We start from the raw sequence: 184,062 nt of genomic DNA, 5'->3' as shown, positions 1-184,062 counted from the left end.
ATCGGGGTAATAGTCAATTTCTACGAGTACATCAATACTTTTTCTTAATTTACGGATTTGCTTGAGCAACTCTTTTTTTTCATCTTTAGACTGGCGATCTCTCAACTCAGAGAGTTGTTTATAGAGGGTATCGTATTCTTCTTTCCGACTGAATAAAGGGGCTAATTCAAGGTTTATAGGTTGCTCTGCATGAAATATATAAGCAGCCCCTTGTTCTGAGATAACATCATTAGCAATAGGGTCAAACTTTTCCCTATGGGAAATAGGGAGCAAGTAGACCCCATCTCTTAGAATTGCTGCGCCACTGGCTTTGAGGGATCGCCAGACTCTCATACGAGTGGTTGTGTTCTGCGTAGGCAATGAGGATATGAGTAAGGATATTTTCATGTAATATACTCAACTTATTTGTTTAATATATTACATAATTTTTATTGTGGTACAAATATGAATAAACGATTTCTTATATCAGAATAAATATTAAGTTGAGTAAACTGTATCTGGGAGTTTAATTTTCAAAATTCAAAAAAAGATATCTATTTTTCCTATGATTTTAAATGACTTATTTTATTGATATATAACATTTTAGTTTGAATTTTTATAAAAAAATAGATAACATTTTAAGTGATAAGAGTTTTGTTGCGACAGATTGTGTCGCTTACATATTGAACAAATTTTGAAAAAAGATATTCTAAAAATTCTACTAATTGAGATTATCTATCATGTCAAAAAACTCAAAACAAACATCTAACGTGGTGGGCAGCCTAGCTTCAGAGGTGCTACGCAACCCTTCATCTTCAGCAATTCAAAAGGAACTTGCTGGATCGGCATTAGCTCAAACGCATTCTAATAAACAAACTGGGGGACAAATGGAGTCAAAAGCTTCCAAAGTATTGCAGAGTGAAAAATATAGTGAGACAACAAAGACATTAGCAGCTTCAGTACTTTCTCAATCAAATAAAGAAAGATAATGCATTTCACCTTGGACAGAGACATATTGAAAATGTATCCTCTGTCTTGTGTGAGGTGAATGGTTTTATTAGATAGATCTATTGAATTACATGCCTCTCATGTAGTGCGTTTATCAATTAGCTTAGAAGACCATTTTCTATATGGTTGGTTGTCCTCAGAACAAGTGAGGAAAAAGCATCTGACTGAAATAGGTAGTCCCATATATCTAAACAAATATTAAGAGTTTCGCTATCTTCATCATCTGTTGCTTCATCATAAAGACGTTGTACAACTTTTATAATTTCTGAGTCTTGAAACCTTTCATTTTTAAATTCACTGTTGATGGTTGAGTTAGTCGTTATATTAATAACTAATTTTAAAAGTGATGAGCTATATTCAGTGTAACTATCACCTTTGTTTTCAAAATAATGAAATAAGCCATATAGGTTAAAATGAGCAGCTTTAGAGTTGGCAAATATTTCAAATAGTTCTGCTGAATTTGTTTTGTTCCAAAACTCATCATGCCCAACGATATTGCTAATTGAACGTAGGGTACCTTCATCGTTATCATTAACTAATATCTCAAAAGATGATTGCAATTTTTCTAAATTTTCATCTCCATGCCCATCACATAAAAGCTGGCTAACTACAGATGTACAGCCTTCTTTTAGAATACCAGTGTCATTAAAAATGATTTTGAGTTCCTCCTGAAAGAGGTCATAAAAATACCAACGAGCATAAATTTGGCGTGCAGCCTCTTTACGAACGTCTTGATATCCTGAGCTTAACATTTTCAAAACAAGTGAAATTAAATCTTCTTGATGTTTACCTTTAAAACCATTATTGAAAAAATAATGTGACTCATAACCACAAGCCATTCTTAGGTCTTTGTTGCATAAAGCAAGAAATTGGGTGAAGGCAAAATCTTCATCATAATTTAACAAAGGAGCTAAGAGTTCCAGTGCAGCCATTTTTACTGCTGGATGAGGGTCATTTATAGCTAAATCTACAAAATGCTTATGAGACAAAGCATATTCTTTATCATTCCAAAAGAGCTCGGCAATAGCCAAATAAGCTTTACCTCTTACACAGTTAATTGTATTACCCCTAAGCTCTTCAGCTGAAATAACTTCTGGGTTATTTCCCTTTTGAGGGTTGTAGATATTAAGCTTACCCTGTATTGGATCCTTTGAATTTATCGCTAAATATTCAATTTGTTCAAGATATTGTGGAGACAATATTTTTATGCGAGTGTCTAATAAATCAATTAAAGCGTGACCATCATCTATTAGTGAAAAGTGGGCTAATACTTGCTCAATTAATTCGATAGGAGGGGATTGCCAACTATCACGATATGGTTCAGTAACATTCGATAAGCTGGAATCACGTAAGCCTCGAAATAAAGCTTCAATATATTGACGATCAATATCTTTAGGTAATGATAAAGCTAATCGACAAAAGCGAACAGGCTGATTCTTTGTAGCAGTAATTAATGCATTAGAAAATTGATGGATACTTGCTTCTGCTAGGGTATCTCCATTAATACGTTTTAATCTGAATGAGTTAAATTCTGTAGCAGGCGTGAGAATTAAATTAGTCCATGCTTTATCAGAAAGATGATTAGCGCTGCGTATAGGAGAGGTGACCCAACCACTATTTATTTCGTAAGTTTTACAAAAATCTGATGACTTAGATTGACCAAACTTACGGTTAAGTATCTGGATCATTTCTTCTGCTTGGATAGACCGCCTTTTTTTATCAAGTTTTGGCAGTAAAAAGTACTGAGTTTCTCCCCAATAATGAGAGAAATACCCTGTTCTTCTATATTTAAGCTGTCTTTTTATCTCGTCATAATCAAAGGAAGAAAAAATTAAAATTCGATTTTCTAATTTATTAAATAAGGTTTCTGAACAAGAAGGAGAAAATTTTTCAATTATTTTTCCTGATAATATCCATGCTGGTTCTCTGTAAGTATTTCCACATTCAAAGCGTATTTCTGGATTGGATAAAAGCCATTCTATGATAAAATCTGAATACTCTAGTGATAGATGTATGCTAACTCTAGCTAATATATGATTGAGTACAAAATTTTGGCTGTCGCTGTAGCTATGAACTAAGTCAAACAAAAGATTAGATTGGTCATGCAAGTTCTCCGCTGATTTTTCGAGTAATTCAATTATTCCATGAATTAAATTAGCTACAGGGTCATTATTATATCTAGTATTTTTAGATAACCAGTGATACGGTAGTTCCTCATTATTTGTACTGCTTAAGAGAGTGGATAAGTGAGCAAGTAATCTACGAATAGTTTCTTGGGGAATTGCATCAGCGAGTGTGATAATTTCATCCAGTTCGATACTTGACCAGTTATCTCTATTTGAAAATTTAGGTTTGCTAGAACGTTGTTCAGAATAATAATCAATTTCTATAATATCTTTATAATGATCCAACATTAACTCAATCAGGTCTAAGGCTCGTAGGGGATTCTTTCTAGAAAGATCTTTCCAGTTGATAAAATTGACATAACAGCCTGATGCTATAAGCTGTTTGCGTACGTTAAACATTTCTACTGAGTCATTAGCGATATCCCAGCATAAGGTGTTATAGACATATTTATCCCATTGTTCAGACTTCCCTATAAATGGTTTCATTTCAGAGAGAACAAGAGATGGTGAATAGTCTGCAATCGATCTAAGTAATCTTAAAGTAATATCTAGCAATTCAGGATTATGGTCATTTAGCCAACTATTCAAATAATTTTTTTCTGAAAGGTAGGATAAAATTGAGACATTCTCATAACAACTGTTGTTTAGGAATTTAATAAATAGGTTAGGTTCTGCAATAATTTCATCAATCAAGAGCTTAGCTGGTTTTTTTAAATCTTTTAAATTTTTTAGTGAATTGAGGGCTAAATACTTTAAGTGAAATCTTATATTTTCATTAAAAATTATTGCTCTAATACTATTACAGAAAGAGGTTTGATCTGTTTCAAGTAAAAGGTTGAGAGCATACTTTAAATGCTCACGCTTGGTTAAGGTTTGTTCGCTACGGTTTCCAAGCATTTGAATTAGATGGTCAGTAGATATGATAGCCTCATTAAAGAACTTAAGACCGATTTGATAATCATAAAGAGCTTGATGTCTGAAACTTATTCTAGTGCTTTGCTTAGATAATAGTCCTACAGAAATTAAAGCATGTAATGTATTTTGGCTACCTGAAGGGAGAGTATTTTCATTCACATTCAGGCGTGAGTTACGAGACATTTGTTCAACAATAATATCGATAAGATTTATCGCATCTTGTTTAGAAATGTGGTGACTAATTTCTAAGAGGTCTAAGCGATTCTCTCTAAAGAGTCGTACCAATTCTAACTTATTTGTAAACTGGGGAGCAGATTGAATTCTTTCTGCGATCGTTAAATAAATATTAAGCCATAAAGGGATCTGTAAAGTTTTCTTTTTTTCTTCAGTCAGTGAATTATAAGCCTCATAATCTTTGATGAGATCATTAACTATTGATTGATCTAATGTGGAAATACTAATTTCATTAAGATGGCTGCTAAGGCTGCCAATCCAACTTGAAAGGGCTGCATCTTCCTGTGCATCAAAATCTCTAGAAGCAAGAATAATACTAATTTGAATCTTTTCTTGGCGTAAACTAAGAATCTGTCTTACTAATTGACGACATATTTCTAAGGCATTACTTGAATGTGATCCTGTCCAACGTATAGCATCTAGTTGATCTAAAAGAATCACTACTTTTTGGTGTTTCGCAAAATTTTTTAAACAGCTAATAGGGGAGGAGGGAAAGCCTAAATCTTGCCCGAATTGATCTATGTTATTTTCAGGGTGCTTTCGATCAAGCCTTATGGGGATACTAATAATATTTTGTTCTTGTAACTGGCGATGTAAGTCCAATAAGACAACACTTTTACCCATACCAGCTTCTGCTTTAATAAGAGTGACGGCTGTTTCATTTACTGATTGAACAATGTCTTTGAGTTCAGGACGTGGGATAACATTTTGAGTAATAAGATGAGGTTCAATAGAATTAACGAACTCTTCTGATAGTTGTCTAATAACAGTCGTGATTCTTTCATCATTAGGAGTGATTTTTAGACTGAAACCGTGGGCCTCAAGATCGTTTAATAGTTGAGAAGCTGTAATTTTTTGCCTAAGCCTATTAAAGCCAACAGGATAAGTTTTTAGAAAATTAATCACATTAATCGGTTGGTCAAAAAAGAGTATAGAAGCCTTATCTAGTAGCTCATTCCGTTGATAGGCATCTTCAGAGTAACTGGTCACTACAAATTTTTGTAGGAAATTAATTGCACGTTCCAAATGTATATCTTGTTGGATATCCAAACCAAGATATGTGCATAGCTGTAAAAAATCCTTTTGTCTTTCTGCGCTAGAGTTAATTTGGTAAGTTAAAAAATCTTGAGGTACCCCATTGTAATTCAATGCAATTAAACGGAAGTCTGACATGAGTTTACAAGTTAAAGGAGAAATAAGATTAAATATTTCAGTGCCTTGCTCAATCTGGAACTTGGCATTTTTTAATATGCTTGTACTATTTAAGGCTGAAAGAGTCCAAAATTCATTGCTTCCATTTCCAGCTTTGCATTGATGGTGTTCTGTTTTGCCATCTAGTCGCCCAATAATAACGTCTACGCCTACTTCATCAGTACCTATGGGCTCTATAGTGACATAAGCAATTTTTTCTTGAAGAAGTCTAATGAATTGATTGGCAATCCAATTTGTCTCAAAATAGTTGCCCAATTTCTCAGCAAAACCGCCTGCTTCTAACGCCACGTATAGAACCTTATTTTTACTTTACTATTCAGTAATATATAACAATTATTATTGATGGCAATACTTTGCCCAATCTCTCATTAAGCTTTTACGCTTTTCAAGATATGCCCCACGTAAGTAGGCTGCTTCTACTTCATCAGGGAGTTTATGAGCAAGTACATGTTCGCATACTTCACGTGGGTAATCAGTTTTATCGGCTGACCAGTCGCGGAATGTAGAGCGGAAACCATGTGTTGTAATCACGCGATTCTGTTTAGGGTCAATATAGCCTAAGTCATTTTCTTTAAACTTCTGCTCATGCATACGCTTGATCAATGTAGTCAAGGACATGTCAGAAAGCATTTCACCACTACGAGGTGCAGGGAAGATAAAATCTTGTAGTTGAGTATATTCTCGAATGGACTCAAGTAAATTTATTGCTTCTTTAGACAAAGGTACACGATGTTCCTTTTCTGCTTTCATACGTTCTTTAGGAATAATCCAAACCTTATTCTTAAAATCAATTTCCTGCCATTTGGCCCCGAAAACCTCGCCAGAACGACATGCAGTCAAAATTGTAAATTCCAAAGCTTTTGGTGAAATTCCTTTTTTTTGTCTCAGATGTTGGACAAATTCAGTAACTTGTTCATAAGGCAGGGAAGGATGAGGGCGTGATTCTTGCTTTAGGTTACCTAAGATAGGCTCAAGATTGCCTTTCCATGCGGCAGGGTTGTCCCCTTCAAAATACCCCATAGCCTTGGCATAATCAAAAATAGTTTCTATACGCCCACGAATACGTTTGGCTGTTTCATTTTTTTCAATCCAGATAGGCTTAAGAACTTCGGCAATATCGACTTTGGTAATTGTGCCAATGTTAATATCACCTAACGTTGGATAGATATAGGTTTCTAGTGTTGATGACCATTGTCCAATATGCTTTTCATTTTTGAGTTCACGAGTTTTATTGGCAATAACGACTTTCGCACATTCAATGAATGTTTTGTTTCGTAGTTGTTGGACAAGATGCTTTTCAAGTTGTTCCTGCTTATGAGCAATTGGATCTATACCATTACGTATCTGTAATCTTAATTCTGTTGCTTTAGCACGGGCTTCAGCTAAAGAAACTTCAGGGTAGGGGCCAAGGCCGATATCACGGCGATGAGGTTTTAACTTTCCATCTTTATCTAGGCGTTTGCCTACTACAGCACGCAAAATCCAGACGCGTGAATTGCCTTCGACATTTAAACAAAGGCCGTCAACACCCCCTACAGAATGTCGTCCAGTCGCTTTAATTTTTGCTACACTGAGTGCAGATAGCTCTTTAGATTTTTTTGGCATGTCCTAATTTACCCCACAACCTACCCCTCATAAAATACTGGAATTAGTAGGATTAGACAAGACGTTGTTAGACTAATATTGTTTTAAGATATTGAAAAATATATTTTTATAGTATTGTTTGGGACGGTGTGAGACAGTTGTTAGACGGACACCGCTTCCGCCAAATACGAAAAAGCCCTTATGAAAATAAGGGCTTTTTTATTTCTCTGTGTTTTAGATTAATAACTTGGTTGCAATTGCCCACATCATCAGTCCAACAACAACATCTAGAATTCTCCATGAACTGGCCTTTTTAAACCAAGGCAATAAAACTTTTGCGCCATAGCCTAAAGCGAAAAAGAAGATCCATGAAGAAAGTATGGTTCCAGCTGCAAACAAATACAGATGATCTGCAAACTGAACTGAAATCGAACCAACCAGAATCACGGTGTCTAGATAGACATGTGGATTCAGCCAGGTGAAGGCCAAGCACATTCCAATGATTTTAAGCAATGAGTCTTTTTCAATTTCACTGGGGTTGAGTGCAGAGCTATTGTTGATGGCTGAGTAAAAATTTCGAAGTCCATATAAAAATAGAAAAGCAGCACCAAAGTATTTGGCAATGGTAACGATCAAAGGGAAGTCAATCACGATTTTTGAAAAGCCCATGACCCCTAAATAAATCAAGATAGAATCCGAAAGTGCACAGATCAAACAGACCCAAAAAACATGCTGTTGCTTTAAGCCTTGTTTTAGAACAAAAGCATTTTGCGCGCCAATGGCTAAAATTAAAGAAAAGCCAATACCAAGCCCATAGAAAAATGCAGTCATATTTTGGTTCCTCAATCATATAGGGTGGTTTGTGCTGGCTTTGGCTGGAAAACAACGTGCATAAGCTTAGGCAAAGGCAGTTCGTCTAACGCTTAGATCAAGTGTTAGATGCTTTTTTCCATTAAAAATTTACTGTTTGCTATTATCTTTTTTTATTTATAAAAGTCAGTAAAATTAAGATTGTTTTGGTTTGGTTAAATTTTTTTAAGGTATGATCTTGGACACTAAACAAGGTGAAGCATTTTTTGCTGTCGCTGAAAAGGGACATTTTGAATAGACTGCTATGAGGTATTCAGAGTAAAAGCCAATGGGGTATACCTTAGATTTTAGCGATAGCTTTATTTATCTGAGATGGATATGACTGAATAAGTGCTTAGAGGTCGGGTGATGTAACAAAGCTGCTTAATCTTATTGTCCGAATTTCCCCCCTTGTTTTTCAATTATTGCCCTTATTTTTAGAATTGTTTCAGATCAAAATTAAAAACAAGTGACACAGGAAGTGCTCGATGGAATATCCAAGCACATATTTAAAATAATGCAGTGAGTCAGGCATGGACCTCAATCATAATATTCATAATGAAAACAATCTGATGCTCAGCAAAACACGGAAAGTGATTGCACTCGGTTTTGCCACACAAGGCCTTGGCTATGCGACCGTGATGACAGCACTCCCCACAATAAAAGGTCGATTCAGACTTTCAGATGATCAGTTATCTCTAATTATTCTAGGGGTATGCATTGCAGCAGCGCTCGGTTCAATTTTAGCTGATCGTATCGCAGTCAAGCTTGGCTCACGACTTGCTGTTGTGACTGGCTTTATTTTTGAAGCACTAGGAATAGCAATTGCTGCATTTAGTCCAAATGTAATCCTCATGATTGCGAGTTTTTTGCTTTATGGACTTGGATTAGGCTGTTTAGATGCAGCACTGAATATGCAAGCAGTTATCATGGAACAACGGCTTGGTAAAAGTGTATTTGGTGGTTTCTTTGCATGTTATACCGCGGCGGCATTTTTAGGGGCATTGATTATGTCAGCCACCGTTTCAACAGCACTTGGAGCAACGACAGCATTATGCATTGCAGTGGCGATTGCCTTCATCACCTCGCAACTTTCTAAACACTGGTTATTTCAGCAAAAACAATGTTCAGACATACATCTGCAAGATAAGCCAGCGATTCCATATCAACAGCTTCTTACTTTTGGGCTGATTATTTTGATTGTGTTTACTGTCGATTCTGCAATTAGTACATGGAGTTCAATTTATCTCAAAGATGTTTTGGCAAGTTCGGCAACCATTGCTCCTTTAGGGTATGCCGCTTATCAAATTGGAATTCTACTCACACGCTTAAGTCTTGATTATTTACTGCAATTTAAAACAGCGACATGGATTGCTTTGGTCACGCTCCTGATCGGGGCATTCGGATGTGTATTGTCTGGAATCAGCCATTCATTAGTGACCGTTATTTGGGGTTTTGCATTGGCTGGTGTTGCCGTAGGTGCTTTGGTTCCACTTACATATTCTGCTGTAGGTCGTTTGGATGAAAGCCGACGCGATGAAATTATTGCTCGTGTTAATATTTTTAATTATGGCGGCGCAGTAGCGGGTGCGGTCATCGTTGGGCTGCTGGCAACGCCTTTTGGTTATGCGCCGTCCTTTATTGGTTTGGCATTTGCCTTACTCAGTATTATCTATTTAAGAAAAAGACTGGTTTGATCTATATCAATCAGGGCAAAGCTATTTTGTACGGGTCATGATCATCTTTTTTTATTTTTAAAATTTAGTAAGATTAAGGCTGTTTGAATTTTCCTAAATTTTTCTAAGGTTCTTATGCTGGACAATAAACAATGTGAAGCCTTCTTTGCAGTTGCGGAACATGGAAGCTTCGAACAGGCAGGTGCCAAGCTCTGTATTACTGCATCAGCGGTGACATTAAGGGTGCAAGCACTTGAAAAAGAATTAGGCCAGCTACTGCTGATTCGTGGTCGTCCTTGTGTCTTAACACAAGCAGGTCAGCAAATCTTCGAACACATACAGCACATCCGACGTTTAGAACAAAACTTACTTCATGGTTTAACTGGTGGAGGAGAATCACATTTTTTTAAGACTGTGATTGGTTCAAATGAAGACTCTTTAGCGACATGGTTGCTTCCTGCACTAAAGGATGTGTTACTCAAAGAAAAGATTGTGATTGAGCTGAGAACAGATGACCAGTCTCATACCTATTCATTATTAGAAAAGGGGACGGTGAGTGCCTGTATTTCAATTGAAGATCAACCCATGCGCGGTTGCCGTGCGCAATATTTAGGTTTGATGCGTTATCAAATGATGGCGACAGCGCAATTTAGACGGAAATGGTTTGCAGAAGGTGTTCATCGAGAAACTTTACGTGCTGCACCTGCGATTATTTTTAATGAAAAAGACCGTATGCATTTTGATGTTCTGGAAAAAAACTATGGATTGATGAAAGGTACTTATCCTTGTCATTTAATTCCATCATCAGAGTCTTTTGTGACCGCCATTAAATTGGGGTTAGGCTATGGCATGGTGCCCGAGCTGCAACTGAATATTGAAAATAAAGCAGAAGTATTGGTTGGGTTATTGCCTGATATTAGCGTTGATATTCCACTGTATTGGCATCATTGGAATCAACAATCAAAGCCATTACAGCTTTTGACAGAGCATATTGTAAATCACGCTCGATTAATTTTGGCCTAAGATGAGAGAATAACAATAAAAATTATTATATCGTGTATAGAGCAAGATTTTAAATGCATGAGCTAACATTACTTCTAAAACGTTTAATAGGTGAAATTAAACCTAATAAATGTTTAGAAGTAATGTCAAAACTAAAACAAGTCTGAATATTATATTGGACGGAAATGATTAGAAAATTCTAGAGCTTCCAATATATTGTTTAGAAACATGATTTAAGGCGCTTAATATGCTGCTGGCATCTTTCGTAGTTAATGCCTCATTGAGTTCATGCATATAAGCGACAATTTGTGCTTTAACTTTGTCTGCGAAAACTGGCGTGACAGCTTGATCTTCATAAAGTAGGACATAGTTTTTTGCAAAACCATAAATGAGGAATAAAGCGTTGTGTTCAAGCGGGTGCTCAGCAGCGACAATGGCTTGTTCACATTGATGTTTTAATTGTTGGTAGGCATCCGTTCCATTTGGAAGAGTTTGAAACGTTTCAAATATAGATTGGAAATTCATTTGAATTACTCGCTCAAAAAGAAAATCTACAGATGATTGAACTAAAAATCAAGAAAAATTTATTATTTTTGATGATGAATTATTTATGCATTGATTCAGATTATTTTGCTTTAAAGAATTAAATACTTTATTAGAGGTTTTGGTTTGCTCTCTGAATAAAACTTGAATATAACTGTGATATCACAGACTTATTTAATGTTTTTTACATTTCCAATACTAGTCATATACATGCGGTACAAATCAAAAAAGGCCTTAATATGGGAAAATGGTAACAATTATTTGATTTTGATCGGTTTAGGTAATGGTTGTGAAGAATATTTTACTACCCGCGATTTTGGTATTGGGTTTGGTTGGTTGTACTTCGATCACAACGATGTCTCCTGCTCAATTTAACCAACTCAGTACAACACAGATCCCATTTTCAGGAAGTTGGACCGGTGAAGCGGGTGCTGCATCAGTCGCGTTAAGTCTGAACCGTCAAGGCATTGGGATGCTGTGTATGGATGACCGTAAGGAAGTCATGTCTTATCGGGTAAAGTTGGTTGATAACACCCTATACAGTGATAAAGGGGTTAAGTTTAAAGTCAAAGCGTTGAATAACAGCAAGGCCAACATTCACATGAGTCTATTGGGATTAGGGGTTAATTTTGATCTGAATAAAGATGATGCGTTAAAGAATGCCACTGTGGGGTGTAAGCAAGCCCTAAATTAATTTTGTATTGCGATTCTAAACCTTGCCTGTGATTGCAGGCAGTTAAAATTTTCCGCAGATTAAAGAGACCGTTATGTTTTCTCCTTATATTCATGCGTTTGCATTATTTTTCTCATTGCTCAATCCCTTTCTGATGAGTGTTTACATGGTCGGGATGATCCGTAATACCGATGCAAAGGTATTTAGTAAAGCCTTGATACAGGGCAGTTTGATCGCCTTCGGGGTATTTATTCTATTTGCCTGGGGCGGTGAGAATATTTTTAGTCGCTATTTAAATGTTCGTTTCGAATCTTTTCAAATTTTTGGTGGTCTAATTTTCTTGGTGATCGGTTATCGCTATGTGTTCCAAGGGGCTGAAACCATTGGTGAGATGCGGGGGGCGCCTGAGCATTTGGCGGGTACCATCGCGATGCCATTTATGATCGGTCCAGGCACAATTAGTGCGGCGGTAGTGACAGGGGTAAGTGTACCTTTTACTGGGGCAATAGCTGTTATTGCAATTACCTTGATTCTAACCTGTAGTATTTTGATCCTGATGAAGTTTGGTCATGACCATTTACGCTATAAACATGCAAAATATATCGATCGCTATTTTGATATTGTCGGACGTTTATCTGCTTTACTGATCGGTACGATCGCAATTGATATGATTGTAAACGGTATCATTGGGCTGATTCGTTCAGCTAATCTGAGTTGAATTGTATTAAACCCAGATTCCTACATCTCAGGTATTTTCAAACATTCTCTTTCTTTTGAGGATGCATTGAATCAAAAATACTTGGGATGTCATTATTTTGAATTAAACAATAACAAGATCATAAAAAGAATTGATGATGTTTTATCGTTTTGCGCATATGTTTATACCCATGAATAAACGATAATAATCATGTTGTATTCTCTATGAGCTCTTCCCATGTATCAATTAGATCAAGCAAACCAAGCACCTGACGACCAGTCAGAGCTGACAATGACCGTTTTGATGACACCTGATATGGCCAACTTTTCAGGTAATGTTCATGGTGGAACGATTTTAAAGCTACTTGATCAAGTTGCTTATGCTTGTGCAAGCCGATACTCAGGCAGCTATGTTGTGACTTTATCTGTTGATCGTGTTAATTTCAAAGAACCAATTTATGTTGGTGAGCTAGTGACCTTTTTGGCCAGCGTGAATCATGTTGGGCGCACTTCGATGGAAATTGGTATTCGTGTTGAAGCGCAAAATATTCAGAAGCGTACCATCCGCCATACCAATACTTGTTATTTCACTATGGTTGCAGTGGATGAACAGCGTAAGCCAAAAGAAGTACCACAATTAAATCTAGATACAGAATGGAAGCGTTGTCGCTTTGAAGCCGCAGAGCAGCGTAAGGCGACACGTTTACAAGAAGTTCATCAGCCTTCATGCAGCATGTTTAAGAAAACCACTCAATGCTAATTTTTTAATGCAGAGCTTATTCAAAAAATAAAAGATCGAACCGCAGCATGGTTCGATCTTTTTTTACATTTGTAATGAAATAAATTTTAAATCATTATAAATGTGGGTCTAAAGGGTCTGGAGGAACCTTAAGATCTGATTAGTTTGTTGGTGCCGGTGTAGATGCAGGTGCTTCAGTTGCTGTTGCATCAGTTGCAGCTTGACCTTGAGTTTCAGGTTGCTCTTGAGTTGAAACAACAACTTTTTCTTCAGTTTGTTGTTCTACTGGTGCTGCAAATGTAGAAGCTGCAGCAAGAGTAAGTGTAGTCGCAAGAACAGTTTTGATAAATTTCATGTTTGGCATCCTTATTTCATTTAAAATAACAACCGCAATAGGAGGATTCGGTTAATCCCAATCTCTCAATTTCGGCATGAGGTCCATGCTATGTGCCAAACGTATTTGCGGCAATGTTCTTAACAATCTATTACGTCTATCTTAACAATATGAAATATTGAATCGCTTTATGTAGTTGCTATGTAAAACATCATGAAGAAATTAAGGATTAAAATGTATGTAAATATGTTTTTATGGTTAAAAAATAATCTATTGTTTTACGTGTTTTAAACACTAGTCTTCATTTTCTAAAAATTTATTAATTGAATAAACCATTTATATCTTATTTTTAAATAAGATTTTTAGATTTAATATGTGATAAATATCTCTTTATTTTTATTTAATGGCTTTTAAGTCTAATTATAGAGGGAGATCATTCTTTATTTTATTTCATCAATTTTTCGCTTTAAAATGAAATAAATTTTCAATGCGAGTCGATCGTGAAGGTTATTGCTCCCAAAACAGTTCCCACTCATATTATTTCTGGCTTTTTAGGGGCAGGTAAGACCACATTATTGCAGCATTTACTCACTCAAAAGCCTGAGCATGAAGTTTGGGCGATTCTGATGAATGAGTTTGGGCAAATTGGGGTTGACCAACAACTGATAACCCAGCAACAAGGCTATGCGGTGAAAGAGTTGTTGGGGGGCTGCCTGTGTTGTAGTAGTCAATTACCGATGCAGATTGCACTTTCTCGCTTACTCAGTGAAAGCAAACCTGATCGATTATTTATTGAACCAACGGGCTTAGGGCATCCAGCACAATTATTGGAGCAATTGACTGAACCGCATTGGCAAACGAGCTTGGCAATGCGAGCTTTGGTGATAGTTGTAGATGGGAGTCGTCTACATGATCAGGATTGGGTCAAACAGAATTTATATAGCGATCAATTAAAAGCGGCTCAAATTGTGGTGTTGTCGCATATCGACTGTATGACAGCCGCAGATCATCAAGCCTATGCGGCTTTAAAACAAGAATATGAAACCTATGTCCAGTATTGGGTTGAAGCCGAAAATGGGCAGGTGGATATGCAACAATTGGATATTCAGCAGCAACCTGTACAACGTAAGATCCAACCCTTATTAAGATTGCAGCAAACACAAGCTATTGAACAGACGCCAGAAATAAAGCAACTCCCTTATCATTATGTTGAAACGGCTCAGGGTTATACGGTCGCAGGTTGGAAATTGCCGAAACGCTGGCAATTTAATTTTCATGATTTATTAGATGTGTTGTGTGCGCAACAAGACTGGGTACGAATTAAAGGAATTTTTAATACCGATCTAGGTTGGAAAAGTTTTAATTTTAATCCGCAGCAGTTTAACTATAAGTCGGCCGAGGAGAGCATTGATAATCGAATTGAGGTGATTTGTCAGTCAACACGTGACTGGTTGGCTTTTGAAACAGAATTATTGCAGTGCCGTATCGATCCGATTGATGATCAACTTGATCAAATCGCACATGCTTCTCGGTAAAATAGAGTATGCTTAGCGCCAAATTTGAGAACACTGTATTTAAGAGTTTAGTTTATGGCGTTAAAAGCAACGATATATAAGGCAGACCTCAATATTGCCAATATGGATGAGCATATCTATGCCGATTATCAGCTCACACTTGCTCAGCATCCTTCTGAAACCATTGAACGTTTAATGGTTCGTATTCTGGCTTATGCACGGTTTGCCGATGAACGCCTAGAGTTCACCAAAGACTTATTTGAAACAGATGAGCCAGCGTTATGGCAAAAAGATCTGACCGGACTGCTAGAGCAATGGATCGAAGTGGGCTGTCCATCTGAAGATAAAGTGAAAAAGGCCAGTGCACGTTGTAAGAATGTTGCAGTTGTGACTTATGGTTCTCAGTCAGACGATTGGTGGCAGAAAAACACCAAGATTAAAACCTTGAGTAATGTGCAAGTGTGGCAATTGGCCCCACAAACTACGCAGGCACTTGAGAGCTTATGCGAACGTACCATGCAATTGCAGTTGAATATTATGGATGGCGAATGGACTTTGTTAAGTGACAAAGGCCAAGTCGACATCCAGTGGCAACAATTGCAATAATTTTAGTTTGAGTGATGTGGAGAGATAGCAATGAGCGCAGAATTAGAAATCATTGACTTGAAAGTAGGTGAAGGCAAAGAAGCGGTTCGTGGTGCTTTAATCACGACTCATTATACTGGTTGGTTGGAAGATGGAACCAAGTTTGACTCGTCTTTAGATCGTGGCAACTACTTTGAAACCGTGATTGGTACCGGTCGTGTGATTAAAGGTTGGGATCAGGGCATTATGGGCATGCGTGTGGGGGGAAAGCGTAAGCTGATTGTGCCTGCACATTTGGCCTATGGCTCACGTAAAATGGGCAAGATCATTCCAGCCAATGCCAATCTGACTTTCGAAATTGAACTGTTCGACGTAAAAACACGCGACGAATAACCAGTTTTGATTGAGTAAATCGAAGCGGTTTGGTTTATTTTTAGACTAAATCGCTTTAAAATCATAAAGATAAAATAATATTGATAATTGTATAATAAGATTTTGATTTTAAAAACATTTCTTTCATCTGAATTTTATTACAGCCCAAGAAAAATATATTGATTCTGTATACAGTCCTGTATATCTTTGAGTTAAAAGAGCAATTTTTCGATGTCCCTTATTGTTAAAGCATCAATCTGTATTTTCAGGGTGTGAAATGTTGTGCTTCAGGTGATTCTAAGTTGATGGGGGTAAGTCAGCTATAGTTCATCGATGATAAAAAATGTCGCAAAAAGTAATGATAAGAATTTGAGTGAGTAGAGGTCGATATGAATGATTATTTGGATATCACTGCATCAGAACTATTAAGAGAGTTAGATCATTTTTTTCTGATTGATACCCATGATGGCGCCCAGACTGGTTTTTGGGTGAATGAAAAAGCGCTAACGGACAAACACTACTGGATGGATGGGGATTATAAGGTTGAAATCCTCAGATCTTTACAGCCTTCGCATCAGTATGCGCCGCATGACTATAAAATCACGCGTTTGGCAGTCGGCGAAAATGATAGCAATGTGGTGTTATTGGACTATGATGGGGTGCACAAAAAAATTCAGACTTTCCGCCGTGGTGAATGGGTGAACCGTCTGAATAAATATTTTTATCAAAAAGAGCGCCACTATTTACAGCAACTTGCAGATCATCCTAACTTTCAATTAATACAATATTAATCTCGTATAAGGATGCTTAAATGCCCCTAATTCAAATCTTGAAATAGGGGTTGGTGTGCTTACCAAAAAATATTCAATTAAAATGTGATTGATTTCATAAAAAATACATTTAAGTTTATTTTCAGCTTTTAAAATTATAAATACAATCCGTACTTCCAGCTGACCATCAAAAACATCTTATTTGTCCATAAAATTGTAAGATGATGCAGGCATGATCTGCGATCAGCGAATTTCTAATCTTGAGACGATATCTCTATGACAACACGTTTAGTGTCCCCAACTTTAAAAACTGTTTTAGGTCTTGTGTTTGGGGTGGTTGCCTGCACCACAACTTTTGCGGCAAATCCAAAAATTGATGCAACCACATTGACGGTCATTGGGTATCATGAAATCACAGAACGTAAAGATGCCTTGATTCCAAGTTATGCTGTGACAGCCAAACAATTTGGTGAACATATTGATTGGCTAAAAAAGAATGGCTATCACTTTATTAATGTCGACCAATTGATCAAAGCACACCAAGGCAAATATAAATTACCAACGAAACCTATTTTGCTGACGGTGGATGATGGCTATCAGTCGTTTTATCAAAATGCCTATCCGATTATTCGCGCAAAAAAAATTCCAGTGGTGTTGGCTGTGGTCGGATCTTGGCTAGAACCTAAAGCAGACCAGAAAGTTGATTTTGGTGGTGAGCTGATTGAGCGCAATAAAATCTTGAGTTGGGATGAGTTGAAGGAAATGCAGAACAGTGGTTTGGTTGAAATCGCCAGCCACAGTTACCATTTACATCAAGGCATTAATGGCAATCCGCAGGGTAATCTGGAACCTGCTGCGATTACGCGTATTTATGACCCTAAAACCAAGAGCTATGAAAGTGATGCAGCTTATCAAGCCCGTGTTTATCAAGATTTAAAAAAGAACAATGAGCTATTAAAATCACATGGTTTACGTTCACCGCGTGTAATGGTCTGGCCGTATGGTCGCTATAATATGCAGTTGGTACAAACCTCTAAACAGTTGGGGATGCCGATTACCATTACCTTGGATGATGGGGCAGATCATGCCAAGCAATCACTTCAAAATATGAGTCGTATTTTGATTCAGGGCAATATGTCGACCAGTGCTTTGGCACAAGAGATTAAGAATCGTGAATTGAATTTGAATGATAACAATCGACCGCAAAAAATTATGCATGTCGATTTAGATTACATTTATGACCCAGATACCAAGCAGCAAGAACGTAATCTCGATCATTTGATTGACCGTATTAATGGCATGGGCGTAAATACGGTGTATTTACAGGCCTTTTCTGATCCAGATGCCAACGGTTCTGCCGATATGGTGTATTTCCCAAATCGTCATATTCCAATGCGTGCAGACTTATTTAACCGCGTCGCTTGGCAAATCCAGACCCGTACACCAGTTCAGCGTTTATACGCATGGATGCCACTCTTGGCGTGGGAACTACCTAAGACTGATCCAGTGTCGAAAGATTTAGTGGAAACCCAACAAGCCAAAGCAGGCGAACATTTGAATATGGGCTATATTCGTCTCAGTCCATTTTCACCACAAGCGCGCCAAACCATTAAAGAAATTTATCAGGATTTGGCTAAATCAACGCCGTTCGATGGCTTGTTGTTCCATGATGACGTGACTTTGTCAGATTATGAAGATGCCAGTCCTGATGCGTTGGCGGCGTATGCCAAACAAGGCTTACCAACTGACCTTGCTAAAATTCGTGATAACGATGCCGATTTGCAAAAATGGACGGCTTATAAAACCAATTATTTAGATGATTTTGCAATGGAGTTGGCAGGAGAGGTTCGTCAGTATCAACCATTCCTAGTGACTGCTCGTAATCTTTATGCGCAGGTGGCTTTAAATGCTTATGCAGAAAACTGGTATGCACAATCTTTAGAGCAATCACTGAATCGTTATGATTTCACTGCGATTATGGCAATGCCTTATATGGAGCAATCGGACAATCCAGCTAAGTTCTATTCAGATATCATGAATCGCGTGAAGCAGTATCCAAACGGTATTAAAAAGACCGTGATGGAGTTACAGGCGGTAAACTGGCGCAATGACCAAAAAGTGCCGTCTGAAGAAATGGCTGCGACGATTAAGTCCTTATATGAACAAGGTGCAATGCATGTGGCCTATTATCCAGATGATCCGATCAAAGGACATCCAGATGTTGAAACAATGCGTAAGGCTTTTGGTCTAAAATCATCTCAATTAGTACCATAGTCGAGTAATGTAGATGAGTTGGATTGCTTTATTGTGGTCATATGCCATTAAGTTTGTTTTTTACTATCCATTATTTATGTCGTATTTATGGATGGTGGGGGCACTCATTTTCTATTGGAGAGAGCGTCAAGATCCTCCCTATCAGCAACCTGCGGCTTTAGCTGAATATCCTAAAGTTGCGGTCTTAGTGCCGTGCTTTAATGAAGGGGACAATGCTGAAGAAACCATTAGCCATGCGCTTAAGCTGGATTACCCTAACTTTGAAGTGATTGCGATTAATGATGGTAGTTCTGACAATACAGGTGAAGTGCTAGATCGATTGGCGACACAGTATGAAAAATTACGTGTGGTACATCTGGCACAAAACCAAGGCAAGGCAATGGGGCTACAAGCGGGTAGCTTGATGACCGATGCAGAATTCCTGATCGGGATTGATGGTGATGCTCTGCTTGATCCCCATGCTGCCAAATGGATGATGCGTCATTTCTTGGAAGATCCAACCGTGGCAGCGGTAACTGGAAATCCGCGTATTCGGACACGTTCAACCTTGCTTGGGCGCATTCAGGTTGGTGAGTTCTCTTCGATTGTCGGTATGATCAAGCGTGCACAACGAACCTTTGGTCGTCTATTTACCGTATCGGGCGTGATTACCGCTTTTCGTAAAAGTGCAGTACATCAAGTGGATTATTGGTCACCGAACATGTTGACTGAAGACATCGACATCACTTGGAAATTACAGCGTGCAGGTTGGGATGTGCGCTTTGAGCCAAATGCCTTGGTGTGGATCCTGATGCCAGAAACCTTAAATGGTTTATGGAAGCAGCGTCTACGTTGGGCGATGGGTGGCGCACAGGTCTTGGTTAAAAATATTGATGTGTTTTTAAAGCCTAAGCTTAATTTTTTATGGCCTTTGATGTTTGAACTGTGTTTGACACTTGTTTGGTCATATTTGATGCTTATTATGGCGATCATCTGGTTATTGCATTTTATCTTTGCAATTCCAGCACTGGCGGTGGTGAGCTCGCCATTTTTACCTTACGGTAGTGGAATTTTATTGGGGGCGACCTGTTTAATTCAGTTTGCTTTAAGCAAATGGATGGATAGTCGTTATGAACCAAACCTTGGGAAAAATTATTATTGGATGATTTGGTACCCGTTTGTGTTTTGGTTGATCACAATTACTGCTACAATCGTCGCCTTTCCAAAGGTACTGTTGCGTAATGATGAGAAGCGTGCCCGTTGGATTAGCCCAGATCGTGGAATTCGTTGAATCCTAAAAGATTCATTTTGCTGAGTAAAAAGCAATGAAAGCAGACAGCTTGATTATTGATGTACGTCGCCAACTCCCATGGCATAAACGCTACTTCTCGACCACTACCACCGCAATGATGTGGGCAGGGTGGTTATTGTTATGGCGTCCATTTATTTTGGTGTGGGTGTTGGTTGAATTACAAAAGACCCATATCGCACAGCGTTTAATGTCCGCATTTGGTGATGGCATTGAGCATGGTGTAACGGCATTGTTTATGTGTGCGGTTGCATTATTGCTTTGGAGTTTGTTACCTGCAAAACGTGTGCATAAAAAGCATGCAGTTGAAAAGACACTCCCTGATTATGCGCGTTATTTCGAATTAGCTGAGCAAGAAATTCAAGCTGGACGTCAGCAGAAGGTGAGTATCGTTCATCATGATGAGAATGGTAAGATTGTTCGCGTAGAATAAGACTTATTGTTCTAAATTAAGAATATCAAATGCCTTAATTAAAAAATTAAGGCATTTTTTATGATCAGATCATAAATTTCAGACATAAAAAAACCAGCTTATGCTGGATTTTTATTTGCACCATCTTTCACTAGTTGGAAGATGGTGCCCGAGGCCAGACTCGAACTGGCACGCTTTGTGGGCGGGGGATTTTAAATCCCCTGTGTCTACCGATTTCACCACTCGGGCATGTGCGCAATAATAGAGGACACTTTAAAACTTGGCAAGAGCAAAACTTGCTATTTGCTTTCTTTTCAATCAATTCATGTGCTTATCTGATGAAAATTAAGCACTGTCATATAACTTTCATGATTCTTTCATCAAACTGAGATCAAAGCTTCATTTAAGCCGATTAATTTAAATCATTTATTTATAGTGATAAAAGTTAAGGTAGCTATCCAAATGACAGCAAAAATTTCACGACGGGAACTTATTCAAAAAAGTCTATTCGGTTTCGGGGCGTTGTCTTTATCTGCGGGTTTTACGGGGTGTAACGACAGTTCAGATCAAGAGACAGCAACATTACAAGTGAGTTTTGAACACGGGGTTGCCAGTGGCGATCCTTTACAGGATCGCGTGATCTTATGGACGCGCTTGACGCCAAGCGAGAGTAGTGCACGTCTGCAAGTGACGTGGGAAATTGCTTTAGATCAGCAATTCAAACAAATCATTAAAACCGATAAAGTCACCACAACGGCTTCACAAGATTTTACGGTGAAGGTAGATGCAACAGGTTTAAAACCAGATCAAAGCTATTTCTACCGTTTTATCTTCGGAGATAAAGTTTCACCTGTGGGTCAAACCAAGACTTTGCCAAGCAGTGCGACAAAAGTCAGTTTTGCAGTATGTTCATGTTCAAACTATCCAGCAGGTTATTTCTATGTATATCGTGAAATGGCCAAGCAAAATGTCGATGTGGTGATCCATTTAGGTGACTATATTTATGAATATGGCGCGGATGGTTATGCAGCAGAAGATGCAGCTAAATTAGGTCGTACGCTTGCTGCAGACAATAATAAAGAAATTATTAAGTTGGATGATTATCGCAAGCGTTATGCGTTGTATCGTAAAGATAAAGACTTGCAGGCCTTGCACCATCGTCATCCATTTATTGTGATTTGGGACGACCATGAGTTAGCTAATGATGCATGGCGAGAAGGGGCTGAAAATCACCAGCCGAATGAAGGTCCATTCCTTGATCGTAAATTGGCAGCTCTACAGGCCTATTTTGAATGGATGCCAATTCGCCCTGTCGATGATCAACACACCAAGATTTATCGCCAGTTCGATTTTGGCAATCTGGTTCAATTGACGATGTTGGATACGCGTATTATTGCGCGTGATCAACAGTTGGATTATGCCAACTATATGACAGCGAATGGTTTGGATATTGCAAAATTCCAAGCAGATTTGACCAATCCAGCACGTACTCTAATGGGCTATACCCAACGTGATTGGCTGATTGGAAAACTGCAACAGTCGACAGCAAACTGGAATGTACTTGGTCAGCAAATTCTGATGACGAAAATGTTGGTCCCAGCAGAGTTGCTACTTGCTTTAGCTGAAATTACCGCAGGGAATCCGAGTGCAGATACTTTAAATAAGATGAATGTACAAATTACCGAGTTGGTGACTTTAAAAATTCGCTTGCAGAAAGGTGATCCTAGTTTAACAGCACAAGAAAAAGCGCGTGTTCTGACGGTTGCACCTTATAACTTAGATGCATGGGATGGTTATTTTGCTGAGCGTGAGATTGTGTATGCTGCCTTGGCGCAATTAAAGAAAAAAGTCGTGGTACTGGCAGGGGATACGCATAACGCTTGGTCGTCAAACTTATACAGTAAAGATGGTGCATTCGTTGGGGTGGAGTTAGCAACCAGTTCTGTATCTTCACCGGGCTTAGAAAAATATTTAAATATTCCATTGGCACAATTGCAACAGTTTGAATTTGCATTCACAACCTTGATTGATGAGTTGAATTACTGCAATTTAAATCAGAGAGGGTATTTGACCGTGCAATTTGATGCTGCGCAGGTTCAATCGCAGTGGATTTATGTCGATTCGATCAAAAAGCCTGAATATGTGATTGATAAAACCCGTGGTTATCAATTGAGCTTGGATAAAAACCTATTGCCAGTAAAAACAGGACAGCAAGTGGCTTAAGTTTCAAACGTGGGGGAAGCCAAGTCAATGAACTTGGCTTTTTTATGATCTGTCCTTAAATTTTAGACATAAAAAAACCAGCTTACGCTGGATTTTTATTTGCACCATATTTCATTAGCTGAAAGATGGTGCCCGAGGCCAGACTCGAACTGGCACGCTTTGTGGGCGGGGGATTTTAAATCCCCTGTGTCTACCGATTTCACCACTCGGGCTTTACCAATGGAGGCGGAGGTCGGAATCGAACCGGCGTACACGGAGTTGCAGTCCGCTGCATGACCACTCTGCCACCCCGCCATCTCTTGGTGATGCACATATTAGCAATCTTTAAAAAAAAAACAATAGTGTTTATTGCGAATATGCACATAAAAACAACATCTAAAAGAATATTGCTCAAATTATCATGTATTATTTACGCAATTGATTCATACCCACTTTGGAGATGCGCTGTGGCATTGGTTTTAGACGGTCGTGCATTAGCAAAACAAATTGAAACGGATTTGTTGGTACGTGTAGAAGCATTAAAAGCAAAATCGGGGCGTACCCCAATCTTGGCAACTATTTTGGTTGGTGATGATGGTGCATCTGCAACGTATGTGCGTATGAAAGGGAATGCTTGCCATCGTGTTGGCATGGACTCATTGAAAGTTGAGCTTCCAAAAGAAACCACAACTGAACAATTATTGGCTGAAATTGAAAAATTAAATGCCAATCCAGATGTACATGGCATCTTGTTGCAACATCCAGTGCCTGAACAAATTGATGAAAGAGCATGTTTCGATGCGATTTCATTGGCAAAAGATGTGGATGGCGTGACGTGTTTAGGTTTTGGTCGTATGGCAATGGGTGAGGCTGCATATGGTTCAGCAACTCCAGCTGGCATCATGACCATTTTGCAAGAAAACAAAATTGAAATCGCAGGTAAACATGCGGTTGTTGTGGGCCGTTCTGCTATTTTGGGTAAACCAATGGCGATGATGTTATTACAAGCCAATGCAACTGTGACGATTTGCCATTCACGCACTCAAAACTTGCCAGAATTGGTTAAACAAGCAGATATTATTGTCGGTGCAGTCGGTAAAGCTGAATTGATTCAAAAAGACTGGATCAAACAGGGTGCCGTTGTAGTTGATGCAGGTTTCCATCCACGTGATGGCGGTGGTGTTGGTGATATCCAATTAGTTGGTATCGAAGAAATTGCGTCTGCTTATACCCCAGTTCCAGGCGGTGTGGGGCCGATGACGATCACGACTTTGATTCGTCAAACTGTAGAAGCTGCTGAAAAAGCATTAGCGTAAAGATTATTGATAACCCCTCGCGAAGAGGGGTTTTTTTAGAATTAAACAAATATGAGTTGTACATTTCAATTTGCCAAAGCGCCTGAACATTTGTTGCAGGCCTTGCATCAGGTGATTCCCAATACAGATTTGTTGGCACAACAATTACCTGAAACGCCGATTTCACTCTGGTTAATTCCCCCAGTATTTCCGACCGACCGTTTAGATGATGAAGTGATTCGACGGATTTGGAATGAAACGCCGTACTGGATTTTTTGTTGGGCATCTGGTCTGGCAATGGCACAATGGCTGTTGGCAGAGCCACATCATGTTAAAGATAAGGTGGTGCTGGACTTTGGTGCAGGTTCAGGTGTGGTTGCGATTGCGGCAAAAATGGCTGGTGCTAAACGTGTGATTTGTTGTGATATTGATCCCGTGAGTCTGGCATCATGTCGTGAAAATGCGTTGCTAAATGATGTTGAACTTGAGTATCTGGACGATTTGTATCAGTCCGAGCAAGTCGATGTGCTACTGGCAGCAGATGTGCTATACGACCAATCCAATCGTTTCTTTTTGGATGAGTTCTTAAAGTTCGCACCTGAAGTCTGGGTTGCCGATAGTCGAGTCAAAAACTTTAGTCATCCTCAATATCTAAAAATTGACGAACGTAGTGCAAGTACTTGGCCAGATTTGGATGAAGCTAAAGAGTTTAGAAACGTCAGTTTTTATCGTACCAAATAAATATTCCTTGTTAAAAAAGAACAATAGTGTTGAGGTTATCAAATCTCAACACAATCGCCTCACCACGCATGCTAAAACATTGAAATGAAATAAACAGATGGCCTGTGGGCTGTTATATAGCAGAATGTTTAAAAAAGGAACGTGTATGAGTATTCAGCAGATTGATGATGGGAAACATGGTGCATTTAAGCTGTTCGAAGGTGAGGTGCTTGCGGGTGAGATGGCATACACTTGGGCAGGAGATAGCATGCTCATTATTGACCATACCGATGTAAGTGATCAATTTCGTGGGCAGGGTGTAGGACATAAGTTGTTAAAGGAGTTGATCGCCTTTGTACGTGAACGTCAGGTGAAAGTCATTCCTTTATGCCCATTTGCAAAATCGGTGTTTGATAAAGATCTTTCGATTCATGACGTATTGAAAGGATAGGTTGAGTTGGATGTATTCTCAATGATGGAATACATCCATTTTTATTGATCAAGTCATAAAATTAAGAACAGGTATAGCGAACCACTTTGAGTGTGCTTGGACGTGTTTCAAGTGCCTGACGGGTTGCATAGCCTTCGCTATTATTCAAATCTGGCGAATTAGATAAGCCAAATGTTGCGCGGCTATTACCAATTTTTACGCCATATTGCTCTTGTTGGGTTGGATTGACGATTTCATTGACACTCAATACTGCAAGTTTATAGGTTTTATCTGCACCTAAAATTTGCTTGCAGGCATGTTGTAATTTTTTCTCATCTAGATCGCTATTGCTACGTGCCGCAAGGGTATAGGCAACAGTCGCGGAAGTGGCCGTTTTATTTTCAATTTGATAACCCGTTGTGCCATTGTATTGATGTGGACTACTTTGACAGGCTGCAAGAACAAGAGCACCGCTCATAATTAACAATAAATTGGTTTTTTTCATATCAATGATCCTGTTATTTCTGGTTTTAGTATCGCATAAAATAAGTTTTTTATTGTGAGGAATCTTTAAAACACAGGCTATTCATCGTTTTTTAGCTTCAAATATAAAGAAAGAATTTTCGTTTTCGAACAATTTTGCATATAATCTGCCAAGTTTTTTATTTAATACAGAAGTCATTGCTTTTTTGTAGTATTTGAGCCCGTTTTTTAACGGGCATTTAATTTATTGCACTATACATAAGCAAGTCTGGATAGGTATGTCATGATCTCTACAGATAGTCAAAAGAAATACGTGGTTGCATTTGACCAAGGTACAACCAGTTCACGTGCGATCGTATTGGATCACGATGCGAATGTCATCAGTATTGCTCAGCGTGAATTTACGCAAATTTACCCACAACCAGGTTGGGTTGAGCATGATCCAATGGAAATCTGGGCAACGCAAAGTGCGGTATGGGTTGAAGCTTTAGCGCAAGCAAGTATTTCTAGCGAGCAAATTGCAGCGATTGGGATCACCAATCAGCGTGAAACCACTGTCATTTGGGATAAGCAGACCGGCAAACCTATTTACAATGCAATTGTATGGCAAAGCCGTCAAAGCAATGAAATTTGTAATCAACTGCGTCAAGATGGTTGGCAGGATTACGTTCATAAAGTGACTGGTTTGGTCCTTGATCCGTATTTCTCTGCGACTAAAATTAAGTGGATTCTTGATCGTGTTGAAGGCAGTCGTGAACGTGCAGAACGTGGCGAGCTTTTATTTGGTACCATCGATACATGGTTGCTTTGGAAATTGACCAATGGCCAAGTGCATGTGACTGACTATACCAATGCATCTCGCACCATGTTATTCAACATCGAAACGCTTGAATGGGACGATAAACTGCTTGAAGCGTTAAATATTCCTAAAGCGATGTTGCCCGAAGTTCGTGGTTCTTCTGAAGTCTACGGTTATACACATACCATTAGTGGTCAAGAAATTGGGATTCCAATTGCAGGTATTGCAGGGGATCAACAAGCTGCATTGTTTGGACAAATGTGTGTTGAAGCGGGTCAGGCAAAAAATACTTATGGTACAGGTTGCTTCTTGCTCATGAATACGGGCAAACGCATTGTACAATCTAATCATGGTTTATTAACGACAATTGCATGTGGTCCGCGTGGTGAAGTGAACTATGCACTGGAAGGTGCGGTGTTCAATGGTGGTTCATGTGTGCAATGGTTGCGTGACGAACTTAAGGCGATCAATGATTCGCATGATTCCGAATACTATGCAACCAAAGTAAAAGACAGTAACGGTGTCTATGTGGTGCCCGCATTTACAGGTTTAGGTGCGCCATATTGGGATCCAACAGCACGAGGTGCAATCTTGGGTATCACTCGCGGTGTAAGTATCGAACATATTATTCGCGCCACATTGGAGTCGATTGCTTACCAAACGCGTGATGTCTTGGATGCCATGCAGCAAGATTCAGGTGAGAAATTGCGTACCTTGCGTGTTGATGGTGGTGTAACTGCCAATAACTTCTTGATGCAATTCCAAGCCGATATCATGGGGACTTCAGTAGAACGTCCTGCGATGAAAGAAACAACGGGTATGGGTGCAGCATTCTTGGCTGGTTTAGCTGTCGGTTTCTGGTCGGATTTAAACGAATTGAAGAGTAGAATGACCATCGAAAATACCTTTGTGCCAGAGTGCAGTCAGGATGTGACTGAGAAACTCTATAAAGGTTGGTTAAAAGCTGTCGGACGCACTCGTGATTGGGCGGAAGATTAAGCTAAAATAGACCGTTTAGTATGACTTAAAACAACATAGGATGGATGAGCATGAGCTTGATACTACGCCAACAAAAAACCCTCGAACTAGTGAGAGAGCGTGGCTATATCAGTATTGAAGAACTTGCTCAACATTTTGATGTCACCCCGCAAACCATCCGTCGTGATATTAATCAATTGGCGGATGAGGGCTTGCTGAGACGTTATCACGGTGGTGCAGCGCATGATTCAAGTGTGGAAAACACTGAATATACGATGCGTGTTGGTCATATGTTGGAACAAAAAAGAACGATTGCAGCCGCTGTGGCTGCTGCTGTTCCTGATTATGCCTCTTTATTTATTAATATTGGGACCACAACCGAAGCCATTGCCCACGCATTGTTGAACCATACGGGTTTACGGATTATTACCAATAACCTCAATGTTGCCAAAATTCTAAGTACCAAAGAAGACTTTGAGGTGTTGATTGCCAGTGGGCGTGTGCGTCCAGATGGTGGCGTGATTGGTCAGGCGACTGCGGATTTCTTTAAGCAGTTTAAGGCAGACTATGCACTGGTAGGCATCAGTGGTATCGAAGAAGACGGGACTTTACTGGATTTTGACTTCCAAGAAGTGTGCGTATCTCAAGAGATTGTTTCGAGTGCCCGACAAGTGTTTCTTGCTGCGGATAGCAGTAAGTTTGGTCGTAATGCGATGATCCGTTTAGGTTCACTTAAGCAAGTTGATTGTATTTTTACCGATCAACAGCCGAATGATGAGTTTATGAAAACCATTCGAGATTTAGATGTTGGCTTGATCGTTGCCCAGTAAATCTTCATTTTCGAAAAATTGTTACTTTTCTTGAGTTGAGATTATTTGGCTCAAGAATATTTAAATAAGAATAATGCTGTAACCATGAGCAGTCTTTGTATTGCCAGAAGATCCACTTTTTAATCGATTCATTTTCAATTTTGACCATTTATCTAAAAATGTCTATAAATTGGCATTTTTTTGACGTTTTTTTATTGTTTGTTTTCATTTTACATGTTTAAATGTTCGTTATTGAACAATAATGAAAATTTGCGGTGGCTTATGCAAACTTCTCCTCAGTCAAACGACAAAATTTATGACCTTGCTGTCATTGGTGGTGGTATCAACGGTGTTGGTATTGCAGCAGATGCTTCAGGTCGTGGTCTATCAGTATTTCTCTGTGAAAAAGATGATTTGGCCAGCCATACCTCTTCTGCAAGCAGTAAATTGATCCATGGTGGTTTACGTTACCTTGAACACAAAGAGTTTCGCTTGGTACGCGAAGCGCTGGCTGAACGTGAAGTATTGTTGGCAAAAGCACCACACATTATCCGTCCAATGCGTTTTATCATGCCGCATCGTCCACACTTACGCCCAGCGTGGTTGATTCGTACAGGTTTATTCTTTTACGATCACTTGGGTAAACGTGAAAAGTTATTGGGTTCGAATAACGTTTATTTTAAAGAAGACAGCCCTTTAAATGCTGCAATTACTCGTGGTTTTGAATATTCAGACTGTGCAGTTGATGATTCTCGTTTGGTGGTGTTGAACGCCATGCATGCCCGAGAAAAAGGTGCGGACATTGTCACACGTACACGTTGTTTATCAGCACAACGTGAAGGGCAATACTGGATTGTTGATTTGGAAAATGAAAAAGGTCAATTCCAGATTAAGGCAAAGGCTTTAGTGAATGCGGCTGGCCCTTGGGTGGCACAATTTATTAAGCAAGATTTGCAGCTTAAATCGCCGTATGGTATTCGTTTGATTCAAGGCAGTCATATCATTGTGCCGAAGCTGTATGAAGGCGATAAAGCCTTTATCATGCAGAATGATGACCGTCGTATTGTGTTCGCAATCCCGTACTTAGACCAATACACCATGATTGGAACTACGGATCGTGAATATCAAGGTGATCCTGCACAAGTAAAAATCACCCAAGAAGAAATTGATTACTTGATTGAAGTCAGTAATGCACACTTCAAAAATCAGTTAACCCAAGCCGATATTATTTCGACTTTTGCTGGTGTACGTCCATTGTGTGATGATGAATCAGACAATCCATCTGCAATTACCCGTGATTATACTTTGGCTTTATCGCAAGAAGCAGAAGATCAGGCACCTTTACTTTCGGTCTTTGGTGGTAAGTTAACCACGTATCGTAAGTTAGCAGAATCTGCAATGCAGCAGCTCAAAGCATTTTTCCCAGAAATGAAAGGCAGTTGGACAGCAACTGAGGCTTTGCCGGGTGGTGAAAATATGGCATCAGCTGAACAGTTGGCGAAAGAGATTCGTGCACAAATCACTGATGCATCTGAGTCTTTGGCAAAACGTTGGGCATCTGCTTATGGTTCACGTATTTGGAATATCTTGGGTGAGGCAACTTCGGTTGAGCAGTTAGGTCAACATTTTGGTCAAGGTTTGTATGCGAAAGAAGTGGATTATTTATGCCGCTTTGAGTGGGTAACGACCAGCCAAGATATTCTGTGGAGACGTTCAAAGCTTGGTCTCAATTTTGCACCAAGTGAAATAGAAAACTTAGATGTATATTTAGCAAATAAACCAAATAGCACGGTTGCTGCTTAAAAGTTCTCAATAAAAAAGCCCCTTTGAATAAGGGGCTTTTTTATTGGTCTTCATTAGTATTTGAAGCGGAATGCAATGGTGTAATTTGCAGGTGCTCCGTAGAAGGCTTGTCCATCGGTAAAGCTGTTTAAATATTTTTTATCCGTTACGTTATTGGCGTTGGCCTGAATACTGAGATTTGGACTAATGTCATAACTTGCCATCAAATTCAGCAAGGCATAATCACTTTGTTTAAGATAAGTGTTATAGCTTGGGTCAAAACGGGTGATTTTACTTTGCCATTTTAGACCTGCACCAACTTTCAGTTTTGGTAGCTGAGCGGGGGAATAAGTCGTCAATAGATTAAAGCTTTGTGTTGGATTGTAGGTTCTTGCAGCACCGCCATTTTTTAGATCTTGCAGGCTAAACTGGGTATAGCCGAGTGAAACATTGACCTGATCTGTTAATTGGCCTGCCAAACCCACTTCTACGCCTTGTGAACGTAAATCACTGATAGCTGAAGTACGGTTAAGTGGATGGCTATCTGTTGGGCGTAGCGGGTAATTACTTTCTTCGGTTCTAAACACAGCCAGTGTTCCAGTCAGTTTGTTATCTAGCCATGAGCTTTTAAACCCAACTTCATAGCTTTTCCCCTCAATTGGATCCGCAACTTTTCCTGTTTTTTCATCGACTGCAGTTTGTGGTCGGAAAATCGAGGTATAGCTCATATAACCCGTATATTCAGGGGTGAAGTTGTAGGTGATACCTGCATATGGGGAAACTTTGCTTTCATCATAAACCATGGGCGCATCGTAACTTATACCTTCGCTTTTGGCTTTTACATAGTTTGCCCCTAAGGTAACTTTTAGATCATCGTTAAGGTGAAGGCGTGTTGCTGCATAAACCGATTGGTTACGTTGTGTATAGTCTGCAGTCTGAGAAAAATCAGACCAAGTGACATTGTTAGGGGTCCAACTTGCCCAATCTGTTGTGTAAGGAACATTATCGGTATAGTTAATATTACTGTCGTGTAAAGTACCATTTTTTGCATGATCATTCTGATGGCTGTTTGAGAAGGAATAGCCGATGATTGCTTCGTGCTCTTGATTGAACAGGTCAAATTTGCCTTGTAGATTTAAATCGGCCGTATGTAGTTTATTATTTTCTAAAAAGCCGCTTGGTGTTAGGGAAATACCAGAGCCATCAGCATTTGGATAGCCATAGTAGTAGAGCAGTTGGCTTTTACGATTCTTCTCATTGTAGTTGTAGCTTAGATTGGCAGACCAAGTTTCTGATAATTTTTGTTTTAACTCAAAAAATGCATTACGCGAAGTATTGTCCCAATAGGTCCAATCTGGATTAGGATTATACGAACGATCATAGCTGATTTGTTTACCCGTAGAATCCATCAACGGTAACGCACCCCAGTTATTGGCATTGGGTTTATTTTTTTCTTGGCTGGCACCAATGGTCAGTAAGGTATTGTCTCCAAGATCAGCTTCTAAAATTCCTGCAATACCATTTTTCTCAGAACTATAGCGGTCTAGGTTTGAATCGCCTGTTTGTTGAAAACCAGAAACACGGCCGCGAACAGCACCATTTGGTGATAGGCTACCAGAGGCATCTGCCTCATAACGTTGTGTATCCCATGAGCCATAGCTTAAGCCAGCATTGGCTTGAAACTCTTTGGTGGGGCGTTTACGGATATAGTTAATGGTTGCGCTTGGATCACCAAAAGCATTGGTCAGTGCATCTGCACCTTTAATGACTTCAATGCGATCATAGAAATAGCTATCTGGATTGGTGTCATTATAATTCCATTCACCAGAAGGGAAGCCCACGCCATCAACGAGAATGTTTGAGATTTCAAAACCTCGTGCCATATACACCGAGCGTTCAGTTTCAAGTGAATTAACGGTCACACCGGGAGTATTGTTCAGCACATCTCGAGAACTGGTGAGGCCAAAATCTTCGATTTGTTGTCGTGTCACTACATTGATGGTCTGAGGGATCTCTTTGGCTTCAATATCGAGTTTGGTGGCACTTGAACTACTTTTAATGGTATATGCTTTGGTTTTTTCACTGGCATCGCTATCTTGCGAGGCTTGAACTTTGATGGTTGGGAGTTGTTGTGATCCTTCCTCAAGTGCATGGCTATATGAGCTGATACTGACTAATGTGGAGATTGCTAAAAAAAGGGGAGTGCGTTTGAACAGCGTGGAAGAACTCATGTCTACAACCATGTAAATGAGAAATATTATTATTACAATTATTGTTAATATTCGTTAACTTTGCAATTTATTTCGTCCAAAGCTTAATGGGAATACCTAGCGTGGGGTGGAGGATTGATAGGAATTTTCGAAAATTGGACATTAAAAAAGGCCGCCGTAGCGACCTGTGATCAGTTATGTCCAGTCAAATGTAAATAGGACACGTCGAGTTTCGGGTTGGTAAAACATCAAGATATTGTCGGCACCATGATTGCAATACTCCCAACCGGATGCGGAGGCAATAAAATAATAGCGTCGTTGCTGTTGGTCAAAGATGTGTACAAAACAATGGTCATCTTGTTCCATATTTTCCAATTTAAGTTGTTCTTCAATCGGGTAGCACCAGTTGCCATATTCAGCATCACCACCCAGTTGATTGAGTAAAATGGTGGGTTTGTCATTTTGATAATTGACATCAGATGTGCTAATCACTCTTTTTTGTTCTAAGAAGCGTTGTTTAACCTGTCTAAAGTCTTCATGCATTTCTTGACTGTGAGTCAAAACCTCAGCGTATGAAGGATGATTTTTATTTTCTAAAATAAAATAGTGTTGTTCAGCCAGCCAATGATATTGAGACTGCCCATCCAACTGTAAAATAAACCAATTTTCATGCGCAAATTCGTTATAAAACTCAGCAGTTTCTGAGCCGATGTAGCATTCATAAGGCTCAATTGGATTGACTAAATGAATCCAACCTTGCCATTTAGGATTGATCTGGGTAAGGTCAATCGAAATGAGGGGGAGTAAATGCTTTGCGAGAAAAGAGTCTTTGGCTGCAAAAACAGTGTCTGAGTCTGGGAGTAATTTTAAAAAATCTTGTGCAATTGTAATGTCTTGTTGCATAACTTTTCCTGTTTAAATCGATAAAATATGGATCTCTTTATATTTTTTAACTGACTTTTGCTGGCACATTAAAGTCTTAATCTATTCATTTTCGATGGATGAAAATTACTTTTGAGGCTGTTAGTTTATTATAGTTTTGCAATGTAAGATGACAAAAAAGGCCGCCGAAGCGACCTTTTTATGTCAATTATGATTAAGCAGATTTAACAGCTGCTAATAATTCATTTTGACGATCTTTAAGTGCTTGAGGTAAGCGAGCACCAAGTTTAGTGAATAACTCAGTGTGGCTTTCAAGTTCTTTGATCCATTGATCTTTGTCTTGAGCTGTAACAGTGTTGAATTGCTCTTTAGAGAAATCAATACCATTCCAGTTCAACTGTTCGTAAGTTGGAACATAACCGATTGGTGTTTCAGTCGCTTCAGCGCGGCCTTCACAACGATCAATGATCCATTCAAGAACACGCATGTTTTGACCGAAACCAGGCCATACGAAGTTGCCTTCAGCATCACGACGGAACCAGTTTACGTTGAAGATTTTTGGTAGTTTATTACCAGCAGCTTCAGCTTTTGCACCAACTTCTTGACCAAGTTGTAACCAGTGACCGAAGTAATCAGCCATGTTATAACCCGCAAATGGAAGCATTGCGAATGGGTCACGACGAACGATACCTTGTTGACCAACCGCTGCCGCAGTTGTTTCAGAGCCCATCGTTGCTGCTTTATAAACGCCATCAACCCAGTCAAATGCTTCAGAAACTAAAGGCACTGTGTCTGCACGACGACCACCGAAGATGAATGCAGAGATTGGTACGCCTGCTGGATTTTCCCAGTCAGCGTCAATCGAAGGGCATTGACCCGCAGAAACAGTAAAACGTGAGTTTGGATGTGCTGCTTTTTCGCCTTCAACGTATGGTTGGCCTTTCCAAGTGATTAAGTCAGCTGGAACTTCTTTAGTAAGACCTTCCCACCATACTTCGCCATCTTTGGTTACGGCAACGTTGGTGTAAATCACATCTTTATGCATCGTTGCGATACAGTTCGGGTTAGTTTTGGTATTTGTACCAGGCGCAACACCGAAGAAACCTGCTTCTGGATTGATTGCATATAAACGACCATCTTCACCTGGTTTAATCCAAGCAATATCATCACCTACAGTTTCAATCTTCCAGCCTTCGTAACCTGCTGGTGGAATTAACATCGCAAAGTTTGTTTTACCACATGCAGAAGGGAATGCCGCTGCGATGTAGTGTTTTTCACCTTGTGGGTTAGTTACACCTAGAATTAGCATGTGTTCAGCTAACCAGCCTTGCTCACGACCCATTGCAGAAGCAATACGTAATGCTAGGCATTTTTTACCAAGCAATGCATTACCGCCGTAGCCAGAACCATAAGACCAGATTTCACGCGTTTCTGGATAGTGAACGATATATTTTTCGTTGTTACATGGCCAAGCAACATCTTTTTGACCATCTTTTAATGGTGCAGCAACAGTGTGTACGCATGGGATAAACTCACCATCTGTACCTAACACGTCATAAACTGCTTTACCCATACGTGCCATTTTAGTCATGCTGACTGCAACGTAAGGTGAATCTGTTAACTCGATACCGATGTGAGCAATGTGGCTTCCTAAAGGACCCATCGAGAAGGGAACCACATACATGGTACGGCCTTCCATTGCACCGTCAAATAATCCATTTAATTTTTCGCGCATTTTTGCAGGAGCAACCCAGTTGTTTGTTGCGCCAGCATCTTCTTCATTTTGCGAGCAGATATAAGTACGGTCTTCAACACGAGCAACGTCAGAAGGATCAGAATTTGCAAGATAAGAACCAGGATGTTTTTCTTGGTTAAGTTTTTGCATGGTGCCGTTAGCGATCATCAAGTCCATGAGACGTTGATATTCTTCTTCGCTACCGTCACACCATTCGATTTTTGCTGGTTTGGTCAATTTTGCAATTTCTTCCACCCATGCAATCAGCTTAGGGTGACGAACGAATTCTGGTGCGTTCACTTGGGTCATGGTGATGCCTTTTTAAAGTGTGTACGACGTACAAATTCTATCCACTGGATGGCAGTGAGACAGATGAAGTAAAAAAAGTGGCTGTATTAAAGCATAAAATCATAAAAAATATAAGACTAAAGAATAGGTAGGTGTGTAAGGTGAGAAATGTTGGTTTATTATTATAATATTGTTTTTTAATAATTTTATTATTCTATGTTTTATTATTTTGTTTTTTTATATGTAATATTTTTTTTATAAATTTCTTTGTTAATCAATATTTTAATTTATTTTTAATTTTTTGAGAATTGTTATTGATTATATGAATAATGTTCATTCAAAATTTACATAAACTTGCTTTTATTTGTTGATTTTGTAAACAAAAATAGGCTTATCAAAAGCCCTAAGGTTGATGCGAATGAGTCGAAATTTACAGCCTTTATCTATTATTTATAATCAAAAATCAGGTTTCCATGCTGCGCAGCAAGATGATGAATATGAGCGCCTTATGACATATTGGACACAATATGGGTTTGAAATTCAGGTTTTTGAATTAAATCAGCAGGTTAATTTTGATGACATGATGAGAACTGTTTTGGCTAGGCATCAACAGACTGAATTACGTGGCGTTGTGGTTGCGGCTGGGGGAGATGGAACTTTAAATGCGGTTGCAAAACAGTTAATCCATACGGATATTCCGATGGGGATCATACCGCTGGGTACGTTTAATTATGTTGCACGGGCGTTGAATATCCCGATTGATGTTGCGCAAGCGGCAGAAGTGATTGCAACGGGTAGGATACAAGCAGTGCACGTTGCTTCAATCAATGATCAAATTTATCTCAATAATGCGAGTTTAGGGTTGTATCCTTTATTTATAAAAAAGCGTGAACTATACAATCAGCGACTTGGACGTTTTCCGCTAAATGCCTATACATCGGGTTTGGATGTATTACTGCGTGAACATAAATCCTTAAAACTTGCGGTGACCATTGATGAACAGCGCTATCCTGTTGCAACCCCTTTAGTTTTTTTGGGTAATAATCAACTGCAACTGAGTGATATGAAATTAAGAATTGCAGAATGTGCTGCTAATGGAAAGTTAGCAGGGGTTGTTGTTGCCAAAAGTGATCGTTTCAGCTTAATGAAAATGTTATGGAAATTGGTTCAGGGTAAAATTGATCAAGCTTCTGATGTGTATTCATTTTGTGCCGAACATATACTGGTCAATTGTAAAAAGCCAAAATTAACGGTGGCAATAGATGGAGAGCTTATGGTGATGGACACCCCATTAAAATTTTCAGTGAAAAAATCTGCGTTAAAAGTGATGGTTCCGAATGTTATTACACCTGTCTGATCTACATTTTGGAACGGAACGTGAAGGTTGCATTCAAGCAATCAAGCAATTTTGCCAACAACATCGTCCTGAAGCTGTGATCGTGAGTGGTGATCTGACACAACGCGCGCGCTTTAAGCAGTTTTATGCATGTCGACAATTTCTAGATGCGCTCGATCTTCCTTATCTGGTGGTACCAGGCAATCACGATATTCCGCTTTATCATGTATGGAACCGTTTCTTTTCTCCTTTTGTTCGTTATCAAGCATTCTTTGGTCGTTTGGAAACAACACTGGAAACGGAGCATTTTTATATTGTTGGGATGAACAGTATTCGTCGGCGATATCATACAAGAGGGCATATTTCTCTTGAGCAAATTCATGAGGCTTATGAGCAATTAAAAAAAGCGCCATCTAATAAAATCAAACTGGTGGTTTTTCATCAACCCTTTTATACCTTTCCGAATGAGCATGGTGATAAAGATTGTCCTGTGCTAGGGAAAATTGCTTTAGAGCGCTGGGGAGAAACTGGGTTGTTTGGTTTATTGCACGGACATTTACATAAAGTAGCTGTACATGATTTAAATCAAATATTTCAATTGGGATTTGATCATCCAATCTTTGATATTCATGCCGGAACAGCGACTTCAAATCGATTACGCTTTGGATTAACCAATAGTTTTAATGTAATTTCGGATGATGGCAAGATTGAACATTATTGGTTTGATGAGAGCTTGGGTAACTTTCACACATTGAAATAAACCAGTTATAAAGATTCTTGTGTGCTTAAGTAGATGATGGTTATAGGTTATATAAATTTAGCTTTACTTGTTTTGTTCGGCGATAATTGAAATGTGCTTAATGGCTGAAACTTTTATTAATATTTTATTAATCAATGGGTTGGTTTGTATTTTAAAATAAAAAACACAATTTATAATTGAGCTTATTCTTTCTTAAAAAATATAAATTCCTTTGAAAACTGCTGAGTTTTTCTTTCTAAATTTTAGTTTGTAATATGTTGTAACTGCCTAAGTTTTGCTAAGATTTGCTTTTTAATAATATATGCAAATCGCAAATAAAATATTGAACATTTTTGCGATTTCAGTAGGCAGTTAGGGATCAAAATGAAACGTGTATTTTTACTAGATAAAAATAATCATAAAGCAGCTGCCACATCTGAGATCGGAATAGCAGGACAAACAAAACCAATCCCTTTAAATCAAGCTTTGCTTGCAAAATCTGGGGTTAACGTTGATCAAATCGCTTCAATTACACGTATTGGTAATGATGCAATTGTGCATCTAGTTGATGGTACAAAAGTTATTCTAGAAGGATTCTTTGTACAGGATACTTTGCAGCTTCCGTTACAGGATGGAGAAAGTTTATGGGCTGCAATTGTCGACACTAAAGTTGAAGAGCAACCGATTTCCGATTATTTAGTCTTAGATGGTGTTCCACCCGATGTTTTGGCTTCAGACAGCTCAGTTGTTCGTCCCATATCTGAGATCCCGAATGCGATTGCAACAGATCGTTCAGTTGAGACTAGCCATGCAATTGCAACGACAGCTTCTAGCACAGTAGGGAGCATCCCGACTTGGGCATGGATTACTGGAAGTGTGGCAGGTGTCGGTGCAATCGCTGCTGCGAGTGGTGACGGTAATGGCAGTAAAAAAAATGATCCAGCCCCTGATACCACAGCACCTGTTTCACCTCAAGGTAACTTCACTGAGCAACAGGATGGAAAAACCATAACTGGACAAGCTGAAATTGGCAGTACGGTTATTGTGAAAGATGTAACTGGTAAAGCGTTGGCGGAAACGATAGTGGGAGCTGATGGTAAATTTAGTCTGACTTTGGTTCATGCTTTGACCAATGGTGAACAGCTTTATGTGACTGCTAAAGATCAAGCTGGCAATGAAAGTACGGCTACTCGGATCACAGCACCTGATACAACCGCACCTGTTTCACCTCAGGGCAGTTTTACTGTACAACAGGATGGAAAAAACATAACTGGTCAAGCTGAAATTGGCAGTGCGGTTATTGTGAAAGATGTGACTGGTAAAGCGTTGGCGGAAACGATAGTGGGAGCTGATGGTAAATTTAGTCTGACTTTAGCTCATGCTTTGACCAATGGTGAACAGCTTTATGTGACTGCTAAAGATCAAGTTGGCAATGAAAGTATAGCTACTCTGATCACAGCACCTGATACAACCGCACCTGTTGCAGGGCATCTGGCTTTTACTCATTTTGTTGATAGTGGTTATTCGGATACGGACTATATTACGCAAAATAATACGTTTGATCTGCGCTTAATAGGACAAGAGCAAGGAACAGTAGTTAACTACCAAGTGTCTAAAAATGGTAGTGAGTGGACTGAGACCGTTGTCACACAAAAAGATTTGTCAGATGGGGTTTATCAATTTAAAGCCATTGTGAAGGATCAGGCGGGGAATAGCAGTGAAGTGTTGTCTCAGCGTGTGACTGTTGATAAAACTCCACCGCAGACAGGTATTTTATCCTTTACTGATTTTACCGATACAGGTGTTTCAGCAACAGATTACATTACCAACGATCAGGCCTTTAATTTGAGCCTTGAAGGACAAGAGCAAGGAACAGTAGTTACCTACCACGTGTCTAAAAATGGCGGTGAGTGGACTGAGGCCGTTGTCGCACAAAAAGATTTGTCAGATGGAGTCTATCAATTTAAAGCTATTGTGACGGATCAAGCGGGGAATAGCAGTGAAGTATTGTCTCCTATCGTGACGATAGATACGATCGCACCAGCTGCAGGTACTTTAAAAATAGTTAATTTAAATGACACTGGGAGTTCACCTTTTGATCGAATTACACAAGATAATAGCTTTGATTTACAGGCATTAAATCCAATTGTAATTAATAAAGAAGCCACGCTTAATAATCGCTATGAAGTTTCTAAAGATGGTGGGAAAACCTGGGCAGAAACGACTGTTAAACAAGTTAATTTAGCTGATGGTACTTATTTATTTAAGGTTGTTGGAACAGACATTGCGGGGAATATTGTAGAAACTGCAATTGAAAAAGTTGTCGTGGATACAGTAGCTCCAGAAGTTGCGACCAAGCTTAAGCTTGTAGAGGGAGGATCGGGTTCAATCTTAACAGGCACCGCAGAACCTGATGCCACAATCCAAGTGTATGATCAAAATAATAGTTTGGTTTATCCATGGAACACGACAGTTAATTCTGATGGCACATTTGCTGTAGATTTTAGTCAATATTATTTAAAAGAGCAGACTTTAACGGTAACAGTGACTGACCGCGCGGGGAATGTCAGCGAAAAGGTAACCATTGTTGCACCTTTAGATAATATTAAGCCTGACCCCATTCAATCGATTGAGTTTAATGAGGATGGGCGTCGTTTTACTGCAATAGCAGAAGCCAATAGCATAGTTAGAATCTATGATGTAAATCATAACGAAATTGGGCGTGGTTATGCCGATAGTGAAGGTAAAGTTTCAGGTCAATTAAATTATGTTTATTTAAAGGGGCAACAATTAAGTTTTATTGTTTTTGATCGGGCAGACAACCAGAGTGAAGCCGTTACTGCTTATGCACTAAATGATAATACACCACCAGAGGCAGCGACAAATCTTCTTCTGGCTGAAAGTCATAATGGATCGATTCTAACGGGTATGGCAGAAGCAAATGCCACGATCTTGATCTATGATGAAAATAGTCAGTTAGTTTATTCATGGAATAATACGGTTAATGCGGATGGAACATTTGCTGTTGGTTTTAGTCAATATTATTTAAAAGGCCAAATATTAACTGTAACTGTGATTGACCGTGCAGGAAATGTCAGTGAAAAAACCAGCATCGTTGCACCTTTAGATAATACTAATCCTAGTCCCATTCAATCCGTTGAGTTTGATCAGGATGGACGTCGTTTTACGGCAATAGCAGAAGCCAATAGTACAATTAAAATTTATGATGCAAATCACAATGAAGTTGGAGGTGGTTCTGCGGGGAGTGATGGTAAAGTTTCAGGTTGGTTTGATAATGTCTATTTAAAAGGACAACAATTAAGTTTTATTGTTTTTGATCGAGCTGGAAATCAAAGTGAAACTCTTTCACTTGAAGCCATAAACGACTCAACTCCACCAGATGCGGCTAAGAGTCTTAAATTAACGGAGGGCAGCGATAGCTCGATTTTAACTGGTATCGCTGAACCTAATAGCATCATTCAAGTTTATGATCAGAATAATAATTTAGTCAGTAGATGGAGCAGTACGGCATATAGTGATGGCACATTTACTGTTTATTTGAATCAATTTTATTTAAACGCGCAGACGTTAACGGTTACAGTCACTGATCGTGCAGGCAATGTGAGTGAAACAGTAACGATTGTTGCACCATTGGATGAAGTGGCACCTCTCGCTGCTGAAAATATCACCATAAATGAAGCAGGATGGATTTCTGGTCTGGCTGAACCAAATGCAAGAGTTGATATTATTGATCAATATGGAAATTTGATCACAACGACTGTGGCCTACAATGGCTCTTTTTCTCACTGGATCAACTATAGTCAATATCAAACACAAACCTTAAGTTTTGTGGTGAGAGATTCTGCAGGGAATCGCAGTGATGTTGTACAAAAAGTTTTGCCTGTATTACTCAATACCCCGCAAGCCGTGACAGATTTATTGCTTGATGCGGAAGGACATAATTTATCTGGTCAGGCAGTTGCTGGCCAGCAAATTATTGTGAGTAATGCAGTTGGCGAGCGTGTGGGTAGTAATTGGTGGAATTTTGTTGTTAATGAAGATGGTACATTTAATGTGCAGCTTAATAGCTACTATTTACAAGGACAGACATTGTATGTCCGCGCCTTAGATCCAACGAACAATCTATATGGTCCAATCACTGAAGTTATTGCACCTTTGGATAATATTGCGCCACTGCTCAGTGAGGTGGTTATTACTGAAAATGGGGATGGAATTAGTGGACAATCTGAACCAAAAGCTACAATCAAAGTCATTGATGCTGATGGTGATGTCCGTGCAGAGTTCAACACAGATGAAACGGGGCATTTCAATTTAAGTATTTATCCACCAGTTTTACGCGGTGAGCAGTTATTTATTACTGCAACGGATTTAGCAAAAAATGTCAGCACGCCAGTTCACATTATTTTTAATGCCGATAGTAATGCGCCCAGCCCAGCTGAAAATATCGTTATGTCTGACAATGGTTTCTTTATATCAGGAGATGCTGTACCCGATAGCTACTTAAAAGTTGTAAATGCTCAAGGTTTTCTTGTTGGTGATATCGTTGTCGATAAATGGGGACATTTTAATATTGAATTAAATCGTTCTCAAGCGACGGGTGAGGTACTACGGGTTGTTGTAGAACAAAATGGCTATCAAAGTAACTATACCGAAGTTATTACGCCAGTCGATATTGTCGCACCAGCTGCGGCAACGCAATTTGCAGTCAATCAATCTGGTTATCTCATCGGTCATGCAGAACCTAAGACCTTAGTTGAAATAACTTATAATTTTGATGGTCAGCCGTCTTATACCAATACAGTTATTGTGAAAAAGGAGGGAATATTTGAAGTCTATATGAATAATAAAGCAACCTCATTGGCTGTGACTGTAATTGATAGTGCGGGAAACCAAAGTGCTACGGTAATAATTAAACCAACAGAGATTCCCCAGATTAAGGTAGATCAATTTAGAGGAGATCAGACCGATAATATTTATCAAGTAGATCATGGTTCTGATTTTATCCAAGAATATCGTATTGAGCATTATGAAAATTATAAAGAAGTGTGGGTAGATGATAGCCATTATGTATCTCAGTGGTTTGATGGATATTATGAAAAGCAATGGATAGAAGGCCATTATGAACCAGTTTTAATAGAAGGCCATTATGAGGAAATTTGGTTTGACAATGGGGAATGGCGCTACCGTGATTACTATAGTGATCAGGACGGTAAGCGTTACTATACTGATGATGGTTCATATGATGCTTATGTAAATCAGTATTTTGACTCCGAATTAGGATTATGGCAGGACGGTTATGCCCTTAATGGACCTGAGATTGAGCAAGAGTGGGTCAGTAATCTGTATTCTGAGCAGATTTGGTTTGGTGATTCTTACAAAGATCAGTGGGTTGAAGGTCATTATGAAAATGTTTGGATTGAAAGGCATGAGGAGTATTCGTGGGTTGAAAGTGGTTATTGGGAAAATCAACTAATCGAATCTGGTTACCGAGATGTAGACTTTGGTGGGCATGATAAAGTTTTGAGTTCTGTAAGTTATAGTCTGATGGGGAATTATGACTGGATAAATGATCCAGAAAGTATAGAAAGACATTTAGAAAGTGGGCGTTATATTGAAGATCTTGAGTTGGTTGGTAGTGCAAATATCAATGCCACAGGTAATGGATTGGATAATGTGATTACAGGGAACGCTGGGAACAATATTTTGGATGGTCGTGGTGGTCACGATACCTATATTGGAGGTGCTGGTTCGGATACTGTGATTTATAACATATTGAACTATAGTGATGAACTTGTTGATCGCTGGCAAGATTTTCATGTTGGTAACGTTTGGGCAGATTTACAAGCAGATAAGATCGATATCAGTCAATTATTGATGGATTACACTGGGGATGGTTCGACTGCATCTCTGGAAAAATTCATTCATGTCAAGCAAGAGGGTGAGAATACCATCGTGAGTATAGATCGAGATGGTGAAGCCTCTGTTGAGAGCGGTGTTCAGTTAGTGCTACTCAACAATGTCAACACAACATTGAGTGAATTATTGGGTAACCACCAAATTATTATTTAAACATCTTTTTATGAAAATCTAAGAGCTGTCAATGACAGCTCTTTTTCTTGGCTGTAGACAATTTGTTCAATCAAAATCAGTTTGAAGAAAAAATACTAAAAAAGTCGAGTTTTTTTTAATTCGCCCCTTGAAGCTATTTTTTTTAACCCCACAAAAGTGGCATATCAAAATTTTATGTATTGCCATGAATTGGCGATACGAATTAATCAAAAAGACTAAGTCTGATGGAGTTAACTATGAGCAACATTCGTCCATTACATGATCGTGTTGTGATTCGTCGCGTAGAAGAAGAAACTAAAACGGCTGGTGGTATTTTACTTCCAGGCTCTGCTGCTGAAAAACCATCTCAAGGTGAAGTAATTGCAGTAGGTAATGGTCAAATCACTGACAATGGCGTTCGTGCTTTAGACGTTAAAGTTGGCGATAAAGTATTGTTCGGTACTTATGCAGGTACAACAGTAAAAGTAAGCGGTGAAGAGCTCTTGATCATGAAAGAGTCAGATATCTTAGCTGTACTTGAAGGCTAATCGATACATAACTCACAAATTAATCAGATACAGTAATTTAAAAAGATTCGGAGTTTCACATGTCAGCTAAAGACGTAAAATTTGGTGATTCAGCTCGCTCAAAAATGATTGCAGGCGTAAACGTACTTGCAGATGCAGTAAAAGTAACTTTAGGTCCTAAAGGCCGTAACGTTGTGATTGACCGTTCTTTCGGTGCACCGCACATCACTAAAGATGGTGTAACAGTTGCGAAAGAAATTTCATTAAAAGACAAGTTTGAAAACATGGGTGCTCAACTTGTTCGCGAAGTTTCTTCTAAAACAAATGACATCGCGGGTGACGGTACGACAACGGCAACTGTACTTGCTCAAGCAATCTTAAATGAAGGGATCAAATCTGTAACTGCAGGTATGAACCCAATGGATTTAAAACGTGGTATCGACATCGCAGTGAAAACTGTCGTTGAAAATATCCGTACCAATGCAAAACCTGCAGATGATTTCAAAGCAATTGAACAAGTAGGTTCAATCTCTGCGAACTCTGATACCACTGTAGGTAAACTTATCGCTCAAGCGATGGAAAAAGTAGGTAAAGAAGGTGTTATCACTGTAGAAGAAGGTTCTGGCTTTGAAGACGCATTAGACGTTGTAGAAGGTATGCAGTTTGACCGTGGTTATATCTCTCCATACTTCGCGAACAAGCAAGATACCTTAACTGCTGAACTTGAAAATCCGTTCATCCTTCTTGTTGATAAAAAAATCGGCAATATCCGTGAATTGATCGCTGTATTAGAAGCTGTTGCTAAAACGGGTAAACCACTTCTTATCATCGCTGAAGATGTTGAAGGCGAAGCACTTGCAACACTTGTTGTAAACAACATGCGCGGTATTATCAAAGTATGTGCGGTTAAAGCCCCTGGTTTTGGTGACCGTCGTAAAGCAATGCTTCAAGACATCGCGATCTTGACTGGCGCAACTGTCATTTCTGAAGAAGTAGGCATGTCTTTAGAGCAAGCTTCTCTTCAAGATTTAGGTACTGCACACAAAATCACTGTTTCTAAAGAAAACACTGTGATTGTTGATGGTGCTGGTAATGCTGCACAAATCGCTGAACGTGTTCAACAGATCCGTGCGCAAATCGAAGAATCTACTTCTGAATACGACAAAGAAAAACTTCAAGAACGCGTTGCTAAATTAGCTGGCGGTGTTGCAGTCATCAAAATTGGTGCGGCAACTGAAGTTGAAATGAAAGAGAAAAAAGATCGTGTTGACGATGCACTTCACGCAACTCGTGCAGCAGTAGAAGAAGGTGTTGTTGCAGGTGGTGGTGTTGCACTGGTACGTGCTGTAAACGTATTAGATGGCTTAAAAGGCGCGAACGAAGATCAAACTGCAGGTATCAACATTTTACGTCGTGCGATTGAAGCGCCACTTCGTCAAATCGTTTCAAACGCAGGTGATGAGCCTTCAGTTGTGATCAATGCAGTTAAAGCGGGTGAAGGTAACTTTGGTTATAACGCTGCAACTGGTGAATATGGCGATATGTTAGAGATGGGTATTCTTGACCCTGCTAAAGTAACGCGTTCAGCACTTGAACATGCAGCTTCTGTTGCTGGTTTGATGTTGACAACTGAATGTATGATTACTGATATCCCAGAAGATAAACCAGCTGGTCCAGATATGGGCGGTATGGGTGGTATGGGCGGCATGATGTAATTCATCTACGTCTAGATCAAAAAAATCCCTGCATATGCAGGGATTTTTTTATTTAAACATTAAAAATTATAATAGTTGATAGTTTGTGACATTCTTCATTTGGTGTATGGATTTAAGATTAATTTAATATATTATAATAAGAGCTAAATTAAAGTAAGTATATGCATAATAACTATAATATTTTTTGATCTTTTAAATAGATTTATAGTTGATTAAAAACTGTGTTTTCGAAAATGACTTTTTAGGTAGGAAATTTCATGATTAATTTTAATAAAGTAGGAGATTTTGAGTTATATCCAGTCATTGAAGTCAAAGATTTATATAAATATAAAATGAATTATTTTAAGTTAGTAGAAGAATTGAATTTATTAAAGAAAGAAAATGAAGCACTTAAGCTCTATATTGTAAAAATCGTTAATCAAGATTTTATTGCTGATTAGTATCAATTAATGCATTAATTAAATCATAGACCAATTGTTTTTGCTTTGGCGAGAGTTGTGCAAATTTCTCAGGTAAGTCTTGTTGTACAAGTTGTATACCAGAATGAACCATTTCTGGATGCTGAATTTCTTGTGTTGCATTACCAAAACGCAGCCATTGACTGGATACTTCTAACCACGCTGCTAGAAGCTGGAGTTTATCTTGGCTAGGAATGGCAAGACCTAATAACCAATTATTTGCAGTCTGAACACTAATAGATTTGCCACTATACCGTAGATTAAATTCTCGAGCTAGCCAAGTGGGACTCGTTTTAGCCCATGAGTGTTTTAGGAGAGCTTCTTTTAGTCGCTGAGTAAAAGCCGATTTTTCATTTATTTCTTGCATAAAAATTTATAAGCCTTGTCACTGATCCAAAAAATATCATTTAGAACCAAAAAATTATAAACCTTATTTTGTTTCTATGCTTAATAACCAGATCGATTTTATTGGGCTTTTTGTAGTATGTAAAAAAAGAGAAAGGAAGAAAAAAATATTATATCAAATTTTGATTGATAAAATTATAAAGTAAAACTGGAATTCTTCATTGAGGGAATCCTAATTAATAAATTATTTCAAAAATATTATAAGAAGTTGTTTTTAAATAGGAAATCTCAAAAAATTAAAATGGAGAGATGAAAATGAGTTCACACTTAAAAAAAACGTCAATTGCATTGGCTGTCGCCGCTGTATCTGGAATGACATTAGCTGCACCAGTGCAATTAACTGAGACAAAAACAGATACGGTATTAAATAATGATTATCAACAAACTGTAGGTATAGAGGACTCCAATCCCCAAACAGGACGTTATACTTCTGAAAAAGATATTATTATGGAAGGAACGAAACAGGTTGGAGCGCTTGTTAGCCAAACTTCACCTGTTGTAAATGGCCCAGAAACACAGGTTGGTGGTATTAATTATCGTAATTACACCTATCAGGAAATCCGTAAGGGGCTTTTAGAATCTCGTGATAATAAAAATACAACGTTAACCGTGGATGGAACAACAACCAACTTAACGAGTTGGAATAATACATTGGCAACAGGAAATATCACTCGAACCGCGAATACGAGAGTTCAACTTGATAAAACAGTTAATCCTGCTACTGAAATTGAGGTAACTTCTGAACGTTTAGATGATACGGGATTTACATTTGCTGCAGATGATGTGAACAGCGTGATCGGGGCACATACGGAAAGTAATGCAGGCGTACTTGAAGATGTAACATACGCAGCAACAGATGAACGTATAAGTTCTAATAAGTATTCAACTACAAGCTCTAATTTAACAACAGAAGCAAAACTAGGAGCGGATGGGAAGCCTATTTCTGGGCAAACGATTCGTGTTGGTACAGTCGAATCTCAATTCAGTCAAAATAATGTCGATTATCAATCTACATCAGATTCAGCAACAGGTGTGGTCACTAGTAAAAATACAGATGGCATGTTGTCTAGTGGTGAGCAAAGTTGGTCAGATCATACGGTTTCTACTGATTATCAGCATCAAAATAATGATCCAACAAAAGATGTTGTTGCTTTTAATCTAAGTGCGGATAAAAAGTCAGTTATAGAGTCTACAGTTGATACCAATAAATCAACTTTCAATTCTAAAACCATTGATTATGATGATGTAAATGTAGTTGGTCTTGATTATACCAATGAATTTAAGGTATCAGTTGATAATTCAAAAGAAAGTGTATTGGATGGTTTTATTGGGCTTGATAAAAGTTCATCTGAATGGAGTGAAACACAATTTAATCAGGCCGCTTTAGGAACAAGTAATGCATTAGATTATATAGTTAGTAATAAACTTTCTACGGAAAGTAAAACTCGTGATTTCTTGGTAAATAAAAATAATGAGATTGTATTGGCTGATAACAAGCCAATAATAAATACGGAAACTGTCGAAAAAATGACAGGTGAATCTTATGAATCTGTTTATCAGCCAACGCGTTATGTATCTGGAGATAAGAAAGGGCAGCCAGTTGAAATTCAGACAGGCAGAGATCCCGCTAGAAGTACTAACATTGCTGAGTCTGTTGTTAAAGGTACGACAACCAAAGTTGTTACGCACAAACAAGATAATGATTTTCAAGAGCACTGGAATACAACATGGGAAGATTCAGCGAAATATGCGCGTAATCATCAAGAAAATATTGAAGTAGATCGTGATCTTACTGCTGCCGCTGCAATTGATAATAAATTCATAAGCAAAATTACAGGTGTCTCTGTTGTTAAAGCAGCAGAAGAAGAAGACTTTAAAATCGGCACTGTTGCAGTAGATGTTAGTGGTAATAAATTTACTGCAGAAGATGTTCATAGCTGGAAAGATGCAGACGGTAAAGATCATTATTATGTTGTGATTGGACAAGATGCAGATGGTCATGACATTCGCAGTCAAGTTACTTTTAAAACAGGTAAGCCTCCGAAGAAAACTTTACTGCATCACGTGAGCTAAATGTTATTCATGCAGATCAGACAGGATTTAAATACACAGAGAACAACCAAGCCAATACTGTTACAAATAAAACAGAAATGGGGCTGATTGCAGCGAATGATGTAAAACAAGCATCTAAATCTGAATATACTGAATCACTTTCTGCAGCTGGAAAAGATACAGTCAGTATTACGCGTGGTACTGAAACAGTAAATCGAACCGACTATAGTGTTAAGGGTACTGTTTATGGCTCTGAAACGATAACTACTGGTGATGGAACAAAAACTACAATTGCAAAAAAGGAAACGAATGAACTTGATAAGTTCGGTACCTTTGATTCGTCTACATTGAGTCGTACAGAAACAAAAGTTGCAGCAGATCAAGCTACGACAAGTACAACGGAAACACGTATAGATGCAGTAAATGGTGTAGTTTTAGCTGCAACTCAAACCAATACCGATACATCAGGGCAATCAACAACGACTGAGCAGAAAACTACAGTTGGTGCTGGTCATGTGACAACCAATCACCTTGTTGCTGATCGTATTACTTTACAGGGTAAAGATGTACAAGGTGAAATTAATCGTCTGGATAGTCGCGCAGATCAATTGAATCGCCGTGTTGATGATGTGCAAAAAACAGCTTATCGCGGAATTGCTATAGCATTGGCGGCTCAGCAAGCTGTCCCGAATATTCAAGCAGGTCAAGTGGCTGTGTTTGGTGGCGTAGGTCATTATGAAGGTGAAACAGCTGGATCAATTGGTGTTGTTACATCTTTCACGGACCGTGTTTCAGCAAGTGGTGCTTTAGGTTTCGCAGGTGGAAGTGAATTTGGTGGACGAGTCGGAGTTGCTTACTTATTTGGAGGTAAGTAATAAATAATCGAGAGTAAAATAATAAGAATAATGAAGAAAATCTGGGACGGATATCAATTGGCTAGCATTCGTCCTAGATGTTCTTCACACAGGTCTTGGCCTTTTAGATTGTCTTTTTAGCCTGAAGGCAATCTTTTTTAACGGAATAAAATAATCATCCAAGTAAAAAAGATAATAGCCAAAGAAACAAATTGCGCAGCACTGCCCATATCTTTGGCATTCTTAGATAGTGGATTTTTTTCTAAAGAAACACGATCAACCACCGCTTCAATGGCTGAATTAAACAGTTCCACAATGATCGCCAATAAACAGACAGCAACCATCAGGGCTTGCTCAACAGCAGAGACATGTACAAAAAAACTTAGTGGAATCAGAATAATATTCAGCAATAGAACTTGTCGGAAGGCGGCTTCATAACGGAAAGCTGCTTTAAACCCCGCAACAGAATAGCCTGTGGCATTGAGAATCCGTTTAATACCATTTTTGCCTTTATAGGGAGAATATTGCGTCATTACGATTTAGGAATGTTAGAAAGCTCTAGTATAAAAGCAAAGATGTTGCAGTAAATTGGCAATATGTCGCATGCGTGTAGCATAAGCCACATCTTTCTGCCATTAATCTCTACGAAGCTTGCATTTATAAATTGTCAATTTGTGCTGTGCTAAGGATAATAAGCACAGAATTATTGAAGGAAAGCGCTGCATGAAAATTATCGCAGATGAAAATTTGGCATTTACCGATTATTTCTTTGCGGAATTTGCAGAAATACAGCACCGAGCAGGACGTACTCTGACCCATGCGGATGTACAGGATGCCGATGCACTTTTAGTTCGCTCAGTGACCAAAGTAAACCATGCCTTAATTGATCAGAGTAAAATTAAGTTTGTAGGCAGTGCCACTATTGGAACTGACCACCTTGATATTCAAGCCTTAGAGCAAAAACATATTGCGTGGAGTAATGCCGCAGGTTGTAATGCACAAGCTGTTGCAGAATATGTGATTACTGCGTTACTACACTTAGATATCAATCTTTTGGAAAAAAATAAAGCCTTCACTTTAGCCATTGTTGGTTTAGGGAATGTCGGTAGTCGACTTGCCGTGATGGCACAACTGCTTGGTTGGAATGTAATTGGCTATGATCCTTATGTGCAATTAGGCAGTATTGAAAATGTTTCTTTTACTGAGCTGTTAAAACGTGCCGATGCAATTTCAATTCATGTGCCTTTGACCTTATCGGGTGATTTCCCGACGCAGCATTTATTTGATGCGGCTGCTTTGGCTGCAATGAAACCCTCTGCTATTTTAATCAATAGTGCGCGTGGTCCTGTGATTGAACAGGCTGCATTAATGGCTGATATTATCACCACGCAGCGTCAAGTCGTTCTCGATGTATTTGAGTTTGAACCAGAAATTTCTGAGCAACTGTTGGATTTATTGGCATTAGCAACGCCACATATTGCGGGTTATAGTCTGGAAGGGAAGGCCAGAGGCACACAGATGATCTATCAAGCGTTTTGCGATAAGTTTTCTTATCAAGCCTCAAAGCGTTTTGAGAGTCAATTGCCTCAGGTGGAACAATATTTCGGGCAGCAGGATTTAAAAGTTGTGCTTAAACAACATCTGACTCAGATTTATGATATTGCTGCTGATGATCAGCAACTTCGTGCTTGTGTTCAGGGTGGCAAGGTTGAGCAAACCGCATTTGATTTACTTCGAAAAAATTATCCTTTGCGCCGTGAATGGGCTGCACATGGTGGGCCAAAAGCATGAGTCAAGATATGAAAAGCTACCAACCGACCTGTTCACTTGAGGCCTTAAAAGCGCGTGCTGAGATGTACAGCAAGATTCGTCAATTCTTTGCGCATCGGCAAGTGCTGGAAGTGGAAACACCAGTTCTGTCGCAGGCAGGTGTGACGGATGTCCATTTGGCTTCTGTTCAAGTACAGCGTCATATTCACGGTAAATTAAATACCCAGTATTTACAGACCTCGCCTGAATTTCCAATGAAACGTTTATTGGCCAGTGGCAGTGGGGCAATCTATCAAATTTGCAAAGTATTTCGTGATGATGAACATGGGCGTAAGCACAACAGTGAATTTACCATGTTGGAATGGTATCGACCGGGATTAGACTTAAAGGGCTTGATGCATGAAACTGCGGATCTGTTAGAAACCTGTTTGGCACATCGTTTTGGCGATATTCGTCCAGTTGTTCTCAGTTATAAGCATGCTTTTCAGGATCGTTTGGATATTAATCCTTTGCAAGCGAGCTTGAAACAACTCAAAGATACAGCCAATCGTGTTGGGCTTAATCTTGATTTGGGTGATGATCGTCTAGCTTATATGGACCTGTTATTCTCGCACTTTGTCGAACCTAGTCTAGGCTTCGATGCACCTGTATTTTTGACTGATTTTCCACCTGAAATGGCATCACTGGCAAAAGTAAAACAGGATGAGGATGGTGAATCCGTTGCCGCACGTTTTGAGGTGTATATTGAAGGTTTAGAGCTGGCCAATGCCTACGATGAGTTATTAGATGCTGAGGTTCTAGCATCTCGTTTTGAGGCAGATAATGCAGAGCGTGCAAAGCAGGGTTTGGTGGTGATTCCAACGGATCAGCATTTATTGGCAGCTTTACCCCATATGCCTGAATGTTCTGGTATTGCTTTGGGTATCGACCGCTTACTCATGGTTGCCATGAATCAAGTCAAAATTGACCAAGTGATTGCATTTCCTGCTGAGATTGCCTAGGACTTTTATTTTCAATCCTTATAGAAGTTGCATTAATAGCTGCATCAACTCACTTTGGCGATGGGTTCGGGTTTTTTTAAAAATTGATTGCAGATGCTTCTTCACTGTATCGGCTTGAATTTCATGTGAAAGGGCAATTTCTTTGGTGGTTTTACCTTCTAGAAGTTGCTCACATATTTTATGTTCAACAGGCGTAAACATAAACAGCTGGGTACAAATGTCTTTTTGATATTTTGGCTTCTGTTTTAATCCAGAGAAGGTGGCAAGTAAGACTGGACGAAGGCCAAAAATCTTATGAGTTTTATCAGGACTAAGCAAATCCAGCGTTAAGAATAAATGTTGATCTAGCAACATGATTTTAGACCGTTCATGATGTGTCTGTTCTGGATTGTTTTTATAATGGCGTTCGAGCTCAATCAGGTTTTGATCAAACTGAATTTGTCGGTCCTCACTGAAAATAAAGCGACGTTGTTGGATGTGGATATGTGGATTATTTTTCAGTAATTGCTCAGCTTCAGCATTAATTTCTAAGATATCTCCATTGAGATTAATAATCGCAATCGGTTGGTTCATTTTTTGAATTAACTGTGACCCAAGTAGGGTCATGGTGGAATATTCAAAATGATGGCGATATTGTTGAATTTTCTGCTGTACGATCGGCAAAATTTCATAAATCGGCTGAAGTTCAGTACAGCTTAATGCACCACGCTCAGGGCTGGTGAGAAAAGCGAGTAATACACAGACTTTATGATCATAAATGATTTGGATGGCTGAACAGAAACGTAGATCTAAGGGTTGTAAAACACGTTGGTATACTTGGGTTTGAATAATTTCATGCTCTTGAAAATGTTGAAAACAATGCATCCATCCCGTCATCGGTCCCAAAAGCATTTTCTTTAAACGTGGGTCATCATCTATGGCCAAGCGGATTTGGGTCAGTGCGGCTTGTTCAAGTTGATTGGAGTCAAAATTCACACCGTGATGGACGCTAAAGGAGAGTGCTTGGACTTCAAGGTCAACAGCCAACAGTTGCGAAGCTTGCACATCAAAATAGTGATTCAGTTGCTCTAAGAAAATCATCCAATCATCAGCATGTTGAACTTTATTCAAGATGTCCACGACTGGGCTGTGTTGGCTTAGAGTCATCTAAAATCCCATCGAAAATAGAATATATTCCATATAGTTTATATGGATTTTAACTAAATGAAATTATTAAATTAAAAAAATGTGACTTCTTATGCAATTATCAGATGAAATGAGTATTTAAAGTTAAATCAGTTTTGAACGAAATATGCCTAAACGCATTAGCAGGTTTAGGCATATTGGGGTTTAGCAGCGTCCTTTTTTGGCTTGTCCTGGAGGGCAGAAATCACCACGACCATCATGATGGTTGTCTGGATCAACAATTACGCTGCCATGTGGGGTATGTACGGCACAGGCCGATAAGCCGAATGTAAGTAAAGTGCTGAAGCAGAGCAGTATTATTTTCATCCTTGCATCCTATTGTTATTGCTTTCCCTTCTACTGTAAATCGATCAGTCGGTTTCAGCTAGCAGAAGGATACAGGTTTTTAACATAGATTTGTATCATTCTGCTGTACGTAAAACCGTTCTAAATCCGACATGCGTTGCCGCCAAGTCAAATTCTTGTGGATAGCGGCTGCTATTTCGATAACGGGCGCAAAAGTTGGAGGCACATAGAAAAGAACCGCCTTTAAGTACATATTGCGTTGCGGTGCTGTTTTGTTGACGCAGTTCTGCATAATTGCCCATGTGTTGATCATGTGCGCCGTGATAAACAGATGAGGTCCACTCCCAGACATTGCCAATCATATCGAACAGCTTAAAGGCATTGGCAGGGTAGCAGCCGACGGGCGCGACACTTTGAAAATGATCTTCAACTGTATTATTGAAAGGAAATTCACCTTGCCAATAATTGGCTTGTGGATGTTGATGGGCATCCTGTGGTGCTTGGTGTAAAGGGGTATCGGTTTTCGAACCAGCCTTGGCTGCGTATTCCCATTCTTGCTCTGTAGGTAAATCCCGTCCCAACCAAACGGCATAGTGTTCAGCATCATTTTGAGTGACATAGCGAACTGGTTCAGACGGCAATGGGGGCTGACCTTGAGCACCATTGGGTGTTTTCCATGTGTAATCTGTTTTTAGTTGCCACCATTGATTTGGGTTATTCACATCAGGAGAAAATACTGCAGCTTGTTTCTGTTTTTCCGCATCAGTGACATAGCCTGTGGCTTTGATGAAACTGGAGAATTGAGCAACGGTCACTTCGGTTTGATCAATCCAGAAGCCAGCCACTTGCCGCTGTGCTTGGCCAAAATTCAGCTCATCAGGGTAGGCTAAGTTTGAACCCAGATGAAATGAACCTTTAGGAACCCACACCATCCCAGCGGTTTTACTGTTTTGCCATGCTTCGGGTAAGCCCGAATACTGTTGGCATTGCTGTAATGAACCTAGTTGAGCCTCGGTGCTGTTTTGTGTATGTGAATGAGTGGCAGCAGGCTTAACTTTGCTACAGCCTGTCACGAGGGACAGACTGCTCAGTGAAATTAAAAAGCATACCCACTTCATTTAAGGTTGTATTCCTTAACACCATTTTGCTGGGTGTATTGGTTATACACATTTACCAGCTCTTGTAACTTGGCAGGATTATCTTGAGCAAGGTTTTGCGTTTCACCTCGATCATTTTTGAGGTTATACAATTCCCATGCACCTGTTCCGAGTTCTGATTTACCTTGTAATGCAATTTTCCAGTCGCCTTGACGGGCATATTTACTGCCATGTAATTCATCGGCAAAACTAAAGTTGACTGGGCGAATGGCTTGGGCTTTATTGTCGAGTACGGGTTTCCATGAATAGCCGCTTGGTGTATTGATTTGACGACCTTTGTATTGACCTTGTGGGACGGCAATATTTGCGTAGTCGAGCACGGTTGGGAACACATCCAAGACTGAGGCAAAACCATGATGCGTGGCTTGAGCCTTGGTTTGATATGGCAGTTTTACAATTGCAGGTGCGGTGGTTGCACCTTCACCTGCAGTATCTTTCCAGAGATGGAATGGCGCAGCACTGACTTCAGCCCAACGTGGTCCAACATAGTGATAAGAGCTTGAAGTCCCGACATTATTAACGCTGTTATCAAAACCTGACTCGGCTCCATAATTGCCACGAATAAAACCTTCTGAGCCGTTATCGGAAACAAAGAAAATTAAAGTGTTGTCATATAAGTTATTACGTTTTAGATACTGAATCACTCGACCAATATTGGCATCCAGATTTTCCACCATACCTGCGTAGATTTCCATTCTGCGTGCTTCAAGCGCCTTTTGCTCGGTTGAAAGCTCATTCCACTTAGCATATTTTTGTGGTGCATTTTGCGTGGCGATTGGTTCAGCTGCTTTAAAATTTGCTGGAATTAATCCGAGTTGTTTTTGACGGGCTATGCGTGCATCGCGAATCACATCATAGCCAGCATCATAAACACCACGATAACGATCACGATATTCAGCAGGTGCTTGTAAAGGCCAATGTGGTGCGGTGTAAGCAGCATAGGCAAAGAACGGTTTACCTGAGTTTTTACCTGATTCTAGATAGCTGATCAGTTTGTCGGTGAAGTAGTTGGTAGAGAAGAAATCATCAGGTAAGGATGAAATCGGAACTTGTTTGCCGTCTTCGGTATAAGTGGCATTACGCTTATAGGCACTTGGTGCTTGTTTAAAATGTAGATCTAAGCCTTGCAATAACGTAAATGAGTGATCGAATCCTTTGGCATGTGCGTTGGTTGCATCGGTCAAGCCTAAGTGCCATTTACCACTAATATAGGTTCGGTAGCCATTGTCTTTCAGGACTTCGGCAATCGAGAGTGAGCGTTCATTTAAATAACCCTCATAACCCGGTTGACCTTTTAGATGCTCAGGTGTGAGCTCAGCCATTGCACCAATGCCTGCTAAATGGTGATCAGTCCCCGAAATCAATTGTGAGCGTGTTGGAGAGCAGGTCGGCGCGGTATGGTAATCCGTTAAAATACGACCTGCTCGGGTCAGTTCATCGATATTCGGGGTATGAATTTCCCCACCAAAAGCACCTAAGTCGGAATAGCCTAAGTCATCTGCCATGATGAATAAAATGTTGGGCTGTTTCTTGGTTTCAACCACGGTATTGGAGTCATTAGAATCATTATTGCTGCAAGCTGAAATTGAAAGGCTAAATAATGCGATAGAAAGTGTGCTAAGAAGGCTATTACGAGACATTAGAATCGACTTAATTTTATAGAAGAATTAGGGCGAGTTTAGAGAGATGATTTTTATGATAAAAATAATTAAAATTTGATTATTAATCTTAAAAAAAGAAAAGCCCCAATATAGGGGCTTATTTCTAAGATGATTTAAAATGGGATTTTGGTGAGTTGATTCAAGAAATGTGGAACAACCCTTGGTTCCAAGATGATGGTCACCACCACGCCATAGGCAGCACCCCAGAGATGGGCGCTGTGGTTGATATTGCTATTGCCGCGTTTACCTGACCAGATGCTATAGGCCACATATAAAATGGCAAAAATAATCGCAGGAACTGGAATGAAGAACACAAAAATCAAGTTCCAAGGCTGGAACAGGATATAGGCAAACAGTACCGCTGAAACTGCACCAGAAGCACCTAGGCTCGCCCATCGTGCATCATGACGATGTTTCAGATAGCTCGGTAAAATGGCAACAATCAATCCGCCTAGATAAAATAAGACAAAGCCCATATCATAGAAAAACTGACGATAGAAGCTTTCGATAATATTGCCGAAGAAAAACAGCGTGATCATATTGAACAATAGATGCGTGCCATCAGCATGAATGAAACCATGCGTGATAAAACGGTCATATTGCCCACGTTGCATTGCGGGAGGCCAAAAGATCAAACGGTTCATCACCGCCTGATTGGAGAAGGCCAATAAGGAGATTGCAACAGTAATAATGATGAGAGTCACAGTGTGACCAAAGGGTAGATGTAACATATAGGTTTTAAATTGATCAGTGTCTAAGCAATAATGCCATTAAAAACTTAATAAACAATGTTCTTGCATAGAATTCCTACAAAAATGGTTGATTTTTTTTTATTACCCTCCATCTTCGGTTAATATAACGACATCAGCTTGAGGATTATTGTTATGTCGACTGAGAACACCAACACTGCTGTCGCAGAAGAAATTCCAAACCTTTTAATTACTCCATCTGCACAAGAGTATTTAGGTGATTTATTAGCAAAGCAAAATACCCCAGGAATTGGCGTTCGTGTTTTTGTAGAGCATCCAGGTACTCCACGTGCTGAATGTTGTATGGCATATAGCGCACCTGAAGAAGTGGTGCCGACAGACTATAAACAGGATTATCCTAATTTTCCTGCTTATGTTGATGCACCTTCAATTCCGTATTTGGTTGACGCCGTAATTGACTACAACAAAGATCGTTTTGGTGGTCAATTAACATTCCGTGCACCAAACTCGAAAGTACCGCGTGTCGGCCCAGATGCTTCAATTGAAGAGCGTATTACCTATGTACTGCAATCTGAAATTAATCCAGGTCTAGAAGGACATGGCGGTAATTGTAGTTTGGTAGAAGTAAATAATGATCCAGAACATGGTCTAACTGCTGTATTGAAATTCGGTGGTGGTTGCCAAGGTTGTTCTGCGATTGATGTTACCTTGAAGCAAGGGGTAGAAACCACTTTAAGACAGCATGTGCCTGAATTACAGCGTGTAGTGGATCAAACCGATCATACGCAAGCAGAAGGCGCTTATTTTAAATAATTGCTGGAAATTTACTGTATTTTTAAAAGCCCTTTCGAGGGCTTTTTTTATTGTTTAATCAAAACTGAGATGATTTTTCTTTATCCTATAAATAGATGTATGCAAAACAAAGTGAATATATAAATAATAATAATTATCATTTTTATTGAGTTTTATTTGTTTTTTGTTAGAATTCTCATGAATTTTTAAGCAAATTTTAAGATTTTTTCTGAATCGGGTGAAAATATGTCTAATACAATCGTGCGTCAATCGCTCCTCACAATTTCTGTGTTGAGTAGTATGATGACCGTTGCACATGCAGCAGAAACTCAAACCAATAAAGATGCTGTCCAACTTGAAAAAATTGTTGTGACTGCTAGTAGCCAAGCTGTAGATGTAAAAGATGCACCTGCAAGTATTAGTGTGATTACGCGAGAAGACATAGAAAAACAACCAGTAAGCAGCATTGGTGAATTATTGAATAAAGTTCCTGGTGTTACAGGTGGGACGAGTCCTAATGGCGACGGTTCAAAAATTAAATTACGTGGTTTACCAGATAATTACACTTTAATCTTAATTGATGGGAAACGTATTGGCTCTTCGCGTGATACCAATTATCGTCCTGATTTAGGCCGTCAGGATTTAAACTGGATTACACCTGAAATGATTGAACGAATTGAAGTGGTACGTGGCCCAATGTCATCACTTTATGGTTCAGATGCAATGGGTGGGGTAATCAACATCATTACCCGTAAGATTCCAACCAAATGGGGCGGGAGCTTAACTCGTAATTATACTGTTCCAACGACTTCCGGGGATTTAGGACATACTGACCAAATGGGCGTTATGGTGACAGGTCCATTAACTGATAGTTTAGGATTACGCTTAACTGCTGGTCGTACAGAGCGTGAAGCTGATCAGAATATTAAAGCTGGTAAAGGGACTTCTGGATACATTGATGAAAACTATAACGCATTATTGAATTATAAAATTAATGATAAACATCAAGTTGCTGTCGAAGCGGGAATTTCAACTCAAAAAAATAAGGCAGGATTTGGTGAGGTCGTTGGACGTGGTGGTGCGATTAGTGAGGGCGAGATCTCTTGGGGACCAGATAATTTAGAACATCACACTTATAGTATTTCCCATGATGGGGATTGGGGTTTTGGTAAATCTAAACTATCTGCGTATTACAATGATTACGATAGTAGTAATGAGACTGGCATTGCGAAGTCAAATGAAACAATTGTTGAGGGGAATTTGAATATCCCATTCAATGTATTGTTTGAACAATCATTAACGGTTGGTGGGCAGTGGAAGAAAAATGAGTTAACCAATACTCAAACCATTGGAACATCACCAGATGGAAGTTGGGATGGGCAGAAATATTCAGATCCAACTGTTGATAATAAAACTTGGGCAGTTTTCTTGGAAAATAATATAAGTTTATTAGACAACTTAAATTTAACGATTGGTGATCGATTAGACCATGATGATAAATATGGTTCACATCATAGCCCACGAGCTTATCTTGTCTTCCATCCAGTCACTGATTTCACCATTAAAGGTGGGGTTGCAAAAGGTTTCCGAGCACCATCATTAAAAGAAACAACTGCAGGTGCTGCGACTTTTTCTAGAGGAGGTGGTTGTAGTTCTCTAATCCCACTGGGTTATACGACAGGTGGTTGTTACATGGCAGGTAATCCAAATCTGGAACCTGAAGAAAGTACCAACTATGAAATTAGCTTCAATTATACGGGCTTTAACGCTGATCTTGGTGTGACGTATTTCCATACTGATTTCAAAGATAAAATTGATTACGCAGCGTTAGATAAGATTAATGGTCGTTGGTATACCCGTTATGAAAATATTGGCAAAGCACGGACGAAAGGTTTAGAGGTTGTTGCAAACTTCCCACTCACAGATACGTTGTATTGGAATAATAATATGACTTATTTCTTTGAGGCAAAAAACTTAGATACGGGTGAAGAACTAATTACTACACCTAAAATTACAGTGAACTCAGCTTTAAATTGGAAACCAACAGATGCTTTTGCTTTTGAATTCAATGCAAAACATTCAGGAAAACAATATTTTGGTAATAATGTAACAACCAGTAGTCTGCAAAAACCGCATACAATTTTTGGGGTGTCTGCAAACTATAGCTACAATGATAATCTTACCTTTAGAACGGGTTTGAGCAATTTATTTGATAAGAACTTATCAAATGGTGATGATTCATATTTAGTAGAACGTCAACGTGCATTTGTCGGCGTAACTGTTAAATACTAAGTGAATAAGTTAGAAAGATCGTTTAACGATCTTTCTGACTAAGAATGTTTTTAGTTTTTTCAGAATAATAAAATTTCTCTAAATACACGCGTGTGCGTTGTCTTAAATAACCTGTTTGGATGACTTGCTGTAAAACTGGTGAGAGCAGGTCGGTCAACTGATTTTGAATCAACTCTTCATCAATATTTAGGTCACGTAGTAAAAGATCAAAGGTTCGCTCCTGATTACGGGCATACCATGCATAGACGCCATCATGCACTTGCTGTTTTAGGTAAGGGGTTTGACGGATATGCTCCCAAATTTCATGTCCCATACCCACTGTCTTAGGTAAATCTTGTACCTCGAAATAATTACGCAAGACCGATAAAGGCATGACTTTAATTTTATGCCAGAGGTTGGCCTGAAAATGGTAGAGCTTGTCATCATTAAAGTGTTGATTTAACACCTTTTCACTCATTTGACTGATTTTTAAAATGTTCTTTTGTAAGTAGTGGTTAATGGTGTCATTCAGATTGGAATCGGTCACTGTTTCTAAAACAGATTTTCCCATTTTCATAAAATGTCCAACCCCAGGAACACGTTTTGACATGGAATTATCCAGATAATCTTGGATTGAGTGTTGAATCAGTTGGGTAATCAATGCAGAAAAAGCAGGGTTATTCACTACTGTTTTGATCAAGCGTTGGCGATGTCCACTCTTGCTCGCTACATACTGGGCGATTGAGTCGATGGTCAGGACTGGAATGACCTGTTCAATCGTGGTTTGATCATTGATCGGATGAATCAAGGCAAAACGAATATGTTCAGCAATTTGTTCGATTAAAAATGGACTGGCAGGTGTGGCCAAAATCTGCTTTTCAATCAGTTCAAAGATTTGTTCAAACGACCAAAGATGCTGTAACTGTTGTAAGCGTAACCAATGATAGAACTGTTTAAACTCGTGTTGAATCGTTTCTGCCTGTGCAAACTCCTGCTCTAGAAAATCAAGTTGTGCATCAATCAGTTGTTCTATCATGGGGTGTTTCGACATAAAATCTCAAATCGCTCATTAAATTTAGGGTGAAGGTATTGCTGCAGGCTTTTGTGCCTGAATCTTACTGAGGAAAGGTAGATATTGCTGAACCACCAATTGATCTGCCTCCAAGATTGGCATATGTCCAACATTGTCTAAGATTACAGGTGCTTGTGCATTTTTCAGCAGTGATTTTAACTCAGGTGCAACTTCAACATTAATAATTTTATCTTGTTTACCCCATAAAATCAGGGTGGGTGCATCAATTGAGCGCGCCAATAAGGCAAATGAGTCTGGTGTGTAGAGCTTATTCAAGGCAATGATTTGATCAACCATCTTTTGAGTTTGTTCAACCTGACCAATCATCATTTTCTCTTGCGCTTGGGCAATTTCTTTAGGAATGAATGGTGGTGTATGCATGGCTTGTTGCATCAAGAAGTTAAAGTCTCCTTTTTTGCTCACAATCATGTTTCTGACTTGAGTTGGATCTTTAAGATAAGGTGTGGTGGCAGATTTATATACCCCAGCCGCATCAATCAGGAATAAGCTTTTGGTTTCAAATGGATATTGACCTGCATATAGCATCGCAATTGAACCGCCAAGTGAATGACCTGCCACATGTGCTGGGCCGGTGAGGTTGGCTGCTTCAACAAAACGACGTAGTTTTTCAGTCACGTTGGGTACAGAATAATCAAAATCTTTTGGCACCTGAGTTTCACCACTGGCAGGCAAGTCAGGGATGACCACATGATAATTAGCAGTTAAGGCACGTGCGACGCGGTTCCAGTTATCGCGACTGCCAGCCAAGCCATGGATCAAAATCACAATCGGTTTACCTGCTTGGCCACCTTCACTATATGACCACGTAATGTCACCTACTTTTAAAGTTTTACTTTGCAAGCCTGCCCAAGCACGTTCTTGTTGCAGTAGGTTTTGGAAACTCATTTCAATTTCCGCAGCCTGTGTGGTGCTGATTGCAACTGTGGTTAAACTGCATGCCAGTAACGCCGCAGTGAGCGTCCTACGAAAGGGCATTGCAAATTGGGTTTTTGTATTCATTGTTCTGTCCTTGATCTATTTTTACGCCCATTGATTATTGGGGAAAGCGCTAAAGGAGTCATTTGCATAATCTACAACTGTATGGAAATTCTTGCCAATGAAATCATCAATTTTCCATTATTTTCCTGATTAAAACATTAGCAGACATACTGAGAGTTTTTATTTTTGTCAGTGACTTTCAAACAGGCGCACATTACACTATTTGCTCATGTCAACCATAGATGGATTTAAGCATGCTCACTGCTCAAGAAGCCCTAGAACGTTTAAAAGCTGGTAATGCCCGTTTTGTAAAGGGAGAGGCAGTTCAACAAAAATTATTGTCTCACCAAGAACGTGCCGAAATGGCAAGTGAACAAAATCCTTTTGCGATTGTTTTAGGCTGTTCTGATTCCCGAGTACCTGCGGAAATGGTATTTGACCAAGGTTTAGGTGACCTGTTCGTGATTCGTGTAGCCGGTAATATTGTTGCACCGTCACAGGTGGGGAGTGTTGAGTTTGCGGCAGAACGTTATGACTGTGCTGTTGTGGTGGTGTTAGGCCATAGTCACTGTGGCGCGATTCAAGCGACGATTGATACCTTGATGAACCCACAGCAACCGCCATCGTCAAATTTGATGTCGATTGTCAATCGTGTACGCCCTTCGGTTGAAATTTTGATGCAAACAGATTTAAAAAACGATTTGAAAAAACTGTCAGCTCATGCGGTTCGTTCCAATGTATTTGCTTCAGTGAATCAATTACGTCATGGTTCAGCCGTGTTGGAAAGTCTGATCGAGAAAGGCAAAATGATTGTGGTTGGCGCTGAATATTCACTGGAAACAGGTGAAGTCAGTTTCTTCGATTTTTAAAGCAGATGGCGAGTTGAGAGACTCGCCATTATTTTATCATTCATGTTTTATCCTTCATTAATAAAATTTGGATGTTTCACTCAAAGAGCAACTCCACTATGAATATTATGCCGATATCTGAATCACAATTATCAGATTGGCTAGCATTAAGAAGTTTGCTCTGGCCTGATCATGACGATGCGCATTTATTGGAAATGCGTCAGCTACTTAAACAAACTGATACTTTACAATTATTGGCTTATACCGACACCCAACAAGCAATTGGCATGTTGGAAGCTTCGATTCGATATGAATATGTGAATGGTACACAAACCTCACCCGTGGCTTTTCTTGAAGGGATTTATGTATTACCTGAATATCGACGTTCAGGTATCGCGACTCAGTTGGTTCAGTTCGTAGAGGAATGGGCGAAACAATTTGCATGTACTGAGTTCGCTTCAGATGCAGCGCTGGACAATCATATTAGCCATGCAATGCATCGAGCACTCGGTTTTCATGAAACTGAACGTGTGGTGTATTTTAAGAAAAATATCGGCTAAGCGACTTTAGCGACTCAACTGGTGCTTATAAAGCGCCTTTGATATAGGGATAAGCCACATTCAGCATAATTGGTTGTGCTTTGGCATTGGGATGGATTTGATCATTCTGGATTAAATGTTTCTGCCCAGCCACACCTTCAAGGAAGAACGGCAACAGTTTCACTTTATATTGCTGACTTACAATTTTGTAATTATTTTCAAAAGCCGTGCTATAGGCTGTCCCATAATTCGGTGGTATTTTCATACCAAACAGTAAAACATTGGCTTTCTGTTTTTGGCTCAGCTGTACCAATTGAGCGAGATTCTTTTGAATCATTTGTGGCGGTTGACCACGTAAGCCATCATTGCCGCCAAGCTCAATGACCACAATTTCAGGCTTGTAAGTTTGTAATAACTTCGGAAGTCTTGCCAATGCACCGCTGGTGGTTTCACCGCTGACACTTGCATTGACCACTTTGTGTTGTTTCGGATACTGTTGGTCTAGGCGTTGTTGTAATAATTGCACCCAGCCTTGTTTTACATCGATGCCATAACCTGCGCTCAGGCTATCACCCAAAATTAAAATAGTCTTTGCTGAAACCAGTGTTGGGATCAAGCCAATGGCGATGATTCCAACTGCTTTTGATAGTGACCAGATAACTTTAGATTTTTGCATCGTATTTCAAATTTGTCCTAAAGGATACGTGACATCATGCCACAACCGATTATCTCTGCCCAAAAAGTTACACAAAATATTCAAATCAATCAGCAAAGTCTCAGCATCTTAAAAGATATTAATTTAGATATCTATCAAGGTGAACAAATTGCCATTACAGGACGTTCAGGCTCAGGAAAATCAACCTTATTAGGTATCCTCGCGACATTGGATCGACCGAGTTTGGGTGAGTTATGGGTCTGTGGAGAAGCAGTTCATACGCTTACTGAAGAACAACGTGCCCGTGTTCGTTTAGAAAATATTGGCTTTGTCTTTCAATCTTTTCAGTTGTTGCCGCAGTTAAGTGCATTGGAAAATGTGATGTTGCCGTTACGTTTGCAACCCGATTTTAATTTCAAGCAGGCAGAACAAAAAGCATTGGCATGGTTGGAAAGGGTAGGATTGATTCGACAAGCACAGCAAACACCGAAAGTGCTTTCAGGTGGAGAGCAGCAACGTGTTGCGATTGCACGGGCGTTAATTGCAGAGCCAAAAATCATTTTTGCGGATGAACCCACAGGGAATCTGGATGGGCAAACTGCGGAAGAGGTTGAACAACTGTTATTTGATTTAAATAAAGAACTCAGTACAACCTTAGTGCTAGTTACTCATGATCAAAACTTGGCTGCACTTTGCCAACGCCATGTGAAACTCGCCGATGGTCAAATTCAGGAAATCGTTAAGTTGCAGGAGGGGGTATGAGTTCAGTCCTGAAACCCTTACTGTTACAAAGTTTTCGTACTGGGGGCTTATATCTGCTGATTATTGCCTTGTCTTTGGCAATCAGTGCCACTACGGCGCTCAAGTTTAGTAATACTCAAGTCCAAAATGCGGTGGCGCTACAAGCGGCTGAAATGCTGGGTGGGGATTTAGTCCTATCAGACAAGGATCCCATTCACCTGAATTGGCTGCAACAGGCAGATGAACTGAAGTTAAAACATGCTCCAGTGACCGTATTTAGCTCAATGGCACATACCCAAGATCAATTTGTGATGGTGAATGTCAAAGCGGTAGATGCAAATTTTCCCTTACGTGGTCAGTTGGTGATTCAACCCAAAGCACAGGCGATACAACCAGGAGAAGTCTGGTTAAGTCAGCGGGCGATGGATTTATTACATGCAAAAATGGGGGAGCCATTGGCAATTGCCGATGCTCAGTTTAAAGTCACGGGCATTATTGAACGAGATTCTAATCAAGAGACTGGATTTTCAGGGTTCTCTCCGACGGTGATTATTCACCAAGCCGATATTGCTAAAACTAATGCCGTTCAAGTCGGAAGCCGAATTGAATATCGACTGCTGCTTGCGGGTGAGCCTGAGCCAATTAAGGCCTATAAAAAGATTTTCAAACAATCTCAAAAAAATGAACAAGACACTGAACAGCAGGCAGATCAACAATTTGAAGGCGAGCAAAGTTCACTGAAACTCAGAGATGCCAGTCAATCTAATACCCGCTTAATGAAGCCGATTGAAAATTTGGATACTTTCTTACAGCTGGCCAATCTATTGACCATTTTACTCTGTGGTATCGCGATTGCTTTAACCAGTCAGCGTTATGTACAGCAGAATCAAGATCATATTGCTTTGATGCGTTGTTTGGGGGCGAGTAAGCGACAAATTTTATTGGCCTATATTGCCTTGCTTGCAATCGTCAGTGCTTTGTCGATTGTGTTAGGAAGCTTGATTGGGATTGCTTTGGGTTATGGTTTATTGCAACTGATGTTGCAATTGATTCCACAACTGCAATTGAGCTTCGCAGTCGTCGATCTGCTTTATGCCTTACCCATTGCGATTTTTACCAGTGTGATGGTGCTGATCGGCTTTATTTTGCCAAGCATTTGGGAGTTATTAAACACACCACCGATTCGGGTGATTCGCCAACAGGAGCGTTCACGGAAGTCTTATGTGGCAATGTTTGCGATTGGTATTGTCAGCTTGATTCTGTTTAGTTTGGTGCTGAGTGATAATCTACAGTTGAGCTTGTTGGTACTCAGCGCAATCTTACTGCTTTGCTCGATGATGTATGGGGTGATTTGGCTGCTACTCAAAGCGATTAAACAACTGAAACATCCTCTAGCGGCTTATGTACGGATTCCACATCAAACCGCTTTGCAGATCACTGCACTGGCTTTAGGCCTGAGTTTGATTACGGTATTGAGTGTATTGAGAACGGATCTGCTGCAACGCTGGCAACAGCAATTGCCTGAGGGTACGCCGAACCAATTTGTCTATGGTTTACCACCATTTGATATGCCACAGTTCAAACAGCAAATTGAGCAAAATGGTTGGCAATCAACGCCACTGTATCCCAATATTCGCGGACGTTTACTGGCTAAAAATGGACATGCATTCGCGCCTGAATTGGTCAAGCAAAACAACTCATTACGTCGTGAGCTCAATCTGACTCAAGCCAGTCTTTATCCTAAAGACAATGTGATTACCCAAGGGGTTGCAAACTTTAGCAAAGTGGGACAAGTCTCTGTAGAGGAAAAAACAGCGCATGAGCTTGGCATTCAAATTGGTGATCAGCTCAGTTTTAGCCTGCCTGAAGGTACCTTAGAAGCTACAGTGGTGAACTTACGTAGCGTCGAATGGGAAAGTTTTAGTCCGAATTTTTTCTTCATCTTCTCACCCGAAACGATGGATGAAAACGCGGGCAGTTATTTAGGCAGCTTCTATCTGCCACCTGCCGATCAGCCGAAAATGGTGCAATTGATTCAGCAATTTTCCAATACGGTATTTATTGATGTCGGACGGATTCTGGATGAAATTAAACGTTTGGTGAATGTGCTGGTACAGATTGTCACGGTACTCGCCGCATTGGTTGGCTTCTCTGGTGTATTGGTACTGATTGCATGTTTAAATGTGCTGATGGATGAGCGTCGTAAAGAAGTCGCTTTATTACGTTCATTTGGTATTGCCAAGAATAAGCTCAAACGGATGCTCAGTCTTGAAATTGGTTTTATTGGATTGTTGTCAGGTGTGGTGGCATGTTTGTTTGCAGAGGTGATTAGTGCGATTGCCAGTCACAGGATGCAAATGGCTGTGCAATGGCATCCTGAAATTTGGTTGATCCTACCGTTGAGCATGATGATCATTTGTACTTTGATTGGTCGTTATCGTCTGAGCTATTTATGTGATATTCCACCATTACAAAGTCTAAGAGAAATGAATCAGTCTTAAAATGTTGACTGATTCTGGCGCAGGATTTCATGCCATAAAGGATTGAGTCCTGCGCTTAAGGCGGTGCAATACCAATAAAATGCAGCAAGTAATAGCAATCCAAGACTTAAAGCAATGATCTGGAATAAGCCTTTGTTTTGCATTTTTTGACTGAAATACCATGTCGCAGCTAATGAAGCTCCCATGATCATACCGCCGATATGAGCGGCATTATTAATGCCTGAAACGGTAAAACCAAAGACAAGGTTAATTCCCATAATCATCAGTAATGACTTTTTATCGAGCCAAAAACGCTGTTGTGGCAAAGGCGGAAATAATGAGACCACGGTCAACGCGGCACCAATGCCCATCACTGCGCCTGAGGCCCCAGCACTGATGTGAGGAAGCAGTTTAGGATCAAACTGCTGTAATAGTTCATAACCATCACGAATGCTTAAATAGCTTGACAGTACACTTCCCATTAAGCCCGCAAGAAAATACAGACCAATATAGTAGCTTCGTCCAAAGAGTTGTTCGGCAACACTACCAAAAATATAAAGTGCCCACATATTCAGCATTAAATGAATCATGCCAAAGTGGAAAAACATGCTGCTGAATAAACGTTCAGGTTCACCTGTGAAGGTGAGTGGGGTAAAATCTGCACCCCAAGCGATTGCATCTACTGGGGCAGGGTCGGTAATATTCACACCTGAAAGAATCTGCCAGCCAAATAATCCGACATTGACTGCAATCAGTAGCGCAGTAAACCACCATGTTTGTATTTGCAATTTTTGATTGATTTGTGGTGGAGTCGTTTCAGTCATGTGTTTACGCTAGTTATTGATATAAAAAATAGCTTAGCATGAATTTGTTGCACGATGGAGTGATGCACTTTAATGAAAGCCTTTTTAGCACGCGCAGTAATGTTGATTATCGGCGTCATTCTACTGATTCAGTTATGGATCTTTGCTAGTTTGGTCTGGTGGCGTACCCATCCGGTCGAAACGACGATGTTTATGCGTGCAGACTATTTGACTGACTTCAAACCGATTAAACAGGAATGGCGCGATTATGATGAAATTAGTGATAATTTCAAACGCGCAATTTTAGCGGGTGAAGATGCCAAGTTTATCCATCATCATGGTTTTGACTGGGCTGGAATTCAATTTGCATTAGAACGAAATAGTGAAAAAGGCGAGTTAGTTGCGGGTGGATCAACCGTTTCGCAACAGCTGGCTAAAAATTTATTTCTTTATAATCAGCGCTCATTCATCCGTAAGGGGCAAGAAGCCATTGCCACATGGATGATGGAGCGGATGTGGTCAAAACGCCGTATTTTAGAAGTGTATATGAACTCAGTCGAGTTTGGTCAGAACATCTATGGGGTTGAGGCAGCGGCTCAATTCTATTATGGCAAAAGTTCAAAAAGTTTAAGCCGAGAACAAGCGGCTTTCTTGGCGGCATTATTACCTAATCCAAAGTACTATCAAGACAACCGCAATGACCGTAAGCTGCAATATCGCAAACGTGTTATTTTAAAATATATGAATGCGATACAAATTCCGCAATAATCCAAAAAAAATTTAAAAAAGCCCAATATTTTTGGGCTTTTTTACCAAATTGACATAATTTTGCAGCATACTTAAATCATCACTTGATGAATGATAATGCGACAAGGTTCGGTATGAATACTGCAGTGACGACAACAGCGCCCATAGAATACAGTTACAACGATCGTTATATTAATCGTGAAATTTCGATTCTCGATTTTCACCTTCGTGTACTTGAACAGGCCGTCGACCCACTTCACCCCCTTTTAGAACGGATGAACTTCCTGCTGATTTTTTCACGCAATTTAGACGAATTTTTTGAAATTCGCGTTGCGGGAGTGATGGAGCAACTGACCTTAGGCAATGAAAGCCGCACGCCAGATGGATTAACACCTAAACAAGTTTTAGATCAAATTTCAAAAACCACGCATGCTGCAATTGAGCGTCAATACCGTATTCTAAACGAACAAATTTTGCCGAAACTGCGTGAAGAGGATATTTGCTTCTTACGTCGTGGTGAATTAACGCCAGCACAATCGGCTTGGATTAAAAAGTATTTTCAAGAGCAAGTTGCCCCTGTACTGACTCCAATTAGTCTTGATCCAGCACACCCATTCCCACGCTTAGTCAACAAAAGCTTAAACTTCATTGTGACCTTGGAAGGGAAGGATGCGTTTGGTCGTCAGATTGATCTTGCAGTTGTACCCGCACCACGTTCTTTGCCACGTGTGGTACGTTTACCAGATGAGCTCACCGATGGTAAAGAACATCATGTGATGTTGTCTGCAATCATTCACGAACATGTCTCGGACTTGTTCCCAGGCATGACGGCAACAGGTTGCTATCAATTCCGTGTCACGCGTAATGCCGATTTAGCCTTGAACGAAGATGTAGAAGATCTAGCCAAAGCGCTCAAAGGTGAATTAAGTTCACGCCGTTTTGGTCGAGCAGTTCGTTTGGAAGTGACACATAACTGTCCAAAGCATATTTATGAATATTTACTGGATGAGTTTGATCTAAACGAAGAGCAGCTCTATCGTGTTGATGGACCAGTGAATTTGGCACGTTTATTGTCGAACTTTAAACGTCCACATTTGCGTTATGACTCACATACACCAGTCATTCCAAAAGCATTTAAAAAGTCGGAAAGTATTTTTGCTGCCATGCAGAAGCAGGACATTTTATTGCATCATCCGTTTGAATCATTTGCGCCTGTGATTCAATTGTTGCGTGAAGCTGCGCGTGATCCGCAAGTGCTAGCAATTAAGCAAACCCTTTACCGTAGCGGTGCTGATTCAGAAATCGTACAAGTACTTGCTGAAGCAGCACGAAATGGGAAAGAAGTCACCGCAGTCATTGAATTACGTGCCCGTTTTGATGAAGAGTCCAATATTGAAGTGGCCAACGTCCTGCAAGAAGCGGGTGCAGTGGTGGTGTATGGTATCGTGGGTTATAAAACCCATGCCAAGATGATTTTAGTGGTGCGTCGTGAAAATAATAAACTGGTGCGCTATGTTCATTTGGGGACTGGGAATTACCATGCCACCAATGCTCGTATTTATACCGACTACGGTTTGATGACCACAGACAAAGACCTGTGTGAAGACGTACACCGTATTTTCCAAGAATTAACCGGTATGGGCAAAATGGCAAAGCCGAAAAAGCTACTGCACGCGCCATTCACTTTGCACGCTCAACTCATTAATTATATTGATGATGAAATTGCCAATGCCAAAGAAGGCAAACCAGCGCAAATTATTATTAAAGTAAATGCCTTAACCGAAGTTCAATTGATCAATAAATTGTATGAAGCTTCGCAGGCAGGTGTGCAGGTTGATCTGATTATTCGTTCCATTTGTTGTTTACGTCCGGGCTTGCCAAATCTGTCTGAAAACATTCGTGTCCGTTCGATTGTCGGTCGCTTTTTGGAACATACACGTGTTTATTATTTCAGTAATAATGGTAATCCACGTATTTATGGTTCGAGTGCGGACTGGATGGATCGTAACTTATTCAACCGTGTTGAAGCCTGTTTCCCGATTGAAGATCCTGCGTTGAAGAAGCGTATCTATCAACTCGGTTTATTGAATTATCTCAAAGATAATCAGCAAGCATGGTTGTTACAGGGTGATGGTGTTTGGGATCGTGCACGACCTGTAGAAGGTGAGGCGCCACATAATGCACAGCATACTTTGCTTGATGCAATTAAATAAATGTCTGAGTGTTCCAACAAGTCAACAGTACTTGTTGGAACATATTTAAATTAAATCGGAAGAGATGCTTTTATTGCGGTTTTCCCAACCTTGGAGTAAATAACGAGAGTCCCACCCAAACGTTCTAAACGCGTTTGCATACTTCTCAGGCCGACACTCATTCCCGCAGTTTGGACCGCTTCAACATTAAATCCAATTCCGTTGTCCTCAATCTCTAAAATTAATTTTGTATCATTTGAAAAAGACAAGATAAAGCGCACTGAATTTGCTTGGCTATGTTTTAAAATATTCGTCAATGCCTCTTCTGCGACTCGTAGTAAGGTCAGACAAACGAGCGGACTTGGTTGGATTTGCCAAGATTCGGGAAAAGACCATTTTGATGCAATATCAAGTTCATCGAATAGCTGGCTAAACCGATAACGCAATGGAGCTCCCCAGAGCAAAGGCGTATCTGGTACTTTTGCCCCAGTACTTGAGCCACTATCAATCACCTGACGCAAGTCATCTCGTAATAACTTTAACATGGATAAAAATTGTTGATTGCTCAGATTTACATGGCTTTGATCGACAGTCACCATGGAACGAACCAGAGAACCGCCTAAGCCATCATGTAAATCATGTGCAAGTTGTATGCGTTCTTGTAGCTTTGCATTTTCTAATTCAAGTTGATGCTGGGTGCTCAGTGAAACAGCCAATTCATCCCTTGCTTCAACAATATTCTGTGCCAATGTTTGATTAAATTTTTCAATTTTCTTCACATTTTTGGCAAGCCTTAAAGCAAGAATAATCGCAATAAATAAGGTCATTAAAGGCGCTGTATAAGCAACAGTAGCAGCTCTAGTTGAGGACTTGCTAAGAATCAGATACGCGTCATGCAGTACAATAAATAAGAAGAAAACAAAAACACTCGCCAATAAATAGGCTTCGATTTGTCTTACTTTATAAGCAATAAAAGGGAACGAAATACAGTTGGCGATATTAATAAAAACAGCGCAGATAAAGGTGAGTAGTAAAAACCATGTTAATGCTGTATCTGGGAGTAAAATAGCGGATAGAGCTACAACAATAAAGCCAATCAAAAAGGTTCTTTCGATATGGGGAAAACGTTGATGCGCAAAACGCCATGCATATAAACAACCACAAATTGCATGCATAAAAATCATGACGATATTGATGCGTGCAATTTGTAAGGTATTTAAGCCAAAAGGGGGATTGATGATGGCAATATTGCTCATAATAATCACCCAGCAGAAGGAGGTTAGAGCAAACCAACCAAAAGCTTTTTCCTGTCGACGAAAGAGCCAGACCAGAAAAGCAATCAGGCCCAAGATCAGTGAGAAGGAAAGATTAAAAAAGTTTAAAACGCGTTGTTCATATATGAAGGTTTCATATTGAGGAATTGCGATTTCTGGTGTTGCTAAGATAACGTGCCCTAAGCCTGGATCTTGGGTTGCAACTCCAACGACTCGAATCCATAAAGTATTTGAGCCTTGTTTTAATGTAGAGGGGAGTAAATCCCAGTAACGTGGCATATTCCAACTACGAGACAGTGGCTCAACTAGGGATTTATCTTGCCAAAGGCGTTCGTCGTTTAGATAAATCTCTCCTGCCATGTTAATACTATTAATCACTAAGGTAATCGGTTCGTATTGATGCTGTGGACAATGATAATCCCAAGCAATTTTATACCATGCACTACCGGTATAGTCTGGCCAACGTTGATGCCAATGATCAGGCAAAGTTATCGTTTGCCAGTCGGTTTGAGGATGTTGTGTCTGACTTTCTCGGTTTGCTTTTGCAACCTGTATCGAGGTGATTTGAGCTGTACAGCTTGAGTGGCTATTTGCAATAGATGGCAATGAATTCGCCAGCACTACTTGTGCTAAGCAAAGCGACCAGCACAGTACGAGGTACTTTATAAAAGACCTAATGAACGTGCTGTATTGATGGCTTTGGAGCGACTGCCCACTGAAAGCTTTCGATAAATATGTTTGATATGACATTCGATTGTATATTTTGATAAATGAAGAAAATCAGCGATTTCTCGATTACTCATTCCTTGAGAAACCAGTTTTAAAATTTCAAATTCTCGCGCTGAAAGTAAATGATTTTGTTCTACGACTACAATATCTTTTGTTGTCGGTTCAAATGAAATTTTTGACAGAATCTGTTGGGCTATAAACGGGTCTATTGGTGCACCACCTCTTAATATACTCCGAATTGATAAGGTAATTTCAAAATCATCTCGTTCTTTTAACAGATAGCCTGTTGCACCCATTTGGATTGCTTTTAAAATCGTTTCCTGAGTGCTCCAAGCCGAAATAACCAGAACGGGCGAGCTTTCATCGAGCTGTCTTAGGCTTTCGATAAAATCAATGCCATTGCCATCGGGTAATCCGAGATCAACCAGTGCAAATGAAATTGGGCTTTGTTTAAGTATCTCTTTCGCTTGATAGAGGCTTTGCGCAAAAATGAGAGCCTCTTGTGTATAACCAATGTCCAGTAAGATTCTTTTTAGCCGCTGTTGCATGATTGCATCATCTTCCAGAATAAATACGGGCACGGGTAAAGTGAGTTCATTCTGAGACACAAAAATCATCCTTAACCATTATTGTTTTCAGTTGTCATCATAGGGGGGATTTGATTTTTTGACTATCACTGAAATTAGGTATTGTAAGGTCTATGTCTACAATATTTTTTTCAGGCCTCTTTTTTTTCTATTACTTATTTTTAGATCATATATTTTATTTTAACTATTATTTGAATTTTATATGACTATTAAATATTTTTATTATTAAATAAATCTAATCAAGAGTTGTTTTTAAAATACCAGTTTTCAGTGATATTTGAATTTAGTCTAATGTGATCTTATATGGTTTCAATAAAACTTATTTGAATAAATGGAGAAAAACCATGTCAGTTAAACATCTAGATAAATTATATTTACGTTCGTTATTAACAGATTTTTGGAAAAAAGAATTAAATACCAATAAAGATCCAGCCAATGGTAAGTGGTATGAAAAGGGGGCACAAAATGATGGTGGATTATATGGGGATGTGAGTGATGCTGATGATGTTGAAATCATTTTTCATCAAGATCAGGCAAAACTTGAAAAAAATCAGGTTACGATTATCCATAGCGATTTTGACAATTCTAAAAGTAATATTGGCACTGAGTTTTCAACCGAGTTATCGGATACTTGTACTTTGGCAAAAACCCATACGACAACAAAGAGCCATACAATCAAGTTTGGTCTTGGGTATGAAGTAAAAGCAAAAGCTGGAATTGTTTTTGTGGATGTATCAGAGACGATAAAAGTTAATTTTGAATACCAATATGCGACTTCAAAAACAGAGTCTACAACGGAATCCAGCTCTCAAACCATCAAGCAAACAATTAAATGCATTGTACCTGCAGGAAAGATCTACAGAGCTTCTTTGGTTTGTACTAAACAGCGATTATTAATACCATTCACTGCTTTAATTGCTTTTAAGGGTAAAACTGGGACTTGGTTCGAAAGTCGGGTGGATAATCATTATCATTGGATCTCTTCTATTGGACATGCCTTTCAACAAATTAATGCAAAAAAATTAGCTGGAAATGATAGTGAAAGGTTTACCGTACGTGGTATCGAAGATAAAGGAATGATGGATAATTCTCAGCAATTCGATTTTAAAATTATTATTTCGGATATTACTGATCTCGTTAATTTGGGGAATGTAGAGAAATTAATAGAAAAAGAGGAAAACTTTGTAGAGCTTGTTGAGTTAGCATAATTTGATAGTTTTTAAAATGCCCATATATGGGCATTTTTTTGAATTTTTAGAATTATAAAAATATTATTAAGATGATTTAAATTAATAAATTAATTATTTTAAAATTGTGACGATTTATCGAAATACCAGTTTTCAGTGATATACAGGTTTTAGTGTAATGTTTTGTAATTGTACCGATTGATTAAAAAATATAGGTACGGATATGAATCACATTTTTAAAAAAATTTGGAATAAATCACTGGGGCGCATGGTTGTTGTATCTGAAAATGCCAGAAGTGCTGGTAAGACAGATAATACCATTGGGGCGGTAAGCATTTTGGAGGCTGTCACCACTCGTTCTATTACATCTCGGGGATTTGGTCTGCAAACGCTAGTTTTAAGCATTGCTATGGTGACAGGCACTCATGTTTGGGCTGGAAATATTGTTCAAGGCATAACCTGTCCTGGTTTCCAGAGTAACAAAACAATAGAAATGAGCGGAGTTGGCGATATTACATATATAACTCAAACTGCTTCTGCCAGTAGTGACAGTTTTTTTGGTCCTGGTGTTGATGGTGCTGTATCGATTGGAGCAGACTGTAATAATCAAACTCTGGCTCTGGATCATGCAGTGGCAATTGGTGGTGCTGCTGCCTCATCAAATGGAGTAGCAATCGGCTCTGGCGCTTTAGCGAGAAGGATTAATAACGTTGCTCTGGGTAATCAGGCTCAAGCGCTAGGTAAAAATAGTATTGCGCTAGGGGCAAATTTTATTGCAGATCGAGAGAATAGTTTTTCAGTCGGGAATACCGTATTACAGCGACAAATTACGAATGTTGCAGCAGGTACGCAAGGAACGGATGCCGTTAATCTAGGGCAGGTGCAAAGCCTGTTTTCGGCTATTGCAGTATCGGATAACTATGCCCATAACAGCAGTGATACAGCATTAGGATCGACATCTGGTATTGCACATGTGACTGAGAATAATGGTACGACGCTAACCAAAGTTGCAGGGATTTCGGTCACTTCGGCCAGTATCAGTCTTGATGATATCGATTCATTTACCATAAACGGCATTACCACGACTAAAGCTGCTGCCCCTGATAAGGTAGCTGCTTTTATTAAAGCAGCGAAAAACGGCGGTAATATTGCTGTCGGTACAAATAGTAGTGCAGTTGGTGTTGCCAATATCGTCACGAGTGCTTCGAGTACAGCGATAGGTTATTCAAACGAAGCAAGAGGGAATGCGAGTGTCGCAATTGGTTATAACAATACCGCATTGATGCATGGCGGTAGTGCAATAGGTCATGATAACGTTGCGGTCAATGATTATGGAACTTCGATTGGGGTCAATAATTATAGTCAGAATAAATCAAGTGTTGCCGTTGGTTCTAATATTTCCTCCTTAAGATCTACATCTATAACAACAAATGGATTGGGTATTATTATAGGAATCAATGGAATTCCTGTGACGGCGACAGGGAATACAACAGCAACGATTACGCATGTGAATGGTACTGTTGTTAATGATACGCAACGACAAGCCTTTTTAGAGCGATTGCAATGGGGAGGAAATTTAGCATTAGCAGAGAATAGCAGTGTCCTTGGTGTTGGTGGTATTACTTTAGGTACTAACTCGACCGCTGTTGGTTATGGTAATACGGCGAGGGGAGCAAACAGTAGTGCGCTTGGTTATTTGAATACCAGTGTGGGGCAATCCTCAACAGCAATTGGAAGCGCAACGAGTCCAGCAGGCCGAACCCCTCCAGGTGTTGTTGTAACAGCAGGAACTGTGGATGCTATTGATGGCATAACTGTGGTCAGTACAGCAACAAGTTGGGCTGATTTACGAGATAACCCAACAAAACTGACTTCTGTGAATGGGATGGTATTGAGTGAAGAACAGAAATCAGCTTATGTAAATGCGCTGCGTTATGGTAGTAATGCTGCAATTGGTGCGGTAAGTAATGCAATCGGTAATGAAAATATTACTTTGGATGTGAACAGTAATGCTATAGGTTCAAATAATAAGGCGATTGGTTCTACCAGTAATGCATTAGGTCGGACCAATATTGCCTCTGGTGGTTATAGTAGTGCCGTTGGGCATGCCAATACTTCCTCTGGCGTGGATAGTAATGCTTTCGGTTCTTATAATGTTGCATCAGCATCAAGCAGTAATGCATTGGGGCGTCAAAATACTGCAACGGGTTTTGGCAGTAATGCGCTTGGATATCAAAATACTGCAAATGGTGTGCGTAGTGTTGCTGTTGGTAGCAATAACTTAAGCCAACAAACAGGATCAACTGCAATTGGTGCCGCAACAGGTTTCACCTATGCGTTCTATAGCAATGATGGAACTAAGCTTACAGCGATTAATGGTATTCCAGTCACTGCATCGGATTTTTCAACCGCATCAATTACGCATATCAATGGCTTAGCGGTGAGTCAGCAAGAAGTACAAAACTTCCTTAATTCGATTGATCAGGGCGGATCTATTGCCTTTGGTACAAACAGTACTGCTGTTGGTAATCAGAATATTGCGGCAGGAACACACAGTACCGCTGTAGGTGTCAGAAACATTGCTGGAGATATTGCTACAGCGGTGGGGCATAACAACACAGCAACAGGAATTGCCAGTACGGCAATCGGCCAGGCAAATAAGGCATCAGGCGTAAACAGTACCAGTATTGGATATGACAATGAGTCAACGGGTATTTTTTCAAATGCCTTAGGCTTTGATAATCAGGCTGCACATCAAAATAGCACTGCAGTGGGTACAAGTAATAAGGCACTGGGTATCAATAGTAATGCGGTCGGATATTTTAATATCGCGCAAGGTGTAGACAGTTCAGCTATTGGTTTGCAAAACTCGGCAATGGGGGTACGAAGTAGCGCTCTGGGCTATAAAAATGAAGCATCTGGTTTGGATAGCAGTGCTTTAGGTCATGAAAATAAAGCACAAGCAATGGAGAGTGCTGCCTTAGGTACGGATAACCTAGCAAGCGGAATAGGGAGTAATGCGGTCGGGAATGCAAACCAAGCTTTAGGATTTAAGAGCAGCGCCATAGGTTCTAATAACTTGGTAAAAGGTCAATCAAGTAGTGCTGTTGGTAGTTACAACAGCGTGACTGGCAAAAGTAGTAGCGCAACAGGTGTTGGCGGAGCAGCTTTAGGTAATGGTAGCTCGGTGATGGGGGGTGCCTTGGAAGATCAATCAAGTTTTGATCCGACTCAAGCTTTAACTGTTTTGAGTGGTCGAGTGATTGAGATGGATTCATCCACGATGACAGGTAAAATTGATGGTTTAGATTTTGCCTTTGACCCTAGTAATCCTACACATCCAGTGACTTTAGGTGGTAGAGCATTCACGATAGAGGAAATGAATGCCTTGATGCAGGCGGTTGAAAAAGGTGGTGCAATCGCAGTTGGTGAACAAGCATTGGCAGCGGGATCTCGATCTACTGCATTTGGAGATAAAGCGGCAGCAATTGGTGCTGAAAGTAAAGCTTATGCAGATAATAGTGTTGCTCTAGGCGCTGGCTCAATTGCTGATGAAGCCAATACCATCTCTGTTGGTAAAGCTGGGGCAGAAAAACGGATCACCAATGTAGCAGATGCGCAAAATGATTATGATGCGGTCAATAAGAAACTTCTTACAGCCACTGTTGCAGATGCTGTTTTTTATGATGCGGGCAGCAACAAAGAAAAAATTACGCTTGCTGGCGCAACAGGCACCCAAATTACGAACCTAAAGGATGCGACTTTAGATAGTAATTCAGCTGATGCAGTGACTGGAAAACAGCTACATGCGACAAATAATAATGTGACAAACCTAGACGATCGTGTCACAACCGAAGTCGGAACTTTAAATACCCGTATTGATGGCGTGGATACCACAATTGCAGGGATTGATGGACGAGTAACAGTCAATACCAATGATATTGCGACACTTGATGGTCGTGTTACAACCGAAGTCAGTACATTAAATACTCGAATTGATGGTGTAGATACCACAATTTCAGGTGTTGATAGTCGATTGACCACAGAGGTCGGCACCTTAAATACCCGAATTGGTAATGAAGTGGGAACACTGAATACCCGAATTGATGGCGTTGATACCACGATTGCAGGGATTGATGGACGTGTTAGCACCAATACCAATGATATTGCGGCACTTGATGGTCGTGTCACAACGGAAGTCGGTACATTAAATACCCGAATTGGCAATGAAGTTGGAGCACTGAATACCCGTATTGATGGGGTAGATACTACAATTGCAGGGATTGATGGACGCGTTAGTACCAATAGCAATGATATCGCGACACTCGATGGTCGTGTCACAACTGAAGTGGGAACATTAAATACGCGTATTGGCAATGAAGTAGCAGGCTTAAATACCCGTATTGATGGAGTAGATACTACAATTGCAGGGATTGATGGACGAGTTAGCACCAATAGCAATGATATTGCGACACTTGATGGTCGCGTCACAACGGAAGTCGGTACCTTAAATACCCGAGTGACCAATGAAGTGGGGACACTGAATACCCGTATTGATGGGGTAGATACTACAATTGCAGGGATTGATGGACGAGTTAGTACCAATAGCAATGATATCGCGACACTCGATGGTCGTGTCACAACAGAAGTCGGTACATTAAATACGCGTATTGGCAATGAAGTTGGAACACTGAATACCCGTATTGATGGAGTAGATACTACAATTGCAGGGATTGATGGACGAGTTAGCACCAATACTAATGATATTGCGACACTTGATGGTCGTGTCACAACAGAAGTCGGTACATTAAATACCCGAGTGACCAATGAAGTGGGAACTTTAAATACCCGTATTGATGGAGTAGATACCACAATTGCAGGGATTGACGGACGTGTTAGCACCAATACTAATGATATTGCAATACTTGATAGTCGTGTCACAACCGAAGTCGGTACCTTAAATACCCGAGTGACCAATGAAGTTGGGACACTCAATACGCGGATTGATGGTGTTGATACAACGATAGCTGGTATTGATGGGCGAGTAACAGTCAATACCAATGATATCGTTGCCTTACAAAGTGGTTTAGGTCATGTTTCTGCAAGTGCAGTGATTTATGACAGTGCGGCTAAAGATGCGATTACTTTGCAAGGCACATCTGGGACGAAAATTACCAATCTGAAAGATGCAACTTTAGATGCAAACTCTAAAGATGCTGTGACGGGTAAACAGTTGCATGCAACTAATAATAGCATTACAGCATTGGATGGAAGAGTTACAACGGAAGTCGGGAATCTAAATACAGCATTAACCGCAGGTTTGTCCAATACATTAACCGATGCTAAATCTTATGCTGATCAGCAAGCGACGACGAGCTTAACCACATCGAAAGGCTATACAGACCAACAAGCTGTGATTCTAGATGGAAAGATTACAACCAGTGCGAATACCATCAACACACGTATTGATGGAGTAGATACCCGCATTGGTACGGAAGTTACGACTTTAGATGGTAAAATCACAGCCAATACTACAGCTATCAGCACTTTAGATGGGCGTGTGACAACAGAAGTCGGGAATCTAAATACAGCATTCACCACAGGTTTATCTAATACATTAACCGATGCTAAATCTTATGCTGATCAACAAGCGACGATGAGCTTAACCACGTCGAAAGGTTATATAGACCAACAAGCCGTGATTCTGGATGGAAAGATTACAACCAGTGCGAATACCATCAACACACGTATTGATGGAGTAGATACTCGCATTGGTACGGAAGTTGCGACTTTAGATGGTAAAATCACAGCCAATACAACAGCCATTGGTCAAAATGCCTCAGCCATTAGTGCTCTAGATGGTCGAGTCACAATCAATACCAATGATATCGCAGCATTACAAAATGGTTTAGGCAATGTTTCTGCAAGTGCAGTGATTTATGACAGTACCGCTAAAGATACGGTTACTTTGCAAGGCACATCTGGGACGAAAATTACCAATCTGAAAGATGCAACTTTATCAGCTACATCAACGGATGCTGTTACAGGTAAGCAATTACATACAGTAGATGGTCGTATAACAAATGAAGTTGATACATTAAACACTCGGATTGGTTATGAGGTTTCGGGTTTAGATGGCAAAATAATTACCAATACCAATACGATAAATACCCGTATTGATGGTGTGGATACTCGAATTGGTACAGAAGTCGCGGCTCTAGATAGTAAGATTGGTCAAAATACGACGGCGATTGGAAAAAATGCTACAGCAGTCAGTACATTGGATAGTCGAGTTACAACTGAAGTTGGTACTCTAAATACGCGTATTGATGGTGTAGATACGACAGTTGCTAGTATTGATGGTCGAGTCACAACCAATACCAATGATATCGCAGCCTTACAAAATGGCTTAGGTAATGTTTCTGCAAGCGCAGTGATTTATGACAGTGCCGCTAAAGATACAGTTACTTTGCAAGGCACATCTGGGACGAAAATTACCAATCTGAAAGATGCAACTTTATCAGCTACATCAACGGATGCTGTGACAGGTAGACAACTACATACAGTAGATGGTCGTATAACAAATGAGGTTAGCACTTTAAATACGCGAATTGGCAATGAAGTGACAAGTTTAAATACGCGTGTTGACACAACCAATACTGCATTTATCCAGACATTGGGAGGCAGTGCATTATGGAGTAATGGTGTATTCACAGCGCCAACTTTTAGCATTCAAGGGCAAGTGAAAAATACCGTGAGTGATGCCTTTGTCGCCGTTGATCAACAGTTAGGTACAATTAAAACCTCGGTATCAGATTTAAAAACACATACAGAGCAACAAGCTGTATCTAACTTAAATGATGCAAAAAATTATACAGACCAACAAACTACCACAGCATTGAATAATGCAAAAAATTATACCGATCAGCAGACCACTACAACCTTAAATGATGCAAAAATCTATGCTGATCAAAAAGTGGCTGATGGTAAAGCTTATACAGATCAGCAAACAGTATCGGCTCTAAATAGTGCCAAAACCTATGCTGACCAAAAAGCAGCTGATGGTAAAGCCTATACAGATCAGCAAACTACATCTGTACTGAATGATGCAAAAAGCTATACAGATCAAAAAGCAGCTGCATCTTTGCATGGAGCGAAAGACTATACCGACCAGCAAACAACAGCCGCGGTTCAGACAGCAAATGGATATACCGATAGTAAAATTGCAGATGTACAAACTCAATTAACAGCCAGTAATCAGTATATTCAAGTGAATGGCATGAAGGATGCTCAAGCTGCTTCGGCGACAGGCGACAACTCGGTTGCAATAGGAGCCAATACTGTCGTAACAGGTAATCGTTCAACTGCTGTAGGTGTTGGCAATCAAGTTTCAGGCAATGGTTCTGGGGCTTTTGGTGACCCTAATACTGTATCTGGGAATGCGAGTTATGCTATTGGTAATGACAATACCATTAAAGGCGATAAAACCTTTGTGTTAGGTAATAATGTGAATACTGAGGCAAAAAATGCCGTTGTATTAGGTAATGATTCGGAGTCAAATCGTGACAATACGGTTTCAGTGGGAGCTAAAGGTAAAGAACGTCAGGTAATTCATGTTGCAAATGCAACAGAAGACACAGATGCTGTAAATTACCAACAATTAAAAGCATCAGAAAAATCAGCCAATAGCTATACCAATGAACGGGTCAATGCCCTAAATAGTGCATTCCAAGATTATAGAGTCGAGACGGAACAACGTTTCCAAAAAGTGGATGAACGTTTCAATCGTCAGGGCGCCATGACTGCTGCAATGATGAATATGGCAAGCAGTGCTTCCAGTGTGAAGGGGCTAAATCGAGTGGGTGTCGGGGCAGGTTTTCAAGGGCAGGAACAGGCCGTTTCGATTGGTTATCAACGCATAATTAACGAAAACACTTCACTTACCATCGGTGGTGCATTTACCAAAGAGGAGAGTTCGGGTGGCGTCGGTGTTGGCTTCGGTTGGTAAAATAGTTTAAGCAACTTTAAAGAAAACCCATTCATTTTGAGTGGGTTTTCTTTATTTACAGGTTTAGTTGGTTTTCATCTCTAAAACCAGTTGATTGATCAGATCAGCTGCTTCCAATTCTCTGATTTGTGTAACATTGCTGCCCGCCCAAAAGGCACCATAACTAAAATCAAGCTGTCCGCCAGCAACACTCATTAACTGTTTAGCTAAATCATAGGTATATGGATAAGCAGGGACTTTAGGGCGATTGGGTGAATCAATCTGTGTATGCCAAGTCCCGAGCAAGCCCCGTGCAGGTCGGCCAGACAGACTGGCACTGATTTGAGTAATGTTCTGGTTAAATAGAGCTTTACGGTAGGCTGCATTTGCACTTGAACTTTTACATTGTACAAATGCTGTACCTAATTGCACCGCAGCAGCTCCTAGTTTCAGCATGGTTCTAGCCTGTTCGCCATTCATAATCCCACCTGCGGCAATCACAGGGATCGTACAATGTTGAGTGATCAAGGATACTAAATCAGATGTCTTGATGGCTGCATCAAACTGTTGATTGAAAATACCACGATGACCTCCTGCCTCAATTCCTTGTGCGATAATGATATCGATGCCAGCAGCCTCAATCGCTTGGGCTTCAAGCAAATTGGTTGCAGAGACCATCGTGATAATCCCGGCATCTTTTAGTGCTTGAATTTGATGGGGGTGTGGAATCCCAAAATGAAAACTCACCGCTTTGGGGCTAGTTTCAAGTACCACATGTAGATAGTCATCATTGTCTAAAAAGCTGGGATAAATACAATTCAGGTGTGTGGGTGGTTCTGCTTTAAACTTCTCAAATTGAGGACGAAGATAATCAATCCAATGTTGTGCAGTTTCAGGATTCAAAGGTTCTGATTGATGACAAAAGAAATTCACCTGAAAGGGCTGATCTGTTAACGCTTGAGTTTTTAAAATCTGGGCTTTAGCTGCTTCTGGCGTATTTGCACCAAGACCTAAGGAACCTAATGCACCTTGATTAGAAACTTCTGCGGCAAGTTCTGGAGTCGAAACACCTGCCATCGGTGCTAGTAAAATCGGATGTTTTATTTCTAATAATTGTAAAATTGACATGATGCTTTACTCATTCCATTTTTAACCACCTTAACGTAAAAACAAAAAGGCTTGCAAATAATAATCGCTATTTACTTGTTGAATATAGAGGTTATTTTTATATTAAAAAATTAGCTTTCTATATAGGTGTGACATTAAACAGAGAGCCGACCCAACTAGAAAATGCCATTGCCAAGATGCCCCATAACGTAATACGTATACTGCCTTTTAACATAGAGGTACGGGCGAAGTAACTGGATAAAGCACCTAATAAGGCCAATGAAATAACACCTGTGATCAGGACTGAGCGTGCGACCCACGTGCTTGGACTGAGTAAAATCGCGAGCATGGGGAGGGCCGCACCACAAGAGAAAGACGCTGCTGAGGACAAAGCCGCTTGAACTGGGTTGGCAGCAGTATTTTCATGAATCCCAATTTCATCTCGTGCATGTGCACCGAGAGCATCGTGTTCAGTCAGTTGCTTGGCAACCTCGTGGGCAAGCTCAGGATTCAAACCCCGTGAAATATAAATCTGAGTCAGTTCTTTTAATTCAGCATGTGGGTTTTTTTCTAGTTCTCTAGCCTCAAATCGCAGATCAGATTTTTCAATGTCTTCTTGAGATTTGACCGAAATGTATTCGCCAGCTGCCATTGAGGTAGCACCAGAAATGAGTCCTGCGATACAGGTAATCAATAAGGTATGAGAACTTGCGCCGCTCGCAGCCATACCCATAATTAAACTGGTGACGGAAATAATGCCATCATTGGCACCTAAAACAGCGGCTCTCAGCCAGCCAGAACGTTGTATCACATGCGGTTCTGCATGTTGGGAATAGGACATAATCTTGCTCTTTTAGATTGAGTGAATTTCATTATTTATAAAAGTGAATGTAGCGAATATTTGTAAAATTCTATTGATGATTCATAAACTTAATCTATTATAAAATAACTTATTTTAACGATAGCATAACCATGATTTGGTTATAATATGTGAATAATTTAACACTTTAACTTTAGATTACATTGACTTTTTATTGTCTATATTCTGAGTATTTTTAGTTGAGATCTGCGATGAACAATTCCAAAAATAAGCTGCTGAGTCATACACTATTAATTTTAGGTCTTATCTTACCAGTTCAATATGCATTCAGTGCTGATTCTGATTTTGTCAAAGAAGGGGATGCAGCATATAAACCAGGTAACCCAATTTATGATCGTTGGGACAAGTTTTATAAAATTGAACAAAGCCAGCCAGTAGAAGCTGAGAAAATCTTGCTTGAATTAGGACAAATCACGCCACAAGATATCAAGGTTTGGAAAAGTCTGACTTATTTGCAGATTCGCTTAAATAAACAAAATGATGCTATTCAAAGTGTGCGTAAGGCTGAACAGCTTGCACCCGAAGATGATCAACTGAAATTACAAGAAGCGTATTTGTTGAATCAGCAAAAAAGGAACAAAGAAGCCTTAGTGATTTTTAAGAATTTATCGACCTCATCCGACGCTGAAATTGCTGCAAAAGCGCAGCAAGCAGTGCAAAACCTGAGCGGGGCATCTGTTCCCTCGACGTTTAAAGATGTGTATTTTGCCCCGTCTTATGAGTCACGTTATGACGATTTCATTTTTCCCTTAAAAATGCGTTATGGGAAGAATCTTGATAATGGACGGGCGCAAGTGTATGGCTTTGTGAATCTAAACCGTGACACCAAATCTAAAGGCGGCGTACGTCCAGAAATTATTGATGAGAATGCAGTGACGATTGGTGTAGGAGCGAACTATCAACCGTGGCAATCAATTCCGATCCGTGCTTATTTAGAAGTGGGTGGCAGCTATGATCTGATTGACCGTAATCGGGATAAATTCCGGGAAAGTGTGGTGGGTGGGGTCACTGGCTATCAAGAGTGGTATGCAAACCCAGCGATTGAGCAGCGTACGATTTGGAATGATTATTTTACGGATCTGTATGGCAATGTCGCGAGTTACTCTCGCGAGGACTATAATGTAATTGCTGATTTACGCTTGCGTTCAGGCTTCAATGTATATCGCGGTGAAGTAGGTACCGTACAAGCCTATGGCAAACTGCATACTTTGGCAGATTCTAAAGGCGAAAATTACAATAATTTATTTGAATATGGTGCAGGCGTTGCTTGGCAGCCGTTTAACTATGTTCCAGTAAAACTAAGAGTTGAACGACTGTATGGACATTACTTTAAAGATGCTTTAGCTGATGGCACTGAAAACTATAACAACACACGTACTGAACTGGTTTTTTATAAGAGTTTTTAAGGATTGATCTCTGTGCTACGAGCTCGATACTTTAGCCTATACCACAATGCGACTGCATAAACTGTCATACGGTTCATATAATGTGGACCGTCAAAAATATACACTTTTTGTCCTTCGTAGGCTTTCAGTTGTTGCATGATTTCCCATGGGTAGGCGGAGCGAAACTTTCCGCCTTTCACGGGACGAAAAGCTTCTAATACAATCACAATATTATCCTTACCAAATTCTTTTTGAAGGTCTTCTAGCACGACTCGGGCTTGTTGAGGTGAACGCGTTCCAACGCCAACACCATCTTGGAAGAATACACCTGTGTGGCTTGGTAACCAGCTTTTTAACCAGGAATCTAAATGTTCAGGTGCTTGTTCGCCACTATAGATACTGATCCAAAGTGGTTTGGGCAAAGTTCGAATGGCTTTGGCAAGATCATCTACACAAATCCAAGTTGGGTCTGCTTCTACAGGAAAGTAATAACCTTTAAGAGGAATGAACTTGGTATTCTCTATTATTTTTTTAGAATTTTCAGCAAGTTGTAATACATTGGAGCGAGCTATCTTCTCATCATATTCTCCTGCTAATCCAAGTAAAATATGCTGAGCCCATGCTTTTTGCTGGAGCTGTTTCAGATTAATGTTTTTATCCCATTTTTCTAAACCCATGTCATGATCAAACCATGATTTAGATTGCACCACCGACCATTGTGGCACGAAAGTAGAAACACCAAGTAAGTCCCAATTGCCTGACGGTGGCGTTGTAGCCAAGTCAGGTTGCCAGAACATACCTTCAATTTGTGGAGGTTGTACATCTGTTTTGAGATGATGAATACAACCTCCTAAAAATAACAGGGCTGATAAAGCAAGCGTGATTAACGTTGTGGATTTAGTCAGCCTTATTTTTAGCATTTGGTCTTTTTCGCCAGTACCAGAGCAAAATTGCAAGAACCATGATAGCAGAGATTATAACGACCAAGATAAAGAATGATGATTGCTTAACAAGAGGGGCTTTCTGGTTACCGACCATAATCTTTTGTAAAATGAAGACCTGACCACTTTCAGTCACCAATATCTTGCTGGCATTATTGGGGATATTTTGTTGAACCTTTTCCCAAAGCTTGGTGAAGTTTTGAGCGCCTTGCATCGAGTCAGTAATAATATCAAAGCGTTGATCATGGAAACTGACCAAGAAGCCATTCACAGTCGCAGGTGGGTAAAGTGTGCTTTGGTGCATTAATACCTGTTGGCGATAGATATTGGGGTTGACCTGTACATTGAGAAGTTCGGGTTTTGCTGGATCAAGTTTGACTAGATTGAGTGGGATTGGATCATTGGTCATCAGCATTTTTTTAGCCACTTGGCTGACGATCATCGCGATTTCCAAGCTTCCCGCATTGCTATCAATCGCAATGGTTGGATGGGTTGCAAAAGTCATTGATAAGGATGCAACCCCATTTTTGAGTTTATGCGGGAGTTTTACCGTCGATTTTTGTGTATCAATCCAGAGAGAACCTTTTGCGGTTGGTAAACATTGTGAATTTACAATCACCGAATTTTCAAGCTTTAAGTTAAAGGTCGTATTGTTCGAAATAGTTTTGGCAAAATAGTTAAATTGTCGATTTACTGGGTCCGAATCTAAATTGGCTGTTTTCAAACTCCCCGCAAAACCGCCATCAATCCAAGTAGTAATGTTAGAGCCTTCCAATAAACCACTCTGCACACGCAATGCAATTTGACCTTGTAAAATATCCGTTGGCTGCCAAACTGCGGGGAAGTTGAGGAAGAGATTTTTTTCAGCTTGGTTCAAGCGGAAATCACTAATACCTAAATCGGCAAGGGTGTGAATTTGTTTGATTTTAGCCCAGTTTGGTGCTGCAAGCTTATTGGGAAGAAAGGTTGCTGAGGTATTCAGTTGTTGTAAATATTCTGAATTGAGTAAGCCGTTAATTGCAGAGGTTAGTTTTTCTGGTTGGTCATATTGAATTTGTAATGTTGGAATATCATTGACAGTGCTAATTTGCACTAAAGTCCCTTTAGGTAAAGGACTGGCTGATTTTAAAATTTCAATATAAAAGTTGGGTGTTTGCTCCGTTGGTGCGTTTTGTTCATACCATTGGATAGGCGTGACTGAACCCCATGCACTGATCAAACGTCCTAGCATTGAAGCTTCATTGACATTTGCGGGATTATATTTCAAGACTCCAACAAATGGCGTTGGACGGACAACCTGTGGGTTAAATAAAGCATCAGGCAAATCTTTTAAGCGATAAACGGGGCGGTGGCGTGTATATTCAATTTTAGAATTACTTAAATAAGTTACCTGATCGACATCCTCACTACAGAAGGTAGTTCGGTCAGCAGCAGGCGAGGTATTTGGCGAATACTGCTGTAAAATAAAATCTAAACGATGAAAACCGTTTTGAGTTGCAGGAATGTCGAAGCTTAATGTACCGTCGCCATTTAAGGTGGTGTTGTAGATCAGCTTGTCATCAAATTTGACGAGTAAAGTGGTGAAATGCTCTGTGGAGTAATCGCTAGTAAAACGGATGTTCTGCCATTCAGAGCCTTTGCCTACATAAAAGAAGTGCGGTTCAATGGTATATTTATTGGACGTGTTGATGTTGTCAAAGGTCCATGTATTTAATGTATCCGCAGATGTGAATACGGGCAAGGAGAGGACTACACTTGCAAGCATAGCTTTTAAAAATGGATGATGTAAGGTTTTATTTTTCATTTATTTTTTCTCCTTGCTACGCTCAGTTTTATACCACTGTAACGAGTTTCCCTGAATCTTATTTTTAAGCATGTCATAAGCCGCTTTAAACACGATAAATAAGAATACTTGTGAATACGTGACATAAGATAAAACCGCGAAGAAATATAGTTGAGGTTTGGCTCTTTCTAAAGATAGGGTGAACCACATTTGTGCGACATATAAACAGAAGGATAGGCCCCAAAGTAACGTAAATGGACCAGGAACAGTAATCCCTGCAATACCCAATAAGCCTAACGTTAAAGTGATGTGACTCCAGATCAGTGCAGGTACAAATAGCACATAGCACATGATGTTGTTAAAAATTTCGATGCCGATAGGGAATGGTTTTCGAAGTGCGATCGGTAAATATTTACTGGTAACGTAGAAATTCCCTTGAGTCCAACGTGAGCGTTGTTTTACAAATACACTTAGAGAAGGAGGGTCTTGTTGCCAACCAACCGCGTAGGGTACCCATTTAATCCGTCTTTGCCCGAGGAAAATTCTAAAGCTCATCTCGGTATCATCGACCAAAGATTTTTCATCAAAACCACCTAGCGTTTCTAAAGCATCGCGCCAGATTACGTAATTGGTGCCCATTAAGGTCGACAGTTCAAAACGCTGCCAACGACCCCCTTGGAAAATCCATTGGAAGAAAATAAACTCGATCGCAATAAAACGAGTCAAAATACTGTCACGCCAGTTACGGGTACGGACTTTACCATTCACTGCGACTAATTTTTTATCGGCCAGCAAGGTCTGGGCTAATAGGCGGACACAGTCGGGTTCAGGGGTACTATCAGCATCGTAGACGACGATCAGTTCTCCCGTGGCATGCGGTAAACCGTTGTTGAGTGTACGAGATTTACCTTTGCCACCCATACCTTTCGGTACATTAACAATTTTAATGCAAGGATAAATGGCCGCCATTCTTTCAGCAATTTCTAGCGTATTGTCTTTTGAACCATCATTAATCAGTAGTACTTCATAGGCATGTACAGGATAATCCTGTTGTGCAATCGCATGTAAAGTGTCTTCGATGACCACACCTTCGTTATAGGCTGGAATCAAGACACTTAATACGGGCCATCGTTCAGGAATAGGCAGATTTTCCAGTTCTTTTGCTGCATTTTTAGAATATTTCCATGCCTGAAAGCTCAACCATGCCCAAAAGGCTTGTGGAATCCAAATGCCTAAAAAGCCAAATAAGAAAAGAATATCAATTGCGGGCATTTATTCTTCTCCTACGAATGATAGAAATAATCAAGATCAGGAGTAATCCGCCGCCAAGTAATAAAGAAATCCAGGAGATAGAACTCCCAAATGTGCTGAGTAAACTCGGATAATGTGCCGAATAGATATAATCCAGTGGAATAACCACTGTACTTAGCCCAATCAAAATATAGCCAAATAAACTGGTTTCAACTCCATCCGTACTGCTGCTAAATTGTGTGCGATTCAGATCCCATGAGATCCCCAGTTTTGGATACTCAATAGTATTTACGGGCATTCCAAGTGGTGGATTAATTACCACTTGATAACCTGAGCTTTGTGCAGGATCGGTAATCGCTTGATAAAAATAGTGCTGATGATGTTGAATTTTTCGCGCTGGAATACGTAATTCATCAGGGAGGTCTGATTGAATAATATAACTACCAGCGGGTTGAGCAATCAGGTTTTCATCCCAACCCGTTTCAATCAATGCCGCTAAGGGACGTAGGCCAATGGCAGTTGAGAAAGTTGCTTTAGCTGCAAAATACTTTGCATGAGCCATTTGATAGAAGGCAACAGGAATAGCACCTTCATTGACGGCTTTTTTAATTTTATAATATTTAACCGCGCTAAAATATTCATTGGGTAAAATCACACCTGGTTTAACGCCTTGTTCAACCAATTGTTTAAAGCTTTCGGAGTCCAACTGATCAGATGTGAACACAGGCCACCATGTCGCAGGCTGAGGAAAGAATTCAGCAACCGTTTGCGGTGTTTGAATTTGAGTACTTAGATCCGTTTTTGCTGCTTCGATCTGACAGTGATAGTACTGCTGATAAAATTGCTGCAAGGTTGTATCTGGGAAATGGCTGGTTGCAACCAGTACACCACAGATATTGAGTAATACTGACATCAGCGCACCTCTCGACTGGAAGGTGCTAAGTATTCAGTATGTTGCTCAATATGCAGTTTGAGTACAGTCAGTTCCTGAAGGTCTTGAATGAAGTGTGGATAGATGTGATGTTCATCAATGCTCGGTTCGTGAATGACAATACTTTTAATTTCACTGAGTTCTTCATTAATGAAATGGTAAATCACACTCTCTCTTTCATTTGAAAGAATCGCCATAATTTTATTCTGGGTTTCTTTCCAGATGTCTTCGCCCAGCATTTCACGAATTAGTACGGTATTATTGATATGAGTGGTAATAATTTTATAGTGATCTTTATGCGTGAGCTGCAATAGCTTTTTTAATTCGCCTTGGAAATGTTTCAATGCAGTGAGCGGCAAAATATCGTGTTGATAATTTCGATCATAACTCTGAATGTCGCGGAAGCTCTTTAGCGCATTTTGAATATTATGACGTATCGCACTTAAAAAGATCGGTGTAATTGGTAGCACAAACAATAATAGCAGTTGACGTTCGACATAAGTTTGATTGGCGAGGTCAAGGAAAAAATAGACAGCAACACCAACAAATGTGACGAGCCCGAGAACTAAGGCCATACCAACATTTAAAAAAGCCCCTGAAATTAACAAAATAAGTAAAAACACCCAGCTTCCGCGATAACTTGCTGGCAGCCACTCGTACGCAACGATGCCCATAAAAATTTGAGCTGAGATAATCCACAAGACGAGTGCTGGAGCCGGATTTTTTTGCATAATAATTTTAGTTTTAATAAATGTCTTTTGTGAAGAAGTTAGCATTATTTTACAGTTCTGACGACAGTTTTTCTGTTGTTAGCTTTGTAAAATAATTTTATAAACAGTAACATACAGTATAGTCTGTATTTCAAAATAATAAAAAGTATCCTATTTTAGAAGTTTATTTAACTTATGTAAGCTCTGTTAATGTGATTTGAATGCATCGATTGCACGTAGTCGACTGGCCTTTAAATCCACTATCGGCTTAGGATAATCCAGTATTAAAGCCTGATTTTTTGCATAAGGTTCATGAATCATTTTGTTATCAAGATGGGCAAGTTCTGGAATCCATTGACGGATATATTCGCCTTCAGGATCAAACTTTTGTGATTGCGTCGTTGGATTAAACACACGGAAATAAGGAACAGCATCCGTGCCTGTCGAAGCACACCATTGCCATCCCCCATTATTGGCAGCCAAGTCACCATCAATCAGGTGCTGCATAAACCATTGTTCACCTTTACGCCAGTCGATGAGGAGGTTTTTGCTTAAGAACATGGCGCAGATCATACGGACTCGATTATGCATCCAACCCGTGGCTAACATTTGCCGCATACCTGCATCAATAATTGGAATCCCTGTTTGTCCTTGTTGCCATTTTTCTAAAGCAATAGGATCATCTCGCCAGTTGATCTTTTGGGTCTGGGATTGAAAGGGCTGATGTTTGGAGACATTGGGAAAATCAAACAAGATATGTTGGTAGAACTCACGCCAAAGTAATTCATCTAACCATGTTTGTTGGCCTTCAGATTGAATCTCAAAATGACCGTGTTGCTGTCTAAACAGGGCTTGCAGGCATTGCCGAATCGAAATAATCCCAATATTTAAATAGGCTGATAACTGACTGGTGCCTGAAACAGCCGGTAAATCACGTGCAGTTTTATAAGCTGCTAAGTGCTCATCAATAAATTGATCTAAGAGTATGAGTGCATGTGCTTCTCCAACTTGCCATTTGCTAAAGTTGGTATCTTGGATTTGTTTTATATAGTCGCGTTGTAATGTTTGGATGTCATCTTGTTGAAAGGCGGATATATCCAGAGACAGCGGTTGCTGCTCTGTTGGGGAAGGATAACATTGGGGTAAACCGTGCTGTAAACGTTGATAGCAGGTTTTCTTAAATGCACCAAAAACCTGATAGGGTGAGTTAGATTGATTGCGGATAGAGGCCACTGGAAATAGAGTTCGATCATGGAAAAGGATCAATTCTTTTTTATATTGATTGATTTGATGCTGTACAGTCTGATCTCGTTTGAGTTCATTGATCCCAAGTTCGATATTGGCATATATATTTTCAATATTAAGTTTTTGCATTAAACGTGAGAAAAAATCAGGGATATCTTTCCAAAATGGAATTGTTTGAACCAGCAGGGGAATATTCAGGTCTGCAAGTTGCTGTTTGAGTTGTTGTAATTGACGTAGATAAAATTCGATTTTAATCGCTGCATCGTCATGTTGCTGCCACTGCGCAGGGGACAAAATGATAAGTGCAATTGTAGGGCCTGCCTGAGTCGCATGCCAAAGTGCTGCATGATCATGGATTCTTAAATCTTGGCGAAACCAAATCAGTTGATAGGTCTGAGACATAGCTGTGGATTGTAATCGAAAGTTGAATAACGTTAAGCGATTTTTCGATTTTGGAAAAGTGCTTGGCAATAAAAAAGCAAAGCCGAAGCTTTGCTTTTTCCATCTAATTCAAAAATGAATTAGTGGTGGTGACCACCTGCACCGTGAACGTGACCATGATCTAATTCTTCTTGAGAAGCATCACGGATTTCAACGATTTCTACTTCAAAAGTAAGATCTTGGCCAGCAAGTGGGAAGTTCGCATCAACGATGATGTTGTCGCCTTCAATCGCTTTAACAGTTACGATTTGAACGCCATCATCAGTTTGAGCTTGGAATTGCATACCAGGTTGGATGTTGTCCACACCTTGGAACATTTGAGCTGGAACTTCTTGAACGAGGTCTGGGTTATATTCGCCATAACCTTCAGCAGCTGGAACGTTTACAGTGAATTTTTCGCCTACAGTTTTACCTGTAAGTGCATTTTCTAAACCAGGAATGATGTTGCCTGCGCCGTGCAAATATGCAAGTGGTTCACCTTGAGATTGATCAAGTGTTTCACCCTCAGCGTTTGTTAAAGTGTAGTGGAATGAAACCACGTGGTTAAGTGCAATAGCAGTCATGTTTTGAATCCATGTCATCAATAGTTTTAGCTGTATATCATAAAGTGAAAAATAGATTTTGTTGACTATTTTCCACTTTTTGAAACGATTTAGTTAAATATTGAGACGAAATATCAAATTTCAACTCAATACAGCTTAATTTTTGGACGTACACGACGCGTTAGAAAATCCTTCATGGTCAGCATACCTGCTTGGGTATAGCCATGAATATTGGCTTGATGCAATCGGTATAACGATACATACATGGTTTTTGCAATAAAGCCCTGTACGCTGACATCGCCTAACAACTCGCCTACAGCTTGATTATGGCTTAATGACACCAGAGATCCTTTCTCATTAAAGCTAAACATTGGTTGCGGAGAACCCGACAAACGTGCGGCCATTGCATCGACCAAGAATGTTGCTTGCTGACTTGCCACTTGCGCACGTGGGCCTAATGGCGGTTGACGCGCATCTAATTGACAGTTGGCGCAATCACCAAAGGCAAATACATTTGGGTCAGAATAAGTCTGTAGTGTTGCATACACCATTAAACGATTAATCTTGTCACGTTTAAAATCAGTAAATGATTCTAGAACTTTCGGTGCTTTGACGCCTGCTGCCCAAACCGTAATATCGGAGTGCAAGACACTGCCATTACTAAAATAGACATTTGATTCATCGACTTTTTGCACTTTATGTTGGGTCAGAATTTCAATACCCATTTTTTTCAGTTGCTTGGCACTGTGTGCAGCCGTTTTTTCAGTCAGTGCAGGGAGAATGCGATCAGAGGCTTCAATTAGGGTAATCTTAACCTGCTTTGGATCAATTTTCTTTAAACCATATCGATAAAAGTTTTTCGTGGTTTCAATTAGTTCCGCTGCAAGTTCAACCCCCGTTGCACCTGCACCAACAATGCCAATATTTAAAGCACGTTCAGTTGGTTGGTTTTGTGCTTCGATATATAGATGAAACAAATCTTGTTGGAAGATATCAGCCTGTTTTCGACTATCTAAGAAGTGGCAATGTTCACGCACACCTTCGGTACCGAAGTCATTGGATACAGAACCAACTGCAAGTATCAGCGTATCGTAACTGAGACTTTGAGTCAGGGGAGTATGTTCTTTAGAAAGCTGTGGGGGAGAAAGTGTAATTTGTTTTTGATCTTTATTGACATCGATTAAGGTTCCAAGCACGAACTCAAAATGATGTTTTTCTGCGTGAGCAAAATAATTGGTTTGTTCTTCGTGAGGATTAAGTGAACCTGCTGCGATTTCGTGAAGGAGAGGTTTCCATATGTGAGTGAGGTTTTGGTCAACTAGGGTAATTCGGGCTTTCTTGCGTCGACCAAAACGTTCTCCTAGTTGTGTCGCAAGCTCTAAACCACCTGCGCCACCGCCTACAATCACGATATGATGTAAGGTTTTACTCATGATTAACCTAATTTTTTTTGTGAAAGGATGGCAGGATTATGCCATCCTTTTTTTTATATTGTATTGGCAATCTTGATAGAAATAGTAGGTTTTTTTTAACCTTGGTTTAAAGGGTAAAGTTTTGGGTTTTTAGTGTCATTTGTTGAGAAAAAACTGAACAAATTCGAAAACCAGATCATAATTTTCTGAAAAATATTGGCTTCTTCAATCTGTACATCATTCTCAATTTGTAAGCTACGTATCAATTGATTGTTTTGATAAATCGATACCGTTGCCAAGTTCATGACTTGAGTCAAAGGGGCAGTTAAATGCTGTTCATTGAGCTCAATATTGATATGTGTATTGGTGGTTTGAAGCGGTTCAACGGTCGTGACTTGCTGGTTGGCATCTGTCAAATGAATACGTTGGGTGAGTAAGTCAAAAGTGTTTAAATCAATGGGTGCGGTTTGACCATATAAAGAAGTGGTCACAATGGTCGGTTGCTGTGTTTCAACTTTAAATATCTTCAAAGTTGATTTAATCACAGGCAATTCGGCAATCAACCTTTGCTTTGGAATTATTTCTTCATCGCGGGTATAGGTATAGGCCAAGTTCATTAACTTATGTGCCACTTCAGCACGTTTTACTGCGCTAGGTGTACCTAATACCACAACAATCAAACGACGTTTTTCAACTTGTGGATTAAAGGTCGGACGCTCAGCAGTGAGGGCTAAGTTGTAACCCGCCGCTTTGGTAAAACCTGTTTTTAAGCCATCTGCAGTTGGATCCATTTTCAAAGCAAGATTGGTTGCATGATGGAAGCGTTGGTTATAACTAAAACTTGGCATTTTTGAATAATATAAATATTCAGGTGTTTGTTTCACAATCGCTTTTGCAAGTAGGCTTAAATCCGCCGCTGTTGAATAATGATCGGTCATGGTAATCCCAGCAGGATTGCTGAAATGTGTATCTTTCATGCCCAATGCTTGTGCTTCTTGATTCATACGAGCAACGAACTGCGGCACACTGCCTGAAATTTTTTCAGCAAGGGTGACTGCTGCATCATTGGCAGACATCACAATTAAACCTGCCAAAAGCTGATCCACCGAAATCTGTTCGCCAGCTTTCAGGTACATCTGTGACTCATCCCACATCACTGTACTGACCACAGGTGTAGCCGTCAGCACTTCTTCTTTACGTAATTTACCCGCTTTGATCTCTTTTAATGCGATATAGGCAACCATCATTTTGGTTAAAGACGCTGGCGCACGTTGAACGTGGCTATTATGTTCAGCGATGATTTGCCCTGATTGAGCATCAATCACCGACCATGCTTGTGCTTCAACTGTTTCAGGGGCGATGTTCAGTAAATTTGCATGTGCAAGGTTTGCACAGACGAGACTAAACAACGTAAAGAGGGAGAGGAGAAATTTCACGTGAATACCTTGTATTGCCGATCCGATGGCCCAGAATGCGAGACAAGAATGCTATGACTTTTTTGTTGAAGAATCTAGGGGCTATTGACAATTTATATATGAATTGCGTTGTAGGCTAAAAAATCATCAGACGAGGCATGGAACGCAGGGAATGGCTATTCCCTTGCCAAGTTTCATAACGAAGTATGAGGATATTTTAGCCACAACCCTTTGGGACAGGAACATTTTTTGTCGCTACTACGTTATGCCTTGTTCATTTAGAATGACTAAATTTCACAAGACATGCCTTGTATCGCCTAAAAAACATCCGCTGTCGCAACCATAGATAAAGTGACAATAGCCCCTAAACTTTTGCTGACAATTACGACATCTACGCATGACTTTGTAAAAAAATGCTAAGCTGTGTGAAATTGTTCCTATTTTCATGATTAAAAATTATGTTGCACTACCAAATTGAGTTCGACGATTATCGCCAGCACCTGATTCATGTCACACTTCGTTTTCTTGCAAATCCCAATCAAGAACTTTGGCTACCGACTTGGATTCCCGGTAGTTATTTGATTCGAGAATTCTCAAAACATATCGAGTCAGTGAAAGCATCAGATGAAGCTGGACGTTTACTGACGATTAAAAAAACTGAAAAAAATCGTTGGCGTTTATTCAATACTGATCATGAACTGATTACGGTTGAATATGATGTGTATGCCTATGATTTGTCCGTACGTGGTGCTTATGTCGATCAAACACGGTTATATGTTAACCCTGCATGTGTTTGTTTAGGGCTGATAGATCAAGAACAAGCAGCATGTGAGCTTGAACTATTCCTACCTGATGAATTAAAACATTTTCAAATCGCAACAGGTTTGCCATCAAAAAGCTTGGTAAAGGGGCGTTTCACCTTAAAAGCGGAAAATTATGATCAACTGATTGATAGCCCATTTGAGTTGGCAGATCAAAGCCGTTTTAGTTTTGAAGCCAACGGTATTCCACATGAGTTTGTAATCTCAGGGAAGCACACGACCAATTTGTCGCGTTTAGAGGCAGACATTCAAAAGATCTGCCAGACTGAAATCAACATGTTTGGTTCAGCACCATTCCAAAACTATACCTTTATGACCATGGCCACAGGCAATAGTTATGGTGGTTTGGAGCACTGCAACAGTACTAGCTTAATTACCCCACGTGATGATTTACCGAAGGCAGATGAAACAGAAGAACCTTCTAAAGATTATCAACGTTTCTTAGGTCTGTGCAGCCATGAGTATTTTCATTCATGGTTAGTGAAATTTATTCGTCCTGAAAATTTTGCCAACTATGATTTGCATAAAGAATCGTACACCAGCTTACTGTGGATTTTTGAGGGTTTTACGTCTTATTACGATGATTTGATTTTATTGCGTAGTGGGGTGATTTCGCAGAAGTCTTATTTAGAGCTACTGAAAGCGCAAATTGATCGTTATTTACAAAATCCAGGCCGCTTGATTCAATCGGTTTCAGAGTCGAGTTTTGATGCATGGATTAAGTTCTATCGTCAGGATGAAAACTCAAACAATGCAGGCACCAGTTACTATAACAAAGGCAGTTTAGTGGCACTTTGCCTAGACTTAGGCTTACGCTTACGTGGTTCTAACTTAGATGCTTTGATGCGTCGTTTGTATGAAAATACCCAAAACGGCATTCAGGTCAATGATCGGACTATTTTTGAATTATGTAATGAACTGACAGGTGATAACTGGATCGAGCAAATTAATCATTTGATTAACACCACAGATGAGTTACCACTCGATCAACTATTCCCTGAATTTGGTTTAAGTTATAGCATCAAAGATGATAAGGCTTTGCCTTTTGGCTTAAAAGTCGTTGATAAAGCGGAAGGTGTGGTGGTGCAACAGCTTCGTCGTGACAGTGCCGCAGCTCAAGCAGGCTTGTCGGCGAATGATGTGATTATTGCGATTGATGGTATCAAAGCATCAGAAAAACTTTTAGCCAAATATGCGAAGCAAAAAGGTCGCTTTACAGTTTATGCATTCCGTCGCGATGAGTTATTACAACTGGAACTACAAGCGGGTGAAAACTCACTCACAACAGTTGAACTTAAAGTTGAAGACCAACAAAAAGTTGACCGCTGGTTGAAGGGTTAGAACTTGATAAAAAGGACGCTATGAGCGTCCTTTTTATTAGCTGCCACGATAGGTCGAATAACCATAGGGGCTGAGCAGTAATGGAATGTGATAGTGCGGTAAGGTTCCATCAACTTCAAAAATAACAGGAATTTCAGGGAAAAAACTACTTTGCTTTTGCGCTTTATACCAGTCACCTGTTTTAAAAGTTACTTTATAAATACCTGACTTTAATTGTTGTTGCGCCGGATAAAGCGCAGGAATTCGTCCATTCTGATCAGTTTTGGCCTGATTGATTTCTATCCATTGATTTTTTTGTTGTGCTTCGAGAACAACGGTGACATCAGCAGCAGGTAGACCATTTTGCTGATTGAGAACATGCACACTCAATGGGTTTGTTGCTGCGAATAAGCTGCTTGAAGCCGATAGTGCGGCGATGGCGAATAGATTTTTATACATAGCAAAATTCCACCTTTCTTGATCAATGTTTCCGTATGTATTGCCGTCAGTTGTTGTGAGGGCAATGCATAGGCATGGGATAGGAGCGCAAAAAAAAACACTGCTAATCAGTGCTTTTTAATGCTGTTTTAGAATGAATATCTTGCACCGAGATAGAACTCGCTTGAGTATAGATGTGCTTTCATTTGCTCATCTTGCAAACTACGCGCATTGGCAAAGTTGTTTAACCCGCTATCGGCTTTACCCAAGTCTACATAACGGTAGCCCAAATCAAGGTTAAGGTTATCAATTGCTTTATAACTAGCCCCTGCACCTATGCTATACACCAGTTGAGTTTCGGTATTTGAAAGATATTGGCGAGAGGTATTACCTTGCCAGCCTGAAGATTCGGTACGTGCAACACCTAGTCCAAGATTGCCGTATACAGCGACATTTTGCATGACTTCAAAATCACGATAAGCATTCAACATTAAACGTTGTGTATCGACTTTATGATGATTGAGGCTGGTTGGAAAGTTGCTTGAGCCACTGGTAAATTCAGCATTATTTTTAAAGGTATATTCACCATCAGTACGCCAACCATTGCCAAAGTCATAGCCGAAGCCCAATGAGGTATTGGTTAAATCTTTTTTATCTTTACCCGCGATAAATTGACCAATGCCAGGGCGTAAGCTGGTTTCCATATTGTCGGCTTGGAGCTTAGCAGCGGCAACTTTTGCAGAGATATAATAACCTGCATCATTTACGTTCTGAGCGTAACTTAGGGATACAGCAGTCAGTAAAACAGATGAAACCGCGAAACGGGTGAGTAGCTTGTCCATATTCAATTTTCCAAAATCAGTAGAGGAATGTTTGGTGATAAAAATCTTTATTTCCTCAGGACATGGTAGGAAGAAAAAAATCTTGGCGTGATGACAATTGGATTACCGATTTGTAATCTTGGCAATGAATAAACAAGGTTAAGATGTGGGATGCATATTTTAATTGTCGAAGATGAATCTAAAATCGCGCAGTTTTTAGCGAAAGGATTAAATGAATCAGGTTATACCTGTGCTATTGCAAAAGATGGCATAGAGGCATTGTCACGTTTGCAACAAGACCTCTTTGATTTACTGATTTTGGATGTGATGTTGCCACAATTGGACGGTTGGCAAGTTTTGCAAACATTACGTACTTTTTCGAAAATGCCAGTTTTAATGCTAACTGCAAAAGATCATGTTCTAGATCGAGTAAAAGGTTTGGAGCTTGGAGCCGATGATTATTTAATTAAACCATTTTCTTATGTGGAACTCTTGGCAAGGATCAAAAGCCTGTTACGCCGTGTACCGAATGTAGAAAAAGAAATTTATCAAATTTCAAACTTAAGCTTAAACCGACTCAGTCGAGAAGTGTATCGTGCTGATACTAAAATTGATTTAACTGCCAAAGAGTTTGTGTTGTTACAGTTGTTGATTCAACATCGTGGTGAAGTACTGACACGAACGCAAATTGCCTCAATGGTTTGGAATATTAATTTTGATACGGATACCAACGTGGTGGATGTTGCGATACGCCGATTAAGGGCAAAGATTGATGATCATTTTGTTCCCAAGTTAATTTATACCGTCAGGGGCATGGGCTATAAGGTTGATTTAAAAGATGGCAATAATGAATAGACTGTCATTGGCATCCCGCTTAAGTATTGCCTTTAGCTTAATTTCCTGCATAGTTTTTATCAGTATTGGCGGTTTGTCCTATCAAAATTTTCGTGAAATGGTCTATACCCAGCAAGATAAGGCCTTGGCTGCTCGGATCAAACGAATGGAAGTTTTTTTGACCGATGCACATACCGTTCAGATATTGGGGAAATATCCTAAGCTTTATGAAAATATGGTGGGGCACGAGGACAGTATTTTTATTGTCAAAGAATCAGCACAGGATCTCATTAGGATTAATCCATTACAGATCAAAATCCCTGAACTGAATTATTCAAATAAAATTCAGTATCGTAATAATACAGTTGAGCATCCAAGTACACGCTTTGCATTTCAATCCATCCAATATGGTCATAAGCAGTATCAATTGATTGCGGGACAACAATGGGATGGGGCGAACCAGATCCTGAGTCAATATTTTTGGAAAGTCTTGTTCTATAGCGGGCTAGGTATTCTATTGTCCAGTCTTCTGGGATTTATGGTGGGGCATTATTTATTCCGTTCCATGCGTACTTTAATTGCCGAGACCAGTAAAATTAATGTGCAAAAACTGAATCATCGTATTGAAGTTGAATCCACCAATATTGAAGTTCAGCAACTGAGTCAGGCGATGAATGAAATGCTGGATAAAATTCAGCAGGATTATCAGAAACTGGCGCAATTTTCAGAAGATATTGCACATGAACTGAGAACGCCACTCAATAATTTAATGGGACAAACTCAGATTTTATTGTCACAACCCCGTAAAACAGAAGAATTAGAAAATTTATTATATTCGCATTTGGAAGAGTATGAACGACTCACCAAAATGATCGAAAGCATGCTGTTTATTGCACGTTCTGAACATGATGAACAGATACTTGAGAAAAAGTCAGTCAATGTCAAACAGCTGATGAGAAATGTTATTGATTATTTTGATTGTTTGATTGAAGAACATCAGATGACGCTCCAACTGGATGTCATGGATGATTTCAATATCATGGCGAATGAGGCATTAATTCAGCGTGCGATTGCGAATTTAATCAGTAATGCCATTTTACATGGTCGAGCGCATGGTGTGATTGCAGTAGCGGTAAAGCAACGTGATTTAAACTGTGTCATGACGATTGTGACAGAAGGCGTTTTTATTGATGAAAAGCATTTGCCTTACTTATTCGACCGGTTTTATCAGGTCGATGAAAGTCGACATCAAAAAGCACAAACAGGTGGTCTGGGGTTGGCTATTGTGAGCTCAATTATGCAGTTACATGCAGGTTCAACTGAGGTCGAAAATCGATTTGAAGGGGTGGCGTTTAAATTGATCTTACCACTAAAGAATTAACGTAATCTTCATCAAGCTCTGTCAAAATAGGGTTCATGCTTAAGCAATATGCATATTTGTTTGCTAAATGATCAATTCAGTACGTTCATTTAAAGTTGGCAGTGGTTTGTATTTGAAAAGACATAACTTGACCTCATATATACATACCAGAACGCTACTATTATATCATTTTGTAGTATTTTTTATCGAAATGTCGTTATCACAGGATATTGCGTTGACTAGCATGTGATGAACGCTGATACTCTCAAGTTTGTTCAAGCAAATCGGTTCTAGGAGCTGGGCCACAAGCGCAGTTTTCCATAACTCAATCCAACACAAGGGGCTATATATGGCTGGTGGAAAGTCAAAAATCATTTACACACTGACTGATGAGGCGCCTTTATTAGCGACTTATTCATTACTACCGATCATTGAGACCTTTACAAAACCTGCTGGCATTGAGATTGTTAAAAGTGACATCTCAGTTGCGGTTCGTGTGCTCGCAGAATTTTCAGATTACCTCAAAGATGAGCAAAAGGTAAACAATAACCTTGCGGAGTTAGGTCGTCTTACGCAAGATCCAGATACCAATATCATTAAACTTCCGAACATCAGTGCTTCTGTTGCTCAGCTTGTTTCATGTATTAAAGAGCTCCAGTCGAAGGGCTATGCAATTCCTGATTATCCAGAAAACCCAACCACTGAAGAAGAAAAAGAAATCAAGGCACGTTATGGTAAATGCCTTGGTTCAGCTGTAAACCCAGTATTGCGTGAAGGTAACTCTGACCGTCGTGCACCAGCTGCGGTAAAAAATTATGCGAAAAAACACCCGCATTCAATGAGCGAGTGGAAGCAGTGGTCACAGACTCATGTTTCTCACATGGATGAAGGCGACTTCTACCATGGCGAAAAATCAATGACTTTAGACCGTGCACGTAATGTGAAAATGGAACTCATCACTAAGTCTGGTGAAACCATTGTGCTTAAGCCAAAAGTTGCACTTCAAGATGGTGAAATCATTGACTCAATGTTTATGAGCAAAAAAGCATTGTGTGACTTCTACGAGAAAGAACTCGAAGACTGTCGTGAAGCGGGCATTTTGTTCTCATTACACGTGAAAGCAACCATGATGAAAGTTTCACACCCGATCGTATTCGGTCACTGTGTGAAAATCTATTACAAAGATGCTTTTGAAAAACACGGTAAATTGTTTGATGAACTCGGTATTAACGTAAACAATGGTATGGCTGGTCTTTATGAAAAGATCGCAACTTTACCGACGTCTTTACGTGAAGAAATCATCGAAGATTTACATGCTTGCCAAGAACACCGTCCTGCGCTTGCAATGGTTGATTCTGCAAAAGGCATCACCAACTTCCATTCACCAAACGATGTGATTGTCGATGCTTCTATGCCTGCAATGATTCGTGGTGGCGGTAAAATGTGGGGTGCTGACGGCAAACCTTACGACTGTAAAGCAGTCATGCCTGAATCAACTTTCGCACGTATCTACCAAGAAATGATCAATTTCTGTAAGTGGAATGGTAACTTTGACCCACGTACTATGGGTACTGTGCCTAACGTTGGTTTGATGGCGCAAAAAGCAGAAGAATACGGTTCACACGATAAGACTTTTGAAATTTCAGAAGCGGGTATTGCCAACATTACTGATCTAGACACTGGTGAAGTGTTGATGAGCCAAAATGTGGAAGAAGGCGACATCTGGCGTATGTGTCAGGTGAAAGACGCACCGATTCGTGACTGGGTGAAACTTGCAGTAACACGTGCACGTAACTCAGGTATGCCTGCGATTTTCTGGTTAGACCCATACCGTCCACATGAAAATGAATTGATCAAGAAAGTTGAAAAATACTTGAAAGATCATGACACTACTGGTCTTGATATCCAAATCATGTCACAAGTACGTGCAATGCGTTATACGCTTGAGCGTGTAGCACGTGGTTTAGATACCATTTCGGTAACGGGTAACATCTTACGTGATTACTTAACTGACTTGTTCCCGATCATGGAATTGGGTACTTCAGCGAAAATGTTGTCAATCGTGCCGTTAATGGCTGGCGGTGGCATGTACGAAACAGGTGCGGGTGGTTCAGCGCCGAAACATGTACAGCAGTTAGTTGAAGAAAACCACTTACGTTGGGATTCACTCGGTGAGTTCCTTGCATTGGCGGTGTCTTTAGAAGAGCTTGGTATCAAAGAAGACAATAACCGTGCGAAATTGCTTGCCAAGACGCTTGATCAAGCGACAGGAAAATTGTTGGATAACGACAAATCGCCATCACGTCGTACAGGTGAGTTAGATAACCGTGGCAGCCACTTCTATTTAGCATTGTACTGGGCTGAAGCATTAGCAGCTCAAGACGAAGATGCTGAGTTGAAAGCGAAATTTGCTCCGCTTGCAAAATCACTTGCTGAAAACGAACAGAAGATTGTTGCTGAGCTTGCTCAAGTACAAGGTCAAGCTGCTGATATCGGTGGTTACTATGCAATCGATCCAGCGAAAGTAAATGCAGTAATGCGTCCAAGTACAACATTTAATACCACACTTGCGTCACTGTAATTGTTGATATATCACCGACAATATTGTCGGTGATATAAAAAAGCCGATGTGAAAACATCGGCTTTTTTATGCGCTCAATTTAGATTTTAACGACCGTTACGGCTACGTCCGCGTGGTGCTTTGGTATTTGGACGCGTTGTACCATTGGTCTTACGACGTGGTTTATCTGCATCATCAGTTTGCCAAATACGGGTTGTACCACCGCCAGCTTTTTTCTTACCTTTAAATGGTTTTTCACCTCTTTCTTCACGTGCTTTATCTTTTGCACGAGAGAAATGCGGTTTATTATTCGATTTTTTCGCGAAAGAACGACCTTCATAAGGCTTGTCTGCCGGAACGTCTTTAAAGTCTGGATAAAGTAAAGGTTCGATTTCGAGTTGTTCACCAGGCTGTAAACCGAGTTTGACGAGATCAATGCTGCCAATTTGCGTACGAATCAGACGTAAAGTCGGGAAACCCACAGCCGCTGTCATACGACGTACTTGACGATTACGACCTTCGCAGATTTGTAGTTCGATCCAAGTCGTTGGAATATTGGCACGATAACGTACCGGTGGGTTACGTTCCCATAGCCATTCAGGTTGATCAACTTTACGCGCTTTGGCAGGTAAAGTCATACCATCTGCAAGTTCAACACCTTTTTGCAGTTTTTCAATTGCTTCTTCTGTGACATCACCATCAACTTGAGCAAGATAAGTTTTATATTTCTTATTATCAGGATGGGTGATGAATTGATTTAAACCACCATGATCAGTAAGAAACATTAAACCTTCGGAGTCTAAATCTAAACGTCCTGCAATACGAAGTTCAGGATCTTTAATAAAACTTGAAACTGTTAAATGTTTTTCATCTTCGCGAAACTGTGACAAAACGTCAAAAGGTTTATTAAATACGACTACTTTCATATGGATATACTACTTTGGCTATGGGCGGCATCATAACAATAAAGGTTTCTATTTAATGGAGAAATGTTGTTATTTCCCGTATAAATCTCAAAAAAAACCTGTTTTGAACTAAACTGTTTCATGCAATAAAAAACGAAAGTATGCCATAGAAGGCATAGAGATAATCGCTAAATACATGAGGGAGAACCTACAAAATGGGTTATCAGAAGATTGTGGTTCCTGCTGATGGAGACAAAATCACAGTAAATGCAGACCTGTCATTGAATGTTCCAAATCGTCCAATCATCCCTTTTATTGAAGGTGATGGTATTGGTGTGGATATTACACCAGCAATGAAGGCAGTAGTAGATGCCGCCGTGTTAAAAGCTTACGGTGGCAAACGTTCAATCGAATGGATGGAAGTCTACTGCGGCGAAAAAGCAGATAAAATTTATGGCAATTATATGCCAGAAGAAACTTTTGATGCTTTACGCGAGTTTATTATATCAATAAAAGGCCCTTTGACTACACCTGTCGGAGGCGGTATTCGTTCTTTGAATGTTGCATTGCGCCAAGAACTTGATCTATATGTTTGTGTGCGTCCAGTACGTTGGTTTGAAGGTGTGCCTTCACCTGTGCAACATCCAGAACTCACGGATATGGTGATTTTCCGTGAAAACTCAGAAGATATCTATGCGGGGATTGAATGGAAGGCCGATTCTCCAGAAGCGAAAAAAGTTATTAAATTTTTGCAAGAAGAAATGGGGGTGACCAAAATCCGATTCCCTAAAGATTGTGGTATCGGCATTAAGCCTGTTTCTAAAGAAGGAACCCAACGTCTGGTGCGTAAAGCCATTCAGTTTGCGATGGATAATGACAAACCTTCTGTGACGCTAGTACACAAAGGTAACATCATGAAATACACCGAAGGTGCGTTTAAAGAGTGGGGCTATGAACTTGCGATGGAGCGTTTTGGTGGGCAGCTGCTGGATGGTGGGCCTTGGGTAAAAATTAAAAATCCGAAAACGGGTAAAGACATCATTATTAAAGATGTGATTGCCGATGCATTCTTACAGCAAATTTTAATGCGTCCAGCCGATTATTCCGTGATTGCGACACTGAACTTAAATGGTGACTATATTTCTGATGCACTTGCAGCAGAAGTGGGCGGTATTGGGATTGCACCGGGTGCGAATATTGGCGGTGCAATTGCAGTCTATGAAGCAACACATGGCACTGCACCGAAGTATGCGGGGCAAGATAAGGTCAACCCAGGCTCGATTATTCTCTCTGCCGAAATGATGCTGCGTGATATGGGCTGGGTTGAAGCTGCAGATCTAATCATTCAAGGTGTTTCGGGTGCAATTTCAGCCAAGACCGTGACGTACGACTTTGAGCGTTTAATGCCCAATGCAACTTTATTACGTTGTTCTGAATTTGGACAAGCTATAATCCAGCATATGGAAGATTAAAGTCTAAGTATGAAATGAAAGAGTGGTTTTGCCGCTCTTTTTTTATTTTAAATTGAGATAAATAAGTCATGAGAAAAACATGTACAAAATTGAATGTATGACATATTTTGATGTATTCGAAAATAAAAATTGAATATCATGGCGGAAAGAAAATATGGTGCAGCAGCACCGAAAACAACAGAAACCATTACCAACTTGGATTGGTATGGACAAGTACTCAATAATCAAAAATATGAGCGGACGCTATTTGTTGACTTAGATCTGTCAGAAGCCCAAAGCACTGGCGCGATTTTTAATGAATGCACTTTTCGACGAGCACGTTTTAATGCATCGGTTCATCAGCGTAGCGCATTTTTAAATTGTACTTTCTATTTCTGCAATTTCTTTGATAGCAAATTCACCGACTGCAAGTTGGTTGGTAGCATGTTTAGCGATTGTCAGTTTCACCATATGCGGGTTGAGGACAGTGATTGGGCTTTTGTTGGATTACCGGGCGCGGATTTAGAGAAAGCTTCTTTTTTGAGAACCCGTTTAAGAGAAGCTGATTTGACTGGAGCGCGTTGCCATGGAAGTTCGATTAGAGAGAGTGATCTCTCTGGTGCATGGCTACACCGCGCAGATTTTACCGAGTGTGATTTAAGAGGTAGTGATTTGAGTACTTTAGATCCGAAAGAGACTCAAATTAAAGAGGCGATTATTAATCTTGATCAAACGCTGATGATTGCAGAAAATCTAGGCTTCGATGTCAGAATTGATTGAGTCTGTGAAAAGAGTTTGATCAAAATGAGTGGTTTTATGCCACTCATTTTTATGGGAGATGGAATAAAGCTTATCTTGTTAAGAAAGATAGAGTCGAATAAAAGGGAGTAATTGTGATCTAAAGAAGCCCGTTAAACGGTTACTTGAATTCAATGCGTGTAGAGATTATCTGTGATAATACTGCTTATGTTTGTGGAGATAGCACATTGGCTATATGTGATATTTGACACGCCACAGTTTAAGAACTTGGGTATTATTTCTTTGCAGAAGGTAAATAGAAAATTAAACAATATGGGAAAGATGAGTATTGACCGATATGTAATAGGTAACATACTCCAAATTGAGAACTAATTAAATTCATGTCGTGCTAAAACAGTCTCAAATTTAATGGTTAAGGCTATTCTGTGATTATATTTTTTCGTTATTCAAATCTGCGTCTCGATGACCTAATTCTGGCTGCTCTCGCTCTAACCATTTTTGATAGCTAATACTGATATTAAATACATTCATACTTATACTCAGTAATAACGCGATGATACTAATTAGAATTTCTATTTTCTGCTTCAGAATTAATGTAATAATTAATATTAAAGCTGAGGTGGAAATGAAAAATGTATCAATTGAAACAGCATAGTGATTGTTCTTTGTCATAAAAGATAGGGTATAAATGAATACAACTCCAATAATGTTTAGGAGAGCAACCCAAAATAAGATTTTAACTTTCATATCACTTCTTCTTTTCAACAATGAATGCTGGAATTCGTTCCCCACCGATTACGTTGCCTACATAGCTGTTATTCCCTCTACTGTAGGCCCATAGATAGATCTCTTTATCTGTAGGTGAAGTTCGCTCATAAACAGCTTCTTTTCTAGAAAAATAAGCCCAGCCTTTTTGACCGTGCACTCTGCATTTTTCTTGTCTAATTGCAAATATATCTGCAATGGATTGAGGTGAAGTCCCTCTTAGTCCTGTATTGCAGCCATGCAAAACGAGATTAGCATTCGGAGACCAGCGCAATTTCTCTAACTGGGATATTTCACTATAGGAAATTGTACCATCCTCTAAAACTTCATTACGAGCGTTTCTGGTGCTCAAAAACTCTAGGCCATCATTACCATCGTCTGTTTTACTAGAATGGCTAAAAACATGCATTTCCCTGACCTTAGCAACATTCTTATTTATCTCGTCATAGATTTCCTTCCAAACTTTTTTAAAGTCTTGGCCTGACGTAACTTGGTACTCTTTAAATACATAGTTATCACCGCAGTTTTTTAGCTTCAGTTGGGATAGCCAGTGATTTGATGCTCGTTGAAAAGCCTTGTCATCGCTCTTTGATGGTTTGTAGTAATAAACACATATTAAATATTCTTTTAACTTGATGGGCTGTTTATGTACAGATTCAGCCTTTGTATTGGTTTTGCAGGTTCCTTGTGTCACTCCGGCTCTCCGATAAAAATGTGAATATCTTCAGGTTTGGTCGTATGAAACCTTTCTGTATATCCATTTTCATCTGTGGTTCCTGAAGCTACGACACTACCAGTAGAGTCTTTGAGGTGATAGGGGATGTTTGCCAAGGGTTCATTATCATCTCTATCGATCAATTGAACACGCTCATCAAAATTTAATTGATCAATAATATTCTGAACATTACTTGCTTGCCCTGAGCTAGCACCCGAACCAGAGCCACCAGTTCGCACAGCTAAATCTGAAATCTTCATGTACTTTGCGCCACATGTTGCTTGGTCGCCAGCCACAATTAAATTATGGCCATTAACCTGCATAAAACCTCGTTGCGTTGCTATGGCTTTTGAAATCACATTACATTTAGGACAATAATGTTTCATTCCCTCTAAATGAGCCGCTTTACCATCTATCAGCCAAAAATCATCTCCCTCAATGATCTTGCCACCGTGGTTAGTAAAACATCCTCTTGTTATAAATGCTTGCATATTATGAATATCCAGGATTATTAAAATAAATAGAAAATTTAAAAATAATTGGATAAAGATTGTCACCTTTATAATTTTTATGCAAAGCATTGCCCAATTTGTTTATAAATTAGATGTTTTGTGTGTATTTGATGAGTTTAAATATAGTAAATTGGATTATATTGAATTTATTGCGGAAATATGAGCTTTCATGAATTACCTATATTATGTACACATCTATTTACCCATGCTGTGAAAACAAATAGCAACTTATTAAAGATGTGGTTATTTAAAGGCTGATTTAAAAATAAAATACCTACAACAAGTGATAATAAAATAAATCTTCATATGCAGCGTTGATCAGCCTGTTTTTACTTACAAAAGGGATCAACGTTTGGATTGCTATTCCAGATATATTCGGCCTCTTCAGCACAAAGCTGGGCAACTTTTTCACCTTGTGTGTCATGAATAAAGGCAAGAGTCATATCCATACCTGCACTCACACCCGATGAAGTATAGAATTTCCCATCAATCACCCAACGGGCTTGGGCTTGCCACAACACTTGGTCATTGAGTTTTTGTACAAATTCAAACGCCATTTTATTCGATGTTGCCTTAACACCATTTAAAACACCTGTCCCTGCAAGTAATGAACTGCCTGTACAAATGGTCAGCACGTATTTACTTTGAGCCGCTAAAGTTTTGAGCTGATCAAGAAACTGTTGATTTTTAATTAATTCAAAAGTCACGATACCGCCAGGAACGAGCAGAATACTTTGGTTATTCACGTGTATTTCGTTAAAGGATTTGGTCTGGATACAAACACCATGCTTATTGGAAACTAGACCGCCATTCAGGCTATAAAACTGGACTTGATAATGTTGTTGCAACAAGCCAAACAATTCAACAGGACCCATAATGTCGAGGGTTTCAAAATCTTCAAATACGACAGCATTTACAGGAATACGCATGGTTTTTCTCGCTTGTTTAATCTGCGTCATACCATAGTGAGCTTCAAATTTTTTATTGTGAATATTCTGTATGGCTTATTTTGAATTATGCTAAATCATTGGACTTTTAGGCTGATCTGTTAGCAAGCGGAACACATTTTGGGCTTAAATTTTATACATTTAGGTAAGTTAAACAACAAATGCTACGGTGTATCGTAAATTTAGAAAAATCTGTATCTATACTTTATAGACCAAATGTTCAAAATAATTGAAAAATAGAGAGAGTGCTGTGACATGAAGATGTACCAAGTTGATGCTTTTACAAAAGAATTATTTAAAGGAAATCCCGCGGCTGTAATCGTCGTCGATGAATGGTTAGATGATCGTTTGATGCAGAATATTGCCATGGAAAATAATCTGTCTGAAACGGCTTTTGTGAAAACGATTGATGAAACCAATTATGAGATTCGTTGGTTTTCTCCACTCAATGAGGTTGCGTTTTGTGGGCATGCGACTTTAGCCAGCGCATTTGTTTTATTTAAAGACTTTACCAAGGTAGAAACGATCCAGTTCCATGTACGTGATCTGGGTGTTTTTATTGTCAGCAAAGATGCCGATGGCAAAATTAAAATGAATTTCCCGATTCGTAAAGCAGAGTTAGTTACTGATTATCCTCAAGTATTACGTGAAGGGCTGACCAAGCCATTTAAAGCGGTCTATCGCAATGTCCAAGCCTATATTATTGAATATGAAACGGTGCAAGATGTATTGGATGAACAACCTGATCTGGAAAAGCTAAAACAACTTGGACAAGTTCGTACAGCAATTACTGCTTCTCAACCCGATGTTGCAATTACCGCCAGAGGTGAAGGGCAGTTTGATTGTGTTTCTCGTTATTTTGCACCAGCAATTGGTATCGATGAAGATCCAGTAACAGGTTCAATCCATACTGCAATCGTTCCACTTTGGGCTGAAAAATTGAATCAGACTCGATTAACAGCCTTTCAGGCATCTAAACGCGGTGGGATTTTAGAATGTGTGATTGTGTCTGAAGATCGTATTGAAATTTCAGGCTATGCCAAATTGTATATGCAAGCCGAACTGACAATCTGATTTTTAGCTTAAACTGTGCAAAAATAAAGATAAAAGCTGTTTAAATAAACAGCTTTTTTCAAAACATAACTATTAAAAATGCGAATCGTTCTCTACTATAGCTTGACGTTTTTATTTAAATCATCAAAAACACTTGGATAAATTATGTTAATGCGGTTTAAGCAACTTACTCTCTCTCTTTGTTTGATTGGGTTGAGTGCAACGTCTTGGTCTCAGACGGTACTCGTAAAAAGTGAAAAAAATATCGAAGAATATAAATTAGATAATGGTTTCAGAGTTATTCTTGCGCCAAACGATAAAGAAAATAAAGTCTATGTAAATACGGTTTATTTAACAGGTTCTTTGAATGATCCTAAGGGTAAAGGCGGACTTGCACATCTATTAGAACATTTGGCCTTTAAAGGCACTCAAAATGTGAAGGGTGACGAGTTTCAACGTCGTCTAGATCAATATACGTTGATGACCAATGCCAGCACAGATTATTATGCGACCAAATATTTAAATATTGTTCGCCCTGAAAAAAATGCACTTAATGAAATTCTGTACCTTGAATCAGAGCGTATGGATAAATTGGTGCTGCAAGAAAAATTTGTTCCTTCTGAAATTGAAATCGTAAAACGTGAACGAGAAATCCGTATGGATCAACCGTTTGCTGTACTGATGGATCAAATGTGGAAAGCGGCTTATGGCAATCAATATTTAGGCCGTTTGCCAATTGGCGATTTACCTGAATTAAAGTCGATTCAGCTGAATGAATTGAACCAGTTCTATAGAACTTGGTATGCGCCAAATAATGCAGTGATGGTGATTTCGGGTAAATTTGATAAGACTGAGGTCCTATCTAAAATTGATCAGTATTTTAGTCCAATTCCAGCACGTCCAGTACCTGCGCAAGTTCAAGTGCCAGTTCTCGATTCAAGTAAAATCGAACAACGTCAGTTTACGGTACAAAAGGGTAGTGATTTAGCCAAATTCCATGTCTATATGAATGGAAAAAATACCCCATTACAACCGACTTTAGCGCTTGCGCCAGCGTTATATACCATGCAGCCAAGTGGTACTTTGTATAAGAGTATGGTGGAGACGGGAATCAGTACGGCAGTGCAATCAACCACTTGGTTAGATCAAGACTTTAACGTGGTCTTTATGGGCGCAATTTATGCCCCGAATCATGATGCGAAAAAGGTTGATGATGCTCTAAAAACAGGTGTTGAAAATAGCCAACCATTCACCGAGGCTGAATTACAGCGGATTAAAAATATTACGCAAAATACCGCAGATACCATTGCTAATGACGCTGTCGCTTTAGGTTCACGCCTGAGCGATTATGCGGTTTCATCACATGGTCAATGGGATCAATACTTTAAGGACTTACAAGCTGTTCAAGACTTAAAGCTGAATGATGCAAATAAAACCTTAAAAGAATTTTTAGTCTCTTCACATCGTATCTCAGGCGATATTTTACCGACGCCTGAAGATCAAAAGAAAGCGATGACCATGAAAGCAGAGGAGAAGCCTAAAACTTTAGATCAAAGCGATGAAAAGCCTGAACCATTAAAAGATGCAAATGTTTACAAGCAGGAAGTGACCCAATTTATGGCACAGTCTGCTCAGCAATTGCAAAAAAATGAGCAGAAAATTCAACGTGGTGAATTAAAGAATGGGATCCGCTATGCACTCTTCCCAACGTCTACACGTGATGATAAAACTTATGCCACGATTAGCTTAGATTTTGGTGATGAAAAAGCATTATTTGGTAAAGGGGTTACTTTAGATTTAGCCAGCTATTTAATGCTGCGTGGTTCTGAAAAGCATACCTTGCAGGAAATTACTGATAAGGCGATTGCGGCTAGTGGTGGCGCATCGGTTAGTTCAAATGGCAATGGTTTTACCATCGTTGTTCAAGCGAAGAAAGACAAGTTCGAAGACTTCTTTAACTTTATTGTTGATGTCCTTAAGCAGCCAAAATTCTCGCAAACTGAGTTTGATCTAGCAAAAAATCAAAGCCTGTCTGTATTGGATCGTCCATATACGGAACCCGCGGTTGTCTCATCGATGACCTTGTCTAAGATTCTGGAAATCTATCAACCAGGCGATATCCGTTATCACTTTGAACCAGAACTGGCGAAGAAACAGATTAGTGAAGTAACCCAGCCGCAAGTGAAACAATTCTATGATCAGTTCTTTGTGACAGACCATGCGCAAATTGCTGTAACAGGTGATTTTGATGCCAAGAAAATGCAAAAGACCTTACAAAAAGCCTTTGGCTCTTGGAAAGCGAAGCAGCCTTTTACTAAAGTAACAGGTCAATATACGGTGTATAAAGCACAGAAAGTGCATGCTTTATCGGAACAACGTGAGTTCGGCAGTTATCAAAGTGTATTGGCATTGCCTGTGGGTTCATACCATAAAGATGCACCTGCATTGATTATTCTTAGCCATATCTTGGGTAACTCGCAATTGTCATCACGATTAGCACAGGAGCTACGTGAGAAAAATGCGTTGGTGTATGGCTTTGGTAGCGGCTTAGATCTTGATCCAGATATTGATGATGGTACTTTAAGCATTACTGCAAATTATACCTCTGGCCGTTCTGAGCAAGTTTCACAATCGGTACACAAGGTATTGAATGAGTTGCTGAGCAAAGGTGTGACTGAGCAGGAAGTGGAAGCAGCCAAAGCAGATATCATGAAAAAACGTGTAACAGCTTTGGAAGATGAACGTAATATTCATGGCATGCTGACAGGTCAGTTAGAGCGTAACAAAACGCTGTTGGATCGCGCAGAGCGCGATCAGGAGCTTGCGAAATTGACCAAAGAAGATGTCAATGCTGCCATCAAAAAATACATCAAGCTTGATCAGTTTGTAGAAGTCATGGCGGATCAATATGGTCAGCCTCAAAACTTGAAATAAGCAAGCAAAAAATAAAGCCACCGATCTGGTGGCTTTATTTTTGCATCAAAGATTAATGATCATGTTTGTGGGTATGAAAATCTTCGTTCTTACGGAATCGTAAGTAGTTTTCAAACTGTTCACAATATTCGTCAAAATTATCTTCTAACATCATTTGGAATTGTTGCAGTAGATAAGACATGACTTGTTCTTTGGCATCACGCATTTCATTGCCATCTTTAAAGTTATTAGCTGCGACCCATGTATTAAAACGGGCAGTGGCAAATAACATGGCTGCACTTACTTGGCCACGTAACTCTTCTGGCTTGGCTTGCTTACCTTTGGGTGGTCGGCAGAAATCATTGGCAAGTTTAATAAATTCATCTGCACGCTCAAAAAACACCGCATTTAAAGCTTCTTCATCAGTCACATCGGTGGCGTTAATTTTTTGAGACATGATATTTTCCAGCGACAAGTTAAGACACTTCATTATAGACAAAGCCTTGTCGAAACTAAACCTTTGCCTTAATCTAAAATAGCCTAAGTAATTAGAATAATCACTATGCAAGATGCAATCGCGATTCAAAGCTTAAAAACAGATATAGCCTTACTGCGCCAACATATTTATCCACCTCAGTATTTAGAAAATGTTGAAGGCTTACCGATTTATTATGGGCTGCAACAAGATATAGATGAATATTATCGGCAATGGCAACCCTTGATTGAGCGGGCACAACAGGTGTGTCGGCCTTTTATGGAAGATGACGTGGTGGATGCGATTCATTTACCAAGTCATTTAAATCTGCCGCTGTTTTTCTTTCATGTCGATCGGATTCGGATTAATAAAACACGCGCTAAAGAGTCGAAAACTTTTCGTGGCGTCGCTGCCTTGTTAGAAAAATGTGGGCAGTTTGAGACGGATCAGATTTTTGCAATGCAGGAATGGTTGGGCAGTGATGATACCGCTGCCTTAGTTGCGCATCGTGAGTTTATTGATTTACGAACTTATGTTTTCCAACACGGACAAAGTGAATATACGCGAACTCGTTTTTATATGAATGGCATGATTCTCAGTGTTGAACCGCATTTTAAATTGGTCGATGCACGGGATAAGCCACGTAAGCAGCGTAATGACAGTTATAGTGATCCGATTGCAGATAATGGAACGTGGACGATTTTTGGGAAATATCGGTAAATGATTTAAGTAGAATAAATAGTTTAACACTCTAATTTTCATTAAAAAATAATAGCACAGCCACAAGTGCTATATAAAGTTTGAATGTTTTCGCGTAGGCGATTTCCTACTTTGTTTTCGGACAAAGTAGGCAAAGCCTGAGGTGCGAATCGCAAAGATTAATAATCTTTGTCGTACCGCAAGGCGAAAGCTATGCTTGAGTATAGACTACGCACTTCGCTTGTCTTGCACTAAGTCAAAGCTTTAGTCGCTTTGACTTGCTCAGGTTGCTGATGACGTTTCCGAGTATCCGCTTTTTTGTAGGACTTAGATTATTTGTGGCGGCATTCATGCCGCCAAGCACGATAGCGATTTAAGGAAATTTGTTTTGGTGGAGCTATCGCTTCTCATCCCAAAAAGCGTCCTGAGCAGATAGGGCTTGAAGCTTTTTATCCGCTTTTTTGGCCACATGTGGTTGCTGAGCCTTAACCCAACCTAATGCAAATAAAAACTGCGGGTGTTCAGCAGTTTGTTGCTCAAAGATTTGCTCAGCAACAAACAGGTCATTATAAAACCCTAAATATTCCTGAATTGGCTGTAACTTATTTAAGAATTGTTGAACCTCTTTTTCAGGATAAATCCCTGCAATAAAGTCGATGCAATAACGCAATTGTTTTACACGCTTACGAGTACGATGTTGTTGCTCAACTTCTAAAGTTGAAAACTGAGCTGCATCTTTTAGAATCTTTTGGTAAAGCTTGGTTAAGCTTTTAGCTGCTTGTTTAGAAAGTTTAGACTTAGACTCATGCTCACTATAGGTGAAGCTGAGTAATGCTAAAAATAGCTGTGTGGTTTTAGTGTGGCTTAATAATTGAGAAACACTGCTGTCAACATTTTCAGGGAATGGGAAATCAAAATCACAGACTTCTTTTACTAAAGGAAGAACAGAATCTTGAATCGCATCATTATCGCGTGATTGACCTAATGCTCTAAAAATATCAGCCAATTGGCTTTCCCAAGTGGGATCAGTTTGCGCAGACCAGTTAGAAAAATGCTTTAAAGCAGAACGTAAACGACGTAAACCAACGCGAGCTTGGTGAATATGATCTGCTTCGGCTACACCATCGGCAATTGCTGCTGCATTGGGCAAGATATGATTAAGCGTATTTTCGATAATCAGTTTGATTGCTTGTTCAGCACTGACATTTTTCTCTAGGCTGAGTGATTTCGCTTTGGTGGCAGGGGATACCGTTTTGCCAATAGCCAATAAATTACCACGTTCAGCCTTACTGCGCACATCAAGCCAGAGTTGATATTTATCGACCCACGTTTTGGCAAAATCAATCAGAGATTGTGCTGAGCCTTGTTTTAATTCAAATTCGACTTCACAGATTTTGGCTTGATCAGTTGGTGTACGGATTTCACCATCGTCTAAGCAGACTTCAATTTGAGATCCCTCAAACTCGAATACATGGAAGGTACGCTGTACATCAGTTTGAAATTGCAGCTTTAGTTCAGCAGGTGCTTCACCTAGCACATCACGGAGTACAGTTTGGACTGTTTGATTATGTTTGTATAAAGATAAATCCAGTTCAGGTTCTTCAGCACATTTGCCTAAATAAATATCTTCTTCGATGCGTTGTAAATGGTTTTTACTGGCAGCTTTAAAGGTTTGCACCCAATGTTCACCTTCCTGACGCAGGCGAATCGCCACATAATTTTTAGCCAGTAAACGGTCAGCAGTGTCATAGTATTTTGCTTGTAGCTGAATTTTCTGTGCTTTTTGTTTGCTTAAAACTTGTAACACACTTTTTTTCTTAGATTCAGGGAGTTGAAATTTTAGTTCTATTTCCATGATGTTATGACTCCTGACCACCGAAAATGATATAGACGAAACGTAGTATAACTTGTTGATCTCAAAAATCATTGTAAAGTTGTTTTAAGCTTGGAAAGGATGGCACGCAATGACTTTATTTTGTACAGAAAATGCATTAACGTGTGGAGAGTCTTGCTCGATTAGGATGATCCAAAAATGAATGCACCAGCGAATATTACCAAGCCAGTGGAATTTTCATTACCTATTAAAAACTATGATGAATTTTATCACTTTTATTTAACAGAACATCGCAGTATAGCCAGCCGTCGTTTGCACGTCGCAGGCAGCTCGATCGGTTTATATTTCTTTAGTAAAGCGATTCGTAAACGTCAGGCAAAATATGCGTTGTATGGTCTGGTTTCTGGCTATGCCTGTGCTTGGGTTGGGCATTTTTTCTTTGAACATAATAAGCCTGCCAGCTTTAAACAGCCGCTGTATAGCTTTATTTCAGATTGGCGCATGTTGTCAGACGTTGCACGAGGCCGTTTGAGTTTGATCGATCGTCAGTTTGATAAAATTGAGTCTTAAAATTAGTTTAATACTTCAAAAGCTGCTCTGGCAGCTTTTTTATTTGTTCTGATTTGCAGCGGTTAATGATGTAAATACACTCCCTCTCTTTAATTTTTAACCAAGAAAATATACCCTGAAGCTAATGTAATTATAGTGAATAGTGAAACGTTCATGCGCGGTCTATACCTCATTACCAATGACGATCCAATCCAATTATTATTAGAAAAATTAGATGTGGCTCTAGCAACAGGACAGATTGCCATTCTGCAATACCGTCGTAAGAAAGTGGCAAAAGCAGATCAGCCAAGTGAAGTTGAGCAGATCAAAGTACTTTGTGAAAAGCATCAAGTCCCATTTGTAATTAATGATGATTTGGCACTGGCAGAGCAATTTGGATTAGGGGTACATCTTGGACAGTCTGATGGTGAAATAAGTGATGCGGCTGCACGCTTACCGCAAGGTGTGATTATTGGTCGTACCTGCTTAAATTCATTGGAGTTGGCGGAGAAGGCAATTGCGGATGGTGCAACTTATGTGGCCTTTGGTGCGGTTTATGCGACTTCAACCAAACCAGAAGCAGGCAATGTTGGGATCGAAGTGATCAAACAAGCGAAACAAAAGTTTGCTGTGCCGATTTGTGCGATTGGTGGTTTGACCGTTGAAAATTCTCAAGTCGTGATTGAGGCTGGGGCAAGCCTTTGTGCGGTAATTAGTGATATATTAGGACGATCAACAGCCGAAATTCCTGCTCGTGTAAATGCATGGGCAATGTTATTTGACTAATTATATGTATCCGCTTCGCGGAACTTTTATTGTTTCTCGGAACCACAACGTTCCTCGTCCTCGATTCTAGGTTGAGTCTTTTATGAGCTTATCTCCAAAGCAAGAACAGCTATTTAAACAAGCAAATAAACATATTCCAGGTGGCGTAAATTCACCTGTACGTGCATTTAACGGTGTTGGTGGTACGCCTGTCTTTATCGAAAAGGCAAAAGGGGCGTACTTGTGGGATGTCGATGGCAAGCGTTATGTGGACTATGTCGGTTCATGGGGACCAATGATTTTAGGTCATGCACATCCTGATATTATTCAAGCAGTACAAACTGCGGCAGAAGATGGCCTAAGTTTTGGAGCACCAACGGTACATGAAACCACTTTGGCAGACACCATTTGCGAGATCATGCCTTCAATTGAATTGGTACGTATGACCAGCTCAGGTACTGAAGCCACCATGACCGCGATTCGTTTGGCACGCGGTTATACTGGCCGTGACAAGATTGTGAAATTTGAAGGCTGCTATCACGGTCATTCCGATTCATTATTGGTCAAAGCAGGTTCAGGCTTATTGACGCTTGGTGAAGGTGAGCCAACTTCAAAAGGTGTACCAGCTGATTTTGCTAAACATACATTAACGCTCCCGTATAACAATATCGAAGCGTTGAAAGAGTGCTTTACCAAGTTCGGTCATGAGATTGCTGGGGTAATCATTGAACCTGTTGCAGGCAACATGAATTTAGTGACGCCAATCGATGGTTTCTTGCAAGCAATTCGTGATGTCTGTGATGAATACAAATCTGTCTTTATCATTGATGAAGTAATGACAGGTTTCCGTGTTGCTTTAGGCGGTGCACAATCGGTCTATAAGGTTAAACCTGATTTGACCACGTTGGGTAAAATCATTGGTGCGGGCTTACCGGTTGGTGCTTTTGGTGGTAAACGTGAAATCATGGAATGCATCGCACCTTTAGGTGGTGTTTATCAAGCAGGTACATTGTCAGGGAATCCATTGGCAATGCGTGCAGGTATTGCGATGTTCAAGCATCTTCGTGAACCAGAGTTTTATGACAAGCTAGCTGCACAGCTCGCAAAATTGCTTGAGGGTTTGCAGGCTGCGGCAGATGAAGCGGGTATTCCATTTAAAACCCAGCAAGTGGGTGGCATGTTCGGCTTGTATTTCACCGATCAAGAGGACATTACCAGCTTTGATTCAATGTTGGCTTGTGACGTTGAAGCATTTAAGAAATTCTTCCATGGCATGTTAAAGCGCGGTGTCTATCTTGCTCCATCTGCATTTGAAGCTGGATTTATTTCATCAATGCATTCAGATCAAGATATTGCAGAGACCATTCAGGCAGCAAAAGAAACCTTTGCAGAAATGAAATAACCCTGTGATGCATAGAAGCCCGATTCGTTCGGGCTTTTTTTATGGGCGCATTTTACTTGAGCCGAATAGAGAGCTTAACGGGTTTAACAATAATGCTTGAGTGTAATGAACTCTTAGCAAGTTCCCAGCTGTTCGTATGATAAACCGCAGCGACGAAGCGCAAAGATAAACAATCTTTACTGTACCGCAAGATGAAATAATGCTTGAATAGTAAACTATATTTGCGTTGGTCTTAGGCTGTGCTTTGGGCCTACGTAGGCTGTAGATGGCAGTTGTATCATATCTAAAAGCTTTTTATAAGAAACCCATAGGAATGGAGTAAAACATGAAAACTAAACATTATTTAACGTCCGCTGATGTGGAAATTTTAGTTGACGCAGCATGGCAATATGCAACAGCGCACAGCTTTAATGTCAGCATTGCAGTTGTCGATGACGGAGGAACTTTATTAATGATGAAGCGTATGGATGGCGCATCGGTACTATCGACACAGATTTGCCAAGAAAAAGCACAATCTGCTGCGGTCAGCCGAAGAACCACCAAGGCATCCGAAGATATGATCCGTGATGGTAAGATCGGCTTTTTAACCATCAATGCAGCAAAAGGCATGTTAGAAGGTGGTGAGCCGATTGTATATCAAGGGCAGGTTGTCGGGGCTGTTGGTATTTCGGGCGTGCAATCTTTTCAAGATGCAGAAATTGCCCAACATGCAATTCAACAATTTCTAGAGCAACAGACCTAAATCATCCTGTAAATGCGATTCTGGATGAAATATCGAGAGAAACACGAAAAAAATCAGTAAAAATACGTGTCATGCATTGTAATTCAGCGCCAAGCTTTTTATGATTGCCCGCTTGTTTTCATCCAGTCGTTGGAAGGTTACCTTGAATGATTTTCTAAGTGAATATTTGATTCATCGTGATGAAGATTTTATGGTCATCCATAAACCTGCAGGCTTACTTACTGTGCCGGGGAAAACACCTGATTTACAAGATTGTTTAATCAATCGTTTATTAGAATTAGAACCAAAAACTTTACTGATTCATCGTTTAGATCGCGATACTTCTGGTATCTTGGTGTTTGGTTTATCCAAATTTGGGCAAAGCAATATTTCACGCCAATTTCAAGATCGTCAAACCTCAAAAATTTATCAAGCTTTGGTAGCTGGACATTTACAGGGTCAGGGCACAGTCGATATTCCTGTGATTTATGATCCAAGCCGTCCTCCATTGCATATTGTGGATGCTTCCTATCACAAGCCGGCATTAACCGAATGGCAAGCGATCGAACATCTAGAAATTCAAGGACAAGCTGTAACTCGAGTTAAACTCATTCCGATTACAGGGCGTTCACATCAGCTTCGTGTGCATATGCAATATTTAGGTCATCCGATTCTAGGCGATACCTTATATGCCACGCCAGAACAGCAACAGCTTTATCCGCGTTTGTGTTTACATGCAACGCAATTGAGCTTTGCGCATCCTAAAACAGGTGCACAACTCAGCTTTGATTGTGCAGTACCGTTTTAGTCTAAAAACTTTTTTATGAAACACGATGTGATGCACGCTATTTGATTGCGCTTTGTGTCAAAATACATCGTTGAAAACTACATAAAATGCCTTAACTTTTATTTGGGTCAAGGCATAAAATATGTAGGCTAACTTGAGATAAAGGTGGAAAAATTGCAGCAGTTTGCTATTGGTCAACGTTGGTTATCAGATACTGAAACTGAACTCGGTTTAGGGGTTCTTATTGATGTAGATGAACGTTCTATCAGCATTTTATTCCCTAAAAGTGATGAAACTCGTGTCTATGCACGTAACAATGCGCCTTTATCTCGCATCATCTTTAATGTTAATGATGAAGTACAAGACCAAGAAGGCATCAAGTGGACTGTTGAGTCGATTGAAGATCGTCATGGCGTACTGCGTTATGATGTGGTTCGTAGCCTTGAAAATGGCGAACAAGAACGTAAGTCACTGAATGAAACCCGTATCGGTGCGCAAATCCAGCTGTCAAAACCATTAGAACGTCTGCTAGCCAGCCAAGTTGATTATAAAGAATGGTATGACCTCCGCATTGAAGCGATGCTGTTGCAGGCACAAATGCACACCAGCCCTTTACGTGGTTTTCTTGGTGCACGTGTAGGCTTGATTCCACACCAGCTCTATATTGCACATGAAGTCGGTAAACGTTTTGCTCCGCGTGTTTTATTGGCCGATGAAGTTGGCTTGGGTAAAACCATTGAAGCAGGTTTGATCATTCACCAACAACTGAAAACAGGCCGTTCAGAACGCATTCTGATTTTAGTCCCTGATTCATTGCAATATCAGTGGATGATTGAAATGCGCCGCCGTTTCAATCTACAATTTTCACTGTTCGATTTAACCCGTACTGCTTCGATCAAAGAACATGATCCTGACCTGAATCCATTCCTGACTGAGCAATGCATTATTGCCAGCGTCGACCTGATGGTTGACCACGATGACTTGCGTGAGCAGGCCATGGAAGCTGGTTTTGATCTATTGGTGGTCGATGAAGCCCATCATTTGATGTGGAGTGAAGAAGAAGGCGGTAATGATCGTTATGATCTGGTCGAAGAATTGGCTGAACAAACAGCAGGTGTGTTACTGCTCACCGCAACACCTGAGCAATTAGGCGTTGAAAGCCATTTTGCCCGTCTTCGTTTACTCGATCCGCAACGTTTCAGCAGCTTGGATCGTTTCCTTGATGAAGAAGAGCAATATCAACATACTGCAAAAATTGCAGAAGTGTTGATGTCAGATCAAGCATTAACAGAAGAGCATCTTGCTGCACTGGACGGTTTATTGGGTCATCGTATTGATGATCAACCTGAACAGCGTATGCGTGCGATTCATGAATTATTAGACCGTCACGGCACAGGTCGTATCCTGTTCCGTAACACCCGTGAAGCGATTCAAGGCTTCCCAGGTCGTGATTGCCAGCCAGCACCTTTACCAGCACCAGAAGACTGGTCATTTGATGGCAAAATGCGTGAGCAAATGTGGCCAGAAGAAGGTCAATTGGATGGCGCATGGATGGAAAATGATCCGCGTGTGCCTTGGTTGATGGAAGTGCTGCGTAAAGAATTAAAACACAAAAAAGTGTTGTTGATTGCACGTAGTGGGCCAGTGGTAGAAGCATTGGAAAACGTCCTACGTTTACATGCGGGTATTCGTACCGCTATGTTCCATGAGGGCATGAGTCTATTAGAGCGTGACCAAGCTGCGGCATATTTTGCAGAAGACAGTTATGGCGCTCAAATCTTATTGTGTTCGGAAATCGGTTCAGAAGGGCGTAACTTCCAGTTTGCCAGTGATTTGATTTTATTTGATCTGCCTGCAAACCCTGATGTATTGGAACAACGTATTGGTCGTTTGGACCGTATTGGTCAGGAAAATCGTATTCAAATTCATGTGCCGTATCTGATGGGTACAGCACAAGAACGTATGTTCCGTTGGTATAACGAAGCGCTCAATATTTTCAGCAGTATTTCTCCAACCGCACAAACGCTACAAGAAAATTTTATTGTTGAATTGAAAGATTGTTTGTTGGCCGATCAAGGTCAGACGTTTGAAGATTTACTTGAAGAAGTGAATGTACAGCGTCAAGCCTTGGAAGCTGAACTACAAGCGGGTCGTGACCGTTTGCTCGAGTACAACTCTTGCCGTCCAGTGGTTGCACAAGGCATTGTACAAGCGCTTGAAGATTATGATGACAACACCACTTTGCCAATGTTCGTGAAGCGTTTCATGTCATCCACCAATATCGATTTTGATGAGCAAAGCAACGGTACCGTGATCATTAAGCCGACTGATCAAATGCAAGTGCAAGGAATTACCTTGGATGAAGAAGGCATGACTGCGACCTTCTATCGTGATCAGGCACAAATCCGTGAAGATGCACAATATTTGACTTTGGAACATCCGTTTATTGAAAGTGTGATGGAAATGATCCGCACACAATCATTTGGTAGTACCAATGTTGCCTTATTGAAGTCGAATGCCTTGAAACAAGGTTCAGTCTTGTTGGAAGTGTGGTTTAAGGTTGATGTGGTTGCGCCGAAAGCATTGAACTTGCCATCAAGTTTGCCGAAACAATTGATTCGCGTATTACTCAGTGAAAATGGTCAGGACTTGTCTGCCAAGATTGACCCAAGCATTTTACGTCCATATCTGCATCACCTAGATGGCAATAGCTGTCGTCAAGTGGTGAAAGCACGCCGTGAAGTGATTGAGTCACGTTATGCGCAAGCTTTAGAGATTGCCAAGGGATCATTGCCTGAATTAATGCAGCAAGCTAAAGAGCATTACAGTGGCAAATGGCAATATGAAATTGACCGTTTAAGCTATCTCAAGCAATTTAATCCAAGTATTCGTGAAGATGAGATTGAGCGTTTACAGAAGTTCCAAAAAGAAGGCCTAGGTCTGTTGGATGGTCTGTCTGTGACACCAGAAGCAATTCAAGTTTTGGTTGTGGTTAAGCCTTAATTGCAACAGCAATAAAAAAGAGGACGATTAAGGTCCTCTTTTTTTATCTATTGATTTAGTGATCAATATTGGCTTCCAAGAACCATAAATATTGATCCAGATCTTCGAGTGCAGCATGGATAATATCTTCGGAAATCGGATCTTGAATTTCATCAATGGTATCGCGCAAATGGTTGGCAACCACACCATAACGATCTGCCAGTTCTTTTAAGTGGTCTTGTACCGCGTGAATCGCCACAGGATATGGCTTGAGGTGTGATGTTTCTGCAACGGTCTGCGTTGTTCCTAATGCGGTTCCACCGATCTGTACCGCACGCTCTGCGACATTGTCCAAATGGGTGATCAATGAAGTGCGGAAGGTATCTAACATTTCATGCACTGCAATAAAGTTGCTACCCCGCATGTTCCAGTGCGCCTGCTTGGTTAATAAGGACAGATCAATCAGGTTGGCAAGGATTTGATTTAAGATTTTTACCGTGGACTCTTTAATTGAGTCATCTAAATTATTACGTGTATATACTTTTAAAGCTTTCGCTGTTGAAGAATTCATAGTTACCTCATTCAATTATAATGTGATGAAACATCGTGAATAAAAACCATTCATTTCTTGGCTAGCTTATCGCTTGAATTGGGGCTTGAGTGTTTTTGTTTTCTAGGCTTTTGTAAGTTTGCTTATCATCAATTTTGTTTTTGATTTTATTGGTTTTGATTCAGATGGAATGATGCTTCCATCTGTTAGACTTCTTTTCGAATTGTTAAAAAATAGCTTAAATCAGCCCTGCATCTTTACATTCCAGTTTGATATAGGCATAGAAAATAGGCGCAACAATCAGACCGCTGAGTCCAAAAATCGACTCGAAAATGAGCATCGCCAATAATACCTCCCATGCACTGGCATTGATTTTGGTGCCAATGATTTTAGCATTGACGAAGTATTCCAGCTTATGAATGATCACGAGATAGGCCAATGCGATTGCCGCCACAGACAAGGATATGGTCAAGCCCGCCATAATGATCAAGGTATTTGAAATCAGATTACCAATAATCGGCAGTAGACCAAAAATAAAGGTCAGAATGGTCAGGGTCTTGGCAAAAGGTAAATGGATATTAAAGATCGGCAGAACGATAAAGACAAAGATCATAAATAATGCGGTATTGATCAGCGAAATTTTCACTTGCGCAAAGACCACATTTTTAAACGAAACGGAAAGCTTTTGAATACGATGCAGCACAGCCGCTTTAAACGCAGGTTGTGGTGCATGCTGTTTAAAATTCTGGATCGACACCAAAATCCCGACAATCAGACCAATCACCATTGTCGCTAGATTATGCAGAATATCAGTTCCCGTATTTTTGACGATTGAAATATTATTTTTGATAAAAGACAGAATCTGGTTTTTGATATCTGCCACGCTATGCGGCAAATAACCCGGCAGGTAATGACTCATTTCCGCTTGGAATTTAATTAGCGTTTGATCGATCTTAAAGTTAAAGGAGTTTAGTCCAGTCCCTTTTAAATCATAGATCACAAAGCTAATCAGACTGGTAATAAAAAAACCAATCAGGAACGTGGTTAAAATACCGAGAATAATACTGATAAAAATACGTGCACGTTGACCATCAATATGTTTTTCAACAATCGAACTTAAACTGTTAATAATTTCAAAGACCAGAAAACCTGCAAAAAAACTCGGAAGTAAATGCAGGGGAATGACCATCATTAAAAACAAAGCCATCAGGATAAAGCTGGCGATGATACTTTGACGGTCACTGAGTAGATTCATGATCTAGATGCCTAGTTTAAGTTGTTGTTATGTTAAAGAACAAACATATGATTTTGATGACATCTATCCTATTGCGCTGCGAATAATTAATCAATTTCCATTTCATTGATATGGCGCGCACCTTCTAAAATCATACGAATCATGACCATGGTTTGTTCTGCCACTTCAGTACGTTGTTCCGCAGGCAAATCCAGCACTTTTGCGCCCATATTGAACACCAATTGCGTGATGGCTTTGGCTGCAAGATCAGCATGACATAGCTTACTGTTATTTAAGCGCTCTAAACGAATCAGGTCTTCTTGAAGCTCTTGCTGAAAGAAGTTCAGTTGACGGTCAACTGCGGCCTTATATGAGGTCGAGCCGGTATAACCTTCACGTAATAACAAACTCAGGTTGCCTTCATCGGTATTCAATTGTTGAATAAACACTTCAACCGAACTGCGGATAATGCTTTGCTGCTTTGAAGCCTGTAAACGTGCTTCACGAATAATACGGCGCAGTACCAAACCCGATTGATCAATCAAGGCAATTGCCAGTTCATCAATATCTTTGAAATGACGATAGAAACTATTTGGTGCAATACCTGCTTCGCGTGCAATTTCACGTAAGCTGAGCGAGGCGATACTTTTTTGCGGGCCAATCAAGTTGAGCGTGGCTTGAAACAACTCTTCTTTGGTAATGGTTGCTTTTCTACCTACTGAGCGCACAGGAGATTTCATAGGAATGACATCTTGTTCGTTTAAGTTGTCATGACCGAGCGGTAAAAAAGAAGAATGAACCATTGTTTTCAATATATAAGTAAGCTACTCGGGATTATAGCGATTGTCAGTGGACTTGTGAAATGTAAATTCTTATACGAGTGTATATACAAATATATATACATATGTATAATAATTAGCAAACAACCAGAGTAAACCTGCTCATGCAAGCAATTGAAAAGAGAAACTCTCTATTTAATTCGTTGGCTCACAGTGTGATGAACAGCCATGACGCCAATTTTTGGTTACAGAAAATCAATCCATTGTGGTCGATTAATCAGTCTCTTGCCAAAATCGTAAAAAAACAAATCGTGGCAAAAGACACCGTCAGTCTTATTCTGCAATGCAACCGACATGTTGCTCGTGGTGTTGCTGGGCAGCATCATCCTGTAACAGTTGATATCGCAGGTCGCCACTACGAGCGTACCTATAGCTTGATGCAGGTGGATGCCGATCATCTCTGTTTAACCGTAAAAAAAGTGGATCAAGGTCTAGTCAGTTCTTGGTTGGTTGAGGGTAGCCAAACCGGGGATATCTTACGTTTAGGACAGCCTTATGGTGAGATGCAACAAACAGTTGCAACACCACATTTAGTATTGTTGGCAGCGGGGAGTGGTATCACCCCGATGTTGAGTTTGATTGAAGGCTTATGTCAGTCTAAACAATTGAATACAACCTCTGTCAAATTGATGTATTGGGTTAAAACCCATACTGATGCTGCTTATGTAGAATATCTGAAAGAAGTATCTGAAAATTTTCCAAATTTTAGTGCCCAAATTTTTTATACCCAAGAACAAGATCAACGTTTAAATCAAAGCCATGTTGATCAAATTCGTGATTTAGCTGAAACCACAGTCTATGCCTGTGGACCATCGGGTTTTGCGGCAACAGCAGAACGTTTGTTCCAAGACGCTGCAACCTTACAAACAGAAGCTTTTAGCTTGAGTCAATTTGATGTGGATGCGACGGACACGGGCTTTGTGAATGTCACGTTGACGCAATCCAATAAGACCATCGCCATTCCTAAAGGCCAATCGATTCTGTCTAGCTTAGAACATCAAGGCATCAAGCCAAATCATGGTTGTCGTATGGGGATTTGTAATAAATGTGCGTGTAATAAAGCACAAGGCGCAACCAAAAACTTATTGAATGGTGCTGCCAATAATGAACCAACACAGCTATTAAAAATTTGTGTCAATTCAGCCCAGTCTGATCTTGTGATTGATCTATAAGAGAGTAATTGATTATGAACATGCCTGTTAAGATGGAATTTTTTAAAAATCCCAAAAATCGTGATTTAACTGCTGCAGAATTAGATGCTTTTGCTCGTGAACTCGATCAAATCAAACAAGACGTGTTAGATGATTTAGGCGAGAAAGATGCCAAATATATCCGCCGTGTCTATTCCACCATTCGTTATAGCAGTTTGGCTGGACGTGCTTGTTTATTTCTTGGTTGGTTCCCGCCAGCTTGGTTACTTGGTACAGGCTTACTCGGTTTCGCCAAAATCATGGAAAATATGGAGTTGGGCCATAATGTCATGCATGGTCAGTATGACTGGATGAATGATCCGAAGTTTAATGGTCAAACCTATGAATGGGATACGGTGGGAACATCAGATAACTGGCGTCAAACCCATAACTATAAGCATCATACCTATACCAATGTAAAAGGCATGGATGATGATGTCGGTTATGGCGTATTCCGATTGTTCCCTGAACAGCGCTGGTCGAAGTTCACTTTAATTCAGCCGATCTATATTGTGCCATTTAGCTTGTTGTTCCAATGGGGGGTCGCAGTTCAAAATCTTGAATTGGGTAAGGTGCTGTATAAGCGTAAAACCATGGCACAATTCAAACGCGAATGGCAGCCTGCGCAAAAGAAAATCCTCAAGCAAATGTTTAAGGACTATGTGTTCTTTCCATTGATTGCAGGTCCTGCAGCGATTCCGGTATTTACTGGTAACTTGGTGGCGAATGGGATTCGCAATGTCTGGACATTCAGCATTATTTTCTGTGGTCACTTTACCAAAGATGTTGAAGTTTTCCCGAAAGCCGTATTGCAAGATGAAAGCCGTGGCCATTGGTATATGCGTCAGATCCGTGGTTCATCCAATCTGACTGGTTCAGAAGCCTTCCATATCTTAACGGGACATTTGAGTCATCAAATTGAGCATCATTTATTCCCTGATATTCCTGCACGTCGCTATCGTCAAGTTGCACCGAAAGTACAGGCGGTGTGTGAGAAATATGGCCTGCATTATAACAATGCCAGCTTTGTAAAGCAGTTTGGTGAAGTGGTAGGACGTATTTTTAAATATGCACTGCCTTTTAAAAAGTAAGCGATAACGCCTAAAAAAGCCCTGAATGCATATGCTTCAGGGCTTTTTTATTTTATTTCTTCTTTTTGGAAATCCACATGGTGATGGTGGCATGGAAAACTTTTTCATTGTGCTGATCAAGTACATCAACATTGACTAAGTATTCGCCAGCTTTTTCCCAATCATAGTGAGGCTCAGCAGGCGTAGCAATCGCAATCAGATCAGTTTCAGCCTTCTTCAAATATTCAACCGTCATACCTTTCGGGATCCAGCGATGGCTTGAAGGAACCGTGACCTCGGTCATGGTACCGCCAGCAAGTTCTGCCATATTACACATCGCGATCGCATGCACCGTACCAATATGATTGAGTACAGTGCGTTTTTTCTTAATGCTGATTTTGCAGGAATTGGGTTTTAGCTCCTCAAATAAGGGAGAAATACTACTGAAATAAGGTGCCTTTAAGCAGAGCATACGGGTAAATGTCCATTTCCCAGCAGGCAAGACAGATACTTTGTTCCATAGATCTAGAGTTGAGGCCATGACTAAACTTCCTATAACAGAATTAAATTCTTTTACAGAATATAATTCTGTTTACAAGTTGTGGTCAAGTCATACACAATAGTTCCGACGATTGGTGAATTTGATTAAACTATGCAAGCAGCCCAACAATTATTAGAACGTTTATATCCACAACGTAGGTCATTATTAAAAAGACAAATTTTGCTGGATGCTTTGTCATGCTTTATTGAATACGGTTTGGAAACCACCAGTATTGAAATGATTCGGGGAAAATCTGACAGTAGTGTGGGGGCGATTTATCATCATTTTAAGAATAAAGATGGCGTCGTTGCAGCATTGGTGTTTGCTGCTTTAGATGATCAGGCTCGACTACGAGATCAATATTTACAACAAGCAAAATCGCTTAAAGAACTGCTCTATGCGTTGATCTATAGCTATACGGATTGGGTTTCTGATCAGCCTAAGTTTGCACAGTTTCTATTACTTGCCCATTTTAGTGTGCGGCAGGGTGAGTATGAACAACAATTAAATGATAAAAATAAACTCAGGAATCAAAAAATAGTTGGTTATATTTCCAATTATGCAGATGCCAGTTTATTAAAATCAGTGCCAGCAGAGTTAATGATGTCTTTGGTCATTGGTGCAACAGAAAGCTATTGTCGCGCTTGGTTGTCTGAAAAAGTAGTGACCAATCCCAGAGCATATCGAGAAACTTTGGCACAAGCCGCTTGGGATTCATTACAACATTTAAGCAAACATCCATAACGCGAAAACGATCAGGATAACAATCGATGAAACCTAGCAGTGAGAATCAAAAATATACAGGGGTGTGTTTATGCGGAGCAGTGGTTTTTCAGCTAAATCTGAAAAAAATTAAAATGATGTATCGTTGCTATTGCAGCCTATGTCGTAAGCAGAGTGGGGCTGCTTCGAATGCTTCAACTTTTGTGCGGACAGAATCATTTCAGTGGCAGCAAGGCGAGTCGTTGATTCAAACTTATATTAAAAATACAGGCTTTAATAGTAGCTTCTGTAAACAATGTGGTTCACCTGTACCGAATGCTTTAGGTATCAATCCAAAGGTGATGTGGATTCCTTTAGGATTGATTCAGGAGGATTTTAGTCCAGAGCTCGAGCTAAATTTTTGTGTGAACTCTAAAGTGAGTTGGGCCGAAACTCATCAAAAACTTAGTGAATTTGATGAGTTACCTAATAGCATTGAGTTGACACATTATTTTGAAATCAATCAATAAAAAGCCGAATACGAACATTCGGCTTTAGAGTGTTAGAAATCAAACGAGGTCTGTAAATAGTAGGTCCGAGAAGGGCCTGCGTAGATGCCACCCACCTGATCTGCGGAACGAGTGTAATAGTCATGATTGAATAGGTTTTTCACACCTAAGCCAACTTTTAAGCCTGACAGGGAGGTATCGGAAAAGTCATAAGCGGCGCGAACACCAACAATACCGTAACCCGGAATATTGCCATAACGACCCGTACCATCATTGTTATTTCCAGAGGCAGTTTGACGCGACTGTGCATAGAGATTGGTGTTGAAGGTCCATTGATCACGTTTGTAGTCCACACCCGCATTGCCAACCCAGTTTGAATAGAAATCCAGTTCATTGCCTGAGTCTTGGCCTGCCGATGCGGTTGCTTTGGTATAGGTGGTATTGGCATACATCGAGACATTGGCTAGGTCATCATTGATTGCACCTAGATTATATTTAAAGCCGAGTTCAGCACCTTTATGCTTGGTCGCCCCCAGATTTGAATAGGTTTGTGTGGCATCATCACGCTTGAGCTGATCGGCGAAATCAATATAGAACAGGGTAAATTCAAGCGATAAATAATCGTCCAGATAATGTGTGCCGATTTCATAATTATCTGCTTTTTCAGGATTTAAACCGTCCATAGTCAAATAAGCACCTCTGGCATTGGTATTGGCCATTTGACTATATTGCAGTGGAGCAAATGATTTACCGTAGTTGGCAAAAATATTCCATTGATCATTGGCTTTGTACATCACCGCAAAGCTTGGCAGTACAGCGTCATAGGATTTGCTAGCATTCACGCCATTCAGAACTGAATAATCACGGTTTAACTTATACATATTTTCATTGGTTTTAATTCGCTCGAAACGAATCCCTGGTGTGAAGGACCATGCGCCTAAATCGGTACGGTTATCGACATAGACGGCATGTGCTTCAGTGTCGCCATCCGCTTTGGTCCAGCCATAAAAATCACTTGGGCCTGTGTCACGGTTATAATTGGCGCGATCAACGGATTCACTGCTCGTTTCCTTTAAATAACGATAACCGACAGACACTTCATTCAGCGTATCGCCGAACTGAAACGCATGTGAATAACGTGGTTCAATGGCAGTTACTTTATAATCACGTGGGGCAATCTGATAAAGACTGGAACCGCTGCGCTCTACACCTGCATCACGATAACTATCGAGGTGGTAAGCGAGCACCTCAAAGGCATTGTTGTCTTTTTTATAATTATATTTGAGCGAGATATCATTACGGTTGCCTTCCATATAGTCGTGGTTGCGTAAAGACTGATATGGGTTTTGTGCATACTGTGCAGGGGTTAAACCGCCAGGCATATCCACCTTGGCTTCATAACGATGCAGATTCGCTTCAATGCTTGAATAATCATCTAAGGCATAGCGGGCTTTTAAACGTAGATCATTGATATTGGCATAATCATTTTGATCACGATAACCATCACCATTCACGCCTGAATAGAGCAAAGCCAGACCGAGGCCATTGTCTAAAGTGGTCCCCACAAACAGGTTTGGATTGACTTTTAAATTGCCATTTTCAGCCACTTCCGTGGTCATGCCGACACTGGCTGCAAAATTTTCGGGAATGCTGCGCGTATTAAAATTGATAATCCCACCGACGTTTTGTGGCCCAAAGCGGACAGAGCCAGCACCACGAACCACATCAATCGATTCCATATTGCCCAAGGTGGTTGGGGCCAATGAAAGCTGAGGCTGTCCATAGGGCGCTACGGCTAAAGGGACACCATCGATCATCAGTTGCGAACGGGGTGAAAATCTTGAGGTCAGGCCTCGAACACCAATACTTAAAGAGGCATCGCTGCCAGAGGTGCCTGAGTTTTCAGAGACTTGAACACCGGGAACAGTACGTAGTGCTTCTTTGACTGAGGTAATACCTCGAGCTTCTAAGCTTTGTTGATTGACCACGGTACGAGCACCGGGGTGGTTGAGCACTTTTTTGGCATTGGCTTGCTCTAACCAGTTGCCTTCAGCTTGGATGGAAATGGTTGTCAACGTTTGAGTGGTATTGCTTTGGCTATCATCTGCAAATGTTGTCGTCGCAACACAGCTGATCAGTGCTGTGATGGCACAGCTTAGGGCAGAGGGCTTAAATTTGGAGAAATCAAGAGGAGCAGAAATCGAGCATGTCATAAGTGGATTGCCGAACGAAATGAGGTAGAGGAGTTATTTTGCGCTGTTATTCTAATTGATTATAATTCTCATTTGTAGTTATTGTTTAGCTAAACTAATTAAAGTTTCACATAATATATATAATTTTTTTTGTTAAGAGGTGAAATGTTGCAGGGTACACAGAATCGAGGTTTTGATTTCATTTAGATTGTGGCTTATCGGCGATATTTGTTGTGAAAGAGATAAAACGCCGAACTTAAAGGTTCGGCGTTTTATATTTAAAAATCATATGATGTTTGCAAGAAAAAGGTTCGTGGTTGGCCCACATATTTACCGCCTGTGGAGTCAGAAGAGCGGGTATAGTATTGCTTATCAAACACGTTCTTTACGCCACCAGCGATCTTTAAGCCCTTGAGCTGATTGCTAAAGTCATAGGCGGTGCGTACAGCGAAGGTTGAATATCCAGGAATGTCACCCGTGCGGCCATCTGCTGTTTCTTCAGTCTGATAAACATCCCCAGAACCTGGTGCATGTTGTTTGGACTGCGCAAACATGTCCGCATTCACAGACCATTGATCTACATGATAAGCCAGACCTAGATTACCTACATGACGTGAGTAAAAGGGGAGGTCTTTGCCTTCAAACTTACCTGCTTCAGATGTTGCTTTGGTAAAGGTGTAATTCCCGTAAACTTTGAGACCTTCTAGCGCATCAGCCAGTTGACCGAAATCATAGCTGATTCCTGTTTCAACGCCTTTATGACTGGTTGCACCTAAGTCTGTCCAAATCCCAGTTCCAATCGTATCTGGACGTTCCAACATTAATTCTTTGTCGAAATCTAAATAAAAGACGGTTAACTCGGCATTCAGACCATTGCCTAGATATTTGGTTCCGATTTCATAGTTTTTAGATTTTTCAGGATGTAATCCATCCAGAGTCGTTGCTGCTGTGTTGACTCCGCCGACAGATTTAGTCGTTACGAGTTGGTTGTATTGCTGTGGACCAAACGAAACGCCAGCATTGGCAAAAATATTCCAGTTCTCATTGGCTTTATACAGCACCGATAAGCTTGGTAAAAACTCGTCAGATTTGATTTTTGGATAAACGGTATTGGTGGCGACACCATTTTGATACGCAGTAAAATCGTTATGAGTATCAATCGATTCAAAACGAACCCCAGGTGTAATCACCCAATTTGCGAGTCCAAAACGGTTGTCGATATAAACTGCATGTGCTTTGGTGCCGCCCTCACTGCTTGTATTGGCAATGCGTTCACCAGGTGTTCCTGTGAGCGCATTATATGCGGCAGTACGACCAGAAAACTCGGAACTTTCTTCCTGTAAATAACGATAGCCAACAGTCACTTCATTATCCATACCCGCCCAACGATAGGCGCGTGAATATCGTGGTTCTATACCAAAATATTTATAATCACGAGGAGAGTTACTAATACGACTGGTACCATTATTGGCAATGGACTCTAAGTCACTGGTTCGGAAAGAGTCGACGTAATAGCCTAATACTTCAAAATTATTCAGTTCATCTTTATGACTATATTTCACAGAAACATCAGAACGACGGCCTGCGAAATAGTTGCGGCTTTGATTGGATTGATAAGGATTATCTGCAAATTGTGCCGCCGTTAAACCTTCTGGCATTTCGCCTCGACCTTCATAATGATGCATATTCACTGCAATCGCATCCTGATCAGTCCATTGGTAGGCGGTTTTTAACATGACATCATCGATATCAATTTTATTATTGGCTTCTCGATAACCATCACCTTTGCTGCCTGAATAAAGTAGAGCCATACCTAGACCATTATCAAGTGTGCCACCAATAAACAGATTCGGTGTGTACTTGAGTTGGTCTGTCCCCGTTGCAAATTCTGTGGTTAACCCGACTGAACCTGAAAATTCTTTGGGGATTGCCCTTGTCGCGAAGTTGATGATGCCACCGACATTTTGTGGCCCAAAGCGAACTGAACCTGCACCACGCACCGCATCTACAGACTCAATATTACCCATTGATACAGGCGCTAATGATAATTGTGGCTGACCATAAGGAGCGAATGAGAGCGGTACACCATCCATAAGTACAGTAGAGCGTGGTGATAAGCGTGAGGTAAGACCTCGTACCCCAATATTTAAAGAAACATCACTGCCACCCGTACCGTTGCTGTCTTGAACTTGTACGCCGGGAATTTGCTTTAAAGCATCACGGATTGAAGTGGTGGCGATTTCATCCAAACGTTTACGATCGATAATGCTACGGGCACCTGCATGTTGTTGTACTTTTTCAGCATTGGCATCGTCCAGCCAATTGCCTTGCGCCTGAATTGAAATCGTCGCAAGCGTTTGCGTTTCAGCGGGTTGTGCTTCATCGGCAAAAGCAGCATGTGATATGCCACTCAATAAAATAGCAATGGCGAGACTCAGAGAAGAAGGCTGGAATTTGATCAATGATGTTGCTGTATAGGATACAATTTTCATATCAGGGGCAAATGCTGTAAATTTCCCGAATATTAATCAGTTATTGCACCGAATGAAATAAGAACGATTATCACTTATAACTATGAGAAGAGTTAAGTTGATTGTTTTTTTGCTCAAGATACTTTTGGCTATTTCAAACAACAAAAAACCGTGCTTAAGCACGGCCTTTTGTTGTTGTCAGACTTATTATTTAAATTGGATTGAACCATTGGCACTGACCGTAATTTTTGATTCACCTGCTGCCATATCCTGAGCAGGGGCTGCTTCAGCCATGGCAAACTTGGCCATGCCACCGCGCATCATCGGTTGCGGAAAGTAGTTGCTGGTATTCAGGTTTAAACTGACAAGGTTGTATTGGCCTTTATTCCATGCTTGGATGATGGCTTGCGCACGTTGCTGGAAGTTCTTCGATGCTTCAATCATCAGCTCATTTTCAACTTTTTTACGCTGTTCATCCGACACGGTAAAGTTAATCGATTGGGTCTGGAAGCTTTGTTGCAATTCGCTGATCAACTGGCTTGCGGCTTTAAAGTCTTTACTTTCCAGTTGGATTTCCGCGCGGGCACGCCATTCTTTCAACTTATTGCTGTCATTGTCATATACAGGATAGGTACTTTGTGCGCCTGTTTCGACTTTGACCTGTGAATATTTACGCGCAATCGCTTGTGCTTGATTCATCAGTTGGTTGATTTGATTTGAGAGTTCTGCAGGTTGTTTATTGCTTTTCTCGACATAAAGCACGGCACGCATTTCATCATTGGCAACCTGACGTGATGCATCCGCTTGGATATTCACAATGTTGTAGTTCAAGTTCTCAGTCTCGTGAGCAAAAAGGCTTGGGCTCAATGCAGCCCCGATCATTAATGTAGCAAGTGCTAAAGTACGCATAAAAATGTCCTTAGAATTTGGTATCGAAAATTTATTTTTACCAGTTCGATATTAAAAAGAACTGATGTCGAACTTCTGCATATTTTGTGGTGACTTTGTAAGAGATTAGCAGTGTTTTGCAACAGGAAAATAAAACAAAAAATATTTAAAATCAGCTTATTAAGTGGAGTAATTTGACCATTTATCTAAAAACGCAGGCGGGATTAAAAAAAGCTTACTTTCTTTAGCTTGTCACATAGTATGATGATAATCCATCATAGTTATTGGAATGAAATATTTTTTCAATAATTTAGATGCATGTAAGACACAAAAAGTGTTTATTTTATTTCAAAATTAGGTATCATCTCGCTCCTAGTTGAAAGATATAAACAAGTGTCTGCACTAGATTCTAAAAAGCACCGAGTCAAACGACCGCAAGTCACCAGACTTATTTCTTTTACCCATATCAGAGATGGTAATTCGATATGAGCGTTACTTCCGTAAATCCTGCCGCTAATGCAACTAACGAATATTATCTGACTCGCCAAAGTCAGATGGAATCGAATGTTCGTAGTTATCCACGTAAATTACCGTTAGCGATAGCAAAAGCACAAGGCTGTTGGGTTACTGATGTTGAAGGTACAGAGTACCTTGATTGTTTAGCTGGGGCAGGAACATTGGCTTTGGGCCATAATCATCCTGCGGTGATTCAAAGTATTCAAGACACATTGGCAAGCGGTTTGCCATTGCATACTTTAGACTTAACGACTCCTTTAAAAGATGCGTTTACTGAAGCGCTTTTGGCTTATTTGCCAGGCGGTCAAGAAGAATATTGCCTACAATTCTGTGGTCCATCTGGTGCAGATGGTACAGAAGCAGCGATTAAATTAGCGAAAACTTATACGGGTCGTAGCACAGTGATTAGTTTCTCTGGTGGCTACCATGGTATGACGCACGGCGCGCTTGCAATGACAGGTAACCTGTCAGCGAAGAATGCGGTGAATGGCTTAATGCCAGGTGTGCAATTTATGCCATACCCACATGAATATCGTTGCCCACTTGGTTTAGGTGGGGAAGCAGGTGTTGACGCTTTAACTTACTTCTTTGAAAACTTCATTGAAGATGTTGAAAGTGGTGTAACCAAGCCTGCAGCTGTGATCCTTGAAGCGATTCAAGGTGAAGGTGGTGTTGTTACTGCGCCAGTAAAATGGTTGCAAAAAATCCGTGAAGTGACTGAAAAGCACAACATCGTTTTAATCTTGGACGAAGTTCAAGCTGGTTTTGCACGTTCAGGTAAAATGTTTGCCTTTGAACATGCTGGAATCGAGCCTGATGTTGTGGTGATGTCTAAAGCGGTAGGTGGTAGCTTACCACTTGCAGTATTGGGTATTAAACGTAAGTTTGATGCTTGGCAGCCTGCGGGTCACACGGGTACTTTCCGTGGTAACCAACTTGCGATGGGTACAGGTTTAGCATCACTTCAAGTGATCAAAGAACAAAACCTTGCTCAAAATGCGCAAGAGCGTGGTGATTTCTTACAAGCAGAGTTCAAGAAACTTGCTCAAGAATTCCCATGTATTGGTAACGTACGTGGCCGTGGTTTGATGATCGGTGTTGAGATCGTTGACGAGCGTAAACCTGCGGATCATATGGGTTCATTACCTGCTGATGCACAATTGGCTGCTGCAATTCAGACTGCTTGTTTCAACAATAAATTATTGCTTGAAAAAGGCGGCCGTAACGGTACTGTTATCCGTTTACTTTGCCCGTTGATTATCAATCAAGAAGAGTGCGTAGAGGCGGTTGCTCGCTTCAAGAAAGCTGTTGCTGAAGCATTAAAAGCAGTACGAGGCTAATTCATGGTTGATTTTGCAGAACATCGTAAAGCGTTACTCTGCAATGATGCTCAATCTATTGCTGACTATCAGTCAGCAATGGGCGAGGCGGTAACTGCCGTTTCAGCATGGTTGCAAAATGATAAAATGTACACTGGCGGTAGCATTAAAGATTTGCGTGAAGCAATCTCTTTTGCACCTTCAAAACAAGGTTTAGGTGTACAGCAATCATTACAACGTATGGTTGAGCTTTTCCTCAACAAAAGCTTAAAAGTACATCACCCACATTCACTTGCACACTTACACTGCCCAACCATGGTGATGAGCCAGATTGCGGAAGTGTTGATCAATGCAACCAACCAATCGATGGACTCATGGGATCAAAGCCCAGCGGGTTCTTTGATGGAAGTTCAACTCATTGATTGGCTTCGCCAAAAAGTGGGCTATGGTGCAGGTCAAGCTGGTGTGTTCACGTCTGGTGGTACACAGTCAAACTTGATGGGTGTATTGCTGGCACGTGACTGGTGCATCTCGAAAAACTGGAAAGACGAAAATGGTAAGCCATGGTCGGTTCAGCGTGATGGTATTCCAGCAGAAGCAATGAAAAACGTCAAAGTCATCTGTTCTGAAAATGCACATTTCTCTGTGCAAAAGAACATGGCCATGATGGGTATGGGCTTCCAGTCTGTTGTCACTGTTCCTGTGAATGAAAATGCACAGATGGATGTTGATGCACTGGAAAAAACCATGGCGCATCTTCAGTCTGAAGGAAAAATCGTGGCCTGTGTTGTTGCAACAGCGGGTACGACTGATGCTGGTGCAATTGATCCACTCAAGAAAATCCGTGAAATTACCACGAAATTTGGTTCATGGATGCATATTGATGCAGCTTGGGGCGGTGCACTGATTCTTTCAAATGACCATCGTTCAATGTTAGATGGAATTGAATTATCAGACTCAATCACGCTTGATTTCCATAAACATTATTTCCAAAGCATTAGCTGTGGCGCTTTCTTGTTGAAAGACGAAGCAAACTATCGCTTTATGCATTATGAGGCAGAATATTTAAACTCTGCTTATGATGAAGAACATGGTGTACCTAACCTTGTGTCTAAATCATTACAAACGACACGTCGTTTTGATGCATTGAAATTATGGATGACGGTTGAAGCATTAGGCGAAGAGCTTTATGGTTCAATGATTGATCATGGTGTGAAATTAACACGTGAAGTTGCAGATTATATTAAAGCAACAGCGGGTCTTGAATTGTTGGTTGAACCACAATTCGCTTCAGTCCTGTTCCGTGTCGTACCAGAAGCTTATCCTGCTGAATTTATCGATAGCTTAAACCAAAACGTGGCAGATGAATTGTTTGCTCGTGGTGAAGCGAATATTGGTGTCACCAAAGTGGGTAATGTTCAATCATTGAAGATGACCACTTTAAGCCCAGTTGCAACGCTTGAAAACGTTCAAAACTTGCTTGCACTTGTGTTGGCAGAAGCTGATCGTATTAAAGATGCAATTGCTGCAGGAACTTATGTTCCAGCGATTGATTAATTTCAATCTGGCACATCCATCAAAATAAAAAAGAGGTCTGAATAGACCTCTTTTTTATTGCGTCTTGGAACTGAATATAAATCAGCTAGGCGGCAAAAATAGCATTAAATCCCATTTTTCTTAGGAGTCGACGATACATACTTGAGCTACGGTCTGCTGGAAAATGCGCTTCCATCGATAAATCCAGGGGGAGATATTCAGGTTTCTGGGTTTCAACAATCAGTCGATCTTCTTCAAAAATCTGTAGATTGAATGCATAGGCATCCTCAACAGGTAAATCTTTATCATAATTACGGCAGATTGGTGCAAACAGGCGAGTTTGTCGCGCGCTTACAGGAGAGGCCGCATTCATGATCACCTGTTTGCTTTGATTCGGAAAATGAATGGTCAGTGTGGCAGTAAAAGGCAGGCTGATTTCAAAATGTCTGAGCCAGTTAAAATTATCTTGCCCTCGTTGCGCTGTGCCAATCGGATAGCGTCCGACACTGCTGATATAATCCGCATTGAAGCCATAACTGGTTTCTGTGGTGCTATAGTCTGGCACTTCAACATCATCAGGATCACCAAAAGTATCAGGATGTACCCACGCAAAATGGGCGACATCAATAAATCCTTCCAGTTGCCGACCGGCAAAGCAATTTAAGTCTACAAAAGGACATAGCAGTTGCTGGTAGTCTGCATCCTCCCAGTAGGGCATGTCAGGAATAATAGGTTTATCATCTTGGCGAGCTGCTAAGCAACACCAGATCAGTCCATACTTTTCAGTGGCAGCATAGGTTTTCAAATGAAAGCGCTCCGAGATTTTATGCTGTGGATGTGCAGGAATACGATTGCATTTGCCGGCATGCCCAAAGCGTAATCCGTGATAGCGACAGACAATACCTTGCCCGTCATGACGGCCCAAGCTAAGGGGAACTCCACGATGTGGGCAAACATCTTTTGCAACAATCAGTTCATCTCCCATTTTGTAAATAACCAATGGCATATCCAGCAACATGGCTGCTGTTGGCTGCTCTGAAATATCACGGGCGAGCGCAATCGGATACCAGTGCTGAGCAAGTAGCTGCCAATCATGCTCTGAAAAGGTCATGTGTATAGGTAAATCCGTATGCTTAAACGTTGTAATCACTTTGCTGTTCATCTTCTTATCTTCTGGCTCATTGGTATTGAATATAGCGAAGCCAGCTGTTCTAAGAAATTTCAATTAATTGAATGAAGTGTCGTAACTTTTAGAACACAGAAGTTGAGATGAAATTACATAAAGGCATGTAGTTGGTTTGCTGTTTAGTTGCATTCTGTCCAGCATCTCTACGATGGTTTTTTATAATGACAAGGTAGAAAATTGTCGCTGTTCTGCACAAATTGTGCATCTTTAATCTAAATCAGAAATAATTATGCATAAACTGTGATGCACAAATTCCATATTGTAGTGAGAGATGCTCAATATTTTGATGGATAGATGTCATCACTTTTGCACTTGGGACCTAGAGCTGAGGTCGGATCAGGCAAAACATCATGATTACAATGAATAGAAGGAACAAGGCATGCAACACTTAAATATGCAAAACCAATTTAAACTGATTATTAACGGTCAATCTTGTCTCGGTGAAGCAGGCGAACTTGAGATTATCAATCCTGCAACAGCTGCTGTTGCAGCAAAGTGTGCGCAGGCTTCGATTGCACAGGTGAATCAAGCAATTGAGGCGGCAAAGCAAGCTTTTGGAAGCTGGCAACGCAGTTCTCATGAGGAACGCAAAAGCATACTGAAAAAGATTGCGGATGGGATTGAACAACATGCCGAAACTCTGGCAGAGTTGATTGTAGTTGAGCAAGGTAAACCCTTGGCATTGGCACAAATGGAAGTACAGGGTGCGATTGGCTGGACACGTTATACCGCAAGTTTAGAAATACCAGTTGATATTATTGAAGACAGTGAACAGAAACGAATTGAACGTCATTATCAGCCCTTAGGTGTGGTGGCTTCGATTACGCCGTGGAACTGGCCGTTGATGATTGCGGTGTGGCATATCATGCCTGCCTTACGTGCGGGCAATGTAGTGATTAATAAACCATCTGAATTTACCCCTTTGGCTACGTTAAAACTCTGTGAAATTATTCAACAAGAAGTGCCTGCGGGTGTGATTTCAATCTTGCTGGGTAAAGGCGACGTCGGTGAGGCATTATCAACTCATCCTGATATCGCCAAAGTGGTTTTTACAGGTTCGACCAAGACGGGTCAGCACATTATGTCAGGTGCGGTAAAAACCTTAAAGCATCTGACCCTAGAGCTGGGTGGCAATGATGCGGGGATTGTTTTACCTGATGCCGATCTTGATCAAATAGCCAAGCGCATTTTTAACGTGGCATTTTTAAATGCTGGGCAAACCTGTGCTGCTTTAAAACGTTTGTATGTGCACGAAAGCCAATATGACGCGCTAGCACAAAAACTGGCTGATATTGCCAATGCCCAAAATGTTGGAGATGGCATGGCGACAGAGACCACATTTGGTCCTGTGCAAAATCAGCTGCAATATCAAAAAGTAAAAGCCTTAATTGCCGATGCGCTTGCGCAAGGTGCCAAGGCGCTGTCGGGTGATCAGACTATACCTGAGCAAGGCTATTTTATTGCGCCAACGATTTTAACTGGACTGGATGAAAGCTGCCGAGTGGTACAAGAGGAGCAGTTTGGCCCCGTGTTACCGATTCTAAAATATCGTGATATTGATGATGCAATTGCACGGGCCAATGCCAGTGAATTTGGATTAGGTGGTTCAATCTGGTCTTCTGATTTAAAAGCTGCACAGTTCTACGCTTCACAACTACAATGCGGCACTGCATGGGTGAATACCCATGCAGAGATTGTTCCACATGCACCGTTTGGTGGTTGGAAAATGTCGGGTGTGGGGGCTGAGTTTGGCATGGAAGGTTTGCTGGAAAATACAGTAGGACAAACTGTGCATATCAATAAAATCTAAACCTTCATATTTTTAAGGCGGATCTAATATCCGCCTTTTTGTTTTTATGCATGGTGCTGCTTAAAACGAGGTCTAAGTGGCTGGATGGTAGCTGTGACCCTTGGATTTGCTGAGAAAGTGATTCTGTTCTTTGATTTTTTTTAACACAATGTAAGATTTTATATGGCCAATAAAACTATAAGACAGTAGTCGCTCTGTCACGAATTGAGACAGCTGTTCCAGATTTTCTGCGACGACTTTTAAAATAAAATCAGCATCGCCGCTAATTGAAAAAGCATCCTGAATATTGTCCTCAGCTTCAATTAAGTCCTGAAAGGCCTGTTGTGACTTGGCCTCGTGAATACGTAAGTTAATGTGGATCATCGCGGTAACCTCCAAGCCTAAAGCTTGTTGGTGGATGCGGGCGGCATAACCCAAGATCACGCCTTTTTGCTCCAGTAACTGTCGTCTTCTGGAACATTGTGATGCCGATAAACCGATTAAATCTCCAACTTCCTGATTGGTGAGCCGTCCATTCTTTTGTAGGGCCTGAATGATTTGCCAGTCGAACTTATCCATTGCATAAAATCCTTTTATGATACACAAATATTGTATTTTTATTAAAATGCGTTTTTATTATGCACGAAATTTAACAGGTAGATGAAATATTATTTTTCTATGGAATAAAAAATTGACTTGAAAGGATGTAGAGCAATGTTCATAGAAATCGGTGATTTTTTAAATCTTCGTCTAAAACAAATGGGTATCCAACATCTGTTTGGTGTACCTGGTGATTTTAACCTTTCTTATCTCGAACAAGTTGAGGCAGATGCCCAACTTGAATTTATTGGTAATTGTAATGAATTAAATGCGGCTTATGCTGCTGACGGTTATGCACGCATCAACGGTTTTGCTGCTTTGACAACGACCTATGGGGTCGGTGATTTAAGTGCGATTAATGGCATTGCAGGTGCTTATGCTGAGAATGTACCAGTGGTGCATATTTCAGGGATTCCGCCTTTACATGTGGTGCAGAAAGGCACTCTGGTTCATCACACGCTGGTAGATGGCAACTATGACAACATCATGAACTGCATGAAAGAGTTCACTGTTGCACAGACCCGTTTAACCCCAGCCAATGCCGCCTATGAAATTGACCGTGTGTTACGTCAATGTTTCCTTGAACGTCGACCTGTACATATCCAGTTGGCATCGGATATTACTCACGTCAAAATTGAAGTGACAGATCGTTCACTCGATTTATCTTACCCGAGGGTTGAGCCAGAGCTGTTACAAAGCGCAGTCACCAAACTGTGTGAGGTGATTGCGCAAGCCAAGCGACCAGCGCTGCTGATTGATAATGAAGCCTCTGTTTTTGGGATTACCTCACTACTGGATGATTTATCCAAAAAATGCTCGATTCCTTTTGCCAGTATGCTGACCGCTAAAAATATTATGGATGAGGGTTCACCGCGTTATGTGGGAACCTATGTCGGTGGCGCAAGCCAAGCGCATGTGCGTCAGGCCATTGAGCAGTCTGATTGCTTGATGGGTATCGGGGTGCGTTTTACTGATGTCGGAACTGGGGTATTTACCCATCAAATTGCCACTGAAAACTATATTGAAATCAAACCTTATGGTTTGACGATTTTTGGACAGGATTTCCCCGGCATCGAAATTGGACAACTTCTGGTGGAACTGAATAAGAAGGTTGCACCACGAAAGTTAAGCCAGCCGATGTTGGAGCAGCAAGCACAACAGACACTTGAGGTGCCTGAACAGCAAAAGCTGAGTCAGGATGTCTTGTGGCGTTATATTGCGGGCTTTCTTAAAGATGATGATGTGGTTATCGGTGAAGTCGGGACTTCTAACTCAGCCTTGGCGGGGCTCAAGCTACCTGCAACTGCTAAATATATTGCACAACCACTGTGGGGCTCGATTGGTTATACCTTGCCAGCATTACTCGGTAGTTTATTGGCTGCACCAGAACGCCGCCAAATCCTATTTATTGGTGATGGTTCATTTCAGCTCACGGTACAGGAGCTTTCGACCATTATCCGTCATGGTCTCAAGCCCATTATTTTTTTACTCAATAATGGTGGCTATACCATTGAACGTTTAATCATGGGCGAGAACGCGGCTTATAACGATGTTCAGGACTGGAAATATAGCGAGATTCCAAATGTTTTTAACGGTAGCCAAGACTATAAAAGCTGTGTGGTAGAAACCGCAGGGCAGTTAAAGCAGGTTTTGGATAATATGCATCAGTTCGACGGAATGACCTTCATTGAACTAAAACTCCCAGCTATGGATGCACCATCTAGTTTGAAAAAATTTGCGTCAGTGATTGCCCGCTTTGATTATGGCGATCGAGGCTATGAAATCTTAAAACAGCGTTCCCAAGCATTACCCAGTAAAAAAGTAATTTCCTTCTGATCAGAAGGAAATTGGAAAATCTTCAACTTTATAAATTGATAAGAGAGCGAATCAGATTCGGAGCTTCATGCTGAGCTTCGAATCATGCGCTGTATAAAAAGGTGTACAGGATGTGACACACACATTGGAGATAACATGATGGATGTAAACAATAAACATGAGTTAAAGCAAGGATTGTCCAATCGGCATATCCAGCTGATTGCGCTAGGCGGGGCAATTGGGACAGGATTATTTCTGGGTCTTTCGCAAACCATCAAACTGGCAGGGCCCTCTATTTTATTGGGTTATGCGATTGCTGGTGTGATTGCGTTTTTAATTATGCGCCATTTAGGAGAAATGGTGGTTGAAGAACCCGTGAGCGGTTCATTTAGTTATTTTGCCAATAAATACTGGGGCCGCATGGCAGGCTTTATGTCGGGCTGGAATTATTGGGTGCTGTATGTGTTGGTCAGTATGGCTGAACTGAGCGCCATCGGGACCTTTATTCAGTTTTGGTGGCCAGACGTGCCCACATGGCTGACTGCCTTGGTGTTCTTTGTGCTGATTAATGCCATTAATCTGGTCAATGTCAGATTCTTTGGTGAGTCCGAATTTCTGTTCTCCTGCATTAAGATTGTTGCGATTTTAAGTATGATCGGTTTTGGTGCTTATTTATTGCTTTCAGGTTCTGCGGGTCCACAGGCGGGGATTGCCAATTTATGGCAACACGGTGGCTTTTTTCCACATGGCACGCATGGCTTTATTATGGCGCTTGCCGTGATCATGTTTGCCTTTGGTGGGCTTGAACTGATCGGAATTGCCGCAGCAGAAACCAAAAATCCTGAAACCACTATTCCTAAGGCGGTGAATCAGATTGTGTACCGTATTTTGATTTTCTATATTGGTGCAATCGGGATTTTACTCTGTCTTTATCCATGGAATATGGTGGCGGAAGGGGGCAGCCCTTTTGTGTTGATCTTCCAGTCTTTGAATAGTAATGGGGTTGCCAATGTCCTCAATTTTGTGGTGTTGATTGCAGCGGTTTCTGTTTATAACAGTTGTATTTATTGTAATAGCCGTATGTTGCATGGCTTGGCCGAACAGGGCAATGCACCTGCGATATTGAAAAAAGTGAATGCGCGTGGAATTCCGGTTCCTGCGGCGATTGTCTCTGCTTCGGTTACGGCGATATGTGTGTTGGTCAACTATTTAATTCCGGGTGAAGCCTTTCAGTTATTCATGATGCTGGTGGTTGCAGCATTGGTGATTAACTGGTTAATGATTTCCGTCACCCATTTGAAATTTAATAAAGCAATGCGCCTGAAACAACATCAAACCAAATTTAAAAGCATCTGGAGCCCATGGAGTAATTATCTCACCATCAGCTTTGTCTGCTTTATTTTGATTATTATGGCGATGACCCCTGATATGCGTTTGGCTGTTATTCTTGGACCGATCTGGCTGGCGATTTTAGCGGCGATGTATATCTTTAAATATCGTAAAAAAATGCTGGTTCTGCCCGAAGCACAGTCCAATCTTTAAATCAAAAAAGGCACAGTAAGGTGCCTTTTTTTTTATTGCATCAAAGTTGTATTGATCTAGAAGGGTGGAAACTTGTCCTGAACCAGATTGAGTTGAATTCCATGCTCTAAATAGGCTTTCAAGCTATCTACGACGGTGGTGAAGCCACCCGTATTATCAATAATAAAGGCAATCAGCTCATCACCTTGTAAGGGGATATTATAATTTTGAATTCTGAGATAGGTTTGATCGTCATTGATCGCTTCAAAGATAAAATCAACCGTACTGCTCGGCTCGCCCCATTGAATCTGAATCAATTCATTGGTAATGATTTTTGTCACCTTTACGTTTGCCGAAACTTGGTATTTTTCCCAAGTCCATTCAACCGTTTTTCCTTGTTCAAGTGGTGCTGTTGCCGAACTAAACCAAAATTTTGAGGTGATTTCTGGATCAATAAATGCTTCAAAAACGCTGTGGGCCGGTTTACGAATCAGCATTTGTGTTTCAATTATGACAGGATTTAGCATTGTATCTGTTCTTTTTGATAGGGAATTGTCATAAAACATATATAAACTGGTTGCTCTGCCCAAGATGCTTTTTGTTAAGCTGAATGCGCGAGTGTTCTTTTAAATCCGATAAAATTCAATATCTAAACGTTATTTTCTGAGTGTAATCGAGTTCCGAGCTGCAAAAAATAAAGCAGAAAATATGACTTTATGACCAATAATTTTCTAAAAATTGAGCTTAAGAAATGGCTATCACAAAAGCGTCATAAAGTTGTCACTTAATTGTCATATTATCTGCTCAAAATGCAGTTAACCAAAGTACAACACTTAACTTAAAAAGAGTTGTAAACCAAATTGCATAAATGAGAGAAAACAGAATGCGCTTAAATCCACGTCACATCGCAATTGCATTAGCTGTATCTGGGGCAACTGTAGCAACGACTGCGAATGCAGCTCGTGATACGATTCAAATTGCTGGTTCATCTACTGTATTACCGTTTGCAAGTATTGTTGCTGAAGAGTTTGGCAACACATTCCCACAGTTCAAAGCACCGGTTGTTGGTTCAGGTGGTACGGGCGGTGGTTTGAAGCAATTCTGCCAAGGTGTAGGTGATAACACCATCGACATCGCAAATGCTTCTCGTCAAATTAAAGACACAGAGCTTGATGCATGTAAAAAATCTGGTGTAAACCAAGTACAAGAAATTAAAGTGGGTTACGACGGTATCGTATTTGCATCAAATGTTAAAAAAGCAGCGTATAAATTAAAACCAATCCATGTATTCACTGCATTATCTGCACAGCTTCCTTCAAATGGTAAATTAGTTCCAAACCCATATACAACTTGGAACCAAATTGATAAATCATTACCAAATGAGCCGATCACTTTAGTTATTCCTGCATCTAACCACGGTACGCGTGAAGTTTTCCAAGAGAAAATGGTTGATGCTGGTTGTGAAGCATTTGATTACTACAAAGCTTTAAGTAAAGACGATCAAAAGAAAGCATGTTCAACCTTCCGTAAAGATGGTCGTGTGATTGAAATTGCGGGTGACTATACTGAAACTCTAGCTCGCTTGAAAACTTCTCCAAATGCAGTCGGTGTATTTGGTCTAGGTTTCTATGATTCAAACCGTGATAAATTACGTGTAGCGACTGTAAATGGCGTGACTCCATCTGAGAAAACTGTACTAGATGGTAGCTACCTTGTTTCGCGTCCATTGTTCTTCTACGTGAAAGGCGAGCACTTGAAATCAATCAAAGGCTTACCGCAATACACAGAATTCTTCTTAAACAAGAAAATTTCTGGTAAAGGTTCTAAATTAGAAAAAGCGGGCTTGATTCCTTTAAGCGACAAAGAGCGCGCAAAAATCCTAGCTGATTTCAAAGCTGGTAAATCAGTTAAGTAATATTGTTAAAAGGGAGGCTGGTGAGACGTTGGATCATCAGCCTTTTTGTCTAGCTAAGTTTTTTCAAATCATGAAAATTGAGAAAACAGTGGAGATTACATGAATCTGCTACTTATCGGTGTGTTATTAGCCCTTGTGGCAATTGCATATCAAATCGGGCTGAGTAAAAGCCGTAACCTAGCAGGTAAGGGAAATAACTCAGCAACACTACATTCTCGTCCAGGATATTATGGGGCGTTGGTTGCTTTGTGGTGTGGTATTCCTGCTTTTTTAATTTTGATTATTTGGAACTTGGTTGAACCAAGTATTTTACAGCATATTATTTTTAATAATATTCCTGCATCTGTAAGTTCGACCTTAGATGCGGCAGGTCGTGATGTTTTAACCAGTCGAGTGCAAGCCATTGCTTCTGGTTTCGGGGTAACAGATCAGCCAGCAGCATATGAAGTTGCAGCAGCGCAACAACTTGCTAAATTCCAGACCATTGGCTCATTTGCAAAACTTGCAGTGGTGATTAGTGCTGGACTGGCTGGTTTAGTGTGGGCAAAGCGTCATGTGAGCCAACAATTCCGTGCACGTAACCAAGTCGAAAAAACCATTAATGTTGCATTGATTCTGTGTTCTGGTGTCGCAATCCTGACAACAATCGGTATTGTTTTATCGATGTTGAGAGAAGCGTTACACTTTTTCCATTTTGTGAGTCCAGTTGATTTCTTCTTTGGTACTGAATGGAATCCAGGTTTTAGCACCTCAGGAAATGCAGAAGGCAGTTACGGTATCTTACCGCTGATTTGGGGAACCTTGATGGTCAGTGGTATCGCATTATTGGTTGCGGTACCGATTGGCTTGTTGGTTGCGATTTATCTGGCTGAATATGCATCGCCAAGGTTGCGTTCTTGGGCAAAACCTGCGATTGAGGTTTTGGCAGGGATTCCAACCATCGTTTATGGCGTATTCGCTTTAATGGTGATTGGCCCATTCTTCAAAATGGTGGGTGAGAGTGTTGGCATCAATATTAATGCGACCAGCGCACTCACCGCAGGTTTTGTAATGGGGATTATGATTATCCCATTCGTCTCCTCATTATCCGATGACATCATTACTCAGGTACCTCGCGCATTACGTGATGGTTCTTTGGGTTTAGGTGCAACGAAATCAGAAACGATTCGTCAAGTCGTTCTACCAGCTGCCCTACCAGGGATTACAGGGGCATTTTTACTTGCCGTATCCCGTGCCGTGGGTGAGACCATGATTGTGGTGCTTGCAGCAGGAAACAGTCCATTGTTGCATGCAAATCCATTTGAAGCAGTTTCAACCGTAACCGTCACGATTGTGAAGCAATTAACGGGGGATACTGACTTTGCCAGCCCGCAAGCACTGGTGGCATTTGCCCTTGGTTTAACGCTGTTTGTGATTACTTTGGGTCTAAACATTATTGCACTGTACATCGTGCGTAAATATCGTGAGCAATACGAATGAGTTCATCAAATACATCTCCTCTGGATCCGAACCTATTGGATCCTCAAGTAGCTGCTGAACAACGTGAGCAGCGTAAAAGAAAGATCCAAAGTTCTTTGGCTAAGCGTCATCGGAAAGAAAAAACCTTTCGCTTTGCCGGTATCTCGGCGGTTGTGATCGCGCTGGCATTTGTTGCCTTACTATTTGGTAGCATCTTGGCGAAAGGTCTGCCTGCTTTTTGGCAAAGCAGTATTACAGTTCCTGTTTATTTTGATCCAGCGATCATTAATGTTGGGGCGAAGCCAAAACAAACAGTTGGTGAAGCCCCAGCTCACTTTGAAGAGCGCATGGTCGCTTGGCAAACTGAAATGGGGATGGTGGATTGGGATGCCTTGATCGTAAATGGCATCGTTGCCAAAAATAAAGCATTAGAGTCTCAACGTGATTATCTAAGCAGTTTATATACCAGTTCTGAAGCATACCGTTTGCGTGATATGGTGCTTAAAAACCCTGCACTGATTGGAAGCAAAGAAGAGATCAAATTCTTAGCGGATGCCAATATAGATGTATGGTTAGCAGGTAATATTGACCGTAGTTTGCCAGATGATCAGCAACAACTTGAACCAGAAGTTCGTCAACTGGCAGATCAGTTAAAAGCAGAAGGAATTATTAAAAGTACCTTCAATACTAACTTGTTCTTTAGTCCAGATTCTCGTAGTTCACCTGCAACAAGTGGTTTAGCCGGCGCATTCATGGGTTCATTATTCATGATGATGATCGTGATTGTGATCTCGATTCCAATTGGTGTTGCGAGTGCAATTTATCTTGAAGAGTTTGCACCAAAGAACATGATGACGGACATTATTGAAGTCAACATTAATAACTTGGCTGCGGTTCCTTCAATTGTATTTGGTTTACTCGGTGCAGCTATCTTTATTGGCTGGATGCAATTGCCATTATCAGCACCACTGGTCGGTGGTTTGGTTCTGAGCTTAATGACTTTACCAACCGTGATTATCACGACACGTGCATCGTTAAAAGCAGTGCCGCCTTCGATTCGTCAAGCCGCGTTGGGTCTAGGCGCGTCGAAAGTACAAACCATTTTTCATCACGTATTGCCGCTGGCGTTACCGGGCATTATGACAGGTGCGATCATTGGGGTTGCACATGCACTGGGTGAAACTGCGCCATTACTTTTAATCGGAATGAGTGCTTTCGTTGCAAGCGTGCCGACAACACCACTCGATCAAGCAACCGCATTGCCAGTACAAGTGTATTTATGGCAAGGTAATGAATTACGTAACTTCTTCGAAGGACGTACTGCAGCAGCGATTATTGTTTTACTAGCGTTAATGATTGGTTTGAATAGCCTTGCCATTTGGCTCCGTAAGAAATTTGAAGTGCGTTGGTAATTGAGGAGAGTACAATGAATACGATTGATATTATGAACGCCGTAGAAAAGGATAAATCAGTGAATCCACAGCAAAAAGAATTTACGTCACCTGAAGCGCAAGTTCAGCAATCAAATACTGCATTTGTCTCTCAGTTTGAAACGGCTTCTTCAAATAAAAAGCCAAAAACGAGCGAAGTGAAAATCAGTACCAAAGATGTTCATGTTTATTATGGTGACGCTGAGGCGATCAAAGGCATCGACCTTGATGTTTACCAGAATGAGGTGATTGCATTTATTGGCCCATCGGGTTGTGGTAAATCAACGTTCTTACGGACTTTAAACCGTATGAATGACACGATTGATAGCTGCCGTGTGACAGGTAAGGTGACTTTGGATGATCAAGATATCTATGATCCAAACCTTGATGTGGTGTTATTGCGTGCGCAAGTAGGCATGGTGTTCCAAAAGCCAAACCCATTCCCAAAATCAATTTTTGACAATGTTGCTTATGGCCCGAAACTACATGGTCTGGCACGTGATAAATATGATTTAGAAGAAATCGTGGAAAACAGTTTACGTAAAGCGGGCTTATGGGATGAAGTCAAAGATCGTTTGAGTCAGCCAGGCACTGGTTTATCAGGTGGTCAGCAACAGCGTTTATGTATTGCACGTACCATTGCGGTGAGTCCAGAAGTGATTTTGATGGATGAACCATGTTCGGCACTCGATCCAATTGCGACCGCAAAAATTGAAGAATTGATCTCAGAATTGTCAGAACAATTCACCATTGCGATCGTCACCCACTCTATGCAACAAGCGGCGCGTGTCTCTGACCGTACAGCTTACTTCCATTTGGGTGACCTGATTGAAGTGAACTCGACTGAAAAAGTGTTTACTCAGCCTGATCATCAATTGACTGAAGCTTATATTACAGGGCGTTTTGGTTAATTTTTTAGGGTTATATAAAAAAGGGTCTTCGGACTCTTTTTTTATATATAAATGAAAATGAATCTATTTTGCAAAATCGCTATTGAATTTTTATTGAGCAGACCACATCTTAGAACAATAACGCCGAACTTATAGAGCACATACTTCATGTTATTCCATTTACCTAAGTTTCCTGCTGAAATTCGTATTAGTCATTTAAATGCGCGTGTGAATGAACAAAGAAAAAGAATTGCGCAAACGACAGCATCTCGTTTGGAGTTATTACAACTTGTTCAACAACTTTCCAAAGAAGCCAAGATCCGCAAAAAGAATGATCAAAAAATCTATGTCCTCGACTTTAAAGGGGATGTCCAAGCTTCTGCCGTAGATACTATTCGTGAAGAAATTACCCTGATTTTAGCGACTGCCAAAGCAGGGCATGACCGTGTTGTTGTTCGCTTGGAAAGTCCTGGTGGAATGGTGCATGGCTATGGTCTTGCAGCAGCTCAATTGGTGCGTTTACGTGATGCAGGCTTTCACGTCACCATCTGTGTAGATAAGGTTGCAGCCAGTGGTGGTTATATGATGGCATGTATTGCCAGCGAAATTATCTCTGCGCCGTTTGCTGTGGTTGGTTCGATTGGTGTGGTCGCACAAGTGCCAAACTTCAATCGTTTGTTAAAACAACATAATGTTGATTTTGAATTATATACCGCAGGTGAATACAAGCGTACCGTGACTATGTTTGGTGAAAATACACCAGAAGGTAAGGCGAAGTTTGAAGAAGAATTGCAGCAAACCCATTCTTTATTTAAACATTTTGTTGAGAAATATCGTCCTCAACTGGATATTACAAAAGTGGCAACAGGCGAGCACTGGTATGGTGAGGATGCCCGTGAACTGAACTTGGTAGATAAGTTGCAAACTTCAGATGAGTATTTATTAAGTCTATTACCAAAGCATGATATTTATGTGATTAATACCCGTAAACGTCCAACTTTTGGTGAGAAATTAGGTTTGCAAGCTGCACAAATGGCTGAGAGTTTAATTCCGACTGTGCTCAGTAAAATTACCGATAGTCTGGCAAAGGCAAATAGCACATTGGTACAAATGCGTGATCCAAAATTTTAATGATTGGAACTGTAAAATGATCTTGAAAAACCAGTCTATAGGGCTGGTTTTTTTATGTGCCTTACTGCTGATTTCTATGAAAATACTTGGCTAGATTTGAATATTTGGTGAATTAAACAAACATGACAAAACTTCTGATCGAAGAGATTGTAGTCATATCAATCATTTGATATTTTATTTGCAAGATGAATTACTTAATTATTCATTAATCGAAGAATTATTTAAAAATATAATTGATAAGTGAGCATAATAATGACAAGAGTTGTTGTTTTTTCAAAGAAAAACTCGAATATCCTACAAGATGCACAACTAAAAAGTGTGGTTTTAGACCAGCCTTCGATCGTACAGATTGGTGTAAATCAAGCAGATATTAAATCAATTATCAAGCAAGGTAATGATCTTGTCATTACACTAAAAAATGGTGAAAAGATTGTTGTTAGTGGTTTTTATAGTAATGAAAATCTAACCGAACACAGCCTAGCACTCGCAAAAGTGGATGGTACTTATGCGGTCGCAGAGTTTGATGATTCGGGTAAATTTGTTCGTTATGCCCCAGCGACCTCATTGACCCAATTTGCATATACTGATGCAGTTACTACACCAGTTTCTCAGCCTCAAAATGTTGATCATGATTCTGCGATTAGTAAATCCCAATTATGGAAAGTGGGTTTGGCTGCTTTAGTCGCAGAAGGTGTGTATTTATGGGCAGTAAAAGATGATGATGACGATAAAAATAAAAGTAGTAACCAACCGATTGATATAACACCACCAGGGACACCGACAGCGAATTTGGGTACAGATACACAAACCATTACGGGTAAAACCGAAGCTAAGGCCAAAATCGAAATTAAGGATGCTGCGGGGAAAGTGATTGCTACGACTCAAGCCGATGCCGAAGGAAATTACACGATTAAGCTGGATCAGCCTTTGGTGAATGGTGGCAAGGTCAGCGTGACCGCGATCGATAGTTCTGGCAATGCCTCTAAAGCAGCTGTCGTGACGGGAAATAAAGATACCATTGCACCAGATGCGCCGACAGCACAACTTAATGCAGATGGCACAATTGTTACTGGCAAGGCAGAAGCCAATGCAAAAGTCTCGATTTATGATGCTGATGGAAAACTATTAGGTACCGTGATTGCGAATAAAGAAGGACTGTATTCGATAAAAGTTTCACCTGTATTAACCAGTGACAAAGGCGGAACAGTGGTTGCCGAAGATGCTGCAGGAAACAAATCGACACCTTCTAAAGTGATTGCCGGAAAAGATACTTTGCCTCCTGATCAACCTTTTGTGGATGTAAATAAGGAAGGTTCCTCAATTCAAGGTCGAGCAGAGGCGAATAGCAAGGTACAGATCAAAGATGCGGATGGAAAAATCATTGGCAGTGGAGTCACAGATGCGCAGGGTAAATTTCAGATTACACTTTCACCCGCATTAGCCACAGATAAAAAGGCAACCATCATTGTAGAAGATGCTGCTGGCAACCAGTCCAAGCCACTTGAGATTACTGCTGGAAAGGACACTATTGCGCCAGATAAAGCGGTTGCTGAAATCAATGCAGCAGGTGATTCGGTGGTAGGGACAGCGGAAGCAAATAGTAAAATTGAAATTAGAAGTGCAGATGGGAAAACGCTGTATGGTTCAGGTACTGTTGGTGCGGATGGAAAATTTAGCATTACACTTTCATCAGCTTTAACCGATAAAAATGTAGGTAAAGTCTATATCATTGATGCTGCAGGGAACCGTTCCGAAGCTTCCGATGTGGTCGGGACAAAAGATACCATTGCGCCCAATAAACCTATTTTGCAAACGGTCATGGATGATGTCGGTGCAGTAAAAGGGGCGATCGCTGCGGGAGGTGATACCGATGATAGCAAACCGACTTTGGCAGGTGTGGGCGAAGCAAAAGCCGTCCTGACGATTTATGACAATGGTCAACCGATTGGTACGGTAACAGTCGGGGATAATGGCAGATGGAGTTTTGAAGTTAAGCAGGATTTGAGTGTAGGGGCGCATAAAATCACCTTAACCCTGACTGATGCAGCAGGGAATATTAGTGAGACGAGTGATGCATTTAGTTTTAATGTGCTTGCACCTGCTGTAGCGAAAGCATCTTTGGCAGATACGGTTGATTTGGAAGCCTTGCAAACCCAGCAAGCTGAACCTGTTTCTGAATCGACCAACACTGAAAAATTGGGCTTAAGCAGCTTATTATCTTCTCCAGAACCAACATCAAATCAGTTGGATGAGGTTTTGAACCAATTGCTTACAGGGCAAAACTCATCTCCTACAATCAGTCATTCAGCAAACGCTGATTTAACAAATCTGGATTATGCTCAGACCATTAAAGCCGATCCTTTAGACCAGCTTACGGTATTGCAACATTCTATTATTTAATTGGTATTCATATTGAGAATAGCGCCTATTTTTGAATAGGCGTTTTTTGTTTGAGCAGTTGAATAATACCGATTAGCAGTGCTCCGATGGTTGCAAGGAACATATCTTTGTGGGCATCCCACACGTCGCCTTGTTGGCCATTATAGTTTTCAGCATCTTCAGGTGATAAACCAATGGCGATCCACCATTCGATCAGTTCATAAAACATGCTCGATGCCATGACAAACTGGATAACCAGCAGAAATAGGGTCAAAGGTTTGGCAGTTGGTAACCAGACTTGAAAACAGCGATAGAAAAAAGGATAGAGTAATAGACCGTAAGCAAAATGCACCAGTCGATCATACATATTACGTGACCAACCCATGGTTTGATTTAAGTCAAAGTGAAAAAGGCTTTCAATCCATTCATTATAAGGCACATAAGAGTAGAGGTAGTGTGCCCCTAAGATATGGATCAAAAGAAAGCCCAGATAGAGGCAAAAACTATAAAAACTGATGCCAATCTTTTTCATCGTGACGATGAGGGCGATGAGCATCAACACGGTACCCGCTTGGTGTAGTAGATAAGCCTCAAACTCAAGCGGTTGAATACTTGCAATTGCAACCACCAGAAGCACAATCGCCAGTGCAATATAATGTTTTAAACTCAGTTGTTGTTCGATCATACTGTATCCTAAATACAGTCAGGCAAGTTTTATTGCTGTTACTCAGTGGCCTTTACTGCAATTGTTCCTTTGGCTGTAGAGACGCCACCGAGTGCCTGACATGCTTGCTTATATAATTGATATTTTTGTTGTACAACTTCATCGAGCGGAATGTCAAAGAGATCTTCACCATTCTTATATTGTTCAATATAAGATGCTGCTTTGTCTTTATTCGCCGCCAGTGATTGTTGATAAAAATTTGAAATAGAAGAAGTTGCTAACTCATTGGATTCAATATTGTTACATTGAAAACTCTGTAGGACTTTTTCAGCGCGTTTTACTTCGCTTGATTTCCCAAAGATACAACCGGTTAAGCTCACGGTGGCAATGAGCAAGTACAAAAGCTTCATGATCGATAGAGTAGAATTTTAAAGGTGCTATTATTGTATATAAGGTGAATTTTATAAATTAATTATTTATGTCTAACACGATAAAAATTAATATTTTTTTACTCTGCATATCTAATTGTACAAAAGTTAAATAGACTGGATGTAAAATGAAAATAAGAAAAGCGCGGCTGTGTGATTGTTGATGCCTGTGTACCCTATAATTTATAGCGCTGCAGGTAATCAAGGAAACGAGCTTTGAAGGGGGAGTCCCCATATAATTCCAGATGGTCGCCGTATGGAGTGGTTATTTTAAACAGCAGTTTGTAAATAGTAGATAAAAACATTCAATTGATTGATAAAAAATGATTTTTAGCGGTATGCTAAATAGGAAAGTCATCAACACATCTTGTTATGTACATTAAGCACCCTTTTTTATTCTGTTTTTTGATTGGTCTCTCTGCTGGAGCTTATGCGGATGATTATGATTTTTTTGCAGAGCCGAGCGAAGATACAGAACATATGTTTGATGCTGCTTATCCTGAAATGAAAACAGCATATTCAGTTTTGCATAACCAATTTTTTCAAAATGAACGTTGGCGTGTCTATAACTATACGGCTTATCAAACCAATCAGTTTAACCATAAGATGTTGACAGGCGATACCACTAGCCTGTCACTGGATGATTTTTCGATTTCAGTCGGTTATGGCATGATGTATCAGTTGAACCAGACCAATCGAATTGGCTATGAATATCTTTCCAGTTTTCCCTTTGACCGAGGGCAATTGATTCGATTTTTCTGGTTACGGATTTTTTAACTGACTTTTTGATATAAACCGGCTCTGACCATACCTGCTTTGGTTTCTTTTATTTTCTGCCAAGTAGGCGGTAGGGTGAGTTGAGCTAAATCTCGATCTGCTTCTACATAAATATAAGCATGGTTTGCAATCATTGGGTTAGCCAGCTCAGCTAACTCTTGCCATAAATCTAGACTATAGGGCGGATCAAGAAACACCACATCAAAACTTGCGTTTAATTTTTTTAAAGCTTGCTGTGCCGTTGCAACATGCAGTTGGCAATTTTCCGCTTTTAGCAGTTGAATATTGTCTTTTAAGACTTTGGCTTGTGTTGGATTCGGTTCAATCATTACGACTTTTGCAGCTCCACGAGAAAGCGCTTCGAAACCTAATGCACCAGAGCCACTGCACAAGTCTAAAACCTGTGCGTTTTGAATATCCCACATCAACCAGTTGAATAGTGTTTCACGGACACGATCTGGTGTTGGACGTAAACCATCAATACTGGCAAAGGGTAAAGTACGGCGTTTCCAGTTACCACCGATGATACGTAATTGATTTTTCATTATTCAGTCACTCCATCCGTAGGTTGAGCACCTGTTGCTGGTGCAACAGGTGTAGAAGCTGGAGCGGATGAAGCGACGGGTGTAGATGCTGCTTGGCCATTCTGTGTTGCCGTGGTTGCAACACTGCTGCTTGGTAGTTCACCTGGTTTAATTCCCGCAGTCATTAAGCCTCCACTGACTTGATGGCTAGCTGGACGAAGTGGATTCTTTTTACGTGTCACCAGCCAATAGTCAAAGATTGGACGTGCTAGTTGGGCAGCTGAACCGCCATGTTTACCATTTTCCCAAACCACGGCAATGGCAATTTCAGGATTATCGGCAGGCGCAAAACCAACGAATAAGCCATGGTCCCATTGTCGAGATGAAAGTGCTGCTTCGTTATAACGTTTACCTTGAGCAATACTCTTGACTTGGGCTGTCCCTGTTTTACCTGCGATTGAATATTGCAAACCACCTTTAATACCACGACCTGTACCAGATTGAATCACATCCACCATTGCATCATGCATGTTGATCCAATCTTGTTCTGTACCATTGAAATTAATTTTGCCATCAGGCGCGTTATGGACACTAAATTTTTTGGCACCTTTGGTTTCTCTGAGTACATGTGGTGTGACATGTGAACCTTTATTGGCTGTGATCGCAGTTGCCATAGCAAGTTGTAAAGGTGTAGAGGTAAATGCCCCTTGCCCGATACTGACTGAAATGGTTTCACCTTTTAGCCATTTGGATTTACGCGTTCGCATTTTCCATTCAGGACTCGGGTAGAGACCTGTGCTTTCACTTGGTAAATCAACTCCAGTTTTTTCACCAAAGCCAAATTGGCGCATCCAGTCATTCATTTTCTCAATGCCCATGCGATAGGACAGGACATAGAAATAGGTATCGCAGGACACAATTTGAGCTTTATGCATGTTCACTGAACCATGACCCGTTTTTTTATGGTCACGGAAGCGGTGACTGTCACCAGGCAATGAGAAATAACCTGGATCGGAAATTGCAGTGCTCCAATCGACGAGACCATAATGAATACCACCTAAACCAAACATTGGTTTAATGGTTGAACCTGGTGGATATGCCCCCTGAACCGCACGGTTATAAAGCGGTTGATCGAGGTTGTCACGCAGTCCACTATAGTCTTTGGAACTAATTCCTGTCACGAAGAGGTTTGGATTAAAACTTGGGCTGGAGACCAATGCGAGGATTTCACCTGTACGTGGGTCCATGGCTACAATTGCACCACGGCGATCTGCCAATTGTTTTGCGGCAATAGTTTGTAAACCGTAATCAAGTGATAAATACAGATCATTACCACGCGCTGGATTTTGGCGACCTAAATTACGTAGTACATTGCCGTGTGCATCGGCTTCAACAGATTCATAGCCAGGAATACCATGCAACAGGTCTTCATAGCTTTTTTCGACCCCAATTTTACCAATCAGGTTGGTACCCGCATATAAATCCTTATCAATAGACTTGAGTTCTTTATCATTGATACGCCCCACATAACCAATCACATGCGCAAACAATTCACCATGTGGATAGTAGCGGGTCATTTGGGTTTCAATTTTGACCCCAGGAAAGGCATATTTCACTTCACTGAATTTGGCAATATCGGTTTCAGTCAAATTCAATTTGATCGCAAGGCGTTCAGTTTTACGTGCAGTTTTGACACGGCTTTTAAAGCGGTCAACATCATCTTGGGTCAAGCCCAGAATTGGAATGAGACGGGTAATGGTGTCATCAATATCGCTGACATCGGCACGACTCAGTGTTGCAGTGAAAACTGGATAGTTATCTGCTAATAGCACGCCGTTACGATCGTAGATGTAGCCACGAGCGGGTGCTAATGGCTGTAAGCGAATACGGTTCTTATCTGATGCCGTTGTAAAATCATCGTAATGAACGATCTGTAAATATGCATAACGACAGATCAATAAAAGTAGAAAAATCGCCACGACAAAGATTGCAAAAAAGATTCGACCCTTATAAATGCGCTTTTCTTGTTGCATATTTTTTAAAGGAAAGTGCTGTTTCATAGGGTGTCGACTTAATTACAAGATGGAGAGAATACAAAGGCTACGCATTTTAACGTAAGTTGCATGATCATACTGTAGAATTTTCAACAAATCATGCAAATGATGCTGCGACAGCTTTTGACTTTGCAGACATTAAAATTGTATGGTCTTGTATATTAGAAGCAAAATAATTCTGTTAAAGTCACAAACAGTTTGAAATAGGATTTTCCAATACACTCTTAGGGAAAATGGAGAAAATAATGAGAAAAATTTGCCTTTTATTATCGGTTTTAACACTTACTGGTTTTGCCCATGCTGACGAAAATCCGTTTAAGCCTGAGCCTAAATTAAAAGATGCAAACGTTTCAACGTGGAATGTAGGTGCAGGTTTTACTAAGAAATTATTACATGCCAACCTTGAATGGGTAAATCCGTATGGGATTGCCTACGCCAAAGCGGGTGCATTTTTAAATGATGACAATGAACCCGGTGGACAAATTGGATTCCGTTACCCGTACTACTTAACTGGTACCGATAAAAATGGTTATTACCTTGGTGTCTATGCAGGACATTTAGACAGTAAGAACTATGGGGGTAAACAAAAGGGCAACTTGGGTGTTGGTGCCGATCTTGCTTATGTCTGGTTGAATAGTGAGCGTATCAGCACATTCAGTGTAGGCGCAGGAGTACGCGAAAAAATAGAAGATGGGAATGGCAATACTGTGAAAAAATCAGAACCTGTCCTTCAGTTTTCTTATACCTTAAGTTTTGGTTTGTAAGAGGAAATTAACGTTCATCCTTTTATAGGCCATCATGTATCAATAATTCAGAGAGTCATGCATGTTTGATTACGTCAATGAATTGTGGCAGATTTTCCTAAATCGACCTGACCATCTGGCAGTCTTGAGTATCATCCCTGTGACCGCCTTTGTAACATGGGCACACGTATGGATGGCATTGAAAATGGTATTTTACCCAATCAACTTTTGGGGCTTCCATTTAGGACCATTACCTGTCGGTTGGCAAGGAATTGTGCCACGTAAAGCTGGACGTATTTCAGGCATCATCACTGATAACACGCTATCTAAATTGGGTTCATTGCGAGAGTTTTTAGAAGCAATGGATCCAGAAGATATGGCGATGATCATCGGTGAGCAGGTAGGGTTTGAGCTTGAGCATCTGATTGATGAAGTGATGATTGATCGTAATGCTGTACTTTGGGAAAACCTACCTTATTCGATTAAGCGTCGTATCTACGCGCAAGCACATAAACAGTTACCCACGACACTTAGGGAACTTGTGACTGAGCTGACCATGAACGTTGAGTCACTGGTGGACATGCGTGAAATGGTGGTGAGCCAAATGGAAGGTGACCGCCGTTTAATGGTACGCATGTTCCTGAAAGTGGGTCAGAAAGAAATTAATTTTATTTGGCATATCAGTGCATTAATAGGGATGTTCTTTGGTATATTCCAAATGATCGTTTGGTTTGTAGTGCCATGGCACTGGACGGTTCCGTTTTGGGCAGCAATCTGGGGCTTTTTAACCAACTGGATTGCGATCTGGATGGTCTTCAATCCGATTGAACCACACTATATTCGTTATCCGCAGATTTTTCGTCTGACCAAAGACCGCAAATTTCCTTGGATTGTGCCTGTGTTAAAGATTGGTACTTACAACGTTCAAGGCGCATTTATGAAGCGTCAGGAAGAGGTTTCCGATGTATTTGCCAGTGTAGTGACTGAAGATTTAATTACCTTAAAGTCCATCATGACTGAAATGATGTATGGTAGTAGAAAAGACAAAACTCGTCGTATTGTCAAGCGTCATATCAATGAAATTATGGAAACTCCACTGGTCAGAACCTCATTGCAGCTTTCATTAGGGCCAAGAGAATATGCTAGACTCAAGACCGACTTGATTGATCGCTCAATTGAAATTACCATGGGACCAGTATGTGACCCAGCTTTGAATGCAAGTCGTGCGCAGAAGATCTTTCAAATGTTTAGAGACCGCATCCGTGAACTAACACCGAAAGAGTTCCAAAACTTATTGCGTCCTGCGTTCCAAGAAGATGAGTGGATCTTAATTGTACTCGGTGGGGTGACTGGTTTCTTTGCTGGTTTAATTCACTTATTTGTTGCTTTCTTATAATTAATTTGATGTTGGTTGAGTGATAAGTCTGTATGATATTGCTCAATTTAAGATTTATTGTTTTTAAATGAGGATGTTCTTTTATGCGCATTATTTTACTCGGACCACCTGGGGCAGGCAAAGGTACTCAAGCTCAGTTGATCTGTAAGCGCTACAATATCCCACAAATTTCAACCGGTGATATGCTCCGTGCTGCAATTCGTGAAGGTACTGAACTTGGCTTAAAAGCGAAAAGCGTCATGGAATCAGGCGGTTTAGTCTCTGATGAACTGATTATTGGCTTGGTTAAAGAACGTATTGCTCAGCCTGACTGTGAAAATGGTTGTATCTTTGACGGTTTCCCGCGCACAATTCCACAAGCTGAAGCATTAGAAACAGCTGGAATTAGCATTGATCACGTGATTGAGATTGCTGTACCTGACGAAGAAATCGTGCAACGTCTTTCTGGTCGTCGTCAGCACCCTGCATCGGGTCGTGTTTATCACATTGTTTACAATCCACCAAAAGTGGAAGGTAAAGATGATGAAACAGGTGAAGACCTAGTGCAACGCCCAGATGACCAAGAAGAAACGATTCGTAAGCGTCTTGGGTCTTACCATAGCGAAACTGAGCAATTGGTTGGTTTCTATCAAGGTCGTGCTGCTTCTGGTGAAAATGCACCAACTTATGACAAGCTAGATGGTTTACGTGCCATCGAAAACGTTCAAGCTGATTTATTTGCAATCTTAGATAAATAATTTAAGTTGCAGATTTTAAAAGAGCTCTGAATACAGAGCTCTTTTTATTTGGAGGAAGCTCATGCTAAAAGTTGTTTTGATTTTAGTGGTCATTTTCAGCATCGTTTTACTGTTATTTCTTTTGTACCAAAGTCAGAAAATGCTGCGTCATGTGCAACAGCAACAAGCCTTGGAAAATAGAAAAAATGGTAAAGCTCGCCAATTACATCCAAAACTGCAACAGCAAAAAAAACCTCAGGATTAACTGAGGTTTTTTATTGCGATTGGTTTGCTTGCACCAAATTCAAACCGATCTGGCCAGTTACAGACATCTGCAACGATACATTCACCACATTTCGGTTTACGTGCGATACAGCAATAACGACCATGTAAGATCAGCCAGTGATGGGCATCAATAATAAATTCTTTCGGAATTACTTTAATCAAGCGATCTTCTACTTCTAAAACATTTTTTCCAACAGCTAAACCAGTGCGGTTACCGACACGAAAAATGTGCGTATCAACGGCCATGGTCGGCTGACCAAAAGCAGTATTCAGTACCACGTTCGCCGTTTTACGTCCTACACCGGGGAGGGCTTCCAATTCTTTACGTGTTTCTGGAATTTGACCTTGATATTGATCCACCAAAATTCGGCAGGTTTTAATCACGTTTTCAGCTTTAGAATTATATAAGCCAATGGTCTTGATATATGATTTTAAACCATCAATTCCGAGGTCTAAAATGGCTTGAGCGGTATTGGCATCAGGATAGAGTTTATCCGTGGCTTTGTTGACGCTGACATCAGTTGCTTGAGCAGACAGCAATACTGCAATCAGTAGCTCAAAAGGAGAGGAATAGTTCAGCTCGGTCTGAGGATGTGGTCTCTGTTCACGTAAACGTTCAAAAAAGGTCTGGATCTGCTTTTTAGTCATATTTTTTACGGACATTTAGACCTCCTGCAACTCAGTTAGACGTTGTTGTAAAGCAATTAATTGGGCTTGCTTTGATTCATCAGCACGAACACTGAGTTGTTTTTCAAGTTTTTTAATCTGGGTGCGTACTTTTGCAAGTTCGATTGTTGTTTTCGCATCGAGTGTGGTGTTTTCTTTCGGCTTATCCGCCAAGGTTATCACGGGGACATTATTGAGCGCCTGAGAAAATTGGGCGAAAAACTCCACATCAATTTCAGCACGTACAATTGGCCCTTTACGGCTCAAGCGACGTTTTTCTTCACGTTGGATATGCGCGTAATAACGATGTCTTAAATCATCCTGTTCAGCCGTACGTTGCGTTGTGGTGGGTAAAGGTTGGGTATCTTCAACCAGATCAATGCAGTCGACTGGACAAGGTGGAATGCATAACTCACAACCCGTACACAGGTCAGTCAAAATACTGTGCATTAATTTTCCACTACCAATAATCGCATCGACAGGGCAGGCACTAATACATTTGGTACAGCCAATACATTCATCTTCACGAATCACAGCTTTGATCCGTTGTGGTCGACCATCCAGTTGAATATCCCAAACGCTGGGTTCAGCTTTGAGTTGCGGGCGTTCTAACAAGGCTGCCAGTGCATCTGCAACAGGTTGTCCACCAGGCACACATTTATTGGCTTCCTCACCCTCTGCAATCGATTTTGCATAAGGTAAGCAGCCATCACGATGCCCGCATAAACCACATTGTGTTTGTGGTAACAGTTGGTCAATTTGGACAATAAGCGCATGTTGTGCAGTTGGGGACATGTATCGAAGATGAAGCAAAAAAACAGGGAGCTTAGTATAGCAAATAATGATTTATCGCGGCGAAGCAATCGAAAAATATCCGTAGCGTTGAAAATAGGTTGTGCTTATAAATAGTGCTTTTATTGATGTTTTTTAGTGCAATTAAGTTTTCAGATAAATCTGCTTTCCTGTTGGAATGTGACTTTTTCTACATTTTTGACCTTCATTTATTATATAAATAATGAATATTTATTAACATAAGTAAATGATTTTAATTAATAAAAATAGTTAAGCTTAAAAATAATATTGTGATGAAATAGTAATCTGTATTTAATAGATGGAAACTCTATTTTGGTGCATTTTTAGCACCAAGATAAATCACAAGCTCGGGGGTGAATGTTGAAATACAATAGCTTAAATGACTTTCTGGATTATGTTAAAGCTAGAGATCCATATCAACCTGAATTTTTGCAAGCGGTCGAAGAAGTGATGACCAGCTTGTGGCCATTCATTGAGAAAAATCCGAAATATGCTCAATATGGCTTGCTAGAAAGACTGGTTGAACCTGAGCGAGCGATTCAATTCCGTGTATCGTGGATGGATGACCAAGGTCAGACCCATGTCAATCGTGGTTTCCGCGTTCAATACAACTCTGCAATTGGTCCATACAAAGGGGGAATGCGTTTCCATCCTTCTGTGAATTTGTCCATTTTAAAGTTTTTAGGCTTTGAGCAAACCTTTAAAAATGCGCTAACTACTCTGCCAATGGGCGGTGGTAAAGGCGGTTCGGATTTTGACCCTAAAGGTAAATCTGAAGCAGAAATCATGCGCTTCTGCCAAGCTTTGATGCTGGAGCTATACCGTCATCTAGGCTCAAATACCGATATTCCTGCTGGGGATATTGGGGTGGGTGGTCGAGAAGTTGGCTATATGACAGGCATGATGAAAAAGTTAAGTAACGACACATCTTGCGTATTTACAGGTAAAGGGATTTCATTTGGCGGTTCATTGGCTCGCCCTGAAGCAACAGGCTATGGCACAGTGTATTTTGCAGAGGAAATGCTGAAAACTCGTGGCGATAGTTTTTCCAATAAAACCGTATCGATTTCAGGTTCAGGCAATGTGGCGCAATATGCCGCAGAAAAAGCGATGTTCTTAGGCGCTAAAGTTGTGACTTTGTCTGATTCAAATGGTACGGTCTATTTAAAGAATGGCTTCACTAAGGCTTTGCTCGATGAAGTGATGGAATTGAAAAATGTTCAACGTGGTCGGATGTCAGAATTTGCATCAAAGCATGGTTTTGAATATTTCGAAGGCAAAACGCCGTGGCATATCCCAATCGATATTGCTCTACCTTGTGCAACACAAAATGAGCTGAATGCTGAAGATGCAGTAACGTTATTGTCGAATGGCGTGATTTGCGTAGCAGAAGGCGCGAATATGCCATCTACACTTGAAGCGGTTGAAAAATTTATTGCAGCGAAAATCCTGTATGCACCAGGTAAAGCATCGAATGCAGGTGGGGTAGCAACTTCAGGTTTGGAAATGTCGCAGAATGCCAATCGCTTGGGTTGGTCATTTGAACAGGTTGATGAGCGCTTACATGCGATTATGAAAGAGATCCATCGTAACTGTGTCAAATACGGGACTCAGGAAGATGGCTCAATTAACTATGTTGATGGGGCGAATATTGCAGGTTTTGTAAAAGTTGCTGATGCAATTTTAGCGCAGGGTATTTATTAAAAATCGTACGAAATCCCTCTTTAATAAAGAGGGGGCTTCCCATAAAAAATCCGATGACAAAGCATCGGATTTTTTTATTTCTGAATGAAATTATGGTTTTTTCACAATCTCTTGCTCAACAACCATATCGAGTACGTCTGCAATGCTTGATTGGTCAGCAGCAGGGTTTTTAATGTCAAAACGTTTAACACGTACAATCACACGTTGTTGTGGGTTGTGTTCAAAACCTTCGATTTGACCGTAGTACAATGACCAGTTTTTATCTGCGTAAGTTTTTAAACCTTTGTCATCATATTTGATTTCACGAACTTGCATACAAGTTTGTGGTGCCACGCCTGTGCAAGATTTAGTTTCAGGTGAAATTTCTAAGAAAACTGTTTTACCTTCAGACTGGTATTTTGCTTCTGGGGTCATTTTACCAACGAAAGTATATTTTTGACCTTTAGCATCCGCGATTACCAATGTTGGTTGCTCTGGGTTGGCTGTATTTACTTCAAACGCGATTTGACGTTTTTGTAGAAGATCACCCGCGAATTTTTCTTGCGCCATCAATGCTGGTTCACATGCCATCATGGTTGATGCACCATCACCTGTAGCGATTAAACCATTTTCAATTTTCCATGATGTATTTAAACGGTTGCAACCTGTGTCTACAGATAAGCGATCATTGGCTAAGAAGCTTAATACGATTGGACGTTTAGTATTAGCAGGTTGATATGACCAAGTGTAGTTAGTTAATACGTTGCTATTTGCCACTTTTGCACCTGTAAATACATGCTTTTGACCTTTGGCATCAGTAACAGTCAAAATTGCTTGACCATTTACTGTGCTGATTTCAAATGGTACTTTTTTCTCGCTGAAGATGTCAGCAGATAAGCGCTCTTGCTGCATTAAATCATCAGCACAAGCCATCATTGTTGATACAAGCGGGGACGTTACAATCTTGTTGTTTTCAACAGCCCAAGTACCGCCTTGGTTGTTACAGCCAGTTTGGATTGCAAGTTTTTGGTCAGCGTTAAAAGATAACACTAAAGGTTTAGATGCTTTAGAACCTTGGTAGGTCCAATTATATTCAGTTAGGTTTTTTGCAGCAGTTGTATTAATTTGAGAAATTACATTATCAGTTACATTTTGCACAGTTTGGCACGCCATTAAAGAAAGCGGAAGTAATGCAAGAACTAAATATTTGATTTTCATATTCAAAACAACGATAAATAAATAACAGACATAAGCTTAAAGGATTCTTAAAAAGAGAACATGTCATCCTTTTAGCAATTAAGTTTGTTAAATGTTTCTATTTGTAAAATTTTGGAAAAATATAGCAGATTTATAGGCTTGCCGTTATTTTGAGCAAGCCCATTTTATTTTTATGTGATGTAGTTGGTTATTTAATCAAAACGATAAATATCCATACCCAACGAGCCCATCGAGAAGCTGCTATGTACAATATTGAAACGATGACCTGTACCCATTGCAAAGAATAGTGGCGCAAGGTGCTCAAGGCTCGGGTGATTACGCTCAATATAAGGCAAAGATGGCCAATCTAGTACCGCATCGTAATCTTGATGACTGAGTTTACTGACCACTGTATTACGGAAAGTACTGGCCCATGCGGGTACATCGGCATCAGCATGCCATGACAATTCAGCCAGATTGTGAGTAATACTACCTGAACCGATCAACAGAATTTGTTGCTCTCGTAAAGGTGAGAGTACTTCTCCAACATGGTAAATGTCATCAGCACTCATATAAAGGGGGAGTGAAATCTCAATCACTGGGATATCTGCATCTGGATACATGTGCAAAAGCGGCATCCAGACGCCATGATCGCGTGGACGGGTACTATTGGCATGTGCAGAAATACCCGCTGTTGCAAAGCGCGAGAGGATTTCTTCTGCCAGTTTTGGTGCGCCTGCCGCAGGGTAACGAATGTCATATAATTCAGGCGGAAAGCCACGGAAGTCATGCCACGTTTCTGGGCGTGTTGAAGTGTTGACTTCTAAGGCTTGGCTTTCCCAGTGCGCTGACATCACCACAATGGCCTGTGGTTTCGGCAAGTTACTGCCCAGACGATGCAGTGCAGGACCCACTTGCTCTGGATCAAGTGCCAGCATGGGCGAACCATGAGAAATAAATAATCCGGGTAAAGTTTGCAGATCCATAAATAAACACCTGAAAGGGAATACACCATTATCCTGACAAATTCAGTACTGCAGTGATAGCCCTTAAATTTCAACATGTTGTTCTAAAATTAGAACAGTTTTAAGCACGATGGTACGGGTGGTTATGATTAATACTCATGGCACGATAAAGTTGCTCAATCAGTAGAATACGTACCATTGGGTGCGGCATGGTCAGTTTTGACAATGACCAATGCCAAGCAGCAGCTTTACGAACAGCATCGGAATGCCCATCAGGACCACCAATTGCAATCGCAATATCATTGCCTTCAAGCATCCATTGTTTCATCGTATCAGCTAACTTTTCCGTACTCAGCTCACGACCATTTACTTCTAAAGCAATCAAGGTTTCATTGGATTTGAGTGCATTTAGAATACTTTCACCTTCAATTTGACAGTATTTCAAAATATCTGCCTCAGAGTCATTTTTGCCACGCTTTGCCATTGGAAGCTCAATCACCTGTGTTTGTACAAAGGGCTGGATACGTTTGAAATAGTCTTCAAATCCAGTTAACACCCAAGCAGGCATTTTTTGACCAATGGTGAGAATGCGGATTTTCATAGGCGTGTGTGCTTGAGGAAATGAGCCCTATTATAAACGCTGTTCTTTGTTACATGCAGGTAAGTATGGTTTATCTAGTCATAAAAAATACAAAAAGCAGTTGTAGCATAGTCATAAAAAACGCAGCTCAAAACGCGTATGAGCTGCGATCAAAGTGCCATCCGTCTGGAGTTCGGATGGCGCTAAAATGAGTTCATGAGTCAAATTTAGCCTTTGTTTTTATCGACTCTATTTTATTATGCCGCATGTTGGTTATTTTTCAACCATATTGTGTAACAAAAAAAGAGAGCCGAAGCTCTCTTTTATGTCCAATCATTTACTGATTAGTGACGTGCTGCTTTTGCTTCTTCGACTGGTTTTACAATCGGTGTCTTTGGCAAAGGCTTTGGTGTATCTGTCAGTGCTAAAGGTAGAATTTCATCAATGCTTTTCACTGCTTTGATTTCTAATCCTTCTTTGACATTGTCAGGAATTTCAGCCAAATCACGGACGTTATCTTGTGGAATAAACACCAGTTTGATTCCACCACGGTGAGCCGCAAGAAGTTTCTCTTTTAAGCCACCAATACGCATCGCGCGACCACCTAAACTGGTTTCACCTGTCATCGCGATATCTGGACGAATCGGAATACCTGTAAATGCCGACACAAGGGCAGTGGTCAGGGCTAAACCAGCAGATGGACCATCTTTTGGCGTTGCGCCTTCAGGCAAGTGAACATGCACATCTGTTTCTTCAAAACGTGATGCTTCAATTCCCAATTCATCAGCACGCGTACGTACTACAGTCATCGCAGCGGTAATTGATTCCTTCATTACATCACCAAGTGAACCAGTAGTAATGAATTTACCTTTACCTTTGACTGCTGCAACTTCAATGGTAAGTAATTCACCACCGACAGAGGTCCAAGCCAAGCCATTAACACGACCCACTTGTGCTTCATCTTCTGCAATACCGAAGTCAAACTTATGTGGACCTAAGTATTCAGGAAGATTGGCTGAAGTCACGTCAATCTGTAAGTTTTTAGACTTCTTGCTCACCGCTTCTTTCACGACTTTACGGGCAATTTTAGACACTTCACGCTCTAAACTACGAACACCCGCTTCACGTGTATAACGTTGTACGATGTCGCGGATTGCCTCTTCGTGAACAGTCAATTCTTTTGCACGTAAACCATTGTTCTTGATCGCTTTTGGAACAAGGTAACGTTCAGCAATATTCACTTTTTCATCTTCGGTATAACCCGGAAGACGAATGACTTCCATACGATCCAGCAAGGCCTCAGGAATATTCATGCTGTTTGCAGTACAGATGAACATCACTTCTGAAAGGTCAAGGTCAAGATCTAAATAATGGTCATTGAACTTGCTGTTTTGTGATGGATCAAGTACTTCAAGCAACGCTGAAGCAGGATCACCACGGTAATCTTGTGCCATCTTGTCGATTTCATCGAGTAAGAACAATGGGTTCTTGACACCGACTTTCGTCAATGACTGCACGATCTTACCTGGCATCGCACCAATATAAGTACGACGGTGACCACGAATCTCGGCTTCATCACGTACACCACCGAGTGCCATACGGACAAACTCACGACCTGTTGCTTTTGCAACTGATTCACCGAGTGAAGTCTTACCAACACCTGGAGGACCAACCAAACATAGGATCGGACCTTTGAGTTTTTTAACACGAGACTGAACTGCCAAGTATTCAACAATACGATCTTTTACGTCATCTAAGCCGTAATGATCTGTATCAAGAATTTCCTGTGCTTTCGCAAGGTTAATACTGACCTTGCTGGCTTTATTCCAAGGCGTATCTAAAATAACTTCTAGATAGTTGCGAACAACAGCAGCTTCGCTTGAAGCAGGTTGCATCGCTTTCAGCTTACGAAACTCAGCTTCAGCTTTTTTACGTACGTGCTCAGGTAAATCTGCTTCCGCAAGACGTTTTTCAATTTCTGCAACGTCATCTTCCGCACCGCCATTCATATCGGAAAGTTCACGTTGAATGACCTTCATTTTTTCATTTAGAAAGTATTCACGTTGGTTCTTTTCCATTTGGCGTTTTACACTGTCATGCAGCGTTTGCTCAATTTGCTGTTCAGCAGATTGATTCATCAAATAGCTCATTAACTCTTGTAAGTGATCTTCAAACTCGTCGTGCTCTAAAAATTTTTGTTTCACTTCAATATTTAAAGGTACACGAGTTGCAACGAAGAACATCAATTGCAATAAGTCTTCGATTTTGTTTGCTGCTGCAACGAGTTCACGTGCATTACGTAGTTTCGCTTCTGCATATTGAGCGAATAGGGTACGTAATTCATTTAAGCGAGTCTCTTGGGTCTCTTCGTCCAAAGGTAATGTCATTGGGCTTAAATGATGTTCAGCTGTTAAGTATTCTTCTCCGTCAATAATGCGTTCTAACTTAGAACGATGTAGACCTTCAATAAGTACTTTAATGCAGTTTTCATCATTTTCATGATTGACTACTTGTACGATCTTAGCCACGGTTCCATATTGATAGAGATTATCGTGATCAATTTCTTCTGTGAGCGAATCTTTTTGCGCAACTACAAATACTAAATTGTCACTGTTACGAGCCACATCCACTGCATTGATCGATTTTTCACGACCCACGAATAGCGCGATTTGCATGTGTGGATACACCACAACATCACGTAACGCTAATAGTGGTAATACACTTGGAACCTGTGGCTCTAAGCTAGTTTCATTGTTTAAGATATATTCAGACATGGGCACTCCTAATGAGTGACAACGGTGTTGCCATGTTTTTTATAGTGATGTGCATTTGAAAAAATACAAGGGGGTAGGATTAGAAAATATAAAAAAAAGACTAAATTACTCAAGATTCATTGCGGAAATAAGAAAAAAAGCATGCTAAGGCATGAAATAATAAAACTTTTTAGGGCAAAGTAAGGCATTTAATGGTTGGTCCCATTTCTGCCTTAATAGTGGGGTGTCAACATATTGAAATGTGTGAGCAAGGCCAAGACGGTAAGGACGATGTTTGGCTGATGCCAAGGTTCGATCATAATAGCCGCCGCCCATGCCAATACGTGTTCCAAACTGATCACAAGCCAGTAAAGGCATAATGAGTAAGTCTAAATATGAAACATGTTTGCCACGACTTGCCATCGGCTCTTTCATTCCCAGGGGGTGATGGGAAAATCTCTTATTTAAATATTGTCTCGAGCTCACTTTTACCCAAACTAAATGCTGATTCATATTACAAATCATGGGCAAATAAACTTGTTTATTTTGCCTAAAACAAAGCTTTAACAGTTGATCGGTATGTACTTCACCAAAGGCATGTAAATAAAGTCCAATTTTTGATGCGGATTTAAATCGAGTAAATTGTCTAAGTTGAACCAAAACACGTTGTTCAGCTTTCTTTTGTTCGTAATGAGAGAGTTGTCTTCTTTTTGAACGGAGTTGTTTTCTTAATGTGTTTAATGTCTGACTCATAAGGTTTAAAAAAACTGTTTTGAGGTAAAGGCAATCATACCTGATTTACTGTCTGAATTCTAAAATCAAAGCTTTTTATACTTTTAAGTAAAATTAACAACTTATATATCAATCTGTATTTATTCTAACAAATATGGTTTTAATTATTTATTCCAATAATTAATGGGTGTTTGAGGTATTGAATATTATTTATTAATACATTAAAGAGTAATTACTCTATTTTTCATGTTCTTTATAAAATAAAACACAATAAAAACAAAATGAAACAAATAATTATTTTTATTATTTTAATCAAATATTTAATCAATTGTTTGTTTTGTGAATATGAGAAATATATCTCACTTTATAGATAAAAATGTTTATTCATACTTTACCAATTTCCTTGGTTTTATTAGCATCCGCGACTCTTTTTTTAGCACCGAACTAAAAATGCTCATTGGCATTTTTAGACCATCAATAACTGTAGTAATTATCTGAGAATTTTTATGAATAAAGTATATAAAGTGGTTTGGAATGCATCGATTGGCGCATGGGTTGCAACATCAGAACTCGCAAAAAGCAAAACAAAAACCAAATCAAAAGTTCTCAATTTATCTGCTGCAGTTTTAGTTGGGGCTGTTACTTTCTCTTCAAATGCACTTGCAGGGACAGTACTGGGGAATGGAAGTAGCACACCGAATAAATGTAATAATTCTGGCTCTGTAATTGTAGGTGGGGGCAATACCCAATCTTGTGCAAATAGTGATTTTGCTATTGCAGTGGGTAATGATGTGCAGTCAACAGGTAGAGGTTCAATTGCGATTGGTAGTGGCTCAAGAGCTGAGTCAAGACAACCGAATCTTGATGGTAAAGGGGCTATCGCAATTGGTAATGATGCAATTGCTTATGGGGATAATTCAGTTGCAATTGGTGGTCAAGCGAGTACAACAGAAGACTTTACAGTGTCTTTTGGGCATAAAAAAGGTGATCCTAAGTACTATCAAGGTAAAGAACAAGGTGCTTGGGAAGACGATAGATTTTTAAGAGTTACAAATATCGCAGAAGGTGTCAAAGATAATGATGCGGTGAATGTATCTCAACTTAAAAGTGCCGTAGCAGAAGCAAAAACACATTACGTTAGTATTAATGATAATGGCACGAAAGGTAGCAATTATGAGAATGATGGCGCTAAAGGTCGTAACTCAATTGCTGTCGGTGTAAATACAACTTCTAATGGCATAGAGGCAGTCGCGGTTGGCTCAAATGCAAAAGGCGTAGGTACTGGTGCAATTGCTGTAGGTAGTGCAAGCGAGACAGTTGGTAGTGGTGATGTATCGATCGGTCGTAATGCATCAACAAAAGGTGCGACGGGTAGCGCGTCTGGATATAGTAATCAGTCGATTGCAATTGGTGATCAAACTAAAGCAATCGGTGATCAATCCATTGCAATTGGCGCAGATGTAATTGCACGCGGTAACTCATCTGTTGCAATTGGTGGTGATGATGTTGATAAAATTGCTCGTGATACTGAATTAAGCCAAAAATACACCGAAATCACAGGCGGAAAGTTACAAGCTGGTAAATACCCAACAACTGAAGCAAATCATGGCTCTACTGCAGTTGGTGTTCAAGCTGTAGGAACAGGAGCATTTGCTTCGGCTTTCGGTATGACCTCTAAGGCGACAGGTGATGCTTCATCTGCTTTTGGTGTGATGTCAAATGCTGCGGGCAAAGGTGCTTCTGCATTTGGTGCTGTTGCACAAGCAACGGGTGATGGTGCCTCAGCAATCAGATCACAGATACTAAGACTGAGCTCAACAACACGATCAATAACACCAAAACTGAATTTAACACCAAAATTGACAACACTAAGACTGAGTTGGAAAACAAAGGTCTGAACTTTGCCGGTAATGCTGGTGCGGATGTACATCGTAAGTTGGGTGAGAAGTTAAATATCGTTGGTGGTGCTGATGCTGCAACAGCAGAAGACAAGACCAGCGGTGAAAACGTGATTACCCGTACCACAGCAGATGGCATCAAAGTTGAATTGTTGAAAGATGCGAAATTTGACAGCATCACCACTGGCGACACGGTATTAAACGACAAGGGTGTAACCATTAAAGATGGTCCGAGCATCACTAAAGATGGCATCAATGCGGGTGATAAAGTTATCAGCAATGTTGCAGATGGTTCAATTGCCAAAGGTTCAAAAGATGCAGTGAACGGTGGTCAGATTCAGAATATTTCTGACAGCATTAAGAACAGCATTGGCGGTAACACGACTGTTAATAAAGACGGTAGCATCAGCACCAATAATATTGGCGGAACTGGTAAAGACAACATCAATGATGCAATCAAGTCGGTAGATGACAAAGTCACTACAGGTGTTAATGATCTGACCAATAAAGGTCTAAACTTTGCAGGTAATGCAGGTGCAGATGTACATCGTAAGTTGGGTGAGAAGTTAAATATCGTTGGTGGTGCTGATGCAGCGACTGCAGAAGACAAAACCAGCGGTGAAAACGTGATTACCCGTACTACAGCAGATGGTATCAAAGTTGAATTGTTGAAAGATGCGAAGTTCGACAGCATCACCACTGGCGACACGGTATTAAACGACAAGGGTGTGATCATTAAAGATGGTCCAAGCATCACTAAAGATGGCATCAATGCAGGTAATAAGGTCATTAGCAATGTTGCAGATGGTGTGAATGGTAAAGATGCAGTCAATGTTGACCAGTTAACCAAAGTTAAAGATGGTTTAGATGGCAAGATTACTGATACCAATACTAAGTTGGATGATGCGAAGAAAGACTTGGGTAACCAAATCACGGACACCAACAACAAGTTAGACGATGCAAAGAAAGACTTGGGTAATCAGATTACAGATACCAAGACTGAGCTCAACAACACGATCAATAACACCAAAACAGAACTGAACACCAAGATTGATAACACCAAGACTGAGTTGGAAAACAAAGGCTTGAACTTTGCAGGTAATGCAGGTGCAGATGTACATCGTAAATTGGGTGATAAGTTAAATATCGTTGGTGGTGCTGATGCAGCGACTGCAGAAGACAAGACCAGCGGTGAAAACGTGATTACCCGTACCACAGCAGATGGCATCAAAGTTGAATTATTGAAAGATGCGAAATTCGACAGCATCACCACTGGCGACACGGTATTAAACGACAAGGGTGTAACCATTAAAGATGGTCCGAGCATCACCAAAGATGGCATCAATGCAGGCGATAAAGTCATTACGAATGTTGCTGATGGTTCAATTGCCAAAGGTTCAAAAGATGCAGTGAATGGTGGTCAGATTCAGAATATTTCTGACAGCATTAAGAACAGCATCGGCGGTAACACGACTGTTAATAAAGACGGTAACCATTAAAGATGGTCCGAGCATCACCAAAGATGGCATCAATGCAGGCGATAAAGTCATTAGCAATGTTGCTGATGGTTCAATTGCCAAAGGTTCAAAAGATGCAGTGAATGGTGGTCAGATCAAGAATATCTCTGACAGCATCAAGAACAGCATTGGTGGTAACACAACGGTTAATCCAGATGGCAGTATAGTAACCAACAATATTGGTGGTACAGGTAAAAACAACATCAATGATGCAATCAGCAATGTGAAAGACGCTGCAACTAAAGCGAAAACCACAGTGACTGAAGGCGACAACATCGTTGTTAAAGAGACAACCAATAAAGATGGTAGTACCAACTACGAAGTTTCAACTAAGAAAGACCTTAATTTAGACAGCATCACGACTGGTGATACGGTATTAAACGACAAGGGTTTAACCATTAAAGATGGTCCAAGTATTACCAAAGATGGCATCAATGCAGGTAATAAAGTCATTACCAATGTTGCAGATGGTTCAATCGCGAATGGTTCTAAAGATGCAGTGAATGGTGGTCAGATTCAGAATATCTCTGACAGCATCAAGAATAGCATCGGTGGTAACACGACTGTTAATAAAGACGGTAGCATCACGACCAATAACATTGGTGGAACTGGTAAAGACAACATCAATGACGCAATCAAGTCGGTTGATGACAAAGTCACTACAGGTGTTAATGATCTGACCAATAAAGGTCTAAACTTTGCAGGTAATGCAGGTGCAGATGTACATCGTAAGTTGGGTGAGAAGTTAAATATCGTTGGTGGCGCTGATGCTGCAACAGCAGAAGACAAGACCAGCGGTGAAAACGTCATTACACGTACCACAGCAGATGGTATCAAAGTTGAATTGTTGAAAGATGCGAAGTTCGACAGCATCACCACTGGCAACACCGTTATTAATAACAATGGTTTAACGATTAAGGGTGGTCCAAGTATCACAATTAACGGTATTGATGCAGGCGGTAAGAAAATTACCAATGTCGCTGATGGTGTTGATGCAAAAGATGCGGTAAATAAAGGTCAGCTTGATAAGCAAATCAATGATGTTAAAGACCAAATCGGCAAAGAAATCGGTGACTTGTCAGACAACGCTGTGAAGTATGACAAAGACAAAGATGGCAATGTTGATAAAAACTCTGTGACTTTAGGCGGTGGTGATAAAGGCACAAACCTGAAAAATGTTGCTGATGGTAAGGTTGAAGAAGGTTCTAAAGATGCTGTAAATGGTGGTCAGTTATGGGATGTTCAGAAGCAAGTTGATAAAAACTCAAATGATATTCAGAACATCAATAACAACATCAATAACATCAACAATGGTAAGTCTGGTCTAGTTCAGCAACAGACGCCAAATGGTGAAATTACCGTTGGTAAAGATACAGGCGGTACAAGTATCAATATGGCCGGTAAAGATGGTGATCGTGTGGTGCAAGGTGTTAAGGACGGTGAAATCAAAGCGGGTTCTAACCAAGCCGTGAATGGTGGCCAGATCCATAACATCTCGAACAGTATCAAGAACAGTATTGGCGGTGAGACGGTTGTTAATCAAGATGGCAGTATTACGACCAACAATATCGGTGGTACAGGTAAGAACAATATTAATGATGCGATTGGAAGTTTGAACCAGTCAAATCAAGAGTTGGGTAACAAGATCAACAACCTTGGTGATCAGTTACAACAAGTGTTCTATGACACCAACAAACGTATCGACAATTTGGAAGACAAAATGTCTGCGGGTATTGCTGCAACAGCTGCACTTGAGCAAGCACCTTATGTACCAGGTAAGTTAACCATGGCAGTCGGTGCGGCCTACTACAACGATCAAAATGCAGTAGGTGTGACGTTCCGTCGTACTGCCGATAATGGTCGCTGGTCATTGACAACGGGTGCTGCTTTAGGCAGCCAAGGTAGCCCATTAGTACGTATTGGTGTAAGTACAATTATTGACTAATTGCCTTCAATAAGGAGAGTCCTAGACTCTCCTTATCCAACAGATATTGTGAGTAAAGAAATGAACAAGAATATTCAAATTTTGATGATGGCAACTTTAGTCGGTTTAACAACAACCACTACTTTTGCACAAGAAGAAGTTGTGGCTCAGCAAGAAGAAATTAAGTTTCCAGCGGTTGAGAAAAGCTATTTAAAACAAGTACAGCGTTATGAATATGATAATGTTGCACGTTTAGACACAGGTCTGACCAAAGATCAAATTCGTCACATTTTGGGCCATCCTCAATTTAGCGAAGGCGTCTTCTTTGTAAAAACTTGGAATTATGTTTTAGATATTCGTCAGCCGAATAGCCAAGACTATTTACGTTGCCAATTACGTGTCGATTTCGATAAGAAGTATCTTTCAGAAAGATTGTCTTGGAAAGGTGAAGCGTGTGAAGGCTTAATGGCTTGGGGTGCTAATAATCAAGTTCCAAATGATGCCAATGTAAATGGTGCACGTTCAGGAAGTGTGTTCTTTGCATTTGATCGTTTTAATGCAGGTGCAATTGAACAAGGTTCTAGTTCTGTCGCTTCAATTGCAGAACGTATTAAACAAAGCAATTCGACAGGTCTAATTGTTGTTGCAGGTTTTGCAGATCCATTAGGTAAATTTGCTTATAACCAACAATTGTCATCAAAACGTGCCAACACTGTTGCGAAGCTGTTGGTTAATCAAGGAATTGATGCAAATCGTATCCAAATTCAAGCCAATAGCCAGACTGATTTATATCAACAATGTGCAGGTAATAAAGCAAATGCACAATTGGTTGGTTGTTTCGCACCAAATAGACGTGTCAATGTAACTTGGTAGAATACCTGAGAAAAAAGCCAGCATGTATGCTGGCTTTTTTTATTTTTGACATTTAGATACAAATATTAATGCGAAATTTGAACATAAATTTAGGAGGAGAATGTCAATTTACGTCATGTATCGACTTTTTTTGTATATAAATTTGCATAATGTGAAGATTATGCGATTTACTTTTTACTTGTAGTTAAAAATTAACTATTGATTTGTAATATTTAATTTTAGAAATAAAAATTAAAATTTTAATTTAAATTGGTGAATTGATAGATGTACAACATGTACTAATGTGATTTACATCTCATTTTAAAAAAGTTATTTTAATAGTAATAAATTACATTTCTTTAACTTAATAGACAGACTTGTACACATAAGTGAACACGTTGTAACTTTTATCTGCGTTTGGAAAAATATTATGAATAAGGTTTATAAGGTTGTATGGAACGCCTCATTGGGTGCTTGGGTAGCGGTTTCGGAACTTGCGAAAGGAAAAGTAAAAGGTAGTAATAATGGCAAGGTTGGGGAGGTTTCTAATCTAGAGGAGTCTAATGAAAAGAGCCACTCGGAAACAATAAATTTAAAGAGTTTATCACTAGCACTAATTACAGTTGTTACACCTACTTTGACTTATGCAGGTACTGAAGTTAGTGGAACCCCGACTAAAAGCGGGGCTAATATCACTAATATTAATACTTGTACAGCATCTGCGACTACTACAAATGGAGTAGCAATAGGATGTTCTAGTATTGCTGGAGCAAAGGACTCTGTAATTGCGGATAGATCCAATCCATATAATACTAGTACTAGTAACAGCAGAGTAACTTTTGATACTACATCTGGTGGTAATACTGCGATTGGTACAGGTGCTTCTGCTGGAAATGCAAATCAGGGATTAGCTACTGCTATAGGGACATACGCAACTGCAAATAATGTTGCTGCAGTAGCAATAGGTGCCGCGGCTTTATCGACAGGAAATACATCTTTATCAATTGGTCGTCAATCTGCTGCAACTGCAGATTATGCTCAAGCTATAGGTAATGTAGCTGCAGCAACAGGAACTGGTGCTCTTGCTATTGGCCATTCAGCAACAGCTACAGGTTATCGTGGTATTGCGATTGGTTCACCTGATATTGATAATGCTTCTGTAGTTGCTGGCCAAGCTGGGGCAGCATATCAAACTGTTGGGCAAACGAAAGCATCTGGGCGGGACGCAATTGCTTTTGGTGGTGGTTCTCAATCGTTAAAAGATGAAGGGATGACTATAGGGGCCTTCTCTGGTGCAACAGAACAAGGTGCAGCAGTGGTTGGTGTCCGTGGTGCCGCATTGGGACAACAAAGTTTATCTATTGGTAATGGTGCAACGAATGTTACAAGCGGTACAAATGCACCTATTCAATTAGCAACGTCTTTAGGGCAAGGTACAATAACTAATAAAACGGTCGGTTCTCGAGTTTTTAATGGTTCTAATACAGTAAAAGATACCCTAGGAGGGACTGCCGGTACGCTAACTGGAACAGTGGATGGTGTTGCAATAACAATTAATCAGGCTGCTGGAACTGGTAATGCAACGACAGGTACAGTTGGTGCGATTACTGGTGGATCATACAACGGACAAACTTTAACAGCAGAACAAGCGAATGCATTATATCAATCTTTAGGACACGGCGGGTCAGTCACATTAGGACAGCGTGCGATTGCTATTGGTACTGCAACAGCTGCACTAGCAAATAATGCCTTGGCTATAGGTAGTACATCGTTAGCAAGTGGAGAAGGTTCTGTTGCAATTGGTAGTGGTTCTATTGCAACAAAAACGGATGCTGTATCTATTGGGCGAGGAGCTGGTAGTAGTGTTACGTCAGGTGTTGCTATTGGAGCAGAGGCAAAAGTCACAGGTGATAATAGTATTGCATTAGGGCAAAAATCAGTTGCTTCCGCACAAACAGGCTCTTCATTTTTAACAAATGTAGGGGCAACAACACAAGGAACAATTTCAGTTGGTGATGGCACTAACAATGTTAAACGTCGTCTAACTAATTTGGCAGATGGTGCCGTAGACTCTGATGGTGTAACAGTTGCTCAATTAAAACAATTCAAAGTAATAACAGATAAGCAAGGTGCTGATACTGCTGCTGCTTTAGGTGGTGGTTCAACTTATAATTCAACGACGGGGGCAGTTACAACCCCAACTTATAATGTAGGTGGTACTACAAAAACGAATGTTGGTGATGCTATTACGAATATTGATAATCGTACAACTAGCTTAGAAAATCAGACATGGAAGTTAAACACCAATTCGGATACTGCTGCAGTCGTAGGTAAAGACGCAGAAGTTAAATTTATTGATGGCAAAAATATTAAGCTTTCTCGGACAGGAACTAGCATTACTATTGCAACAGCAGACTCTGTAAAATTTGATAGTGTTAATGCTGGTGGTACAGTTATTAACAACAATGGTTTGAGTTTTGTACAGGCAGATGGAACAACACCTGTTACCAATAGTCCAAGTATCAGTAAGACAGGCATCAATGCGGGTAACAATAAGATCAGCAATGTTGCGAATGGCGCGGTAACATCTGGTTCTAAAGATGCGGTGAATGGTGGTCAGTTACAAGGCGTAGCAGACAGTGTTAAGACCGCAATTGGCGGCAACACGACCATTGATGCAACGACGGGTGCAATCACCACAAGTAACATTGGTGGCACAAGCTCGAACACCATTGATGGTGCGATCACGAGTGTAAAAAGCACAGCAGACGCAGCTAAAACAACAGCAGATAAAGGCATCAACTTTGGTGGCACAACAGGCAAGAACAACTATGCGTTGGGCAGTGATATTAATGTTAAAGGCGACAGTAACATCACCAGCACAACAGTTGCAGGCGGTGTTCAACTTGGCCTAGCGAACAACATTACCATCGGTAGTGGTGCCGGAACGAACCCTGTAACGATTAATGGTACAACAGGTACAGTGAGTGGATTAACGAATAAGGCTTGGAGTGGTACAGCCACATCTGGTCAAGCAGCAACAGAAGACCAATTAAAAACTGTAAGCGATGTTGCGAACAATGCGAATAAGGGTTGGAAAGTCAATACTGGCGCTACAACTGGTGGAACCGTATCAGGTAATGCTTCAACGCAGGTTTCCCCAGACCAAGAAGTGAAGTTTATTGCAGGTAAGAATGTTGCAATTACACAAAGCGGTAAGGATATTACCGTTGCAACCAGTGATAACCCTAACTTCACGTCTGTTTCAACGGGGAATAGTAAATTAGATAACAGTGGTTTAGTTATTAAAGATGCGGCTGGTGGCCTAAATGTAAGTAAAGATGGTGTCAAATTTGTTGATGCTGATGGTGTGACACAAACAACAAACACACCAAGTCTAAATAAGACAGGCATCAATGCGGGTAACAATAAGATCAGTAATGTTGCGAATGGCGCGATAACATCTGGTTCTAAAGATGCGGTGAATGGTGGTCAGTTACAAGGCGTAGCGGATAGTGTTAAGACCGCAATTGGCGGCAACACGACCATTGATGCAACGACGGGTGCA

Annotated in this window: 143 protein-coding genes, 3 tRNA genes and 2 pseudogenes; 81 read left to right on the top strand and 67 right to left on the bottom strand. The window is 40.3% G+C overall.

Annotation, left to right across the window (positions count from 1 at the left end):
- Nucleotides 1–387, bottom strand: a pseudogene (locus B2727_RS00885) (chromate resistance protein); the annotation flags it as partial.
- A 332-nt stretch (nucleotides 388–719) separates the two neighbouring features.
- Between B2727_RS00885 and B2727_RS00880 the strand changes: the two are divergent.
- Complete coding sequence (locus B2727_RS00880) at nucleotides 720–968, top strand: hypothetical protein (protein ID WP_005316751.1); 249 nt, start codon at nucleotides 720–722, stop codon at nucleotides 966–968.
- A gap of 117 nt (nucleotides 969–1,085) precedes the next feature.
- Here the strand turns inward: B2727_RS00880 and B2727_RS00875 are convergent, their stop codons facing one another.
- The 3 genes from B2727_RS00875 to B2727_RS00865 form a co-directional block, all read right to left on the bottom strand.
- The gene (locus tag B2727_RS00875; RefSeq protein WP_005316747.1) at nucleotides 1,086–5,762 is read right to left on the bottom strand and encodes a hypothetical protein; all 4,677 of its coding nucleotides are present in this window, start codon (nucleotides 5,760–5,762) and stop codon (nucleotides 1,086–1,088) included.
- Nucleotides 5,763–5,810: 48 nt separating this feature from the next.
- Nucleotides 5,811–7,079: a tyrosine-type recombinase/integrase gene (locus B2727_RS00870; protein ID WP_005316743.1), complete on the bottom strand. Its 1,269-nt coding sequence runs from the start codon at nucleotides 7,077–7,079 to the stop codon at nucleotides 5,811–5,813.
- 213 nt (nucleotides 7,080–7,292) lie between these two features.
- Nucleotides 7,293–7,889: a LysE/ArgO family amino acid transporter gene (locus B2727_RS00865; protein WP_033134298.1), complete on the bottom strand. Its 597-nt coding sequence runs from the start codon at nucleotides 7,887–7,889 to the stop codon at nucleotides 7,293–7,295.
- Nucleotides 7,890–8,440: 551 nt separating this feature from the next.
- On the opposite strand from B2727_RS00865, the gene B2727_RS00860 reads away from it, so the two are divergent.
- Both B2727_RS00860 and B2727_RS00855 read left to right on the top strand, forming a co-directional pair.
- Nucleotides 8,441–9,604, top strand: a complete 1,164-nt coding sequence (locus B2727_RS00860) for an MFS transporter (RefSeq protein WP_033134297.1) — start codon at nucleotides 8,441–8,443, stop codon at nucleotides 9,602–9,604.
- Nucleotides 9,605–9,718: 114 nt separating this feature from the next.
- Entirely contained in the window at nucleotides 9,719–10,606 is an 888-nt protein-coding gene (locus B2727_RS00855) for an ArgP/LysG family DNA-binding transcriptional regulator (protein WP_033134296.1), read from the top strand.
- 168 nt (nucleotides 10,607–10,774) lie between these two features.
- Here the strand turns inward: B2727_RS00855 and B2727_RS00850 are convergent, their stop codons facing one another.
- Nucleotides 10,775–11,110: a hypothetical protein gene (locus B2727_RS00850; protein WP_033134295.1), complete on the bottom strand. Its 336-nt coding sequence runs from the start codon at nucleotides 11,108–11,110 to the stop codon at nucleotides 10,775–10,777.
- 301 nt (nucleotides 11,111–11,411) lie between these two features.
- Here B2727_RS00850 and B2727_RS00845 point away from each other — a divergent pair, with 301 nt between their 5' ends.
- The 3 genes from B2727_RS00845 to B2727_RS00835 all read left to right on the top strand — a co-directional run bounded on the left by B2727_RS00845 (nucleotide 11,412) and on the right by B2727_RS00835 (nucleotide 13,257).
- Complete coding sequence (locus tag B2727_RS00845) at nucleotides 11,412–11,822, top strand: J517_1871 family lipoprotein (protein ID WP_033134294.1); 411 nt, start codon at nucleotides 11,412–11,414, stop codon at nucleotides 11,820–11,822.
- Nucleotides 11,823–11,895: 73 nt separating this feature from the next.
- A complete protein-coding gene (locus tag B2727_RS00840) occupies nucleotides 11,896–12,519 on the top strand; it encodes a MarC family protein (RefSeq protein WP_004801510.1) in 624 nt (207 codons plus the stop codon).
- 216 nt (nucleotides 12,520–12,735) lie between these two features.
- Entirely contained in the window at nucleotides 12,736–13,257 is a 522-nt protein-coding gene (locus B2727_RS00835; protein WP_004801507.1) for an acyl-CoA thioesterase, read from the top strand.
- Between the two features lie 139 nt (nucleotides 13,258–13,396).
- Here the strand turns inward: B2727_RS00835 and B2727_RS00830 are convergent, their stop codons facing one another.
- Nucleotides 13,397–13,591, bottom strand: coding sequence for a hypothetical protein (locus B2727_RS00830; protein ID WP_004801506.1), 195 nt, complete (start codon nucleotides 13,589–13,591; stop codon nucleotides 13,397–13,399).
- Between the two features lie 479 nt (nucleotides 13,592–14,070).
- Here B2727_RS00830 and B2727_RS00825 point away from each other — a divergent pair, with 479 nt between their 5' ends.
- The 7 genes from B2727_RS00825 to pgaD all read left to right on the top strand — a co-directional run bounded on the left by B2727_RS00825 (nucleotide 14,071) and on the right by pgaD (nucleotide 20,806).
- The gene (locus B2727_RS00825) at nucleotides 14,071–15,105 is read left to right on the top strand and encodes a CobW family GTP-binding protein (protein WP_005322830.1); all 1,035 of its coding nucleotides are present in this window, start codon (nucleotides 14,071–14,073) and stop codon (nucleotides 15,103–15,105) included.
- Between the two features lie 54 nt (nucleotides 15,106–15,159).
- Nucleotides 15,160–15,690, top strand: a complete 531-nt coding sequence (locus tag B2727_RS00820) for a YaeQ family protein (protein ID WP_033134293.1) — start codon at nucleotides 15,160–15,162, stop codon at nucleotides 15,688–15,690.
- Nucleotides 15,691–15,720: 30 nt separating this feature from the next.
- Nucleotides 15,721–16,062 (top strand): FKBP-type peptidyl-prolyl cis-trans isomerase, encoded by a 342-nt coding sequence (locus B2727_RS00815; protein ID WP_004652009.1) that lies wholly within the window; start codon nucleotides 15,721–15,723, stop codon nucleotides 16,060–16,062.
- Nucleotides 16,063–16,430: 368 nt separating this feature from the next.
- Entirely contained in the window at nucleotides 16,431–16,832 is a 402-nt protein-coding gene (locus tag B2727_RS00810) for a hypothetical protein (protein WP_004801498.1), read from the top strand.
- 255 nt (nucleotides 16,833–17,087) lie between these two features.
- Nucleotides 17,088–19,085 (top strand): poly-beta-1,6-N-acetyl-D-glucosamine N-deacetylase PgaB, encoded by a 1,998-nt coding sequence (pgaB, locus tag B2727_RS00805; protein WP_033134292.1) that lies wholly within the window; start codon nucleotides 17,088–17,090, stop codon nucleotides 19,083–19,085.
- Nucleotides 19,086–19,098: 13 nt separating this feature from the next.
- Nucleotides 19,099–20,355 carry a poly-beta-1,6-N-acetyl-D-glucosamine synthase gene (pgaC, locus tag B2727_RS00800; protein WP_004801493.1) on the top strand — a complete coding sequence of 419 codons (1,257 nt, stop codon included), beginning with the start codon at nucleotides 19,099–19,101 and terminating at the stop codon, nucleotides 20,353–20,355.
- Between the two features lie 34 nt (nucleotides 20,356–20,389).
- Nucleotides 20,390–20,806, top strand: coding sequence for a poly-beta-1,6-N-acetyl-D-glucosamine biosynthesis protein PgaD (pgaD, locus tag B2727_RS00795; RefSeq protein WP_004801491.1), 417 nt, complete (start codon nucleotides 20,390–20,392; stop codon nucleotides 20,804–20,806).
- A gap of 142 nt (nucleotides 20,807–20,948) precedes the next feature.
- On the opposite strand, the gene B2727_RS00790 is transcribed toward pgaD, so the two are convergent.
- Nucleotides 20,949–21,034: transfer RNA gene (locus tag B2727_RS00790), tRNA-Leu, on the bottom strand.
- A gap of 213 nt (nucleotides 21,035–21,247) precedes the next feature.
- Between B2727_RS00790 and B2727_RS00785 the strand changes: the two genes are divergently transcribed.
- Complete coding sequence (locus B2727_RS00785) at nucleotides 21,248–23,008, top strand: alkaline phosphatase D family protein (protein WP_033134291.1); 1,761 nt, start codon at nucleotides 21,248–21,250, stop codon at nucleotides 23,006–23,008.
- A 126-nt stretch (nucleotides 23,009–23,134) separates the two neighbouring features.
- Here B2727_RS00785 and B2727_RS00780 read toward each other — a convergent pair.
- Together B2727_RS00780 and B2727_RS00775 are read right to left on the bottom strand one after the other, a co-directional pair.
- A tRNA-Leu gene (locus tag B2727_RS00780) sits at nucleotides 23,135–23,220 on the bottom strand.
- Between the two features lie 8 nt (nucleotides 23,221–23,228).
- A tRNA-Cys gene (locus B2727_RS00775) sits at nucleotides 23,229–23,302 on the bottom strand.
- Between the two features lie 152 nt (nucleotides 23,303–23,454).
- Between B2727_RS00775 and folD the strand changes: the two genes are divergently transcribed.
- The 3 genes from folD (at nucleotide 23,455) to B2727_RS00760 (ending at nucleotide 25,453) form a co-directional block, all read left to right on the top strand.
- Nucleotides 23,455–24,303, top strand: a complete 849-nt coding sequence (folD, locus tag B2727_RS00770) for a bifunctional methylenetetrahydrofolate dehydrogenase/methenyltetrahydrofolate cyclohydrolase FolD (protein ID WP_033134290.1) — start codon at nucleotides 23,455–23,457, stop codon at nucleotides 24,301–24,303.
- A gap of 51 nt (nucleotides 24,304–24,354) precedes the next feature.
- A complete protein-coding gene (locus tag B2727_RS00765) occupies nucleotides 24,355–25,023 on the top strand; it encodes a class I SAM-dependent methyltransferase (RefSeq protein WP_004801487.1) in 669 nt (222 codons plus the stop codon).
- Nucleotides 25,024–25,168: 145 nt separating this feature from the next.
- Nucleotides 25,169–25,453: a GNAT family N-acetyltransferase gene (locus B2727_RS00760; protein ID WP_005322836.1), complete on the top strand. Its 285-nt coding sequence runs from the start codon at nucleotides 25,169–25,171 to the stop codon at nucleotides 25,451–25,453.
- A 61-nt stretch (nucleotides 25,454–25,514) separates the two neighbouring features.
- Here the strand turns inward: B2727_RS00760 and B2727_RS00755 are convergent, their stop codons facing one another.
- Nucleotides 25,515–25,937 (bottom strand): hypothetical protein, encoded by a 423-nt coding sequence (locus tag B2727_RS00755; protein WP_004801483.1) that lies wholly within the window; start codon nucleotides 25,935–25,937, stop codon nucleotides 25,515–25,517.
- 261 nt (nucleotides 25,938–26,198) lie between these two features.
- Here B2727_RS00755 and glpK point away from each other — a divergent pair, with 261 nt between their 5' ends.
- From glpK to glpD, 3 genes are all read left to right on the top strand, one after another.
- Nucleotides 26,199–27,713: a glycerol kinase GlpK gene (gene glpK / locus B2727_RS00750; RefSeq protein ID WP_005202079.1), complete on the top strand. Its 1,515-nt coding sequence runs from the start codon at nucleotides 26,199–26,201 to the stop codon at nucleotides 27,711–27,713.
- Between the two features lie 50 nt (nucleotides 27,714–27,763).
- Entirely contained in the window at nucleotides 27,764–28,522 is a 759-nt protein-coding gene (locus tag B2727_RS00745) for a DeoR family transcriptional regulator (RefSeq protein WP_004652022.1), read from the top strand.
- Between the two features lie 261 nt (nucleotides 28,523–28,783).
- Complete coding sequence (gene glpD, locus B2727_RS00740; protein ID WP_033134289.1) at nucleotides 28,784–30,304, top strand: glycerol-3-phosphate dehydrogenase; 1,521 nt, start codon at nucleotides 28,784–28,786, stop codon at nucleotides 30,302–30,304.
- Nucleotides 30,305–30,357: 53 nt separating this feature from the next.
- Here glpD and B2727_RS00735 read toward each other — a convergent pair whose 3' ends face one another.
- From B2727_RS00735 to B2727_RS00725, 3 genes are all read right to left on the bottom strand, one after another.
- A complete protein-coding gene (locus tag B2727_RS00735) occupies nucleotides 30,358–32,526 on the bottom strand; it encodes a TonB-dependent siderophore receptor (RefSeq protein ID WP_033134288.1) in 2,169 nt (722 codons plus the stop codon).
- 162 nt (nucleotides 32,527–32,688) lie between these two features.
- Nucleotides 32,689–33,396 (bottom strand): hypothetical protein, encoded by a 708-nt coding sequence (locus tag B2727_RS00730; protein ID WP_033134287.1) that lies wholly within the window; start codon nucleotides 33,394–33,396, stop codon nucleotides 32,689–32,691.
- Nucleotides 33,397–33,589: 193 nt separating this feature from the next.
- Nucleotides 33,590–35,419: a phosphoenolpyruvate carboxykinase (GTP) gene (locus B2727_RS00725; RefSeq protein WP_241345428.1), complete on the bottom strand. Its 1,830-nt coding sequence runs from the start codon at nucleotides 35,417–35,419 to the stop codon at nucleotides 33,590–33,592.
- A 397-nt stretch (nucleotides 35,420–35,816) separates the two neighbouring features.
- Here B2727_RS00725 and B2727_RS00720 point away from each other — a divergent pair, with 397 nt between their 5' ends.
- The 6 genes from B2727_RS00720 (at nucleotide 35,817) to B2727_RS00695 (ending at nucleotide 46,224) form a co-directional block, all read left to right on the top strand.
- Nucleotides 35,817–36,755, top strand: a complete 939-nt coding sequence (locus B2727_RS00720; protein WP_033134286.1) for a diacylglycerol/lipid kinase family protein — start codon at nucleotides 35,817–35,819, stop codon at nucleotides 36,753–36,755.
- Nucleotides 36,736–37,494 (top strand): metallophosphoesterase family protein, encoded by a 759-nt coding sequence (locus tag B2727_RS00715; protein WP_033134285.1) that lies wholly within the window; start codon nucleotides 36,736–36,738, stop codon nucleotides 37,492–37,494. Before B2727_RS00720 ends, B2727_RS00715 begins: the two co-directional genes overlap by 20 nt.
- 363 nt (nucleotides 37,495–37,857) lie before the next feature.
- Complete coding sequence (locus tag B2727_RS00710; protein WP_033134284.1) at nucleotides 37,858–43,563, top strand: Ig-like domain-containing protein; 5,706 nt, start codon at nucleotides 37,858–37,860, stop codon at nucleotides 43,561–43,563.
- 236 nt (nucleotides 43,564–43,799) lie between these two features.
- The gene (locus tag B2727_RS00705; RefSeq protein WP_004652030.1) at nucleotides 43,800–44,090 is read left to right on the top strand and encodes a co-chaperone GroES; all 291 of its coding nucleotides are present in this window, start codon (nucleotides 43,800–43,802) and stop codon (nucleotides 44,088–44,090) included.
- A 59-nt stretch (nucleotides 44,091–44,149) separates the two neighbouring features.
- Nucleotides 44,150–45,784, top strand: a complete 1,635-nt coding sequence (gene groL, locus B2727_RS00700; RefSeq protein WP_005184228.1) for a chaperonin GroEL — start codon at nucleotides 44,150–44,152, stop codon at nucleotides 45,782–45,784.
- 257 nt (nucleotides 45,785–46,041) lie between these two features.
- On the top strand, nucleotides 46,042–46,224 hold the full coding sequence (locus B2727_RS00695) for a hypothetical protein (protein WP_033134860.1): 183 nt from the start codon (nucleotides 46,042–46,044) through the stop codon (nucleotides 46,222–46,224).
- Here the strand turns inward: B2727_RS00695 and B2727_RS00690 are convergent.
- Nucleotides 46,211–46,609: a hypothetical protein gene (locus B2727_RS00690; protein WP_241345342.1), complete on the bottom strand. Its 399-nt coding sequence runs from the start codon at nucleotides 46,607–46,609 to the stop codon at nucleotides 46,211–46,213. The two genes, B2727_RS00695 and B2727_RS00690, sit on opposite strands and share 14 nt — an antisense overlap.
- A 293-nt stretch (nucleotides 46,610–46,902) precedes the next feature.
- Between B2727_RS00690 and B2727_RS00685 the strand changes: the two are divergent.
- A pseudogene (locus B2727_RS00685) lies at nucleotides 46,903–49,574 on the top strand (YadA C-terminal domain-containing protein).
- Nucleotides 49,575–49,711: 137 nt separating this feature from the next.
- On the opposite strand, the gene B2727_RS00675 reads toward B2727_RS00685, so the two are convergent.
- Entirely contained in the window at nucleotides 49,712–50,086 is a 375-nt protein-coding gene (locus B2727_RS00675; RefSeq protein WP_004652036.1) for a diacylglycerol kinase, read from the bottom strand.
- 190 nt (nucleotides 50,087–50,276) lie between these two features.
- Here B2727_RS00675 and B2727_RS00670 point away from each other — a divergent pair, with 190 nt between their 5' ends.
- The gene (locus tag B2727_RS00670) at nucleotides 50,277–51,344 is read left to right on the top strand and encodes a 4-phosphoerythronate dehydrogenase (protein WP_033133367.1); all 1,068 of its coding nucleotides are present in this window, start codon (nucleotides 50,277–50,279) and stop codon (nucleotides 51,342–51,344) included.
- On the top strand, nucleotides 51,341–52,324 hold the full coding sequence (epmA, locus tag B2727_RS00665) for an EF-P lysine aminoacylase EpmA (protein WP_033133368.1): 984 nt from the start codon (nucleotides 51,341–51,343) through the stop codon (nucleotides 52,322–52,324). Before B2727_RS00670 ends, epmA begins: the two co-directional genes overlap by 4 nt.
- An 18-nt stretch (nucleotides 52,325–52,342) precedes the next feature.
- Here epmA and B2727_RS00660 read toward each other — a convergent pair whose 3' ends face one another.
- From B2727_RS00660 to B2727_RS00640, 5 genes are all read right to left on the bottom strand, one after another.
- Nucleotides 52,343–53,470 (bottom strand): helix-turn-helix transcriptional regulator, encoded by a 1,128-nt coding sequence (locus B2727_RS00660; RefSeq protein ID WP_005322941.1) that lies wholly within the window; start codon nucleotides 53,468–53,470, stop codon nucleotides 52,343–52,345.
- Between the two features lie 183 nt (nucleotides 53,471–53,653).
- Nucleotides 53,654–53,815, bottom strand: a complete 162-nt coding sequence (locus B2727_RS00655; protein WP_005184220.1) for a hypothetical protein — start codon at nucleotides 53,813–53,815, stop codon at nucleotides 53,654–53,656.
- 95 nt (nucleotides 53,816–53,910) lie between these two features.
- The gene (locus tag B2727_RS00650) at nucleotides 53,911–54,912 is read right to left on the bottom strand and encodes an SUMF1/EgtB/PvdO family nonheme iron enzyme (protein WP_033133369.1); all 1,002 of its coding nucleotides are present in this window, start codon (nucleotides 54,910–54,912) and stop codon (nucleotides 53,911–53,913) included.
- Entirely contained in the window at nucleotides 54,909–56,591 is a 1,683-nt protein-coding gene (locus B2727_RS00645; RefSeq protein WP_033133370.1) for an arylsulfatase, read from the bottom strand. The genes B2727_RS00650 and B2727_RS00645 overlap by 4 nt, the downstream gene beginning before the upstream one ends.
- A 134-nt stretch (nucleotides 56,592–56,725) precedes the next feature.
- Entirely contained in the window at nucleotides 56,726–57,343 is a 618-nt protein-coding gene (locus B2727_RS00640; RefSeq protein WP_005145015.1) for a rhomboid family intramembrane serine protease, read from the bottom strand.
- 153 nt (nucleotides 57,344–57,496) lie between these two features.
- Here B2727_RS00640 and nfuA point away from each other — a divergent pair, with 153 nt between their 5' ends.
- Together nfuA and B2727_RS00630 are read left to right on the top strand one after the other, a co-directional pair.
- Nucleotides 57,497–58,135, top strand: coding sequence for a Fe-S biogenesis protein NfuA (nfuA, locus tag B2727_RS00635; RefSeq protein ID WP_004652044.1), 639 nt, complete (start codon nucleotides 57,497–57,499; stop codon nucleotides 58,133–58,135).
- Nucleotides 58,136–58,360: 225 nt separating this feature from the next.
- Nucleotides 58,361–60,406: a TonB-dependent receptor domain-containing protein gene (locus tag B2727_RS00630; RefSeq protein ID WP_033133371.1), complete on the top strand. Its 2,046-nt coding sequence runs from the start codon at nucleotides 58,361–58,363 to the stop codon at nucleotides 60,404–60,406.
- Nucleotides 60,407–60,428: 22 nt separating this feature from the next.
- Here the strand turns inward: B2727_RS00630 and B2727_RS00625 are convergent, their stop codons facing one another.
- Nucleotides 60,429–61,436 carry a hypothetical protein gene (locus B2727_RS00625; RefSeq protein WP_033133372.1) on the bottom strand — a complete coding sequence of 336 codons (1,008 nt, stop codon included), beginning with the start codon at nucleotides 61,434–61,436 and terminating at the stop codon, nucleotides 60,429–60,431.
- A gap of 24 nt (nucleotides 61,437–61,460) precedes the next feature.
- Nucleotides 61,461–62,477, bottom strand: a complete 1,017-nt coding sequence (locus tag B2727_RS00620) for an alpha/beta fold hydrolase (RefSeq protein ID WP_033133373.1) — start codon at nucleotides 62,475–62,477, stop codon at nucleotides 61,461–61,463.
- Between the two features lie 233 nt (nucleotides 62,478–62,710).
- Here B2727_RS00620 and B2727_RS00615 point away from each other — a divergent pair, with 233 nt between their 5' ends.
- Both B2727_RS00615 and aac(6')-I read left to right on the top strand, forming a co-directional pair.
- The gene (locus tag B2727_RS00615; protein WP_004652048.1) at nucleotides 62,711–63,325 is read left to right on the top strand and encodes a carbonic anhydrase; all 615 of its coding nucleotides are present in this window, start codon (nucleotides 62,711–62,713) and stop codon (nucleotides 63,323–63,325) included.
- Between the two features lie 98 nt (nucleotides 63,326–63,423).
- Nucleotides 63,424–63,864: an AAC(6')-Ighjkrstuvwx family aminoglycoside N-acetyltransferase gene (aac(6')-I, locus tag B2727_RS00610; RefSeq protein ID WP_005202238.1), complete on the top strand. Its 441-nt coding sequence runs from the start codon at nucleotides 63,424–63,426 to the stop codon at nucleotides 63,862–63,864.
- 25 nt (nucleotides 63,865–63,889) lie between these two features.
- On the opposite strand, the gene B2727_RS00605 is transcribed toward aac(6')-I, so the two are convergent.
- The gene (locus B2727_RS00605) at nucleotides 63,890–64,519 is read right to left on the bottom strand and encodes an arylesterase (RefSeq protein WP_005202239.1); all 630 of its coding nucleotides are present in this window, start codon (nucleotides 64,517–64,519) and stop codon (nucleotides 63,890–63,892) included.
- 36 nt (nucleotides 64,520–64,555) lie between these two features.
- Here B2727_RS00605 and B2727_RS00600 point away from each other — a divergent pair, with 36 nt between their 5' ends.
- Entirely contained in the window at nucleotides 64,556–65,260 is a 705-nt protein-coding gene (locus B2727_RS00600; protein WP_033133374.1) for an ABC transporter ATP-binding protein, read from the top strand.
- Entirely contained in the window at nucleotides 65,257–67,740 is a 2,484-nt protein-coding gene (locus B2727_RS00595; RefSeq protein WP_033133375.1) for an ABC transporter permease, read from the top strand. Before B2727_RS00600 ends, B2727_RS00595 begins: the two co-directional genes overlap by 4 nt.
- Here B2727_RS00595 and B2727_RS00590 read toward each other — a convergent pair.
- Nucleotides 67,737–68,543, bottom strand: a complete 807-nt coding sequence (locus B2727_RS00590; protein WP_033133376.1) for a rhomboid family intramembrane serine protease — start codon at nucleotides 68,541–68,543, stop codon at nucleotides 67,737–67,739. The two genes, B2727_RS00595 and B2727_RS00590, sit on opposite strands and share 4 nt — an antisense overlap.
- 72 nt (nucleotides 68,544–68,615) lie before the next feature.
- Between B2727_RS00590 and mtgA the strand changes: the two genes are divergently transcribed.
- Together mtgA and ppk1 are read left to right on the top strand one after the other, a co-directional pair.
- Nucleotides 68,616–69,290, top strand: a complete 675-nt coding sequence (gene mtgA, locus B2727_RS00585) for a monofunctional biosynthetic peptidoglycan transglycosylase (RefSeq protein WP_033133377.1) — start codon at nucleotides 68,616–68,618, stop codon at nucleotides 69,288–69,290.
- Nucleotides 69,291–69,403: 113 nt separating this feature from the next.
- Nucleotides 69,404–71,482: a polyphosphate kinase 1 gene (ppk1, locus tag B2727_RS00580; protein ID WP_005184183.1), complete on the top strand. Its 2,079-nt coding sequence runs from the start codon at nucleotides 69,404–69,406 to the stop codon at nucleotides 71,480–71,482.
- 50 nt (nucleotides 71,483–71,532) lie between these two features.
- Here ppk1 and B2727_RS00575 read toward each other — a convergent pair whose 3' ends face one another.
- Nucleotides 71,533–73,356, bottom strand: coding sequence for a sensor histidine kinase (locus B2727_RS00575; RefSeq protein ID WP_081406943.1), 1,824 nt, complete (start codon nucleotides 73,354–73,356; stop codon nucleotides 71,533–71,535).
- A gap of 41 nt (nucleotides 73,357–73,397) precedes the next feature.
- Nucleotides 73,398–74,081 (bottom strand): response regulator, encoded by a 684-nt coding sequence (locus tag B2727_RS00570; protein WP_033133378.1) that lies wholly within the window; start codon nucleotides 74,079–74,081, stop codon nucleotides 73,398–73,400.
- A gap of 314 nt (nucleotides 74,082–74,395) precedes the next feature.
- Here B2727_RS00570 and B2727_RS00565 point away from each other — a divergent pair, with 314 nt between their 5' ends.
- Nucleotides 74,396–75,259 carry an ETX/MTX2 family pore-forming toxin gene (locus B2727_RS00565; protein ID WP_033133379.1) on the top strand — a complete coding sequence of 288 codons (864 nt, stop codon included), beginning with the start codon at nucleotides 74,396–74,398 and terminating at the stop codon, nucleotides 75,257–75,259.
- Between the two features lie 202 nt (nucleotides 75,260–75,461).
- The gene (locus B2727_RS00560) at nucleotides 75,462–83,246 is read left to right on the top strand and encodes an ESPR-type extended signal peptide-containing protein (protein ID WP_033133380.1); all 7,785 of its coding nucleotides are present in this window, start codon (nucleotides 75,462–75,464) and stop codon (nucleotides 83,244–83,246) included.
- A 63-nt stretch (nucleotides 83,247–83,309) separates the two neighbouring features.
- Here B2727_RS00560 and B2727_RS00555 read toward each other — a convergent pair whose 3' ends face one another.
- Together B2727_RS00555 and B2727_RS00550 are read right to left on the bottom strand one after the other, a co-directional pair.
- Nucleotides 83,310–84,353 carry an NAD(P)H-dependent flavin oxidoreductase gene (locus B2727_RS00555; protein ID WP_033133381.1) on the bottom strand — a complete coding sequence of 348 codons (1,044 nt, stop codon included), beginning with the start codon at nucleotides 84,351–84,353 and terminating at the stop codon, nucleotides 83,310–83,312.
- A gap of 118 nt (nucleotides 84,354–84,471) precedes the next feature.
- Nucleotides 84,472–85,173, bottom strand: coding sequence for a VIT1/CCC1 transporter family protein (locus tag B2727_RS00550; protein ID WP_005322975.1), 702 nt, complete (start codon nucleotides 85,171–85,173; stop codon nucleotides 84,472–84,474).
- Nucleotides 85,174–85,403: 230 nt separating this feature from the next.
- Between B2727_RS00550 and B2727_RS00545 the strand changes: the two genes are divergently transcribed.
- Entirely contained in the window at nucleotides 85,404–86,618 is a 1,215-nt protein-coding gene (locus B2727_RS00545; protein WP_005322977.1) for a tetratricopeptide repeat protein, read from the top strand.
- Here B2727_RS00545 and B2727_RS00540 read toward each other — a convergent pair.
- The 9 genes from B2727_RS00540 to B2727_RS00500 form a co-directional block, all read right to left on the bottom strand.
- Nucleotides 86,615–87,517 (bottom strand): hypothetical protein, encoded by a 903-nt coding sequence (locus B2727_RS00540; RefSeq protein ID WP_033133382.1) that lies wholly within the window; start codon nucleotides 87,515–87,517, stop codon nucleotides 86,615–86,617. The two genes, B2727_RS00545 and B2727_RS00540, sit on opposite strands and share 4 nt — an antisense overlap.
- Nucleotides 87,495–89,342 carry a hypothetical protein gene (locus B2727_RS00535; RefSeq protein ID WP_033133383.1) on the bottom strand — a complete coding sequence of 616 codons (1,848 nt, stop codon included), beginning with the start codon at nucleotides 89,340–89,342 and terminating at the stop codon, nucleotides 87,495–87,497. The genes B2727_RS00540 and B2727_RS00535 overlap by 23 nt, the downstream gene beginning before the upstream one ends.
- On the bottom strand, nucleotides 89,343–90,593 hold the full coding sequence (locus tag B2727_RS00530; RefSeq protein ID WP_033133384.1) for a glycosyltransferase family 2 protein: 1,251 nt from the start codon (nucleotides 90,591–90,593) through the stop codon (nucleotides 89,343–89,345).
- A complete protein-coding gene (locus B2727_RS00525; protein WP_005202266.1) occupies nucleotides 90,580–91,485 on the bottom strand; it encodes a hypothetical protein in 906 nt (301 codons plus the stop codon). Before B2727_RS00525 ends, B2727_RS00530 begins: the two co-directional genes overlap by 14 nt.
- Nucleotides 91,485–92,234: a hypothetical protein gene (locus B2727_RS00520; RefSeq protein WP_032859887.1), complete on the bottom strand. Its 750-nt coding sequence runs from the start codon at nucleotides 92,232–92,234 to the stop codon at nucleotides 91,485–91,487. The genes B2727_RS00525 and B2727_RS00520 overlap by 1 nt, the downstream gene beginning before the upstream one ends.
- A gap of 186 nt (nucleotides 92,235–92,420) precedes the next feature.
- The gene (phrB, locus tag B2727_RS00515; RefSeq protein ID WP_033133385.1) at nucleotides 92,421–93,860 is read right to left on the bottom strand and encodes a deoxyribodipyrimidine photo-lyase; all 1,440 of its coding nucleotides are present in this window, start codon (nucleotides 93,858–93,860) and stop codon (nucleotides 92,421–92,423) included.
- A 119-nt stretch (nucleotides 93,861–93,979) separates the two neighbouring features.
- On the bottom strand, nucleotides 93,980–94,462 hold the full coding sequence (locus B2727_RS00510; protein ID WP_004801387.1) for an FKBP-type peptidyl-prolyl cis-trans isomerase: 483 nt from the start codon (nucleotides 94,460–94,462) through the stop codon (nucleotides 93,980–93,982).
- Nucleotides 94,463–94,587: 125 nt separating this feature from the next.
- A complete protein-coding gene (locus B2727_RS00505) occupies nucleotides 94,588–95,874 on the bottom strand; it encodes an NAD(P)/FAD-dependent oxidoreductase (RefSeq protein WP_005322983.1) in 1,287 nt (428 codons plus the stop codon).
- 95 nt (nucleotides 95,875–95,969) lie between these two features.
- On the bottom strand, nucleotides 95,970–97,289 hold the full coding sequence (locus B2727_RS00500) for a D-alanyl-D-alanine carboxypeptidase PBP6B (protein ID WP_033133386.1): 1,320 nt from the start codon (nucleotides 97,287–97,289) through the stop codon (nucleotides 95,970–95,972).
- 437 nt (nucleotides 97,290–97,726) lie between these two features.
- On the opposite strand from B2727_RS00500, the gene B2727_RS00495 reads away from it, so the two are divergent.
- Nucleotides 97,727–99,430, top strand: a complete 1,704-nt coding sequence (locus B2727_RS00495) for a M61 family metallopeptidase (RefSeq protein ID WP_033133387.1) — start codon at nucleotides 97,727–97,729, stop codon at nucleotides 99,428–99,430.
- A 36-nt stretch (nucleotides 99,431–99,466) separates the two neighbouring features.
- Here B2727_RS00495 and uraH read toward each other — a convergent pair whose 3' ends face one another.
- Complete coding sequence (gene uraH, locus B2727_RS00490; RefSeq protein ID WP_005322985.1) at nucleotides 99,467–99,868, bottom strand: hydroxyisourate hydrolase; 402 nt, start codon at nucleotides 99,866–99,868, stop codon at nucleotides 99,467–99,469.
- Nucleotides 99,869–99,996: 128 nt separating this feature from the next.
- Nucleotides 99,997–100,689 carry an outer membrane protein gene (locus B2727_RS00485; RefSeq protein WP_033133388.1) on the bottom strand — a complete coding sequence of 231 codons (693 nt, stop codon included), beginning with the start codon at nucleotides 100,687–100,689 and terminating at the stop codon, nucleotides 99,997–99,999.
- Nucleotides 100,690–100,839: 150 nt separating this feature from the next.
- Between B2727_RS00485 and B2727_RS00480 the strand changes: the two genes are divergently transcribed.
- The 3 genes from B2727_RS00480 to B2727_RS00470 all read left to right on the top strand — a co-directional run bounded on the left by B2727_RS00480 (nucleotide 100,840) and on the right by B2727_RS00470 (nucleotide 105,443).
- The gene (locus B2727_RS00480; RefSeq protein WP_005322987.1) at nucleotides 100,840–101,523 is read left to right on the top strand and encodes a heavy metal response regulator transcription factor; all 684 of its coding nucleotides are present in this window, start codon (nucleotides 100,840–100,842) and stop codon (nucleotides 101,521–101,523) included.
- Complete coding sequence (locus tag B2727_RS00475; RefSeq protein ID WP_033133389.1) at nucleotides 101,507–102,883, top strand: heavy metal sensor histidine kinase; 1,377 nt, start codon at nucleotides 101,507–101,509, stop codon at nucleotides 102,881–102,883. The genes B2727_RS00480 and B2727_RS00475 overlap by 17 nt, the downstream gene beginning before the upstream one ends.
- Before the next feature lie 328 nt (nucleotides 102,884–103,211).
- The gene (locus tag B2727_RS00470) at nucleotides 103,212–105,443 is read left to right on the top strand and encodes an NADP-dependent isocitrate dehydrogenase (protein WP_033133390.1); all 2,232 of its coding nucleotides are present in this window, start codon (nucleotides 103,212–103,214) and stop codon (nucleotides 105,441–105,443) included.
- Nucleotides 105,444–105,529: 86 nt separating this feature from the next.
- Here the strand turns inward: B2727_RS00470 and B2727_RS00465 are convergent, their stop codons facing one another.
- Nucleotides 105,530–106,348 carry an rRNA large subunit pseudouridine synthase E gene (locus tag B2727_RS00465; protein WP_005184119.1) on the bottom strand — a complete coding sequence of 273 codons (819 nt, stop codon included), beginning with the start codon at nucleotides 106,346–106,348 and terminating at the stop codon, nucleotides 105,530–105,532.
- A 194-nt stretch (nucleotides 106,349–106,542) separates the two neighbouring features.
- On the opposite strand from B2727_RS00465, the gene icd reads away from it, so the two are divergent.
- Entirely contained in the window at nucleotides 106,543–107,799 is a 1,257-nt protein-coding gene (icd, locus tag B2727_RS00460; protein ID WP_033133391.1) for an NADP-dependent isocitrate dehydrogenase, read from the top strand.
- A 138-nt stretch (nucleotides 107,800–107,937) separates the two neighbouring features.
- Nucleotides 107,938–108,558 (top strand): pentapeptide repeat-containing protein, encoded by a 621-nt coding sequence (locus B2727_RS00455; protein ID WP_033133392.1) that lies wholly within the window; start codon nucleotides 107,938–107,940, stop codon nucleotides 108,556–108,558.
- A 408-nt stretch (nucleotides 108,559–108,966) separates the two neighbouring features.
- Here B2727_RS00455 and B2727_RS00450 read toward each other — a convergent pair whose 3' ends face one another.
- The 4 genes from B2727_RS00450 to B2727_RS00435 all read right to left on the bottom strand — a co-directional run bounded on the left by B2727_RS00450 (nucleotide 108,967) and on the right by B2727_RS00435 (nucleotide 111,458).
- Nucleotides 108,967–109,284, bottom strand: a complete 318-nt coding sequence (locus B2727_RS00450) for a hypothetical protein (protein WP_005202282.1) — start codon at nucleotides 109,282–109,284, stop codon at nucleotides 108,967–108,969.
- Nucleotide 109,285: 1 nt separating this feature from the next.
- Nucleotides 109,286–109,996, bottom strand: a complete 711-nt coding sequence (locus B2727_RS00445; RefSeq protein ID WP_033133393.1) for a hypothetical protein — start codon at nucleotides 109,994–109,996, stop codon at nucleotides 109,286–109,288.
- Nucleotides 109,993–110,508 (bottom strand): PAAR domain-containing protein, encoded by a 516-nt coding sequence (locus B2727_RS00440; RefSeq protein WP_005202285.1) that lies wholly within the window; start codon nucleotides 110,506–110,508, stop codon nucleotides 109,993–109,995. Before B2727_RS00440 ends, B2727_RS00445 begins: the two co-directional genes overlap by 4 nt.
- A gap of 350 nt (nucleotides 110,509–110,858) precedes the next feature.
- A complete protein-coding gene (locus B2727_RS00435; protein WP_033133417.1) occupies nucleotides 110,859–111,458 on the bottom strand; it encodes a DJ-1/PfpI family protein in 600 nt (199 codons plus the stop codon).
- Between the two features lie 273 nt (nucleotides 111,459–111,731).
- On the opposite strand from B2727_RS00435, the gene B2727_RS00430 reads away from it, so the two are divergent.
- Together B2727_RS00430 and B2727_RS00425 are read left to right on the top strand one after the other, a co-directional pair.
- Entirely contained in the window at nucleotides 111,732–112,550 is an 819-nt protein-coding gene (locus B2727_RS00430; protein WP_033133394.1) for a PhzF family phenazine biosynthesis protein, read from the top strand.
- 144 nt (nucleotides 112,551–112,694) lie between these two features.
- Nucleotides 112,695–115,463, top strand: coding sequence for a M16 family metallopeptidase (locus B2727_RS00425; RefSeq protein ID WP_033133395.1), 2,769 nt, complete (start codon nucleotides 112,695–112,697; stop codon nucleotides 115,461–115,463).
- 52 nt (nucleotides 115,464–115,515) lie between these two features.
- Here the strand turns inward: B2727_RS00425 and B2727_RS00420 are convergent, their stop codons facing one another.
- A complete protein-coding gene (locus B2727_RS00420) occupies nucleotides 115,516–115,899 on the bottom strand; it encodes a DUF3144 domain-containing protein (RefSeq protein WP_033133396.1) in 384 nt (127 codons plus the stop codon).
- 105 nt (nucleotides 115,900–116,004) lie between these two features.
- Here B2727_RS00420 and B2727_RS00415 point away from each other — a divergent pair, with 105 nt between their 5' ends.
- Complete coding sequence (locus B2727_RS00415; RefSeq protein ID WP_033133397.1) at nucleotides 116,005–116,637, top strand: hypothetical protein; 633 nt, start codon at nucleotides 116,005–116,007, stop codon at nucleotides 116,635–116,637.
- Nucleotides 116,638–117,013: 376 nt separating this feature from the next.
- Here B2727_RS00415 and B2727_RS00410 read toward each other — a convergent pair whose 3' ends face one another.
- Nucleotides 117,014–118,471, bottom strand: a complete 1,458-nt coding sequence (locus B2727_RS00410) for a CHAD domain-containing protein (protein WP_033133398.1) — start codon at nucleotides 118,469–118,471, stop codon at nucleotides 117,014–117,016.
- Nucleotides 118,472–118,648: 177 nt separating this feature from the next.
- Between B2727_RS00410 and B2727_RS00405 the strand changes: the two genes are divergently transcribed.
- The 6 genes from B2727_RS00405 to rapA all read left to right on the top strand — a co-directional run bounded on the left by B2727_RS00405 (nucleotide 118,649) and on the right by rapA (nucleotide 125,677).
- The gene (locus B2727_RS00405) at nucleotides 118,649–119,020 is read left to right on the top strand and encodes a DUF962 domain-containing protein (protein WP_004801345.1); all 372 of its coding nucleotides are present in this window, start codon (nucleotides 118,649–118,651) and stop codon (nucleotides 119,018–119,020) included.
- A gap of 153 nt (nucleotides 119,021–119,173) precedes the next feature.
- A complete protein-coding gene (gene thiE, locus B2727_RS00400; RefSeq protein WP_033133399.1) occupies nucleotides 119,174–119,785 on the top strand; it encodes a thiamine phosphate synthase in 612 nt (203 codons plus the stop codon).
- Nucleotides 119,786–119,867: 82 nt separating this feature from the next.
- A complete protein-coding gene (gene hemL, locus B2727_RS00395; protein ID WP_033133400.1) occupies nucleotides 119,868–121,166 on the top strand; it encodes a glutamate-1-semialdehyde 2,1-aminomutase in 1,299 nt (432 codons plus the stop codon).
- A gap of 325 nt (nucleotides 121,167–121,491) precedes the next feature.
- Complete coding sequence (locus B2727_RS00390; RefSeq protein ID WP_033133401.1) at nucleotides 121,492–121,908, top strand: GlcG/HbpS family heme-binding protein; 417 nt, start codon at nucleotides 121,492–121,494, stop codon at nucleotides 121,906–121,908.
- A gap of 142 nt (nucleotides 121,909–122,050) precedes the next feature.
- The gene (locus B2727_RS00385) at nucleotides 122,051–122,695 is read left to right on the top strand and encodes an RluA family pseudouridine synthase (protein ID WP_171248653.1); all 645 of its coding nucleotides are present in this window, start codon (nucleotides 122,051–122,053) and stop codon (nucleotides 122,693–122,695) included.
- A gap of 144 nt (nucleotides 122,696–122,839) precedes the next feature.
- Nucleotides 122,840–125,677, top strand: a complete 2,838-nt coding sequence (gene rapA, locus B2727_RS00380) for an RNA polymerase-associated protein RapA (protein WP_033133403.1) — start codon at nucleotides 122,840–122,842, stop codon at nucleotides 125,675–125,677.
- Between the two features lie 55 nt (nucleotides 125,678–125,732).
- On the opposite strand, the gene dps is transcribed toward rapA, so the two are convergent.
- From dps to fabR, 3 genes are all read right to left on the bottom strand, one after another.
- Complete coding sequence (gene dps / locus B2727_RS00375; protein WP_004801316.1) at nucleotides 125,733–126,227, bottom strand: DNA starvation/stationary phase protection protein Dps; 495 nt, start codon at nucleotides 126,225–126,227, stop codon at nucleotides 125,733–125,735.
- Nucleotides 126,228–126,444: 217 nt separating this feature from the next.
- Nucleotides 126,445–127,461, bottom strand: a complete 1,017-nt coding sequence (locus B2727_RS00370) for an AI-2E family transporter (protein ID WP_004801314.1) — start codon at nucleotides 127,459–127,461, stop codon at nucleotides 126,445–126,447.
- Nucleotides 127,462–127,547: 86 nt separating this feature from the next.
- The gene (gene fabR / locus B2727_RS00365; RefSeq protein WP_033133404.1) at nucleotides 127,548–128,243 is read right to left on the bottom strand and encodes an HTH-type transcriptional repressor FabR; all 696 of its coding nucleotides are present in this window, start codon (nucleotides 128,241–128,243) and stop codon (nucleotides 127,548–127,550) included.
- 140 nt (nucleotides 128,244–128,383) lie between these two features.
- Between fabR and B2727_RS00360 the strand changes: the two genes are divergently transcribed.
- Nucleotides 128,384–129,451, top strand: coding sequence for a ferredoxin reductase (locus B2727_RS00360; RefSeq protein ID WP_033133405.1), 1,068 nt, complete (start codon nucleotides 128,384–128,386; stop codon nucleotides 129,449–129,451).
- Between the two features lie 14 nt (nucleotides 129,452–129,465).
- Nucleotides 129,466–130,560, top strand: coding sequence for a fatty acid desaturase family protein (locus B2727_RS00355; RefSeq protein WP_004652109.1), 1,095 nt, complete (start codon nucleotides 129,466–129,468; stop codon nucleotides 130,558–130,560).
- A 52-nt stretch (nucleotides 130,561–130,612) separates the two neighbouring features.
- On the opposite strand, the gene B2727_RS00350 is transcribed toward B2727_RS00355, so the two are convergent.
- Nucleotides 130,613–131,080, bottom strand: a complete 468-nt coding sequence (locus B2727_RS00350; RefSeq protein WP_033133406.1) for a hotdog fold domain-containing protein — start codon at nucleotides 131,078–131,080, stop codon at nucleotides 130,613–130,615.
- A gap of 111 nt (nucleotides 131,081–131,191) precedes the next feature.
- Here B2727_RS00350 and B2727_RS00345 point away from each other — a divergent pair, with 111 nt between their 5' ends.
- Nucleotides 131,192–131,824 carry a TetR/AcrR family transcriptional regulator gene (locus B2727_RS00345; protein ID WP_033133407.1) on the top strand — a complete coding sequence of 211 codons (633 nt, stop codon included), beginning with the start codon at nucleotides 131,192–131,194 and terminating at the stop codon, nucleotides 131,822–131,824.
- A 26-nt stretch (nucleotides 131,825–131,850) separates the two neighbouring features.
- Entirely contained in the window at nucleotides 131,851–132,312 is a 462-nt protein-coding gene (locus B2727_RS00340) for a GFA family protein (protein WP_033133408.1), read from the top strand.
- A gap of 32 nt (nucleotides 132,313–132,344) precedes the next feature.
- On the opposite strand, the gene B2727_RS00335 is transcribed toward B2727_RS00340, so the two are convergent.
- The 3 genes from B2727_RS00335 to B2727_RS00325 form a co-directional block, all read right to left on the bottom strand.
- Nucleotides 132,345–134,504, bottom strand: a complete 2,160-nt coding sequence (locus tag B2727_RS00335) for a TonB-dependent receptor family protein (RefSeq protein WP_033133409.1) — start codon at nucleotides 134,502–134,504, stop codon at nucleotides 132,345–132,347.
- Nucleotides 134,505–134,761: 257 nt separating this feature from the next.
- Nucleotides 134,762–136,975, bottom strand: coding sequence for a TonB-dependent receptor family protein (locus B2727_RS00330; RefSeq protein ID WP_033133410.1), 2,214 nt, complete (start codon nucleotides 136,973–136,975; stop codon nucleotides 134,762–134,764).
- A 186-nt stretch (nucleotides 136,976–137,161) separates the two neighbouring features.
- Nucleotides 137,162–137,863, bottom strand: coding sequence for an SIMPL domain-containing protein (locus tag B2727_RS00325; RefSeq protein ID WP_033133411.1), 702 nt, complete (start codon nucleotides 137,861–137,863; stop codon nucleotides 137,162–137,164).
- A 464-nt stretch (nucleotides 137,864–138,327) separates the two neighbouring features.
- Between B2727_RS00325 and B2727_RS00320 the strand changes: the two genes are divergently transcribed.
- Both B2727_RS00320 and B2727_RS00315 read left to right on the top strand, forming a co-directional pair.
- On the top strand, nucleotides 138,328–139,698 hold the full coding sequence (locus tag B2727_RS00320; RefSeq protein WP_004652118.1) for a diaminobutyrate--2-oxoglutarate transaminase: 1,371 nt from the start codon (nucleotides 138,328–138,330) through the stop codon (nucleotides 139,696–139,698).
- Nucleotides 139,699–139,701: 3 nt separating this feature from the next.
- Nucleotides 139,702–141,234: a pyridoxal phosphate-dependent decarboxylase family protein gene (locus tag B2727_RS00315; RefSeq protein ID WP_016162941.1), complete on the top strand. Its 1,533-nt coding sequence runs from the start codon at nucleotides 139,702–139,704 to the stop codon at nucleotides 141,232–141,234.
- A gap of 85 nt (nucleotides 141,235–141,319) precedes the next feature.
- Here B2727_RS00315 and B2727_RS00310 read toward each other — a convergent pair whose 3' ends face one another.
- Nucleotides 141,320–142,375: an aromatic ring-hydroxylating oxygenase subunit alpha gene (locus tag B2727_RS00310; protein WP_241345343.1), complete on the bottom strand. Its 1,056-nt coding sequence runs from the start codon at nucleotides 142,373–142,375 to the stop codon at nucleotides 141,320–141,322.
- A 403-nt stretch (nucleotides 142,376–142,778) separates the two neighbouring features.
- Here B2727_RS00310 and B2727_RS00305 point away from each other — a divergent pair, with 403 nt between their 5' ends.
- Complete coding sequence (locus tag B2727_RS00305) at nucleotides 142,779–144,209, top strand: aldehyde dehydrogenase family protein (protein WP_033133412.1); 1,431 nt, start codon at nucleotides 142,779–142,781, stop codon at nucleotides 144,207–144,209.
- 72 nt (nucleotides 144,210–144,281) lie between these two features.
- Here B2727_RS00305 and B2727_RS00300 read toward each other — a convergent pair whose 3' ends face one another.
- Nucleotides 144,282–144,767 (bottom strand): Lrp/AsnC family transcriptional regulator, encoded by a 486-nt coding sequence (locus B2727_RS00300; protein ID WP_033133413.1) that lies wholly within the window; start codon nucleotides 144,765–144,767, stop codon nucleotides 144,282–144,284.
- Nucleotides 144,768–144,902: 135 nt separating this feature from the next.
- Here B2727_RS00300 and B2727_RS00295 point away from each other — a divergent pair, with 135 nt between their 5' ends.
- Together B2727_RS00295 and B2727_RS00290 are read left to right on the top strand one after the other, a co-directional pair.
- Complete coding sequence (locus tag B2727_RS00295) at nucleotides 144,903–146,624, top strand: alpha-keto acid decarboxylase family protein (protein ID WP_033133414.1); 1,722 nt, start codon at nucleotides 144,903–144,905, stop codon at nucleotides 146,622–146,624.
- A gap of 138 nt (nucleotides 146,625–146,762) precedes the next feature.
- The gene (locus B2727_RS00290; RefSeq protein WP_017402412.1) at nucleotides 146,763–148,145 is read left to right on the top strand and encodes an amino acid permease; all 1,383 of its coding nucleotides are present in this window, start codon (nucleotides 146,763–146,765) and stop codon (nucleotides 148,143–148,145) included.
- A gap of 56 nt (nucleotides 148,146–148,201) precedes the next feature.
- Here B2727_RS00290 and B2727_RS00285 read toward each other — a convergent pair whose 3' ends face one another.
- Nucleotides 148,202–148,651, bottom strand: coding sequence for an SRPBCC family protein (locus tag B2727_RS00285; protein WP_005202319.1), 450 nt, complete (start codon nucleotides 148,649–148,651; stop codon nucleotides 148,202–148,204).
- Between the two features lie 356 nt (nucleotides 148,652–149,007).
- On the opposite strand from B2727_RS00285, the gene B2727_RS00280 reads away from it, so the two are divergent.
- From B2727_RS00280 to blp2, 6 genes are all read left to right on the top strand, one after another.
- Nucleotides 149,008–150,039 (top strand): substrate-binding domain-containing protein, encoded by a 1,032-nt coding sequence (locus tag B2727_RS00280; protein WP_004801282.1) that lies wholly within the window; start codon nucleotides 149,008–149,010, stop codon nucleotides 150,037–150,039.
- A 99-nt stretch (nucleotides 150,040–150,138) separates the two neighbouring features.
- Nucleotides 150,139–151,518, top strand: a complete 1,380-nt coding sequence (gene pstC / locus B2727_RS00275; RefSeq protein WP_004652128.1) for a phosphate ABC transporter permease subunit PstC — start codon at nucleotides 150,139–150,141, stop codon at nucleotides 151,516–151,518.
- Nucleotides 151,515–152,909 carry a phosphate ABC transporter permease PstA gene (gene pstA / locus B2727_RS00270; protein ID WP_005202321.1) on the top strand — a complete coding sequence of 465 codons (1,395 nt, stop codon included), beginning with the start codon at nucleotides 151,515–151,517 and terminating at the stop codon, nucleotides 152,907–152,909. The genes pstC and pstA overlap by 4 nt, the downstream gene beginning before the upstream one ends.
- Before the next feature lie 14 nt (nucleotides 152,910–152,923).
- Nucleotides 152,924–153,838 carry a phosphate ABC transporter ATP-binding protein PstB gene (pstB, locus tag B2727_RS00265; RefSeq protein WP_005202323.1) on the top strand — a complete coding sequence of 305 codons (915 nt, stop codon included), beginning with the start codon at nucleotides 152,924–152,926 and terminating at the stop codon, nucleotides 153,836–153,838.
- Between the two features lie 147 nt (nucleotides 153,839–153,985).
- Entirely contained in the window at nucleotides 153,986–154,948 is a 963-nt protein-coding gene (sohB, locus tag B2727_RS00260; RefSeq protein ID WP_005202324.1) for a protease SohB, read from the top strand.
- A gap of 252 nt (nucleotides 154,949–155,200) precedes the next feature.
- Nucleotides 155,201–157,348, top strand: a complete 2,148-nt coding sequence (blp2, locus tag B2727_RS00255; protein WP_005202326.1) for an Ig-like repeat protein Blp2 — start codon at nucleotides 155,201–155,203, stop codon at nucleotides 157,346–157,348.
- 25 nt (nucleotides 157,349–157,373) lie between these two features.
- On the opposite strand, the gene B2727_RS00250 is transcribed toward blp2, so the two are convergent.
- Together B2727_RS00250 and B2727_RS00245 are read right to left on the bottom strand one after the other, a co-directional pair.
- Nucleotides 157,374–158,012 (bottom strand): DUF2238 domain-containing protein, encoded by a 639-nt coding sequence (locus B2727_RS00250; RefSeq protein WP_005202327.1) that lies wholly within the window; start codon nucleotides 158,010–158,012, stop codon nucleotides 157,374–157,376.
- Between the two features lie 38 nt (nucleotides 158,013–158,050).
- Complete coding sequence (locus B2727_RS00245) at nucleotides 158,051–158,401, bottom strand: hypothetical protein (protein WP_004801268.1); 351 nt, start codon at nucleotides 158,399–158,401, stop codon at nucleotides 158,051–158,053.
- A gap of 390 nt (nucleotides 158,402–158,791) precedes the next feature.
- On the opposite strand from B2727_RS00245, the gene B2727_RS00240 reads away from it, so the two are divergent.
- The gene (locus B2727_RS00240; RefSeq protein ID WP_005202329.1) at nucleotides 158,792–159,196 is read left to right on the top strand and encodes a hypothetical protein; all 405 of its coding nucleotides are present in this window, start codon (nucleotides 158,792–158,794) and stop codon (nucleotides 159,194–159,196) included.
- Here B2727_RS00240 and rsmD read toward each other — a convergent pair.
- Nucleotides 159,193–159,741: a 16S rRNA (guanine(966)-N(2))-methyltransferase RsmD gene (gene rsmD, locus B2727_RS00235; protein WP_005202330.1), complete on the bottom strand. Its 549-nt coding sequence runs from the start codon at nucleotides 159,739–159,741 to the stop codon at nucleotides 159,193–159,195. The genes B2727_RS00240 and rsmD overlap by 4 nt on opposite strands.
- Entirely contained in the window at nucleotides 159,741–161,780 is a 2,040-nt protein-coding gene (gene mrdA, locus B2727_RS00230) for a penicillin-binding protein 2 (protein ID WP_005202332.1), read from the bottom strand. Before mrdA ends, rsmD begins: the two co-directional genes overlap by 1 nt.
- Before the next feature lie 239 nt (nucleotides 161,781–162,019).
- Between mrdA and B2727_RS00225 the strand changes: the two genes are divergently transcribed.
- The 4 genes from B2727_RS00225 (at nucleotide 162,020) to B2727_RS00210 (ending at nucleotide 164,894) form a co-directional block, all read left to right on the top strand.
- Nucleotides 162,020–162,538: a hypothetical protein gene (locus B2727_RS00225; RefSeq protein ID WP_004801255.1), complete on the top strand. Its 519-nt coding sequence runs from the start codon at nucleotides 162,020–162,022 to the stop codon at nucleotides 162,536–162,538.
- Between the two features lie 61 nt (nucleotides 162,539–162,599).
- Nucleotides 162,600–163,913 (top strand): hypothetical protein, encoded by a 1,314-nt coding sequence (locus B2727_RS00220; RefSeq protein WP_005202334.1) that lies wholly within the window; start codon nucleotides 162,600–162,602, stop codon nucleotides 163,911–163,913.
- 83 nt (nucleotides 163,914–163,996) lie between these two features.
- A complete protein-coding gene (adk, locus tag B2727_RS00215; RefSeq protein WP_004801251.1) occupies nucleotides 163,997–164,650 on the top strand; it encodes an adenylate kinase in 654 nt (217 codons plus the stop codon).
- Nucleotides 164,651–164,711: 61 nt separating this feature from the next.
- Complete coding sequence (locus B2727_RS00210) at nucleotides 164,712–164,894, top strand: hypothetical protein (protein WP_004801249.1); 183 nt, start codon at nucleotides 164,712–164,714, stop codon at nucleotides 164,892–164,894.
- Here B2727_RS00210 and nth read toward each other — a convergent pair.
- Together nth and B2727_RS00200 are read right to left on the bottom strand one after the other, a co-directional pair.
- On the bottom strand, nucleotides 164,891–165,577 hold the full coding sequence (gene nth / locus B2727_RS00205; protein WP_005202335.1) for an endonuclease III: 687 nt from the start codon (nucleotides 165,575–165,577) through the stop codon (nucleotides 164,891–164,893). The two genes, B2727_RS00210 and nth, sit on opposite strands and share 4 nt — an antisense overlap.
- Nucleotides 165,578–166,393, bottom strand: a complete 816-nt coding sequence (locus tag B2727_RS00200; protein WP_225761804.1) for an RnfABCDGE type electron transport complex subunit B — start codon at nucleotides 166,391–166,393, stop codon at nucleotides 165,578–165,580.
- 357 nt (nucleotides 166,394–166,750) lie between these two features.
- Between B2727_RS00200 and gdhA the strand changes: the two genes are divergently transcribed.
- The gene (gene gdhA / locus B2727_RS00195) at nucleotides 166,751–168,097 is read left to right on the top strand and encodes an NADP-specific glutamate dehydrogenase (RefSeq protein ID WP_005202337.1); all 1,347 of its coding nucleotides are present in this window, start codon (nucleotides 166,751–166,753) and stop codon (nucleotides 168,095–168,097) included.
- Between the two features lie 90 nt (nucleotides 168,098–168,187).
- Here gdhA and B2727_RS00190 read toward each other — a convergent pair whose 3' ends face one another.
- The 5 genes from B2727_RS00190 to B2727_RS00170 form a co-directional block, all read right to left on the bottom strand.
- Nucleotides 168,188–169,294, bottom strand: a complete 1,107-nt coding sequence (locus tag B2727_RS00190) for an META and DUF4377 domain-containing protein (protein WP_005202338.1) — start codon at nucleotides 169,292–169,294, stop codon at nucleotides 168,188–168,190.
- 191 nt (nucleotides 169,295–169,485) lie between these two features.
- Nucleotides 169,486–170,259: a DODA-type extradiol aromatic ring-opening family dioxygenase gene (locus B2727_RS00185; protein WP_005202340.1), complete on the bottom strand. Its 774-nt coding sequence runs from the start codon at nucleotides 170,257–170,259 to the stop codon at nucleotides 169,486–169,488.
- Nucleotides 170,260–170,359: 100 nt separating this feature from the next.
- Nucleotides 170,360–170,839 carry a 23S rRNA (pseudouridine(1915)-N(3))-methyltransferase RlmH gene (gene rlmH, locus B2727_RS00180; protein WP_004801239.1) on the bottom strand — a complete coding sequence of 160 codons (480 nt, stop codon included), beginning with the start codon at nucleotides 170,837–170,839 and terminating at the stop codon, nucleotides 170,360–170,362.
- Between the two features lie 323 nt (nucleotides 170,840–171,162).
- Nucleotides 171,163–173,592 (bottom strand): endopeptidase La, encoded by a 2,430-nt coding sequence (gene lon, locus B2727_RS00175; protein WP_005202342.1) that lies wholly within the window; start codon nucleotides 173,590–173,592, stop codon nucleotides 171,163–171,165.
- Nucleotides 173,593–173,736: 144 nt separating this feature from the next.
- On the bottom strand, nucleotides 173,737–174,324 hold the full coding sequence (locus B2727_RS00170; protein ID WP_005202345.1) for a 5-formyltetrahydrofolate cyclo-ligase: 588 nt from the start codon (nucleotides 174,322–174,324) through the stop codon (nucleotides 173,737–173,739).
- Nucleotides 174,325–174,809: 485 nt separating this feature from the next.
- On the opposite strand from B2727_RS00170, the gene B2727_RS20015 reads away from it, so the two are divergent.
- The 5 genes from B2727_RS20015 to B2727_RS00150 form a co-directional block, all read left to right on the top strand.
- Nucleotides 174,810–176,201 carry an ESPR domain-containing protein gene (locus tag B2727_RS20015; RefSeq protein WP_005323050.1) on the top strand — a complete coding sequence of 464 codons (1,392 nt, stop codon included), beginning with the start codon at nucleotides 174,810–174,812 and terminating at the stop codon, nucleotides 176,199–176,201.
- A complete protein-coding gene (locus tag B2727_RS20010) occupies nucleotides 176,183–177,700 on the top strand; it encodes a hypothetical protein (RefSeq protein ID WP_005323051.1) in 1,518 nt (505 codons plus the stop codon). The genes B2727_RS20015 and B2727_RS20010 overlap by 19 nt, the downstream gene beginning before the upstream one ends.
- Nucleotides 177,615–179,663, top strand: a complete 2,049-nt coding sequence (locus tag B2727_RS20005; RefSeq protein ID WP_374755508.1) for a YadA-like family protein — start codon at nucleotides 177,615–177,617, stop codon at nucleotides 179,661–179,663. Before B2727_RS20010 ends, B2727_RS20005 begins: the two co-directional genes overlap by 86 nt.
- A 60-nt stretch (nucleotides 179,664–179,723) precedes the next feature.
- Complete coding sequence (gene tpgA, locus B2727_RS00155; RefSeq protein ID WP_005323053.1) at nucleotides 179,724–180,515, top strand: trimeric autotransporter adhesin/peptidogylcan-associated protein TpgA; 792 nt, start codon at nucleotides 179,724–179,726, stop codon at nucleotides 180,513–180,515.
- Nucleotides 180,516–180,924: 409 nt separating this feature from the next.
- A partial coding sequence (locus B2727_RS00150) for an ESPR-type extended signal peptide-containing protein (RefSeq protein ID WP_291345765.1) occupies nucleotides 180,925–184,062 on the top strand: 3,138 nt, incomplete at its 3' end.

Source organism: Acinetobacter sp. UBA991 (assembly GCF_002292065.1).
GTDB classification, from domain to species: Bacteria; Pseudomonadota; Gammaproteobacteria; order Pseudomonadales; family Moraxellaceae; genus Acinetobacter; species Acinetobacter higginsii.
The sequence above is the reverse complement of the archived record's forward strand: the minus strand, read 5'-3'. Positions and strand labels throughout refer to the sequence as shown.

What these genes read in the sequence shown, in the direction of transcription:
- B2727_RS00880 (WP_005316751.1), top strand. Translation starts at nt 720, where the DNA reads ATGTCAAAAAACTCAAAACAAACATCTAACGTGGTGGGCAGCCTAGCT.
- B2727_RS00870 (WP_005316743.1), bottom strand. Translation starts at nt 7,079, where the DNA reads ATGCCAAAAAAATCTAAAGAGCTATCTGCACTCAGTGTAGCAAAAATT.
- B2727_RS00865 (WP_033134298.1), bottom strand. Translation starts at nt 7,889, where the DNA reads ATGACTGCATTTTTCTATGGGCTTGGTATTGGCTTTTCTTTAATTTTA.
- B2727_RS00860 (WP_033134297.1), top strand. Translation starts at nt 8,441, where the DNA reads ATGGACCTCAATCATAATATTCATAATGAAAACAATCTGATGCTCAGC.
- B2727_RS00855 (WP_033134296.1), top strand. Translation starts at nt 9,719, where the DNA reads ATGCTGGACAATAAACAATGTGAAGCCTTCTTTGCAGTTGCGGAACAT.
- B2727_RS00850 (WP_033134295.1), bottom strand. Translation starts at nt 11,110, where the DNA reads ATGAATTTCCAATCTATATTTGAAACGTTTCAAACTCTTCCAAATGGA.
- B2727_RS00845 (WP_033134294.1), top strand. Translation starts at nt 11,412, where the DNA reads ATGGTTGTGAAGAATATTTTACTACCCGCGATTTTGGTATTGGGTTTG.
- B2727_RS00840 (WP_004801510.1), top strand. Translation starts at nt 11,896, where the DNA reads ATGTTTTCTCCTTATATTCATGCGTTTGCATTATTTTTCTCATTGCTC.
- B2727_RS00835 (WP_004801507.1), top strand. Translation starts at nt 12,736, where the DNA reads ATGTATCAATTAGATCAAGCAAACCAAGCACCTGACGACCAGTCAGAG.
- B2727_RS00830 (WP_004801506.1), bottom strand. Translation starts at nt 13,591, where the DNA reads ATGAAATTTATCAAAACTGTTCTTGCGACTACACTTACTCTTGCTGCA.
- B2727_RS00820 (WP_033134293.1), top strand. Translation starts at nt 15,160, where the DNA reads ATGGCGTTAAAAGCAACGATATATAAGGCAGACCTCAATATTGCCAAT.
- B2727_RS00815 (WP_004652009.1), top strand. Translation starts at nt 15,721, where the DNA reads ATGAGCGCAGAATTAGAAATCATTGACTTGAAAGTAGGTGAAGGCAAA.
- B2727_RS00810 (WP_004801498.1), top strand. Translation starts at nt 16,431, where the DNA reads ATGAATGATTATTTGGATATCACTGCATCAGAACTATTAAGAGAGTTA.
- pgaB (WP_033134292.1), top strand. Translation starts at nt 17,088, where the DNA reads ATGACAACACGTTTAGTGTCCCCAACTTTAAAAACTGTTTTAGGTCTT.
- pgaC (WP_004801493.1), top strand. Translation starts at nt 19,099, where the DNA reads ATGAGTTGGATTGCTTTATTGTGGTCATATGCCATTAAGTTTGTTTTT.
- pgaD (WP_004801491.1), top strand. Translation starts at nt 20,390, where the DNA reads ATGAAAGCAGACAGCTTGATTATTGATGTACGTCGCCAACTCCCATGG.
- B2727_RS00785 (WP_033134291.1), top strand. Translation starts at nt 21,248, where the DNA reads ATGACAGCAAAAATTTCACGACGGGAACTTATTCAAAAAAGTCTATTC.
- B2727_RS00765 (WP_004801487.1), top strand. Translation starts at nt 24,355, where the DNA reads ATGAGTTGTACATTTCAATTTGCCAAAGCGCCTGAACATTTGTTGCAG.
- B2727_RS00760 (WP_005322836.1), top strand. Translation starts at nt 25,169, where the DNA reads ATGAGTATTCAGCAGATTGATGATGGGAAACATGGTGCATTTAAGCTG.
- B2727_RS00755 (WP_004801483.1), bottom strand. Translation starts at nt 25,937, where the DNA reads ATGAAAAAAACCAATTTATTGTTAATTATGAGCGGTGCTCTTGTTCTT.
- glpK (WP_005202079.1), top strand. Translation starts at nt 26,199, where the DNA reads ATGATCTCTACAGATAGTCAAAAGAAATACGTGGTTGCATTTGACCAA.
- B2727_RS00745 (WP_004652022.1), top strand. Translation starts at nt 27,764, where the DNA reads ATGAGCTTGATACTACGCCAACAAAAAACCCTCGAACTAGTGAGAGAG.
- glpD (WP_033134289.1), top strand. Translation starts at nt 28,784, where the DNA reads ATGCAAACTTCTCCTCAGTCAAACGACAAAATTTATGACCTTGCTGTC.
- B2727_RS00735 (WP_033134288.1), bottom strand. Translation starts at nt 32,526, where the DNA reads ATGGTTGTAGACATGAGTTCTTCCACGCTGTTCAAACGCACTCCCCTT.
- B2727_RS00730 (WP_033134287.1), bottom strand. Translation starts at nt 33,396, where the DNA reads ATGCAACAAGACATTACAATTGCACAAGATTTTTTAAAATTACTCCCA.
- B2727_RS00725 (WP_241345428.1), bottom strand. Translation starts at nt 35,419, where the DNA reads ATGACCCAAGTGAACGCACCAGAATTCGTTCGTCACCCTAAGCTGATT.
- B2727_RS00720 (WP_033134286.1), top strand. Translation starts at nt 35,817, where the DNA reads ATGAGTCGAAATTTACAGCCTTTATCTATTATTTATAATCAAAAATCA.
- B2727_RS00715 (WP_033134285.1), top strand. Translation starts at nt 36,736, where the DNA reads ATGTTATTACACCTGTCTGATCTACATTTTGGAACGGAACGTGAAGGT.
- B2727_RS00710 (WP_033134284.1), top strand. Translation starts at nt 37,858, where the DNA reads ATGAAACGTGTATTTTTACTAGATAAAAATAATCATAAAGCAGCTGCC.
- B2727_RS00705 (WP_004652030.1), top strand. Translation starts at nt 43,800, where the DNA reads ATGAGCAACATTCGTCCATTACATGATCGTGTTGTGATTCGTCGCGTA.
- groL (WP_005184228.1), top strand. Translation starts at nt 44,150, where the DNA reads ATGTCAGCTAAAGACGTAAAATTTGGTGATTCAGCTCGCTCAAAAATG.
- B2727_RS00695 (WP_033134860.1), top strand. Translation starts at nt 46,042, where the DNA reads ATGATTAATTTTAATAAAGTAGGAGATTTTGAGTTATATCCAGTCATT.
- B2727_RS00690 (WP_241345342.1), bottom strand. Translation starts at nt 46,609, where the DNA reads ATGCAAGAAATAAATGAAAAATCGGCTTTTACTCAGCGACTAAAAGAA.
- B2727_RS00675 (WP_004652036.1), bottom strand. Translation starts at nt 50,086, where the DNA reads ATGACGCAATATTCTCCCTATAAAGGCAAAAATGGTATTAAACGGATT.
- B2727_RS00670 (WP_033133367.1), top strand. Translation starts at nt 50,277, where the DNA reads ATGAAAATTATCGCAGATGAAAATTTGGCATTTACCGATTATTTCTTT.
- epmA (WP_033133368.1), top strand. Translation starts at nt 51,341, where the DNA reads ATGAGTCAAGATATGAAAAGCTACCAACCGACCTGTTCACTTGAGGCC.
- B2727_RS00660 (WP_005322941.1), bottom strand. Translation starts at nt 53,470, where the DNA reads ATGACTCTAAGCCAACACAGCCCAGTCGTGGACATCTTGAATAAAGTT.
- B2727_RS00655 (WP_005184220.1), bottom strand. Translation starts at nt 53,815, where the DNA reads ATGAAAATAATACTGCTCTGCTTCAGCACTTTACTTACATTCGGCTTA.
- B2727_RS00650 (WP_033133369.1), bottom strand. Translation starts at nt 54,912, where the DNA reads ATGAAGTGGGTATGCTTTTTAATTTCACTGAGCAGTCTGTCCCTCGTG.
- B2727_RS00645 (WP_033133370.1), bottom strand. Translation starts at nt 56,591, where the DNA reads ATGTCTCGTAATAGCCTTCTTAGCACACTTTCTATCGCATTATTTAGC.
- B2727_RS00640 (WP_005145015.1), bottom strand. Translation starts at nt 57,343, where the DNA reads ATGTTACATCTACCCTTTGGTCACACTGTGACTCTCATCATTATTACT.
- nfuA (WP_004652044.1), top strand. Translation starts at nt 57,497, where the DNA reads ATGTCGACTGAGAACACCAACACTGCTGTCGCAGAAGAAATTCCAAAC.
- B2727_RS00630 (WP_033133371.1), top strand. Translation starts at nt 58,361, where the DNA reads ATGTCTAATACAATCGTGCGTCAATCGCTCCTCACAATTTCTGTGTTG.
- B2727_RS00625 (WP_033133372.1), bottom strand. Translation starts at nt 61,436, where the DNA reads ATGTCGAAACACCCCATGATAGAACAACTGATTGATGCACAACTTGAT.
- B2727_RS00620 (WP_033133373.1), bottom strand. Translation starts at nt 62,477, where the DNA reads ATGAATACAAAAACCCAATTTGCAATGCCCTTTCGTAGGACGCTCACT.
- B2727_RS00615 (WP_004652048.1), top strand. Translation starts at nt 62,711, where the DNA reads ATGCTCACTGCTCAAGAAGCCCTAGAACGTTTAAAAGCTGGTAATGCC.
- B2727_RS00605 (WP_005202239.1), bottom strand. Translation starts at nt 64,519, where the DNA reads ATGCAAAAATCTAAAGTTATCTGGTCACTATCAAAAGCAGTTGGAATC.
- B2727_RS00600 (WP_033133374.1), top strand. Translation starts at nt 64,556, where the DNA reads ATGCCACAACCGATTATCTCTGCCCAAAAAGTTACACAAAATATTCAA.
- B2727_RS00595 (WP_033133375.1), top strand. Translation starts at nt 65,257, where the DNA reads ATGAGTTCAGTCCTGAAACCCTTACTGTTACAAAGTTTTCGTACTGGG.
- B2727_RS00590 (WP_033133376.1), bottom strand. Translation starts at nt 68,543, where the DNA reads ATGACTGAAACGACTCCACCACAAATCAATCAAAAATTGCAAATACAA.
- mtgA (WP_033133377.1), top strand. Translation starts at nt 68,616, where the DNA reads ATGAAAGCCTTTTTAGCACGCGCAGTAATGTTGATTATCGGCGTCATT.
- ppk1 (WP_005184183.1), top strand. Translation starts at nt 69,404, where the DNA reads ATGAATACTGCAGTGACGACAACAGCGCCCATAGAATACAGTTACAAC.
- B2727_RS00570 (WP_033133378.1), bottom strand. Translation starts at nt 74,081, where the DNA reads ATGATTTTTGTGTCTCAGAATGAACTCACTTTACCCGTGCCCGTATTT.
- B2727_RS00565 (WP_033133379.1), top strand. Translation starts at nt 74,396, where the DNA reads ATGTCAGTTAAACATCTAGATAAATTATATTTACGTTCGTTATTAACA.
- B2727_RS00560 (WP_033133380.1), top strand. Translation starts at nt 75,462, where the DNA reads ATGAATCACATTTTTAAAAAAATTTGGAATAAATCACTGGGGCGCATG.
- B2727_RS00555 (WP_033133381.1), bottom strand. Translation starts at nt 84,353, where the DNA reads ATGTCAATTTTACAATTATTAGAAATAAAACATCCGATTTTACTAGCA.
- B2727_RS00550 (WP_005322975.1), bottom strand. Translation starts at nt 85,173, where the DNA reads ATGTCCTATTCCCAACATGCAGAACCGCATGTGATACAACGTTCTGGC.
- B2727_RS00545 (WP_005322977.1), top strand. Translation starts at nt 85,404, where the DNA reads ATGAACAATTCCAAAAATAAGCTGCTGAGTCATACACTATTAATTTTA.
- B2727_RS00540 (WP_033133382.1), bottom strand. Translation starts at nt 87,517, where the DNA reads ATGCTAAAAATAAGGCTGACTAAATCCACAACGTTAATCACGCTTGCT.
- B2727_RS00535 (WP_033133383.1), bottom strand. Translation starts at nt 89,342, where the DNA reads ATGAAAAATAAAACCTTACATCATCCATTTTTAAAAGCTATGCTTGCA.
- B2727_RS00530 (WP_033133384.1), bottom strand. Translation starts at nt 90,593, where the DNA reads ATGCCCGCAATTGATATTCTTTTCTTATTTGGCTTTTTAGGCATTTGG.
- B2727_RS00525 (WP_005202266.1), bottom strand. Translation starts at nt 91,485, where the DNA reads ATGTCAGTATTACTCAATATCTGTGGTGTACTGGTTGCAACCAGCCAT.
- B2727_RS00520 (WP_032859887.1), bottom strand. Translation starts at nt 92,234, where the DNA reads ATGCAAAAAAATCCGGCTCCAGCACTCGTCTTGTGGATTATCTCAGCT.
- phrB (WP_033133385.1), bottom strand. Translation starts at nt 93,860, where the DNA reads ATGTCTCAGACCTATCAACTGATTTGGTTTCGCCAAGATTTAAGAATC.
- B2727_RS00510 (WP_004801387.1), bottom strand. Translation starts at nt 94,462, where the DNA reads ATGACTGCTATTGCACTTAACCACGTGGTTTCATTCCACTACACTTTA.
- B2727_RS00505 (WP_005322983.1), bottom strand. Translation starts at nt 95,874, where the DNA reads ATGAGTAAAACCTTACATCATATCGTGATTGTAGGCGGTGGCGCAGGT.
- B2727_RS00495 (WP_033133387.1), top strand. Translation starts at nt 97,727, where the DNA reads ATGTTGCACTACCAAATTGAGTTCGACGATTATCGCCAGCACCTGATT.
- uraH (WP_005322985.1), bottom strand. Translation starts at nt 99,868, where the DNA reads ATGTATAAAAATCTATTCGCCATCGCCGCACTATCGGCTTCAAGCAGC.
- B2727_RS00485 (WP_033133388.1), bottom strand. Translation starts at nt 100,689, where the DNA reads ATGGACAAGCTACTCACCCGTTTCGCGGTTTCATCTGTTTTACTGACT.
- B2727_RS00480 (WP_005322987.1), top strand. Translation starts at nt 100,840, where the DNA reads ATGCATATTTTAATTGTCGAAGATGAATCTAAAATCGCGCAGTTTTTA.
- B2727_RS00475 (WP_033133389.1), top strand. Translation starts at nt 101,507, where the DNA reads ATGGCAATAATGAATAGACTGTCATTGGCATCCCGCTTAAGTATTGCC.
- B2727_RS00470 (WP_033133390.1), top strand. Translation starts at nt 103,212, where the DNA reads ATGGCTGGTGGAAAGTCAAAAATCATTTACACACTGACTGATGAGGCG.
- B2727_RS00465 (WP_005184119.1), bottom strand. Translation starts at nt 106,348, where the DNA reads ATGAAAGTAGTCGTATTTAATAAACCTTTTGACGTTTTGTCACAGTTT.
- icd (WP_033133391.1), top strand. Translation starts at nt 106,543, where the DNA reads ATGGGTTATCAGAAGATTGTGGTTCCTGCTGATGGAGACAAAATCACA.
- B2727_RS00455 (WP_033133392.1), top strand. Translation starts at nt 107,938, where the DNA reads ATGGCGGAAAGAAAATATGGTGCAGCAGCACCGAAAACAACAGAAACC.
- B2727_RS00450 (WP_005202282.1), bottom strand. Translation starts at nt 109,284, where the DNA reads ATGAAAGTTAAAATCTTATTTTGGGTTGCTCTCCTAAACATTATTGGA.
- B2727_RS00440 (WP_005202285.1), bottom strand. Translation starts at nt 110,508, where the DNA reads ATGCAAGCATTTATAACAAGAGGATGTTTTACTAACCACGGTGGCAAG.
- B2727_RS00435 (WP_033133417.1), bottom strand. Translation starts at nt 111,458, where the DNA reads ATGCGTATTCCTGTAAATGCTGTCGTATTTGAAGATTTTGAAACCCTC.
- B2727_RS00430 (WP_033133394.1), top strand. Translation starts at nt 111,732, where the DNA reads ATGAAGATGTACCAAGTTGATGCTTTTACAAAAGAATTATTTAAAGGA.
- B2727_RS00425 (WP_033133395.1), top strand. Translation starts at nt 112,695, where the DNA reads ATGTTAATGCGGTTTAAGCAACTTACTCTCTCTCTTTGTTTGATTGGG.
- B2727_RS00420 (WP_033133396.1), bottom strand. Translation starts at nt 115,899, where the DNA reads ATGTCTCAAAAAATTAACGCCACCGATGTGACTGATGAAGAAGCTTTA.
- B2727_RS00415 (WP_033133397.1), top strand. Translation starts at nt 116,005, where the DNA reads ATGCAAGATGCAATCGCGATTCAAAGCTTAAAAACAGATATAGCCTTA.
- B2727_RS00410 (WP_033133398.1), bottom strand. Translation starts at nt 118,471, where the DNA reads ATGGAAATAGAACTAAAATTTCAACTCCCTGAATCTAAGAAAAAAAGT.
- B2727_RS00405 (WP_004801345.1), top strand. Translation starts at nt 118,649, where the DNA reads ATGAATGCACCAGCGAATATTACCAAGCCAGTGGAATTTTCATTACCT.
- thiE (WP_033133399.1), top strand. Translation starts at nt 119,174, where the DNA reads ATGCGCGGTCTATACCTCATTACCAATGACGATCCAATCCAATTATTA.
- hemL (WP_033133400.1), top strand. Translation starts at nt 119,868, where the DNA reads ATGAGCTTATCTCCAAAGCAAGAACAGCTATTTAAACAAGCAAATAAA.
- B2727_RS00390 (WP_033133401.1), top strand. Translation starts at nt 121,492, where the DNA reads ATGAAAACTAAACATTATTTAACGTCCGCTGATGTGGAAATTTTAGTT.
- dps (WP_004801316.1), bottom strand. Translation starts at nt 126,227, where the DNA reads ATGAATTCTTCAACAGCGAAAGCTTTAAAAGTATATACACGTAATAAT.
- B2727_RS00370 (WP_004801314.1), bottom strand. Translation starts at nt 127,461, where the DNA reads ATGAATCTACTCAGTGACCGTCAAAGTATCATCGCCAGCTTTATCCTG.
- fabR (WP_033133404.1), bottom strand. Translation starts at nt 128,243, where the DNA reads ATGGTTCATTCTTCTTTTTTACCGCTCGGTCATGACAACTTAAACGAA.
- B2727_RS00360 (WP_033133405.1), top strand. Translation starts at nt 128,384, where the DNA reads ATGCAAGCAATTGAAAAGAGAAACTCTCTATTTAATTCGTTGGCTCAC.
- B2727_RS00355 (WP_004652109.1), top strand. Translation starts at nt 129,466, where the DNA reads ATGAACATGCCTGTTAAGATGGAATTTTTTAAAAATCCCAAAAATCGT.
- B2727_RS00350 (WP_033133406.1), bottom strand. Translation starts at nt 131,080, where the DNA reads ATGGCCTCAACTCTAGATCTATGGAACAAAGTATCTGTCTTGCCTGCT.
- B2727_RS00345 (WP_033133407.1), top strand. Translation starts at nt 131,192, where the DNA reads ATGCAAGCAGCCCAACAATTATTAGAACGTTTATATCCACAACGTAGG.
- B2727_RS00340 (WP_033133408.1), top strand. Translation starts at nt 131,851, where the DNA reads ATGAAACCTAGCAGTGAGAATCAAAAATATACAGGGGTGTGTTTATGC.
- B2727_RS00335 (WP_033133409.1), bottom strand. Translation starts at nt 134,504, where the DNA reads ATGACATGCTCGATTTCTGCTCCTCTTGATTTCTCCAAATTTAAGCCC.
- B2727_RS00330 (WP_033133410.1), bottom strand. Translation starts at nt 136,975, where the DNA reads ATGAAAATTGTATCCTATACAGCAACATCATTGATCAAATTCCAGCCT.
- B2727_RS00325 (WP_033133411.1), bottom strand. Translation starts at nt 137,863, where the DNA reads ATGCGTACTTTAGCACTTGCTACATTAATGATCGGGGCTGCATTGAGC.
- B2727_RS00320 (WP_004652118.1), top strand. Translation starts at nt 138,328, where the DNA reads ATGAGCGTTACTTCCGTAAATCCTGCCGCTAATGCAACTAACGAATAT.
- B2727_RS00315 (WP_016162941.1), top strand. Translation starts at nt 139,702, where the DNA reads ATGGTTGATTTTGCAGAACATCGTAAAGCGTTACTCTGCAATGATGCT.
- B2727_RS00310 (WP_241345343.1), bottom strand. Translation starts at nt 142,375, where the DNA reads ATGAACAGCAAAGTGATTACAACGTTTAAGCATACGGATTTACCTATA.
- B2727_RS00305 (WP_033133412.1), top strand. Translation starts at nt 142,779, where the DNA reads ATGCAACACTTAAATATGCAAAACCAATTTAAACTGATTATTAACGGT.
- B2727_RS00300 (WP_033133413.1), bottom strand. Translation starts at nt 144,767, where the DNA reads ATGGATAAGTTCGACTGGCAAATCATTCAGGCCCTACAAAAGAATGGA.
- B2727_RS00295 (WP_033133414.1), top strand. Translation starts at nt 144,903, where the DNA reads ATGTTCATAGAAATCGGTGATTTTTTAAATCTTCGTCTAAAACAAATG.
- B2727_RS00290 (WP_017402412.1), top strand. Translation starts at nt 146,763, where the DNA reads ATGGATGTAAACAATAAACATGAGTTAAAGCAAGGATTGTCCAATCGG.
- B2727_RS00285 (WP_005202319.1), bottom strand. Translation starts at nt 148,651, where the DNA reads ATGCTAAATCCTGTCATAATTGAAACACAAATGCTGATTCGTAAACCG.
- B2727_RS00280 (WP_004801282.1), top strand. Translation starts at nt 149,008, where the DNA reads ATGCGCTTAAATCCACGTCACATCGCAATTGCATTAGCTGTATCTGGG.
- pstC (WP_004652128.1), top strand. Translation starts at nt 150,139, where the DNA reads ATGAATCTGCTACTTATCGGTGTGTTATTAGCCCTTGTGGCAATTGCA.
- pstA (WP_005202321.1), top strand. Translation starts at nt 151,515, where the DNA reads ATGAGTTCATCAAATACATCTCCTCTGGATCCGAACCTATTGGATCCT.
- pstB (WP_005202323.1), top strand. Translation starts at nt 152,924, where the DNA reads ATGAATACGATTGATATTATGAACGCCGTAGAAAAGGATAAATCAGTG.
- sohB (WP_005202324.1), top strand. Translation starts at nt 153,986, where the DNA reads ATGTTATTCCATTTACCTAAGTTTCCTGCTGAAATTCGTATTAGTCAT.
- blp2 (WP_005202326.1), top strand. Translation starts at nt 155,201, where the DNA reads ATGACAAGAGTTGTTGTTTTTTCAAAGAAAAACTCGAATATCCTACAA.
- B2727_RS00250 (WP_005202327.1), bottom strand. Translation starts at nt 158,012, where the DNA reads ATGATCGAACAACAACTGAGTTTAAAACATTATATTGCACTGGCGATT.
- B2727_RS00245 (WP_004801268.1), bottom strand. Translation starts at nt 158,401, where the DNA reads ATGAAGCTTTTGTACTTGCTCATTGCCACCGTGAGCTTAACCGGTTGT.
- B2727_RS00240 (WP_005202329.1), top strand. Translation starts at nt 158,792, where the DNA reads ATGTACATTAAGCACCCTTTTTTATTCTGTTTTTTGATTGGTCTCTCT.
- rsmD (WP_005202330.1), bottom strand. Translation starts at nt 159,741, where the DNA reads ATGAAAAATCAATTACGTATCATCGGTGGTAACTGGAAACGCCGTACT.
- mrdA (WP_005202332.1), bottom strand. Translation starts at nt 161,780, where the DNA reads ATGAAACAGCACTTTCCTTTAAAAAATATGCAACAAGAAAAGCGCATT.
- B2727_RS00225 (WP_004801255.1), top strand. Translation starts at nt 162,020, where the DNA reads ATGAGAAAAATTTGCCTTTTATTATCGGTTTTAACACTTACTGGTTTT.
- B2727_RS00220 (WP_005202334.1), top strand. Translation starts at nt 162,600, where the DNA reads ATGTTTGATTACGTCAATGAATTGTGGCAGATTTTCCTAAATCGACCT.
- adk (WP_004801251.1), top strand. Translation starts at nt 163,997, where the DNA reads ATGCGCATTATTTTACTCGGACCACCTGGGGCAGGCAAAGGTACTCAA.
- B2727_RS00210 (WP_004801249.1), top strand. Translation starts at nt 164,712, where the DNA reads ATGCTAAAAGTTGTTTTGATTTTAGTGGTCATTTTCAGCATCGTTTTA.
- nth (WP_005202335.1), bottom strand. Translation starts at nt 165,577, where the DNA reads ATGTCCGTAAAAAATATGACTAAAAAGCAGATCCAGACCTTTTTTGAA.
- gdhA (WP_005202337.1), top strand. Translation starts at nt 166,751, where the DNA reads ATGTTGAAATACAATAGCTTAAATGACTTTCTGGATTATGTTAAAGCT.
- B2727_RS00190 (WP_005202338.1), bottom strand. Translation starts at nt 169,294, where the DNA reads ATGAAAATCAAATATTTAGTTCTTGCATTACTTCCGCTTTCTTTAATG.
- B2727_RS00185 (WP_005202340.1), bottom strand. Translation starts at nt 170,259, where the DNA reads ATGGATCTGCAAACTTTACCCGGATTATTTATTTCTCATGGTTCGCCC.
- rlmH (WP_004801239.1), bottom strand. Translation starts at nt 170,839, where the DNA reads ATGAAAATCCGCATTCTCACCATTGGTCAAAAAATGCCTGCTTGGGTG.
- lon (WP_005202342.1), bottom strand. Translation starts at nt 173,592, where the DNA reads ATGTCTGAATATATCTTAAACAATGAAACTAGCTTAGAGCCACAGGTT.
- B2727_RS00170 (WP_005202345.1), bottom strand. Translation starts at nt 174,324, where the DNA reads ATGAGTCAGACATTAAACACATTAAGAAAACAACTCCGTTCAAAAAGA.
- B2727_RS20015 (WP_005323050.1), top strand. Translation starts at nt 174,810, where the DNA reads ATGAATAAAGTATATAAAGTGGTTTGGAATGCATCGATTGGCGCATGG.
- B2727_RS20005 (WP_374755508.1), top strand. Translation starts at nt 177,615, where the DNA reads ATGGTGGTCAGATTCAGAATATTTCTGACAGCATTAAGAACAGCATCG.
- tpgA (WP_005323053.1), top strand. Translation starts at nt 179,724, where the DNA reads ATGAACAAGAATATTCAAATTTTGATGATGGCAACTTTAGTCGGTTTA.